This window comes from Pandoraea sp. XJJ-1, assembly GCF_026802345.1.
Lineage (GTDB): Bacteria > Pseudomonadota > Gammaproteobacteria > Burkholderiales > Burkholderiaceae > Pandoraea > Pandoraea cepalis.
In genome coordinates this window covers 3,153,061-3,382,887 of the sequence record NZ_CP113827.1, presented here as the reverse complement: position 1 = coordinate 3,382,887, position 229,827 = coordinate 3,153,061, and the positions used below count along the sequence as shown (strand labels likewise).

The window sequence follows — 229,827 nt, the reverse complement described above, 5'->3', positions numbered from 1 at the left end:
GGCCTGATATCGGATCACCTGCACCGCACCGCCTCTGGTCTGATATGGGCCATCGTTGCCGTGGCGCTGTCCGGATTCATCGTGGCCTGTCTCCTAATGCGCAGTGCGGCCAATGCCGTACGCCTTGCCATCGAACGCTACGCCTGAGATCAAATGACAATTCCCTGCACGCTTTCCGTTCTCATCGAACGGTGGCCGTTGGCCACCCCCTTTCACATCTCGGGTCACACCGTTGAAGCGGCCCGCGTTCTGGTCGTATCGTTGAGGTCCGGTCAGCACGAAGGTCGGGGAGAGGCCGCCGGCGTCTACTACCGGGCAGAAACGCCGGACAGTATGGCCGAGCAGCTTGCCGCCGTGCGTCCCGACATCGAGCGCGGCATCTCCCGGGAGGACCTCATCGAGCTGATGCCGGCAGGCGGTGCAAGAAATGCCGTCGATGCGGCGCTATGGTCTCTGGCCGCTCAGTGTTCCGGCATGACGGTCGCGCGATTGGCCGGACGCTCACGCCTGCGCCCGCTGCGGACCTCATTCACGGTCGGTGTGGATACAGCGCGAGCCATGGCCGAGGCGGCCCGCGGTTACGAGGGCGCCGTTGCATTGAAGATCAAACTGGACGGTAGCCCGCTCGACGCAGATCGACTCCTCGCGATTCGAGCGGCTTGCCCTGGCGTCGAACTGTCTGTCGACGCCAATCAGGGATGGACACAAGCCCACATGATGCAAATGCTGCCGGTCATGCAGCGAGTTGGCGTCGACCTGCTCGAACAACCCTTGCCGGTCGGCGAGGACGAATGCCTTGAATCGATGCAGTACCCGATTCGCATGGCCGCGGATGAATCGTTTCAGGATCTGGACGATCTTGCCACCGTCGCGCGCAGGTATGACGTTGTCAACGTCAAGCTCGACAAATGCGGTGGACTCACGCGAGCGCTTTCGCTGGTTACGCCCATTCGAGACCTCGGACTCTCGGTAATGGTTGGATGCATGCCCTGCACCTCGCTCGGCGTCGCCCCGGCCTACCTTCTGGGGCAGTTGTGTGACCGGGTCGATCTCGATGGGCCCTGCTTTCTGGCAGAAGATCGCACGCCCGCGTTCCAATACCGGAATGGGTATCTGCTAAGCCCCGATAGCCACTGGGGCCGCGAGGATGCGCAGCATGAGAAAAATTGATTCAGGCGGATATGCCGTGTCGACTCGGGAGCGATTTGACGGCGAAGCGCTGACGGCGCTGTTTGATCCGTTCAACCAAAGCGATGCGCCGGGCGTCGTCGTTGCCGCCGCGATTGACGGCGAGGTCGTGTTACGCCGTGCGTTCGGCATCGCGAACACGGGATTAGGGGTTGGATTGGATGTGCGAACCCGGCTGCGTATCGGATCGACGACCAAGCACATGACGTGCCTCGCCGCCTTGCTGCTCCAGGAAGCGAATGCGCTGGACATTGATGCACCGATCCGCCGCTATTTACCGGAACTGACAGGTATCGCTGGCGAGCCGTCCCTGCGCTCGCTCATGTTTCACACAAGCGGACAGCGTTGCGCGCTCGACATCTCGCTTCTCACCAACGGATTGGCGGCGCCGCAGGCCGGCTACATGCTTGACATTCAGCGCCGGCAGACAAGTGTCAACTTTCCAGCGGGCGAGCGGATGATGTACTGCAACGGCGGATATCACCTGATTTCGTTGGCGATTGAGCGTATCAGCGCGCAATCGTTCGCATCGTTCCTCGCTTCCGAAATCTTCGCACCGTTGGGCATGAACGATACGTTCTGCCTGTCCGACGATTTTCAGCTCCAAAGCCATATGGCCGCTAGCCACGTCAAAACCGGCGAACGATCTTACAACCGGGGAATATTTCCTTTGCGTGAGATTCTTGGCGAAGGCAGCGTCGTCTCGTGCGTGGACGACATGCTCAAATGGTGCGCCCATTTGCGCGGGGAAAAATTGGTGGGAAGCCGCGCCACTTGGGAAATGATGTTCTCGTCGCCAACGTTCTCCAGCGGCCTGCGCAGCGATTACATGATGGGATTGAAGCGCACGCAATATCGCGGGTGCGAACTGGTCCATCACGCAGGCGGTGTCGTCGGGGGAACATGCCAAATGCTGTGCGTTCCCGAGCACGGCGTCGATGTCGTTCTGCTTAGTAATGGAGCCGTCTCAGCGCCGACTACGCTCTCACTTCGCATACTGGATGTCTTGTTGGCCGACGAGATGAAGGGCGACGCCGCTCCGAAACCTGCCAGAATGGTTCCCGCACTCGGACGAGGCGGGACCTATCGCGAAGCGAGCGGGGACATCGTGTACGACATCACCGAGCGCGACGGAATCATGACGCTCAGCGGTCCGCTGGAACCGAGCGCTCCCACGCTATATGAACGCGATTCCACCGAAACCGATACGGGCGAATTTGCACTGGAGTCGAGCGGTGACGGCACATTCCTGTTCCACTGGGAACCCGCGATCGACCCGGACGAAGTAGGGCAGTTGTGCATCTCTCATTGCGGCCACGCGACACCCTATCGCCGCGTCGAGATGCCAGCGTCGGTGAGCATCGAGGACATCGACATCCTAAGCGGCGCCTACGCCAGCGAAGAAGCAGATGCTCGCGCTACGCTACGCCGTTCGGAGGCGGGACAAGCTGTTCGCGGCGACGCTTGCGCGATCATGTCACTCGAGATCGTGGGCAGAGCGGGCAAATGCCATTACGACGTCTTTCCCGTGGACATCGATCTCTTCCGCTTTTCGCCACGAGGGCCGAACGCCATCACAGGGGGAACGATTTCTATCGTCAGGCGCCCAGGCACTCGGAATGTCGACGGATTTTCGATCAATACCCCCCGGACGCGAAACCTTCTATTCGCGAAATCCTGAGCGTAAGCGTCGCCCCGCCCGCCACGCATCGGCAGGCGGCGGGAACTCACGTTTAGAGTTCCCGCCGCACGGCGACGTTATCCGATACGAGAGAACTGCAGGGCCCGCGTGCGGGACGTGTAGAGGGAAAAAGCGGTAGCCTTGTCCTCGCGACGCTCAACAAGCGCAGTGCCCGAAGATAATGCCGAGGCATCGGCAGGCTCGAAGGTCCAGGCATCCCGGGTTAGCGGACTCAGGCGATAACGCGCACCTCCCGCAGCGCCACGAATGGACAGCGTCAGAAGCCCATCCTCAATCGAGACGACGGCATGCGCGTCGGCATCGTGGCTGAAGTATTGACCACAGAGCCCTTCCATCTCCAACCCAACCGGTGGGGCACCTTCATGGCGGCTCAGTGTGACGGCACATCCGCATTCGATGTAATCGATTGCCGTCACTTCGCCCGACGCCGCACGTGCATGGGGTATGACGCGAGTCTGCGCGCCTGCACCGTCTTCGATACAGTACCCACTCTCGAGCGCGATTAGCGGCTGAGGAGGATGTTGCTGGTTGTGCGTTACTGCGTGCAGACGCCCGTCCTGCTCAACGATATCCACCAACTGAAGGGGGGCGACGGACAGATACCTCCCGAGCAACCCGGGATTCTCAGAAGCCAGTTGCGCTACCGGTCGGGGCGACCCAAGCAATTCATCACCAAGGACGATATCCACAATCTCGGTCGCAAGCGCCGTGGGATCGACCGGTGCGCCGTTGCTCATCAGAATGATATCCAATGCGTGCGAGGGAACCGTCAGCATCTGGCATGTTCCGCCGAAAACGCCGCCCGCGTGATGAATGGTTTCGACATTACGATACCGTGAACGCATCAACCCCAGGGCGTAGACGCCGACTTCCCCGCTCGAATATTGAGGCATCGTCAGCATTTCACGCCACGTTTCGGGACTTCCCAGTTTGACCGGATGACGAAGATGGCCGGCCCACTTCAACATATCGTCGATCGTGGAAACGATACCGCCTTCGCCCAAGACATCGACGGTCGGAAACAACCCACGGATATACCCGCCAGCGCCGTCGGGAACATGCTGTGTGGCCATGCGCGGCCGGATTCGCAAGTCGTCGCTGACGGATTCGGTGTCGTTCATGCCCATGACGCGGAAGATCCGCTGCTCAAGAAACTGCTCGAACGACGTGCCGCTCACGCGCGCGATGATATGCGACAGCAGCTGATATCCACCGTTGCAATAGAGCATGCGCTCCCCGGGGGGGAAATTGACGTCTCGTTGCCGTAGCTCGACCGCCAGCGGCACGCCCGGCCCAATCATGGAAACGCCTTGCGTGATCACCGACAAATCCAGATAACAGCGATAGCCGCTGGTGTGCGTCATCAACTGGCGCAGCGTGGGTTCACCCGCCAACTCGGGCAGTTCCGGCATATACGTGCGAGCACCCGCATCGATATCCAACTTGCCGTCCTCGGCAAGAAGCAGGGCGGCAAGGCAAGTGAAATGCTTGCTGGTCGAGCCAATCCGCATCCGGGTCGCCGGCGTGTTGGCGACGCCATGTTCGAGGCTCGTCATGCCGAACCCCTTGCGGTACAGTGCCCGTCCTTCACGGGCGACCCCGACCACGAGGCCCGGCGCGTCGCTCCGATTGAACCGCGCCAGATGCGCGTCGAGGCGAGCGTGCAAGTCTTTCTGCTGCAAAGTCATTTGAAGTTCTCCAATAGTCACTAACGCGTATCAGAACGGAACGGTAAGCACCGCGCCGATCGTGCGCGGCCGTTCCACGCTGACCAGTGCCGGCCCGCCAAGCGGCATCAACGCAGTCCCCGCGGCCAGAAGGGCGCGGCGGTCAAACAGATTGCGCACGTAGAAGTTCAGACTCGCCTTGCCGAAGTCGATCCCCGCCAGGAGGTCGGTCACTGCATAGCCAGGGAGCGGATAATCCGGCCGTCCGTTGCTGGTGCCGAACCCTGCGTGGCGACGGCCGACGAATCGTTGCGCAATACCCACGTATGAGGCATACGTGCCGAGCGAAAAGTGGTACGTCCCAGTTAGCGTGGCCGAGAACTTCGCGGAGTTCGGCAGGGGATCACCCGATTGCGTCCCGGTGGCAGCATTTCCCTGCGTCAACTTGGCGTCGATGTAGGAAAACCCCGCACCAAAATCCCAATGCCGATCGGGACGGAAGCTACTTGCCAACTCGAACCCTTTGATGCGCGCGTCCCCCGCATTGATCACCTGATTGACACCTTCCAGAGCGCCAAGCTGCTGGATGTTTTTCCACTCGATGTCATAGGCGGTTGCAGACAACGAAAGCCGCTTATCGAACAAATCTGCCTTGTAGCCTGCCTCATAGGTCCAAAGCGTATCGGGCTGAAACGTCGCACTCCCATTGCCGGGGCGCCCCGTGATGGGACTGACGAGCAGCGCGTTCGGCCCGCCCGGTCGATAGCCGCTTGCCGCGCGGACGTAGACGTTGCTGTTATCGGTCAATCCATAGCTGGCGGTCAGCATGTAGGTCTTGCTGGTATCGGACGACGGTGCGGAAATCGATTGAGGCGGTCCGCCCAGAAGGCCCGATGTGCTTTGGTTGTAACTCTGTTGGTTGTGGGCGATGCGAATACCGCCCGTGAGCGCCAGACGCTGTGTCACGTGATAGGTCAGATCTCCATATGCGGCGTATTCGGTATAGGTGCTGGGCGCCGTCAGTGCAGAGAGCGAAGGCGTGGTCCCGTCGGCAAATGCACCCACAATGCCCTGATCCGCCTCACTGCGCTCTCGGGTAAAGAAAAGCCCCCCGAGCCATTCAAGACGGCGGTTCGCGGGTGACGTCATGCGAAATTCCTGCGTCACCTTGTTCGTTGTCGCCAGGTTCATCGCGACAACCGAGTTCAGATTGAGCCCTTGCGCGGCCAGAGCCGGCACGTAGACCACTGACAGATCCTGAGGCTGGTCTGTCTTCACCGACTGATACGATGTGATCGAGTTGAAGCGCGACCATCCGAAGTCGTACTCCAAGCCGAGCGAGTAAAGTTCGACGTTTTGATGGAACGGTTCCGGCGCATAAATTCGCGTTGTCAGATCGCCATCGACGGGTTGGCCGCTCTTGTCGTATGCAACGTAATTGGGGGCGTTTCGATTGATGTTTTGCGTGATCGCGCTCAGACGCACGGTGAACTGACTCGTCGGCGTCAAGAGCAACGACGCGCGCGCGCCGTAGGTATCGCCTCTGTCGATTCGGCTACCCGCCTGCGGTCCGATGGCATCGACGTAACCTGCGTCGTGTTGGCTGAAAGCCGAAACGCGCACGGCAGCCACATCGTTCTTGATGGGAATATTCAGAACCGCGCTGGCAGTATTGCCAATACCGCCGTGCTTGGTTGCCGACATTCCCGCGCTCGCCTGGCCGGAGAATTCCTCCGTATCCGGCTCGTTGGTGACGTACTTCAGCAATCCGCCCATCGCCCCTGCGCCGTATAGCGTGCCCTGCGGCCCACGCAGCACTTCGATGTGATTCAGATCGAGCAGGCTCATGTCCAGCGCGAACGTCGCGCCTTGCGAGAAGACCGTGCTCCCACCGAAGGCGACGTCATCGACATAGACACCCACGGTCGGACCGGTTTGCTCCCCGGTCGTCACGCCGCGCATGCTGATCTGTCCGGCGCCGCTTCCGCCTTGGGAATTGAGGTCCACCCCAGGTTCCGACGAAAGATAATCAGACATCGTTTTCGCGCCGCTCTTCTGCAATGCGTCAGCCGAAATGACATTGATCTGCATAGGCACTTCGCGCGCGGGTTCACGGCGACGTGTCGCGGTCACCACCACAGTGTTGAGTGTCGCGCCGTCTTTGCCTGACGCTGGCGTCATGGTTTGCGCGTTGCCGTTCGTTCCGGCATTAGTGTCAGCCGATGATTTGGCGCTCTCGGCCTCGGCACTCACCGCCGAAGCCGCACTGGGCAGTGCGACCGTTTGCGCATGTCCATAGGCTGACGCAAGCCCCAGCAGGGAACCCACCAACCAGGTGCCCCCGCTCGGCCTAAGCCTGAATCGGCGCATAGTGACTGCGGTTTGCCTGCGATGCTGTCTGATTGCCACTGTCGTCTCCTTCGAGATTTCCGCACGTCGGCCGTCACAATCGCCTTCGCGGTATGGATCGTGTAGCGAGGGATGTCCACGCTGATTCGAGTCTTAGCTCTGGCTTCAACGTTATTTGTGCGATATTTCTGGTTCATGTGGACTTTGTATCTCGCGTGAAACATAGACCCACCGGCCGTGGCTTTCCATTGCTGCACAATCCAGGTGAGCGGTGATCCCTCCCGGATGTTTCCGTCCTGAAACAATCTGTTGACGAAGCGGCTACATAGGCGCCGGATAATAGCGACCATGTTCGCGTTTTCTTTCACGGCACCCGCCGCAACCATCATGCAAAAGCCATCGTTCGATTCCGCGTTCTATCGGCTACTGTTTGTCATGCTCGTCATGGTGGCGCTGACACAGGCTGGCACCGCGATATTGATGTACACGGTGTACTCCGCAGCGGCGTTCAAGGCGCCCCCCGGCATGTCGACCGGACTGCAGTTGAGCATCGCCGCTGCCGTGCAGATCGTTCCGCTGCTCTTCTCTTCCTGGGTCGGTGCGCGAATGCTGTCGGTACCGTTCAAGTCGCTGGCCGCAGGGGCCGCAGCCTTGTCTCGCAATATGGACGCGCCACCGATCCCGGAAGCGGGCCCGATTGAAGCGCGGCAGGCGGCTCGTGTTTTCAACTCGATGCAGGCGGCCATACGGCGCCAGGTCAACGATCGCAATCGCTTCCTTGCCGCCGTCTCGCATGATCTGCGCACGCCGCTTACGCGAATGCGTCTGCGGCTACGGACGCTTGAGCCCTCGGAGTTCAGCGATCGATTGGTTGCCGATATCGACGAAATGACGCAGTTGCTCGACGCAACGCTCTCGTTTCTACGCAATGAGGCCGTGACCGAAGCGTTCAGTCCAATTGACATCGACGCGCTCATGGATGCCATCGCGGAAGACGCGATGGAGCGTGGGCAGAAGGTCTCCGTTCACGGGGCGATCGCGCCTATGCTTGCGCAGCCCTTGGCGTTGAAACGTTGCCTGACCAATCTGGTCGCCAATGCGATTCGCTATGGAAGCGAAGCGCATATTCAATTGGTCGATGGCGATGAGCAAGTGCAGATCAACATCGTCGATCGCGGGCCCGGCATCCCGGAACGAGATCTCGAACGGGTGCTGGAGCCGTTCTTTCGACTCGAACAATCCCGTAATCGGGAAACCGGTGGTACCGGACTTGGGCTGGCCATTGCAAACGATGTCGTCAAGCGACATGGAGGCACGTTGACATTGCTCAATGGCAGCGACGTTGGGCTGATTGCACGCGTCGTGTTGCCAAGGCGATAGCCGCGAGCGCTTCGCAGACAATGCACCCGCTTCTGTGTCAATGTGGATACACACTGCTCACAATCAGGCAACGAGGTCCAAATACAGTGTGAAGGACACGCTTCTTCACACATCTGGACTCACCATGAAGATCTTCGCGGCACAACTCGCTACAGAAACCAACACCTTCGCGCCGTGCCCCACCGGGTGGGGGGGATTTCAGGAAAATGGGATTTTCCGGGGCGACGCCAGCATTCGCGCGCCGGAAGGCGTGGGCTATCTGATGGCGGAACTTCGGCGACTCGCCCGTTCGGACGGAAACGAAATCGCCGAAGGGCTCAGCGCCGAGGCGCAGCCGTCGGGCCCCGTCATTCGAGAGGTCTATGAAACGCTGCGTGACGAGATCGTCGCCGGTGTGCGCGCAGCGCTACCGCTCGACGCTGTCGTCCTCATGCTCCACGGTGCCATGGTGGCGCAGAATCATGACGACTGCGAAGGCGACCTGCTCGCGTGCATTCGTGAAGTTGTCGGCCCCGAGGTACCGATTGCCGCGACGCTTGATCCGCATTGCCACTTCACTGAGCTGATGCAGTGCGCGGCCAACATTCTTATCGCCTATAAAGAGTATCCGCATACCGATGCGATCGACCGATTGCGTGAAGTTTATCGACTTGTCACACAAGCCGCCGAGGGGGAGGTCACCCCGGTAACCGCCGTGCACGATTGCCGGATGGTGGGCGCTTGGCACACCACATCGGAACCCATGGCCGGCTTTGTGCGACGAATGCAGTCGTTCGAGGGGCGCGACGGCATTCTCTCTGTGTCGCTGGGCCATGGATTCCCCTGGGGCGATGTCCCCGAGGCCGGCGCAAAGCTTTGGGTGATTGCGGACGGTGACCCGGCGCGCGCCGGTGCGTTGGCGAAGCAACTCGGGAGTGAATTCTGGGCAATGCGACATGACGTCCAGCCCAAATGGTATGACCTGGATCAAGGGCTCGACGCCGCCTTGGCCGTCGGCCTCGGTCCGGTCGTCCTGGCAGATGTTGCCGACAACCCCGGTGGTGGCGCCCCTGGCGATAGCACCTTCATCCTTCGGCGAGTCGTCGAGCGATGCATTTCCGATGTTGCCCTGGGTTGCTTGTGGGATTTGGGGGCCATTCAAATCTGCGCGGACGCCGGCGTCGGCGCCACGCTGGATCTTCGCGTCGGTGGCAAATGCGGTGCCGCTTCAGGCGACCCCATTGACCTGCGCGTCACCGTTCGAGCCGTGCATGATACGCATTCGCAGAGCCTTGGCGGCATGTCGATTCCACTGGGCCGTTCGGTCTGGGTTGAAGGGCCAAACGGATTGGACATCGTGCTCGTTTCCGTACGAACCCAAGTCATTGGTGTGGACGCATTCACCGGCATAGGCGTTGCGATGGACGCGAAGCGACTTGTGATCGTGAAGTCGACACAGCACTTCCATGCCGAATTTGCCCCCCGGGCAAAAGCGATTCTTCACGTTGCAGCCCCTGGCGCACTGACCCCCGATTTCGCAAAACTCCCCTATCGACGCCGTAGCCTCGAGTACTGGCCTCGCGTCGAAAATCCGTTCGTCTGATCGGGTGGCGCCGCGACGCCACAGATCAATCCAATCGATCACGCGTAGGTTGACCCAATATTTTGCCGGGAATCGCCAAAACTCCGGCAAAGTTTGCCCTTCTTCTGGAAGGGCTTTTTTTCGACTGATGTGCCGCCTGGCGGCACATCTCGAGTGGGGCGGCGAAGCGATACCGAGTCAGAAGCGATCGGCACGAAATGGAGAAGGGTCGACCAACGTCGGCGCGCCAGTGAGCATCTCGGCAATCAGACGCCCGGTCACGGGGCCGAGCGTCAGACCGTGATGCGCGTGACCGAAGGCGAACCAAAGATCCCGATGCCGGGGGGCCGGGCCGATGATCGGCAGCATATCGGGCGTGCACGGTCGACAACCCATCCATGGCTCGGATTCAACCGCTTTTCCCAGCGGGAACAGCCGTCTCGCCAGAGGTTCAACGGCCGCTAGCTGAACGGGCGTCCGCGGTGCATCGCGTAACGCAAGTTCGACGCCCGTTGTCAGACGAATTCCCTGGTTCATCGGTGCCAGCAAAAAGCCGCTCTCGGCATCCAATACCGGTTGATTCAGTTTTGTACCGATGTCGGGCAGGAAGTGCCGGTGATAGCCGCGCTTGACCGCCAGCGGCAGCCGGTAACCCAGCGCACGCGTAATCGTGTCGGACCAAGGCCCCATGGCCACAACGGCGTGCCGACCTTCGATTTCCCCCTCGAGGGTCTGTACGCGCCAATGGGGCTTCAACGTGGTCGCATCACCGCGCATGATCTGCCCACCTATCGATGTGAAGTACTGCGCGTAGCGGGTAACCAATTCGCCGGGATCGCGAATCGAACTCGAAGCCGTATGGCGAATGGCGCCGATGAGCGTTGCCGAGAGCGACGGCTCATCCTTCTGAAGTTGCGCTGCATCGAGTCGCTCAAACGGTACGCCGTACTCACGTTGCCAGCGCTCGACATCGAGAAGCGCTGCGTCGAACGCATCACGCCGATGGAAGACCTTTAGCCACCCGCCTTCGCGTAGCAGATCATCCGCACCTGCACGTTTGATGAGTGCCTGGTGCTCGGTCAAGCAATGCTCGATCAGTGTGCTGTATTGACGGGCGATGCGGGCATGGCGTTGCGGCGCGGAGTGATGCCAATATCGTGCGAGAAATGGGGCGATGCTCGGCAGCGCCGACGGGTGATAGCGCACATCCGTGGATTGATTCCGCGCATAGTGAAGCAGCGTTCCGATGTCGCGAGGAAACGCGTACGGATACACGCCTTCACGCTGTATCAATCCGGCGTTGCCAAATGACGTTTCCCGACCGGGCGTGCTGCGGTCGACGAGCGCGGTCGAAAGGCCACGACTCTGCAAATGGATAGCCGTCGAGACGCCGACGATCCCGGCGCCGAGTACGAGAACATCGAATTTCATGATGGAGACACTGTCGTTATCCCATTGCTGTGGCTAGCCGCGTGGTCGCGTCGCAATGCCACAGTGGACGGTTTGAATAGGTCGACCGATTCGCAATGGCGTCGTGAACGCCAAATCGTGGATGTCGCCTGGCAAATGTCGCACGGCCTAGGCCAACGCCGTCACGGCAACTTCCACGTCGAAGCCGGTTCTCATCAACAGCGATTGAACACACGCGCGCGTTGGTGCATGTCCCTGCGGAATCCAGGCGTCCCATACGCGGTTGAATTCGTCAAAATAACGAGCATCGGAAAGCCAGATGTTCGCCGTCAGAAGACGTGTTTTGTCGATGCCCGCCTCGGCGAGTAGCCCATCGATTTGCGTCAAGACTTCGTTCGTCTGCTCGGGAATCGTGGCGTATTGCGTCATCGGCACTTGCCCGGCCAGATATACGACACCCCCCGCAATGACCACCTGACTCATGCGGACATTGGTATGCAAACGTGTGATTTCTTTGTTCATTTTTTGGGCTCGGAGAAGAATGACAATGCGTCGGTCAACGCAGACGCAAGGCGTCCATGACTGTTCCGGTTATCATATATGAGAATTTAAGTTCTCGTATACGAGAAAATGTCAAAAAATCAACGCAATCGGTTTCATGTGTTCGGTTCGTATTGTCTGGACCGTACACGCTCAGTGAAAGTCCTATGACGCCATCTACATCAAAGAAGCCTGCGTCGTCAGGCAAGCAGAAGCGCGACGACGGCCAGGTCAGTCATGAAACGGTGGGCGCCCGGCTGCGAAGCGCGCGCAAGGAGAACGGGCTGACACTCAAGACGTTGAGCGAGCGCTCAGGCGTCGCTGTATCGACCATCTCAAAGGCGGAGCGCGGCGACATTGCGCTCACCTACGACAAGTTTGGCGCGCTTGCCCGTGCACTCGGCCTGGATTACTCGGCCATCTTCGGGCATGGCAACGCCGAACTCAGCGCAGGGATGAGTCCATCGTTCACTGAAGCGGGGAAGCAGACGATATACGAGACCCCCAACTATCGCTATGGCATGATCGCCTCCGACCTTGCCAATAAGCGCATGGTGCCGATGCGTGCACACATTCGCGCGCGCAAGCTGGAAGATTTTCCTGACTATATTCGCCACGCGGGCGAAGAGTTCGTGTTTGTTTTGTCAGGCAGTTTGTTGCTGCAGTTTGAAAATGGCAGCGAATTTCGGCTGGCGCCAGGCGATAGTCTTTATTTCGACAGTGGCGTGGGGCACGTCTATCTGAGCGAGCATGATTCTGGCGTCGACGCCATCGTCTGCTGTGTAGACATGCATGTTCCACCCGCAATGTCGCGCTCGCGATGAGGGTCGCCAGGGACTCGCCACCCGTTGTCGAGTCGGACACTCCGGCCGGACTGAGCGAACCTTTTCCGGTGGATCTCCACGATTTTGTGGACGCCTGTCGTCGGGTGCCGGTCATCTGGGACTTCTGAGTGCTTGACTCGGTGTCGGGTATCCAGGCGGTGAAACGAAGTCAGTGAGCCCGCGACGGTGGCGTCAAGGGCTTTTTGCTTTTTGACTCAATCCGCTGCGAAATCGAAATGCGGTCTAGCCGCGATTGTCGACCCAGTCGCGCGCCCACGTGGTGGCGTGTCCCAGCGCCTGCGTTTCGTTGTCGAAATAGTCGAGCGCGTAGAAATTGTACGAAACAGGATCGGCGTCCAGGGGGCCGCCTCTGACGAGCACGAGGTTGGCCGCAAACCAGCCGTCCGATAGTTGGTGCGCGGATGGGGAAATTGAGTAGCCGTTGTATTGGTGGTGATGTTCGATATTTTGCATTAGCGATTGTCGAGCGCACACATGGCATTCGCGCCATACAAGCAAGACAATTTGAAAGTTGGGGGGAGACGGATTGTGTCTAAACGACAAACGATGCGCACGTTGAGGTGTGGCGATCGGATCGGGGGGGGGGGAGCGTCGCTGCGCGAGGAAGCGCGCGCGTGAGGCAGACAAGCAAAGGGCCGGAAGACCGGCCCTTGAAATACGTTACAGCGGGGTGATATTCGAGGCTTGCATGCCCTTCGGGCCACGCTTCGTCTCGTAGCTTACCTTCTGGTTCTCCGCGAGCGTCTTGAATCCATCGCCGCGAACTTCCGAGAAGTGAGCGAAGAGATCATCGCCGCCAGCGTCAGGAGTAATGAAGCCAAAGCCCTTGCTATCGTTGAACCACTTAACAGTACCGGTATCCATATTGAATCCTTGAAATAAAAAAATACAGCTCCACCGCGGAGCGACAAAAACTTCAAGGAAGAGGAGAGGACAACGAGTACCGCGCAGACAAGGCGGAAAATGGTGATCAGCAATCGAGCTTCTTGAATATTTCGAGGCCCACAATACAGGGGCGGATCGGGAATGTCAAAGCATATCGTTATCCGCTCTCGCTATTGGGCAATACATTGTTTTGCGTAAGTCGTGCGCCAGAAAGGGGGGCGGGCATCCACCGGCACCGCACACGCGCATTTGATTGCGCTGCCGGCGTCAACAAGGATCCCACGTCCCACCGCGCTCATACGCCGTAGAACCGCTCGCAAAACGCGGCACTCGCCCCGAGCTTCCGCGACAAATCGGCCGCGGCGCGCAATTGCGGGACCACCAGCTCGCCGGATTCATGCGCAGCATTCAGTCTCGAGGCCGGACCGGAGAGCGTGAGTGCCGCCATGAACTTGTCATCGGTACCGAACACCGGCGTCGCAAACGCCGCGGTATGCACGTCGCGCGCACCCGACGTGAAGATGGGGATCGTCGGCGGTTGCTCGTACAGCGGCTCGTTCAACCCCCAGAACCGAATGACCTGGCCGATGGCCGTGTCGTCCAGCGGCAGCGACGTGCCCGGAAGGCGCGTCTCGCGCAGCCCCTCGGACGGCTCAACCCGGAACAGGCAAAGCCGGTTGCCATTCTCGTGCACGTAGTACGATGCGCTTTCCTTCGCCAGCGCAGCCAGATCAAACAACACCGGCTCGACCACCGTCGACAGGTGAAACGATTGCTCGAACAGCTTGCCCAGATATAGCAGTCGATGGCCGAGCGCATAGTTGCCCGATGACGAGCGCACCACATAGCCCATTCGTTCAAGCGAGTTCATCAGTCGGTACACGGTCGTCTTGTGCATCCCGGTCGCCTGCGAAAGCGTACCGAGAGAATGCGATTCCGCACCCGGCTTGAAACAGTCGAGCAGCGATAGCGCTTTCTCGACTGCGGCGACCCCGTCGTTCCCCATCCCGTTCCCCTGTCAAATAGATACCATTTTACATGGTACAGCGACAATTTACCCAGTAAAAGGGTAAACGCTAGTGCCGGTCATGCGTCGCCTGTCTTATAGTTATTTCACTCTGTACATTAGCTCTGTACATCGTACAGCGCATCATTTGAGGTCAAATTATGAGCACGACTCCCGCAGGCACTTCCATCCAACGAAACATCGAGCGCGTCTCGCCCGAACTTGTCGAGGCGGCAGCCAAGTATCAGGCCGCCATTCTTGCCGACGTCGCTGGCCGTCGCGGCACGGTGCACGGGCGGGTGAAACCGCTGTCCCCCAAGATGAAAGTCGCGGGTCCGGCCATTACTGTCGAAGTCCGCCAGGGCGATAATCTGGCTATCCATGCCGCGTTGGCGATCGCCCAGCCGGGCGACGTCATCGTGGTCGACGGCAAGGGCGACGTGAGCTGCGCGCTGCTGGGAGAAATCATGGCCACTCAGGCAAAGGCGACCGGCATCGCGGGCATCATCATCGACGCTGCCGTGCGCGACGCGCACGAACTCGCCAACGGCGACTACCCGATTTTCTCGGCAGGCCTGAATCCGTGCGGCCCGACCAAGAGCGTGGCCGGCCTGGTGAACTCGCCCATCTCGCTGGGCGGCACCGCGGTGAATCCTGGTGACCTCGTGGTCGGCGATGCCGATGGCGTCGTCGTCATTGCACGGCAGGACGTGGCGCGCATCATCGATCTGGCGCAAAAGAAGCTCGAAGCAGAAACGGCGCGCATCGACGGCATTCTGCGCGGCGAGCAGTTGCGTCCGGCGTGGGTCGAGAAGGAATTGCGGGCCGCCGGCATGCTGGCCGAAGGTGAGACGCTGTAATGACTGCCGTGACGCAAAAGCCGGTTCTGCTGGTCACCGCCGCTGACCTCGCCCCCGAAGCCATCGCCATGCTCGATGCCTTCGAGCTGATCTTCGCGGGCAAGCAGCCCACGGAAGACGACATCGTCGCCCTGTGTGAACACCACAAGCCCGTTGCCATCATCGTGCGCTACGGGAAGATCAACGCCCGGATCATGGACGCGGCAGCGAATCTGCGCGTGATCTCCAAGCACGGCAGCGGCATAGACGTCATCGACCAAGCGGCGGCAAAGGAGCGGGGTATCGCCGTGCTGGCCGCCGTCGGGGCGAACGCCGCCGCCGTCGCCGAGCATGCCTGGGCGCTCATCCTCGCTTGCGCCAAGGCGGTCCCCCATCTGGACGCTCGCCTGCGAGCTGGCCATTGGGACAAGGCCACGCACAAGTCGGTCGAACTGGAGGGCCGCACGCTCGGTCTCGTGGGCTTGGGGGCCATTGGGCGCAGGGTCGCCGCCGTGGGCTTGTCATTCGGGATGACGGTCGTGGCGTTCGACCCGTATGCGAAAGAGGCACCGCAAGGCGTCAAGCTCGTGTCGCTCGAGGCGCTGTATGCGGCGTCGGACGTCGTGTCGCTGCACTGTCCGCTCACCGCTGAGAACCGCCAGATGCTCAACCGCGAAACGCTCAGCTGCTTCAAGCCGGGTGCCATTCTCGTCAACACGGCGCGCGGTGGCCTCATCGACGAAGCGGCGCTCGCGCAGGCACTCGCCAGCGGGCAACTGCGTGCGGCGGGTCTCGATAGTTTCGATGTCGAGCCGATGACCATGCCCCATCTGTTCCAGGGCATTCCCAACGTCATCTTGTCCCCGCACATCGGCGGCGTGAGCGACGCGGCCTACGTGAACATGGGGAAGGGCGCTGCCGCCAACGTGCTTGCCGTCGTCAACGCACAGGCGCGCGACGCCGCCTAGCGTTCGAATCCGGAGGGCAGAGCATGTTCTTTCTCACAACACCCGAAGTGCGCGAAGCGGAAGTCTTCACGCGCATGCCGGTGCGGTTCCGCAAGCCCGATGTCCAGACCGACTGGGCGCTGGCGAATCGCGGCGGCATGGCCACCGACTCGTTCCTGGAAGGACCCGTCTGGGATCCGGCCGGCTACCTGTTCGTGACCGACATTCCGCACGGGCGCATTTTCCGTATTTCGTCCTCGGGCGAATGGGATCTCGTCGTGCAGTACGACGGTGAACCGAATGGGATGAAGCGTTTCGACGACGCGCATCTGCTCATCACCGACTATCGCAACGGCCTGATGCTGCTCGATATCGCGCGCGGTGAGGTTCGTCCGTACCTCGAGCGTCGCAATACCGAGCGCTTTCGCGGTGTGAATGATCTCACCTTCGATTCGCGCGGCAACCTGTACTTCACCGATCAGGGACAGACCGGTCTGCACGACCCCACGGGCCGCGTCTATCGCCTCTCGCCAGACGGCAAGCTGGACACGCTGCTGAGCCAGTGCCCGAGCCCCAACGGGCTGGTGCTCTCGCCGGACGAAAAGGTCCTCTTCGTCGCCATGACGCGGGGCAACTGCGTCTGGCGTGTGCCATTGCAGTCCGACGGCTCGGTCAGCAAGGTCGGCCAGTTCTTCACCTCTTACGGCCCCAGTGGGCCTGATGGCCTGACGGTCGACGTCAACGGGCGGCTCTTTATCGCGAATCCGGGCCTCGGTCGCGCATGGGGGCTCAACCACCGCGCCGAGCCGGAGGTCATACTCATCAGCCCGGAAGGGGCGTCGCTCACGAATCTGTGCTTCGGTGGCCCCGACATGCAAACGCTGTTCATGACGGAGTCGGTCACGGGCACCGTGCTGAAAGCCGAGATGACGATTCCCGGGCCGTTGCCCAAACAGGCGAAGACGAAGTCCTGACGTTTGATCACCGGGTGGTCTGCCCGGTGCCCCCTATATCGATATCGCACCATAAGTAGTGCGGTGGAGGAGCAAGCATGACCCTTTCGCAAACCATCACCGCCGCGCCCGCCGCCACCGGGTGCGACACGCCGCACAGTCAGCACTTCGCGAGCGACGAGTATGCCGCGAGCGAGCGAACGCTTGCCAAGGCGTTCTGGCGGATTCTGCCTTTCATCTTTCTCTGCTATGTCGTGAGCTACCTCGACAGAACCAACGTCGGCTTCGCCGCGTTAACGATGAACAAGGATCTGGGGCTGACCGCAGAACAGTTTGGCCTTGGCGCAGGGTTGTTCTTCATCGGGTATTTCCTCTTCGAAATCCCCAGCAATCTCATCATGCAGAAGGTCGGCGCGCGCGTGTGGATCGCGCGCATCATGATTACCTGGGGCTTGTTCTCGATGGCCACGGCCTTCGTCGTCGGCCCCAAGAGCTTCGCGGCCGCGCGCTTTCTTCTCGGCCTCGCCGAAGCGGGCTTCACGCCCGGCATTTATCTCTATTTCACGCACTGGTTCCCGGGGAAATGGCGCGCGAAGGTCACCGCCGCGTTCCTCGTCGGCATTCCCGTCGCGAACATGATCGGCTCGCCAATTTCGGGGGCGTTGCTGCAACTGGGCGGCCTGCACGGTCTGCGCAGTTGGCAATGGCTGCTGCTCATGGAAGGCCTGCCAGCGGTGGTCCTCGGTGTGGTTTGCCTCTTCGTGCTGGCCGACCGGCCGGCGAAAGCGAAGTGGCTGACGCAGGCCGAGCGAACGCTCCTGGAGCGGCGCATCGCGCACGAGCAGCGCGACATCGGGACCAAGCATGGCAGCAGCCTGCGTGACGCCATGACGAACTGGCGGGTCTACGTGCTGGCGTTCATCAACTTCTGCGGCATCGTGGGGTCGCTGGGTGTCGGCCTCTGGATGCCGCAGATCATCAAGCAGTTTGGCGTTGCGCACTCGGTGGTGGGCTGGCTGACCGCGATTCCGTACGCCATCGGTGCGGTCGTCATGATCGTGTGGGCGCGCGTCGCGAATCGTGCGAAGCACCGCATTCCGTATGTCGCCGGCGCCCTGGGCGTCGCGGCGGTGGCGCTTTGCATCAGCACGTTCGTCGACGCGCCGGTGCTCAAGCTGATTGCGCTGAGCTTTACCGTGAGCGGCATTCTCGCGTTCCAGGCGACTTACTGGGCCATTCCGTCTGGCTTCCTCACAGGACGCGCCGCCGCCGGTGGCCTCGCGCTGATCGTCTCGGTCGGCAATCTCGGTGGGTTTGTCGGACCCTCGATGATCGGTGCGCTCAAGCAGTTCTCGGGCGGCTTCACCGCACCGTTGATTGCTGTGTCGGCCTTTTTGCTGGTGGGCGCACTGACCACGGCATGGCTGGCCGACCCCGGGGCGAACGCAGGCGAAGCGGTGTCCGATCCCGGACACGATCCGGTCGACGCCGCAAACGGCATGCGCTCGAACGGCTGACGGGGACCGCGCCATGCAAATTGTCCATGCGCCTCACCTGACGGTTCGCGAAGCGTGGCTGGCCTTGCGCGAAGAAGCCGCGCTCGAACCGGCGCTGCCCATCGTCGACGCGCATCACCATCTCTGGGACCGTCAAACCGGGCGGTATCTCGCCGATGAATTCGGCAAGGATGTCGCGAGCGGGCACCGCATTGTGTCGACGGTCTATGTCCAGTGTCGATCGATGCTCCGACGCGATGGTCCGGAGCCGATGAAACCGCTCGGAGAAGTCGAGTTCGCCAACGGTGTCGCGGCCATGTTCGCCAGTGGGGCTTACGGGCCGACGAGGGTCTGCCAGGCCATCGTCGGGGGCGCGGACCTGACGCTGGGGTGGGATCTGGAGGGCGTACTCGAGGCCATGCTGCAGGTGTCCGGGGGCAGGCTGCGCGGGATTCGCAATCCGCTCGCGTGGCACGAGAGTCCTGCGGTCAGTTCCAGTCCCGTCACGCCGCCGCGCGACCTCATGGAAAACCCGGCGTTTCAGCAGGGCGTGCGAACCCTCGCGAAGTACGGCCTGTCGCTCGATGCCTGGGTTTATCACACGCAACTCGATCAGCTGTATGCGCTGGCGCTGAGTGCACCGGAGGTGACTGTCGTCATCGATCACTTTGGCGGCCCCCTGGGCGTTGGGCCTCACGCCAACACCGCAGAGGACGTTTGGGCGCGCTGGACGCGCGGGCTGGCGCGACTGGCCAGTCTGCCGAACACCGTGATCAAGTTGGGTGGTGCGGGCCTGAGCGTGTTCGGTTTCGGGTTTGCCGCAAACGAATTGCCCCCGTCGTCCGACATGCTCGCCGCCGCATGGCGGCCGTATTTCGACACCTGCCTCGACCTCTTCGGTGCGAACCGCTGCCTGTTCGAGAGCAATTTCCCCGTCGACAAGGGGATGTTCAGCTACGGCGTTCTGTGGAATGCCTTCAAAAGATTGGCGAGTGCGATGTCGGCCGATGAAAAGGCGGCGCTGTTCAGCCGCACGGCCGCGTCAGTTTATCGCTTAGATATGTCAGGAGACAAAGAATGAAGACTAGTGCAAGCCTCTCCGAGGCAAGCCTCACCGATACGGGACACGGGAGCGGCTACAAGGCGATCACCAAGGGCGAATGGCGCTCGCTCTCGCTGGCTGGCCTGGGATGGACGTTCGAGAGCTACGACTCGTTCCTGCTCTCGCTTTTGCTGCCGACGCTGGCCCTTCAGTTTGGATTGAGCAAGGCGCAGCTCGGCCTGTTCACCAGCATCACGGCGGCCGGGCAGATCGTCGGCGGCATTCTCTTCGGCTACGTCTCCGACCGCTTGGGCCGCGTGCGCACGGCGCTGCTGTGCATTGGCATCTACTCACTGTTTTCCGGCTTGCTGGCGTTCGCGCCCAACGAGCATTGGTTTGCGACGCTGCGCTTTTTCGGGGCGTTGGGCATGGGCGGGACATGGACTGCCGGCGCAGCCCTCATTGCAGAGACCTGGCATGCGAGCCGTCGCGGCAAGGGTGGGGCGCTTATGCAGATGGGGCTGCCCATCGGCGCCATTCTCGCGATTGCGATTTCCGGCATCGTGAGCGCCGCGTACGGCGGTCTTGTCGACAGCGGTTGGCGTCTGCTTTTCCTGATTGGCGCGCTGCCGTTCTTCATCCTCTTCTGGGTGGCACGCAAGACGCCTGAGTCGCCCATCTGGCTCGAGCGGCGGCAGGCGAGCGCAACGCCCTCGAGTGGCACCCAGGCGGGCGACGAGAAGCTCAACGTTCGCGGTCTTCTGCTCGCGTTCACGTTCATCTTCTTCCTGCAGTACCTCTACTGGGGTGTGTTCACCTGGACGCCGACATTCCTCGTCACGGTGAAACACATCGACTTCGTGCATAGCTTGAAGTTTGTGCTCGCGCTTCAGTTCGGCGCCATCACGGGGTTCCTGCTGTTCTCGGCCTTTGTCGACCGCCTTGGTCGCCGTCCGATGTTCCTGGCCTATCTGCTGGTGGGCGCGGGGGCTGTGCTCGTGTACATCCTGTCGTCGAACGCGATGCTGCTCATGGCGGCGATATTCCTCACGGGGTTCAGCGTCAACGGGATTTTTGCCGGCGCCGGGCCGTTCCTCGCAGAAATCATCGGAAACACCGCGAAGCGCGGTTTCTTCATGGGACTCGCCTACAACGGCGGACGACTTGGTGGCTTCATCGCACCGCTGGTCATCGGCGCGCTAGCGTCGACGTCGGGCGGCTTTGTCCTTGGGCTGTCCACGACGATCGTCGCCTTCATCGCCGCTGCGATCGTCGTCTTCTTCGCGCCGGAAACCCGCGGAACGACGCTTTCATAACGGCGTCGGACGCGCCAGGCGTGGGGACACCCATCGCGGCGATGGCTGCCGTATGGGACACCGTACTGGCCGCCGCGGGCGTGTCCGCTATCGCCACGCAACGACTCAGACAATAGCGCTCCGGTGCACAATAAATTGGGAGACAACGATGCAACTCACGGGTGTTAGGGAGCAATCCGCGATCGAGCGCCAGACCGTACGGAAGGTCGTGTGGCGTCTCGTCCCGTTCTTGATGGTGTGTTACCTGCTCGCCTTCATCGACCGAGGCAACGTCGGCATGGCCTCGCTCCAGATGAATCACGATCTTGGCATGTCGGCGCGCGTGTTCGGATTCGGTAGCAGCCTGTTCTTCATCTCCTACTTCTTCTGTGAAGTGCCGAGCAATCTCGCGCTTCAGAAGTATGGCGCGCGACTCTGGATCGCTCGCATCATGATCACGTGGGGCATTGTGTCGGCGGCGATGGCGTTGGTGCACAACGCGACGAGTTTCTACGTTCTTCGATTCCTGCTGGGTGCGGCCGAAGCCGGCTTCTTCCCGGGGGTCCTGCTGTACCTCTCGTACTGGATTCCGACGTCGTATCGCGCGCGTATCGTGGCAACGTTCATGGTCGCCATTCCGGCAGCAAGTTTCATCGGTTCGCCGATTTCCGCGCTACTGCTTCAGATGGACGGTATCGCCGGTCTGCGCGGTTGGCACTGGCTCTTTATTCTCGAGGGTGTGCCCACGATCCTGCTGGGCATTGCCTGCCTGTTCCTCCTGGCCAACAAGCCGAAAGACGCGAAATGGCTAAATGAGGACGAGCGGACATGGCTCGCGAGCACGCTCGCCGCCGAGCACAAGGCGCCAAAGAAGGTCTTGTCGATGCCGTTGACGAAGCTCTTCCGCAACCGTTACGTGCTGTGCCTGGCACTCGTCGACACCTGTGCCTCGGCGGCGGGCAGCACGTTGTCCGTCTGGCAGCCGCAGTTGCTGAAATCGTTCGGCCTCACCGTCATGCAGACCGGCCTGCTGAACTCAGTGCCTTACGCGCTCTCATCCGTGCTGATGGTGTATTGGGGCCGCCGTTCGGACCGGCTCGGCGAACGCCGTTGGCATACGGTCGTGCCGATGCTGCTGATCGGTCTCGGGTTGTTTGGCACTTCGTTGAGCGGAACGCTGGTGCCGACGCTCGGTATGCTCTGCGCGGTGTTGGTCGGTGCGTACTCGTTCAAAGGCCCGTTCTGGGCACTGGCGACCGACATGCTTTCGAACAGTGCGGTTGCAGCCGGTCTTGCCACCGTCAACGCCATCGCCAACCTGCTTGGCGGCGGATTGATGGTGAATGTCTACGGATGGGTGAAGGCCGCGACGGGCAGCTATTCGCTCGCGCTGATGCCGCTCGCCGTGTTGACCCTCATCAGCGTGACGACGCTGCTGTTGCTGACGCGCAAGGGCGATGAAACACAACCGACCGGAAAGGCCGAGGTGGCTTGAGCCTGACGCACGGACATCGGCGTTATCGGTTCGCGTGACGGAGCAGTCCCCGTCACGCGCGGGCTTGCGAGACAGGTCACGGGTAGAATGACGACACATCATTCGGAGATACCCCCCAATGCGCAAGCTCTCCTTTCTGCTCGTCGCTACCACGGTCCTGCTGGCAAGTTGCGCCGTCTATCTTCCTGACGATGGCGGTTATGGCGGGCGTGGCGGCCCGGGGAATGGCTTCTGTCCGCCGGGACAGGCGAAGAAGGGCAACTGCTAAATGGCGTGAAGCGCCCGCCCCCGCATCGGTGGGCGGGCGCTTCACGTCGAATCAGGCCGATGCGTCCTGGCATCGCGCCGTCCCCCTTCCGGTCCAGCCCTTGACCGCACCGGCACAGCATCGCCAACACGCGCCCACCGCAGTCGCCACAAACATCAACGAATAGCCGTATCTGGCTGACAGCATGCTGACGAGTGTCGATTATATATAATGCATAATGCATATCGACTGAAATCAGATACCGATCCCCGATGCCCAATTCGCTTCCCGTGGTTGCCGTCGCCTCGCTTGGCGGCACGATCAGCATGACCCCCTCAGACGCCGCCGGTGGCGTCGTCCCCACGCTTGACGCCGCGCAACTGGCCCGCTCGGTGCCCGGATTGTCCGACGTGGCGATGATCACGACGGCATCGCTTCGACAACTGCCGAGCGCGTCGCTGCGCTATGACGACCTGATGGAGGCGCTCGCCTGGGCCGAGCAACAGGTCGCGGCAGGGGCAGTGGGCGTCGTGCTTACGCAGGGCACCGACACGCTCGAGGAAACGGCCTTCCTGCTGGATTTGTTCTGGACACTGCCCGCGCCGCTGATTCTCACGGGGGCGATGCGCGCGCCGCAGGCCGCAGGCGCGGACGGTCCTGCGAATCTGCTGGCGGCCGTCAGGGTGGCGGTGCATTCCGAGAGCGTCGAGCGCGGCGTGCTCGTCGTGATGAACGACACGGCGCATTACGCGCGGTGGGTCAGCAAGGGCGATTCGCTCGCGGTGCAGGCGTTTGTGTCGCGCGACGGCGGCGTCGCCGCACGTCTCGTCGAAGGCGGCCCAGCGTTCTTTCATGCACGCCAGGCGCGCCCGCACGCCCTTACGCGACCCGTGCGTGCGTGGCCGAAGGTCGCGCTGGTGGCAGCCGTGCTGGGCGATGACGGCGAACTGGCGGAGCTGGCGGTGAAGGGCGGCTACGAGGCCGTCGTGATTGCGGGGCAGGGCGCGGGACACGTCTCCTTTGGATTCGCGCAGCGCATCGGTGCGCTGGCCGAGCAAGTGCCGGTGGTGGTCGCCAGTCGTGCGGCGAGCGGGCCGACGGCGTGTGAAACCTATGGGTATGTCGGTGCTGAAATCGACCTGGTTCGGCGCGGCGCGCACATGGCCGGTTGGCTCTCGGCGCTCAAGGCCCGGCTTCTGGTGGCGGCGCTCATCGCGTCGGGCGTTGCGCCCGGCGCCGTTGGGGAAGCGCTGGCGAACTGGAGTACACTCGCGCGTCGATAATCCACACACGGCACTCCTTTGAAAAGCACGCCTTCTGCATCGGCCAGCGTGTCCGGCACACCGAGCCTATCGAGCGCATCGAGCGCATCGAGCGTCTCCGGCACGTCAGGCCGTCGCCGGCTCACGGCCTACCAATATGCCATCGAGACGTTGCGTGCTGAGATTCTGCAAGGCAAGTTGAAGGCGGGCGACCGGCTTCGGCAGGACGATCTCGCGCGGCGTCTGGAGATGTCGACGACGCCTGTGCGCGAAGCGCTGCGCACGCTGGTGTCCGAGGGGCTCGTGTTTTTCGACGTTCACCGTGGTGCCGTGGTACGCGGTCTTACGATCGACGACGTCAACGAGCTGTACCGTCTGCGCAAAACGCTCGAACCGATGATGGTCGAGCAAGCGATGGCCACGCTTCGGGAGGGGGACATCGCCAACGCCCAGGCGCTGCACACCGAGATGCTCGCGACGTCGGACGTCGCCAAATGGACCGAACTGAACCAGGCGTTTCACGCGGCGCTATGGGCGTCGCAGGACAACTCCCGACTGGCGCACCTGATCAAGACCCTGCGCGATGCGTCGGGCCCCTACATTGCGTTGTCGCTCCATATGCGTCCCGCGCACGTCGACGTGAGCAATCAGGAACACCAGACGATGCTCGACGAATACCGCGCCCGCGACGTGGATGCGGCCCGGCGGCACATGCAAGCACATCTCGACGCCACGCTGCGCATCATCGTCGAGGCCATCGAGCAGACTGAGGCCGAGGCGGCGGCGAAGAACTAACGCGTCTTGAAGACGATACACACGGGACTGCCCGTTTCAATGACCACGCCCGTCGGCGCGGGCGCGTCCCGATCTTCGTCGATCGCATACTGAATAATCGCGTCGGAACGCTCATTGGCGACGTACAGGTCCCGGCCTGACGGCGATACGCACAGGAAGCGGGGGAACTGGCCGAATGTGCTGGTCCACGTGGGCGCGCCGCAGCGGCCGGATACCGGATCCAGTCGCAGCGTTGCCACGGAATCGTGGCCCCGATTGGAGACGTACAGCGTGCGCCCGGAAGGCGTGATGGCGATGCCGGCGGCACTATTGACACCATCGAACTCGCCGGGAATGAGTGACACCGTCCCCAGCGCGGTGCATTGGCCGGTCTCGCGATTCAGTGCCCACGTGGTCATCGTCGAATCCAGCTCGTTTGCCACATAGATCAGCGGCTGCGTCGGATGGAAGGCCGCGTGGCGAGGGCCGGAACCCGGTCGCCATCGGTTGGCTACCGTTTGCACGTGTCCGTCGTCCTGCCAGCGAATCGCGAACACTATGTCGAGCGCCTTGTCGGGAACGATGTGCCAATCCGAGTCGACTTGCCGCGTCGAGTAGCGGGCGATCTGATGCGGATGCGACGAGGCCTGTTCGGTGCGATGCGGACCGGGCGATCCTTCCAGGGCGACCGTCGTCGAGGGCTCCCCCAAGGCGCCGTCCGCCGCAATCGCGAGGCGCGTGACATTCCCGGTGGCGTAATTGGCGATGGCGAGCCATCGACCGCACTTCGACAGGTCGAGGTGAACCGGATTGCGGCCTTCGCACGAACGACTGTTGAGGGGCGTCAGGCGGCCGGATGAGGCGTCGATGCGAAACGCGCTGACCTGATCGCCGTCGCCATGCACTGTGTAAAGCACCGTCTGATCCGGGTTGAGCGCGAGAAACGACGGGTTGTCCAACGTAGGGACGATGTCGACGAGTGACCACGCGCCCGTTGCCGAATCCACCGAATAGACACCGATGCCCTTGCCGCGTGCGTCTCGCTCGCGGGTCGTCCTGCAGCCGACGTAAGCATACTGACGGTCCATTGTCATACCCCCACGCCGACGGCGATTCGGCGTCGGCCGCCGCGTTGCGCCGTCGTCCGGTGAGCGTGCATGTCGCCATCGCGGGCCGACAGGAGACTCGATGCCGACGGGAACCAAGCGGTGGATGAAACAAACCACATCGGGGTTTTCTCCAGGTGAGACGATCATTTCTTGCATTTCGATTAAGTGCATTATATTATCAAAAAACGCAATAAGCAAACGAGATGCGTCCAAGCGTGCATCCAGGACTTTGAAGAGGATCGTCAGCATTGAATCGGGAGGTGGAAGTGGGTGTGGCAAAATTGACGTCGGATACGGCGGGGGCGCGCGCATTTGCGCGCGGCTTGCCTTCGTTCGAGGTCAGTTTCGCGCCGTCGCACTCTCTTCACACCATGCCTTTGACCCCGCTGCAAATTCGTGTCACCAAGGAAATTCTCTCGCTTGCCCGCAAGGACGATCTGGCGCAAGGTGAGCGCCTCGCGGAGTCGGTGCTGGCCGAACGTATCGGCACGTCGAGAACGCCCGTCAACGTTGCCTTGAAGCACTTGGCCGAGCTGGGGGTGCTGTTTCATGATCACAATCGCGGCTATTTTCTGGCCAAGTCGGCGCGCGAGCTGACCGACATTGCCTCTCAGTTTTCCGAAGAGCCGGATGAGCCGCTCTATCTGAAGATTGCGGAAGACCGCCTGGCGGGGCGATTGCCCGACGTTGTCTCCGAGGCCGATCTGATGCGGCAATACGACGTGGCGCGCAGTGTCCTGCGCAAAGTGCTTTCCGTGATGCAGGAGGAAGGCTGGCTCGAGCGGCAAGTGGGGCAGGGGTGGCAGTTTCTGCCGATGATCGACTCGATCGACGCGTACGAGGAAAGCTATCTTTTCCGAGCGGCCATCGAACCCACCGGCATCCTGTCACCGACGTTTCGTTGCGACCCGATCGAACTGGCCGAGTTGCGCCGCCGTCAGCAGTACATCGTGGACGGTGGGTATCTCACGATGACCTCGGTCGAATTGTTCGAGGCGAATAGCGAAATGCACGAGACGATTGCCAAGTGGTCGGGCAATCGTTTCATACTGCAGTCCGTTCGTCGCATGGACCGGTTGCGTCGCCTGGTCGAGTATCGGCAGGCGCGCGAGCGAAAGCCCAGGCAGGATCAGGCGCGGGAGCACTTGACGATTCTCGACGCGATCCGCGCGCAGGATCTTTTCAAGGCTGCGGCGCTGTTGCGTGAGCACCTGGAAGGGGCGCGACGCAGAAAGGTTCGTACCGGGAAGGTCTTCGCCTCCGAGATGGTGTCTACGTAGGCGTGGGTGAGGGGGCGATTTCGTCTCCTCTTTTTTTGGCATGAAATGCGTTTTTTAATCACAAAAAGATATCAGGGGTGTTGCAACCCCACGTGGAGACAACGATGTCATACCGCCGTGGCTGGATAGCCGTTTTCCTGTTTTCGCTCGCGATGATCAACTACATGGATCGCATCGCGCTTTCGATTGCTGCCGCACCGATCGCGGCGGAGTTCCACCTCTCGACGGTGAACATGGGATACCTGTTCTCGTCGTTCATCTGGAGTTACGCGCTGTTCCTGCTGCCCATGGGCATGTTGCTGGACAAGTTCGGCACCAAGCGTATTGCGGGCATCGGGATCTTCATTTGGTCCGCGGCCACGGCCCTCACCGGTGTGGCCGGCAGTTTCGGTGCGTTGCTGGCCGCCCGGCTGGTGATGGGGGCGGGCGAATCGTCGAGCAATCCGGTCGGGGCTAAGGTCATCCGGCAATGGATTCCCACCGGTGAGCGGGGCGTGGTGACGGCGCTGTTCAACAGCGGTTCGTATGCCGGTCCGGCGATCTGCTCGGTGTTGCTGGCGTACCTGGTGGCGGCCCACGGATGGCGCACGTCGTTCGTCATCGCGGGAGGGATCGGCATGGTCTGGCTGCTGGCATGGCTGATCTTCTTCAATGCGCCGGAAAAGGCGAAATGGCTGTCGGACGCCGAGCGCGAAAAAATCGTGCACGAGCGAGAAGTCCGCCCGGCAGGCGCGGCGCCCGGGCAGCAAACGCAAGGTCTCCTCACGCTCATGAAGACGCCGACCCTGTGGGGGTTGGCGCTCACGCAGGGCTGCAACGTCTACACGCAATACCTGTTCCTCACCTGGTTGCCCAGCTACCTGCACGCGACCCGTCACCTGTCGATCGCCAAGACGGGCTTGTTCGCCGCCGTTCCGTACGCGGTGTCGGTGGTCCTGTGTGTGCTGGCCGGTCGTCTGAGCGACATGTATGTCAAGCGCGGCGGCGTCGCGACGGGGCGTCGTCGCAATGCGGTTGCCCTCGCGATGCTGACCGGCGCCGTCATTCTCGCCGTGCCGTTCACGTCAAACATGACGCTGCTGCTCGTCGTGTTCTCGGTGACGTTGACCGGGATCGCTTCGACGACGTCGCTCAACTTCGCGTTGCTCAACGACTTGCTGCCCAGCGCAAAGGACGTCGGCAAGGCCATGGCCTTCGTGGTCGTCGGCGGCAACGTGTTCGGGATGATCGCGCCCATCGCGACCGGTTACGTGATTGCCGAGACCGGGAGCTACGACTGGGCGTTCGGGATCGCCGGCCTCCTCCTGGTTGCCGGTGCGGCGATTGCAATGAGCATGACCCGTCGACCGATGGTGCCCGTGGTTCACCCGGGAAACAGCAGCGCCTCGCACGCCTGATACCAGGCGAAATCCAGTGGGCATGTCCCCATATCAACGAGAGTCAACATGACGATTCAGACGCCTTCGGGCGCAGCCCTTCTCAAGCCGGAAAACCTGCCCACGCACGAGCGCGGTGGTGGTGCACGCACGATGCCGCTCGTGACGCGCGAGGTCGGCACGACAAACTTCATCACCGGGTACACGTCCTTCGATCCGGGTGTGGAGATTCCCTTCCACAGTCACAACTGCCAGGAGAGTGTTGTCCTGATGGAAGGCGACGCGATGCTCGACATCGATGGGCTCGAGTATGTGTTGAAGCCGCATGACGTGACGTTCATCCCGCCGAACGTCAATCACCGCTTCCGGAATCTCTCGAAGACCCAGCCGATGAAGATCCTCTGGATCTACGCGACGGTCGATGCCACGCGCACGCTGACCGAATCCGGCAAGACCAACCCAGTGTCCGCCGAACACGCCGGGCGCTAACGCGCAAGGCACGGTTGCCGCGAACCGCAAACCGTATCTCGTTAGATCGCATTACCAGGAGAATCCCATGCCATACAACGTTCAAGCCGAAGGGTTGACCCGATTCGGGACGGCCGTGCTCGAGTCCTTGGGCGTGCCCGCCGCCGACGCCCACCTACTTGCCGATAGCCTTGTTGTCGCGGAACTGTGGGGCCACTCGTCACACGGCATGTTGCGCTTGCCGTGGTACGCGGACCGCCTGCGCAGCGGTGTCATGACGGCCCGGACCCAATCGGAGATCGTCATGGATGGCGGGGCAGTCTCCATCGTGGATGGCCGTCACGGTATCGGCCAGGTGCTGACGGCGCAGGCCGTGCATGCCGGTATCGAGCGTGCGCGTCAGTTTGGCGTGAGCGCGATTGGCGTTCGCAACTCCAATCACTTCGGCACCGCCGCCTACTTTACCCGCATGGCCGCCGAGGCAGGGTGTGTTGCGCTGCTGGCGACGAATGCCAGTCCCGCCATGGCGCCCTGGGGTGGCAAGGAGAAGGCCATCGGTACCAATCCGTGGTCGATTGCCGCCCCCGCGGGGGCACGCGGCGTTGCCGTGATGGACATTGCGAATACCGCGGTCGCGCGCGGCAAGATTTACCTGGCGGCCGAACGTGGCGAGCCGATCCCGAACAACTGGGCAGCCGACGAGCACGGTGTTCCGACGACCCACGCCGCCGACGCCGTTCACGGATTGATCCTTCCGATGGCGGGTCATAAGGGGTACGTCATCTCGTTCATGATGGATGTGCTCGCTGGAGTCCTGACCGGCAGCAAGTTCGGCGCCGACGTGGCCGGCCCCTATGAGGCGAATCGCGAGTCCGGCTGCGGCCACATGCTGATCACCATCGACATCAAGTCGATGATGCCGGTGGCCGAGTTCGAGCAACGCATGCAGGCCCTCATCAACGAGGTGAAGGACGTGCCGACCGCCGCCGGTGTGGAAGAGATCTTCTTCCCCGGTGAGCTGGAAGACCGCAACACCCTTCGCCTGCGCGGCGCCGGCATCACCATCGCAGACACCACATGGAGCAGTCTCGCCAAGCTGAGCGACGAGACCGGCAGCGCGCTGCCGACGTTCATCTAAAAGTTATAAAAAAATTCGGAGTTCAACATGATTGCATTGATCGTTTCCCTGAGCGTCTACCCCGAGAAGCTCGATGCTTTCCTTGCCGCGATCCAGAAGAACGCGACCCGTACGTTCAACGACGAGGTGGGTTGCCGGTACTTCGACGTGACGCAGGACATCCGCGACCCACACCACTTCGTTTTCTACGAACTGTACGACAACGAAGCCGCCATCGACGCCCACCGCGCCGCGCCGCATTTCGCCGCATGGCGGCAGGCCGCGGAGCAATGCGTCGTGAAGGGGAGTCAGGTGAACACGTTGTGCGAGCAACGCTTTCACCACGCGTAATTCAGACAGCAGTGGCCGAGGACAGGGTGTTCTTGGCCAGCAGATCAGCAAGCTAAGGAGTCACCCGGTCATGACTAAGCAGATTTCCACCGTTTGCCCGTACAACGGCGAACCCCTTGAAACGTACGAAGCATGGAGCGCCGAACGGATCGAGGCGGCGCTTCAGCAGGGCCATCGTGCCGCGCTGGCCTGGGGCAAGGAGCCGCTGGAGGTGCGCGTAGCCGCCGTGCGCCGCATTGCGGACGAGCTGCGCAAGCAAAGCCCTCGACTGGCGGCGCTCGTCACCAAAGAGATGGGCAAGATCACCACGGAAGCGGCCGGCGAGGTGGAGAAGTCGGCGGTGACCGCCCTCTACTACGCCGAGAACGCGCACAAGATGCTGGCGAACGAGCCCGTGAGCATCGACGGCGTCGACGCCTGGGTCGGTTACGAGCCGATCGGCCTGGTGCTGGCGGTCATGCCGTGGAACTTCCCGGTGTGGCAGGTGATGCGCTTCGCCATTCCCGCCATCACGGCCGGCAATGGCGTGTTGCTGAAGCACTCGCCCAACGTGACGGGCTGTGCCTTGGCGCTCGAGGCGCTGTTCGTTGCCGCCGGGCTGCCCGCTCATCTGGTGAGCGCGCTCGTGGTGGCCGAGCCGGAGGTGCCGCAAGTCATCGAGCGACTCATCGCGGACGACCGTATCGCGGCCGCCACGCTGACCGGGTCCAATCGCGCGGGCGCGGCCGTCGGTGCGGCGGCAGGCCGGGCGTCCAAGCGCTCGGTGCTCGAGCTGGGCGGCTCCGATGCCTTCGTTGTGCTCGACGATGCGGACGTGCCGAGCGCCGTGGCTGCCGCGGTGAAGGCGCGCTTCAACAACGCCGGGCAAAGCTGTGTTTGCGCGAAGCGGTTCATCGTCTCGCAAGCGATTGCAGACAGCTTTACCGAACAATTCGTGGCCACGGTGAAGGCGTTGCGGGTCGGCGATCCGCGCGATCCGGCAACCCAGATGGGCCCGCTCGCGCGCGCCGATTTGCGCGACACGCTGGATCGTCAGGTCAGGGCGTCGGTCGACGCGGGCGCCGTATTGCTCGCCGGGGGCAAGGCAGTGGAGGGCGCCGGGTGCTTCTACCCGCCGACCGTGCTTGGCAATGTCGCGCCGGGCATGGCGGCGTTCGACGAGGAAACGTTCGGTCCGCTCGCGGCGATTGCGGTGGCCAAGGACGACGAAGACGCGATTCGCCTGGCAAACGCCACGCCGTTCGGCCTCTCGATCAGCATCTGGTCGGCCTCACAGGCACGTGCGCTGAACATCGCGAAGCGCGTCACCACGGGCGCGGCATTCATCAACGCCATGACCGCGTCCGATGCGCGTATCCCGTTTGGCGGCACGAAGCGGTCCGGCTACGGTCGCGAACTCGCCGCGGTGGGGATGCGCGAATTCACCAATATTCGAACGTTCTGGGTCGCGAAGACCGCCTGATCCAGGTTCGTGTCAGGCCCGCCGTCATGCCACGGCGGACGGTCTTGTCGCATCACCGCCAACAACAATGCCCAGGAGACAAAGGTATGGCATCGAAGGATCAATCGTCGGAAGCGTTCGGGATGCATGACGCATCGCGTCGTCGACTGCTCAAAGGGGTGGTCGCGTCGGGCGCCATCACCGTGCTCGGCAGCTCGGCACAGGCCATGGCGGATGAGGTGGCGCATCGCACGGGGGCCGCGGGTCAGCCGATCTACGCCTACGTCGGCTCGCGTACGACACGCGAGCGAAACGCGCGCGGGGACGGCATCACCGTGTATCGACTCAGCCCGGACCATGCCGAGCTGGCCTTGGTGCAGGTGTTCAAAGGGCCGGTGAACCCCTCGTTCCTCGCACTCAATCGTGCGGGCGACCGGCTGTATGCCGTTCACGGCGACCTGAGCGACATCAGCGCCTTTGCCGTCGACAAGGCCAGTGGGACCCTCGAATTCATCAATCGCCAAAGCACGAAGGGACACAACCCGGTGCATCTGGCGATCGATCCGACGGGGCAGTTCATCGTCGTCTCGAATCATTTGAGTTCGAGCCTGGCGGTGCTGCCCATCACCGCCAACGGTGGGCTGGGCGAGGTGACCCAACTCGTCAAGCTGGACGGGCCGATCGGCCCGCATCGGAGCGAGCAGAAGCTCTCCAAACCGCACTTCAATGCGTTCGATCCAACCGGCCGGTATGTGATCGTGCCCGACAAGGGGCTGGATCGGACGTTCGCGTTCCGCTTCTCTGACGGCAAGCTGAATCCCGCCGCGACGCCGTTTGTCGTTTCGCGCGAGGGGGCTGGCCCCAGACACCTTGCGTTTCACCCGAATGGGCACCTCGCGTATATCGTGAACGAGCTGGACTCGACCGTGACGACGTATGCCTATGACGGCGCGAGCGGCGCACTGTCGCCGAAGCAGATCGTCTCGGCGTTGCCGGATACCTTTACGGGAAATAGTCGCGCGTCGGAAATCGAAGTGGCGCCGTCCGGACGGTTCGTCTATTCGTCGAATCGCGGCCACGACAGCATCAGCGTATTCAGTGTCGATGCGCAGACCGGACACCTGACCTTTGTCGAGGCGACGTCGACGCAAGGGAAGACGCCGCGGTTCTTCCGCATCGCGCCAGGCGGCCAATGCCTTTATGCGCTCAATGAAGCGAGCGACAGCATCGTCGCCTTCGCCATCAACGACAAGACCGGCAAGTTGACGCCGACCGGCTTCAAGGCCGCGACCGGGAGTCCCGTTTGCATGGTGTTCTCGGCCTGAGCGGCCGTTGTGTCCATAAAAAACGGCTCGCCTGCGCACGCCGGCGAGCCGCGAATGCCTGAACGCCCGCATCGGCGTTCGGCCCACAGGACCGCATGCGTCCCATGTTCTTCCCCGGCGTCGACAATGCGCGTCGGCGCCATCGCAATGGTTGAGCCCGTCGCATCCATCGCAACGGTCGCCGCATCCGGTCGCCCGCCCGTCGGCGTTGGCGACCGTCGGCGATGTTATCTGCCCGCCAACATCGAGCCACGCTCGCGCAAGTTGACGTGCATGTCGAACGCGTGATCCAGCGCGTGCGGCGTCTGCCCGCCATAGCGCAGGGCGTCGCGATAGTAGTCGCGCAGCACTTCTCGGTAGCTCGGGTGCGCGCAATGATCGATCACCAGGTTCACGCGCTCGCGCGGGGCGAGCGTGCGCAGATCGGCCAGGCCTTGCTCCGTCACGAGGATGTCCACGTCGTGCTCGTTGTGGTCGACGTGCGGCACCATCGGCACGATGCTCGAGATCTTTCCGTCCTTTGCAATCGACTTGGTGGCGAAGATCGCCATGCGGGCGTTGCGAGCGAAGTCGCCCGAGCCGCCGATGCCGTTCATCATGTGCGTGCCACCGACGTGCGTGGAATTCACGTTGCCGTAAATGTCCGCTTCGAGCGCGGTGTTGAGTGCGATCAACCCCAGCCGTCGAATGACTTCAGGATGGTTGCTGACCTCCTGCGGACGCAGCACGAGCTTGTCGCGATAGCGCTCGAGATGCTTGAAAACACGATCCTGCACGGCTTGCGACACCGTGATCGACGACCCCGACGCGAACACCATCTTGCCCGCATCCATGAGTTCGAACGTCGAGTCCTGCAGCACCTCGGAGTACATCGTGAGGTTCTCGAACGGCGAGTCGATGAAGCCCGTGAGCACCGCATTGGCAATGGTGCCGATGCCCGACTGAATCGCAGGCAGCGTGCGCGGCAGGCGGCCGCGCGAGACTTCGTGCTGGAAAAATTCGATGAGGTGGCCGGCGATGTTCTGCGTGTCCGCATCGGGCGGCAGCGCGTTGGAGGCGCTGTCCGGCGTGTCGGTGATAACGATGGCGGCGATCTTCTCCGGCGCAATCTTCACCACGTTCGTGCCGACGCGATCGCGCACGTCGACGATGGGCAACGGCGCGCGATGCGGACGCTGACCCGGAATCCAGATGTCGTGCATGCCTTCGAAGGCGAGCGGCTGCGCGAGGTTGATCTCGACAATCACCTTGTCCGCGAGGATCGCAAAGCTCGCCGAATTGCCGACCGACGAACTCGGCACGAGCCCGCCGTCTTCCGTGATGGCGACCGCCTCGATCACGGCCACGTCGAGCGCGCCGAACTGTCCGGTGCGCAGGAATTCGACAGTCTCCGACAAATGCTGATCGACAAACATCACGTCGCCGCGATTGATCGCGCCGCGCAGCGTCGTGTCGACCTGGAACGGCAGACGCTTCGCCAGCACGCCCGCTTCGGTCAGCGTCTTGTCGGAATCGTGTCCGAGCGACGCCCCCGTGATCAGCGTGATCTTCATCGGGTGGGCCTTGGCCCGCTTGGCCAGCGCGATGGGCATGTCCTTGGCGTCGCCGGCGCGGGTGAACCCGCTCATGCCGACCACCATGCCGTCTCGCACCAACATTGCCGCTTCGTCGGCACTCATCACCCGGTCGCGCAGCGACGCCAGGCGGATGCGGTCTTCAAACATCTTCAGGCTCCTCGTCTCTCTTATTCGAATCCCTTGATCTTTCGGCGTGGCAGCTAAGGGCAAGCCTGTCCGCGCCTGATTCGCAGTGTATTGACCCATCGGTCACATTTCCAATATATTCAAGACGCTATTTGGATACCTTTTATGTATGAATGACGGGAACCCCAATGGGGCCGGGCAGACAGAGGAGCGGTCATGGAATTGCGACATTTGCAATATTTCATTGCGGTCGCCGAAGAACGCCACTTCACGCGGGCGGCGGCGCGTGTCGGCATTCAGCAACCGCCGTTGAGCTTGCAGATTCGGCAACTCGAGGCGGAATTGGGCGGGCCGTTGTTCGTGCGTCTGCCGCGCGATGTCGTCCTCACGGAGCTGGGGGAGGCGTTCCTGCCGGAAGCGCGGCAGGTGCTGGAGCGAGTAGAGCGCGTCAAGCGCCGGATGCAGCAGATCTCACGCGGCGAGGCGGGGCAGATCCGTATCGGGTTTGCGGGCGCGACCTACTTCGAGCCCCGCATTCCTGCGTGGATCCGTGACTTCCGCGCACGCTATCCGGACGTGCAACTGCATCCGCAACAGAGCAACACGGCCAGTCTGCTCACGGCGCTGGTCGACGAAGCGGTCGACGTGGCGTTTGTGCGCACGCCGTTCGAGGTGCCGCCCGGAATCGTCATGGTGCCGGTCGTCGACGAGCCGATGGTGCTGGTGTTGCCGCTCGGCCACGCGATGTGCGCGCGCAAGCGCGTGCCGCTGGCCGCGCTCGCCCGCGACGAGTTCATCCTGCTGCCGCGCGAGATCAGTCCCGCGCTGTATGACCGCACGATTGCGGCCTGCGAGTCGGCTGGATTTCACCCGAAGCTCGGGCAGGAGGCGCCGCAGATCACGTCGATCGTGCCCATGGTCGCGGCGGGGTTCGGGGTGTCGCTCGTGCCCGCGTCGGTCAGTCAGATCCGCACGCCCGGCATGGGGTTCTGGCCGATCGAGGGTGACGTGCCGCTCGCACCGATCAGCCTCGCTTATCGCGCCGAACACGCCTCGGCGGCGATCGATCGATTCATTGCAATGTCGCCGCAGGCCTCACCTGACACTGACGACAGCGTAACGTCGCCCGTCTGATCGCCTCGGTGCTGTTCGGGCACGGCTTGTCGCGTTACGCCGACGACTCGCCATCGTTGGCGGCAGGGCGTGGCGTCGCGGGGAGGGGGTGGCCTGCGTCCGCGCGCCGGAGGGCAGGCGCGTCGCCGTACACGTCGTAGCCGCGCTGGCGAGGGCTGGGCACGGCGTCGTCGCGCGTGGGCAGCCAGCCATTGGCGCGCAGCTTGCCGATGAGCAGCGGATGAATCATCAGCGAGTAGAGCAGGCAAGTGGCGGGCAGCGAAAACGCTAACGCCGATTCCTTCCAGATCAACGCGGGTCCGATGGCGAGGAGGGTCCAGGCGAGCGCATGCCACGCGAATCCGTAGGCCATGAGGTAAAGCGGACCGAGGAAGAAGGCGGCGACACACGACAGACGCGTGATCTCGACGACATCTCCGTTCGCCGGATTGCGAAATTTGAGCGTCATGGCGAGGTCGTGGGAAGGAGGACGGGGAGCCTAACGTTACCGTAGCGCCGACCCCATTTCGTCCCCCCCTGTTTTGCGGTATCGGCTTGCCGGATTGTCGAGTATCTGCGGGCGATGTTGGCCGATGCGTTCCCTTCCGAGGACACGACGAGCGAGCGTGGCAGTCTCGCTTCGGGAACGACGTCGCGATGTCGACGGCGGACAAACTATTTACGCCGGATCCGGACAATTACCGAGAATAGCGACAGTGATTCGGGGCTAGAGTGGAGTTGCCGTGGCTCAGATGTGCCCCCGACCTCCACGGACTATCCGGCTCGCCGATCAGGCGGGCCGCTTTTTTTTCGACCGTTTGTCGCGATTCCTTAACATGCTAGGATTTCCTGAAAAACAGCATCGGTCGGCAGCGTGATCGCTGCCGCTGGATTGAAGGGGACTTGTGATGCAATCTTTTCGGTTTTCCTGGCACTACGTCAGCCACACGCCGCCGGGGCGCCCGTTCGACTTGGAGGGGGCGGTTACGCCGCGTACCGACGAACGTTTTGATGGTGCCGTCGATGCCTATTGTGAGGGGCACTACATCGGACGTTGCGAATTTTCGAGCATCGATGCCCATGATGCGTCCGAGGCCGCGGCAATGGTCCGAAAACGGATCGAGCGCCGCATCGAAGATCGCGTCGCGCACGAGAGTCAGACATCCCACTGAATGCCCCTAAGGGCAGGATTAGCGAGCAAAAAAAACGGCCAGCAAGTTGCTGGCCGTGAAATCCACCAGGAGGAGGTGGAGGAGACAGGTGTAACTATATCAGGGAAATCCCTAGACGGGTTAACCTTCGTAAGAAAATTTGTAGAAAAACGCCAACTGCGACAATTCGTCGCTTTTCGTCGCATCCATCGCCCAATTCCCCCGCCTGTATAGCCCACTGGCATTTTGCCAGGGCGGCTCCCATCGTTCCGATGGAGAAAAACCACAAAGCTGAGCGCCGTGTCCGTGAGCCGAGGTTCCACCGATCTCGCTCGGATTCCCGCACCCGTCGCGTTTGCATGTCCTGAAAATCTCAGTGTTAACACTAAGCATTGATTTACGTTTGGCGATATAAACTTCCGCAAAGCGTAATTTAATGCGCGACCGAGTTGGGTGGGTTCGCCGTCCAATCCTGTGCATGACATGCCTTGTTTGCTGGATTCGGGCAACGAGGCGCCTGGGACGAGGCCGCGACGGGAATAGGCCGTCGCCAGCCCCTCGACCGGGAACGCAATGCCACGAAGTTGCGAAAAACGTTGGGAGACAAAATGAAAGCAGCAGAAGTGAATGTGGGCGCACTGATCGACGAGAGCCGTCTGGGCACTTATCAGTGGTGGGTGATTGCATTGTGCGCGATGTGCCTGGTGGTCGATGGCTTCGATGTCCAGGCGATGGGGTATGTCGCGCCGGTGGTGATTCGGGAATGGGGCATTGCCAAGGAAACACTCTCGCCGGTATTCGGCGCGGGGCTGTTCGGCATGCTGGTGGGCTCGCTGACCTTTTCGGCGCTGGCCGACAAGCTGGGCCGTCGCCCGGTGCTCATTGGCGCGACCCTGTGCTTTTCGGCGTGCATGATCGTCACCGGTTTCGCCAACACGATTACGGAACTGGTCGTCTGGCGCTTTGCGGCCGGGCTGGGCCTGGGGTGCATCATGCCGAACGCGATGGCGCTTGCCGGCGAGTACAGCCCGCGCCGTATTCGCGTGTCGCTCATGATGATCGTGTCGTGCGGTTTCACGCTGGGCGGTGTGCTTGGCGGCCTCATCACGGCGGCGATCATTCCGAGCCTGGGCTGGCGCGCGGTGTTCTACATCGGTGGCGCCATTCCGTTGGTGCTCGGTGTGCTGATGTGGATCTCGCTGCCCGAGTCGATCCAGTTCCTGATGTTCGGCAAACGCGACAACGCACACATTCGCAAGCAACTGCTGCGCGTGGCACCCGGTGCCAACGTGCCGGTCGACGCCCGCTTCGTGCTCGATGAGCAAAAGGCGAAAGGCGTGCCGTTCGTCGAGCTGTTCAAAGATGGCCGCGCACGGGTGACGCTGCTGCTCTGGGTCGTGAACTTCGCGAACTTGCTCGACATGTACTTCCTGTCGAACTGGTTGCCGACGGTGATTCGCGATGCGGGCTATTCGACACAGGTCGCCGTGATGGCGGGCACCGCGCTGTGGGCAGGCGGGGTGATCGGCACGCTACTGCTCGGCCGCGTGATCGATCGCGTCGGCTTCACGAGCGTGCTGGCCGTGACGTTCCTCATTGCGATGGCGGCGACGGCGGCGATCGGCAATCCGATGGTCATGGTGTCGATGGTCGCGGTGTTCATCGCCATATTCTTCGCGGGCTTCTCGATCATCGGCGGGCAACCGGCGCTCAACGCACTCGCCGCGACGTATTACCCCACCTCGTTGCGTTCCACCGGCATTGGCTGGAGCCTCGGTATCGGCCGCATCGGTTCAGTGCTCGGTCCGGTGCTGGGCGGCGCGCTGATGCATTGGCAATGGTCGTCGTCATCGCTGTTCCTGGCGGCGGCGGTGCCCGCGTGCGTTTCGTTGATCGGCGTGCTGGCGATTGCCCGCACGCAGCGCAGCGACGGCGGCAACCTGCAGGCGGCAACGGCCGGATGAGGTGGCGATGTCAAAAGATGCCGGACCCGAACGCTGCGCCATAAGCATTGGTTAGGGATCCGATAACCATCGAGTATGAAAGTGCGACGCCCGCCAGCGTTATCATGGCGGGCGTCGTTTTTTTGCGGCGTCTCCCGCGGCGCGACAGCCATTGCGCCGACTCATCAGAACGATCATGACATCGACGTCCGAACTCTCTCCTGCGTTGCCTTCCGAGCGTGTGTTGCTGGGCATTCTCGGCCTGTTCATGATGATCGCGCCCGCCTCCACGGACATGTATCTGCCGGGACTCGTGACGTTGCGCCACGAACTGGGTGCGAGTGTCGCGACCACGCAGCTCACGCTCTCCTACTTCTTCCTGGGGTTCGCCTTCGGGCAGCTCCTGTGGGGGCCGCTCGCGGACCGATTTGGGCGTCGTCGGCCGATGGCGGCGGGGATCGCGCTGTACATCTTCGGCAGCATCGGCTGTGCGTTTGCCGACACCATCGATCACATGATGGTGTGGCGCTTCGTGCAGGCGCTCGGTGGATGCGCCATGCCCGTGATTGCGCAAGCCATCGTGCGTGACGTCTACGGGCCGCGCCACAGTGCGCGCGCCTTTTCGATCATGCTGCTGGTGATGAGCGTTGCGCCGATCGTGGCGCCGCTCGTTGGCGGACAGATGCTGCGCGTCACGACGTGGCGCGCGATCTTCGGCATTCTCGCGGTGTTCGGCGCGGTGGCGATGCTGGCCTTGTGGCGTTTGCCGGAGACCGGGGCGGTGCATGCGCGTCAGTCGGGTGGACCGCGTGCCGTCCTGATGTCCTATTGGCATCTGTTGCGCGACCCGCATTTCGTCGGCTACATGCTGGCGGGCGGCGCGGTCTTTGGCGCGTCGTTCACCTACATTACGGGCACGCCGCTGGTGTACATGGAGTACTTCCATGTGTCGCCGCAGTTTTTCGGGGTGCTCTTCGGCATCAATATCGTCGGCATGGCCGCGATGACCATGTTCAACTCGCGCCGTGTGGGGCAGTTGGGTGCAGATCGCCTGATGCGTGCCGGCATTGTGGGCTGTGCGATCGTCACGACCGTGTTGTGCGCGAGCGCGTGGCTGGGGGGCGCGCGGCTGCCGTTGATGGTGGCACTACTGTTTCTGTTCATGTCGCTGCGCGGCATCATCACGGCGAATTCGGTGGCGGGGGCGCTCGCCAATCACCCGACCCGCGCCGGCGCGGCGGCGGCGCTCGTGGGCAGTGTGCAGTATGGTTTCGGCTTCGCGGCGGGCGGGCTGCTCGGCGTGCTCAACGACGGCTCGCCGCGTCCGCTCGCAACGGTCATGTGCGGTTTTGCATGGCTCGCGCTCGTCGCGCTGTTGGCGATGCTGAGCAAGCCGCGGCACGCCCACTGAACCCATTGGGCGCGCCGGGCGCCGACGCGGCGACCTATAACGCCAGCACCAGCGATTTGCCGCAGGCGCGCGAGCAGCACGACATCATCTTCGTGTTCGCGTCGCGCTCGGCGCGTGTAAGCACCACATCGCGGTGATCCACGTCACCCTCCAGCACCTGCACCTCGCAGGAACCGCACAGTCCTTCCTCGCAGTCGCTCTGGACGTCGATGTTTGCCGCACGCAGCGCCGTGAGCAGCGTCTGATCGGCCGGCACCGTCACCGTAATGCCGGAATCCTTGAGCGTGACGTCGAACGCATGCTCCTTTGCGGGATCGAGCGTGCTCAGTTGCGACTGGAAGTGTTCGACGCGCAGCGTGTCGTCAGGCCAGGGCGCACAGCACTGTGCGAGGGCGTCGAGCATTCGCAGCGGGCCGCAGGCATAGACTTGCGTGCCGTCTTGCGGCGTGGCGAGCAGGCTGGCGTAGTCGGCGCGCTGGCCCTCGTCTTTCACCCACAAATGCAGGCGCTCGCCATGCAGCGCGTGGAGTTCGTCGATCAGCGCCATCGTGCGGCGGCTGCGGCCGCTGTAATGGATCTCGTAGTCGATGCCCAGTGCTTTCGCGCGCCGCGCCATGGCGGCAATCGGCGTGACGCCGATGCCGCCCGCAACGAAGATGGCACGACGCGTCGTTTCATCGAGCCGGAAGTGATTGCGCGGACCGCGAATGCGCAGGCGGTCACCGGCTTTCACTTGCGTATGAACCCAGTGCGAACCGCCACGGCCTTGCGGTTCATGCAGGACGGCGATTTCCAGCGCGCCGGCGTCTGCCGGATCGCCGCACAGCGAATACTGACGCGACAGTCCCGTGTCGCCGCACTCGATGTCGATGTGCGAGCCCGGGGCCCAGCGCGGCATGGCGCGGCCGTCCGGGGCGACCAGGCGTAACTTCACGATGCCGTCGGCCACCGGCAGCACGGACTCGACCACGACCGGACGCGTCACGCTGTGTCCCGAGGGTTCGCCAATGCGCACGGGCGAATGACGCGTGAGCACGGTGGGGTCGCGGCGCTCGGGGTTCTGCGCCGGATCCCACTCGACCCACACATGCTCCGGGCCGCGGAACGAGGTGTTTGGCACATACGTGAACGTCTGCTTTGCCAGCGTCATGTGCGGCAGCCGGCGCGTGAATTCTTCGAGGAAGATCTGCATTTCCATGCGGGCGAGGTTCTTGCCCATGCATTGATGCGAGCCGTAGCCGAACGTCAACTGATCGCTCGCGTTTTCGCGGCGAATGTCGAACAGGTCGGCGTCGGCGAAGTGCGCTTCATCATGGTTGGCGGACGAGGTCACGATCAGCAGCTTCGCGCCCGCGGCGATGTCGATGCCGCCAATGTTGACGTCCCGAGTGACCAGCCGGCGCCATGCGGCGACCGAGCCGTTATGACGCAGACACTCTTCGACGGCGTTCGGAATCAGCGATGGGTCGTCGCAGATCTCGCGCCAGACGTCCGGATGCTGGAGCAGCAGCTTCATGGCGTTCGCGGTGGCGTTGGCCGTCGTCTCGTGCGCGGCCACGATGCCCGCCATCATCATCGAATGCAGGTACGAATCGGTGACGACGTCGGGATAATCCTTTTGCTTGCGAATGCCGTACTGCATCCAGCCCGACCCCTCGGGGTGCTGGCGCATCTTGTCGAGAATCTTGCCCGCCAGTTGCCAGAAATTGCCTACGGCGTGGGCCACGGCCACCTGCTCTTCGGGCTTGGGGCGTCCCCATGTGTTGACCGTGTGCGCGATGGAATACTCGCGCAGCTTGTCCATGTCTTCCTCCGGCACGCCGAGGAAGTGCAGCGCCACCGTGAGCGGCACTTCCCACAGCATCTGGTCGACGAGATCGGCGCGGCCGTCGTTGATGAAGCGATCCACGTAGTCGCGTGCGAGTTGGCGCACCAGCGGCTCGTGATGCTTGAGATGCTCGGGCGTGAACGGCTCCATCAACACGCGACGACGCGGCATGTGGGCGGGTTCGTCTTCGTTCACCAGCGTGCGGTTGAGCGCGAAGCCGTAGGAGGCGAGCACGGCATTCGCCTCCGGTCCGGTCGGCGTGATCTTTTCCAGCGCAATCGACGGGCTGAACGTGAGGTTGTCGCGGAAGATCGCCTTGATGTCGTCGTAGCGCGTGACAACCCAGTAGCCGAGCTTCGGGCTGTAGAACACCGGCTCTTGCTCGCGCGCCCAGCGCACGTACTCGGGCGGGTCTTGCTGGTAGCCGTCTTCGAACGGGTCGAAGTCCGCGGCACGGGCGCTCACAGGGCATCCGTTGGGGGCCGTGGCGGCAGGCGTCTGATGAAAGGGGCAGCCGCCGGCGGCGGCCGTGTCGGGGGTGGGGGCAATCGGTTGGCTCATCCGTTCACGCTCTCTGGGTCCGGTGTGACGAGCGCCGCGTTGGGCTCGCGACGACACGCGCAATATGGAACAAGTGTAGAGGAGCGATCACGCGATCGGGCGGTGCGCCTCTCCTCCCTGGAATTTATTAAGCGTAAATATAATACGCATTGCGTAATTTGGTGGACTGGGGTTAACCTCTAGCCTTGCCGATGCCGGACAATATCGCTTTGCATCATAAAATCTCGGCGATGACGACAAGCAAACGACCCACCGCAGGCCTCCCGCGCAGCGCCGATACGCCTGTACGCGCGACGACCGGCCTCACGCCATCGCGCACCGATGCCCCTCATGACGACGATGTCACCGACGCACCGCGCGAGCGCGGGCGCCGTCAACGCGTGCAGTCGGCCGAGACCGGCATGGTCGTGCTCAAGGGGCTGGCCCGGCTGGGCGGTCGCGCGAGCCTGACCGCGCTCGCCCAGCATGTACAGCAAAGTCCGGCCAAAGTGCATCGGTATCTGATGAGTCTCGTGGAGGAGGGCCTCGTCGCGCAGGACACCGACTCGCAGCACTACCATCTCGGACTCGAAGCGATGCTCATCGGCGTGGCGGCCATGCGGCAGGCCGACCCGGTGCGTGCGGCCGAACCGGCGCTCGTGCGCTTGCGCGAAGCCTTCGATGTCACCTGCTTCATCGCCGTCATGGGCAACAAGGGACCGACCATCGTGCGTTTCGAGGAGCCGGGCCTGCCCGTGACGATCAACGTGCGCATCGGGTCGGTAATGTCGATGCTCTGGTCGGCCGCCGGCCGTGTTTTTCTCGGATGCCTGGACGATCCGCAAGTGATGGCGATGGCCGAAGCCGAGTTGGCCCATGCCTCGCCGGAGCAACGCGCACAGCTCGATGCGTCCGATCCCATCGGCGCGCTGCGTGCCGAGGTGCGCGCCGCGCGGGGGGCAAGCGTTCGCGACACCAACCTGACGGGGATCAGCGCGCTGGCCGCACCGGTCTTCAACTACGACGGCCGCTTGGTCGGCGTCGTCACGGCGCTGGGTGCCACGGGCGGGTTCGACGCGCGCATGGACGGCCCGATTGGCGAGGCGGTGCGCCGCGAAGCCTTGTCCGCAAGCCATGCGCTGGGCTATCGTCCGACGCTGCCGTCCGGCGCCTGATGGGGCGGCGTTTCGCAGAACTGACGATCGGTTTCAGGATTCGGGACAGCGAGTGTCGGCGCGGGCCCCAACGCAAGGGCGATTGGCCTGAATTTGCGCTATTCTGACCCGCTGTTTTTCACCGTCATCGACTTCCTGGAGGAGACACCCATGCGTCGTCGCTCGCGCCGTATTTTCGCTGCCGCTCTGACGGCCCTGTCGCTGCCGATGGTGCCGCTCGCCGCGCATGCCAAGGCGCTCACCGTATGCACCGAAGCCAGCCCCGAAGGCTTCGACGTCGTGCGCTACAACTCGCTGACGACGACCAATGCGTCGGCCGACCCGGTGTTCAATCGCCTGGTCGAGTTCGATGCGGCGCAACGCAAGGTCGTGCCCAGCCTGGCGACCCAGTGGAGCGTCAGCCCCGACGGCCTGACCTACACGTTCACGCTGCGCCCGAACGTGAGCTTCCACAGCAACAGCCTGTTCAAGCCGACGCGCGCGTTCAATGCCAACGACGTCGTCTTCACGTTCGAGCGCATGCTCGACGACAAGGCGCCGTGGCACAAGCTCACGCCGTCGGGCTTCCCGCATGCGCAATCGCTCTCGCTGGGCAAGCTGATCAAATCGGTGCAGAAGGTCGACGACCACACCGTTCGCTTCACGCTGTCCGAGCCGGATGCCGTGTTCCTGTCGATGCTCTCGATGGGCTTCGCGTCCATTTATTCGGCCGAGTACGCCGACAAGCTCATCGCGATCAACAAGCCGGGCGAGATGAACGCGCGGCCCATCGGCACGGGCCCGTTTGTCTTCCGTAGCTATCAGAAGGACAGCGTCGTGCGGTACGACGCCAACAAATCGTACTTCGGCGGCGCGCCGGCCTCGGATCGTCTCATCTACACGATTGTGCCGGACGCAGCCGTGCGCGCGCAGAAGGTGAAGGTGGGCGAGTGCCAGATCGCGCTCTCGCCCAAACCGGTCGACGTGCAGGCAGCGCGCAGCGACAAGGCGCTCCGGGTGGTCGAGACACCGGCATTCATGACGGCGTTCGTCGCGATCAACACCCAGCACAAGCCGCTCGACGATAAGCGAGTCCGTCAGGCGCTGAACATGGCGTTCGACCGCGCGAACTACGTCAAGCAGGTGTTCGAAGGGGCCGCAACGCCAGCCACCAACGTGTATCCGCCCAATACGTGGAGCTTCGCGAGGAATGTGGTCGCGTATCCGCTGGACATCGCCAAAGCGAAGCAGCTGCTCGCCGACGCGGGCTTCCCGCAAGGGTTCGAGACGACGATCTGGACGCGCCCGACGGGCAGTCTGTTGAACCCGAACCCACGTCTGAGCGCCGAGATGCTGCAAAGCGATCTCGCCAGGATTGGTGTTCGGGCGCGGATCAAGACCGTGGAGTGGGGCGAGCTGATTCGTCGCGGCAAGGCGGGAGAACATGATTTGCTCTTCATGGGCTGGTCGGGCGACAACGGCGACCCCGATAACTTTCTGACGCCGCAGTTCAGTTGCGCGGCCGTGCAATCAGGCACCAATTTCGCGCGCTTTTGCGACAAAGACCTTGACCAGTTGATCAGCGAAGGCAAACGCTCTCATGATCTCGCCGCGCGAACCGTGAAGTATCAGGTCGCGCAGCGCATGATCAAGGACGATGCGCTTTGGATTCCATTGGCGCACCCGATTGCAGCGGTCATCACGCGCGCGGACGTGACCGGATACGAGGTGAGTCCGTTCGGCCGACAGGACTTCTCCGCCGTGCAAGTCAAGTAAGCCCCACGCCGATGGTTCGACCATGCCCGCCGTCGGGGCATGGTCGAGCCGTTGGGTCCTTAAGGGCATTGTCGCGGCATCCCCCCCTCTGGCGAGCGCTCTGCTTCGCCAAACTGCACATCTGAAACCTTTCTGAATTCCACCATTTCGCGTTGAACGGCTACCGGGCGTTCTGTGACGCGAGCCGCTCATCATGCGCGCCTCATGCACCGCTCAACCTTGCCTCATGAACCGGTCGTCCGTGCGGTGGATTGCCACAATGATGGGGCGTGTTGTAGGCGTTTCAGGAACGATACGTTTTCGGCGCACCGCTTCACGATGTCTCGCAAATTAAGGTATTAATTTGTTTTAAATCAATAGTTTACAGTGATTGGCACGGAAATCGCGTATATGAATCGCGTATGGCGAAGCGCCAACCCGAACTTCCAGCAGGCTGTTGGCGAGGTACTCCTGTGCTCGCGTGCATGGGACGGCCAGCTATTGCCCGCGATTTTCGCTGACGTGCTCGCGCCGTAACGCAGCCTATGTTGGCCGAGGGGTGCGTGTGTCGAAGTGAGTGTGCGCGGGGAGGGAACCATGAACGGGTTCAAGGCGACTTTGGTGACGGCAGCCGCAGCGGTTGTGCTGTGCGGCATTTCGATCAACGCATTACATGCGGCGGGAGGCGGTGGGCACGGTGGTGGCGGTGGCATGGGCTTTGGTGGCGGCAGTAGCGGCGGGCTGGGTGCCTTTGGTGGCCCCGGAGGATTTGGGAATGGCTTTGGCGCCGGTGCCGGCATAGGTGGCGCAGGCGGCTGCGGTTGCGGCGGTCACAGTGGCGGCGGCGGTGGGCCCGCGGCGGCGGAGGCGGGGGGCCCGGCGGCGGTGGCGGTGGTGGTGGTGGTGGTGGTGGTGGTGGTGGTGGCGGGTGGCGGTGGCGGTGGCGGTGGCGGTGGCGGCGGCGGTGGCGGCGGTGGCGGTGGCGGTGGCGGTGGCGGTGGGCGGTGGCGGTGGCAACGCCCCCGGCGGCAGTGCCGGCGCCAGCAGCGGCGGAGGCGTGGGGGCTTCCGGACCGGGCGGTCGTGGCATCGGTGGCGCGGCCGGCGGAAACGGGCTTGCCGCGTTCGGCGGCCCCAGCGGTTTTGGCGGTGGCGGTGGATGTTCGATGAACGGCTTGAATGGTGAGGAGACGTGCCCCTGAGTCAGTCCCGCGTGGGCCGTCCGCGTTCGGCACAACGCGGGCGGGCGCTTGCCTGCGGCATTTGCCGATGCCTGCCAACGCGCTTTGCAGGTTTATCGTCGGTTCCTGATGCGACCGGCTGACGGCCTCGCCGTCAGCCGTGCCACCCCCCCGGCCCGTGATCAGGCAGTTCTCCCGGCGACACGCCCCTTCGGATGACCGAAGGGGCGTTTTTTTATGCGACCGATGAATCGACGCGCGGAGGATATCGAAATGCCGATTGTGTATTTCGCGTAAACCCGTATCTATGGCAGCATCCTGGGTCTGGGCCGTGCAAGGGCGTTGCCGTCCCTTGTGCGACCGTTGTGGACCCATCAAGTCCGCCCCATCGAACGGGCGCTCAACAGGCGCCAAATGAGCAATAGGAGAAATCGCACATGCTGTCCCGTCAACTGATTCACGCGTTCCTCGGCGCCACGTTTGCGCTGGCCTCTCTCGGTGCCACGGCCCAGACGGCCGCCAAACCCCTGAAGGTCGGCACCATGGCCGGCTCGGATGCGCAGATCTTCGAAGTCGTCAAGAAGGTCGCCCATCAGCGCGGCCTCGAGATCAAGATCATCGAGTTCAGTGACTACGCACAGCCGAACGCCGCGCTCGACGCCGGCGACCTGGACGCCAACGGCTTCCAGCACAAGCCGTTCCTCGACAGTCAGGTCAAGGATCGCGGCTACAAGATCGTGAGCGCCGGTCTCACGTACGTCTCACCGCTGGGCTACTACTCGAAGAAGTACAAGTCGCTGAAGGATCTGCCGAATGGCGCCAAGGTCGGTATTCAGAACGACCCGTCCAACGGCAACCGTGCGTTACTCCTGCTGCAGAAGGAAGGCCTGATCAAGCTGCGTGCCGGTGCTGGCGTCAATGGCAAGAACGCGACCCCGCTGGACATCGCCGAGAACCCGAGGAAGCTGAAGATCGTGGAACTGGAAGCGGCGCAACTACCGCGTGCGCTGCCGGATCTGGATGCCGCCTCGATCAACACCAACTTCGCGGCACAAGCCGGTCTCGTGCCGAAGCGCGACGCGATCGCCATCGAAGATCTGAAGGGGCCCTACGCCAACCTGATTGCCGTGCGCGCACAAGACCTGAACAAGCCGTGGGTCAAGCAACTGGTCGACGCCTATCACTCCGACGAAGTGAAGGCATTCATCGAGACGCAGTTCAAGGGCGCGCTGATTCCCACGTGGTAATCGTCGGCGTTCCGTGCGATGCGCATCGCGCGCGTCGTTCGTCGTAGGTCATGGACCGGGGTTTCGACCCCGGTTTTTTTATGTCGTCGCGACGGACATATGGCTACGCAGGCATGACATCGTTTGACTAGAATGGAAAGTGAGATTCGGACCGACGGGAGGTCGCCATGTCCATGCTCAACGTTTCGATGATGCTTGTGGCGCTGCTTGTCGGCTTCGCCATCGGCATGTTCTTCGACCATTTCTGGGTAACGCATCACGACGAGCCGTCCCAGCACAGGCGCCTGGATTGGCACGAGATGTGGGACCGCATCCGTCACCAGCACTGACGAGCGGGCCGTACCTGAAGCGCAAGCCTCAGCCGTCGACAGTGTCGCGCAGTTTGCGCCAGAGCGTGGAGCGGCTGATGCCGAGTGCCTCGCAAGCGGCGCCGCGGTCGCCACCGCACGCCGCCAACGTGGCGTGAATGCGGGCAAGGTCTTCGGCTGCGCGACGGGCACGACCTGTCAGCGGCGCTGACGCTGAGCGTGATGTTTCGACGCCGGGGACGCGGGCGCGATGGGTGTCGTGCGCGCCAAATTCGCGTCCGTTGGTCGTGTTGATGACATCGGGCGGCATCGGTGTGCCCAGTTCATCGGTCATCGCGCCCAACTCCGGGGCAATCTCGACCAACCTTGCACGGCTGATCTCGTGCGCGTCGACGACATCCGCGCATACGACGGCAATGCGTTCCAGCAGGTTTTCCAGTTCGCGGACATTGCCCGGCCAGCGATAGGTCGCGAGCAGCGGCATGAGCGACGCCTGCAGCGCCTCGACGCTCATGCGCGCTCCCGCGCGGGCGAGTGCGCGTTCGAGAAAGAGGGGGGTGAGGCGCGGCAAGTCCTCCATGCGTTCGCGCAGTGCCGGCAGCACCATGCGCAGGATGTTGAGCCGGTAGTACAAGTCTTCGCGGAACCCCCCGGCGGCCACCCGCTGGCGAAGGTCGCGGTGAGTGGCCGCAATCACGCGCACGTCGCAGGGCACGGGCTCGGTCGCGCCAAGTCGCAGCACCTCGCGCTCCTGCAGCACCCGCAACAGACGCGTTTGCAGCGGCATCGGCATTTCACCGATTTCGTCGAGAAAAATGGTGCCGTTGTGCGCCGTCTCGAACAACCCCGCCTTGCCGCCGCGCCGCGCGCCCGAGAAGGCGCCGTCCTCATAGCCGAACAGTTCGCTCTCGAGCAGCGTTTCCGGAAACGCCGCGCAGTTGATGGCGACGAACGGATAGTCGCGCCGTCGACTGGCATTGTGAATGCCTTGTGCGAGCAGCTCCTTGCCGGTGCCGCTCTCGCCGTGGACGAGTACGGTCGAGTCGGTCTGGGCGTAGCGGCGTGCCAATGCACGCACCTGCGACATCGCGTCGGAATCGCCGATCAGATCGTCGAGGCGATAGCGTGCCACGAGATGGCGTGGGCGATGGCGCGAGCGTAGCGAGCGATCCACGCGCGCAAACGACTGCGAGTCCTGGCACGTCAGCAGCGCGCCCGTGAGCGTGCCCTGGTCGAGCAAGGGAATGCGATTGATGACCCACGTTTTGCCAGCCATCGAGACAATGGCCTCGAGTTCGGCGCTCGCGCTCTCCAGCGTGCGCGCGACGTCGAGCGCCGGGGCGATGGCATCGAGCGGACGGCCGACCGCATCGGCAACGCTCACGCCGAGCATGCCCGCCATCGGGGCGTTGATCGCTTCGATGCGCCCGTTCAGATCGACGGCAGCGACCCCTTCGTGCAAGTGTCGCAGCACGGTATCGAGCCGCTCGCGGCGTTGCGCTTCGATGCGTCCGAAGCGCGCGACTTCGAGTGCCGTGTCGAACGCGGCGCGCACCGAATCCTGCGAATAGAGAAAGACGCCCGCGAGTCCGGCTCGCTCGGCCAGTTCAGTCACCAGCCCGGGGCCGACAATGACCTCGATGCCTTCGTCGCGCAGCCGGTGCACAAGGTCTTCCGCATCGTGGCGGTCGAAATAGGCGTGTTGCGAGATGTCGAGGTGGAACGCGCTCTTGAAGCGCTCAAATTCTGGCGCGGGTCGGGCATACGACACCAGCGCGATACGCGACGCGGGCGAGGGCGCAGGCCGCGCGCGGCGCGCCCGTGCCAGCGCATGCATCACGTCGAAGCCCGTCACTTTCACGAGCACCACGGGCAGGGCAAGGCGCTCGCGCAGGAAGGCACCGTTCGAGCCAGCGGCGACAATGCCGTCAACACTGCCCGCGGGCAGGCGCTCCAAGGCTTCGATGACGGCTTCATAGCCTTTGTCGATGATCTGCACCTCGGCTTGCGCGGCGTAGTCCGGCACGATGTCGCGGTACAACTCGCCGAGCTTGCTGATGCCCACGGCCCAGATCACGGGTTTTCGAACGGCGGTGACCGGTTGCGCAAACCCCGCGCGCGCGGCGCTCGGAGCCGCCGTCGACAGGCGAGGGGGTATCGCGGGGGAGAAATTTGGCATGACCGGACTCATCGATAGGTGCAGGCGGGTGCGCGGCGCGCGGACGCGGGCCACCGCAGGAGACTGACTCGAATCGTAGCATAATGCAACTATACGTTTCATCTTATGTTTCAATATGAAACATGGTGCGACGAATGCCCGGCGCGAAGCGACGCATTCGACTTGACGCGCGCGTCACATCCGAGAAGAATTTCCGCTGCGAAATGAATGTCTTAGCGATGCGACGGTGCAGTTGGCGCGCGTCCGGATAGCGGGCTGGCACGGCCATTGCTAACTACCTTGCCATCACTCAACCCATGTGCGATTTGGCAGCTTCCACCGCCGGCCGCACACGACACGATCGAGGCACTCACGTGACGCAAACCCATCGTTCGGCCGGCGCCGCTTTTCGCGAGGCCGTCAAGACCGAGCAACCCTTGCAGGTTGTCGGCGCCATTAACGCGAATCACGCCTTGCTGGCCAAGGCGGCTGGTTTCAAGGCGATCTATCTCTCCGGCGGCGGTGTCGCGGCGGGGTCGCTCGGCCTGCCCGATCTGGGCATCTCCACGCTCGACGACGTGCTCACCGACGTGCGCCGCATCACCGACGTATGCGATCTGCCGTTGCTCGTCGACGTCGATACCGGCTTCGGGCCGTCGGCGTTCAACATCGCGCGCACGGTGCAGTCGCTCATCAAGTTTGGCGCGGGCGCCATGCATATCGAGGATCAGGTCGGCGCGAAGCGTTGCGGCCATCGTCCCGGCAAGGCCATTGTGAGCCAGCAGGAGATGGTCGATCGCATCAAGGCGGCGGTCGACGCCCGCACCGACGAGAACTTCGTCATCATGGCGCGCACCGATGCACTGGCCGTGGAAGGTCTGCAGGGGGCCATCGATCGCGCATGCGCCTGCGTCGAAGCCGGCGCCGACATGATCTTCCCGGAAGCGATGACCGAGTTGCCGATGTACCGCCAGTTCGCCGATGCCGTGAAAGTGCCGGTGCTCGCGAACATCACGGAGTTCGGCGCGACACCGCTGTTCACTGTGGAAGAACTCAAGAGTGCGCAGGTCGGTCTTGTGCTGTACCCGCTCTCGGCCTTCCGCGCCATGAACAAGGCGGCGCAGAACGTCTATCAGACGATTCGCCGCGACGGCACGCAAAAGGCCGTGCTCGACACGATGCAAACCCGCGCCGAACTCTATGAGAGCATCGGCTACCACGCTTACGAACAGAAGCTCGACGCGCTGTTCGCCCAACAGAAATAACTGAATCCCTGATCCTGGAGGAATGAGCATGAGCGAGACGACTGCCACCGGCTTCAAGCCAAAGAAATCCGTCGCCCTGTCGGGGGTGACTGCGGGCAACACCGCGCTGTGTACGGTGGGCCGTTCGGGCAACGATCTGCATTACCGCGGCTACGATATTCTGGATCTGGCCCAGACCTCGGAGTTCGAGGAAATCGCGTACCTGCTCGTCTATGGCAAGCTGCCGAGCGTGGCGGAGCTGCGCGGCTACAAGGCCAAGCTCAAGGCGCTGCGCGGCCTGCCGGCCGCCGTCAAGGACGCGCTCGAGACCGTACCGGCCGCCGCCCACCCGATGGACGTGATGCGCACGGGCGTCTCGGTGCTGGGCACCGTATTGCCGGAGAAGGACGATCACAATGTGCCGGGCGCTCGCGACATCGCCGACCGTCTGATGGCCAGCTTCGGCTCGATGCTGCTGTACTGGTACCACTTCAGCCACAACGGCGTGCGCATCGATGTGGAGACCGACGACGACAGTATCGGCGGCCACTTCCTGCACCTGCTGCACGGCGAAAAGCCGTCGGACTTGTGGGTGCGCGCCATGCACACGTCGCTGATCCTTTACGCGGAGCATGAATTCAACGCGTCCACGTTCACCGCGCGCGTGATCGCGGGCACGGGCTCGGACATGCACTCCGCCATCACCGGCGCCATTGGCGCCTTGCGCGGCCCGAAGCACGGCGGCGCGAACGAAGTGGCGTTCGAGATCCAGAAGCGCTATGACTCGCCCGACGACGCCGAGGCCGATATCCGCCGCCGCGTCGAGAACAAGGAAGTGATCATCGGCTTCGGTCACCCGGTCTACACCGTGAGCGATCCGCGCAACAAGGTCATCAAGGAAGTCGCGCACGAATTGTCGAAGGATCAGCAGAATACGAAGATGTACGACATTGCCGAGCGTCTGGAATCGGTGATGTGGGACGTCAAGAAGATGTTCCCGAACCTGGACTGGTTCAGCGCTGTGAGCTACCACATGATGGGCGTGCCCACCGCGATGTTCACGCCGCTGTTCGTGATTGCGCGCACGTCGGGCTGGAGCGCCCACGTCATCGAGCAGCGCATCGACAACAAGATCATTCGTCCGAGCGCCAATTACACCGGTCCGGAAGATCAGCAGTTCGTGCCGATCGACAAGCGCTGAGTCTGCCTGCGTCGGGCCTTCCTTGCCCGGAAGGCCCCGGGGCGGCGGTCGCTTCGCCGCTGTCCCGCGCAGGCGTCCGGCACGCAGGCGCATCGTCTGCTTACGGGTTACGCTGCCATCCACCGGGCCGATACTTTCCTCACATGATGAATTCCGAATACCGTAAATCCCTGCCCGGGACGTCGCTCGATTACTTCGACGCCCGCGCCGCTGTCGAGGCCATTGCGCCGGGCGCCTACGACACGCTGCCCTACACGTCGCGCGTGCTGGCCGAGAACCTCGTGCGCCGCTGCGATCCGGCGGCACTGACCGACGCCCTCAAGCAACTGATCGAGCGACGCCGCGATCTCGATTTCCCCTGGTTTCCTGCTCGCGTGGTGTGTCACGACATTCTCGGCCAGACCGCGCTGGTCGATCTCGCCGGGCTGCGCGACGCCATCGCGGCGCAAGGCGGCGATCCCGCGCTCGTCAATCCGGTCGTGCCGACGCAACTCGTCGTCGATCACTCGCTCGCCGTCGAGTGCGGCGGCTTCGATCCCAACGCGTTCGCCAAGAACCGCGCCATCGAAGATCGTCGCAATGAAGATCGTTTCGACTTCATCAACTGGACGAAGCAGGCGTTTCGCAACGTCGACGTGATTCCGCCGGGCAATGGCATCCTGCACCAGATCAATCTTGAGCGCATGAGCCCTGTGATCCAGGTCTCGGACGGCGTGGCTTATCCGGACACGCTCGTGGGCACCGACTCGCATACGCCGATGGTCGATGCGCTGGGCGTGATCGCCGTTGGTGTGGGCGGTCTGGAAGCCGAGAGTGTGATGCTCGGGCGCGCGTCGTGGATGCGTCTGCCGGATATCGTCGGCGTGGCACTGACGGGCAAGCCGCAGCCGGGGATCACGGCGACGGATATCGTGTTGGCGCTCACCGAATTCCTGCGCAAGGAGAAAGTGGTGTCCGCCTACCTGGAGTTCTATGGCGACGGGGCGGCAAACCTCACGCTGGGCGACCGCGCCACGATCTCGAACATGGCGCCCGAGTTCGGCGCCACGGCGGCGATGTTCTACATCGACGCGCAAACGATCAAGTATCTGAAGCTCACCGGTCGCGAGGACGCCCAGGTCGCGCTGGTCGAGACCTATGCGAAGCAGACCGGCCTCTGGGCCGACACGCTGACGCACGCGCAATACGAGCGCGTGCTTACGTTCGATCTGTCGAGCGTGGTGCGCAACATCGCTGGCCCATCGAATCCGCACAAGCGTGTGCCGACGAGTGAGTTGGCCGCGCGCGGCATCAGCGGCAAGGTCGAAAACGAACCGGGCCGGATGCCCGACGGCGCGGTCATCATCGCGGCGATCACGAGCTGCACGAATACCAACAACCCGCGCAACATGATTGCGGCGGGATTGTTCGCGCGCAACGCCAATCGCGCGGGCCTCACGCGCAAGCCGTGGGTGAAGAGCTCGCTCGCCCCGGGGTCGAAGGCCGTCACGCTGTATCTGGAGGCCGCCGGGTTGCTGCCGGAACTGGAGGCCCTCGGCTTCGGTGTGGTGGCCTATGCGTGTACGTCATGCAACGGCATGTCGGGCGCGCTCGACCCGGTCATCCAGCAGGAGATCATCGAGCGCGACCTCTATGCCACGGCTGTGCTCTCGGGCAACCGTAACTTCGACGGTCGCATTCATCCGTACGCGAAGCAGGCGTTTCTCGCGTCGCCGCCGCTGGTGGTGGCCTATGCCATCGCCGGGACGATCCGTTTCGACATCGAGAAGGATGTGCTCGGGGTCGATGCCAACGGCAAGCCGGTGCGCTTGGCCGACCTTTGGCCGAGCGACGAAGAGATCGACGCGATCATCGAGCGCAGCGTCAAGCCAGAGCAATTCCGTCGCGTCTATGAGCCGATGTTTGCCGCGTCGGTCCACGCGGGCGAGACGGCCGATCCGCTGTACGACTGGCGCGAGATGAGCACCTATATCCGTCGTCCGCCGTATTGGGAAGGGGCGCTCGCGGGTGAGCGTACGTTGCGCGGCATGCGCGCGCTGGCGGTGCTGGGCGACAACATCACGACCGACCACCTCTCGCCGTCGAACGCGATCATGGCCGACAGCGCGGCCGGTGAATACCTCGCGAAGATGGGCCTGCCGGAAGAGGATTTCAATTCCTACGCCACGCACCGCGGCGACCACCTGACGGCGCAGCGCGCCACGTTCGCCAACCCGACGCTCAAGAACGAGATGGTCGTGGTCGACGGGCAGGTCAAGGCGGGGTCGCTCGCGCGTATCGAGCCGGAAGGCAAGATCACCCGCATGTGGGAAGCGATCGAGACGTACATGGCGCGCAAGCAGCCGCTCATCGTCATTGCCGGGGCCGATTACGGCCAGGGTTCGTCGCGCGACTGGGCGGCCAAGGGGGTGCGGCTGGCGGGCACTGAAGCCATCGTTGCCGAGGGTTTCGAGCGCATTCACCGCACCAATCTGGTCGGCATGGGCGTCTTGCCGCTCGAATTCAAGCCGGGCACGAACCGCAAGACGCTCGGCATCGACGGCAGCGAAACCTTCGACGTGACCGGTGAGCGCACGCCGCGCGCCGATCTCACGCTGGTCATCCATCGTCGCAATGGCGAGCGCGTGGAAGTGCCGGTGACCTGCCGTCTCGATACGGCCGAGGAAGTGTCGATCTACGAGGCGGGCGGGGTGCTGCAGCGCTTCGCGCAAGACTTTCTGGAATCGTCACAGGCGGCTGCCTGACCTGCCCGAGGAGAGACGTGATGGCGCATCAGCCACAAATTCGAATACCCGCCACCTACATGCGTGGCGGCACCAGCAAGGGCGTGTTCTTCCGCCTGCAAGACCTGCCCATCGCCGCACAGGTGCCGGGCACAGCGCGCGATGCGCTGCTCATGCGCGTGATCGGCAGCCCGGACCCCTACGGCAAGCAGATCGACGGCATGGGCGGGGCGACGTCGAGCACGAGCAAGACGGTCATCCTCGCGAAGAGCGAGCGACCGGAGCACGATGTGGACTATCTGTTCGGGCAGGTGTCGATCGATCAGACGTTCGTCGACTGGAGCGGCAACTGCGGCAATCTGTCGGCGGCCGTCGGCCCGTTCGCGATCAGCGGCGGCTTGGTGGATCCGGCGCGGGTGCCGCGCGATGGCGTGGCCGTCGTGCGTATCTGGCAGGCCAACATCGGCAAGACGATCATTGCGCACGTGCCGATGACGGACGGTGCGGTGCAGGAGACGGGGGATTTCGAACTCGACGGCGTGACGTTCCCGGCCGCCGAAGTCCAGCTCGAATTCCTCGATCCGGCCGCCGAGGACGACGGTGAGGGGGGAGCCATGTTCCCGACCGGCAACCTCGTCGATGACCTCGAAGTCCCCGGTGTGGGCACATTCAAGGCGACGATGATCAACGCCGGCATTCCCACCATCTTCCTCAATGCCGAGGACATTGGCTACCGGGGCACGGAGTTGCAGGACGCCATCAACAGCGACGCGAAGGCGCTGGCGATGTTCGAGACGATTCGAGCGCACGGTGCGATCCGCATGGGGCTGATCAAGGACGTGTCCGAAGCCGCGACGCGTCAGCACACGCCGAAGGTCGCGTTCGTGGCGAAGCCGGCGGGTTATACGGCCTCGAGCGGCAAGCAGGTGAACGCGGGCGATGTCGATCTGCTGGTGCGCGCGCTGTCGATGGGCAAGCTGCATCACGCGATGATGGGCACGGCAGCCGTTTGCATCGGTGCGGCAGCGGCGATACCGGGCACGCTCGTCAATCTCGCGGCCGGCGGCGGTGTGCGCGACGCCGTGCGCTTCGGGCATCCGTCGGGCACGTTGCGCGTGGGCGCGCAAGCGACGCAGGAAGGCGGCGAGTGGACGGTCACCAAGGCCCTCATGAGCCGCAGCGCCCGGGTATTGATGGAAGGATGGGTGCGCATTCCGGGCGACGCGTTCTGAGGGGGTAACCTTCGCCCCACGATGGGCGTGGGGCGGTGAGGCGATTCCGGCGGCCGGCGAGCGTTGCGCTCTCCGGCCGCTTATCATGGGAGGTCTCGGCAAGCCGCTTCGTCTTGACAGGATGGCGGCTTTCGTCAACGTCACAGGAGGCCGTCCATGTCCGCAGGCATCTCGAATGTGCGTCCCGCGCCCGACAAGGTGCTGACCGATATTGTCGACTATGTTCTCACCTATGAGATCCGCAGCGATCTCGCCTTTGAAACCGCTCGCCACTGTCTGATCGACACCCTCGGGTGCGGCTTCGAGGCGCTGTCCTATCCCGCGTGTACCAAGCTGCTCGGCCCCATTGTGCCGGGTACGTTCGTGCCGAACGGGGCAAAGGTTCCCGGCACGCCGTATCAGCTCGACCCGGTGCAGGCGGCGTTCAGCCTGGGCGCGATGATTCGCTGGCTCGACTTCAACGACACGTGGCTGGCGGCCGAATGGGGGCATCCGTCCGACAATCTCGGCGGCATTCTCATGACGGCCGACTGGCTCTCACGCACGGCGGTGGCGCAGGGGCAGCCGCCGCTGACGATGCGCCATGTGCTCGCCGCAATGATCAAGGCGCACGAGATCCAGGGCTGTCTGGCGCTGGAGAATTCGTTCAATCAGGTCGGACTCGATCATGTGGTGCTGGTGAAAGTCGCGTCGACGGCGGTCGTTGGGGAAATGCTCGGGCTTTCGCGCGATGAGCTGATCAACGCGCTCTCGCTCGCGTTCGTCGACGGGCAGAGCCTGCGCACCTATCGTCACGCGCCGAACACGGGCAGCCGCAAGTCATGGGCGGCGGGCGACGCCACCAGCCGCGCGGTGCGACTGGCCCTCATGGCACGTTCGGGCGAGATGGGCTACCCGTCGGTACTGACCGCCAAGACGTGGGGCTTCTACGACGTTTTGTTCAAAGGCCAGCCGTTCGCGTTCCAGCGGCCGTATGGCGAGTACGTGATGGAGAACGTGCTGTTCAAGATTTCATTCCCGGCGGAATTCCACGCGCAAACGGCGGCAGAGGCGGCGATGACGCTGCACGCTCAGTTGCAGGCGATGGGACGCAGCGCGCAGGACATCCGGTCGGTGAAGATTCGCACGCATGCGGCGGCGATTCGCATCATCGACAAGCAGGGGCCGCTCGCCAATCCGGCGGATCGCGATCACTGCATCCAGTACATGGTGGCGGTGCCGTTGCTGTTTGGGCGACTGACCGCGGGCGACTACGAGGAGGCAGTTGCCACCGACCCTCGCATCGATGCGCTGCGTGCGAAGATCGTCTGCGAGGAAGATCCGCAATTCACGCGGGATTATCACGATCCCGACAAGCGATCGATTGCCAACGGGCTGACCGTCACCCTGAGCGACGGGACGGCGCTCGACGAAGTGCTGGTCGAATACCCCATTGGCCACAAGCGTCGCCGAGCCGAGGGCATTCCCCTGCTCGTAGAGAAATTCAAGACGAATCTGACGCGGCGCTTCGCGGCGCGCGCGCAGGCCCGCATTCTCGACGTCGCGCTCGATCAGCAACGACTCGAGGCGATGCCGGTGCATCAATTCGTGGATCTGATGGTGTGAGCGCCGGGAGGCGTGCGTCGCACGCGCTGTGTTGTGCTGCGGCGGCGCTCGGGGTGGCGGATGTTTGATTGACGAGCGCGCGAGCGGCCCGATGACTGTCGGGCCGCTCGCGGCGACTCGGATTCAGCCCTTGTGCGTGTAACGCAGGCGCGTCATTTGTTCCGCGCTGTCGGCCAGCAGGCCGGCCGCATCGGCAATCGCCTTCTCCAGCGTGGTCGGGCCGAACGTCAGCGAGAAGCATCCCGAGAACACGCGCGACAGGCTGTCGAGCGCGCTACGGTCGATGGCGCCCGAGAGCAGCGAGGCCGTCGCCCCGGCCCTGATCGCCACCTGCGCGGCAATCATCGGGGTCTTGCCGGAGAGCGTCTGACCGTCGCTGCGGCCTTCACCGGTGATGAGCCAGTCGGCCCCTTCCACCGCTTGCGGCAGCCCGACGCGCTCGGCCACGACTTCCGCACCAGAGCGAAACTTCGCACCCAGCAGGTGCAGCGCAAAGCCCAGGCCGCCCGCCGCCCCTGCGCCTGCGCGGCTGGCGGCTTCATTGGCGTTGAACGCGCGATGCGCATGGCCCGCGAAATGCGCGATGGCACGGTCGAGCGGCTCAACCTGCGCGTCGCTCACGCCCTTCTGCGGCCCGAAAATCGCCGTGGCGCCTTGCGGGCCGTTGAGCGGATTGTTCACGTCGGACATGGCGATCAGTTCGCAGTCCTTCAGGCGGGCGTCGAGTCCGTTCAGATCGATTGACGCCACGCGATGCAGCGCGGCGGGCACAGGCGGCACCGCTTCGCCCGACGCGTCGAGCAAGCGCGCACCGAGGCCGACGAGAAGGCCCGCGCCACCGTCGTTGGTGCTGCTGCCGCCCAGGCCGATGAGCACGCGGCGTGCGCCGGTATCGAGCAGTGCGCGCAGCAGTTCTCCCAGGCCGACCGTCGAGCGCTCGGCCACCGGCGTCTGCATTCCGACCGGGTCGGTAATGCTCACCACGTTGGCGCTTTCCAGCACACCGGTGCCGTCGGGCATGAGGCCATACTCGGCCATGACCGATGCCTGGCCGGCGCCACGCACCGAGAGTGGTACACGGCGTCCGCCTGCGGAGAGCAGGGCGTCGAGCGTGCCTTCGCCGCCATCTGCCATCGGACGCAAGCGCAGGTCGGCCTGCGGCAGTACCCGCGCAATGCCGGATGCGATGGCGCGCGCCACTTCCGGGGCACTCAGCGAACCTTTGAACGAATCGGGGGCGATGACGATGATTGGGGCTTGCGCATTGCTGGACATGGAAATCGGGACAGTCGCAAAAAGGTATACGGGTTGGCAGGATTCACGTGCGTGTCATGCCCGCGAGTTGTTATCGCTTATGACTTACCGGCCGGACGGTTGATCCTGGGCCCGGTAGACGGGATGGCACGTCGGCTCGCAGCAGGGTGGGGCGCGAGACGATGCGACGCAGTGTGACAGAAACCAGCAATATACGCGATTCGGGCCAGCGCGCATTGCGCGAATTGCCATGCTATGAATAACGCGGGTAAGATGAGCGCCAACTGACCGTGCGTCGCCCGAAAGGCCGCGCGGCCCGTGCAAGCCGGCGCCGATGCCTGGCTTGTTGCGGCAGAAGAACGACAATGCGTGTGCGACAGCCATTTGCGAGCGTGGAGCGGGGGCATGAACCGGGGCAAAGACAGGAATTCGGGCACGTCGCGCGTGTCGCGGCGCAGGGCGGCGCGCGCGGTGGCCGCATCGGCCGCTGCGAGTATCGGGCTCGCCGTGTTGCTGGCTGGGTGTGCGCAGACGACGCCGGTCGTCGCGCACGACGATCCGCCGGTGGGCAGCGTGGCCGACGTTGCACCGGAAAATGTAAAAGTCGAGACGTTCCCCGCCTATCGCGACACCGTTGCGGATGCCCGTGGCAATGGTGCCGTCTGGCAAGGATCGTCGAAGAAGACCACCGCCCGCGTGAGTACCTGCACGGCGCATCTGTGGAAGCGGCAACTGCCGCATGCACGGGTGCAACGCTCGAAGGCAGGCGCGGGCCAGACACTTGAACTCTCCTCCAGCAACGACGGCGTGCTCGCCGTGCTTGACCTGGCGCCGCACAAGCCGGGTAGCGAAGGCACGTTGTATCTCGGTTCGACGGCCTCCCAATCGCTCGCCGATGCCGTGCGCCGCTGCCTCTGACGGCGTCGCGCCAGGCGACGAGGCAGGCGCTCATGCGGCGGTCACGATAACGTCATACCCCGTCGGGGTATCATGACGGCGAACGCGTGGCCGGCCGGGCCGCGCGAAGGCTTTTACTGCGTGCGTGCCGATGTCTCATACTGAACCGATCGACGTCTCCGAGGCGCAAACGAATGCCGGCGATGCCGAGCAGGCGTCGCTGAATCCGCGCCAACAGGCGCTTTTCGACGCCGTTCGTCGCGATGGCTTTCTCACGGTCGATGAACTCGCCGCACGCTTCGAGGTAACGCCGCAGACGATCCGGCGGGACATCAATTTCCTGGCCGAACGCAAGTGGGTGCGTCGCTACCACGGCGGCGTCGGGCTGCCGGGCGGGGCCGAGAACGACGCCTACGATGCCCGTCAGACCCAGTTGGCCGACGAGAAGCGACGCATCGCCGTACGTCTTGCCGAACAAATTCCCGATCACGCCTCGCTCTTCATCAACCTGGGCACCACGACGGAAGCCGTGGCCCGTGCACTGTCGCGTCATCGTGGGTTGCGCGTCATTACCAACAATCTGCACGTCGCTGCCATGATGAGCGGCTATGCGGACGCCGAAGTCATCATTGCCGGCGGCGTGGTGCGCGCACGCGACCAGGGCGTGACGGGCGAAGCGACGCTCGATTTCATCCGTCAGTTCAAGGTCGATTTCGGCATCGTCGGTATCTCTGCCATCGATGCCGACGGCACGCTGCGCGACTTCGACTACCGCGAAGTGCGCGTGGCCGAGGCGATCATCGCGCACTCTCGTACCGTCTTTCTGGCCGCCGATCACAGCAAGTTCGGGCGCCCGGCGCTCGTTCGCCTGGGGCACCTGTCACAGGTTGATGCCCTGTTTACCGATCGCCCGGTGCCCGCTGGCATGGCCGACGTGATCGCCGAGGCCGGTACTCTGGTACACGTCGCGGACTGACGAGGGGGCATCAACCCCCGTCAGGCGCGTATTCGCGCATCGGGACCGTAGAATGCGCGAATTCGAAGCTCCAGTACGCCAATCTGTTAGAATTCGAACATTGATGTTCGTAAACGAATATAAAGCGAACATTTTCGAACTTTTCCTGATTTGACGCTCAACCCCCGGAGTGACGACGTGCAGACACCCGCTCAATCGCCATCGGACAACACACGGCCTCCCTACGACCTGCTGGTCGTGGGCGGCGGGATCAACGGAACGGGCATTGCGCGCGACGCGGCCGGTCGCGGCCTGCGCGTGTTGCTCGTCGAGCAGGACGATCTGGCGTCCCACACGTCATCCGCGAGTACCAAGCTGATTCACGGGGGGCTGCGCTATCTTGAGTATTACGAATTCGGCCTGGTGCGCAAGGCGTTGCAGGAGCGCGAGGTGCTGCTGCGCGCCGCGCCGCACATCATGTGGCCGCTGCGCTTCGTGATGCCACACATGCCGAATCTGCGACCGGCGTGGATGATTCGCGCGGGGTTGTTTCTCTACGATCACCTCGCCCGGCGTGAAATCCTGCCCGGCTCGCGCGGTATCGATTTGCGCCAGCATCCGGCGGGCGCTCCGCTGCGTCGCGATTTGACGCGCGGCTTCGTCTACTCGGACGGCTGGGTGCAGGACGCGCGTCTGGTCGTGCTCAATGCGCAGGACGCGGCCGAGCGCGGCGCGACGATTCTCACGCGCACGCGGCTCACGGGCGCCGAGCGTGGCGAGCGCCTGTGGACGGCCCAACTCGAGACGTCCGAAGGTGCGCACCAGACCGTGCGTGCGCGCGCCATCGTCAACGCGGCCGGGCCGTGGGTCGGTCATTTGCTTGGCGACGTGTTGCACCAGCAGGCCACGCATCGCGTGCGCATGGTCAAGGGCAGCCACATCGTGACACGCAAGCTGTTCGATCACGATCACGCCTACATCTTCCAGAATCCCGACAAGCGCATCATCTTCGCGATCCCCTACGAGCGCGACTTCACCCTGATCGGCACGACCGACATCGAATATCACGGCGATCCGGCGAACGTCGCGATCAACGACGATGAGATCGCCTATCTCTGCCAGTCCGCCAGCCAGTATTTCACCCGACAGATCGCGCCTGCGGATGTCGTCTGGACTTACGCGGGCGTGCGTCCGCTGATGGAGGAGGAAGTCTCCAACCCGTCGGCGGTCACGCGCGATTACAAGCTGGAACTGGACGCGCCCGGCACGCGCGCCCCGCTGTTGTCGGTGTTCGGCGGCAAGATCACGACCTACCGTCGACTCGCGGAAGAAGCGATGTTGCATTTGCGCGGCCCGCTGGGTTTCGCGCACGGCGATTGGACGGCGGGCGCGCCGCTGCCGGGCGGCGATATGGCCGAGCCGGATGCCGGTGCGTTCGAAACATCGCTGCGTGCGCAGACGTCGTGGCTGCCGCCGGCGCTCGCGCATCGATACGCGCGCACCTACGGCACGCGCACGCATGTGCTGCTTGGCGAGGCGAATTCGCTCGACGGACTGGGGCGGCGCATCTGCGGCGATCTCTACGAGGCCGAGCTGCGCTATCTTGCGCAATACGAATGGGCGCGCACGGCGCAAGACGTGCTGTGGCGCCGGACCAAACTCGGTCTGCATCTCGGCAAGGATGGCGAAGCCAGCGTGCAACAGTGGTTTGCCCAGCAGGCGGAAATGGCGGCCTGAGTTCCGCTGAATAAACAGGAGACGTCGGCAATGTCAGGAGGCGCGTACATCCTCGCGTTCGATCAGGGCACGACCAGCTCGCGAGCGTTGCTGTTCCATCGCGATGGCCATGTCGTGGCGACCGCGCAGAAGGAATTCCGTCAGATTTATCCGCATCCGGGCTGGGTCGAGCACGACCCGCGCGACATCTGGGCGACGCAGGCCGGGGTCGCGGCGGAAGCGCTGACGCACGCCGGTGTCGGGGGGCGCGACATCGCGGCCATCGGCATTACGAACCAGCGTGAGACGACCCTCGTATGGGATCGTCGTACGGGCGAGCCGGTGTACAACGCCATCGTCTGGCAGGACCGCCGCACGGCGGATTTCTGCGATGCGCTGCGTATGCAAGGGCACGACGATCTCGTTGCAAGCCGCACCGGGCTTCGGCTCGACGCCTATTTCTCGGGCAGCAAGATCCGCTGGATTCTCGACAACGTGGCCGGTGCGCGCGACGCCGCCAACGCCGGGCACCTGGCCTTCGGCACCGTCGATAGCTGGCTCGTGTGGCATCTGACCGGTGGCAAGTTGCATGTGACCGACGTGTCGAACGCGTCGCGCACGCTCCTGTTCAACATCCACACGCTCGACTGGGACGACGAACTGCTCGCGCTGCTCGATGTGCCGCGCAGCCTGTTGCCGGAGGTTCGCTCATCGAGTGAGGTATACGGACACACGGCCACGTCGCTGTTCTCCGTGCCGGTGCCGATTGCAGGCATCGCGGGCGATCAGCAGGCGGCGCTCTTCGGGCAAATGTGCCTCTCGCCTGGCATGGTGAAGAACACCTACGGCACGGGGTGCTTCATGGTGATGAACACCGGCGACAAGCCGCACGCGTCGCGCCATAATCTGCTCACGACGGTGGCCTGGAAGATCGGAGACCGCGTCGACTATGCCCTCGAGGGCAGCATCTTCATCGGTGGCGCGGTCGTGCAGTGGTTGCGCGACGGGCTGGGCATCATTCGCCATTCGCGCGATGTCGAGGCGCTCGCGACCAGCGTGCCCGACGCCGATGGTGTCGTGCTGGTGCCCGCGTTCGCCGGACTGGGCGCGCCGCACTGGCAACCGCGCGCGCGTGGCACGCTGTTCGGCGCAACGCGTGGCACGACGGCGGCGCACGTGGCCCGTGCCGCGCTCGACAGTATCGGATTCCAGACGCTCGATGTCTTGCGCGCGATGGAGGCCGACGCGGGGCTGCATGTGTCGGAGCTGCGTGTCGACGGCGGCGCCGCGGCCAACGATCTGCTGATGCAATGGCAAGCGGATTTGTTGGGCGCGGACGTGGTGCGCCCCAAGGTCATCGAGACGACGGCGGCCGGCGCCGCCTATCTGGCGGGGCTGGCCGTCGGCTTTTGGCCGGACATCGACACGTTGGCGCACCAATGGGAATTGCAGCAACGTTTTTCCCGCAAGCTGTCCGCGCAAGACATCAGTCGTGCCGTCAGCGGCTGGCAACGCGCGGTGCGCGCGGCGAAGTGCTGGGCGGAAGACGGCGAGGCTCCCTGACGAGGGTGAGCCTCAGCGCAATGCCCGACCGGGCGCGACGTGGCGCCGATCGACGGCGGCGTCGTGTCGCCGATGACGCCAGCTCGCACACCGCTCGCGCGGATGACGGCGGGCCGATTTGGCAGGACTCGCGGGCGCGAGCGATCTGACGCAGGGACTTAGGGCGCAAGGCCCCGTGCGGCGCATTTGCATGATCCCCTCCCTGACGATTTCCCATCGTCTGAACCGAATCGATCATCGGTGCAATCCGTCCGCGCTCGGGGCGCTCCCGGCGAGGGATAGGCATCGGGCGTGCCGGGGCCATGTGGCGTGCATGGCGTGATTCCCGAGGCAGTTGGCCCTGGCGATGAGGCTTCCCCGAGGGCGGACGGCTTGCATCGTTCATGATGCGAGAAGCGTGCCAGTGATAACAACGCCTTGAATCAAAAGGGAACTTGAACGCTCGACGCGAAGCGTATCTCGTCGTTCGATGAAAAACGTTTCAGGAATGAACGGCAAAGCGGGGAGGGCATGCTGAATGTGTCGCGGGTGACGGCAAATTAGGCAATGGACTTGACACCTAATGCCAGCGGGCGTTTGCGCCGTCGGCGGGACACTTATGCATAGGGTTATCAACAGTTGCTGTGGATATCCCGGTCGAGGTGTCCCGGCCGACGCACCGGTGCGGCGTTCGAAGCGATCGAACGACGCGCGTCAGGCGGCAGGCTTCTGGCCGATGGCGAAGGCGATCTCACCCACACCGGCCACGCCGGCGCTGACCTTGTCGCCGGGTTCGAGCGGCCCGACGCCGGCGGGGGTGCCGGTAAAGATCAGGTCGCCCGCGGCGAGCTTCACGCTGCGCGAGATCTCGGCAATCAGATCGGGGACCGACCAGATCAGTTCGTTGAGATCACCGGTCTGGCGGTTCTCGCCGTTCACGTCAAGCCACACGCGGCCTTCCTTCGGATGGCCGACCTCGGCCACGGCGTGCAGCGGGCCGCATGGGGCCGACGCATCGAACGCCTTGCCCCAGTCCCACGGACGGCGCGTGTCCTTGGCTTGCTGTTGCAGGTCGCGACGGGTCAGATCGACGCCAACGCCATATCCCCACACCAGCGAGAGCGCATGATCCGCATCGATGTTTTCGCCATCGGCACCGATGGCGACCACCAGTTCAATCTCGTGGTGCAGTTCGCTCGTGAGCGGCGGGTAGGGCAGCGTGCCGTTGGCGGCCACGACAGCGTCGGCCGGCTTCATGAAAAAGAACGGCGGCTCGCGATCCGGATTGCTGCCCATCTCGCGCGCGTGCGCAGCATAGTTGCGGCCGACGCAGAACACGCGACGCACGGGGAAACGGGCATCGCTGCCCGCCACGGCGACCGACGCCTGGGGCGGCGCCGAAATAACGAATTGGCTCATGAGAAGACTCTCGGCTGATACGAAACAATGACGGAAAAACACAGGCGCCGACACGAGGCGGCGCCTTGCATGCCGTCGCGCCTGACCGCGCGAACGACAGCGCAACAGTATTACTTGGCAAAGACCTGCGACATATCCGCGAACGCTTTGAACTCCAGCGCGTTGCCGGCCGGGTCATAGAAGAAGAGCGTCGCTTGCTCGCCCACCTGCCCGGCGAAGCGAATATGCGGCTCGATCACGAAGCGGGTGCCCGCGGCACGCAGGCGATCGGCCAGCGCGTGCCATGCCGGCATGTCAAGGATAACGCCGAAATGCGGGACGGGAACCTCATCGCCGTCGACCGGGTTCGTGATTCGCTTGCCGGCGTCTTCCGGCGCGAGATGGGCCACCAGTTGATGACCGAAGAAGTCGAAGTCGATCCAGTGATCCGAACTGCGGCCTTCGGCACAGCCCATCACGTCGCCGTAGAAGCGGCGGGCCGCATCGAGGTTGTCGACAGGGAACGCGAGATGAAAGAGCGGTGTTGCCATAGGAAACTCCAATGCCATTTGGTGAGAAGCGAGCACCGAATCCGGCGAGCGCTATCGGAAATGCTGTCCTGGGTCATCGGTGGCGTGAACGGCGTCACCGATTTGCGGTAAATTCTATCCATCGATAAAAACAATCCAAAACGAATAATTCGAACGCTCAGGCAGAAAATTTTCGATCCATGATCCGCTATCTGAAAACCTTCGTCACGGCAGCCGAAACCGCTTCGTTCTCGGCGGCGGGGGCGCGACTCGGATTGACCCAGTCGGCCGTGAGTGCGCAGATTCAGCGACTTGAAGACGATCTCGGTGTGCGACTTTTCGAGCGCACCGCCCGCGCCGTGACCTTGTCCGACGATGGCCGTCGATTGCTCGCCCAGGCGCAGGGAGTGATTGCCGGCTATCAGGCGATGCGCGGCGAGGCGGGCGTATACGGGGGGCAGGCGGCGCTCGCGCCGATCCACGTCGGCGCGATCCTCACGGTGCAACTGGGTCTCCTGCCCGGCGCGATGTCGCGCTGGACCGCGCTCGGCGCGATGCCGCATCTGAATATCGTGCCGGGCATGTCCGTGCAGCTGCTCGCGCAACTCGATGCCAAGGAACTCGATCTGGCGGTGATGATCCGCCCGCGTATCGGCGTGCCGGCCGATATGAAATGGCTCACCCTCATGCACGAGCCGTACGTGGCGATCGCGCCCAAAGGCACGGGCGGAACGGTGGCCGACTGGGCGCAAGCCCTACCGTTCGTGCGTTACAACCGGCGCTCGTATGGTGGCGAGCTCGTCGAGCGTTACCTTCGACGTCACCGGCTCTGGGTGCGCGAGGGCGTGGAGCTTGACGAGCCTGAAGTCATCTTGCGCATGGTGCGGGCGCGGCTGGGATGGTCGATCGTGCCTGCGACGCTCATCGGTTTGCCGGTTGGCGCGAACGCGGGGGCGAAGCTTGCCAAGGGCGGCGCAACGGGCGTTCAGGTCCTCGCACTCAGCGGCGCGCCGCTCACGCGCGAGTTGGGGGTGTTGGTGCGTCAGCCAGCGCTTGGCCGCCCACCGGTCGCCACGCTGATGAAGTGTCTTGCGGACGAGGCGCAGTCGCGCGGCTAGGGCGTCGCCTGAACACTGGACGGCTCGACCATCGCTCCGCCCAACGCTTGCCACAATGCGGCCGTGTCCGTCAGGCGAGCCCCTTGCGCGTCGAGTCGCGCGCGTGTGGCGTCGAGCGCCTGACGCTGCACGTCGAGCCAAGCGAGATGACTGATGCCGCCCACCCGATATCGCTCGCTTGCGATCCGGAGCGCGGTTTCCGCTCGCTGGGCCGCGTCGGCACGTGCGGCCAGGGTGTCGGCATCGGAGGCCAGCGCGCGCAGGGCATCGGCGACCTGCACGAGGCCGAGCAGCACGGTGTCCTGATACGACGCCAGTGCGGCGTCGTATGCCGCGATGGCCGAACGCCGTTGCGCCTGCAATGCGCCGCCGCGAAAGAGCGGTTGCAGCAGGTTCATCCCGAGGTTCCAGATATTGATGCCATCGCCCAGATCGGCCAGTCGCATGCGCTGCGTGCCGAAGCTGCCGGAAAGCGTGAACTGGGGGTAGAGGTTCGCGGTGGCGACGCCGACATCGGCACTCGCCTTGTGCAGCAACGCCTCGGCGGCGCGGATATCCGGTCGGCGCCGGGCCAGCGTCGACGGTAGCGAGACGGGAACCGTCTGCGGTAAATGCAGGGTGTCGAGCTCGATGACGGGCGACGCGAACGCGCCAGGCGGCTGACCGGTCAAGCGCGCCAACTGGTGATCGTATTGCGCAATTTGCGTGCGCAACGCGGGCAGCTGGGCTTCGGTCTGGGCGACGAGTGTCGCCTGATTCTCGACGTCGAGCGTCGATACGCCCCCCGCGCGCTCGCGTGAGCGTGTGATATCGAGCTGCGCTCGTTGCGCCGCCACGATACCTTCGAGCGCCGAGAGCTGTGCCCGGGCACTGGCCTGGCGCAGGGCGGCCGTCACCACGTTGCCCGCGAGCGAGAGCCTGGCCGCGTCCAGCGTGAAGTGTTGATAGTCGATCTGAGCGGCGAGCCCTTCCAGCGCGCGGCGATTGGCGCCGAACACGTCGAGCGTGTAGGACACGTCGACGCTGGCGTTATACAAGGTGAACGGCCCGGGACTTGGCAAGCTCGTAATGCCGAACGACGCCGGATCGACCCGTTCGCGCGTGCCGGAGAGCTTCAGATTCGCCGAGGGCAGCGAGCGCGCGCCGTCTTGAGCACGAAAGTCCTCCTGCGCCTGACGCAGCTTCGCCTCGGCCTGACGTAGCGTTGGACTGTCGGTCAGCGCCTGGGCGACGAGGGCGTCCAGTGCGGGCGAGCCGAAGCGGGTCCACCAGGCGGACGGCACGTCCTCGCCGGCGACGAAGGTCTGCGCGGCGCTTTGCGCACCCGCCGCCCCGGCCGTCGTCGACGGTTGTGTGCCCGTGGTGTATTGCGCGACATGCGTAGCGTCGGGGGTGCGCCAGTCCGGTCCGAGCGCGCAGGCGGCAAGCATCGCGCTCAGCCCGAGCGCCAGCCACCGCGACCCGTAGGCGGGGCGGCGGCGATGCGCAAGTTGGGCAAGTCGCATGAGCGCCTCAGTCGAGGGTACGTTTGTAGAACTTCACGGCCACCATCATGAGGATGGCAGAGAAGGCCAGCAGCGGCCACAGATCGTGCCACGCATCGGCCCAGCCGTTGCCCTTGAGCAGAATGCCGCGAATGAGCCGGTTGAAATACGTCAGCGGCAGCAGGTTGCCGATGGCCTGCGCCCACGCGGGCATGCCGCCAAACGGGAACATGAAGCCCGAGAGCAGCATGCTCGGCAGAAAGTAGAACACGGTGAGTTGCATGGCCTGCAACTGGTTCTGTGCAAACGACGATAACGCGATCCCGACGATCAGGTTGGCCGCGATAAACACCAGCGCGGCGAGATAGATCGCGACGACACTGCCTTCGAACGGCACATGAAAGGCGAAGCGCGCGGCGATCAGAATGATGGTCGCCTGAAGCAAGCCAATGGCGACGTACGGCACGATCTTGCCGGTCATGACTTCGATGGGCAATACCGGCGTGGCGAGCAGGTTCTCCATCGTGCCGCGCTCGCGCTCGCGCACGATGGCAATGCCGGTCATCATCGCAAGCGTCATCGTCAGAATCACCCCCATCAGGCCGGGAATGATGTTGTATTGCGTGATGCCCTCCGCGTTATAGAGACGATGCACCTGCACGTCGAACGCCGCCTGCGAGCCGGCCAGATTCGCAAGCGGCCCCGTCAGGTCCTTTTGCGCGACGGACTGGGCGATGGCTGGCAAGGCGCCGAGCGCCGAGGCCATTGCCATTGGATCCGTCGCATCGGCCTCGATGAGCACGGCGGGCCGCTCGCCGCGCAACAGACGGCGAGTGAAATCGGCAGGAATGTTCAGCACGAACTGCGCGCGCCCCTGCGCGAGAGCGGCGCGTCCGGCATCTTCGCTGGTCAACGCCTCGGTAAAGCGAAAGTATCCCGAATGCTCCATCGCGGCCATGAAGCTGCGCGTGAACTCGCTGTCGTCGGCCACGAGCGTCGCGGTCGGCATATGCTTGGGATCGGAGTTGATGGCGAAGCCGAAGAGGGCCAGTTGCACAAGCGGCACACCCACGATCATCGCAAACGTCACGCGGTCGCGGCGCAGTTGCAGGAACTCCTTGCACACGATGCTCCACCACCGGGCGATCGAGAACCCGAGCGGCGCGCTCACGCCTTGTCTCCGAAGTTGTCTTTCGCGTGGCTCATCAGGTAAATGAACACGTCTTCCAGGCTCGTGTCGATGGGCGCGACCCGCAGCCCTCGTTCGCTGGCCAGGTCGTGCAGCAACTTGTCCAGGGCGGTGGCATCCCGCCCGCTCACATGCAGCGTATCGCCAAAGGCGACCGTCTGTGCCACCACGGGTTGTGCGCGCAGCTCGCGCGCCAGATCGATGAGGTTCTCGCCATGCACCCGCCACGTCGACAACTGCTGGCGAGCGGTGACCTCGGCGGCCGTGCCTTGCGCGAGCAGTTCGCCATACGAGATGTAGGCGAGCTTGTGACAGCGCTCGGCCTCGTCCATGTAATGCGTGCTCACGAGAACCGAGATGCCGCGCGAGGCCAACTCGTGCAATTCCTCCCAGAAGTCGCGCCGGGCGGTCGGGTCGACGCCGGCGGTCGGTTCGTCGAGCAGCAGCACCTGCGGCTCGTGCAGCATGCACGCCGCGAGCGCCAGGCGCTGCTTCCAGCCGCCGGAGAGCGACCCGGTCAGTTGCTTTGCGCGGCCCGTCAGGCCGAGCCGCTCGATGGCTCGCTCGACGGCGTCTCGCCGGTTCGGCATGCCATACACGCGCGCCACGAAGTCGAGGTTCTCGCGAATGGTCAGGTCTTCCCAGTACGAGAAGCGTTGCGTCATGTAGCCCACGTGACGCTTGATCTGCGCGCTCTCGCGCACGATATCGAAACCGAGGCACGTGCCGCTGCCCGAGTCGGGGGTGAGCAAGCCGCACATCATGCGAATGCAGGTTGTCTTGCCGCTGCCGTTCGGCCCGAGAAAACCGAAGATTTCGCCGCGCTGCACTTGCAGCGACACATCCTTGACAACGTGCTTGTCGCCGAAGCGTTTGTTCAGACCCTTCACATCGATCGCGAGACGGCCCTCGTCGGCCGAGGGGGCGACAATCTCACGCGGGCGCGCATCGCGGCCGTTCATGGGCGCGTCACCTGCACCGGTTGCCCGGGATTGAGTTTGACGGCGTCTGCCGCGGCGGGATGTGCTTCGATCATGTAGACGAGCTTGTCGCGCGTGTCGTTGCTGTAGATGACGGGCGGCGTGTACTCGGCCTGATGGGCGACGTACGTGATGCGGGCGGGTACGCCTGCGCCGCATCCGTCGCAGGCGATGTGCACGGTCTGCCCCGCGCTCAGGGTACCCAAGGCGGTCTCCGGCACGAAGAAGCGCACCTTGATGTTGCCCGGCGGCAGCAGACGCACGACGGGACTGCCCGCCGCGACCCATTCGCCGATGCGGTACATCGTGTCGTACACGCGCCCGGCGGCGCTCGCGACGGCATGCTTCTGCGCGAGTTGCCAGTCGGCCTGCGCAAGCGCCGCGCGTGCCACATCGACCTGAGCGGCCTGCGACTGCCGCTGCGCGTCGCGGCCCGGCAGTCGCGCGACCGCCAGACTGCTCTGCAACTCCTGCACGCGGGCGCTGCTGCTGCGGGCGTCGGCGCGGCTGGCGTCGAGCTGTTCGCGAGCAATTCCGCCGGCGGCGTATTGCGCCTGATCGCGGTCGAACTGCGCAAGCGACTTGTCGCGCACGGCGATGGCTTGCTTGAGTTGGGCGGCAGCGACGGCGATCTCGTCGGGGCGCTTGCCGGTTTCGAGATCGCGCAACTGGGCCTCGGCGCTGGCGAGCGTCTCGCGCGCGTGGGCCTGTGCGGCCAGTTCATAAGTGGCGTCGAGATCGAAGAGGGCCTCTCCCGCCTTGACCTCCTGGCCGCGGGTCACCGACAGCGTAGTCAGGGTGCCGGCCTGCGACGAGGCGACATAGACGAATTCGCCCTCCACATAGCCTTGCCACGGCCGGGCGGAGTGGTCGCCGCAGCCAGCCAGCGCGGCCATGGCGGCAAGGGTGATCGCGTTAGTGCACATGCGGGGGCTTGCCGGCATGACGCGCCTCGTGCGTTGCGGTTGTTCGCTGCCACCTTAGCGCAAAAGGGGGGCAACGGGCAATCCGTCGCCATGCGCGGGCAGGGACTCTCTGCTATTGTGCGCACATGTCCGGCGGCGCACGGGGCGCGCGAACCTTAACAGCGCAGCGCACCGGACCTCATGCAAGGAGCTTGATTGATATGTCTCACGACACGTTCGACGAAAACGACTGGAAGCGATTCCTGAAACACATCGGCGAAGACCCGAGCCGCCCCGGTCTACACGAAACGCCGTCGCGCGTTCAAAAGGCCTGGCGTCAATGGACGTCCGGTTACGGCCAGGATCCGGCCGAAGTGCTCAAGGTCTTCGAAGACGGCGCCGAGCAATACAACGAACTGATCGTCGTACGAGGGATTCCCGTCTACAGCCATTGCGAGCACCATCTTGCCCCGTTCTTCGGCAAGGCGACCATCGGCTACCTGCCCAACGGCAAGATCGTCGGATTGTCGAAGCTCACGCGTCTGGTCGACTGTTTTGCGCGCCGCCTGCAAGTGCAGGAGCGCCTGACCACGCAGATCGCCGAAGCGCTGATGACGCATCTGCAACCGAAGGCAGTCGGCGTGGTGGTGTCGTGTCGTCACATGTGCATGGAAAGCCGGGGTATTCGCACGGCCGGGGAAGAGACTGTGACGTCGGCGATGCTCGGTGAGTTGCAGCCGAACCTGGCGTTGCGCACGGAGTTTCTCGCGCTCGCTCGCGACAAATAGTCGCAGGAAGGCGTACCCACGAAAAGCGCTGGCGGGGATGTCCCGCCAGCGCTTTTTTTGCTGTGCGACGGCGAGCGCTTACCGGCCGTACCGCGCCACGACGGTCGAGCCGTTCAACGTGTGACCGGCCAGCGCAGCAGTCAGACCGTTGGCGTCGAGCCCCGGCGGCAGACGGCCCGGTTCCAGATCGGTGGCCGTCACCGTAATGATGTAGTGATGCGGCGAATCGCCGACCGGCGGACACGCGCCGCGATAGGCCATTGCGCCGCTGACGTTCTTGCCCAGCGTGACGTGCTCGTTCGTTTCATTGCCCGCCCCGGCCGCGAGCGACGAGACGGTCGCCGGAATGTTGTAGGCGAGCCAATGCACCACGCCGCCGCCTTTCGCGCCGTCCGGGTCCTTCATCGTGATGACCACGCTGCGCGTGGCTTGCGGCAGATGCTGCCACGCGAGCGGCGGGCTCACATTCTTGCCCCCGCACTCGCCCAGCCCGGCGTGGATCGCCGGCAGCATGCCGCCGTCGGCGAACGCGCTCGACGACACGCTCATGCCTTCGGCACAGGCCACCCCCGCGCCGGTGCCGAGCATCACGGCCACGGCTGCCGCGCCGGCGATTCGCAACGATTGCTTTCCCGTAGCGGATGAAAGTCGATTCATAAGCACGCCTCCTATTTGGCAGATGCAATGATGAGCTTGAATGGTAGTGCAAGCAGGGCGGTGCCGGCCACACCGGCGCACCAGAGCGCGACAAACCATCCCCAGCCAATCAACCGCACCCGCCAGGCGGGGTGGGCGACGGCTCGCTCGCGCCGCTGGCGCACGGCGGGCCGCACGAGGTCAGTGATAGTGCGCATCGTGAGCCACCTTGCCGCGAAATACCCAGTAGGCCAGCATCGTATAGCCGAGGATCACCGGAATAATGAAGGCCGCGCCCCATAGCGTGAACGACAGACTCGAGTGCGGGGCGGCGGCGTCCCACAGCGTGATGCCTGGGAGAATCGCGTACGGATACGCGCTGATCAGCAGCCCGCTGTACCCCAGAAACACGAGTCCGATGGCGAGCCAGAAGGGCGTGGCATCGTGCGAGCGGCGCAGCACGCGGCGCATGACGAGCGTGGCGCCCGCCACGAGGAACGGCACGGGCAGGCAGCGCCAGAACCACTGGTCGGCGAACCAGCGATCTGCCACGAGCGGCACGCGCAGCGGTGTCCACAGCGACACGACGGCCATCGTGGCCACGAGCCCGAGCGTCAGCGGCCAGGCGAGCACACGCAAGCGTCGCTGCAGATCGCCCTCGGTCTTGCCGATCAGCCAGCAGGCGCCGAGCAGCGCGTACGTCACGACCAGGCCCAGCCCGGTGAACAGGTTGAAGGCGGTGACCCAGGCGAAGGCGTCGCCCGCGAACTGGCCGTTCTCCACCGGAATGCCCGACAGATACGCGCCGAGCGAGACGCCCTGAAAGAACGTTGCGCCGGCCGAGCCACCGATGAATGCGAGATCCCACCACGGCCGGGTGCGCTGCGACTTGCCGCGAATCTCGAACGCCACGCCGCGGAAGATCAGGCACACGAGCATGAGCACGAGCGGCAGATACAGCGCCGAGAGGAGTACCGAATACACCATTGGGAACGCGGCGAGCAATCCGGCGCCCCCGAGTACGAGCCATGTTTCGTTGCCGTCCCAGACGGGGGCGACGGAGTGCATCATCGTGTCGCGTTCGCGCGCGTCGGGGAAGAACGGGAAAAGAATGCCGATGCCGAGGTCGAAGCCGTCGAGCACCACGTAGAGAAACAGGCCGAGCGCGATGATGGCGGCCCACGCCAAAGTCAGATCCATGAGAAGTCTCGGTAACGTCGATGTCGTGATGGGGGGCGATCAAGTGGCGTGCGCGCCGTCGGTGTCCATTCGTCCGGATAGCCCGGACAGGGCGGGGGCGGTTTGCGCCGCGAGGTGGCCGCGTGGCGACGTGTGATCGCTGCCGGACGCCGCCGACGGCTCGCCGGGCAACACCGGACCGACGCGCAGCCACTTGAGCAGGTAATAGATGCCCGTGCCGAACACGAGGCAGTAGGTCAGCACGAGCACCAGCAGCGAGACCTGCACCTGTTGGGCGCTCACCGGCGACACGGCGTGCGCGGTGCGCATCACCCCGTAGACGACCCACGGCTGGCGTCCGGCTTCGGTGGTGACCCAACCCGCCAGCAACGCAACGAAGCCGGTCGGCGATAGGACGAGCATGGCGCGGGCGAAGCGGCGCGACGTGAAGAGCGTGCCGCGACGGCGCAGCCACACGGCGGCTAGCGCAGCGGCGATCATGGCGAGGCCGAGACCGACCATGATGCGAAAACTCCAGAACACCAGCGGCACGTTGGGGCGTTCGTCCTTCGGGAATTCCTTCAGACCACGAATCTCGCCGTCCCAGCGATGCGTGAGGATGAGGCTGCCCAGGTGCGGTACTTCAAGCGCATAACGTGTGGTCTCGGCGGCCATGTCGGGCCAGCCGAACAGGTTGAGCGGCGTGCCGCCGGTCTTCGTATCCCAAAGCCCTTCGATGGCGGCGAGCTTGGCCGGTTGGTACTCACGCGTGTTCAGGCCATGAAGATCGCCGACGACGGCCTGCAACGGGGCGAAGATCAGCAGCAGCCACATGGCCATGGAAAACATGGTCTTGACGGCCGGGTCGCGGCGCCCGCGCAGCAAGTGCCATGCACCGGTGCCCGCCACGACCAGCGCGGCCACGACGAACGCCGCGATGCTCATATGCGCCAGCCGATACGGGAAGGACGGGTTGAAGATGACGTCCCACCACGACAGCACGACCACGCGGCCGTCGACGATCTCGACACCCTGCGGCGTTTGCATCCAGCTATTCGACGCGAGAATCCAGAACGTCGAAATCAACGTGCCGACGGCCACGCACAAGGTCGCGGCGAAGTGCGCACGCTCGCTGACGCGGTTCCAACCGAACAGCATGATGCCGAGAAAGCCCGCTTCGAGGAAGAACGCGGTCATCACCTCGTAAGTGAGCAGCGGCCCGGTGACCGCGCCGGCGAAACTCGAAAAGCCCGACCAGTTGGTGCCGAACTGATAGGCCATCACCACGCCGGAGACGACGCCCATGCCGAAGCAAACCGCGAAGGCCTTCGACCAGAAGCGACACAGATCGAGATAGTGCGGCTGACGTGTTTTGAGCCAGAGACCTTCCAGCACGGCGATGAAGCTCGCCAGACCAATGGAGACGGCGGGAAATACGATGTGAAACGAGACCGTGAACGCGAATTGCAGGCGCGCGAGGTCGACAGCTTCTGGAGCGGCAGTCATGTCGTGATCAATGTAGGCAAACCAACCCTGTCTATAGGGCGACCCTCACTGCCGACCGCCCCTTGTTTGCCTGCATGGTAGGACGTGCTGCACCGCAGCACGCGTGACAAGACGTCACATGCGGCGCATTGACGCGGCATCAATTGCCACGTCGATTTGCGCTAGTGGTCTGTTTTTGTGGGGATTCGCGTCCTCGCCGGGTGCGACCTCATGTCACACGCAGGCGGGCGCTACGCGAGCAATCCGGCGCCGATATTGATCGACAGGCCGAGCACGGCGAGATTGAAGAAGAACGAGAGAACGGCCTGCGCGAGCGCGGTGCGTCGCATGCGGCGCGATGTCAGCGCGATGTCTGCGGTTTGCGAGGCGACGGCGATGGTGAACGAGAAATACAGGAAATCCCAGTAATCCGGATCGCAGTCGCGCTCGGGCCAGGCCAGCGCGAAGGGCGACTCCGTATCCGTGAAGTACAACCGCGCGTAATGCAGCGTGTAGATCGTCGGCACGAGGAACCATCCGGCGATGAGCGTGGCGGCCGCGAACAGCACATGCTCCGAGGCCTGATGCGGGGCGCCGGTCTTGGCGCTCGCCAGCACGTGGATGATGGCGGCCACACTGGCGATGGCCGACAGGCTGACCACGGTGAGCACGATGGCCGCGCTCTGGTCTTCCTGCTCGGCAAAGCGCTCGATGCTGCGCTTGGGGGCGGTGACCATCATGAGCCAGATCATCGCGAGATAGGACCAGGCGCCTGTGTTCCAGCCGATCAATATGCGCGTTATCGTGCTGAACTCCCCGCTCACGAAGACCTGGACGAAGAGTCCGGCAAGCACGCCGAGAGCGATGGCGATGAGCAGTCGCGGATGGAAGCGAAGCAGATGCGGGAAAAGCTTGGCGTTCATGAGCAATGTCTGGACGGTGGCGATGGGCGGTTCGATTATCCACCAACCCGGTCATTCGCCGGTCGTGGGCGGAAATGCGGCCTGCTCGGCAGGCGGGCGGCACAGTTGTGGTGCGCCGCCGCATCGCGATGCGGCATCGTGCCCGTTGCGGTGTCACCGGGGGCGTCGCGCGCACAACGCCGCGCGGCCGATTGCGCGATTTTTCTGATGACCTCGACATCCTGCCTCGCCTTGTCCTGCGGGGCTTCGCCCAGTCTCGAGCCTATTCTGGCAAGCACATGGCACGCCATTTGCTAAGCAGTAGGCAAGGCCAACGACGGCCGAGAGAAGACAAGCGAATTTTCTGCACCGCACGCATGACTTCCGCGCGAGCGCGGACTTCGGGGCAACGGCGTCCCGAAGCCATAGGCCTGTTCACAGGCATACGGCTTCGGGGCGCTTTTTTTTTGGCATACGAACACGAGGGTATCCATGAGCACGCTCACGCAATCGTTGAAAAGTGGCAACTGGCGCGCGCTGGTTGCGTGTTTTCTCTACTTCGACACGGGTTTCACCGTCTGGGTGATGCTCGGCCCTCTGGCGCCGTTCATCAGCAAGGACATCGCGATGACGCCCGCACAAACGGGCTTTCTCGTGGCGGTGCCGGTGCTGGGCGCGGCGATTCTGCGCGTCACGCTGGGCAACCTGTATCAGGCCTACGACGGTCGCAAGATCGCGTTGATGGGCATCACCTTGTCGGCGATTCCGTCGGTCGTGCTGCTGCTGATGCCGGGTGCGCCGTCGTACACGCTGCTGCTTGTACTCGGTGTGCTCCTCGGCATCGGCGGCGCGAGCTTCGCCGTGGCGTTGCCGATGGCAGGCAGCAACTATCCGCCGAAGGTGCAGGGGCTGGTGTTGGGTCTCGCCGCGGCGGGCAACATTGGCGCGGTGCTCGATGGCTTCATGTTCCCGGGACTGGCCGAGCACTACGGCTGGGCACGAGCGGCCGGTGCCGCCCTGCCGTTGCTCGCGCTTGCTGCGCTGGCGCTGGTGTTCTGGGCAAAGGATCAGGGTGTGAAGTCGGGCAGCGCGCCGCGCGCGTTCACGAGCTTCTTCATTACCGTGTTCGGTCTAATCGCGCTCGTGTTGTGCGTGCATGCCGGCGCATTCGGCGAAGGCAAGGCCGGTGTGTTGCTGCTGCCGGTGCTGGGCGCGTTGCTGGCGATTGCCGTGTTGCCGCGTCACTATCGCGGCGTGCTCGGCGAACGGGACACGTGGGTCATCATGCTGGTCTACAGCATCACGTTCGGTGGTTTTGTCGGCATGTCGTCGTATGTGACCACGCTGCTCATCTCGCTGTACAGCATGCCGCGCATCGAGGCGGGGCTGTTCATGTCGCTGCTCGCGTTCCTCGGTGCGCTGGTGCGTCCCATCGGCGGAATGGTGGCCGACCGAATCTCTGGCGTGCGCGCGCTGGTGCTGCTGCTCGCGGCGATTTCGGTCATCGATTTTGTCTTTGCCGCGTGGATGCCCCCGCAAGGTGCCGGTGTCGCTCTGCTCGTGCTGATCTACCTGTGCTTCGGTCTCGGTAACGGCGCCACGTTCCAGCTCGTGCCGCAACGCTGGCAAGGCAAGACGGGGCTGATGTCGGGCATCATCGGCGCGGCCGGTGGCATTGGCGGCTTCTACCTGCCGGTCATCATGGGCATGGCCAAGGAATCGACGGGCAGTTACCAGATGGGCTTCGCCACGTTCGGCGCACTGGCGGCGCTGGCGTTCTTGCTGGTCGTCGCCCTGCGCACGCGCTGGATGTCGTGGGCACTGCCCGCGGAGATGGTCGGTGGCGCGGTGCTTGCAGGCGGTGTGGCGCACGTCGAATAAGCGAAACGCGTTCGCGCACTCGCGGCCCGTCGATGCTTCGGCACGACGGGCCGTTTGGTTTTCTGGCGCAGCTTCGCGCTCGATGTCTCAATCCAGACCGGCCGGCGCGTTTCCCCATCCATCGGCCCTGTAGCCCAATGGCACCGTGGCTGTGCGCCAGAAGCATCACACGTCACACGCCCTGCCGGAACAGACCGTTGAGCGTGGCGCCGCTGGTGGCGCCGTCGAACCCGTCGAAGCGCCCTTGGGCGAGCGCCTGCGCGGCGTGCATGAAGCCTCCCCATGCCGCGCGAGCCAGTGCACCGCCCACGCTTACGCGCCGCACGCCAAGTTCGGCAAGCGCCTGCAATGTCATCGGCGACGTCGCGCCAATCAGCACGTTCACCGGTTTGGGCGCCACGGCCGTGACGACGGCCCGGATTTGCTCGACCGATTGAATGCCCGGTGCGTAGAGGCAGTCGGCACCTGCCTCTGCATAGGCTTGAAGGCGTGCAATGGCGTCGTCGAGATCGGGCACGCCCGCGAAGAAATTCTCTGCACGACCGATGAGGAGGGTGTCGCCGCCCGTCTCGTCGATCGCTCGGCGCGCGGCTTTCATGCGCGCGACGGCTTCGTCGAGCGGGAAGAGCGGCGCGTTGACGTCGCCCGTCGAGTCTTCGATCGACAAGCCGGCGACGCCTGTTGCCACGGCCATCTTGACGCTGTGCGCGACTTCGTCCGGCGTGCTGCCGAAGCCGCTTTCGAAGTCGGCATTGACGGGCAGATCGGTGGCGTCGACGAGCGTGCGCAAATGCGCGAGTACGGTGTCGCGTGTCACGCCATTGTCGGGTTGCCCGGTCGACCAGGCGAAGCCCGAGCTGGTCGAGGCAATCGCCTTGAAGCCCGCGTGTTCGAGATACCTCGCGCTGCCGGCGTCCCAGGGGTTCGGGATGACAAAGCAACCGGCGAGGTGGAGTTCGCGAAACGCGACGCGTTTTTCGGCGGTGCTACGTGACATGGTGTGTCTCCTGTAGGGGGGGGCGCAGCTCCGCTCACGCCGCGCACGCAAGCCCGATCATCGCGGTTTTGCACCGGCCTCGCAAGGCAGCCCCGAGGCGATCCAAGGCGTAATATCGACCGTCAGATGTTTTTATCTCGTACACCCGCGCGCAGCGTGTAATCCCGTGTAACACGTTTTTCGAGGGAACTTCAGGAATAAGCGCGATTCCATTGGCGTTATGTAATCATCCTCTTCTGTATTTTCAGGATCACCGACGTGAATTCTCAGCCCCCCTCCGCGACGTCCGTGTCTGCCCCCCCGAGCGGCGTGGCCTTGCACGACGACGCCAAGTACACCCGTGTGGCGATGGTGTTGCACTGGGCGGTCGCCTTGCTGATGCTCGGCAACATCGCGATCGGCCAGACGATTGCCTTGCTGTCCGACGCCACGCTCGAAAAAATCGACGTGCGCTTCTGGATCGATCTGCACAAGTCCATCGGAATTACCGTGCTGGGGCTCGCGATTCTGCGCGTGCTGTGGCGCGCGACACATCGTCCGCCCGCGCTCTCGCACGTGTTTGCATCATGGGAGCGCACGGCGGCGCATCTCGCGCATTGGCTGCTTTATGTCTTGATCGTCGTGCTGCCGCTCACGGGCTGGGCGCACGATTCGGCGTGGGTCGCCGCCTCGACCCATCCGCTGGTGCTGTTCGGCATCGTGCCGTTCCCGCGCATGGGTTTTCTGATGGCGTTGAGCGATGCGAGCAAGGACTACTGGCACACCTTGCTGGGTAACGTCCATACCTACTGTGCTTATGTCTTGTACGTGCTTCTGGCGTTGCACATTGGCGGGGCGCTCAAGCATCAGTGGATCGACCGCCACCCGGTGCTTGGCCGGATGCTGCCGTGAGCGCGGAAACAACGGGGAAGGCGTCGCGGCTCGAAGTGGCCCGCGAGCTTCACTCACCGCGCTTCACGCGACCGCCGACGCCGCTGGCGAGTTGGCTGGTGCATACGGGCGTGGCAGCGCTGTGGTGTCTGTTGTTCGCGCAGGCATTCTTTCTCAAGGGCGTGTTCGCGTGGGGCACCGGGGTCGCCTATGTCGCGTACGACACGGTGCTGCTGGCATTCGTATTCTGGCAAGCGTGGCGTCTGATGCGCCCCGACCCCGACGAGACTTCCTCTGACGCAGGTCATGAAGGCGCCGCCGTTCGATTGACGCTCGGCGTGGTGGTCGCGGCGCACAACGAGGCGGCGGCGTTGCCGGTCACGTTGCGCGCGCTGATGACGGGGCGACGGGTCCCGGACGCCATTGTCATCGCCGACGACGGCTCGCGCGATGGCACGTTCGCATTGCTCACGGGCGAGTATGGGCTCATCGACCCCGGCGAAGGCGGGCTGAGCGCACCGAGTGCGCGCTACCCGAATCTGCAATGGCTGCGCGTGCCGCACGGGGGCAAGGCGCGTGCGCTCAACGCGGCGCTTGTGGATATCGATACGGACATCGTGATGACGGTCGACGCCGACACGTTGCTCGACGCCGAGGCGTGCGCCGCGATGCACGCCGCGTTCGCGCGTCGACCCGGGCTCGTGGCCGCGACTGGCGTGCTCACGCCGGTGTGCGGCCGCACGGCGAGCGCGCGCGTGTTACAGCTTTTCCAGACGTACGAGTACATCCGAAACTTCATCTCGCGTTATGCCTGGATGCACGCCGACGGCCTGCTGCTGATTTCGGGCGCGTTCGCGTGTTTCCGGCGCGAGGCGGTACTGGCCGTTGGCGGATTCGATCCGGCTTGTCTTGTCGAGGACTACGAACTGATCCATCGCCTGCGTCGCTATTCGGTCACGCATGGGCTTGGATGGGAGGTGCGCGTGGTGGGCGGTGCGCAAGCGATCACCGATGCGCCGAGCACGCTCACGAGCTTCCTGCGTCAGCGTCGCCGCTGGTTTGCGGGGTTTCTCCAGACGCAATACTGGTATCGCGATATGGTCGGCAACGGCCGCTATGGCAATCTCGGACGCTGGATGTTGCCGGTAAAGGCATTCGATACGCTTCAGCCGATCTACGGGCTCACCGCGTTCGCGCTGCTCGTCTCGTTCGCCTTCGACGGTCATGTCGGCGTGCTGCTGCCGGTCTCGGGCATCATTCTCGGCAAGATCGGCATCGATCTCGGCTTTCATCTCTGGTCGGTGCATGCGTACCGCCGCTGGACCGGACACAACACCGGTACGAGCTTCGGATGGGCGCTTGTCGCGGCAGTATTGGAGCCGTTTTCGTTCCAACTGATGCGACACACGGGCGCCGCGCTGGGCTGGGGGCACTTCCTGACCGGACGCCAGCGTTGGGGCGTTCAGGTGCGACGCGGTATCCTGTCGGGCGAGCGCGGGACGGGGGTGTCCCGCGAGGAATGATTTTCCGGCAGTGTTTTCTTCAAATGATTCGATTTTCAACGGGGTGGGTGATGGGATGCGCGCTCAGCGGCCTGTTGAGCGTGGCCGGGTGTAGTGTCCCCGAGCGCAAGCCGTCCGGTCCCGACTACGCTGCGCTGGGGGGCGCGGCCGAGGTGCGCGGCGACTGGGACGGCGCACGCCGGGCCTTCGGGCAGGCGGTGCTTGTGGCTGACCAGTCGGGCTGGCCGGCGTCGCATCGCGCGGCCATGCACTTCGACTATGGCCGGGCGCTGGGGGTGACCTGCTACTACCCCGAAGCCGAACGCGAGCTGAGCCTTGCGTACGATCTCGATATCCTCACCGGGCACTACCGGTATCCGGCGTTGATCGAGTTGGCGCGACTGTCGCTGGTTCAGCGGCAGTACGCAGCGTCGGTGAAGTACTTCAGCCGGGCGCTGGACGCGCTCGATCGCATGGAGCTGGCCCGCAAGGTGCCGTTCGCTTACGCCGAGGTGCTCGACGACTACGCGCTGGCCCTGGGGGGCGCGGGCGACGCAGACGCCGCCACACACATCATCGATCGCGCCTCGAAAGTGCGCGCCGGCCTGGACGAGGCCGTGCGTGCGCAGGCGACATCGCGCACCCCATACGGTCAGCACTGCGGGCAACTGGCGGCGGGGGCACGATGAACCCGATGCGCGTTTCCCTGGAAAGCGCGGGCGACTTCGATGACATCATTGACGTTCGCACACCGCTCGAATTTGCCGACGACCACATTCCCGGGGCGATCAACGCGCCGGTGCTCAGCAATGAGGAGCGCGTCATCGTCGGTACGATGTACAAGCAGGTATCGCCGTTCGATGCCTCGCGCGTGGGGGCCGCCATGGTGGCGCGCAACATCGCCGCCCATCTCGATACGACGTTCGCCGACCGGCCGCGCAATTGGCGGCCGCTCATCTATTGTTGGCGGGGCGGCAAGCGATCGGAGTCGATGACTCTCATCATGAACATGATCGGCTGGCGTGCGCGCCAGCTCGACGGCGGGTACAAGGCGTACCGGCGCGACGTTGTGTCGTCGCTCGGCACGCTGCCCTCGACGCTCGATTACATCGTGCTGGCCGGGCACACGGGCAGCGGCAAGACCCGTCTGCTGCACGCGCTGGCCGACGTGGGTGCCCAAACGCTCGATCTCGAGGCGCTGGCGAAGCATCGCGGGTCACTGCTTGGGGCAATGCCGGGCGTTGCGCAGCCGTCGCAAAAGGCGTTCGATACCTCGCTGATCGGCGCGTTGCGCGGGCTCGATCCGACGCGGCCAGTGTTCGTCGAAGCGGAGAGCCGCCGGATCGGACTGATTACGCTGCCCGAGTCGTTGATGTCGTCGCTGCGCGGGGCCACGATGTGTGTCGAGGTTCGCGTGGCGCTCGACGCGCGGGTCGACCTGTTGATGCAGGAGTACGGCCATTTGCTGGCGCGGCCGGAAGACTTTCGCACGCAGCTTCTCCGGCTGGTACCGCTGCATGGACGGGCGGTCATCGACCAATGGCTGACGTTGCTCGACGAGGGGCGGCAACGCGAACTCTCGGAGGTGCTCATTACCCGGCACTACGATCCGGCGTATTCGCGAAGCTCGCGCAAGATGTTGCAGGGGGTGCGCAACGCCCTCCCGTTTCCGTTTCATCCGACGGCGCAAGATCTGGGCGCACAGGCGCGGGCATTGCTTACGCAGTGCGGGATGGCTTGACCCCATCGTTCGCGGCTGGCTCGACGTCGCTCATTCGACTTCGCCGCTGTCGGTGTCGCCGATCTGCGCGTCTCGCTCATGAGACATGGCGGCCGCGGCGAGTGCCGTCGCGGTGGCTGGGGCTGCGTCCTTGCGCTCGCTATACCGGTCCGTGAGGTATTCGGTGCGATCCCTGACCAGAAGGGTGAACTTGTACAGTTCTTCCATCACGTCGACGACCCGATCATAGTAGGACGATGGCTTCATGCGGCCCGTCGTATCGAATTCCTGATAAGCCTTGGCAACCGAGGACTGGTTAGGGATCGTCACCATGCGCATCCACCGGCCGAGTATGCGCAGCGCGTTGACCGCGTTGAAGGATTGCGAGCCGCCGCAGACCTGCATCACGGCGAGCGTGCGCCCCTGTGTTGGCCGAAGGCTGCCGATCTCCAGCGGCAGCCAGTCGATCTGGTTCTTGAAGACGGCGCTTAGCGTGCCATGGCGCTCCGGGCTGCACCATACCTGGCCTTCCGACCACGCCGAGAGCTTGCGAAGTTCGACGACCTTCGGATGATCGGCCGGCACGCTATCGGCCAAGGGCAACCCCTTGGGATCGAAGATGCGCGTTTCGGCCCCGAAGTGCTGCAGCAGGCGCTCGGCTTCCTGCACCAGCAACCGGCTGTACGACGTCTCACGCAACGAACCGTAGAGCAACAGGATGCGGGGAGGGTGGGGGCTGACGCTTCGGGGCTCGAGTTTGCGAAGATCCGGCAGGTCGAGCACCGCGCTACTGACGTTGGGCAGCGTGGCGCTCATTTCACTCGCTGTCCGCTGGCGTCGACGACGGCCTCGCCATCCTCTTTCGTGAAGGCCCCCTTTTGCGGCGAGGGCAGGATATCGAGCACGACTTCAGAGGGGCGGCACAGCCGCACGCCCAGCGGCGTGACGACGAACGGGCGGTTGATCAGGATCGGGTGCGCGAGCATGGCGTCGAGAAGCTGGTCGTCTGTGAGGGCCGGATCGGCGAGGCCCAGTTCTGCATAGGGCGTGCCATTCTCCCGGAGCGCTTCGCGCACGGTGAGTCCGGCGTCGCGAATCAGGCTTTGCAGTACCTCGCGCGTCGGAGGGGCACTCAGGTATTCGATGACCGTGGGTTCGATGTCTGCGTTGCGGATGAGCGCCAACGTATTGCGCGACGTGCCACAGGCCGGGTTGTGATAGATGGTGACGGACATGACGCTTCCTTATTTCGATTCGTACCAGTGCCGCGAGCGATTGACGACCCCGACCACGAGCAGCATCACGGGCACCTCGATCAGTACGCCGACGACCGTGGCGAGTGCTGCGCCCGACTGAAAGCCGAAGAGGCTGATGGCGGTGGCGACCGCCAGCTCGAAGAAGTTGCTGGCGCCTATCAGTGCTGACGGGCCGGCGACGCAGTGCGCCACACCGAGCTTGCGGTTGAGTAAGTACGCCAGACCTGAGTTGAGCAGCACCTGAATGAGGATCGGGACGGCCAGCAGCAGGATGATCAGTGGTTGCTCGACGATGGCATTGCCCTGGAACCCGAAGAGCAGCACGAGCGTGGCGAGCAGCGCCGTGATGGCGTAGGGTCCCAATGCCCCGACAACACGTTGATACGTCGCTTCTCCTTGGGCCAGCAAGGCGCGTCGGATGGCTTGTGCGATCACGACCGGGGCGACGATGTAAAGCGCGACCGAAGTGATGAGCGTATCCCAGGGGACGGAAATCGACGACAACCCGAGCAGCAGGCCGACGACCGGGGCGAAGGCCACGACCATGATGGTGTCGTTGAGGGCTACTTGAGAGAGCGTGAAGTAGGGATCGCCCTTGCAGAGCTGGGACCAGACAAAGACCATGGCGGTGCAGGGCGCGGCGGCCAGAAGGATCAGGCCGGCAAGGTAGCTGTCGAGTTGGTCGGCGGGCAGCCATGCGGCAAACACATGGCGCACGAAGATCCACCCCAGCAGCGCCATCGAGAATGGCTTGACGAGCCAGTTCACGAACAGCGTGACGCCGATGCCTCGCCAATGGCCGGCGACCTGGCCCATCGCGCTGAAGTCGATCTTGATCAGCATCGGGATGATCATCACCCAGATGAGCAGACCCACGGGCAGGTTGACCTGCGCGACTTCCATACCGCCGATGGCGTGGAAAAGGCCGGGTAGCCATTGACCGAGCAAGATGCCCGCGATGATGCATAGCGCGACCCAGGCGGTCAGATACCGCTCGAAGAAGCTGATGCTCGGGGGTTGCAGCGCGGGCGCGGCTTTGGGTGAGGCACTCATTGGTTGGACTCCGCAACGACGTTGCAGAACGAGGCGGGCGTGCAGGGGACACCGCCGCAGCAGTTCTGCGTGAGGTAGCCGAGCAGCGCGTTCATGGTTTCAAAGTGCGCCATGTAGATGATCGAGCGACCCTCCTGGCGGCTGGCGAGCAGCTTGGCGCGATGCAGTTCCTTGAGGTGGAACGACAGCGACGAGGCGGGCATGTCCAAGAGTTCCGCGATGCGCCCGGCGGGCAGGCCCTCGGGGCCGGCCTGCATCAGAAGGCGGAACACCGTCAGGCGAACGGCGTGGGCGAGTGCGGCAAGCGCTTCGAGCGCGGTATTGGTTTCCATGTTTCGAATGTAGTGGAAATATGGAATTATTGCAAATTGTTGTAGCTATTCAGTGGCGTGCAACATCTTCGTCCACGGTCGAATAGACTCGGGAGACATCGGTGGCGCAAACGGCTGCCGAATGGGGCAGCCGTCGCACACGAACGGGCGTCCGCGATTACTTGATCTGCGTCAGCAGTGCGGGCATGCCGAACGCCACCAGCCTTGCATGGCTTCGATCGAAGAAACCTTCCCAGAAGGTGTGAAGGGCCTCGAGCGCCTGCGGCGTCCGATAGTTGAGGGCCCCTTTGCCGCCGCGGGGCAACTCGGGGACGATGCCTGCGCCCATCACATAGACGTCGGCACCGCCAAAGTCTGCCTGCACATTTGCCTTTTCGACCTTGCGAGCCTCCTCAACGGGGTTAATCTGGCGCATCCGATCCTTGGCATAGAAGCTGGTGATCGAGGAGTTCTCCAGCATGTCGGACACGACCAGCACGGTTTTGCTCGCCCCGGTCGCCTCATCGCGAATCGCATTTGATACGGCGGCCAGACTGCTGAGCACATCGGATTTGGCCAGGGTGTCGGTGCTACCCGCGAGCGCTTCACCAACCGCCTTTGCGGCGAGCTTGGTGCCATAAGCCCACTGTGACGTCAAACAAGCGTCGAGTGCCTTGAGTTTGCCCACGGCCGTGGCGTTGCGCACCGATGCGTCCACCAGCGGCGGTTCGAGGGTACCGCCGCCCAGCGGCTGAAGATATCTCCCCTGCGAAAACGCAGAGAAACTGAAGATCCGAAAGCGCGTGCCGGGAACGACAAGTGGTTGCAGCTGCCGACCCAATGAGTGGGTGAGTGCTGCATCGAGCACGGTCGTCTGGTCGATCACGACGAACAGCTCGCGCTTGACCGAATTCGCCGGTAGCGGGAGTTGGTTGGCCGAGTAGCAACTGGGAATCTCGCCAGACTGCGCGTGCGCTTGGCACGCCAGGGCGAGCAGACTCAAGCTCGCCACGCATCTGATTAGACGCAAAGCAGAAGTTAGCATGTCGGTGTCCTCAAAGCAGGTTGTCGAGTTCGGCACGTTCGGCGGCGGCCTTCTCGCTAGCCTTGGCTTCGCGTTCGGCGCGCTCAGCCGCTTCCTTGGCGGCTTTTCGCTCACCCAATCGAAGCGTCAGCTCGGCGCGCACGTCGTCCGACTGACGCTGGATCAACGCAATCGCTTCGTCGCGACGCGATGCGGCTGCTAACTGGTCGATCTGCAATAGCAGGTCGTCTATCGACGCTTGCGTGGTGATGTCGATGCTGTCTACGACGCCTGCGACGTCTTGCTTGGGCGTATTGCCGCGGCGGCCTTTCTGTTCGAAGGCCACCAGATAGTCGTCAAATGTATGGCGAAGTTTCAGGCCTTCGTTGGCGCTGCGTTCGCTCATCTTCTGCTGGAGTGCTTGGAGCTTCGACTGCGCGACCTGAATCATCGGCGTGAAGAATGCCTGATAGTCGTCGTAGGTCGAGAAGCCGCGCGTGCCCTTGAATGCCGCCTTGCTCTCCCGGCCAGCGAAACCCCAGCGATAGCCCGCAGTGATGCCCACGAGTTGGGTCACCGCGAAGATGAAGGCGAGCATCAGGAACGCCGCCATGCCTTCGTCTTTGTACGCGGCGTGCCCGTCGGCGGCGGCTTTGGCGTCGGCCTTGGCCTGGCCTTCCACGATCTCGGCGGGCAGGCTTTGCCCCAGCTTTTCAAACGGATTGCTGCCCGCGCTCTCGGTCGCCGGCTCCATCAAGGCCGTTTGTGCAGTGCGTTCGGCATCGAGATGTTTGACGCGCATGTAGGTCGAAATAAAGGAGACCACCACGATGATGACGACGGCGGCAGCGACCAGCACATAGCTGCTCTTGGGGCCGACCCGATTCACGCATTGGGTGTATTCCGGCTCGTCGTCATCAATGTGCTGCGGATCGTTGAGCTTGATGGACTTGCTGACGAATTTGCCTTCCTGTCCTGTGGCGCGCCAGTCGTTGTTGGCGCTGCGAACCAGATTGCTCTTGTAGAGCTGATGTCCGGCGCTGTGCATGACGAAAACGAAAATCACGCACAAGACGAAGACGATGGCCCACATGAGCATCTGCCGGGCATTCTCGCTGCCACCCTCGCCAGCCATCCAAGTGCCGAGCATGTAAGAGAAGCCGAGGCCTTCGGCAAGCACCAGGATGAAAAGCAATCCCATCATCCACGCAGGAGTCGGCGTGCGGCCGAGGTCGTGCGCTTTGGACAGATAGGTCAGTCGCTTCTCGAATTCCGCCTCGGGCGTGTAGTGGATGAATTGTTTGTAGGCGTCGCACAGCGTGCGCTCCGACAAGGTCCACGTTTGATCCTTGCTATATCGCGTGGAGTCCTTGGACAGCCGGGCGATCTTGCCGACGACGGGCAAGCCGTACCAGAAGTTCATCAGCATGAAGTCGATCTGGAACTTCCGGCTGAGATAAAGTGCCGTCACGATGACCAGTGAGATGGCGCTGTAGATTGTCGCCAAATTGTTGTTAGCCCATTGAAGCATGTTTTCCCCAGGAGTTGATGTTTGGTCGACTTTCTTCTTATTTGGTGCGAACCATCGTCGGATTGAATGCCGCCGAATAGCCGACACCATCGCGGTCATACCGCAGCCAGGAGCCGGTGGCGCGATCAGGCGTGCGATTGGCGATGACGATGTCGAGACACTGCACGTCTTCCGTGTTGACAAAGACGCGATACAGAATTGCCTTGTCGCCTCGGTACGTGTTGACGTCGGACACTACGCGCAAGTCGGGCTTTGCGTGGCTCGCGCCTGCGGCGTTGCGATAGACGAAGACCGTGGGCTTGCGCGCGGGGGCGCCGCCGTCCCGCAAGACCGCGACACCCGTCAACGCAACGAGGTTGCCGTTGACGGTGTCCGTCCAGCTCGTGTTGTACAGGCCGGGCATGTACTCTGCCGTATCGATGGGCCGGTCGTTGCGCAGCGACTTGACGGCGTTCGACGCACGTGGGCGGTCGCGATCACAGCGGGCAATAGGAGCTGCCGCCATCGCCGGCTGGATGAACGAGAAACCCGACGGCGCGTCGAGCTTGCCCAGCTCGAAACCAGCATGCGTGTCGCTCGTTGGGTTCCCACCGAAATTCCAGTGAGCGCGAGACACTTTTGCAAGCTGTCCCGCACTGACTGAGGCAACTGCGGCGGTGTTGCTGGCCGAGGTTGTCGTCGCCGATGCCGGTGTGGTCGACGCGACCTTCGCTGTGCTTGCTGCGTCGGCGCGATGGGCGAAGAGCTGCCCTGCTTCCGACGCCATTTTGGCCTCTGCTTTCGTCTTAGGAGCGTGTGCGCTGCGCGGCGCGGCCGACGGCGAGCCGGTGCCAGAGCGCGCAGTTGCGGGACTCGTAGACGTCTGCTTTTCGCGGTAGTAGGCAATATTTGGCTGCCTCGCCGCGAGGTAACGTTCGAACGTCGCCTGGTCGATCAGATCGACAATCTCCACGCGGCGGTTGCGAGCGCGGCCGGCTTCGTCGTGATTGTCGGCGATCGGGAGCGTTTCGCCTGCCCCTTGATAAAACAGTTGCGAATCCGGAATGCCGGCAGCCTTGAATACGTCGGCAACCGCTCGGGCGCGCTTCTCCGAGAGATCAGCGTTGACCGCCGAGCTGCCGGTGTCGTCGGTGTGCCCGATGAGCAGGATGCGTTTGGTCTTGAGCGCTTCGACTGCCGCGCGATCTTCCGCTGAGCTTTTGGCCGTCAGGGTGGCCGCCTGCGGGGCGTAGGCGTATTGGCTTGCGATCTCGGCGAAGTAGGCGCGCGCTTCGGGCTGCAACGTGCTGGATCCGCTGGCGAACTGACCGCGCCCCGGGGTTTCCTGATCGACGAGCGAGACCGACAGTCCTGCGTCCTTGCCACCTGTCGCGCCGGCTTGCGCCGAGTTGTCGTGCAATGTGACGACGGTCATCTCGAGATTGTGCGCTTTGGCAACTTTTGCCAATTCGCAGCGTCGACGGTCGATGTCGGCGCCGATCAGGGCGCCCACGCCAGCCCCAAGCCCTGCACCGATTAGGGTGCCGACAGTGCGGCTCTTCGGCGCAACCACGTTGCCGAGAATGGCGCCCGCGATGGTGCCAACCGCCACGCCGATGTTGCGGGCATTGTTCGCACACGGATCGTCACTGGCAAATGTCTCTTTCAAGTACCCGCCCGGGGTGCCGGGCGTGGTAGCGCAGCCGGTGACAAAAACGGTGGAGGCAAGCGCCAGAGCGGTAAGGTGAATCTGAGATGGTATTCTGCAATGCGAAGTAACTACAACGTCTCGGGTGGTGGTCATTGTCTGATCTGTCAATATCGCGCCACTGAATTCGACGGCACCCCTCGTATATTGGGGATGTTTGCGTATTCAGGCCCAACCGTCGTTTACGGCTGAGAAACGAAATTCTTAACAGATAAACGCATCGGCCTACTGAATTTGAGAGGGGATGTCGACCGACAAACCGCACATGCCTGCCACCCCTCAATCGCCGAACGCTTCGATCATGCGCTGTTTCGTGAACTCGACGAAGGCCTCCGCGAGTTGCGAGGGCGGGTGCTGGTTCGACGTGACCAGCGAGAAGCCCGACAAGACCGATGGCTCGAACGGCTTGACGATGACGCGTCCCGCCGCGTACCGGGCCGTCACCTGGTCGATGATCGACACGCCCGCGCCGTGCTGCACAAGCACGCAAATCGCCGCGGACAGTTGCGACTCCGCGCTCATCACCCGATCGATCCGTCGCTCGGCAAAGATCTGGTCGATATACATCCGCCCATCGAACTCCTTCGGGTACGACACGAACGATTCGCCGCGCAAATCCTCAGGATGGATCACGTCGCGATCCGCGAGTCGATGTCCGTGCGGCAGGATGCAACGCATGGGGGCGCGGTGCAGCGTTTCAATGTTCACGCCGGCATGCGTGATCGGGTGCGCGATGAACCCGACATCGCAACGCCGCCCGACCACCATATCGATAACGATGCTCGACGCGTGAATCAGCAACGTCGTGCTGATGCCCGGATGCTCGCGCATGAACTCCGTCATCGTGGTGGGCAGGAACTCCAGCGCGAGCGCGGGAGCGCCAGCGACATGCAGCGAACCGCGCCGCAGCGACTTGATCTGCTCGGCCGTCTGCGCAATGCGATCGATGCCCGCAAACGAACGCTCAACCTCCTCGAACAGCACCATCGCTTCGGGCGTCGGGTTCAGTCGGCCGTTGCTCCGGTCGAATAAGGAAAACCCTATATCCGCCTCGAGATCGTTGATCAGACGTGTGACCGCCGGTTGCGAAACGTGGAGCATGTCCGCCGCCCGAGTGACCGTCTGGCGCAGGATCAGCGCGCGAAATGCCTCCAACTGCCGGATCTTCATGGGAACCTCATCCCCCTCACGCCATAACATTTATGTATGGGCGGGCGAAAAAATGTGATTTGACGGTGCTTGCGTCGAAAATGAACCTACGTAAACCACGCAACTGGTTGTGGGTTTTTTGAAATTGCCGGGCCATAACATCACATAACCCTACTTCACGCAAGGAGCTTATCGATGAAGACTGTCGTTCCCCAAACGCTTCGCAAGCTTGCCCGCGCCGCGGCCATTTCGGTCGGTGTCGCCGGAACGGTATTCGGCGCCAGCGCTGCCTACGCCGACACCACGTTGTACGTCGGCGCTTACGGTGGTTCGTTTGAACAGATGCTCAAGAAGGACGTCATTCCCAGTTTCGAGCAGGCGAACCCCGGCACGAAGGTGGTGATCGTGCCCGGCGATTCGACGACCAACCTCGCGAAGTTGCAGGCGCAAAAAGGCAAGGCCGGCATGGATGTCGTCTTCCTCGATGACGGCCCCATGTACCAGGCCCTCCAGATGGGCTTTTGCGGCAAGCTCGCCGACGCGCCCGTCTATCACGATCTGTACGACATCGCGAAGTTCAAGGGCGGCAACGCCGTGGCGGCCGGCCTGATCGCCACAGGCATCGCCTACAACACGCGCGTGTTCCAGGCGAAGGGCTGGCCTGCGCCGACGTCGTGGCAGGACCTGTCGGATCCGAAGTACAAGGGCAGGCTCGTGATGCCGAGCATCAAGAACACGTATGGCCTGCACGGGCTGCTGGTCGAATCGAAGATCAACGGCGGCAGCGACAGCAACATCGAACCGGGCTTCCGCGCGATGGAGAAGATCGCGCCGAACGTGCTGTCGTTCGATCCGTCGCCGGGCAAGATCGCCGAGCTGTTCCAATCGGATGAGGTCGCCATCGCCGTGTGGGGCAACGGCCGCGTTCAGGCGTTGCGCCAACAGGGCATTCCGGCCGAGTTCGTGTATCCGAAGGAAGGGGCGGTGGCGCTTGCCATGGGCATGTGCGTGGTAGACAAATCCGCCAACGAAGCGCTGGCGCAGAAGTTCGTGCAAATGATTCTCTCGCCGCAGGCCCAGGCCATTCTTGCCGAAAGTGCAGGCGTTGCGCCGTCGAACAAGAAGACGCAACTCTCGATGGCGGTGGCTGCACGTGTGCCGTCGCCCGCACAGATCGACAAGCTCATCCGTGTCGACTGGGATGTCGTCAACGCGAAGCGTGCTGAGTGGACGCAGCGCTGGAACCGTCAGATCGAGCGTTAAGTCGCACGGAGACCCTAAGCGTCATGAGCACTCCATATTTGCGTCTCGAGCAACTCGGCAAGCGCTTCGGTGAGACCGTCGCGGTCGAGGGCGTCGATCTTTCGATTGAACAGGGCGAATTCATTTCCCTGTTGGGCCCGTCCGGCTGCGGCAAGACCACCACGTTGCAGATGATCGCCGGATTCGTCGCCCCCAGCAGCGGTCGTATTCTGCTGGAGGGCCGCGACCTCACGCCGGTACCGCCGGAAAAGCGCGGACTCGGGATCGTGTTCCAGAGCTACGCGCTGTTCCCCCACATGACCGTGGCGCAGAACGTTGCGTTCGGTCTGGACATGCGCCGCGTGGACCCCGGGCAGAAGCAGCGCCGCGTGCAGGACGCGCTGGAGCTGGTGCATCTCGGCCAGCACGCGCAGCGTTATCCGCGCGAACTCTCAGGCGGCCAGCGTCAGCGTGTGGCGTTGGCCCGGGCGCTGGTGATCGCACCGCCCGTGCTGTTGCTCGACGAACCGCTCTCGAATCTCGACGCCAAGCTGCGTGAGCAGATGCAGGACGAGTTGCGCGCGATTCAACGCAAGGTCGGCACGACGACCGTCATGGTGACGCACGATCAGGCCGAGGCGCTTGCGATCAGCGATCGCGTGGTGTTGCTCAACGCTGGGCATGTGGTGCGCATCGATACGCCACATGAGGTCTATGAAGACCCGCGCGCCACGTTCGCCGCGCATTTCATCGGGCAGACCAATCTCATCTCCGGTCAACTCGATGTGCGCGGCGGCGTGGCGGTGCTCGACGCACAAGGGCACCGGCTCGCCGTGTCGCCCGCGCATGCGGGGCAGGCATCGGCGGCGCAGGGCAATGGCCCGGCGACATTCAGTCTGCGGCCCGAACGCATTCGCCTGACGTCGGCGACGGCGGGGCGGCTCGCGGGCCGAGTGGGCCAGCGCAGCTTCCACGGCAACCATTGGGTGCTTACCGTATCGACGGCCCTGGGCGAGCTGCGTGTGCTCGTGTCCAACGATGGCGTGGTGGCAGCCAACGACGGCGAAGCGGTGGGGCTGGACTGGGCCGACGATGCCTTGCGTCTCGTGCGGGAGGGGGCATGAGTGCTGCGACGTCCACGCCACCGGAGGCATCGGCCATGCCGGAAATGAAAGCGACGGCGGCAATTTCGCCGGAGATCGCCAGCCAGCGCCGCTCGGCCTGGGCGCTCGTCATGCCGGCGACGCTGTACTTCCTCGTGCTGCTCGCGGTACCGCTCGTCCTGACGTTCGTGTTGAGCCTGCATGGCTTCGACGCGAACCTGGGCGGCGTGCTGCCGACGATCTCGCTGCAGCACTATGCCGACATTCTCACGGACAGTTATTTCTACGAGATCTTCCTGCGCACCTTGCTGCTCTCGGTCGGCGTGACCGTGCTCTGCGTGCTGGTCGGCGTGCCCGAAGCTTACTTCCTGTTCCGCATGCGCGATCCGTGGCGCTCGCTCTGCCTGGTGCTCGTGCTCGGGCCGCTGCTCATCTCGGTCGTTGTGCGAACGCTGGGTTGGTCGATCCTGCTGGGCCGCGAGGGGCTGGTGAACACGGTGCTCTTGAAGCTCGGGCTGATTGGACATCCCTTGCAGCTGCTCTTCACGATGGGCGCGGTGACGGTGGCGCTGGTGCATGTGCTGGTGCCGCTCATGGTGCTCTCGGTGTGGACCTCGCTCACCCGGCTCGATCCGGCCGTCGCGCATGCGGCGCGCTCGCTCGGGGCAGGGCGTGCGACGGTGATGTGGCGGGTGGTGTTGCCACAGATCACGCCGGGCATTCTCTCCGGCAGTCTGATCGTCTTCGCGTTGACGGCGAGCGCCTTCGCAACGCCGGCGCTGATTGGTGGCCGTCGCCTCAAAGTGGTCGCGACCACGGCTTACGACGAGTTCCTCGGTTCGCTGAACTGGCCGCTGGGGGCCGCGATTGCCATCGTCCTGCTGATCGTGAACGTAGCCATCATCACCGGATACAACCGCGCCATCGAGCGGCGCATTACGCGCCGTCTGGGCTGAGGGGAATGCAGATGAATCAACAAGACTCTCGGTACGACCGCAATGGCGTGGGGGCGATCGCGTTTCACGTCGTGTTTCTCGTCTTCATCCTCGCGCCGCTGGTCGTGGTGTGTCTGGTCGCCTTCACGCCGGACGACTTCCTGTCCATTCCGACGCGGCACTTTTCGTTGCGCTGGTTCGCGTCGCTCATGAACGATGAAGACTTTCTATCGGCGCTGCGCACGAGTCTGTGGCTGGGGGTGACGTCGGCCACCGTGTCGACGGTGTTGGCAGTGCCGGCGGCGATGGGGCTGGCGCGCTACCGCTTTCCGGGGCGCGCCGCGATCAACTCGTTCCTGCTCTCGCCGCTGATGATTCCGCCGGTGGTGCTCGGCATTGCGTTCCTGCGGCTGTTCACGTTGATGAACATGGGCGGCTCGTTCGTGAGCCTCGTCGCTTGCCACGCGCTGCTGATCTTCCCGTATGCGCTGCGCCTGATCATGGCGGCGCTCGTGGGGCAGGCCGACGAAAGCGAACGTGCGGCGCGCTCGCTCGGCGCCGGACGCTGGACGACGTTCCGCCGCATCACGCTACCGGCGATCCTGCCGGGGCTGGCGGGCGGATGGGTGCTCGCTTTCATCAACAGTTTCGACGAACTGACGGCCACGATCTTCGTGACGGCGCCCACCACGATCACCTTGCCGGTGCGCATCTACATGAACATGAGCGAGACAGTGGACCCGAGTGTGGCCGCCATCTCCACGCTGCTCATCGGGCTGACGTTGGCGGTGATGCTGATCCTCGATCGCGTCTACGGGCTGAACAAGGTTCTGATCGGAAATCACTAAATCATGCAAAAAACCTACGATATCGCCGTCATCGGCGGCGGCCTGGTCGGCATGGCGATTGCCTACGGGCTTGCCAAGCGCGGGCAACGCGTCGTCGTGTGCGATGGCGAAGACAACTCGCTGCGAGCCGCACGCGGCAACTTCGGACTGGTCTGGGTGCAGGGCAAAGGCGGTACGTGCACGGACTACGCCCGCTGGTCGCTGCACTCCGCCAACCTGTGGCAGAACCTGGCTGACGAGCTCTTCGCACGCACCGGCGTTTCCATCGGCTTTCAACGTCCCGGCGGGTTCAACATCGCCCAGACGCCGGAGGAGCTGGCGAGCAAGGTCGAGAACATGCGCAAGCTGCAGGAGGCCGAACCGACCCTCCGGTACGAAGTGCTCGATCACAAGGCGCTTGCCGAGCGTCTGCCGGCCATCGGCCCCGACGTGGTGGGTGCCATCTATTCTCCGAACGACGGTCACGTCAGCCCGCTTTATACGCTGCGCGCACTATTCGCCGCGTTCGAGCAGGCGGGCGGCGAGTATGCACCGAACCTGCGTGTGACCGATATTCGTCAGACGGGCAGCGCGTTTCGCGTGAGCATGGGCGACGTGTCGCTGGAAGCCGGCCGCGTCGTGCTTGCGGCCGGTCTGGGCAATCGCGATCTCGCGCCGATGGTGGGTCTACGCGCGCCAGTCAAACCGTTGCGCGGCCAGATCATTGTGACCGAGCGCGTCAAGCCGTTTCTCGACTATCCGACCATCTACGTGCGTCAGACCGTCGAGGGCTCGGTCATGCTCGGCGACTCGGCCGAAGACGTCGGCTTCAACGACGGTGTGACGCCCGACGTGCTCGCCGATATCGCCCGGCGCGGTATTGCACCGTTCCCGCTGCTCAAGAACGTGCGCGTGGTGCGCGCGTGGGGGGCGTTGCGGGTGATGACGGACGACGGTCTGCCGATCTACGAGGCCTCCGAGGCCTGTCCGGGCGCGTTCCTCGCGACCTGTCACAGCGGCGTGACGCTTGCCGCTGCGCATTGTGAAACCCTCGCGCCGTGGATTCTCGGCGCGCCGCGTCCTGCGCTACTGGATCATTTCTATGCCAAACGTTTCGCTGCTTAAGTCGCTGGCGCGCAAGGATGGCGCGACGGTGAAAGTATTTATCGAGGGCACGCCGGCCGACGTGCCGAGCGACATGAATGTGGCGGCCGCGCTGCTCTTCGTGGGCGTGACAGCGTGTCGGACCACACCGGTCACCGGCAGCGATCGCGCGCCGTTCTGCATGATGGGCGTGTGCTTCGATTGTCTCGTCGAGATCGACGGCGTGCCCAACCGGCAGGGGTGCATGACACCGGTGCGCGAAGGCATGCAGGTGCGTCGAATGAACGGTGCGAGGAGTGTGGCATGAGCACGAAAGTCGTGGATTTGTTGGTCGTCGGGGCTGGGCCTGCGGGATTGGCGGCGGCGCTCGAAGCGAAGCGTCATGGGCTCGAGCCGCTCGTCGTCGATGAGAACGGGTTGCCCGGCGGACAGATTTATCGCAGCGTGAGCCGCTCGCCGCTGGCCGACCCGGGCGTGCTCGGGCCGGACTATCTTCGTGGGCGTGGGCTCGTCGATGCCTTTACGTCGGCCGGCATCGCCTATTGGCCGCAGACGCTCGCGTGGCAGATCGGCGCCGACAGACGCGTGTCGGTCACGCGCCAGGGCGCGGGCGGCGGAACGCTGCAGATCGAGGCCGGCGCCATCGTGCTCGCTGGCGGCGCGCAAGAACGACCGTTCCCGATTCCCGGCTGGACGTTGCCCGGCGTAATGGGCGTGGGGGCGGCGCAAACGTTGCTCAAGGCGTCGGCGCTGGTGCCCGACTCCCCGGCGGTGCTCGCCGGCTGCGGCCCATTGCTCTATCTGTTTGCCTGGCAGCTCATCAATGCCGGCGTGCCGGTACGCGCCATTCTCGACACGGCCGAGGCAAGCGGGCGCCGCGAGGCGTTGCGTCACGCGGGCGGGGCGTTGCGCGCGCCGTCGTATCTGATGAAGGGCTTCAAGCTGCTGCGGGCCATTCGTGCGGCGGGCGTGCGGCACGTCAAACATGTCGAAGCGCTGCGCGTGCTGGGAACCACGCACGCCGAGGGCATCGAGTATGTCGTGGGCGGGCGTACCGAGCGCATCGACACGTCGCTGGTGTTGCTGCATCAAGGGGTGATTCCGAACACGCAGGTCACGCGCTCGATCGGGTGCGAGCATGCGTGGGACGACGCGCAACTGTGTTGGCATCCGAAGACGGACGCCTGGGGCGAGACGAGCCTGCCGGGCATTTTCGTCGCGGGGGATGGTGCGGGTATCGCCGGTGCGCTTGCCGCCGAACCGTCCGGACGACTCGCTGCCGTGCAGGCCGCGGTGAAGCTCGGCAAGCTCGACGCTGCGAAGCGCGACTCGCGCGCGCTGTCGCTGCGCCGTGAGCTGGCGGCACATACGGCGATCCGCCCGTTCCTCGATGCGCTGTACCGGCCGGCCGAGGCGTTTCGCATACCGGCCGACGACAGCACCCTCGTGTGCCGCTGCGAGGAGGTGACGGCGGGCGACGTGCGGCGCATGGCGGGCTTGGGTTGTGTCGGTCCGAATCAGACGAAAAGTTTTTCGCGTTGCGGCATGGGGCCATGTCAAGGCCGGTTCTGCGGCTTGACCGTGGCCGAACTGCTGGCGCAATCCCAGGGCTGTGCGGTGCCGGAGGTCGGGTACTATCGCATCCGTCCTCCGATCAAGCCGGTGACGTTGGGCGAGTTGGCCACCGCGGTCGGCGGCGCCGACGCCCTGAGCGAACGTGCAGACTTTCCCAAGTAGGTGAGGGGACTCGCGCCTCCCACCCGCTACTTTTTTGATTCTCTTGGAGATGTGGTTAATGAGCGATATTCAACGCCATCACACGAACGCACGGATGAGCCGTGTCGTGGTGCATAACGGGACGGTCTACATCGGCGGCCAGACGGCAGACGATCGCAGTCAGGACATCACTGGGCAGACGCAACAAGTGCTCGCAAAGATCGATGGCTATCTGAAGGACGCCGGCATCGACAAGTCGCGTCTGCTCTCGGCGCAGGTCTGGGTGAAGGACATCGAGGCCGACTTCGCCGGCATGAACGCCGTGTGGGATGCGTGGACGAGCCCGGGTAATACCCCGACGCGTGCTACGGTAGAGGCGCGTCTGGCAGCCCCCGATCTGCTCGTCGAGATTGCCGTGATCGCCGCTGCCAAGTAATCGGAGCAATCTTAAGGTGTAAGAATGGAGGGTCCGCGAATGTGAGCGGGCTTCTTCTTCTTCGTCAGTGTGCGATGCGCGGCGCCGTGATGCCATGTCGGCGCCGCTTACATCCCGAATTCGCGTAGCCCTTCGAGGTCGAGGATCGTCAACACGCCGTAGTCGACCTTGACGAGCTTGGCCTGCTCCAGCACCTTGAGCGCCAGGTTGACGCGCTGCCGTGAAACGCCGGCGAGATAGCTCAGCTCTTCCTGTGAAATCTGTACGGTGGTGTCGTCGGACGGATAGAGCGTCGGGTTGAACATCGACGACAGGGAGCGCGCAACGCGCGCGTCGGTGTCGAGTAATCGTTCGTGCTCGACCGCCGCGATGAACTGACCCAGCCGCTCATTGAGCTGAAGCGTGAGAAAGCGATTGAAGGGAATGCTCGTGTCGAGCAACCAGTCGAACGTGGCAATCGGCATATGGGCAAGGACGGAATCGCGCAGTGCCATCACATCGTATTTACGGTTCTCGCGCTTGAGCACCGACCCTTCCCCGAACCATGCCCCCGCAGGCACGCCCGTGAACGTGACGGACTTCCCGCTGGCCGATGCCGTCGCGATCTTCACCAGTCCGTCGATGACGCCAAACCAGGCGTGCGACGGGTCTCCCTTGCGGCACACATAGCCACCGCTCTCGACCGGCCGCACCTGAATCTCGGCCACGACACGTTCGCGTTGCGCGGGCGTTAGTCCTTGCGCCCATACGCTGCGTTGCAACAGGGTTTCGAGCGACATATAGGGACTTTCCCTTGATTGTCATCCGGGTGACAAATCCGTCGTGATCCATGAGGTATCGTCGCCTTGCCTGAGAGCGGCGCGACAAGTCTTCACGGCGATTCGTGCACGACGCCGAAGTGCAAGTATAGAAGCTGCCTGTCGCCAGGGATAGTCGTCGCCGCTCCATGGTGCCGACGATCACAAGCCATCGTGAATGACGAAGTGCCACTAAAAATGACGTCCGTCAGAGACGTTGCTAGCTGTAGGGAGCGTGCCACACGCACGCGCGCCGACCGAGCCACGCCACGCCCCTCGACACAAGTCGAATCGTGGCGAGACACAGGAGACAGGCATGCAGGAGCGGACCACTTTCCCGCGTTTGTTGTTGGCCCACGCGGCCACACGCGGCACCCGCACGGCATATCGGGAAAAAGATCTGGGGATCTGGCAATGCTGGACCTGGCACGCCGCCGCGCAAGAAGTCCGGATGCTGGCGTGCGCGCTGGCCGCCGCGGGCTTCAAGCGCGGAGATAACCTCGCCATTGTCGGTAATAACCGCGTTCGCCTGTACTGGGCAATGACGGCCGCGCAAGCGCTCGGCGGCGTCGCCGTGCCGCTCTATCAGGACGCCGTGGCAGCGGAAATGACGCATGTGCTCGACGAGGCCGAAATCGATTTCGCCATCGTCGAAGATCAGGAGCAGGTCGACAAGCTGTTGGCGCTGCGCGCCCAGGTGCCGAGGCTATCCCACATCATTTACGAAGATTCGCGAGGCCTGCGGGGCTACGATGCCGCGGGACTGCAGTCATACGTGTCGGCCATCGAGCAGGGGCGCGAGTTCGACGCCAGGCACCCGCGCTACTTTGACGATGCCGTGGCCGGCGGCGAGCCCGACGATACGGCGACCATCCTCTATACCTCCGGCACGACGGGCAAGCCCAAGGGCGTATGCCATTCGCACGCGGGGCTGATTGGCGCAGCGTTTCACGGAAGTGCATTCGATCGCCTCGGCCCCGGCGACGAAGTGCTGTCGTACCTGCCGATGGCTTGGGTGGGCGATCATCTGTTTTCTTACGCGCAGGCGCTGGTGGCGGGATTCACCGTCAACTGTCCGGAGTCGCCCGAAACCATCGCCACCGATATGCGCGAGATCGGGCCCACCTATTACTTTGCGCCGCCTCGCGTCTACGAGAACGTGCTCACGCAAGTGATGATTCGCATGGAAGATGCGAGTCGGGTCAAGCGCGTGATGTTCGCGCACTTCATGAACGTGGCGAACCGGTGCGGCGCGGCGGTGCTCGACGGTCGTGCGGTGTCGTGGCTCGATCGGGTCCAGTACGCACTCGGGAATCTTTGTGTGTACGGCCCGCTGCGCAACACGCTCGGCATGAGCCGGATTCGCACGGCATACACCGCTGGCGAGGCGATTGGTCCGGATCTGTTTCGGTTCTATCGCGCAATCGGTATCAATCTGAAGCAGTTCTACGGGCAGACGGAGACGTGCGCATATGTCTGCCTGCAACCGGATCGAGAGGTGCGATTCGACAGCGTGGGGCCGGTCGCGCCCGGGATGGACATCAAGATCGCCGACAACGGCGAAGTGCTGGTGCGCGGGGTGGGCTTGCTCAAGGCGTACTACAAGCGGCCCGATGCCACGTGCGAAGCCCTCGACGAGGCTGGCTATTTCCGCACGGGCGACGCCGGCATCATCGATGCCGATGGTCATCTGCGCATCATCGATCGGGCCAAGGATGTCGGCAAACTGGCCTGTGGGTCGTTGTTCGCGCCGAAGTTCATCGAGAACAAGCTCAAGTTCTTCGCGTACATCAAGGAGGCGGTGGCATTCGGCGACGGTCGCGACGGGGTGTGTGCCTTCATCAACATCGACATGGATGCCGTGGGGAACTGGGCGGAGCGGCAGAACCTCGCCTACGCCGGATATGTGGACCTGGCCTGCCATCCGCGCGTCGCCGAACTGATTCTGGGTTGCGTGGAGACTGTGAATGCGGATCTCGCCAAGGAGCGCGCCTTTTCCGCCGCGCAGGTTCAGCGCTTCGTCATTCTGCACAAGGAGCTGGACCCGGATGACGACGAACTGACGCGCACGCGCAAAGTGCGCCGCACGTTCATCGCGCAGAAATACGAGGTGCTGGTCGATGCCTTCTATTCTGGCAAGACGGTGCAATTCATCGAAACGCGCGTGAGGTTCGAGGACGGACGCGAAGGCAGCGTGAGTGCCACGCTCACGATACATCCGGCGCGTGTGATCGGTGCGCGCGAATCGACAGACGACCCTGCGCCTGCGGCATTGCGCTGCGCCGCTTGAGCGTCGCATCGACCAGCGCACCGACCTCAACATTGGCACTCAGCCAGGCACTTAGCGGGAGAAGGCATGCACGACATCCGGACATTTGGCGACGTTCTGCTCGATTTGCAGCACATCAGCCTGTCGTTTGGCGGCGTGAAGGCATTGACGGATATCTCGTTCGACGTTCGCGAGCACGAGATCCGCGCGATCATCGGCCCCAATGGCGCGGGCAAAAGTTCCATGCTCAACGTGATCAACGGCGTCTACCACCCGCAGCAGGGCGCGATTGTCTTCCGTGGGCAGTTGCGACAGCGAATGCATCCGACGTCGGCCGCGCGCCAGGGCGTGGCGCGCACGTTTCAGAACATCGCGCTGTTCAAGGGCATGACGGTGCTCGACAACATCATGACGGGCCGTAACACCCGAATGCGCTCGGGCCTGCTGGCCAGCGCGCTCTGGTGGGGCCGGGCGCGGCAAGAGGAAATGGCGAATCGCGTCAAGGTCGAAGAGATCATCGACTTTCTCGAAATTCAGCACATCCGGAAGACGCCGGTCGGACGTCTGCCTTACGGTCTGCAAAAGCGTGTCGAGTTGGCGCGCGCGCTTGCCGCCGAACCGGGGCTGCTGTTGCTCGACGAGCCGATGGCCGGCATGAATCTCGAAGAGAAGCGCGACATGTGCCGCTTCATCCTGGACGTCAACGAAGCGTTCGGCACGACGATTGTGTTGATCGAACACGACATGGGCGTAGTGATGGATATCTCCGATCGGGTCGTGGTGCTCGATTATGGCAAGAAGATCGGTGACGGAACTCCCGCTGAAGTCAGGGCGGACCCCGAAGTCATACGTGCCTATCTGGGGGTAGCGCACGGAATGCCCGCCGCCGCATGACGGCCAGGCGATAAGCGATTGCCGGCAACGCGTTGGCAACTGGGAGACATCGATGCAGTTCTTTATGGAAATCCTGATCGGCGGGCTGCTCTCCGGGGTGATGTATTCCCTCGTCGCGCTCGGCTTCGTGCTGATCTTCAAGGCATCTGGCGTGTTCAACTTTGCCCAGGGCGCGATGGTGTATTTTGCGGCGCTGTCGGTGGTCGGCCTGATGGAGCACGGCTTGCCGCTGTGGCTGGCCGCGATTGGCGCATTCGGCGTCATGGTGTTGATGAGCCTGGCGACGGAGCGCTTCGTGCTGCGAAAGCTGGTGAACCAGTCGCCTATCACGTTGTTCATGGCGACGATCGGGCTGTCGTTCTTCCTCGAAGGCCTCGCGCCTTTGTTGTGGGGCAATGAGGTGCGCCCGCTGTCGCTGGGCATCGTCGACGAGCCCATCGCATCGATCCTGGACTCGACGGGCGTGCTCGTGAGCCGCTTCGATCTGGCCGCGGCCGGCATTGCCGCCGTGCTGGTGGCGTTGCTGGCGTTGTTCTTCAAGGCCACGCGCATCGGCCGCGCGCTTCGTGCCGTGGCCGACGATCACCAGGCGGCGCTCTCGCTGGGTATTCCATTGCAACGCATCTGGGTCGTGGTGTGGAGCGTCTCCGGGTTCGTTGCGCTCGTTGCCGGCATGCTCTGGGGATCGCGCAACGGCGTGCAGTTCGCGCTGACGATGACCGCGCTCAAGGCGCTGCCGGTGCTGATCCTGGGTGGCTTCACGTCGATTCCGGGGGCGATTGTCGGGGGATTGATCATCGGCGCGGCGGAAAAGCTCGCGGAGATCTACGTGCCGCAACTGCTGGAAAGTCAGTTCAGTGGGAATTTCGGGGGCATCGAGGGCTGGTTCCCTTATGTCTTTGCGCTGCTGTTCCTGCTGGTTCGCCCGGAAGGACTGTTTGGCGAGCGGCATATCGATCGGGTCTGAGCCGACGGCTGTCAACTCCAAACGAACGTACAAGCATTTACCGCAGAGGCCATCCATGTTCTATCGCGAAGCCGGGCAGTTCAAGACCTCTTACGAAGCCGATAGCCAGATCTTTCCGATCCGCCAGGATCGGTTCGCCGTCTGCGCTTTGCTTGCCGTCGCGTTCGGCGTGCTGCCGTGGGTCGCCTCCGAATACTGGCTTACGGCGATTTTCGTGCCGTTTCTCGTGTTCTCGCTCGCGGCGTTGGGCCTCAACATCCTGACAGGCTATGCGGGGCAGTTGTCTCTGGGAACGGCGGCGTTCATGGCGGTGGGCGCCTACGCGTCGTACAACTTCCAGTTGCGCATCGAGGGCATGCCTATTCTTGCTTCGTTCACGCTGGGTGGCGTTTGCGCCGCAATTGTGGGCGTGGCGTTCGGCTTGCCATCGCTTCGCATCAAGGGCTTCTACCTGGCGGTCGCCACGCTGGCGGCCCAGTTCTTTGTGCTCTGGGTGCTGACGAAATTTCCATGGCTCTCGAACCACAGTTCGTCCGGGGTGATCACCGCGCAGAAGATCTCGATGCTCGGCGTCGACGTTGACACGCCGGTACGCAAATACCTGTTCGTGCTCGGCGTCGTCACGGTGATGGCGCTCGTGGCGAAGAACCTGGTGCGATCGCACATCGGTCGCGCGTGGATGGCGGTACGCGACATGGACGTCGCTGCCGAGGTGATCGGTATTCCGCTGATGCGCGTCAAATTGCTTGCCTTCGCGGTCAGCTCCTTCTATTGCGGTGTGGCTGGCGCGCTGTATGCCTACTGTTACCTCGGTTCCGTCGAGCCGGACGGCTTCTCACTGGATCTGTCCTTTCGCATCCTGTTCATGATCATTATCGGCGGCGTTGGCAGCGTTCTGGGGAGCTTTCTGGGCGCTGCATTCATCCTGCTGTTGCCGATTCTGCTCGATAGCGCGTTGCCAGCGATGGCCACGCTTATGCACTTGCCGTTCACGAATGCGACCGTTTCGCACATTCAGTTGATGGTGTTTGGCGGGCTCATCATCTTCTTCCTGATTGTCGAGCCGCATGGGCTGGCGCGGCTTTGGCAAATTGTCAAGGAGAAGTTGCGCATCTGGCCCTTCCCGCATTGAGGTTGGACACGGTGGCGCACGGTGCGTCGTGCGGTACCGCAGCAGCGTTTGCCATGAAAAAAACCACAGACGGAGACACAGCATGAACACGAAACAATTGACGGCATCGTTAGGCATGGCGCTCGTGCTTGGCATGGGGGGCGCCGGCGCGTCGTTTGCGCAGTCGAACGATCAGTTCATCGCACTTGCCGACTACCGGGTCGGCCCGTATGGGGCGAACGGTCAGTCCTTCTATGGCGGCTTTATCGACTATCTGCAATACGTGAATCTCAAGCATGGCGGTGTCAACGGCGTGAAGTTGACATGGGAGGAGTGCGAGACCGAGTACAACAACGCCAAGGGCGTGGAGTGCTACGAGCGTCTCAAGGGAAAGAACCCGGTCACCAAGGGCACGGCGTACCACGTGATGGCGACGGGCATTTCGTACGCGCTGATCGACAAGACGGCGACGGACAAGGTGCCGCTCGTGATGATGGGCTACGGCCGTACCGATGCGGTGGATGGCTCGGTATTCCCGTGGGCGTTCCCGCTGGTCACGACGTACCAGATGCAAGCGTCGGCCATTATCAAGTTCCTGGCCGACAAGAACCATGGCTCGCTGAACGGGAAGAAGATCGTCTACCTGTATCACGACTCGGCGTATGGCAAGGAGCCGATTGTCGCCTTGCAGGCCGAATCGAAGATCCACAAGTTCAACCTGATCGAGATTCCGGTGGCGCATCCGGGGAACGAGCAGGGCGCGCAATGGTTGCGAATTCGTCAGGAAAACCCCGACTACGTCGTGTTCTGGGGCTGGGGCGTGATGAACCAGACCGCACTCAAGGCAGCGCAAAAGGTCGGTTATCCGCGCGACAGGATCGTCGGTAGCTGGTGGGCCGGCTCCGAGGAAGACACGATTCCGGCGGGCCCGGCGGCCAAGGGGTACATGAGCGCGACCTGGAACGTGGCGGGCAAGCAGGTGCCGCTGATCGCCGACATCGAGAAGGTGGTCTATGGCGCAGGCAAGGGCAATCTGCAAGATTCGTCGAAGGTTGGCTCCGTGCTCTACAACCGCGGCGTGTCTGCGGCGGTCGCTACGGTCGAGGCGCTCAATACCGCTCAGAATAAGTTCGGCAAGGGCCGGGTCATGACGCCGGAGCAGGTGCGTTGGGCGCTCGAGAATCTGAATATCGACGCGGCCCGCCTGAAGACCCTGGGCGCCACGGGGCTGCTGCCCGACATCAAGACGAGCTGTGAGGACCACGAGGGCTCAGGCAAGGTGCGCATCCAGCAATGGGATGGGGCCAAGTGGGTGATGGTATCCGACTGGATCGAGGGCAATCGGCGTCTGATTCACCCGTTGTTCGAAGCGTCGGCCAAGCAGTATGCGAAAGAGAAGGGAATGACACCCGCCTGCTACAAGATGTGATCGACGCCGTCGTCCGCACGGCGAAGCGCAGTGCGGACGACGGTCGACGACCTACCGTCGCATCGATCCTGGAGTCATGCATGGAAGCGAGTTTGAGCGTCAACAATATCGAAGTCATCTACGACCACGTCATTCTCGTGCTCAAGGGCGTGTCGCTGACGGTGCCCGAGGGCAAGATCGTTGCATTGCTCGGGGCCAATGGGGCTGGCAAGAGTACGACGCTCAAGGCGATTTCGAATCTGCTGCAGGCCGAGCGCGGCGAAGTGACGAAAGGCACGATCGACTATCGCGGCGAGCGCGTCGAGAAGCTTACGCCGAACGGCCTCGTCACACGGGGCGTGATCCAGGTAATGGAGGGACGTCATTGCTTCGCGCACCTGACCATTGAAGAAAACCTGCTGACGGGCGGCTATGTGCGTCACGCGTCGCGTAGCGCACAACAACATGCGCTGGAGCGCATCTACGCCTATTTCCCGCGCTTGAAGACGCGACGCAAATCACAGGCGGGCTACACCTCGGGGGGCGAACAGCAAATGTGCGCGATCGGGCGCGCGATGATGGCGCAGCCGTCGATGGTGCTGCTCGATGAGCCGTCGATGGGGCTTGCACCGCAGGTCGTCGAAGAGATCTTTGCGATCGTGCGTGATTTGAATCAGCGCGAGAACGTCAGTTTTCTGCTGGCAGAGCAGAACACGATGGTGGCGCTGCGCTATGCGGACTACGGTTACATCCTTGAGAACGGGCGTGTGGTGATGGACGGCGACGCGGCATCGCTGCGCGATAACGAGGACGTCAAGGAGTTCTATCTTGGCATCGCCAAGGACGGGGACAACAGTGCGGGGAGCTTCCGCAACGTCAAGAGTTATCGACGACGCAAGCGCTGGATTGCGTGAGCGCTCGAGCGCTCGCGCTTGCCCGTGTGGACGATTGTGCACCGATCGTTAATCCTCAACGTATTTCCGTCACTATGAACGATTACTTCGACAAACTGGAAACCCGTGCGCCGGAGGTTCGCGAAAAGGCGCTGTTGGCGGCGTTGCCGACGCAGGTCGGACACGCTCAGGCGCACGCGGCGTATTTTGCTCAAGCGCTCGGGGCGGTGGACGCGCGAGAGATCGGTTCGCGCCATGCACTGGCGGGTCTGCCGGTGACGCGCAAGTCCGACCTGACGGCGTTCCAGGTGCGTCATCCGCCGCTGGGGGGCTTGAATGCCACGCCTGTCGGCGCCCTGGCGCACGTCTATCAATCGCCCGGGCCGATCTATGAGCCGGACGGGCGCGGCAGCGACTGGTGGCGGTTTGCGCGCGCGATGTTTGCGGCGGGACTGCGCGCCGGTGATCTGGTCTACAACACCTACTCGTATCACTTCACGCCGGCCGGGATGATGATCGAGACCGGCGCGGCGCGGTTGGGCTGCTGCGTATTTCCTGCGGGCGTCGGGCAGACCGAATTGCAGCTCGAGGCGATTCGTCATTTGCGACCGGTCGCCTATGCAGGCACGCCGTCATTCCTGAAGATCCTGATGGAGAAGAGCGAATCGGTCGGTGCGGATGTCGGCAGTATTCGACGCGCTACGGTGTCCGGCGAGGCGCTGCCGCCTTCGTTGCGTGAGTGGTTCCGTGCGCGTGGCGTGACGGCGCGGCAGTCGTATGGCACGGCGGATTTAGGATTGATTGCGTTCGAGAGCGACGCGCAGGCGGGGTTGATCGTTGACGAAAGCGTGCTCGTCGAGTTGGTGGAGCCAGGGGGCACGAAGCCGGTGCCCGAGGGCGAAATTGGCGAAGTGGTTGTCACGAATTTCAATCCGGACTATCCGCTGATTCGGTTTGCGACGGGGGATTTGTCTGCCGTGGAGGCGGGGATCAGCCCTTGCGGGCGCACCAATATGCGGCTCAAGGGCTGGCTCGGACGCGCCGACCAGACGGTGAAGGTGCGCGGCATGTTCGTTCATCCCGGGCAGATTGGCGAAATTGCCAAGCGCTATCCAGAGTTGGTGCGCCTGAGGCTAAGGGTGGAGGGGCGTGTCGGAGAGGATCGGATGCGCCTGATTTGCGAGACGAACACTGCGCCGCCGGAAGGCTTGGCCGCACGGGTGCAGCAAACGTTGCGCGACGTGACGCGACTGCGCGGGGACGTCGATTTCGTCACCGCCGGAACACTGCCGGTGGATGGGACGTGGGTCGAGGATGCGAGAGCTTACGACTGAGCGTCGTGTCGCGGCAACGCCGATCGTCACACCGACCGACGTTGCCGCCCGAAGCTGCCGAGGGCTTATTCGGGCACCGCCACCGACGCCGGTGCGCGATAGACGGACTTCTTCCATTGCAGCCCGATGAGGCAAACCAGCGACACGGCGGCAAGGGCGCTATAGAACAGAGCCAGCGGCCACCACTGCCCCGGCCACGCGTGGGCCAGCACGGTGCCGATCAATGGCGTCAGACCGCCGGCGATCGCCGCGCAGCACTGGTACGACAGTGAAATCGCGGAGTAGCGATAGCGTACGTCAAACGCATCGGTCATGAGCCCAGCCATCACGGCATACGAACCCGACATGCACACCACCGCAATCCCGATGCCGATGACGATGGCCACAGGCCGACCCGTCGACACCAGGGCGAACATGGGATATGGCGACAGCATCGCGAGCCCGGCGGCCCACGCAAGAAACTTGACCGGCCCGACGCGCTGCGCGATCCACCCGGAAAAGAGCTGGTTGAAGAAGTGAACGAATGCCACCACGAACAGGCAGTCCAGGATCATCTCGCGACTCAAGCCAAGCGTCTGGGTGGTGAAGCTGAGCATGAATGTGTTGAGGAACCATGCGCCGGCCACGCCGATCACGTTCGCGCCCAGGCACAGCAGGACGGTGCCCCATGCATTGCGCAGTACGTCGACGATGGGAAGGCGCGCAGGCTTCTCCCGTTCGATGGCTGCCGTGAACTCCGGGGATTCCGATACGCTCGCGCGGATGAATACGCCAATGACGAGCAGTACCGCGCTGGCCAGGAAGGGCAGGCGCCAGCCCCAGCCCATCAGCGTTTCGCGCGGAAGATGTCCCACTGTCTTGAAAGCGAGCAGCGCAAGAATCAATCCGGCGGGGCTGCCGAGCTGAGCGAATGACGCAAGGAAGGTGCGCTTGCGTTGCGGCGCATGCTCGCCCGCCATCAGCACCGCGCCGCCCCATTCGCCGCCGATCGCAATGCCCTGGGCGATGCGCAGCACGACGAGGAGCGTGGGCGCCAGTACCCCGGCGCTCGCATAAGTCGGCAGGAAACCGATGCCGACCGTGCCGATCCCCATGATCGCCAGCGTGGCGACCAAGGCTTTCTTTCGGCCGATCCGGTCGCCGATGTGGCCAAAGATCAAGCCCCCGAACGGACGCGCGAAGAACCCGACCGCAAACGTGCCGAACGATGCCAGCGTGGCGTAGAACGGATCGCCTTGCGGGAAAAAAAGCTTGTTGAAAATGAGCGCCGACGCCATCGCATAGATATAGAAGTCATACCATTCGATGGTGGTGCCGACGAAAGCGGCGAAGGCGGCACGGCCCGGCTGACGCGCCGGGCTGCCCTGAGCGTGGTTCTGCATGAAATGTCTCCAGGTAAGGATGGCCGGTCTCGATCGCCGGCTTGTTTCGAATGCTTGTTTCTGAGGGGGCGGGAGCGCGTTCAGCCTTTGAGCACCCCGGCGTCGAACAACCGCTGCTGCGTTGTTGCGTCGACACCGAGCGCGTCAAGCACGGCGCGGGTATCGCCGCCGAGGGTGGGCGGGGGCGTGCGATACGTCGCTGGCGTTCGCGAGAGCTTGATCGGGGTGCCGGTGCCGCGGTACGCGCCGATTTCGACGATCAGTTGGCGGTGGCGCGTATGCGGGTGCCGGGCGACGGCATCGACGGTTTGCACCGGCCCGCACGGCACGCCGCCACGAATCAGCTCGGCCGCGAGCGGCTCGCATGCATGGGCTTGCAGAAGCGTTTCCAGGATTTCCTTCAGCTCGCGGCGATGTTCGCAACGACTGCGGTTATCCACGAAACGCGCGTCTTCGGCGAGTTCCGGCGCGTTCAGATGCGACACCAGCTTCGCGAATTGTCGGTCGTTGCCGACAGCGAGAAAGATGGGCTCAGTCGCGGTTCGGTAGCTGTCGTACGGCGTGATGTTCGGATGCGCATTGCCGCTGCGTTGCGGCGTGCGGCCGTTGCCGAAGTAGTTGGGCAAGTGCGGATGCAGCAACGAGACGGCACAGTCGTATAGCGCAATATCGAGCGACTGACCTCGACCGCTCTTTTCGCGTTCCGCGAGCGCCAGCAGAATGCCCGACAGCGCATTGAGCCCGGTGACCATGTCCACCACCGGAAGACCGACGCGCAGCGCGGGTCCTTCACTTTCGCCATTCACGCTCATCAGTCCCGTCATCGCCTGAATGGCGGCGTCGTAGCCGGGCAGGCCGCCGAGGGTGCCGTCCGGCCCGAAGCCCGAGATCGCGCAGTGAATCAAGCGCGGATAGCGCTCGGAGAGCCTGGCGTATTCCATCCCCCAACGCTCGAGCGTGCCGGGTTTGAAGTTCTCCACGAGCACGTCGGCGCCGTCGAGTAGTTGCCACAGCACTTCGCGACCTTCCTCGCGCGACAGGTCGACGCAAATCCCTTGTTTGTTCCGGTTGACGCCCACGAAATACGAGGCCGTCTCGCCAACGAAGGGAGGGCCCCAGCCGCGCGTTTCGTCGCCGCCCGGGGGTTCGAGCTTGATCACTTGGGCGCCGTGGTCAGCGAGCGCCTGCGTGCAGTACGGGCCGCCCAGCACCCGGCTCAGGTCGATGACGCGAAGTCCCTGAAGGGCGCCGGTCACACGAGCGGCGCTCATCGCGCACCGCCTTCCTGCGTGGGCATGAGCGACATCGCGGCGTCGAGGGAGACCGGCGTCTCGTCGACCAACTGTCGAAGCAGCGATGCATCGTCGCGGACGTCCCTCGGCGCGAGCGGGTCGCGCGGCAGCAGCTTGTGTTCGACGATGAGGTGGGCAAGGGCAAGCCGGCGAAAGTCGGGGGCGAGGCGTGCCGCTTCCGTCGCCATGAACACTGCCGTGGTCGCGTTGTACACGGCGCTTGCCGCCTCGCGTACGTTCTCGTCGCGGCCGCACTCCGCCACGCTGTCGAGCGCGGCGCTGGCGCGCTCGAATACGTTGCGCAGCAACGCGACGGTGGCCGGCGGCAATGCCGTATCGTCGAGCAGCGTATGAACATATTGGCCGAGCGATGCCAACGCGCCTTCACGTCGCGTGGCCCGTGCCACGTCCAGCGCCACGATGTTGCTCGTGCCCTCCCAGATGGAGCCCAGATGCGCGTCGCGCACGAGTCGCGGGTCGGCCCACTCCTCGATATAGCCCACGCCGCCACGCACTTCCATCGCATCGCCCGTGGCCTTGCGAGCGTCTCGGCATGCGCGCAGCTTCACGAGCGGGGTGAGGATGCGCACGCATTTGGCCGCCAGCGCTTCGCCACGGTCAGCGCGGGGAAGGAGCGTCGCAATTTGCATGAACATCGATCGTGCCTGTTCCGCCGGCAACATGATCTTCAGCAACTGGCGCTGCATCAGCGGCATCTCGATGAGCTTTCGACCGAAGGCCGAACGATGTCTCGCCACATGAAGCGCTTCGGTGAGGGCGCGGCGCATCAGGCCGGCCGCACGTACGCCGTTGGACAGCCGCGACATGTTGATCATGTCCGCCATCTGCTGGAAGCCGCGGCCGACTTCGCCGATGAGATAGGCCTCGGCGCCGTCGAGCACGATTTCGCCGCTTGCCATCGAGCGGCTGCCGAGTTTGTCTTTCAGCCGAACGATCTGATAGCGGTTGCGCGTGCCGTCTTCAAGCACCTTCGGGAGCAGGAACAGCGCCAGTCCCTTCATGCCTTCGGGCGCGTCGTCCGGACGGGCGAGGACCATGGCCAAATCGGCATCGGCGTTCGAGCAGAACCACTTGTCGCCGGTCAGCTTCCAGACCTCGTTGCCGTCGGCATCGACGCCGCGGGTCGCGCGCGTCACGGTGCGTCCGGTATCGGAGCCTGCCGCCTGCTCCGTCATGAACATCGCGCCCTGGAAGAGCGTGTCGAAGTCCTGCGACACGAGCCTCGGCAGATAGCGGTCCACGAGCGCCTTCGACCCGAACTTGCGCAGCGTGCGCGTGAGCGAATCGGTCATGCTGACCGGGCAGCAGAGGCCGAATTCGGCCTGGACGAACAGGAACGTGAGCGCGTACTTGACGAGCGGCGGCGGTGCGTCGCTGCGATGACTCATCGAGGCGAGGCCGAGTTCGCTGTACGCCACGCGTTCGAGCGCGACGTAATCGGGGTGTTTCTCGATGTGCTGGATCGCCTCGCCGCGGCGCGTGCGCGGGCGAAGCGCGGGCGGATGGTGGTCGGCGGTCGTCGCCCATGCATCGAGTTCGTCAGACGCGCGTTGTCCCAGTGCGACGAGTCTGTCCTCGACCCCATGGAACACCGTCTCGCCCAGGTAGCTCTTGAGCAGCGCGCCGAACGATGGGTCGCTAAGGAAGAAATTGATGCCGCGGCTATCGGGGATGTTAGACGTCTCGGGCGTTTGCCGAAGTTCGAGCATTCACTGTCTCCTGGATTATCGTGCGGTGCCTCGGCACCGTACCTTCTTGGAGACCAGCGTACGTTTCAGTCTGATAATCGTCCAATACAATTGATGGCACGTACGATAAGATCTATTTATCGTTATCAGGGGGAGCGCTTTCATGGAACTGAGGCAACTCAGATACTTCGTCGCAGTCGCGGAGGAATTGCATTTCGGCCGGGCGGCGCGTCGGCTCTTCATCTCGCAACCCGCCTTGAGTTTCGACATTCGCCGTTTCGAAGAACAACTCGGCGTGAAGCTGCTCGAGCGCAGCAACAAGTCGGTGGCGCTGACCAATGCGGGGCAAGTGCTCTTGGGCGAAGCCCGGCGGCTGTTGGAGCAGGCGGAGGACGTGGCCAAGGTCACGCTGCAGTCCGCGCACGGGCTGGCGGGACGCCTGCGCATTGGGTTCGTCAATTCGATGCTCTACCGGGGGCTACCCGAAGCCGTGCAACAGTTCGAATCGGCGCATTCGTCGGTGGAGATCGTGCTCAAGGAGATGAACACGGCGGAGCAGGTGCGAGCGTTGCAGCAGTTGCAGATCGACCTGGGCTTTGCCCACTGGGGGCACTTTCCGGCCGAAGTCGAGACGCAGGTGTGGATGTCGGAGGCGCTGCTTTGTTGCCTGCCCGTCGATCACAAGCTGGCGAAGCGGCGGCGCATCGACTTGCGTCAACTCTCGGACGAGCCGTTCATCCTGTTCCCGCGCACGGTGTCTCCGCATTACCACGACCAGATCATTGCCACCTGTGTCGAGGCGGGGTTCAGTCCCCAGATCCGACATGAAGCAAGGCTGTGGCAAACGGTCGTGACAATGGTTGAATTTCAGATGGGGGTCGCCCTGGTGCCGGAAGCCTTGGCGCGCACCCGGTCTCAGCGGGCCGTCTTCATTCCGCTCGCGCGAAACACGTTCTCCTCGCAGATTCTGCGGTTGACGCGCGCCGGCAGCCAACTGGATCTGACCGAACGCTTTCTCGCCGCGCTCACGACGGACGATCGATCAAGGGCGCGCTGAATCCGCACCCCCACCGGATAGGCGACGGCCAACCCGCTGGATCGGCTGTACTCCCCCCACCTCTAAGGGTTTCCCATCATCTTGACTTCGGCTTTTCTTTCGCCAATACTTTGTCCGTACAAAGTAATAAACACCGAACAAAGTCGGTGAACCCAACCAAGCGATCGAATTCAGGAGGAGGGAGACATGGACGCACTGCAACCCCAGGCGGAGACTACGCGCCGCATTCGTGCGAGCTACGGGCGCTATCTCGAGGAGTTCGAGGTTGGCGATATCTATGAGCACCGCCCCGGGCGCACCATCACCGAGGCCGACAATATTCACTTCTCGCTGCTGACGATGAACTTCCATCCGATGCATTGCGATGCCGCCCACGCGGCCAAGAGCGAATTCGGCCAACTGCTCGTCAATAGCGGACTGACGGTCGCCATCGTCCTCGGCATGACCGTCAACGACGTGAGCGGCAAGGCCATCGCCAACCTCGGTTGGAAAGAGATCAAGCTCACCGCCCCGGTGTTCTGCAACGACACGCTCTACGCCGAATCGCAGGTACTGGAAAAGCGCGAATCGCGCTCGCGTCCCACGCAAGGTATCGTCACCGTGCACACCCGCGCGTTTAACCAGAACGGCGTGCAGGTCATGGAATTCGTACGCAGCGCACTGATTCCGAAACGCGGCCACGGCGTCGGCGACTGAGCCGGGCAGCGCGGCTCACACGGTACGTTCCAATCGACATCACGCGGGCTGCGCCGAGACGCTCGGCACCCGCGGCACGGCTCGCCGTGATGGCACGGCGATGGAGGCAAGGATGCAAGGCAACATCCGGCAAGGCGATGCAATGCCGATACCCGACGCCCTCGGTCAACCCCGAGACGTCGGCCCGACCGCAAGCCATTCCACACCCCCTACCGACGGATCCGGGCGGGTCGACGCGACCAGCGCCGCGCGCTGGGTCGATCAGTTCGGCTCGGCGCCGCTGAGCCCAGTGCATGCGGTCGCACTCGCCAACGCCGCACATGGCATCACCGACGCCGTCGCCCGCGCAGCTCGTGCGCTCGACTGGCTGACGCCCGACGCCTTCGACGCCACGCTGCGCCAGCAGGAGACATGCGATGCGCACGCTGCATGTTGATGCACCGGTCTCTGCAACGGCCTCAGCGCCGGGCCGCGAGATGTCCGACGCCACTTGCGTTGAACGAACCGCCCTGGCGCTCGACGCTGCGGGTGTCGCCGGTCTGACGGGCGGCTTCGTGCGCCTGCGTGGCGATGCAGCGCTCGACCAGGCGCGCACCGTCGACAACGCGGTCCGTGACGACGTCGCGCTGCCCAACAGCCGCGTGCTGGGGGCGACCCTCGCGCACAAGGACATGTTCTTCCGCGCCGGCGAGCTGACCGAGTGCGGTAGCCGCATCCTCGCTGGTAATCGACCATTGCATACGGCTACCGTGCTCGCGCGCCTCGATGCAGCAGGCGCGGTCGATCTCGGTGCCCTGCACATGGCGGAGTTCGCCATGAGCCCGACAGGCTTCAACGCGCACCTCGGGCATGGCCGCAACGCCTGGTCGCCGGAGCACGTCAGTGGCGGGTCGTCCAGCGGCAGCGGCGTGGCCGTCGCACGCGGTCTGGCGTTCGCCGCGCTCGGCTCCGATACCGGCGGCTCCGTCCGGATCCCAGCCGCCGTCAATGGCGTCACCGGCATCAAGCCGACCCAGCACGCGGTCTCGACCTACGGCGTGATGCCGCTGTCGCCAAGCCTCGATTGTGTCGGCGTGCTGGCGCGTACCGCGGCCGATGCGGCGGCGGTGCTCGAAACCGTCTGGGGGCCGGACGCCAACGATCCCCATTGCCTCGTCAGCCAAGCGCGTGATTTCACGACCGCGTTGGCGCAGCCCTTGAGCGAGCGCGACGTCGTCGCGGTGCCCGAGTTCGACACCACGGCACCGATCTCCGACGAAATCCGTGCTGCCGTTGCACGGGTGACGCAAGCGCTCGAAGCCTGCGGCGCGACCATTCGCAAAGTCGCGCTGCCCGATCTGCGCGAAGCCGGTGCGCTTGCCACGTTGGTGTTGGGCGCCGAAGCCGCCTCGATCCACGGTCAATGGCTGCGCGAGCGGCGTGACGAGTATGGCGAGCAGGTCTTGCGCCGGCTGGAGCGTGGCCTCCTGTATCCGGCCACTCGTTACGTCGACGCGCTGCGCCTGCGAGCCGGCTACACGCAGTCGTTTGTCGAGCGCTATCTGACAGGCGCACAAGCCCTGCTGCTGCCGACGTTGCCGTACGCGGTGCCGACCATTGCGGAGACGCTCGACGGCGATGCGGACGAGATCGAACGGCGCTTCGGCGACTTCTCCTACTGGACACGTGGCATCAACTACCTGGGGCTGCCGGCGGTTGCCGTACCGGCAGGGCGCACGCAGAACGGATTGCCGACCGGGGTTCAGTTGATCGGTCGCGCGTGGCACGAGGACACCCTGCTGCGTCTCGCGCATCAGTTGCAACAACATACAGACTGGCACCTGCCGTCAGTGGACCGTCTCGGGCCGCTCGATCACGCAGCGATGCCGGCGGGTCTTGATACGGCGCGATCGTCAGTGTCACAGTTAGCCATGGACAGGAAGAAGTAACGCAAGCCCAGAACGATGACGCCATCGTTCGCCGCAAGTCAATTTTTGCTCGCATCACGTTCGCTTCAGACGAACGGATGCCGCCAACGTTCAGGAGACAACCGTATGAACGCAACCTCTGTCAACGCTGGGGCCCGGCTCGACCGGCTTCCCCTGGCGAGGTTTCACTGGAAGATTCTCGGACTCATCAGTGGTGGCGCGCTACTCGACGCCTTCGATGTCTACCTCGCCGCCGGCGTGCTCGCGGCGCTGGTCAAGAGCGGCTTCTCGACGCTGCAGCTCAACGCGGCCTTCATCTCGGCCACCTTCTTCGGCATGCTGATCGGCTCTGCGCTGGCCGGCTACGTCGGCGATCGCTTCGGTCGACGCTATTCCTACCAGATCAACCTCGCCGTATTCGGCATCGCGTCGCTGTTCGCGTGCTTCGCGCCGAACATGGCCACGCTGATCGTGCTGCGTTTCATCATGGGCCTGGGCCTCGGTGCGGAGCTTGTCGTGGCCGCCGGCACGCTGTGCGAGTTCGTGCCGCCAGCCTACCGAGGACGCTGGATCTCATTGATGGGGCTCATCATCAACTCGGGTCTGCTGATCGCCACGAGTGTCGGGTACATCGTGATCCCGAACCTCGGCTGGCGCTGGATGTTTGCCATCGCAGGCGCGGGGGCGCTCGCCATCTGGATCATGCGCAAGCGCATGCCGGAATCGCCGCGCTGGCTCGAATCGGTGGGTCGCACCCAGGAAGCGGAAGCCACGCTCGCCGAGATCGAGGGCCAGGTGAAGCGTCAGTTCGGCGCGCTGCCGCCGGTGCCGCCCGCGCAGCCGGTGATGGCGCGCAACGTGCCCCTGTCGGTGCTGTTCACGAAGCCCGTGATCGGCCGCACGCTCACCGCTGCGCTCACCTGTGTCGCGATCAATGTGGCCGTATATGGCTTCGTGGCCTGGCTGCCGACCTTCTTCGTGAAGCAGGGACTGACGGTGGTGCAGTCGCTCGGATTCACCACGCTGATGGCCTTTGGCGCCCCGGGCGGTGCGTTGGTCGGTTACCTGCTGGGCGATCGCCTTGGACGTCAGCGCGGCCTCGTGCTGTTCTCGGCGGCCACGATCGTGCTCGGCTTCCTGTATCCGCAAATGCGTGATGCGGTGTCGATCTCGGTGGTCGGTTTCTGCCTGGTCACGTCGATCTATACGGTCGTCACGCTCGGTCTGTATGGCTATATCCCCGAGTTGTTCCCGACGGCGTTCCGTTTGCGTGGCACGGGCTTTGCCGGCGTGTGTGGCCGTGCGGCGTCGATGAGCACGCCGTATCTGGCTGTCGCCCTGTTCCAGCACTTCGGCATCTCCGGTGTACTGGCGATGGTGAGCGGCGTGCTGGGCCTGCTGATCGTCGCGCTGCTGGTGCTGCGCGTGGAAACCAATCAACAGTCGCTCGAAGATATCAGCGTGCCCAACGACGTCGGTCTCGGTGGCACCGCGACAACCCGCGCCATGCGTGTAGAGCACTAGCCCCAACACCTTGCATCCGTTCAGAAAGGAGACAGCATGACTTCAGAAGTGAACCACACGCCCCAGGGGATCTCGGCGACGCTGGCCTCGTTCGCTCTGGGCCTTTCGCTCGACGCCGTGCCCACGGTTGTGCGCGAACGCGCCAAGCACTTGCTGCTCGACGCGATCGGCCTGGCCTATGCGTCGCAGCCGGCCGACTTCACCCGGGTCGCGCTCGAAGGTCTCACGGCCCTGAGCGCCGGAGACAAAGCGGGCGCGACGGTGATCGGCCGTGGCCAACGCCTCAACACACGCGACGCAATGGTCATGAACGGCGTGCTCGTGCATGGCCTCGACTTCGACGACACGCATTCGCGCGGCGTGATCCATGCCACCGCGAGCGTGTTGCCGTGCGTGTTCGGCGTGTCGGAGCTGCGCGGTGTCGATGGCGCCCAGACGCTGGCGGCTTACATCGCCGGCATGGAAGCGGCCACGCGCATCGGCTCGGTGGCGAAGGGGGGATTCCATCAGGTGGGATTCCATCCGACCGGTGTCGTGGGGATCTTCGGCTGCACGCTGGCGGCCTCACGCCTGTTGGGCCTGACCGCACAGCAGACTGCAATGGCGCAGGGCATTGCGCTGTCGATGGCCAGCGGCAGCCTCGAATTCCTGCAGGACGGCGCCTGGACCAAACGCTTGCATCCGGGCTGGGCCGCACAGTCGGCGTTCACCGCGGCGACCATGGCCGCGCACGGCTACATCGGCGCATCCGCACCGTATGAAGGGCGTTTCGGCCTGTTTTCGAGCTACCTCGGCGAACAGCGCGGCAATGCCGATCTGGCGCTCGCGACTGAAGGCCTGGGCGAGCAATGGCAGATCGAAGAAGTCGCGATCAAGCCGGTGCCAGCCTGCCATTTCACGCATGCGTTCGCCGACGCCGGCACGGCGTTGCACAAGGTCTGGCAGCAACGGGGCGCGAAGATCAGTGAACTGGGCGATCAGGTCGAGCGCATTCGCGTGAAGGTGCCCGAGGCGGTCGTCAAAACAGTGTGCGAGCCGGTGGCCAACAAGCGCCGTCCGGCCAACAGCTACGACGCGCAGTTCAGCGTACCTTATGTGGTATCGAGTGCTTTGATCAAGGGCCGCTTCACGCTCGACGAACTCGAACCGGCGGCGCTGCGCAATGACGCGGTACTCGCGCTGGCCGCGAAGGTCGAGTACGAGATCGACCCGGCCAGCACTTTCCCGCGCCACTATACGGGGGAAGTCGTGTTGGAACTGCGCGACGGCAGCACGCTCGCGCACCGCGAGGCGATCAATCGCGGCAGCGCGGATCGTCCGCTCAGCAATGCGGAAATCGTGGAGAAGTATGTCGCCAATGCCGCGCGTGTACTACCGCAGGCACGCGTTGACAGGGTGCGCGAGACCGTGCTCGCTCTCGACCGCCTGCCGGCGGGCGCCCTGCAAGCCGTGCTCGGCGAGGCGGTCTAGGCCGTGAGTGAATGTCTGGAGATAGTGAGATGACGCAAGTGGAAAACAACACCGCAGGGCAAGGCGAGGACGATACCCTGATCCTCGACATGCTGGATCGCTTCCTCAAGGTAGAGGTCAAGCCCTACGTGCATGCCCTGGAGAAAGCCGACGAGTATCCGGCCGAGATCGTCGAGCAGATGAAGGAGATGGGGCTGTTCGGTTGCCTGATCGCGCCCGAGTATGGCGGGTTGGGGCTCTCGACCCGCACCTATGCGCGCATGATCGAGCGCATGTCGGCGGTGTGGATGTCGCTCAGCGGCATCGTCAATTCGCATCTGATCATGGCGATGACGGTGCAGCGCAACGGCACACCGGACCAGAAGGCCGCGTTCCTGCCGCGCTTCGCGACCGGCGAGTTGCGCGGCGGTATCGGCCTGACCGAGCCGGATTGTGGCACCGATCTGCAGGCGATCCGCACGACCGCCACGCGCGACGGCGATCATTACGTGGTCAATGGCGCGAAGACCTGGATTACCAACAGTTTGTACGGCAATTGCCTGGTGCTGCTGGTCAAGACCGATACGGCGGCACAGCCGCGACATCGCGGCATGAGCCTGCTCATAGCGGAGAAGGGACCCGGCTTCGAAGTGAGCCGCAAGCTGGAAAAGCTCGGTTACAAGGGCATCGATACTTGCGAGCTCAATTTCGACAACTACCGCGTGCCGGTCGATCGCCTGATCGGCGGCGAGGAAGGGCGTGGCCTGAAGCAGATCCTGAGCGGGCTGGAACTGGGTCGCATCAACGTCGCGGCGCGCGGTCTCGGCATCGCGGTGGCGGCACTCGACGCCTCGGTCGCGTACAGTCAGCAACGCAAGACCTTCGGCAAGCCGATCTGCGAGCATCAGGCGATTCAGCTCAAGCTCGGCGAGATGGCGACACGCGTGCATGCCTCGCGGTTGCTCGTCGATGCGGCGGCGCAGGCGTATGACCGCGGCGAACGGTGCGACATGGAAGCGGGCATGGCGAAGTACTTCGCCACCGAGGCCGGCGTCGAGAACAGCACCGAGGCGATGCGCATCCATGGCGCCTATGGCTATTCGAAGGAATTCGACATCGAGCGTCTGTATCGCGATGCGCCGCTGCTCGTGATCGGCGAGGGGACCAACGAGCTGCAACGCATCATCATCGCGAAGCAACTGATCGAGAGGAATCCGGTATGAGCCTGCCACTGTCCGGACTGCGGGTGATCGCAGTCGAGCAATACGGTGCCGGTCCGTTCGCCACGCAGCATCTGGCCGATCTCGGCGCCGACATCATCAAGATCGAGAACGCGAAGGACGGCGGCGACGTCGGCCGCGCGGTCGGCCCGCACTTCTTCGGCGAGGGCGACAGCCACTTCTACGAAGCGTTCAATCGCAACAAGCGCAGCATGGCGCTCGACCTCAAGAGCGCGGAAGGCCGGGAGATCCTGCTCAAGCTGGTCGAGTCCGCGGACGCCGTGTTCGACAATCTGCGCGGCGACCTCCCCGTCAAGCTCGGCCTCGACTATGCGTCGCTGGCGCGCGCGAACCCCGCGCTGGTATGCGTGCACTTGTCGGCTTACGGCCGCACCGGTTCGCGCAAGGCGTGGCCCGGCTACGACTACCTGATGCAGGCCGAAGCCGGCTATCTGTCGCTCACCGGCGAGCCGGACGGTCCGCCCGCGCGCTTCGGCCTGTCGATCATCGACTTGATGACCGGCACGACCGCCTCGATGGCGTTGCTCGCCGGGGTGCTCGAAGCACGCAAGACGGGCACGGGGCGCGACCTCGATGTCAGTCTGTTCGACGTGGCGCTGCATAACCTGGCCTATGTGGCGACGTGGTACCTGAACGGCGGACACATGACGCGGCGCGAACCGCGTTCGAGCCATCCGTCGCTCACGCCCAGCGAGTTGTACCGTACGCGCGACGGTTGGATTTTCCTGATGTGCAACAAGGAGAAGTTCTGGGGCGTGCTGGCGCAGGAGATCGGCAAGCCGGAATGGATCACCGACCCCGAGCTTTGCAACTATGCGGCGCGGCTGAAGCATCGCAATCGCGTGCGCCGCGAACTCGACGACGTGTTGATGACCGAGGACACGGCGACGTGGATGCAGCGCTTCGCGGGCAAGGTGCCGGCGGCGCCGGTGCACGATGTTGCGCAGGCGCTCGACAATCCGTTCGTAGCCGAGCAGGCGCGCGTGATGGACTTCGAGCACCCGGAACATGGCCCGATCAAGGGCGTGGCGTCGCCGGTGCGCATCGACACGCCGCTGCCGGCACGCGCGGCGCCGCGAATGGGCGAGCATACGGACGAGGTACTGCGCGAAGCCGGGTTCGGCGACGACGCGATTGCTTGGCTGCGCGAACAAGCTGTGGTGCAATGACACCATTACTCCTCACCGGCAACGCCGACCACGCGCATGACCCCATTGCTTAACCAGCAGCCACGCTATCTTCAGCTCGCGCAGACGCTGATCCACGAGATCCGCGATGGTCGATACGCGGTCGGTGACTTCCTGCCGACCGAATTCGATCTGTGCGAGCAGTTCGGTGCCAGCCGCTTCACGGTGCGCGAGGCGGTCAAGCGCCTGGTGCAGATGGGGCTGGTGGATCGCCAGCCCGGTGTCGGCACGCGCGTGTTGGCGCGCGAGGCGGTGAGCGGCTACCAGCAGGTGATGCGCCAACTGGGCGACTTGCAGCAATACACGGCCGACACCGAGCTGGAGATCCTCGCACGCGATCTGGTCGAAGTCGACGAGACACTGGCGCCGGTGCTGCGCGCCGGTAATGGTGAATCGTGGCTGCATCTATCGGCGCTGCGGCGCAGTGGCGGCGAGCCGGACCCCATTTGTGTCAGCGACATCTATATCCATCCGGCGTTTCGTGCGCTGGAGGGGATCGCGGACAGTTCGCACGTGCCGATCTACACGCTGATCGAAGAACAGTTCGGTGAGAAGATCGCGGCGGTGCAGCAGGAGATTCGCGCCACGCTTATCACGCCGGCGCAGGCGCGCTGGCTCAACGTGAAGCCGAAGTCGGCGGCCTTGTGGATTTGCCGGCGGTATCTGAATCGCCGCGAGGAAATCGTCGAGGCGGCGATCAGCATTCACCCGGCCGACCGCTTCAGTTATTCGGAAACATTTCAACGCGACTGGCGCGCCGCCTCCTGACACCCCGTCAATGCGTCGGGAAGGGCGCCCGCGCAAAGGGGCACCCATGAACGCTGTATCCACGTATCTGTTCGTTCCCGGCGACCGTCCGGATCGCTTCGACAAGGCGCTCGCCACCGACGCGGCACGCGTGATCCTCGATCTCGAGGACGCCGTTTCTCCCGACAACAAACAAGCGGCGCGCGACGCGCTGTTTCAATGGCTGGCGCAACACGGTGAAGACGCGCGCGTATTGGTGCGCATCAATGGCGTGCATACGCCCTGGCACGCCGACGATCTGCGATTGGCCGAGATGCCGGGCGTCGCGGGGGTCATGTTGCCAAAGACGGAGCGGGCCGACGAGATGCAGTCGTTGCGCGCCCGCTTGCGCGAGGCGCAGACGCTTTACGCGTTGATCGAGACGGTCGACGCGGTGGTACGTTTGCGCGAACTTGCAGGGGCGCCGGGGGTGACGCGCCTGGCGTTCGGTACGGTTGACTTCTGCGCGGACGCCGGCATCGGCGACGACGGTGCCGCGCTCGATGCGATTCGAACGCAGTTCGTGATCGAGTCACGCTATGCGCGGTTGCCGGCGCCCATCGATGGGGTGACGGTCGCCATCGGCGACGACGACGCGTTGCGTGCCGATGTGCGTCATTCACGCGCGTTTGGTTTCGGGGCAAAGCTTTGTATTCACCCGAGGCAAGTCGGGATCGTGCGCGACGGTTTCCTGCCGACGCAACAGGAAGCCGAGTGGGCGACGCGGGTGCTCGATGCGGTCGCCGCAGGAGGCGCAGGCGCGATCGCCGTGGACGGCAAGCTCGTTGACCGGCCGGTTGTGGAACGTGCCAAGGCGATCGTGGCGCAACTGGTTTAGGGGCTGCGCCAAAAGCGCCCGTTGACCCCAGGTTCAATGGCTCTCCGAAAACATCGTCATCCGCTTCAGAATCCACGTCAGCAACGTTTCTGCCGCCGGGGAAAGCGGACGACGAGACTTCACCAGCACCCGCGCCTTCGCTGCTTCGAAGAGGGGATGTGCAATGGGCAGTGCCACGAGTTCGCCGGCGTCGATTTCGCGGTACACGGAGAAGGCGCCGATCAGCGTCGCGCCTTCTCCGCGAGTCACGAAGTGGCGTAGTACCTGAAGTGAGTTTGTGGTCAGCGTTCGGCGGATGTCGACGTTTTCCGTGTAAGCCAGCATCTCGACAACCTGTCCAAGCCCGAATGCGGGCGGCATCAGCGCCAACGGATATTGCAGCATTTCCTCGACGGTGACGGTACCGCCTCGCAGTGCGAGCGGATGCCGGGTATTGACGAGCAGCACGATCGGCTGCGACGACGTTGCGCGGAATTCAATCTCCGGGTGGGCGGGCGGGTTATAGGCCAGACCGATGTGCGCGCGGCTCTGCGCCACCTCCTCCAGAACGTTGTTGACCGGCAGGATATCGACGATCACGTCGAGTCCGGGGAACTGCATGCAGAAGTCGTTGAGCACCTCTTCCATCAGGCCGTCGATGTAACCCTCGCTGATCGCGAGCCGGACATTGCCCCGCTTCAAACCGCGCAGCGCTTCAAGCCGATCTTCGAACTGCTCCTGTTGCGACTGACATCCCCGCCAATATTCGAGGAGGTGCATGGCCGCTTCGGTCGGCCGGACACCCCGCGCACGCCGCTCGAAAAGCGGTGCGCCAATCTCGTCCTCGAGCAGCCGGATTTGCCGAGTGATCACCGACGCCGCCGTATTGAGGCTGTCGGCTGCCGCGCGGATCGAGCCGTGCGTAAGCACTTCGTGAAAATACCGCAAACGCCGTTGATTCAGTTCACGCACCGTGTCCGTCCTCGGTTAAGTGTTGCCAAATGAGCAACGATAACCGACTTAGGTTGCTCTTGCTCTTCGGTTTTTGGCTGTTAATGATGAATTCATCCTAAGCACACCGGAGAACGCTCTTGTCCGCTATTCCTTCCACGCCTCTCACTGAACGGCACGCGGCGCTTTATCGCAAGCTGAACTGGCGGCTGCTTCCGTTTCTGCTGCTTTGCTACACGTTTGCGTACCTCGACCGGGTAAATATTGGTTTCGCGAAGCTTCAGATGCAAAGCGATCTGGGCTTCTCCGATGCCGTGTACGGTCTCGGCGCGGGTATTTTCTTCCTCGGCTATGTGTTGTTCGAAGTCCCCAGCAATCTCCTCTTGCCGAAGGTGGGCGCGCGCAAGACCATCAGCCGGATCATGGTGTTGTGGGGGGTGACTTCGGCGTCGATGGTGTTCGTGCGTTCGGAGCCGATGTTCTACACGATGCGGTTTCTGCTCGGCGTCTTCGAGGCGGGATTCGCACCCGGCATGATCTTCTACTTGACCTATTGGTACGGTCGCGCGCGCATGGCGCAGGTCATGGCGATTGTCATGCTGGCAGGTCCGATCGGCGGCATGTTTGGCGGCCCCCTGTCGACGTGGATCATGACGGCGTTCTCCGGCGCGCACGGCCTTGACGGCTGGCAGTGGATGTTCTTGATCGAGGGATTGCCGTGCGTGGTGTTCGGCGTGCTCGCGCTGTTTGTGCTCGACGACCGGCCAGCCGACGCACGTTGGCTGAACGCCGACGAGAAGCGCCTGCTCGCGTCGGAACTCGATGCCCGGGGCGGCTCACATCATTCGTTCGCGCAGGTCGCCAAGGATCCGCGGGTCTATTGGCTCGCGTTGCCGTACTTCTGCTTTATCTGCGGGATCTACGCGGTGAGCTTCTGGCTGCCGTCGATCATCAAGGCGGCCGGCGTGCGAGACACCCTGCAGATCGGCTTTTACTCGGCGATACCTTACGTCGCGGCGGCCGTCGCGATGCTGCTCGTCGGCCGCAGTTCCGACCGGCGCGGCGAGCGTCGCTATCACAGCGCAGTGCCCGCACTCATTGGTTCGGTGACGCTGGCGCTCGCCACGCTCTTCAGCAGCGATCTCGCGCTCTCGCTGACCTGCATGACGATTGCGACCGCCATGATGTGGGTCGCCTATACCGTGTTCTGGGCGATGCCGTCCGAATACCTCAAGGGCGACGCGGCATCGGGCGGCATTGCGCTCATTAACACGATCGGGCTGATGGGCGGTTTCCTGAGCCCGACGATCATCGGCTGGGCGCAGGGTGCGACCGGCAGTCTGCACGCCGGGCTGTACGTGATGGTCGCGCTGCTGGCCATCGGCGCCATCGTATTGATCGCGATGCGTCCGGCACGCACCGCTTGACGTCCGTGACGCCCGATCCCGCCCCCCACAATCTCACCAGAGGTCTGATTTTGTCCCGTACCCCTCCGACCATTTTGATCGCCGGTTTCCAACACGAAACCAATACCTTTGCGCCGTCGAAAGCCGCTTACGAGAACTTCGAGCGTGGCGAAGGCTTTCCGTCGATGTCGCGCGGCAGCGACGTACTCGCGCTGCGCGACGTCAACATTCCCGCCGGCGGCTTCATTCGAGCGGCGGAGGCTGCCGGATATGCGCTCTCGCCGGTCATCTGGGCAGGCGCGAGTCCGTCGGCGCACGTGACGCGCGACGCATTCGAGCGGATCGCGGGCGAAATCGTGGAGGCGGCGAGCACGCAGCGGTTCGATGCGGTGTATCTCGATCTGCATGGGGCGATGGTTGCCGAACATGTCGACGATGGGGAAGGCGAGCTGCTGGCGCGCGTACGCGAGGTCGTCGGCCCGAGCGTGCCCATCGTCGCGTCGCTCGACCTGCACGCGAACGTCACCGAACGAATGTTGCGCAGCGCGAATGCACTCGTCGCGTATCGCACGTATCCGCACGTGGATATGGCCGAGACGGGGGCGCGTGCCGCCGATCTGCTTGCACGGTTGATATCGGGGGAAGGGCTGCATCGCGCGTCGCGGCGATTGCCCTTTCTCATTCCGATCAATGGCATGTGTACGCTGCTCGAACCATCGCGCGGGATGTACCGGCGCGTCGGCGAGGCGGAAGTGGGCGATGTCGTATCGGCATCGTTCGCACCGGGGTTTCCGGCAGCGGATTTTCCTGAATGCGGTCCGGTGATCTGGGCGTATGGGCATACGGCCGACGCCACGAATGCTGCCGTCGACGCGCTTTACCGGCGCATGATCGACGAGGAGTCTGCGTGGCGCGTCACGTTCCTGTCCCCCGATGCCGCGGTGCAAGAAGCGATGCGATTATCCGAAGGGGCGAGTCGTCCGGTCGTCATTGCCGATACGCAGGACAATCCCGGGGCCGGTGGCGATGCCAACACGATGGAGATGCTGCGAGCCCTTGTTCGTCATGGGGCGAAGCGTGCTGCGATCGGCCTGATATACGATCCGGAGGCTGCGGCGTTAGCGCATCGCGCGGGCATAGGCGCGCAGATCGAGACGTCGTTGGGCGGGCAGTCGGGCGTGCCTGGCGACCAACCGTTCGTCGGCAAGTTCGAAGTCACGTTCCTCTCCGAGGGTCGGTGCCGCTATGACGGCCCCATGATGAACGGCATGCAAGCCGAACTTGGCCCGGTCGCGTGCTTGCGCATCGACGACGTGTTGATTGCGATCAGTTCCAGCAAGGCGCAGATGCTGGACCGCAATCTGTATCGCGTGGCGGGAATCCAGCCGGAGGAGATGCGCATCCTCGTGAACAAGAGCTCGGTGCATTTTCGCGCGGACTTTGAGCCAATCGCCGAGGCGGTGTTGGTGGCGAAGGCGCCGGGCCCCATGACCGCCGATCCCGCCGATCTGCCCTGGACGCGTCTCGCACCCGGCATGCGCACCCGCCCCGGCGGTGAGCCTTTTGGCGGGTAGCGTCGGTGCTACACATCAAATACCAGGAAGTCTGGGCGGATGGCGCCATGCACGACACCGTCGTTAGGCTGACCTGACGGAGAAATAGGCGAGAGGCATAGGGAAGAGCGATAGTCGCCCGTCCCGGACCACCGCTCGCTCTATGGCATCCGCGGCGACGCTTGCGGCGCCCGGTGCACCCGCCTTGGGTCTTCCGTGGCGTCGCCGCGTCGGATCATCTCGTCAATCTCAGCCCGCAATTGCTTGACGAGGACATCCACCGCCTCAAAGCATTTCCCGACCGAGGGCGCCACTTGTCGGTGCGCGACGATCCTGCGCCTGTCGCGATAGCGTATCCACGCGATGTACCCGTGATGCTCAAGCTCGAGCGCAGCCTCGATGTGGACGGACCGATAGGTTTCGATGGTTCTCAGGTTCATGCCCCCTCCTGGTAAGTGCCCGGAAGATCTACGCGGCTTCGAGCTGGTGAATTTGCGTTCCCGCGTGAAGTCCCGCAATCAAGTCGCTCTCCGTAATCATTCCGATGACACGATTGCCGTCATCAACCACTGGAATATGGTGGTGCCCAGTCGTGGAGAACGTGGGCAGCAGGTCGAGAATGGAATCTGAGCCCTTTGCGGTACACACCCGGGTCGTCATTACCGAGCCGACCGATCGGGGGTTGTCCTTCCCGGGGAGAAGCCAACCGAGCGCGTTGCCAATGCTTTGCGGTCCGGCGGCACGTCCAAGCTCGCGATGGATGTCATACCGCGTCACGATGCCGACGATCTGATGATCGGTGTCGCGCACCGGAAGCGCCTTGATGGCGTGACGCTCCAGCAACTTGAGCGCCACCGAGCAATCCGTCTCCTTGAGCACTGTCAATGGCGACTTCGTCATGATGTCCTGGCACGTCAGGCCGTGAAATGTTCGACGGCAGGCGGCGAGTTGGGTTTCTCGCAGGAGCGCCTCCAGGTCGTCGATGTCCACGTCGATGAATTCATTTCGACGCGCCAGCACGGCTTCCAGATCTTTACGCGTGAATCCGCCGCCGGTTTCCATCGAAGCATCCGCCGATTCCGTCGCCTTGATCTTTACCACGCGATGCGGATAGCGGTGCCCCGTGAGCGAGTGATAAATGATGGCGAGCGACACCAGCACCGTCGACTGCAGGGCAACGGGGGCAATGGCGAAGGCATAGCCCATTCCATGGATGCCGGCCCCGCCGAACACGGCGGTCAGTGCCACGGCTCCGGCGGGCGGATGCACGCAACGCGCTGCAAACATCGCCAGAATGGCTACGGAAACGGCGATCGCGCCGGCAATCGGCACATTCGTAATGACGATGCCGCACGTGACGCCGACAATGGCGGCGATGACGTTGCCGCCAATCACCGACCACGGTTGAGCGAGCGGGCTGGCGGGTACGGCAAAGAGAAGCACCGAGGAAGCCCCCATCGGGGCGATCAGCAGCGGAAAGCGGCTGGAGAATCCGGGGAATAGATGGATGGTCAGCCCGGCAATCGTCAGCGCTGCTGCTGCGCCCAGGCCAGAGCGCAGGCGTTCCCGTGCACTGAGGCCCGTGGCGTTCGGCAGAAACGCGCCTAACCATGCTTGCATCTGCTTTTGAGTCAACATACCCTTTCGAATTGTTATGGTGTGAAGGAAAAAGCGCCTCGCCGCACGCGTGACTTCGATCGGTGGGCCATCCATGATTCTGCCTTTGCGCGTCGATTGAGTCCAAGACGTGGTTGCAATGGTCCCGATAAGTTCAAGTTATGGAGAACCGCACCGTGGTCCCGCGTCAGATACGGTATTTGCTCGCTGTTGCAGAGCACAAGAACTTCACGCGTGCTGCGGACGCGTTGGGCGTTTCCCAGCCTGGGTTGTCGCAGCAAATCAAGCAGCTCGAGGACTACCTCGGAACGACGTTGTTTGACAGAACCGGACGGTCAATCCGACTCACCGATGCTGGCGAGACATACGTTGCGCATGCGCGCAAGGCGCTGTTCGAGCTTGAAGCCGGATGGCGGGCATTGCAGGAGGTTGAGGATCTGTCGCGTGGGGTACTTCGCGTGGCGTGTACGCCTTCATTTACCGAATCGCTGATGCCGAAATGGGTGCACTCGTTTCACGAGCACTATCCGAACGTCCATGTGTATTTGTCGGAGATGTCGCTCGACGCCATCGAAGCGGCGTTGTGCGCGGACGAAAGCGACATTGGCGTTGGATTCACCGATGTTCGAACCGAAGGCATCCAGGTGACGCCCCTATTCGAGGAGCGGGCAACGCTTGTCGTCAGCTCGACGCATCCATTGCGCTGCGAAGGGGTTGCCATCACCTCGGCGCAATTGGCGAGCCTGCCGCTTGTGATGCTCGTCGAAGGTTTCGCCGCTAGAACGTATGCGGATGCGTATTTCCGAGCGCACAAAATCGCGCCTAACATCGCCGTCGAGGCCAACTCCATCAGTGCGGTACTGAGAATTGTCCAGCTTGGGGGGATGGCCACCGTATTGCCCCAGGTCAGCGGGGATGTGCCGACAGGACTCTCGCATCTCGATCTGCCGGAGCCCATCACGAGCCGTACCGTGGCCATTCTGGAGCGGCAGCGGGTCCACCGAACCGCGGCCGCAAAGGCCTTTGCGAACATCGTGATGTCGTCGACGCGTCAGCTTGGGCTTGCGTCGTCATTCATCGACGACGACCTTCGTCGGCCCGACGGCACTGTCGTCAGAACACCCCGGGAATGACGCGGTAACGCACGATCGCTCGATAGGCCCGATATTCCGGGTCGTGGGACAAGAGCCGTTCTTCCCGAAGCAGACGTCCAATCTGAAGGGCGTACAAGCCGGCATAGACGAGCAGGTTGCGCCAACCGAAGTTCGTCGACAGAAAGCCTATGTCCGTGATGAAGTAGCCGAGATAGATCGGATGCCGGACAAGACGATAGGCACCGCGGGTCACGATGCCCCGGTTTGCTGGCAAGATGCCGAACGACCGGCGCAACGACGCCTTGGCGAACAGTTGCCACAGAATGCCGGCACAACACAGGGTTGCACCCACCGGCTCAGGAATAAGCCGGATGCCCGGCGCCAGCTCGATAGCCAGGAAGTAGAACGTGCCGCCGACCGACAGCGCAATGCTCACCGGTCGCCAGTCACGCTTCTCGGGAATGCGGGCAAACAGCGACAGACCGACGGTCAACGATGACGCAAGCGCAAGCAGCAGCACCGTCAGACGGGCGGGGTCCAGGCGCCATTGCAGGATGGCCGAATACGCAAAGATGCTTAGCAGCAGCGCGGAGCCCACCCGCACCGATATCTCCACCGCCATTTCGCGCCACTGAGGTCGAGACTGCATGCCCGATTCGTCACGGGGCAGGGCACCGTCCAGGGGTAGATCCACATAGTTTTTGCTTTCCATGATCCAGGTCCTTGATGCTGGTCACGTCGGCACCTCGCGTGCCGGTCGTTTTTGCTCTGTCCCCCGCGCCGCAAACAACGCGGGGTGTTGCCGTCAAGCGATGCCGGTGTAGTTCCGGAGCCGGCGTCATCGTGGTAATGCCATGCCCGCGCTAATTGATCGAACCGGAAAGCGAAGGCAGCAACACCCGGTAGATCTGAAGGAACGCCGGGCCAAGCAGCACCAGCAGCAACGTCGGGAAGATGAAAAAGATCAGCGGGAACAGTAGTTTCAGCGCGATTTTGGCCGCGCGCTCCTCGGCCCGTAGCCGCCGCTTCATTCGCAAGGTTTCCGACAACACCCGCAACGACGCCCCGATGCTGGTCCCGAAGCGCTCGGCCTGGATCAGCATCGACACGAACGTATCGATATCCTCGACGCCCGTTCGCAGGCTCAGATTGCGCAAGGCACGCTCCTTTGAATAGCCCGACCGGAGTTCGAGCAACATCAAGTCGAATTCGCGCGCGAGCACCGCGCTGCGAACGTGGATTTCCTTCGCGACACGGGCCAGCGCCGCATCCAGGCTCAAGCCCGCTTCGACACACACGGTCAACAGATCGAGTGCGTCCGGAAAATCCTCGAAAATCACGCGTTGGCGCCAGGCGATTCGGCGCGTCAGAATGCCGTTCGGCAAATAGTAGCCGATCGCACCGAGCAACAACAGAACGCTTAGGAGCAGCGTGCGGTTGATCGTCGTGTAGTGCGTGCTCGCAATGTAGTAGCCGATCAACGGCAGCACCAGCGCCAGCAATGTCTTGGCCGCGAAGTAGAGCGCGGGCGCCGACGCATCGCGCCAGCCGGCGTTCATGAACTGCACACGCAGGACGGAACTCTCCCACCCCTCTTTGGGCAATGAGAGTTTAGAGATCGGTTGCGACCATTCGGCGAGGCGCTCAATCCATTCGCGTGTGCCGGTTGGCTCGCCGGGCGCGTCCGCTGACGTGCCGGCGCCGAGGGCCCCCACGCGAGCACGCGTTTTCGTTTTCTGGGGCCAGAACCAGATCGCTGCGACCAGCGCAATGCTGAACGAGATCACGAAGACGCCGACCAGCAGGACCATTTGGCCTTGATTGAGTTGTGGCATGACAGTTCCCCCGCCGTCGCCGTTCACACGCGGATGCGAATAATCATGCGCATCCACACCATTCCCAACGCCATCAGCACCAGCGCCACCACGGCCAGCTTGATGCCGGCGGGGTCGTGCCAGAGAATTTCAAGAAACGCCGGGTTGACCACCATGATGATGCCGGCGGCGCCGAACGGCAGCACCTCCAGAATATTGGCGGACAGACGTCCTTCGGCCGACAGCACCTTGACCTTTTCATACAGCTTGAGCCGCTCTCGCGTGAGCTCGGCGATGTTGCCCATGATCTCGGCGAGATTGCCGCCGCTCTCGCGCTGAATCATCACCGCGATGATGAAGTAGCGCAGATCGGCGACAGGCACGCGAGTCGCGAGGTTCAGCAGGGCGTCGTTGAGGCTGACGCCGTAGTTGATTTCGTCGAACATGATGTGGAACTCGCCGCCGATAGGGGCCGACATTTCATCGCCGACCATCTCGATCGCCCCCGTGAACGCATGTCCCGCGCGCAATGCGCGGGCGATCATGTCGGCAGCTTCCGGCAACTGGCGTTCGAGCTGCGCTAGCCGACGTCTGCGACGACGCATCACATACAGGACCGGCAAGCATGCCGCCAGCGGCCCCGCGATGAGCGCCAGGCGCCACGGCAGCGGCAATATCAGCACCAGGATCACTGCCCCGGCGCCCAGTAGCAGCATGAACGTCAGCAGGCGGCTCACCGACCACGAAAGCCCCGACTGTATGATGAACAGATCGAGACTGTGGACCCGCGGCATGCGCATCAGAAGCTGTTCCAGTCTCGGCGAATCGCTCAGCATCCGCGTCTTCAGGATCGACGTGTGCTCCCGATCGACATGGCCGCCGGCCGAGAGCGAGCGAATGCGCGATTCGATCCGTTTGGCGGCCGCGCTGTGCTGGTTGCTCCACCACTGATAGACGGCTTCGATGGCCAGTACCACGGCCGCGAAGAGCAGAATCGCGAAAATATAGAAGTACGGACTCATCGTTTCCTCCCACTGCGGGACGCCTGTCGGGCGCGGGTATCGTCACACTTCCAACCGGCGCGACGGATCGTAGATGGCATCCGGCAAAGCGACGCCGAATGCCTGAAGGCGCTCGGAGAACTTCGGACGTACACCGCTGGCGACGAAATGACCTTTCACCTCACCATTGCCACCGACCCCCGTCCGCTTGAACGTGAAAATCTCCTGCATGGAGATGATGTCGCCCTCCATCCCCGTGATTTCCTGCAGGCTGACCAGCCGACGACGTCCATCTGTGAGGCGTGCCGTCTGCACGATCACGGTGATGGCCGAAGCGATCTGCTGACGCATCGCCTTGGGCGGTAGTTGCAGGCCCGACATGCTGATCATGTTTTCCATTCGGGTCAGGGCATCGCGCGGGGTATTCGCGTGGATCGTGGCGAGCGACCCCTCGTGACCGGTATTCATGGCATTGAGCATGTCGAGCGCTTCCGCGCCGCGCACTTCGCCAAGGATGATGCGATCAGGGCGCATCCGCAACGCGTTGCGGACCAGCGTGCGCTGCGTGATTTCGCCCTTGCCCTCGATGTTCGGCGGACGCGTTTCGAGCCGCAGCACATGCAACTGGTGCAACTGCAGTTCGGCGGCATCTTCGATGGTCACGATGCGTTCGGTGTCCGGGATGAAGCTCGAGAGGATATTGAGCAACGTTGTCTTGCCGCTGCCCGTGCCGCCTGAGATCAGCATGTTGACCTTGGCGTGCGTCAGCGCGGACAGTACTTCGGCCATCGGTTCCGTGAGTGTGCCGAGACGGACGAGGTCGGCCATCTGCAACGCGGTGGTGCCGAAGCGGCGAATCGACAGCAGCGGACCGTCAATCGCCGACGGGGGAATGATGGCGTTGATACGCGAGCCATCCGGCAGGCGGGCGTCGACCATCGGACTCGACTCGTCGATGCGGCGCCCCACGCGCGAAACGATCTTCTCGATGATCTTCATCAGGTGCGCGTCGTCGTAGAACGTCACGGCCGTCGATTCGAGCTTGCCGAAGCGCTCGACATACGTGCGTTTGTGCGTGTTGACGAGAATGTCGGAGATGGTCGGATCGCGCAACAGGGCTTCGAGCGGCCCCAGGCCGAACATCTCGTCGTAGATGTCGCCGGCGAGCTGCCGGCGTTCCGCGTCATTGACGAGCACGTTCTGCTCGCCCACCACACGATCGATCAACTGCACGAGTTCGTGTTTGACTTGCGTGTCCGACAGGCGTGCGAGCTTTTCCAGCTCGACGCGTGCCAGCACCATCTCGTGCATCTTGCGCTTGAGCTCACCGTAATGCGGACCGATGCCGGAGGCGACCTGGAGCGGTGCAGCCATGCGCTCCGACGACGTGGCCGGACTCAGCAAAGACGGGGCATCGAGGATTGGCGACATGATGATCTCCCAGAGGCAAAGTTGCGACGATCAAACGAGGGTGGGCCGCCCGGCGGACGCCTTGCGGAAGAGCTTGCCGATGAACGAACCACCATTCGCCGGCGTGATGCCTGGGCTCGCGTGGGCGCCCGCCATGCTCGATGCCAGACCGCCCAGCGCCCGGGTCAAGGCACTGCGCTTGAACAACTTGAGCACCGGCACGCCCTGACTGGTGGCGGCGGCCGCGACGGCGCCATCGTCGGGCAACACCACCAGTGCCGGCTTGCCGATCACTTTCGCCACCTCCTTGACCGCGACGGCATCGTGCCGTCCCGCCCGATTGAGCACGTAGTGGACCGTGTCCATGGCGACGCCCTGACGGCGCAGCAAGTCGAACAGCCGACGACTCGCCCGCAGGAATGGCATGTTCGCCCGCAGGACCACGTAGATGTGATCGCTGCGTTGCAATGCATAGAGGGTGAGTGGGTTGAGGATCTGGCCGATGTCGAAGACCACAAGGTCGTAACGGCTCGCGGCTGCGGCGAGAATGCGCTTCAGGCAAGCTTCCGTCACACCGAGCGCGGCGACCGGATCGCCCGCGCCGGCCAGGACATCGAAGCCGTCATCGACGTGCGTCACGCACCCTTCGAGGAACGAGGCGTCGATGCGATCGGCTTGCGCGCAAACGTCCGGCAGGGTCGTCGGCGGCGTCTTGTCGCTTATCAGGAACGCCGCGTCGCCGAACTCCTGGGCGAGATCAATCAGCAGCACGCGGCTGCCGGTCTGCATCGCAAACTGATAGGACGCATTGCTCGCCACGAAGCTGGTGCCGGCGCCGCCCTTGCACGACATGAACGAGACGGCGCGCATCGGGTGCGGCGCATCGTGCCCGTGCTGCATCGACGCCCGGGCGAGGGCGTCGGTCAGCGCGTGTTGATCGACCGGCCAGGGCAGCACGTCGCGGGCGCCGGCGCGCATCGCCGAAATCAGCAAGGCGGGTGACGATTCGGCCGACACGAGGATGCAAATCAGTTTCGGCAACTGCTGGCAGAGCATCTGAATGTCGTGCAGTTCACCCTGTTGCATGCCTGGCAAATCGATCACCGCGACATCATGCTCGCCCAGCCGTGCGGCCGACGTGAGCAACTGGGCCGGCGTGGCGAGCAGCGTCGAGCAATCGTACTCGGGGCGGTCGCGCGCGAGGCGGGCGATCAACGCCAAACGGTCCGATGCTTGCGAAACGAGCAATACTTTCAGCATGATGGCCTCGTCTGTCTTTTTGCGATGTTCAACTGCACACGTTCCCACCGGACGCGCTGGTCAGGCTTTCGCGCGGCAACGTCGTAGTGAATGGGGGCAACGTGACCGAAATCGGGACAAAGGGAATAAAGGTGTTGACGGTTAGCCCTGTGTAGCTGACCGTGACGAGCGAGCAACTGCTCGTGTCGCAACCCGACGGCGTGTACGCCACCTGGATATTGGCCGTGGCGAGTTGTGGCATGAGGCTGATCATCTTGCTCTGCACCGCGCTCGCGCCCACATCGCAGACGACCGCTACGCGTGCCCCCAAGCGCGCCGCTTCCGCAGCGGTATTCCAATAGAAGAGAATGCGCGCGAACTCCATCAGGCCGATCAGCAAGGTAATGAACAAGGCCGACACAATGGCGAATTCGACGGCGGCCGCACCGCGCTGGGGGTCGCGCCGACAGGATAGGCGAGGGGGCTTCATAGCACTTGCCTCATGACGGTCTTGATATCGCCGAACGTCAGACCGGAGAAGTTCAGGATCGCCTGGATCGGCGAGTACTGATATCCCGAAATTTTGACCGACACCAGATTGATGGTGCCGACCGACGTGCCCGCGTTGCTGTTGTTGGTGGCGTCGTACACCATGTAATTGGCGTAGGTCAGGTCCTGGCAGCTTGGCGCGGTGGTGCTGCTGCGATCGCAGACCACCACGTTCGATGTCGTCAGATTGCCGATCAGCGGCGTTCCGGTGCAGCCGGTATTGCCATACACGGCCAGGCATTTGGCCCCTGCGAGGGGGTAGTTCGGGTCTATCGGCGAGAACTCGGACAGATAGCGCGTGGCGTTGCGAACCGATTTCGTCAAGGTGTCGTACTGGTAGATGGCGTGTCCCATCTCGACCATCCCGCCGAATAGCCCGAGCAGCACGGGCAGCACGAGACCGAACTCAACCGCGACCACACCGCGCTGATTTCCGTGACGATGACGCAGGGGTGTCATGGTCGCCTCCTATTGCACGAGAACCGGCACCAGCGGCCCGACCGCGCCGACCGCCCCAGGCGTGCCTTGCGTCGCGCACGGGCTGCCGACATCGCCCGCTTTGCCGCGGTACTCGAGATGGACCGAGTCGATGTCGCCGCCCTGTTGCATCGGATCGAGCATCAGCACGCAGGCCCAGCCTGTGAGCGTGAATATGGCACCGCCGCTGCCGGTCCCAGGGTTCGAGCAGTCGACCATCGGCGCTATCGGCAACCGCCGATCCGCGCCCGCCTGATAGACCGACTTCGCCGCGGCGGTTCCTTTGGTCTTCAGCCCGGTGGCCGTATCGCCCTGATACGCCGCGTTGTTTTTGCGCTGTGTCACGAAATCGCTGTAGGCGTTCGCCTGCGCGCTCCACGTCTTGGCGTCATAGGCGAAGCCTGTGAAGTCCGTGGTGGACGTGCCATCGTTGGGCGGTGTCCCGCCCTGGTAGATGCCGAAGCGCGTGTTGTAGGCGGTATCGAGCGACGCCTTGTTGCCCGCGGTGCCGACCGTGGTGCCCACCACGGGCAGGTTGCATTGCCCCGACCCCGTGAGTTCGCCCGAGAGCGACGGCGTGCCGCTGTTACCGCTGCCGGTGAGGTTCGCCCAGCCGAAATCGCCGCCCGCATAAGTCCCGGTGGAGCTGTCGCCCTTGCCCACCAGCCATTGGCCGATGCTGTAGCTGCTTGCCGGCGAGAATTTCGACGGATCGCAAACGAAGACGGGGATCGCACATGTCGTCTGCGCCGAGGTCGTGGTGGCCACGGCGCGTGCCGACACAGAACCGGGGCCGATGCTGACACCCGGCAGCACGTTGAGCACCTCGATGAGCCAGTTGGCGATGCCGCTCATCGCGGTGGTGCATTGCACGTACTTGATACTGGCCAACGATCCGGTCACGCTGCCCTTGTCGACATAGGCGCCGGTCGCCGTCGTGCTGTACGTCACGCTGCTATCTACCGTCATGGTCACGGGGGTCGACTGGAACAGGGCGGTATTGATATGCCCGGCGGCGATGCCGGCGGCTTCGGACACTGACAGCGGGGTTGCGCCGGTCAGGTCTCGCGCGGCCGACAGCGCGCACGCATCGGCGCTGTTTTGCAGTTCGCTGCGTGTGACATAGAGCTTGCCGAGATCAAGCGCAAGACCGGCGAAACCGATCAGGACCGCCAGCATCAGCCCCACGACAATCGCGATGGCGCCGCCTTCGCGTCGCGGCATCCGACCTCGGGCACGGCGTCGAGTAGGGAGGTTTCGCATGATGAGCAGGCCTCGCTTGAGCGTCAGGGTGATGGAGTGGTGCGCGACGGTCGCGCCTGTCGCGCCCGCCGCACACGCAGCGTTACGAGTGCGTGAGGAACGTGTTACGGACGCGCTACTGACCGGTATCCCCGGACGGCGCCGACATGGGCGAGCCGCCGCTGCTTACTCCGATGACGAACGGGCTGGCCGTCGGCGTTGGCGAGCGCAGCGACTTGTCGTAGTTCTTCATCGCGGCCACGGCGGCACGACCGTCTGTGCCGCGCGCGTCGTCATCCGTCGGCGGCCCGGGATGAATGATCTGGGCGTGCATGACATTTCTCACCGACTCGCCCATATGCGCATCCCAGATCGGCGATGAACTCATGCAGCCGGCAAGCGTGAGGCAAACCGCAGTGCTCGCGCCAATGGCGGCGCAGCGCAACATCATCGTGGTGACTGTTTTCATGATGGTTCCCCAGGATCACGGGTCTCAATGGGTATAAAGCTGGCGCATCGGATCGATCGACGCGGTGCGTTGGGGCGTGCCGACCTCGGGCGCGACGCTCGCGTCACCGCGCACGGCGTTCGGCGCCGGCTTGGCCGGGACACTCGACAACGAAGCATCGCGCGCCGCGTTCACCGACGGACTGGCGCCATCGGCGGGCCGGGTGACGGGCGTCGGTTGCAAGCTCGACGGCGGCACGCCTGGTTGCGGCGGCGGTGCGGCGGGCGTGTCTTGTGCCGGGGATTGCGCCGGGGCAGGGGCCTGGACGGGCGCCACTTTGCGACGTCCTTCCATGTTGCCGGTGGCGTAGACGTCGATGGCGCTGGGCGTGGTAAAGCTGTCCGTCGGCAATGGCGGGGTTGACGCCGTGCGCAGAGGCTTCACGAGATGCGGCGTGATGATGAACACCAGTTCGGTCAGGTCGTTCTGGAACGACGTGCTGCGCATCAGCGCGCCGAGCACGGGGACTTCGCCGAGACCCGGGAACGCTTTGAGCGCACCGCTCACGTTGTTCTGCAACAGGCCGCCGATGGCGAACGTCTCGCCGTCGCGCATCTGCACGGTCGTGGATGCGCGGCGTGTCGTGATCAGCGGCAGGATGTTCACGCCGCTGACATTGGTGGACGTGAGCGTCACGCCCGTCGGCGACAGCTCGGAGACTTCCGGTGCCACCTTCAGGTTGATGCGGTCGCCGTCAAGCACGGTCGGCAGGAACCGCAGGGCCACACCGAACTCTTCTTGCTGCAGCGTGATCGTGGTGGTGCCGTTGGAGCTGCTCTGCGGCACCGGGATGAAAATCTTCCCGCCGGACAGGAAGCTGGCCTCTTGTCCAGACAGCGTCACCAGATTCGGTTCCGCGAGAATCTTCACGAGGTTGTCGGTCTTCTGGGCATCCAGTTGCATATTCAGCGGCAGCCGGTTCGATTTTGACGCCGACAGGAGGGTCCCCGCGCCCGACAGCAGGCTGCTTACGATCCCGCCGGTCCAACTCCCGAAGCCGCCCTGCAGGTTCAGTGCCGACCCCATCTGGTTGATGAGGGTTTTGGAGACCTCCGCGACCTTCACCTCGAGCATGACCTGTTGCGGCGCGTCGACCGACAGCATGTTCAGCACGTTGCCTTCGGTTTTGCCGCGCTTGGCGTACGCCTTCGCGATCTCGACCACCTGCTGGGCGGACGCGGCGCTCGAGACGCGTCCCGCCAACACCAGGTCACCCCCCGCGCTCGTCACGCGGACGTTTCGTTCGTCGGGCATCAACTGTGCGATCGACGACTGCAATCCGCCGGCATCGCTGTTGACGGCGACATTGATCACATCGCAGCCGCCACTGCGTCCCTGCACGATCATGTTGGTCGTGCCGACCGCGAGACCGAGCAGGTACATGGTCTTGGGCGCCACCATCGCGGCCTGTACCACCGTCGGATCGCCGAGCGTGCGGTTGCGCACCGGCTCGTCGAGCTGAAGTATCGTCGACTTCCCGATCGGTACGGTGACGTCGCGTGTGCTCCGCAGATTTCCCGTGCAGTTGGGGCCGCGCACGGTCACGGCCGGTTGCGCTGGGGCCGTCGGCGCCATGCTGATCGTCATCTGCACCGGCCCGCCGGCGGCGACCGGTTTGCCGGGCGAGGATGTCCCGTTGGCAATCACACCGTACTCCGCAGCGGTCTGCGCCCCGGCGTGCGACATCGCGGCGAGCGCGCAACAAGCGACCGCGGCGATGGCCATGCGGCGAGCCTGACTGGTTTTGCGAATGTTTTTCATGATGTTCCCCGGGGTAGCGCGCCTTGGCGCGCAGTTCGGCATTGCCGTGTGACTCGTGACAGCGTTGACAGGCCTGTTGTAATTAGAAGCACTCCACGCCGCCGTGCGCGCCCGACAGCACACCCACGCAGTCGCCCGCGCGGGCTGGCGCGGGCCGCGAAGGCTTGCGTATCACCGCGGCACGCACGGGCTCACGGGCGGCGACTGGCGGTGCCGCCACCGGTTCGTTCAGCAGCGTCATCTTGGTCGCGCCTGTGGTCGCCAATGCCGCGCCGTCGACCTGGTTGCGCAGTACCAGCGACAACGTGCCGACACTTCGCGCGAGGTCGAGCTTTTCGGCCTGCTCGGGCGTGACTTCGAGCGTTACGGCGTTGACGACCTTCGGCGCGGTATCGTCGCGGCTGACTTGCTGTGCCACGGCGAGCACCAGGATCTTCTCCAGCACGATCTTGGAGATGCTCTGATCGGTCGGCCCTTTGCGCTCGGTCTCGCTGGTGTTGACGATGACGTCGACGTAGTTGCCGGGCAGCGCGAAGCCGGCCACGCCGACCACGTCGTTGACTCTCACCGTGATGGCTCGCTTGCCCTCGCCGATGACCGCCGACAGACCGCCCTTGGTCCCCAGCGGGGCGAGCTTCGATTCGAGAATCGGCTCGCCGCGCTGCATGCCGACGCGTGCGACTCGGCCATCGAGCAGCTTCGGATCGTGGAACGCCCCTTGTGGAATGCTGTCGGCGGGCCAGTTGGTCATCTTGATGAGTTCGGTGTTGAGGGGCTGGCCGAGGCTGACGTCGCCGGCGGCTACGGCAACGGAGGTCACCGAAGCTGCGGACTGACGCGACAGCCATTGGGCGGCAAATACCACCGAGGCCAACCCGGCCACGATGGCGATCAGCAACATCGATAACGCCTTCGGGTTTTTCATGATCGTTGCTCCTCAGTGATGATCGAACGGTGTGGCGAAAGGGGCGTCGCCAAGCGAGCGCATGCCATCGTCCTGCCAGCTTCGACGTCCCCGGTGATTCATGTCGAAGTAACGGCGCCATGCATCGTCGAGCAGGTCCGCGGTGACCGTCATCGCGCTTTCCATATAGCGACACTCAGCTTCGACCTGCAGCAGCAAGTCGCGCGGGTAGCAGGCCATCAGCGGCGTGGCCGACATGCCGTGAAGCTTTTGCGTCAGGTAGTCGAAGGCATCGTCCCCAGCGACGAGCCCAAGGCGCCGGCATTCGGCATCGAAGATGCGGCGGTAGGCGTCGGGCTCCATCGCGCCCACGTAAAGCTTGCAGCCCAGCCTGCGCAGGAACGGTTCGTCGCAAAGCTCCCACGGATTGAGGTTCGACGAAAACACGGGCCATACGTCGAACGGCACGATGAAGCGACGTCCGGTGTGGAGCGTATGGACATCGATGTTGCGATCCAGTGGCACGATCCAGCGATTGGCGAGTGCCTGGGGCGGCGCCATCTGCCGGCCGAAGTCATCGATGATGTAGATACCGCCGTTCGCCTTCATGTGCGGGGGCGCCTGATAGAAGCCGGTGGAGGCGTCGTAGCAGACCTCCAGCATGTCGAGCGTCAGCTCGCCGCCCGAGATCACGAGCGGGCGCTCGCACCAGAGCCAGCGGCGGTCCCGCAGGTGCGGCTGACCGGCGATAGTCGCGTCGGCTACTGGAACATGCACGAGCGGATCGAACACCTGGATGACCTCGCCCGACACCGAGATGGCGAAGGGGATCGGCGCCGCGCCTTGAAGCAGCGTGCCCAGGCGCTCGGCCAGATAGGTCTTGCCGCTGCCTGCCGGACCGAACAGCATCAGGGGGCGTCCGGCGTTGAGCGACGACGCGATCTCATCGAGCAAGCGAGCATCCAGCGTCGTGCCCTTGAAAGCTTGTTTGACGAACGTGCGCTTGACCTGCAATTTGCGCACCGAGTGGGCCTTGACGGACGTTACATAGGCGTCGAGCGTCACCGGTGCCGGGCCGACATAGCTGCAAAGGTTCATCGCTTCGCGTGCTCGCGCATGGCCGGCATCGGTCAGCCGAACGTGAACGTCCGCGTCCAGGGCGCCCCGATGGGTGATTTCCATCAGGTGTTCGCGCACGGTGAAGGCGATCAGCTCGTCGAGCACGCTCAGCGGTAGCTTGAGACCGTCCATCAGCGCCAGCAGCGTTGTCTTGCCGCTGACGAAGCAGGATTTGCTGACGAGATCAACGAGAAACGACATGTCGAGTCCCGTATCCGCCACCGACCGGAGCGCGGGCGCGGCGTTGGCGCCTGCCTCGTGGCCGTTCGCAAAATGCGATGGCGTCAATGGCGACATGCCGTCGTTGCCTTGCGGCGTCGTCGAATCGGTTACGCTGTGTTGATCCATGATGCGTACCCCGTGACTGTTTCCGTGGAGTTCAGGCCTGTGCGAACAGGACGCCAATCGTGCCCAGCGCGATCGCCAGTCCGTAAGGAATGGCGCCGACCGATGCGGCAGCCCTCCCTGGAGCCGGCGCGTCGTACCTGCGCGGCCCCCATTGGCCGACGATGGCGCGGGCATTTCTGAACAGTTGCACGGCGTTTCCGTGCAAGAGCGACAAACCGATGCTCCAGACGCCGCCGAGCACGAAGGTGGCGATCGCTACATCGAAGGCCTGATGTGCACCGATCCATGCGCCGACGGCCATCATCAGCTTCACATCGCCGGCGGCCATGCCGCGCAGCAGATAGAACGGCAGGAACATCGCCAATCCAGTCAGCCAGCCAAGCGCCCAAGCGGCGCTCCCGTCAAGCCAACCGTGGACCCAGATCTGCATCGCCAGCGCGGCGAGCCATGCGCTCCCGACCAGGCGATTGGGAATGCGTCGGGATTGCCAGTCGCAGGCGGCGGCCACGACGACCAGCGTCACCGTGCCGAATGCGCTCAGGTTCGGTGCCATGAAAGGGCTGTCGAGCATGATCGTTACCTCGCCTATCGTTCGGAATCCGCGGCTCGCACTTGCGATGGGAAATATTGCGGGTGACCGGGGGGGAGCGGGGTTCGCTCCTTGAGGCCACCCGCCTTGATATCGGCTCGCTCAACCGTTCGCCGACGTCAGCGCGGAACCAATCTTGCTGAACGTCGAGTTGAGCTGAGTGCCGACGATCGTCACCGAAGCGAGGATCACGACGGCGATCAACGCGGCGATGAGTCCGTACTCCACGGCGGTGACGCCGCTTTCGTCCTGGATGAAACGTTGGCAAAACTTGACGATGGTTTTCATGACAATCTCCTTGCACTTGAGGTGGCGGGATATCCTTCGTTGGCACGATGGATTGGGAATGAAGGGCTGCGGGATGCGTTAGGGCAGCCCTTCGAAAGCAGTGACGTGACGGCACGACCCCGAACAGGGGCGACACCGTGACGTGCTAGACGAGAGGTAGCAGGGACGTGGCGCGTAGCGCGGCAGGGCATCACATGCCGCCGCACGTTGCAAGGCAGGCTCGCCGAAGGCGCAGGGCTTGCGTGCCCGTACGGAAGCCCTCGGCGATCTGCTGACAAGCATGGATCGGGTCCACACATTTTCTAATACCCCTAACGGGCGACCGCATGGCTTGACGACTTCGCCTGCGGCTATTCGCCGGCGCCGCCTCATCCTGCGAGATCCTCATCTCGCTCGGACCGGAGGGGCCTGCCGCGTACGGCTACGATCCTCAACCGGTCCGCCCCGTGATTGAGCGGCACGCCAGGGACTGAGCAAGAGACAGGCCAGCACCCCCCGGGAGGCTGATTCGGCGTGCCTCTCACGGGGGCGTTGCCTCAGCGCAGGGCTGCCAACCCAGGAATGTTTCGCGAAAAATGTTTCAGAACTGAAACATGCAAGCGCAAACCCTGCCGTTTCCACGCCTTATTCGCTAAATCGATGAAACGTGGTTTTTAGCTTTTTTCTAGTGGAAACCCTTTGTTCTCTTCCGGAAAGTAAGGGGGACTACGGGTCGGGAAATCAGCTAAATACATTCACCGATATCTGTATTGAATAAGGGGTATCACTGACAAAAAATGATCCCATTGATCCCATGGATTTTTTTCTTGAAATAACCATGAAATCCAACAGGCAAGCCAATCTTCACGGGATTTAACGTATGACGATGATCTGGATTAGACACTGGTATTCGTTATTTGTTAGACGTTGCTGAGAATCCTTAGCCAACCTAAAAGATGGGGTATAGAAAGCTGCAGGAAAATGAAGCAAATTTGAAACGCGCAGTCGTCAATTGACCTAAGCAGAAGATTATTTGGGAGAAACACTGACTTGATATTTGTTTGGGAAGCAGCAAACAATGGTTTTCATAAAGCGCACGACATCCCGAGCCGTCAGCAACGACACTCGCCACGCGCTGCACCGTGGCGATGCACAGTCAAATGAAAAACGAAGCGGCATCGGTTTCACGCAAACGTAGCGTTGAAGTGATCTTTCGGGGATTCAGCATGAAGGCCAGACGCCGGACGGACGTCCATCGTGCGCGCACGGTCATGCGGACCGGCATCGGGTCGTCCGCACGCGGCAGCGGCGCCGCGCCGCCGCATTGGCTCGATGTGCGGCGCTTGAGGCTATACCCTCTCACTGCCCTGATTTGCTACGTCATCCTGGTATTGGGATGGATCGTCCGTCGATCCGTCCTTCATCAACCCGATGTACCGCCGCTCGCCCTCGACTTCCTGCCGTTCTGGAGTGCTTCCTATCTGGGGCTTCACGGGCACGCGCTGGACGCCTATGACGTCATCAAGTTGACGCGGATCGAGACCGTCGTCGAACCGTACATGCGCGACCTGAACGGGATATTGCCGTGGTTGTATCCACCCACCATGCTGCTGTTGGTGCTGCCGCTTGCGTGGTTGCCGTACTGGATGGCGTATGGGGTGTTCGCGATTGCCGCGGTGCTGCTGTTCATTCGTGTCGTGCGTAAGATCGCGCCATGGCCACAGGCGATTTGGCCGATCCTTGGGTTCCCCGGCATTGCGTTGGTCCTCGTCGCCGGGCAAGCCGCCTGCTTCACCGCCGGACTCGCCGGGCTTTCGCTCTGGCTCTTGCGTCGGCACGCCGGGTGGGCTGGGGTTTGTGCGGGCTTGCTGTTCGTGAAGCCGCATCTCGCCATTCTTTTTCCGTTGGCCTTTCTTTGCTGCCACGCCTGGCGCGCGCTCGCGGCATGCCTTGCAACCGTCGTGGCAACCTGGCTGCTCAGCCTCGTGGCGTTCGGTCCGGACACCCTGCTGGCGTTCCTGCACGGTGTACAGGCGGCACAAGGGACGGTTGCCGAGGGGCAAGCGCATCTCTTCAGGATGCCGACCGTTTTCATCATGGTCCGCATGATGCATGCGCCGATATGGGTCGCGTATGCCTTGCATGCCGTGGCGGCGCTAGCGGCGGTCGCGGTCGTTGCGAATGCCTGGCGCAAGCCGTGCGCCTATCCCTTGCGCGCCGCCGCGCTCGTTACCGCCAGCCTGCTGATCAGTCCTTATCTCTATGACTACGACATGGTGTGGCTGGGGCTGGTGATCGCGTGGCTATGTGTTCACGGCGTGACGCATGGCTGGCAGGTCGGCGAACGCGAGTGGCTGGTGGTGCTCTGGCTTGCGCCGTTGCTGGGCCTCGTCGTGGTGGATTTTGTCGGCTTCCAGTTCCTGCCGTTCGTCACGTTGACGACCCTCGTCGGCATCCACCTCAAGATCCGTTCCGGAGCACAGGCAGTCCTTACACCACCGATCGGCGGGGTGGCGTCATGAACTGGCTTCGGATCAATGTCTGCGTTGCCTTGGCCGCCGCCATCGGATTGGCCGTGCTGCGGATCGGTATCGTCCCGGGTAGCCTCGTCCTGCCGGCAATGGCCTGCGTGACGCTTGCCGGCGTGTGGCTTGTCTACACGCGTTATCGCCCGGACGAACGGATTCGCACCGCGTGTTCCCAGGTCATCCTCCTGATCGTCTTCAGTCATGTCGCGGCACTGCTCAGCTATGTCGTGGTCGCGACCGATGCGCCGCTTGTCGATGTCACCCTTGTGAAAATGGATGCCTGGCTGCATTTCGACTGGCCGGCCTGGCACGCGTTTGTGCGTGCCCATCGACCGCTGTCACTGGCGCTCGCGCTCGCCTACGCCAGCGGCATGCTGCAGATCGCTTTCGTGGTGGTGTTCCTCTCGTTGACCGGGCGGTTGGTCGAGGTGCGCGTGTTCTCGACGGCCATGGTGTTGTCTTGTCTGGTGACGATCGCCGTCTCGGGCATCGTGCCGGCGGCCGGCGCTTTCGTTCATTTCGGTGGAGACCCGGCGAAGCTCGCCGATCTGACCCATTTCGACGCGCTTCGACAGCATCGACTCGCGGTCGTCGATCTAGGGCAACTTCAGGGACTGATCTCGATACCGTCCTATCACGCGGTGCTGTCGGTCCTGCTCATCCACGCTGCCCGTGGATCCCGGCGGCTCGCTCGGGTGTTCCTGCCCTTGAACCTGCTGGTGATTGTGTCTGCCATCAGCGAGGGTGGTCACTATCTGGTCGATATTCTCGCCGGCATCGGCGTTGCTGTCCTTGCCATCCTCGTCGCGCGTCGTCTCCTTGGCGTCGTGCCGGAAACCACGATGGCGACGCGTCATGTCATCGCGCGCTCAAGCGGCGCTGTGCCGCCCATCGCCCCTTCGGAACAGGGAGTCCCTCATGTCCAAATCCACGGATAAAAAGCGGATATCGCTCGTCGTGCCGTGCTTCAACGAGAGCGAAGCCATCGACCCGTTCTTCCGAAGCATATTGCCGATTCTGGAGGGCATGACATCGATCGCTTTCGAGATTGTTTTCGTCAACGACGGCAGCCACGACGACACGCTGGAGCGACTTCTGGCCTATCGTAGACGCGACGCTCGCATACGCGTCATCGACCTGACGAGAAACTTCGGCAAGGAAGCCGCGCTCACTGCGGGTATTAGCGAAGCGACCGGCGATGCGGTTATCCCGATCGACGTCGACCTGCAGGACCCGCCGGAGTTGATGGTGCGGATGGTGACGTTGTGGCAGGAGGGCGCCGACGTGGTCCTCGCCAAACGAGCGAACCGCGCTTGCGACCCTTACCTCAAACGGGTCACGGCGGGCATGTATTACCGTGTCCACAACTGGCTTTCCGACGTGAAGTTGCCGGAGAACGTCGGCGACTACCGTTTGATGGACCGCCGGGTGGTGAACGCGCTCAAACGTTTGCCCGAGCGACGCCGGTTCATGAAGGGATTGTTTGCGTGGGTCGGATATCGCACTGCCGTCATCGAGTACGAACGCCTGCCTCGCAGCGCGGGTCAATCGAAGTTCTCGGGATGGCGCTTGTGGAACTTCGCGCTCGAGGGCATCACGAGCTTCAGCACGTGGCCGCTGCGAAGCTGGACCTACGCGGGGCTTTCCATTGCACTCATCGCCTTTTTGTATGGATCGTTCATCATTGTGCGCACCTTCATCCTCGGTATCGATGTGCCGGGCTATGCGTCGTTACTGAGCGTGCTCCTGTTCATGGGGGGCATCCAACTGATCGGCATCGGTGTCGTTGGTGAATACGTGGGCCGGATTTACGACGAATCCAAAGGGCGGCCGGTGTACCTGGTGCGGCACCGGTATCAGGGCAGTGGCAAGGTGAGTCAGCTTCCCACGCAGGCGCTGCCGCGCGCTCGCCAAGCCACGACACGCCTGCGTGAACATCGGTCGCACACGGTCGCCGCGAGGCATTGGGGCACGCACTGAGCGTTTAGCGATACGTCCAGTGGCGATGCATCAGGTACGTGACGGGTGGCACTGTCGCTACGACCGTGGCAATGCCGAGCCATGCGGCGCCTCCCATTGTCGCGACGGCGTGCGCAATCGCCGTGGTCATGCTCAGCCCGACCAGTGACACCAACGCGAAGCGGACGGCGTTGGCGTGATCGATGCGCGAGGAGAAGCTCCACAAGGTGTTGAGCAAATAGGAGCAGATCGTTGCGATGCAAAACGCGGCGGCGTTCGCGAATGTTGGTCCGACCGGTGTCGTCGCCAGCAACGTCGCCGCCGTTGCCACGTGCACGCCGGTCGATGCCATGCCCGACATCCCGAAACGAACGAAACGCCCCTGCATCACTGGGGTCATGCGCTAGGGCTTCGCGCGGAGCACCGCCAGCAGCGACACGCCGAACGGCAGGTCGATGAAGGGCAGGATCCAGCGCTCGGCACTGAAGATCCGATACAGCGAGGTGTTGAGCCACGGTGCCGGGACGGTGGTGCCGGAGGCGATTGGGGCGTGAAGGAGCCGATCTTTCATGCGCGCGACGACCGCCAGGGGGAACAGGGCGGTGTTGAAGTAGGTCACGCGCTCGATGGCGAGCCCGGCGGATTCAACGGTCTTTCTCAACGTCTGCCGGCTGTAGCGCCGATGATGGTGCAGCATCACGTCATGCTGGCTCCACATCCATGCGTTCGCGGGCACGGAAACCAGGACGGCGCCGCCCGGCGCGAGGCGATCGCGGACGCATTGCAGCGAAGCGACATCGGGCCCGATGTGTTCCAGGCAGTCGAACAGGCAGACCAGATCGAAGCGGGCGCCCCCGAAGGGCATGTCGTCGGGGCAGTGCCCTTGCCGAATGTCGAAGCGTCCACCGGTCTTTCGACGGGCGATGGCACATGCCTCGGTGTCCATCTCGACAGCATGGACACGCCCGTGGGCGGCAAGCATGTCGAGGTTGCCGCCGGTGCCCGAACCGATTTCCAGAATCGCGGCATTCGCAGGCAAGGACAAGCGACGGATGACATTGCCGAGAATGCTTCTGCGGCCTTGAAACCACCAGTGATGGTCTTCGGTGCCGGCCATATCGAGATAGGCTTCAGGCGACATGGCGTTTTTCTCCCCCCGTAGTCACCACTGCGCCGCAGGTTCGATGGCAGTGTGCGTTCAGTATAGGCAGGCGGCGCGGTCTAAGCCAGACGGTATCGGGTAATCCTGAGTCGATGCCGGCAGGCTTGATGCACAGAAGTTCCAATTTCTTGATCTGACCAGTGCGCCGGAGACCGGCTTAAATCCATTGATCGTTCTCGACGGTACGCTCGCCCGTCGCGCCCTCGCCTGTGTTCACCACACCTCGTGGTTCGATCAGCAGCAGTTTCACTTCTGCATTTGCACTGGGCTTGTGCTCGACGCCTTTGGGCACTACTGTCATTTGACCGGCATGCAGCACGATTGAACCGTCGCCCGAAGGCCCGGTACGAAAATCGATACGCAACTCGCCTTCGAGCACAATAAACGTCTCGTCGGTATCGGCATGCCGGTGCCACAGGAACTCGCCTTCAACCTTCACGACCTTGAACTGATAGTCGTTCATTTCAGCGACGACGCGCGGTTGCCAGTGACCGTCGATCTGCGCAATCTTGCCGATCAGATCGATGGTCTGGCACTGGCCGCGCTCGGCAGGCGCGGCGATGTGGTTCGAAGATTGGGACATCGTTCTCTCCATTCAGGGGGCAATGCGCCGAGGGTACGCATGTTCCTTGCAGCCGTATTGAACGATCGTGGGTGTTTTCAACCGTGCGGGACGCCACCCGCGATCTGGCGCCAGCGCCCCGGCGTCAGCCCGAACGTCCTCGCGAAATGTCGCGTCATGTGGCTCTGGTCTGCAAAACCCGCGGCGACAGCGGCGTGAGCAAGCGTGGTGCCGGCAAGCAGCATGCGGCGTACCATATCGAGGCGCCGCATCGTCAGATAACGATACGGGCTCGTACCGTAGAACGAACGAAAGTCGTGCGAAAGGCTCCAGCGATCACGGCCCGTCGCCACTTCCAGTTCATCCAGCGTGACGACGCGCGTGCAGTTCGTGTGTAGAAAGTCGCGCGCGCGCCGCGCCGCGAAAAAGTCGCCTTTCAAGCCTCGTGGGGGCATGCCGGCAACGGCGGCAAGCGCGTGCGCCAGCTCGGCGAGCGCATCGCTCTGTTCGAGCGGATCGAGCGTAGCTCCGACATGCTGCAGCAACGTGGTGGTCGCAGCAGCAAGGCGCGGATCGGTCGTCACGCCGCCTTCGAGGAACGGCAGCGCGCGTCCGCCGAGCACGTCCTGAAAGAACGCGGGCTCGACGTAAATCATCCGGTACTGGAACCCTTCGTCGGTGCCCGCCTGACCGTCATGAGCCTCGTCGGGATGTAACACCATCGTATTGCCTGGCAGGCCGTTTCGCCGGGCGCGCCGATAAGTGAAACTCTGGACGCCGGCGAGCGTGCGGCCGATCGCATAGGTATCGTGGCGGTGCATGGCATACGCTTTGCCGTGAAACCGTGCTTCGATGCGCTCGACGCCATCTGTCGGCTCGGCGCACTTCACCCAGTCGGGGCGTGAGCGCGATGCTGATCGGTTCATGATGTGTGGCCTTGGATGGCATGAGATGTCGCTAAGCGGCGGGGGCACTCGGGCGCGGTACGGTGCTCAGCCGCTGCTCGAATTGTCGCATGAGACAGCCCACGCGCGACGACACGCTACGGTCGCCGTCGATCTATTTGACCATTGATCTGCCTGCGAGGTGCAACCCGCGCGGTAACCGCTAGAATTACGGTTTTAGCCTGAAATACGTCCATGTCTTTTGCCTCGCTTGGCCTGATCGATCCGTTGCTGCGTAACGTGCAGGATCTCAATTACCAGACGCCTACACCGGTGCAGGCCAAGGCGATTCCTGCCGTGCTCAGTGGCAAGGACGTCATGGCTGAGGCACAGACCGGCACTGGCAAAACGGCGGGCTTTGCGCTGCCGCTGTTGCAACGACTGGTGCAGCACGGCCCGGCGGTGTCGAGCAACCGTGCGCGCGTTCTTGTTCTGGTGCCCACGCGTGAATTGGCTGAACAACTGCTGCAAAGCTTTATCGCTTACGGCAAAGGCCTCGATCTGCGATTTCTGGCTGCCTACGGTGGAGTGAGTCTCAACCCGCAGATGATGAAGTTGCGCAAAGGCGTGGATGTGCTCGTCGCCACGCCGGGTCGTTTGCTGGATCTCAATCGCCAGAATGCAGTGCAGTTTGATCAAGTGCAAACGCTCGTGCTGGATGAAGCCGACCGCATGCTGGATCTGGGCTTTGCGCGCGAACTCAATGCCGTCTTTGCTGCCTTGCCCGCTCAGCGCCAGACCCTGCTCTTCTCCGCCACGTTTACCGATGACATCCGCGCCATGGCGGCGAGCGTTCTGCGCGGTCCGATCAATATCAGCGTCAGCCCGCCCAACGCCACGGCCAGCAAGATCAAGCAGTGGGTGGTGACGGTGGATAAAAAGAACAAGCCGGACCTGTTCATGCACCTTGTGGCCGAGAACCACTGGGATCACGCGCTGGTGTTCGTCAAAACCCGCAATGGCGTCGATTACCTGGCGGCCATGCTGGATGAAGCGGGCTATGCGGTCGACACCATCCACGGAGACAAACCCCAACCCGCGCGCTTGCGTGCGCTGGAGCGCTTCAAGACGGGCGAAGTCCAGATGCTGGTCGCGACCGATGTGGCTGCGCGCGGACTGGATATCGACGATTTGCCGCTGGTGATCAATGTCGATCTGCCGATCGTTGCGCAAGACTACGTGCATCGTATCGGCCGTACCGGCCGCGCGGGCGCCAGCGGCGTGGCGGTGTCCCTCGTATGTGCCGACGAAGCGCCGCAATTGGCCGCGATTGAAGCACTGATCCGGCAAACCCTGCGCCGTGAAGAAGCGCCGGGTTTTGAAGCCGAACACCGTGTGCCGCAAACCAGCGCGACGGGCCAGATCATCAAGAAACCTAAAAAGCCCAAGAAGCCCAAAGTGCCGTTGGCTGCGCCGGTTACGGTGCAGGCGCTCAGCAAAAAGCCGCGCACCAAACCCGCCGGCAAACCCGCTACGGGTTCGCGCAAACCCACCGGAAAACTCGCGGGTGGTCGCGGCAAACGCCGGTCCTGATTTCTACCTTATCGGAGCACCGCCAACAGGGACACGACCGCTACCGTGAAAAGGCAGCGAGGGCGGGTATGGGTCCCTGCGGACGGATCAATATGCAGCCCGCACGCAAGACATCGAGCGGGGCGCGTTGTCCTGCATTCACGAACTGGCCCGACGCAAGCAACGACGTCCGTCGCTACCTCAGGCCGGTTCGCCATCGTCAAATCTCCGAGAGCGACACGGGCGACTGGGTGGTGACGGCCTCACTCTCCACGGCTCGCCCATGCTTTGCGCCCGCGAGCAGAATCCCCAGCGCGGCCAGCACTGCCGGTATCGCGAGAATCATGAACAGTCCGGCATTGCTCCAACCCGCCGCGAGCAGCATGGCGCCACCGAGCGATCCCGCCACCGCCCCGATGCGGCCGATGCCGAGCGCCCACGCCACGCCGGTCGCGCGATTGGATGTCGGGTAATAGGCGGATGCAATCACGTTCGCGCAGACCTGCGAACCGCTCACGCAGAATCCTGTCACGAAGATGCCCAGCGCCAGCCATACCGCATCGCCGGCAATCGCCAGCGACGCTAGCGCGAACGCACCCACGACATAGGCTGCGGCGACCACTTTGTACGGATGGAACCGGTCGATCAGCACGCCCAGCACAATCGCACCCAGCACGCCGCCGCCTTGCAACAGTCCGGCAAATATCGACGCCTGCTTGAGCGTCAGGCCGCTGCGCTCCGCCAGGATCGGCAGCCAATTGATGAGCAGGTAAAGCAACAGCAAACTCATGAAGAATGCGAGCCAGAGCAGCAGCGTGCCGCGCCGGTAGTCGCGATGGAACAGTTGCACCACGGGCGACGACGGGAGGCGATCGTCGGCAGCGGTGTACTGCTGACCGGCCACAACCCGTTGCGGCGCGACGCGCGCCAGAATCGAGATGATCCGCGTCTGCGTGCCGCCTCGGATCGCCAAAAAGCGCACCGACTCCGGCAGCGTGAACCACAGCACCGGCACAAGCGCCAGCGGCAGCAGGCCGCCAACGGCGAGCAAGCCGCGCCAGCCGATCCCCGCCACGAGGTACGCCGTCACTACGCCGCCGAGCGCCGAGCCGAGCGAGAAGCCGCAGAACATCAGCGTGAGCAGAGTGCCGCGACGCCGCTCGGGACTGAACTCCGACGTCAGCGTGATCGCGTTGGGCATGGCACCGCCCAATCCTAGGCCGGTGAGGAAGCGAAGCGCGATCAGCCATTCGACGTTCGGCGCAAACGCCGCCCCTACGCTTGCCGCACCGAACCCCGCGACAGACAAGATCAAGACACGGCGGCGTCCGATACGGTCCGCCATCGGCCCGCTACAGAACGCGCCCACCATCAGTCCCAGCAGTCCGGCGCTGAACAGGGGGCCGAGCGAGACCATCGACAACTGCCATTCGGCGCGAATGTGAGGGGCGATAAAGCCGATGATCGCGATGTCGAACCCGTCCAAAGCCACGATCAGGAAGCACATCGCGCTGATCATGATCTGGAAGCGCGACACTGGGATCGCGTTGATGAAGTCCCGTACGTCCACTGACGTGTGCCGGGTGTCTTGCTTGTCCATGAAAGTGTCTCCTGTCTCGATGCGGCGATACGATGTCGCCCTTCATGTGGATGTGATGAATGAGGCTGGCAGCTATGCGGCGCGCCCGTGCACCGGGACGGCGGCATTGGTCTCTACTTGTGCGATGAACGCAGGATCTCGCCGACGAAGGTCTTCGTGACTGACGCGTCCCGTGCGCAGCATGTAGTCGTATGCAAAGCTCACGGGATCGAGGTGCATGCGCTGGCCAACGGACTCGTACCAGTCGAGGCTCCGTCTGGCGGCGTCCTGAAAGCGATCAGAGGCACCGCGACGGCTTTGCTCGAACGATGCGAACGCCGCTTGCACGTCATCCCGATGCGCCGACAGCGCTTCGAACAAGGCGATGGCATCCTGCATGGCCATGCGCGTGCCCGAGCCAAGCGAGAAGTGCACACTGCGCAGGGCGTCGCCAAGCAGAATCACGTTGCCGTGCGACCAGCGCGCATTGCTGACCACCCGTGCCTGAAACCAGTTCGACCGGTTGGTCAGCAACGAATGACCTTGCAGGTCGTCGGCAAAGATCTGCTCGCAGAACGCGCGGCTCTCGTCCTCGGCGGCGGTGTCGAGGCCGCAGCGCTGCCATGTCTCGGGATCGACCTCCACGAGGAACGTTGAGCGATCGGGACTGTATTGATATGCGTGCGCCATGAACACGCCGTGCGGCGTCTGACGGAAGATCAACGACACCGGGTGGAAGAGCTGCGACGTGCCGTACCACGCGAACTTGTTGCGTCGCTCGTCGAAGCTCGGCATGAAGTGTTCGGCCAGATGGGTGCGCACGTCGCTGTTCACGCCGTCGGCGGCGATGATCACGTCGGCGTCGGGGAGTTGGGCCGGATCGGTGACGTGGCTTTGATAGCGAACATCGACACCTGCTTGCGCGCAGGCTTGCTGTAGTACGCGCAGCATATCGATGCGGGACGTGCGCGAAAAGTGATTGTTGCTCAGGCGCACCGGCACGCTTTGATGCACGATCTCCATGTAATCGCAGCGGGTATGGTGCGCGGTGAACTTGCGGAAGAATGCCTCGTCCGCCTCTTTCAGGAACGCAAGTGCAATGTCCGAGAAGACAACCCCCCAGCCATAAGTGGCATTGGCGGCGTTGCGCTCGTGCACGACGATCTCGTCGTGCGGATGACGCTGTTTCATCAACAGCGAGAAGTACAGGCCGGCAGGCCCGCCACCGATGACGGCGATTCTCATGATGGGCTCCTTGATTTTTGACTGGCGAAGATGGCGGGGGCGTCAGGCTATACGTGTCAGTGGTCGTGCGCTCGGCACGGCCAGCAGGGCACCGGCGTTGGGCACCTCAGGGGCCAGACCGAGGTGATCGAGCATCTGGCGCACCGTACTCACGGCGGTCGACGTCACGGGAAGGCCGAGCCGGTCCTGCGCGATCTGGATCGCAGGCAGCGACGGCATCTGCACGCAGGCGGACAGCACCACGACGTCTGCATTGGCCGTATTGAGCCGCTTGACGTCGTTGAGCAACTGCATGGGGTCGCGGCGTCCGACCTCAAGGTTGTCGGGAATTTCGAACGACAGAGCATCGAGCACCTCGATGCCCTCGTGCTCGATATACTCGACCACAGCTTGCGTGAGCGGCTTCATGTACGGGGCCATCAGCGCGATCTTGCGCGCGCCCAGCGTCTTCAACCCGGCGACGAGTGCACCGGCCGACGTCATGATGGCGGCTGTGCAGTGGTTCTCGCGGCTGACGCGGCGCAGGTCCTCCTCAACCTGGCGGTGGTAGCCCGGCCCCATCGCCATGATGGCCACGAGGCAAGCGGTACTCATGACATCCACACGCGCGTCGGCGAGTTCGGCGGCACAGCGCAGGCCCTCGGCGTTCATCGCCGCAAGTTCCTCTTTCACCACGCGATGCATGCGCATGCGGCTCGAATGGAAGGTGAAGCGCTCGGGCAGGACCTGTTCACGCGCGCGCAGCATGGCGGGAATCTCGGTCTCCATCGTGGTGTTGGAACTGGGCACGATCTGACCAATGCGAAATGGGGTAGGCGTCATAGGGTGATGTCTCCGGCGAGTGAGGGGGCTGCGGCGTGTTCGTTGCGGGCTCGGTATTGTTCGAGCGCCGCGCGCAGCACCGACGGCATCTCGATCGACTCGCGCGCGCCGCGCTGGATGCAGATCGGCGTGAGTCGTGCAATGAAGGCGATGTCGTTGTCGGCTTTGCGCGCCGTCATCAACAAGGTGAAGGTTCGGGTGCGAACTTCGGCGACTTCCACGGTGACGTCGAACGCGTCGTCCGGCCAGAGCGAGCGGTGGAAGTCGAATGTCAGCGCGCGGGTGGGGGTGCCGAATCCGTGTCGGTTCTTGACGGCCTGTGGTGTGCCGCCAAAGAGCGATCCATAGAACAATTCGGCGATGGAGATGACATAGTCGGAAAAGGTCGCCGTGTAGACGACGCCAGCCGGGTCGCACTCGCCCCATCGTACCTGACGGCGCACTACGAAGGGCTGCTCGCTCACCACGTATTCGGTGCTGATCATGCGTCCGCCTTTGCCGTCTGGGCGGTGGTGGTACGCGCGGTTTCGGTGGCAAGGCGTTCGGCGATGGCCGCCCGCAGCGATGCCTTGTCGACCTTGCCGACGCGGGTCACCGGAAATTCGTCGACCGTCTCGATACGCTCCGGGCACTTGAACTTCGCCAGCCCCTGGCCGATGAGAAACGCGGCGAGTTCGGTGACGGAAGGCGCGACATGTCCGGGGCGCAGGATGAGATAGACACAACCCCGCTCGCCGTAGATCGGGTCGGGCATGGCGACCAGCTTGGCGTCGGCAACGGCCGGATGATGGCTGACAAACGCTTCGACCTCTTCGCAGCCGATCTTCTCGCCACCGCGATTGATGTTGTCGCGCAGACGCCCTTCGAAGGCGAAGCAGCGCACGCCGTCGATGACCTTTTCCGTGACCATGTCGCCGGTGCGCACGAAACCGTCCGGCGTGAGCGTCTGCGCCGTTGCGTCGTGCGCCTTGTAGTAGCCGCGCAGGCTCGACGGTCCACGAAAGCAGAGTTCGCCTGCGGTACCTGCTTCGGCGGGCGTATCCGTGCCCGGAAACAGCACACGAATATCGTCGTCGTCGCACCCGGATAGCCCTTGCGTGTGGTGACGCAACGTCGCTGGCAGATGCGCGCCGGCCCCCATAAGCAGGCCTTCGGTCGTGCCGTAGAGGTTGAAGCACGGTACGCCGAGGTGGGCTTCAAGCGAGTCGGCGCGGCTCATCGTGCCGAAGAGTTGCAGCGACGAAAGATCGTGTTTGCCAACATCCTTGTACGCGATCATTTGCGGTGCGACTGGCCCGATGGAGAGGCCATGCGTGACGCGGTGCATCTCGATCAGCGTGAGCATGCGGGCGATGTCGACACGGGGCATCAGCACGGTCGTCATGCCGGTTGCCACGGTGGACGCAAGCACGTAGAGCTGGCCGGCGTTGTGCAGCAATGGCAGCGACCAGATCATGCGGCTGTGTTCGGACATGCCGATATGGCGCATCCATGTCAGCGAGTGACCGATGTACTCCGCATGAAAGCGTGGGATGATCTTCGGCACACCGGTCGTGCCGCCCGAGAGTTGGAAGCTCAGCACGTCCTCGCTACCGATGCGAAGGTTGCCCAGCACGTCGCGCGCGCGCTCGAGTGGCATCGCGTCGATAAGACGTTCGATGGCGTGATGGCCGGTGCCGGCACGATCATCCTGCTTCCCGCGCGCCACCAGCAGATGCTCCAGCGACGCGTGCCGCGCCATCATTTGACGGGCAAACCCGACGAGATCGAACGCGGAGAAATCCGCTTGCACGAAGTAGCCGCGCGCCTCGGACTGTGAAACCAGTTGGCCGATTTCCACTTCACGGTATTGCGGCACCGCACACACGGGAACGACGCCCGCCTTGTAGGCCCCCATCAGTGCGACGACGGTGTCGACGTTGGTGCCCATTTGGAAGACCGCTCGGTCGCCCGGGCGCAGGCCCAGTTCGATGAGCGCCGCACCAAGCCGTTCGCTGCGCGAGTCGAGTTCGACGAAGGTCAGCGTAGCCTCATCACTGAGGTAGGCCGAGCGTGCCGGGACACGCGCGGCGGTCGCCCGCAACGCGTCGCCGAGGGTGGTGTCGACCCAGGCGTTCGACGCGAAATAGCGCTGCGCCAGGTCCGGCGGACAGTACGTCACGCCGTCGATACGGTGATAAATACCGCTCATAGTGTCTCCTGCACGTTCCGGTGGCGACGTTATGCGCGCGGGGCGATCCGCACGATGTCGCGTTCATAGCTTTCGATTCGGCCGTCGAGGCCGCCCGTGAACAATCCGTACCAGACGGCGGGCTTCAGGCCCAGTGCGCGACGCTCGAAAGCAATCGGCACATCGCTGGAAATCACGGTGTAGTCGCCGCGGGCTTCGACCCGGCACGACGGCAACTGCCGTGCGGCTTCGGTCAGCGGCGCAAATTCGGGCACATTAAGGACGAAGATTTGCAGCGGTTGGCGGGGCTGTGGCGTTTGAGTCCTCATGACTGACGCTCCCCATGCAGACGTTGGCCGAGGCGCTGAGCCTTGCGTTGCCAAACGGTGTCGATGCAGGTGAAGGGGGCGCCTCCTGCGAGGGCTTCATCTTCGATTTCCATGGCGGCCTCGAGCGTGGCCGACGCGTCGCGCGCATCGATGCCTTCCAGCGCGCGCAGCTTGCGGGTGATCTCGATGAAGTAGCCGTTCGGGTCGCGAAAGTAAATCGACTCGATCACCTCGTGCGCCGTCTCGGTCGAGACTTCCACGCCACGCGCTTCCAGCCGGGTCTTCCAGGCCCGCAATGCCTCCGGGCTGTCGACCCGCCATGCGGTGTGCGTGGCGTCGAATACGTGGTCGTCGGGCAACGGTGCCCGGCCAGGTCGATTGGCGAGGGACACCGGTTCCTCACTGCCGAGATAGTAGAAGAAGGCGATCGTGCTGCCGTGGCCGCTATCGAAGAAGAAGTGCAGGAAGTCGGGGTGTGTTGCCGGCCCCCAGCCGCGGGCGGAAATCGTGTGAATCAGCGGCAGGCCGAGAATGTCACGATAGAACTCGACCGTTTGCCGCAGTCGCCAGGTCGGCCGCGCCGTGTGATCCACGCCGTGCAGACGCAAGGCGAGATCGGCTGCGGGGATGTCGTTCAACTTCATGTCGGGTCTCCCGAAGTTCGGTAGTGCATTGGGGGGGTAGGGGCAGGGCGTGTCATTGCGGGAAGGTCTCGCGCAGCCAGTCTTGCAGCAGGCGACCGGCGATGTAGCGTCCGGCTTCTTCGCCATCGGCCAGCGCGCGGCCGTGGTGGTCGCCGCGTACACGCCGGTGCGACTTCCGCGTCGAGCCGAGACTGGCGTAGATGTCGGCGATGACGCTGGGAAAGCAGGCCTGATCGCCCGTGTACTCGATGAGCAGCGTAGGCTGCACGATGGCCGATGCGGTTTTCGACAGCAAGGCGTTCGAGGACAACCCCGACCATGTGGAGAGCCACGCCTCGGGAGAGCAGACGCGGCCGAAACCGACCGAACCGTAGTTCGAGGTGAACGGATCGCTGCCCCAGAGTGAGCCGAAACGCCGGTCGGACGGGTCCAGCGTCAGATCGAAGCAGCGCAGGTCGGCGTCGGTTCGCCAGATCGTCATCACGGGCGTGTGCGCGGCTATGCGGCGCAGGCGTGCGTCGGTCCGATCCGAGTCGTGTTTGAGGCGCTCGCGTGCGCCTTGACGCGTCGCGATGAGATCGCGCGCCATGGCGTCGAGACGCGCCACACGAGCGGTTTGCGCGGCCCGGTAGCGCGCTACGAAGTCGGCGTTGTAACGTGTCGCGGGGGCGACCCCCGACTGCCGCGGCGAGAACCCGTTGGCAGGGTCGAACGGGTCGAGCGTCGGGTCGACGGATAGCGCATCCTGCTCGTTGGTCACCGACGGATCGATGCAGGTTTGCAGCAGGGCACCTTGTCCGGGGTGGGGGGCGACGAAAACCACACCGTCGATGGCCGGCATGTCGAGCGAAGCCAGTTTCGTCGGACGTCCGCCTGGTGTGCGCTCGATTCGCGCTTCCGGCGCCAGCCCGGATTGCTGCGCGTAGAGGGCGTAGAGGCCACTTCCGCCCGAGTTGCCGAGCAGGATGATGCGTTTGAACCCCGCCTCGCGCAGGAATCGCATGCTGGCGGCGACGTCGTAGAGCGCGAACTCATGTTCCAGCCGCATGTCGTTGCCGACGGATCGCGGGGCCTGTGTCCATGCGGCATAGCCGGCATTCACGATATCCGGGATCAGGTAATGACATGCCATGAACTCACGCGGATGCATGATGCAGACAACAGTATCGGGCGAACCTTCGGTATAGAGTGCGCCGCTCGTTGCCGCGCCGTCTGCCGTGCGAAGGACGACATTACGCGTCGTCGCGCCCAATGGCAGATCTCGCGGATTCCAGTCCGTGTTGAGAAATCCCGCCGTCGCGCCGTGACCGACGTTACGACCTTGCAGTTGTTGACTCATCTCCTCACCTCCTTTTTTACATATTAGTCCAGTTTTTTACGAATGAGTAAACATTCGTGTTGAAATTTGACGGAGATGTAAAAAAGTCTGGGGCGAAATGCTTGCGGGGCTTTGCGCTGCAAGGGAATTTGGTTATCGTTGGGGTTTTCTGACGCCTGCGTCAAAAGAGGAACTGAAGGTCGTCATGAGCAAAGCACAGACAAAGAGCGACGCGTTGCGGGAGAACATTCTGGAGGTCGCAACGCGGCTGTTTATCGAGCGGGGTTTCGACGGGACGAGCTTCAACGACATTGCGGATGTCGTGGGCGTGAGTCGTCCGGCGCTGTACTACTACTTCAAGAGCAAGGAAGCGATTCTCGAAGTGTTGACCACGGTGGTCACGCGCGCGGCGGGGGAGTTGGCCTCCGAGGCGTTACCGGAGGATTTGCGGCAACCGGCCGCGATGTTGCGGCATCTAGTGTTGCGGCATGCTCATCTGATCCTCACGCATCCGTTGCAATTTCGTGTGGTGGAGCGCAATGAGGACAACTTGCCGCTCAAGCAAAGGAAGCTCGCCGAGCAATCGCGGCGCGCGGTGCTTGAACAGTTCCGGCAGGCGATTGAGTTGGGTATCGAACGCGGTCAGTTTCGTATGATGGACGCCAAGGTCGCCGCGTTCTCGATCATCGGCATGTGCAACTGGACAGCCTGGTGGTTCACGCCGTCCGGCCCGCGCAAGGCTGACGAGATCGCGGAGCAGATTGCCGACATGGCGCTGCGCTCGGTCGAGCAAGATGCGGGGCGGCAGCTCAGCGAGCAAAGTGTGGCGGGCGTGTTGAAGCTATTGCGAGACGATATTGATTTGCTCGAGCGACATGTCAAGCCGTAAGTGAAGGGGACTACCAGCGAGCTATGTGACTCGATTCTGATGACCCGCAACGAAGTCGAACTTCATTGGCAGGAAAAAAAGCGCGACAGGACTTTTGATCGTTTCCCAATTCAGCTCGTCCGTAGCGACGCGGCGCCGAGCGCATCGGGCGGGGTGGTCGAGGCGTTGATGCAATGGGACATCGATCAGTGGATGCTCGAATCCATCGCCTTTCAAGTGCGTCGCCCTGTGTAATGGCTCATGGCCGGTGGCGCACACACGGGAAAGGCCGAAATCGGCTGTGGATTCAACCGGTCATTCGCAAGCGGCTCCATATGGCCTTGCGAGCGTCCGCTTAACGCGAAGGAACGGTCCTGTTTTCATCGTACATATTGGACTATGTTCCCCGCCGCCTCTCGAGCGCTACGCATTACACCAATGAGCGTGGCCGACGCAGCCCCGCACCACTCTCCGTAGCCAACCAACCACAAGCGTTCCTCGTTTCGGGCGTGCGTCCCATCTGTCCTTGGTAATCCGTCGCCGTCGCAGATCTGCAGCGGGTCAAGATGTCTGAGTGCGGGGCGGAACCCTGTGCACCAGATCACGACATCGACGCAGGAGTGCGTGCCGTTGCTCCACACGACGCCGTCTGCATCGAAGTGGTTGAACGGACGCATTGAGTGCAGAACGCCTCGCGCACGCGCGTCGCGTACAGGCGGAACCATGACGATGTCGCCCAAACCGCCCACCGGCGCCGTCATCGTGTGCCCATCGCGAAGCGCCTGCCATTTGGCTGTCGCGCGTTCGAACAAGACTCGGCCATCCACGTCATCTGGAAGAAAAGCGGGCTCCTGCAACGTCACCCACATAGCGTTGCAGACTGTCGATACCTCCGCCAGGATTTGCGCACCCGAGTTGCCGCCGCCCACCACCAGCACGTTTTTTCCGCGCAGATCGTCCGGGTTGCGATACTGCGCCGAATGCATTTGGCGACCTCGAAAGATCTCGCGTCCAGCGTAGTCTGGGATATAGGGTGCGCTCCACGTACCGGTCGCGCTCACCACTGCCTTAGCCAGCCATTCCCCACGATCAGTGGTAACCAGCAAGCCATTCTGTACACGTGAAACGGATTCGACATGAACGGGGCGCCGCACTGGGAAGTGATAACGATCCTCGTATCTCGCCAGATAGTCGATGACCTCGTTGCGCGTCGGGTACGTGTCTTGTGATACGGGCATCGGCCAGCCTGGCAGCGAACTCCATTGCGCCGGCGAAAACAGATGCAGCGAGTCCCAGGTATGTCGCCAGGCGCCTCCGGGGGCGCTCTGGTCATCCAGCACGATATGGTCGAGTCCCGCACGGCGCAGGAAGTAGGAGGTGGCAAGCCCGGCCTGGCCACCTCCGATGACTACGGCGTTAATGTCTGTAGGCATGCGTTTTCGTTCCATCTCCTGATTCGAATTTCAGCGGTGTCGCAGCCTATTGCGCTTCAGGGCGGTGGTCGGCGCACTACGTGGCCGCCCGCGACGTGATCACATGCTTGAGGCCGGCTGCCCCGACCGGTGCCTCGGCAAGCCACGGAATCAATGCGGTGCGCTGCGCCAGATTGTCCGCCACGCGGCGCACGAACGGCACCTCGCAAGTCCCTCGCTGACATAGCATCGGATCGGTCGTGCCGCTCGCCAGCAACGACTGGTTGATGACCCACGCGTATGGCGATATCCCGGCGCGCGCGAGGTCGGCGCGCAGGCGCTCCGCTTCGTGAACCGGCGTCGCTTCCGGCAACGTGACGATGAGGATTCGGCTGTAGTCCGGGTCGCGCAGGCGCGGCAGCAACTGACGGACCGACTCCGGCATGTCACCCTGTGTACGCATCACTTCGCGGTGATAGGCCTCGGCTGCATCGAGCAGCAGGATGGTGTGCCCGGTGGGCGCGGTGTCCAGAACCACAAAGCCGGATTTGCCTTGATCGACGGTACGCGCGAAGGCCCTGAAGATGGCGATCTCTTCGGTGCAGGGCGAGCGCAGATCTTCTTCGAGCATCGCCCGGCCGCCCGCGTCGAGATGCGATGCCGCTTTGCCCAGCACTTCCTCGGTGTACTGCTGCACTTCGCGCGCCGGGTCGATGCGGGTGACGCTCAGCCGAGGCACGACGCCATCGACGGTGGCGGCTACATGCGAGGCCGGGTCGGTGGTTGAGAGGATCACGTCGTGTCCACGGCCCGCCAGCGCGACGGCGATAGCTGCCGCTACGGTAGTCTTGCCCACGCCGCCTTTTCCCATCGTCATGATTACGCCGTGGCCCGTGGTTGCCAGCTCGTCGACGAGTCTCCCCAAGCCCGGCGGCAAGGCGGTTTCGGGCATCCGGCGCTCGGTCGGCATGCGCACGCGCTCGGGATGCGCCATGTCGCGCAGCGCGTCCAGGCCGACCGTGCCGCGCGGCAGAAACGGAGTGCGCGTCTGCGGCAAGCCAGCCAGTTCTCGCGGCATGTCGGCCAGCGCCTGCTGCGCACGCTGCGCCATGGCGGTCGCGATGGCGTCGTCACGCCGGTCCGTGGCAAAGAGCCCATTGATGGCCAGCACCTGGTTGTGAATGCCGAGTTCGGCCAGTTCGTGCCGCGTGCGATTCGCTTCGCGCAACGCCGCAACTTCCGGGCGACTCACCAGAACGACGGTGGTCTGCGCTGCGTTCGAGAGGCGTTCGACAGTCGCCGCGTACAGCGCCTTCTGTTTCTCTAGCCCGGCCAGTGGCCCGAGGCACGAGGCGCCCCCAGTCGACGACGAGATGAACTCGTTCCACGCCGACGGCAACGTCAACAAACGTAGCGTGTGGCCCGTCGGGGCGGTATCGAAAATCACGTGATCGAAATCGACCGTTGCCGCCGGGTCGCCGAGCAGTTTGGAGAATTCGTCGAAGGCCGCTATCTCGACCGTGCAGGCCCCGGAAAACTGTTCCTCCATGTTGCGGATCGCCGCGGCAGGCAAGACGCCGCGATACGGCCCGACCATGCGTTCCCGGTAGGCCTGCGCGGCGGCTTCGGGATCGATATTCAACGCGAACAGGCCCGCGGCGCCGGGCACTGCCGTCGGCAACTGACTCAGGCCGACGCCAAGTACCTCGTCGAGATTGGAGGCCGGATCCGTGCTGACGATGAGCACCCGCTTGCCGGCATCCGCTAGGGCGAGCCCCGTGGCACAGGAAAGCGATGTCTTGCCGACGCCGCCTTTTCCGGTGAAGAACAGATATCGGGTCTGCGTTTCAGGAAGGGACATGAGCGCCCCCTAGCAGCAGCCTGAACCCGGCGTGCAGCAGTTGCCGGCCTTGATGTGCGGCTTTTCCGCCGCAGTCGGCGCAATGCCGAGTTTCTGCGCGAGTTGCTGGCGGGACGGATACATGCCCGTCGATACGATGTGGCCGTCGATCACGAGGATCGGCAGCCGTTCCATACCGGCTTCCATTTCCTTGACCACCGCCGCGTTGGCGGCGAACGCTTGCGGCGCCTGGCCGAGGTTGTAGCGGGCCACGGTGACGCCGTGCGCGTCGACCCACTTCAGGTCAGCAGCGAATTGCGCCAGCACGGGGTCCACGTCCACACCGCAAACGCCTGTCGAGCAACACATGGCGGGATCAAACACTTCGAGTTTCTTCATGGCAGGCACCTTGGAGCCATCGGGATTCAGCGGTTTCCACAAGCACGGGTGCGTCTGCGGGCAGAGATGAGTGAATTCGGGCAGAGCGCGGATCGCTTCGGGAATGTGGTTTCGCTCGATGCGAATGAACCCGCGCCGTGCAAAGAATGTGTGGGCGGATTCGTCGTTCAGAATAAGGTACAGCGCGCGCAGCGATCGCGTTTGCGCTAGCGCAATAGAAGCGTCGATAAGGCGACTACCGAGACCGGACGCGCGCAGCCGCGGGTGAACAGCGACCGAACGCAGCAGGGCCGCCATGCCGGCTTGTTCCAGTCCCGCCACCCCGACAATCCCGGCGTCGCGCACGGCGACGTGGAAGCCGTCGAGGCTTTGCGTCGTGAGGTCGCTGGCGGGTAGCCCACAGGTGTCCAGCAACGCGCGGATGGCATCGAAGTCGGTGGCGGCTGCCGGGCGAATTTCGTCATCACGTGTGCTCATGCCGATGCTCCTCTACGGTCATTGCCGGGACATCACGGACATGTCTGTCGGAGGGTGATGCATCGCGCCCGGATCGTGTCCAGCTATCGCATCGTGCCCATAATCGCACAACTGGGGCATCGAACCCGTCGTGCAGCGCGGCGACGAGGCGCACCTTCCGCAGCGAATTTGCCCCAGTGCTTCCTGCAATAGCCCCGGGCGTCGGCGCTCGGGTTCGACAGAGCATCCAGCGCAAACGGGTTGATACGGCCGCTTGGCGCGCTGCCGGCGCCATACGTGTCTTGACATACGTCAAGAAGGCCACGACTGCCTCTGCCATCATAGAAGGCCGTCAACGCGGAAACAGAACCGCACGGGTGCCCAGGGATCCGGACAAGCCTGTAGTGTCATCTGAACCTGAAGAAAGGCGGGACGGTCCTTAACACCCTCGTACCGGGACTGCATTGGCCGGCATCATCTTCCGTATTACCTGATTCCGCGTCATTCCTTTGAGGAGCAAGGTCATGAGCAACGTTGAAGTGGTCCTATGCAGCCCTGTGCGTACGGCGATCGGCACCTACGCCGGGACACTCAAGGACGTGCCAGCGCCGACGCTTGGCGCTGCCGTTATCCGCGAAAGCCTCGGGCGCGCTGGATTGGCCGCCGACAAGGTCCATTCGCTGGTCATGGGCAATGTGATTCAGGCCGGCGTAAAAATGAATCCGGCGCGGCAGGCGGGCATCGGCGGGGGATTGCCGGTCGACGTTCCGGCGCTTACGGTCAACCGCGTCTGTGGGTCGGGAGCGCAGGCCATCGTCAGTGCGGCCACCGAAATCTGGGCCGGCATGATCGAGTGCGCGATCGCAGGTGGCATGGAAAACATGGATCGCAGCCCCTATCTGCTACCGCAAGGGCGCTGGGGCGCTCGAATGGGCGACGTGACGTTGTTCGACAGCATGCTGCTCGACGGGCTCAATGACGCCTTCAGCGGTCAGCATTCAGGCTGGCACACTGAGGATCTCGTAGCAAAGTGTGGCATCTCTCGTGAAGACCAGGACCGTTGGGCGCTGCGATCTCAACAGCGCTTCGCGCAGGCTCAGGCAGCTGGACGCTTCGATGCTGAAATCGTGCCGTTGGAGGTGCCAGGTCGCAAAGGCCCAACGGTGTTCGACCGCGACGAGCACAATCGGCCGGATACCAGCGCCGAATCGCTTGCCGGGCTCAAGCCGGCCTTTCGCAAGGACGGGACGATTACCGCAGGCAACGCGCCCGGCCTGAACAGCGGCGCGGCTGCGATGGTCGTCGCCGAGCGGGGCTGGGCCGAACGCAATGGCCTGACACCAATGGCCCGGCTGGTCAGTTATGGCGTGGGAGCGGTGGAGCCGGGTTTCTTCGGGCTGGGCCCGATCCCCGCCGTGCGACAGGCTATTGCGCGCGCCGGCTGGTCTATATCCGACGTGGATCGCGTAGAAATCAACGAGGCGTTCGCGGCCATCGCACTGGCGTGTCTGCGCGAGCTGGGCTTTGCGGAAGACGTTGTAAATGTAGAGGGTGGCGCGATTGCTCATGGACATCCGATCGGTGCGAGCGGCGCTGTGCTGACTACGCGACTGTTACATCAGATGCAGCGTGGCGGCGGTCGGCGCGGGATCGTGACGCTTTGCATTGGCGGAGGACAGGGCATCGCGCTGGCACTCGAACTGCTGTGAACGCTCGTAGCGGTTGCGCGCGCAAGCCATGACTCGTTGAAGCGGTGAACCTGCGAGACAAACTGAAAACATCGCTCCGTAAGCGGAAAGCGGATGTCTTTCTGCGGGCCGACTTCGCGCAAATGGGGAGCGAGGCACAACTTAGCCGCGCGCTGCGGGAGTTGGTTGACGAGGGCACGATCGTCAAGTTAGGCGTCGGGGTGTACGCCAAGGCCAAACCTAGTGTCCTGTCCGGCAAACCAATCCCCGTGCGTCCGATCGAAGTCTTGGCACCGCAGGCGCTCAAGAGGCTTGGCGTTAGGGCATACCCAAGCAGAATGGTCGCCGCTTACAACGCTGGTGACACCACTCAGTTGCCAACGAGTGCTGTCGTCAATACGGGGAATCGCCGCATCGCCCGCAAGCTGGGGTTTGGTCGGCAATTCATTCAGTATGAGAGCGATGTCGGAATCGCCAATTGAGCGTATCGGCGCATCGGTCACGGGAAAATATCTCGGCGGCGCCCATCACGCCAAATGCGGATGCTCCGCAATGAACTGCCGTAATGCCGCATCGATTCTCGTCTGCCAACCACTACCCGACGCCTTGAAGTAATCGACAACCTCCGGCGACAGCCGAATGTTGATTCGCTCCTTGGTGACCTCGGCCTTGGGTCGACCGCGAGGCTTGAGCAGTTTCTCGGCAGCTTCCTTGCCAACAATCCCCGGCAATACCTCACGAGCAGGTTGCGCCTTAGCGAAGTCCTTCTTCGTCCATTCCGGATTCTGCGAATCCTGACGCATCTGCTTCTTGATCTTGGCGTCCTCAGCCGGTGTAGGGAGGACGGTTCCGGGCTTAAGTTTCGGCATAGCGTTTCACCTCTCGCGAATTCGCCTTGCGCAAGCTGATGACGTGTATTTTTTTTGCGCGAGGCGTGAAGGCCAATGCGAAAAGCCGGTCACCGATGTACCCGAAGGCCGGGTAGCGTCTTTCGCCATAGTCGACTCGAACATCCTCTTCGATCACCGCGCTGTCCCACTCGAAGTCCTGGGCCATCGTGAACGGCAAACCCCGTTCCTGCACATTCCGGTCACTTTTCGTCGGGTCGAAACTGATATCCATGGGCATTTATTGTGCGCACAAAAATTCTCGCCCATCAACTATTTTTTGTGGCGACAATAAATAGGGAAGTTTCCCGATGGCGTGCCGCCAATTCCCTCCAAATCCTGCTCCGCAAAGCTCTACGCGTTCTTTGACGACCCGCCAGCTGATCAAACCAATCAACACCCGCCAGTATTTGGATTGGCGTGTCCGGAGCACTGTGGTCGCCTTGCGCGCTGCCGGAAAGGCGATCAAAGGCACCGAAGGGCAGGTGCGGGCGAACCGGGAGAAGGCAGTGTTCTCACATATCTGGAACAAGGCCCGAGAATGGGGCTACATAGACCAGCCTAACCCGTGCGCGGGCATCAAGGGATATCGCGAGCGCCCGCGCGACGTGTACATCGAGGACGACGAATATCGCGTCATCCATGAGCACGCTCGTCAGCCATTACGTGATGCCATGGACTTGGCCTATCTGACCGGTCAGCGTCCCTCCGACGTTCTCAAAATGAGTGAGCGCGATTTATCGGATGGCTGCCTGGTAATCCAACAGGGAAAAACGAAAGCGAAGCTCCGTAATCGTGTGGCCGGGCGGCTTAAGGCAACCCTTGATCGGATTTTTCAACAGAAAATCGGCCATAATCCACGGAGCTTTTTCCTGGTAGTGAACGAGCGCGGTCGAAGGGTCGGCCTTAAGTCGATTCAATCGATGTTTGTGGAGGCTCGTCTGGCGGCTGGGTTGCCCGATCCGAAGAAGTACCAATTTCGTGATTTGAGGGCGAAAGCGGGTACGGACAAAGCCGAGGACGTTGGTGACATACGCGCCGCGCAGAAGCAACTCGGGCATACAAGCGTCACGACTACCGAGCGCTATATGCGGAACCGTCGGGGCGCTAAGATTGAGCCGACGCGATGATTCTTGGTTCCAACGCCTGATATCGACCCGTTGCGGTCTTTCATCTGAACAGAATTTGGACGGCCGCTTTCGAGCGTGAAGCGGTCGTCCCTTTCCCGTACCGACGCAGCAACACTTCCAGGCTCTTAGCGTTTTTCCACGTTGTTAGTCGAGCGGATCAGCGAAAGAAATTGATCAAACGAGCCAGACGCTTGCTCAAGAGCCTCACTCACATCGGACATCGGTCGCATAAGCTTATAACGGTGCTGCATTCCGCGTCCTTTCCAAGTCACTTCTTCTAGTACTTTGCAGTCGATCAACCCTGGTAGCACTTCATCGAAAAAACGAGGCGCAGCTACATTTCCAAGTCTCATGCGGATGACATCTTCGTCGATTTGCGTAGTCCGGAGGAATATTCTCAAAAAACGCTCGAGCAATTTTAGATTTTGATCGGGAGTTTCGAGCGAAGCGTCCTCTGGGGTGGGGGCATCTAAAATATTCGCCCCGGCCCGGCACAACCACGCATCGATTTGCAATGGTTCAAAACTGTATTCGTCATCAGGCAGCAACACGACGGAGTCGATCCGACACGAAATAAACTCACAGCTTTCAAACGGACGGAGCCTTACGTCTAATTCAAGGCGCTCGAACTCGCAATCCTGAAAGCGAATGTCGCTATAGTTGCCGTTTGTCGTCGCCGTCGGCTGGAAATGGCAGGAGCGAAACGTCAAGCCAGCCAAACTGCGGCCGGCAAGGGCATCAGGGGAAAAGAACATCGAATCAAGAGTGAAGGTGCCCCCGCCTTCCGATATGCATTCGGCGATTCGAAGTGTCAATACTCCGCAGTTCTCTTTGCAAAATGAGAAGCCAGCCTCCGATGAGTTAATCTGAGCCAAAGCATCAGCTACGCATCGTACGTCCGCTTTATGGCGCAACAAATATTGAACCGCTTGTTCAACAGTGGCGTTAGACAGGAGATTGATAGACAAGAACGCCTGTAGATCAGATCGAACTGCTTGGGCGAGCAACCGTCCCAAGCTCTCTCCCACGTAAAAATTCTGAAAATCCTCGTGATCAAAGGCAAGTGAAACTGCTTTGGATGCGTCAGCGATAAGCAATGAGTGCTGTTTTAACCGCTCCTTGATTTGGCGTGTAACGAGCGCACTTTTCTTCTTACTTTCGGCAAAGATATCCGAAAGAACATCCAATACGTCGTAACGAAGCGAAGTAGTCGAAGACTGCCACATTTCTTGTGCAATCAGAGAGAGAAGTTCATGATGTTCGTCGATCGACAACAACGGTTCCATGACATCGCCGGCTACTCTGGATAACCATTTTTCCGATGCCTCTCGTTTTACTATCGCATCGACAAAGGTAAAAAAATAGTCGTGCGGATTCGTGCCTAGCAGTTCAGCCAAGGCTGCTCGATCACCTTGCTCGGACGTGACATCGAACAATCTTCGCACCAGCACAGCTCGGGTCAATAGCGGATGGTCGGCACCGAGACGCGCTGCCACCGTTTCATAGGTCGATCCTGGATCGTCGGCATTCCGGAGTCGCCCGTACTCGCAGAATCGCCTCTTGTCCCAACGGGCAATACCAAGTCGCGCGAATGACGCGGAGCGGTCGCCAATCGCATCAAGAAGTCTGGCTTGCGTCTTGAAACTGAGGTATTCAAAAAACGCCTTGCGTGCGGAAATAAATACCGTACCCGATGAGTTGAGCGACTGCACGAGGTTTCCTAGCGCAGAAACCGCCTCGTTCTTCGTTCCTTCGACGAGCATTTCCTCGTAGCCGTCGAATGCTGGAATGACTGCTCCCATTCGAACCAGCTCGATGAATGCATCGAAATACAAATAATTAAAACGCAGCTTGTTCACCAGTGCAGCGATGACGGCGTCATCAAACGTTAGAAAAGTGCGCCCGCCGAGCGGGATGGGTACTATGAGAGAACCAACCTTCTTCGCTTTAAATCGCTGTGCCTGCTGACACGCGGCACGGTTTATTACGGTGGTTTTACCCTCCCCTGCATCTGATGTCACGTATAAGACGGAAGTGGCACCAGGTAGAGTGTTCGTAGCCTGGCCCAAAAGTGTCTCAACGACGTCAGTTATAACCAGGTCCGCATTGTCTGCGCTGGAGATATCCGAGGACAGCGAACCTGCTGGCACTACGAAAGGTGAGCGTGCCGCAGTCTCCGCAGAAACGTTATTGCTTGCGATTATGCGATCAGCAAGTTGCGGTAAGCGCGCCACTCGGTTAAGGAGCCATACCCGCGCGGGATATTGTTCGTCGTTTTCGACGACTTGGAGAGACTGCTCTGGACCATTCGAATATTTGATCGAGACGTCAATCAAGTCGTCTCTTATTTGAGCCACGACCTTCCCAAGCCTGACGTCGACGTCCGACGGTTCATCGGCGAAGGCGGCAAGAATTCGCTTAAACTGATTGATATCCATATCCCGTTCTTATACGCTCATTTGTTTATAGCCACGACCGAGTTGATTGGGTATCGTTCTAATCAAATGGCCCTGGGTGCGCCACCCGTGCTTAGTGTGGACGTGAATCACAGAACACCCGGCGCGGAGCGCCAATAGCACTCCTGGCCACATGTCTGTATCCGATGACACTACGACTATGTCCCTCGCTTTGGCCAGGTGAACACTTTGCGCCATATCTGCGACAATCAGGGTGTCGACCATTTTTTGCTCATCGCGAACGAGCAAGTCACCTAGTTTCATTGCACAGCTCGAATTTCCGCATGCGGAACCGTGTCCGATGCTTGCAAACGCGCCGAATCCGCAGCTCCCTGCGTTGGTACAGTGTTGCCAAGGATGCGCTTTCGTCCTGAACTTTCTGAGATCCCGATCAAGGACAAGCGTCTCCTCTAACGGTGAAGTTGCGCCAATTGGCTTGTCTGCAAGTTCGACATTTAGGCGCAAACTAAAATTCGCTCCCTCGTGCTGACCGGTGAAAACGCCAGGCGAATTCTGCCGTATATCGGGGATCAAGCGCTGCGCGAGCCTTGTCAAATTTGCTTTGGAACGCCATCCTCCGTACAGACGAACAGTAACTGCGGCGTATCGGACAAGCACGGACGTCGGCAGTAGCGAGACGATCATGCGCGCCAGGTTCACAGATCCAGCGCTGGTATGCGCTGTTTGAACATTGTCGTAGTCGACGAACACTGTAAGATCAGCCACGTTTCCCCTTTGTTTTTTCCGTCCGCAGCGTTCGAATTGTAATACGAAGAATCGGGCTCAATTGCGTCAATAGGTGATCTACCGAAATTCGGCATGCGCACGTCCGCTTTTGAACGAGGAACCGACAGCTGAGTGTCCTTTCTTAGGCGAAGGCGAACGGCCGTTTCTGGCCGATATACGTCTGACGTGACTGGCACATATCAATCCGGAACGGTCTTTCGGCATGTCGAAGCACCAACGGCTCTTTACGAAGTCAAGCGGACTTCCATCGCAGGAAGGCTACTGGGGGATCGTCGCATTTTTATCGACATGGGCTCGGGTCGGGGCCTTCGTCTGCACCCTAGCGAATTTCCGAAGGTGGTGCGTCGAGCAATCGCGTCGGTCCGCGGGTCCTCGCCCCTTGTATACGGCTGGATAACGTGTACCATCGTTGTACGAAGAAACCCGACCACGAGTATCAAGCTTGAGCGCGAGGGACGCTAGATGAATAAAAAGAAGAGCGCGAAGCGAAAATCCAAATATCGCGACTACAACTACAGTGGCCTAAGCGGGCATAAACGGGACGGGACTAAGCTTCGTCCACCGTTTATGCAAATGGACAAGGTACAAATGTCATCGTGGGCGGATGATCATCTGCCGCCGATGCTGTGGGCTGCACTGATATGCGCAGTTTTACCACGCAAGCAATATCTAGGCTGCTTTCGTGTGATCTTGGAAAACGCCGCGGAGTGGTTCGCCGAAGGCGGAGTCGCCTTTGAGGCGCCGCCGCAGAATCCAAACTCAGAAGATGCGGTGTATTTTTCTACTATCCTCGATCATGAGGCGCTGGCAAAGCTACCCGACGAGCAGTTTGAAATTTTCCTCCGGATTCCACTTCGACATCCTTTGGGGTACGCGGCGCTAAGACCTCTCGCTCTGCTGGATTCGATTCCGAGAATCGATCGATGGCGTCATCTGCTAGACGTTAAACCTGAATCAGCCGACTGGGAGACTCTCGCTAGAGCGATCGGTCAAACCATCGACCACCAGTCGGAGGCTTCGACAGATGTCCGATGGTTCAAGGTAATGTTTGCAATTTTAGCTGATCGAGTTCGATTCGGACCAGCCTTCGAAGAACGCATTCGAGAGTTCTTTGAATTTCCGAACAGAGGAGATATGCGCTCGGTTCGGCCCTCCATCCGGTCTATGGAAATGACCTTCCGTCGCAAACCGGGTGCGAAGTGGGTTAGTGATTTCTGGCAAGAGTGCTCAGATAAGACAGTCTGTCTCGATCCGACCGATCCGGCACAAGAGAGATTGGCACCTACTGCCCTTGAGCGCACTAACGTATTATCGGCCCGCCAGGACGTGCTCAATCGATTCATGGAATGTCGAACGAGTGTCAGAACTGACAGCCGACTCGATTCCTCCTTCGGATTAGTGTTTTACGCGCTGGCAATCCTCGATGAGATCGGCGGCGGTCAGTGTCATGAAGGCATACTCGGAAGGCTTGGCTTGCGTGCGCTGGTAGAGGCGTATGTCACACTCCGTTACCTTTGCCAAAAAGACGATGAAAAACTCTGGTCTGGATGGCGCGTATTCGGCGCCGGCCAAGCAAAGCTCGCTTTCCTGAAAGTGCAAGAGGTAGTAGGCGATCTACCGAATTTTATTGACGAAGATGCTTTGTATCAGATCGCGAACGAAGACAGGTGGCAAGAATATCTTGACATTGATATCGGCCACTGGGCGAGAGCAAATCTTCGGACCTTGGCGGACCAGTGCGGCGCCAAGGACATTTATGACAAGTATTATTCTTGGTCATCTACCTTCGTTCACTCTCACTGGGGTGCTGTGAGGGATACGAACTATATTACATGTCAGAATCCTTTGCATCGCTTGCACCGAATTCCTCGTGTTGTCCATCGCCGTCTAACGTCGATGGAGAGTGACGCTGTAATCATCGTCAATGACATGCTTCAGTTACTTGCCGTTTTGTATCCCGCATCCCAGCCTATGGGCCAAATAACAATATCTTCTGCGAGAAGGCAAGAAGTTGACTTACCGGAATGACCGGAAACTGAGGGTACTGCGGCCGCTCAAACGGCAGGTATCCCCGCTAGCTGAATGGCGGGTTGTGGCCGAAAGCCGCCACCAATTGGACCAAACCGCACTCGCCGGAGCCTTATCCAAGCGACGCGTCACACGGTGCGATTTCCTGCTTTTGCGGAGCACCCTCAGAATTTTTGCGGAGCATCACCCACAAAAGTCAGCAACCACTACCGGGAAAACCAAGGAAAAACTGGCGGAGGCGGTGAGATTCGAACTCACGGAAGGGTTACCCCTTCGCTGGTTTTCAAGACCAGTCCATTAAACCACTCTGGCACGCCTCCGAGGCGTTGCGCACGACCGGGTGTCGTGGCAGGGGAGGTCGTCTGGTGCGACGACTTGGGATGCGTGCGGTCCGGGAAAATCGGCGTCGGAACCCCGGCGCAGACCGGTACCGCACGGCAGCCGGCATTATACCCGCTCATCCCGCCGTGTGAAGCCTTCATTCCACCCAAATCGCCTCACACCCCGCCCAAACGCTCACGCTTCCCCCGTCCCCCTCTTGTTTTGTGCCCGTCCGGCATGCATCATGCTTGAAGACGTACGGTGAACGCCCCTCGCGTTACCGTGCGAGGCCTGACATGACCGGAGACACTCATGGATGCCGACACCTCCCGCGATTCCGCCCAAGAGACGTCAAATGACGCCAGCGGCGAGCGCGCGACCGACACGCCGACGGCCAACGCCTTCACCTGGCAGATTCCGATCCTGTTCAACATCGGTGTCGACGTTTGCGACAAGTGGGCCGATGGCACCAACCGGCTCGCCCTCATCCACGAAAGCGCCGACGGCTCGCACGTGCGACTCACGTTCGATGTCCTGAAACAACTCTCGAATCAGCTCGCCAACGAATGGCGCGCCCACGGCGTCAAGGCCGGCGACCGCGTCGGCATCTTCCTGCCGCAATCGCCCGCCACCCTCGTTGCCCACGTCGCCGCCTACAAGCTCGGCGCCATCGCCGTCCCGCTCTTCACCCTCTTTGGCCCCGAGGCGCTCGCCTATCGTCTGCAAAACTCCGGCGCCGCCGTGCTCGTGACCGACCTCGCGAGCGTTGCGAAGATCGACGACATTCGCGCCGAACTGCCCGACCTGCGCCTCGTATATGTCGTCCACGACGACCTCCCCGAAGCCCATCATCACGTCGCCGACGACCAGGACTGGGGCGTCGCCGAAGATGGCCTGCTCGCGCTCTGGCCCGCCATTGCATCGCGCGACACCCATTTCGAACCCGTCCAAACCCGCGCCGACGCCCCCGCGCTGATCATCTACACCTCCGGCACCACCGGCAAACCCAAAGGCGCACTGCATGCGCACCGGGTACTGCTCGGCCACTTGCCCGGCGTCGAGACGTCGCACAACGGCTTTCCGCAAGACGGCGACCTGATCTGGACCCCTGCCGACTGGGCCTGGATCGGCGGACTGCTGGACGTTCTGCTCCCCGCGCTGCATCACGGCGTGCCCGTGCTCTCGCGACGCTTCGAGAAGTTTGATCCGGTCGCCGCGTTCGATCTGATGGCCCGCCACGGCGTGCGCAATACCTTCCTGCCGCCCACCGCGCTCAAGATGCTGCGCACCGTCCCGTCGCCGCGCGAACACTGGCCGCTGCAACTTCGTTCCGTCGCCAGCGGTGGCGAGTCACTCGGCCCCGAACTGCTGGCCTGGGGGCGCGAGCACCTCGGTGTCGATATCAATGAGTTCTACGGGCAGACGGAGTGCAATATGGTCGTCTCGTCATGCGCGGCTGAATTTCCGGCGCTGCCCGGCGCTATCGGACGCGCTGTTCGCGGGCATGACGTGACCATCGTCGACGACGACGGCACGCCGCTGCCGGTGGGCGCCGTCGGCAACATCGCGATTGCAAGACCCAACCCGGTCATGTTCCTCGGCTACTGGCATAACCCGGAAGCCACGATGGACAAGTATCGCGGCGACTTCCTGCTCACGGGGGACTCGGGATTCGTCGATGCGCAGGGCTACATCACGTTCACCGGACGCTCGGACGATGTGATCACCAGCGCCGGATACCGTATCGGCCCCGGGCCCATCGAAGACTGCTTGATCCGACATCCGTCGGTGCAGTTCGCCGCTGTCATCGGTGAGCCGGATGAACTCCGCACGGAGATCGTCAAGGCCTTCGTCGTGCTGCGCGAGGGGTATGAGCCGTCCGCCGCACTGGCCAAGGAAATTCAGGATTTCGTGAAGCACCGTCTGGCAGCCCACGAGTACCCGCGCAAGGTGGTGTTCCTGCCGGAATTGCCAATGACCGTCACCGGCAAGATCATCCGCAAGGCGCTGCGCGAGATGGGCACCGTGCTGGGGTAACGCAGCGGTGCCAGGCCGTCACTTCGTGTCGCGCTCGAGGAACATTCCCTGAAGGTCGTTCAGGAAGCGCTGCCCCAGCTCGGTTGGGGCGATGCGCAGCGGGTCGTCGACGAGCAACCCCTTCTCGACACCGGCCGCCAGCGCCTTGGCAAGCCGTGCCATCGGCAACCCGGTGCGATCGGCGAACAGCTCGCTCTTCACGCCTTCGGTCAGCCGCAAGGCGTTGAGCATGAACTCGAACGGCAAATCACGCACGTCGACCTCGTTTTCCTCCTGCACCGCGTTGCCAGCCGCAGCCGCGTCCATGAAGCGCTGCGGATGCTTGTGGCGGATCTGTCTCAGCACCCGGTGCGGGAACGAAATCTTGCTGTGCGCGCCGGCGCCGATGCCGAGATAGTCGCCAAACTCCCAATAATTGAGGTTGTGCTTGGCGCGTCGGTGCGGTTGCGCATAGGCCGACACCTCGTAGTGTCCATACCCGGCCAGCGCGGTGCGCTCGGCAATCCAGTCCTGCATGTCGGCGGCCGTGTCGTCGTCGGGCACGGTGGGCGGGTATTTGTGGAACTGTGTGTTCGGCTCCAGCGTGAGGTGATACAGCGACAAGTGCGGCGGCGCGAACGACAACGCCGTCTCCACATCCTGCTGGCACTGCGCCAAGGTCTGGTTCGGCAACGCGAACATCAGATCGAGGTTGAAGTTGTCAAAGTTCGCCTGGGCGATCTCGATGGCATGACGCGCTTCGTCGCCATCGTGAATGCGCCCGAGCGCCTTCAGATGCTCGCTATTGAAGCTCTGAATGCCGATCGACAAACGATTGATGCCGCTTGCGCGGAAGCTGCGGAACTTGTCCGCCTCGAACGTGCCGGGGTTCGCTTCCATGGTGATTTCGGCATCGGCGTCGAGCGGCAGCAGCGCGCGCAGATCCGAGAGCAGGCGGTCCAGACCGGCGGCCGACAGCAGGCTCGGCGTGCCGCCCCCGATGAACACTGTGTGCACGGGACGACCCCACACCAGCGGCAACGCCTGCTCCAGATCCTGACGCAATGCATCGAGATAAGCTTGCTCGGGGAACGCTTGCGCGCCCCCGTCGCCACGCCACTCATGCGAGTTGAAGTCGCAATACGGACACTTGCGCACGCACCACGGAAAGTGCACGTACAACGACATCGGCGGCAGCGCCGGCAGACTGATCTTGCCGGGTCGCAGGAAGTTCTGCACGGGCAACTCGGATTGACTCATGCCGTTCACGCCTCCCGGCCCAGCTTTTCCAACAACACGCGCAGCGCGCGCGCCCGATGGCTGTGCGCATTCTTCACAGCGGGATCGAGTTCGGCCGCCGTCTGATTCAACGCGCGGATGAGAAAGTGCGGATCGTAGCCGAAGCCATGCGCGCCGCGCGGCGTGTCGATAATTTCGCCATCCCAGCGGCCTTCGGCAATGATCGGCTGCGGATCTTCGGCGTGACGCACCAGCACGAGCGCGGCGAAGTAGTATGCGTCGCGATAACCGGGGGTGTCGGCGTGCGGCGCGAGTTGCTCGATCAAGTGGCGATTGTTCGCGGCATCCGATTTCTCGCGTCCGGCGCGTGCCGCGTAGCGCGCGGAATACACGCCCGGCGCGCCGCCGAGGATCGGCACGCACAGACCGGAGTCGTCCGCCAGCGCCGGCAGCCCCGTCGCGGCCGACGCATGACGCGCCTTCGCCAGCGCATTCTCGACGAAGGTCACATGGGGCTCGTCGGCTTCGGACACGCCGAGCATTCCCTGCGGTACCAGCTCGATGCCGAGCGGCGCGAACAATGACGCGAACTCGCGCAACTTGCCCGGGTTGTTCGACGCCAGCACGATCTTCTGCATGCCCATCCTCAGACTCCGAGCGCGCGCTTCTGGGCGTCGATCAACTGACGAATGCCGGCGTCCGCCAGATCGAGCAGCACGTTGCTTTGCGCACGGGTGAACGGCGCGCCTTCGGCCGTACCCTGAATTTCCACGAAGCCGCCCTCGCTCGTCATGATGACGTTCATGTCGGTGTCGCACGCGGAATCTTCGACGTAGTTCAGATCGAGCACCGGAGCGCCCTGATACAGCCCGACCGAGACGGCGGCGACGTGCGCGCGAATGGGCGACGTTTCGAGTTTGCCGTCGGCGAGGAGTTTCGAGACCGCGTCGTGGGCAGCGACGAAGGCGCCGGTGATCGAGGCGCAACGCGTGCCGCCGTCGGCCTGGATGACGTCGCAATCGATCTGGATGGTGCGCGGGCCGAAGGCCTCGAGGTCGAACACGGCGCGCAGCGAGCGGCCGATCAGACGCTGGATCTCCTGTGTGCGTCCGCTCTGCTTGCCGCGCGCGGCCTCACGATCGCCGCGGGTGTGCGTGGCGCGCGGCAACATGCCGTACTCGGCCGTGAGCCAACCCTGGCCGGAGTCGCGCAGGAAGCCCGGGACTTTCTCTTCCACGCTGGCGGTGCAGATGACCTTGGTATCGCCGCATTCGATCAGCACCGAACCTTCGGCGTAGCGGGTGTATTGGCGGGTGATGCGCACGGGGCGCAATGCGTCGTGCGCACGGCCGTCCGGGCGGGGAATTTGCGTCATGAGTGAGTGTCCTGCAAGGTGAATGGGTGCGGCAATACCCGAATGGTATCGCTAAACGCCGCAAGCTTGGCGGCGCGGCCCGGCAGCGCGGGCCGATTCGGGAGCACAGTGCTGGAAAGTGCGATAATCGCGTTTCATCCATGCATGCGAATCCGGTTGCTGCATTGCCTCGCGACAATACTGCCGCGCGGCTGTGGTTCCGGTCACCCCGATGAAAGACAATAATATTTTCAGTATGACCGGCTACGCCAGCGTCACGCGCGACATTGCGCATGCCGATGGTGCCGCAGGCGCGAGCGTGTCGGTCGAATTACGTACGGTCAACTCGCGTTTCCTCGATCTGGCATTCCGTATGCCCGAAGAGGCGCGTGCCTGCGAACCGGTACTGCGCGAAGCGCTCACCGGCAAGCTCTCGCGCGGCAAAGTCGACATCCGTATCAACGTGCAGCGCCCCGAGAATGGCACGAACGGTGCCCTCAATCTCGATGCCGTCAAACAGCTCGCCGATCTTGAACGGCAAGTGCTCGCGTGCTTCCCGGATGCCGAGCGCATGCGCACCGGTGAGATCCTGCGCTGGCCGGGCGTGCTCGGCGAAGAGTCGGTCACGGCCGACGCGCTGCGCGATGCCGTGATCGACGCCGGACGTGCCGCCATTGGCGACCTCGTCGACGTGCGCAAGCGCGAAGGCGCTCAGCTCAAGGCAAGCCTCATCGAGCGCATCGAGTTCATGGAGAAGATCCTCGTGGGCCTGCAGCCGATGGTGCCGGAGCTGATCGCACGTCATCAACAGAAGATCGTCGACCGACTTCTGGAAGCGCTGGGTCTTGTGGTGCCGGAAGGTTCCGCCGCGCCGAGCAAGGACGAAATCGCCGAGCGCATTCGTCAGGAAGTCACGATTTACGGTGTGCGCATCGACGTCGCGGAAGAACTTACCCGACTCGACGCCCACCTGAAGGAAACCCGCCATATCCTCGACAAGGGGGGCTTGGTGGGCAAACGGCTGGACTTCATGATGCAGGAGCTCAATCGCGAAGCGAACACGCTCGGCTCGAAGGCCGCCTCGAAGGAACTCGCCGATGCCTCGATGGCGCTCAAGCTGTACATCGAGCAGATGCGCGAGCAAGTGCAGAATCTGGAGTAAGCCGCATGTCCGCGTCATCGCCAATCCCGCAAGCTACCCTGCACGCCGAGTATCCCGGCAATCTGTTCATGGTGGTCGCCCCCTCGGGGGCGGGCAAGTCCACGCTCGTCAACGCGCTGCTCGCGCAGGACGCCGACATCTGCCTGTCGATCTCCAGCACCACGCGCGCGCCGCGTCCGAACGAGGAAGAGGGCGTGCATTACCACTTCATTTCGGTCGAGCAGTTCCTGGCAAGCCGGAAGGCCGGCGAGTTCCTGGAAAGCGCCGAAGTGCACGGCAACTATTACGGCACGTCGCGCGTATGGATCGAGGACCAGATGCGTGAAGGTCGTGACGTGTTGCTGGAAATCGACTGGCAAGGCGCACAGCAGGTGCGCAAGCGCTTTTCGAACGCGGTTGGGATCTTCATCCTGCCGCCGTCCATCGCGGCGCTCGAGGAGCGCTTGAAGAAGCGTGGGACGGACGAGCCTAATGTCATTGCGCGTCGTCTGTTGGCGGCCGGCGGCGAAATCGCCCACGCGCCCGAAGCGGATTTCATCATCATCAACGACGAATTCCAGCGCGCGCTCGATCAACTGCAATCGGTGTTCACCGCCGTGCGTCTGCGCTTCGCGTCGCAGTATGCGCGGCACCGAACCTTGTTCACCGACCTGGACATTCACGCACCGAACGATCCCTCGTAACACCCTCGCATTCGCCGAGCGCGCTGGCGTTTTTCGCGAGCGTGCCGCGGCTGCGATAGAATACGCCTCATATCAAGAAGGAAACTCCTTATGGCCCGAATTACCGTTGAAGATTGCCTGAAACGTATCCCCAATCGCTTTGAGCTGGCGCTCGCCGCGACGTACCGCGCGCGCCAGTTGGCGCAAGGTCACACGCCGAAGCTCGAGAACAACAAAGACAAGCCGACCGTTGTCGCGCTGCGCGAAATCGCGGCGGGTCAGGTGGGTGTCGAGATGCTCAAGAAAGTGCCGCTCTGATCGGGAGACAGCACTGATGCGATGTGACGTTCCGGGCCGCTCGACGATGCAGGTACACGTATGAGTCATGCAAAATCACCGGCCGCGTCCATCGCTGCGGATGAACCCAAAGCGGGGGAGCCGAAGCCCGAGCGTAAAAAGAAAAAGGGCGAAAGCGCCACGCGGCAGTACATTGACGCGCTGCTCGAGCAGTCGTATCGGCACCTCTTCGGTCCGACGGCGACGCCAGAGCAGCCGCGCAAGCATGAGGTCGTCTCGATCGCCCGTCTGAAGGGCATGCTTGGGGAGTACCTCAAGGAGAGCGACCTCGCGCAAATCAAGGAAGCTTTCCAGTTCAGCGACGAAGCCCACCTGGGCCAGTATCGCCAGAGCGGACAACCCTACATTACCCATCCCGTCGCCGTTGCCGAGATCTGTGCCGAGTGGAAGCTCGACGCGCAGTCGATCATGGCCGCCTTGTTGCACGACGTGATGGAAGACCAGGGCGTGACCAAGGCCGAACTCGCCGAGCGATTCGGCCCGAAGGTCGCGGAACTGGTCGATGGTCTGTCGAAACTCGACAAGATGGAGTTCAGCAGCCGCGAAGAGGCGCAAGCCGAGAGTTTCCGCAAGATGCTGCTGGCGATGGCGCGCGACGTTCGTGTCATTCTCGTCAAGCTTGCGGACCGGCTGCACAACATGCGCACGCTGGGCGTCACGTCGACGGAGAAGCAGCGCCGTGTGGCGCGCGAGACGCTCGATATCTACGCGCCCATCGCGCACCGCCTGGGCCTGAACAATACTTACCGCGAGCTGCAGGATCTGAGCTTCGCGAATTACCATCCGCGTCGCTACGCCGTGCTCGACAAGGCCGTGAAGGCCGCGCGCGGCAACCGGCGCGAAGTGGTCGGCAAGATTCTCGACGCCGTCGAGAAGGCGCTCACGGAAGGTGAGGTAAGTGCCGACGTTTTCGGTCGCGAGAAGACGCTCTTCAGCATCTACAACAAGATGCAGGAGAAGCAATTGTCGTTCTCGCAGGTGCTCGACGTGTACGGCTTCCGCGTCGTCGTCGAGTCCAATGCGCAGTGCTACCTCGCGCTCGGCGTATTGCACGCGCTCTACAAGCCGGTGCCGGGCAAGTTCAAGGACTACATTGCGATCCCGAAGGTCAACGGCTATCAGTCGCTGCATACGACGCTCGTCGGCCCCTTCGGCACCCCGATCGAATTCCAGATTCGTACGCGCCGCATGCATGAAATTGCGGAAGCGGGCGTCGCCGCTCACTGGCTATACAAGAATGGCGGCGCGGATATGAACGATGTGCAGAAGCACGCGCATCGTTGGCTGCAATCGCTGCTCGACATCCAGAGCGAGACCGGCGATTCGACCGAATTCCTCGAACACGTCAAGATCGACCTGTTCCCCGACGCCGTCTACGTCTTCACGCCGAAGGCGCGCATCATGGCGCTGCCGCGCGGTGCCACGGCGCTCGACTTCGCGTATTCGGTCCACAGCGACCTGGGCAATCAGTGTGTCGCCGTCAAGATCAACAACGAACTGCTGCCGCTGCGCACCGAACTGAAGAACGGCGACATCGTGGAAGTCATCACGGCGCCGTATTCGAAGCCGAACCCCGTCTGGCTTGGGTTCGTGCGTACCGGCAAGGCGCGCTCGGCGATTCGCCATTACCTCAAGACGATGCGCTTCGCCGAGTCGGTGCAACTGGGCGAACGGCTGGTGGAGCAAGCGCTCAAGGGCTACGGCCTGACAATGAGCGAAATTTCGCCGGAGACCTGGGACAAGCTCGCGCAGTGGACGGGCAACAAGGATCAAGAGGATATCTTCGCGGACATTGGTCTGGGCCGTCGGGTCGCGGCGGTCATGGCCAAGCGCCTCGCGGTGCTCTCGTCGGGCAAGGAAAGCGAGAACGACACCGACAGCCCGGACGATCCGGACTCCCCGCGTAACGGCGACGAGACGGTCGGGCCGCCGGTGCTCATTACTGGCACGGAAGGCATGTCGGTGCAGTTCTCGGCGTGCTGCCGCCCGATTCCCGGCGACGCGATCATGGGGTATATCGGCATCGGGCTGGGTATGGCGATCCACACGACCGATTGCCCGGTCGCGCGTCGCATTCACCGCAAGGACCGAACCCGCTGGATCGATGTGGCGTGGTCCCCGCAGCCGGGGCGTCTGTTCGATGTGGGCATCAAGGTGCTCGTGCGTCACAATCGCGGCGTGTTTTCGCGAGTGGCGGCCGACATTACCGCCTCGGACGCGAACATCGTGCACATTGGCATGGATGAAGTGGTGCCGGACGAATCGGCAACGCTGCGCTTCCTCATTCAGGTGAGCGACCGCGTGCATCTGGCCAACGTCATGCGCCGCATCCGCGTGAATCCGGATGTGATGCGCGTGGCGCGCGAGCGACCGAGCGAGCGCCATCAGGAAGAGCTGCACGCCAATCACGCCATGCGCATCACGCGCGAACGCGGCGACTACTGACGCGCGGGCCGGTGCCCCCGTCGAACGGGCGCGCGCCGGCACACACCGCCTGGATGGCCTGATTCGCTAGCCGTCCGACGGCGGGTAGTGCACGTCCAGTATCTCGATCTGTTCGAGCCCGGCCGGCGTGCGCAGCGGCACGGTGTCGCCCACTTTCGCTTTGGTGATCGCGCGGGCCATCGGCGAAATCCAGCTCACATATCCCCGGTCGAGATCGACTTCGTCGATGCCGACGATCCTGATCGTGTGCTCGTCGCCCTTGCCGTCGGCATAGGTCACTTGGGCCCCGAAAAACACCTGATCGACGTTCTCCTGACGCCGCGTATCGACCACCTCGGCGTTATCGAGACGTCGCGTAAGAAAGCGGATACGCCGATCGATCTCGCGCAAGCGCCGCTTGCCGTAGATGTAATCGCCGTTCTCCGAGCGGTCGCCGTTGGACGCCGCCCACGACACGATCTTCACCACCTCGGGGCGTTGATTGTCGATGAGGTCGAGCAATTCGTTCTTCAGACGTTGATAGCCCGTCGGCGTGATGTAGTTCTTGGTGCCCGCGGGAATGTCCGGGGTGCCGGCGTCGAGATCGTCATCGTCGTCGCCACTGTCTTCCTTGACAAAGGCTTTGTTCATAAGTCGATGCACGCGCTGCGCGCGTGTGGGGAGCGTTTCGGGATCCCTGCATTATAGGAGCGATGCGCATCGTCCATGGGCGCAGGCGCGAAAAGCCGCTCGGCAATCATGCACAGGTGTCATGGAGCGAGCCGGCAATGTCCTCTACAATCGGTTCACATTCGCCCCATTGCCCATCCGAACGCAGGAGAGCTGCACCATGACCGATTCCACCAGCCCCTTCCTCGCCGTGCTCAAGCCGCACCTGAGCGACATCGGCGCCTTTACCGTGCAGCGCAGTCTGCCCAGTCTGCCGTTCAAGACGGTCGGGCCGTTCATTTTCTTCGACCACATGGGGCCGGCCACGCTGTCGCCGGGCCAGGGCATGGACGTTCGTCCGCACCCGCACATTGGGCTGGCGACGGTCACGTATCTGTTCGACGGCGAGATCTGGCATCGCGACAGTCTTGGCAGCGATCAGCGTATCACCCCGGGCGCGGTGAACTGGATGACGGCGGGGCGCGGCATCGTTCATTCCGAACGCACGCCGCACGATGTGCGCGAGCGCGGCGGCGACGTTCACGGGATTCAGACGTGGGTGGCCCTGCCGCAGGCCGACGAGGAAACCGAGCCGTCGTTTGCGCATCACGAGGCGTCGTCGCTGCCGGACATCTTCCTGCCCGGCGTGCATATGCGCCTGATTCTCGGCCAGGCGTTTGGCCAGACGGCGCCGGTGAAGGTGTTTTCGCCGATCTTTTATCTGGCTGTCGATATGGCGCCGTGCTCGGCGTTCGTGCTGCCGCCCGAGTATGCGGAGCGCGCCGTGTACACCGTGCAGGGCGAGGTGACGGTGAACGACGAGGTGCTGCCCGAACATCGTATGGGCGTGCTCGCTCAGGGCGCGGATATGCGTATTGTGGCAGGCGACCAACCGGCGCGATTGATGCTGCTCGGCGGCGCGCCGCTCGACGGCGATCGGTTCATCTTCTGGAACTTCGTATCGTCGAGTCGCGAGCGCATCGAACAGGCCAAGGCCGCCTGGACGGCCCAGCAGATGGGCACGGTGCCCGGCGAGACGGAGTGGATTCCGCTGCCGGAGCGAAAGCCGTCGGCTAACTAAGCTTCGTTGGCGTGCCTCGACGCCGGTTGCCGAAACGCTCGGCCACCGACGTTTTTATTCGGGGACGTGGGCGCTGGTGGGCAATGCCGCACGGCCCACCTCACGCGCTCAGCACGATGACCGAGCACCGGCGGTCTTCCAGCAGACGGTGCGAGACGGCGCCGAAGTTGAGGCGGTCGCCGAAGCGGGGTTGCACGCCGAGCACCAGCAGATTGTGTTTGCCGTGATGGATCTGGTGCAGCACGGCTTCGTCGACCTTGCCGCCGGCGAGCAGACGGGTGCGAAGCTTCACACCGTTGCGCCTGGCCAGCGCATGCAGGTTCTCCATCATGGCGGCTTCGGCGGCATCAGGCTTCAGTACGCGTGGGCGCCAGCGCCGATGCAGCATGCCGGGCGCAACCCGCGCGGACACGTGGAGCGCCGTGACGGGCGCGTTCGCCGCGCGCGCCAGCGTGATCGCGAGTTCGGCCGCGTGCCGCGAGTAGTCGGTGCCCGATACGGGCACGAGGATGTTGAGCGGCGCATCGGGCTTGCGCGCATGCTCGCCGTGGGCCAGCACAATGCCGATCGCGCCATCGAACGCCTTGGTGAGCGGCAGCACGCCCGTGGGCAAGGGCAGCGGCGGGACGTCGGAATCCGTCTCCTCGCCCGGGGCGTCGAATCCGGCGATCACGAAGCCGTAGCCCTTGGCGATTTCGTCGGAAATGCGATTGGCTTCGTGGCTGCGGTCGGGTTGCAATGCTTCCTGCTCGCGCGCCGCGTCCGACGGATCGCTCGCCACGAACGCGCCTGTCACGGTCGCGTTGCTCACGCGCTTGTCGTCGTGCGCTTCACCCACCGGTTCATGTTTCGGGGCGCCATGATCGTTCGACGCGTCTGCCGATGGCACCTTGCCGGCGCTCTCCTTGACAGGCCCATGCGGCAAATCCGGCGTCTTCTGCGGCGCCTTGCCCGTGCGCTCGCGCAGCACCAGACGCGCCGCCTCGCGCGCCTTGTCGGCGCCTGAATCGTCTTCGACCCCCGGTGTGCCGGGCGCGCGTGGCGCCGCCAGTGTGGCGGCCGCGAGCGCGATATCGTAGGCGTCGCGCCCGTCGCTTTCGCCGTCGGCCGCGTGGGCGGGTGTGTCCTGGCCGGCTGGCTTGTCCGAGGCTTCAGAGGGCTCGCGGGTGTCACGCGCCGCCGCGCCGTCGTTCGTCTTGGTGGGCGATGGGGCGAGTACGGTCGTCAGTGTGCCGCGCACGCCGGCCGTCAGCCCGGCGATCCATGCGGCGAAGCGCCCGTTGGCGCTGCCGTCCACGGCGGCCAGAATCCGTTCGACGTTCGGCAGGAAGTCCTTCTCCTCGGCCGCCTCTTTCTCGAGCCGCGCTTTCTCCTGCGCCGAGAGCGGAATGCGCACGAGTGCCCGTCGCAGCACAGGCGGCATGATGAGTGTGGTGATCAGCGCCATGACGACGACCATGGTGAACAGGTCCTGGCTGAGCACGCCCAGCGAAAGCCCGATGCTCGCCACGATGATCTCGGTGGAGCCGCGCGCGTTCATGCCGGTCGCGAGTGCCAGCGCTTCGGCCGACGACATGCCGCCCAGGCGCGCGCCAGCGAAGCCGCCGGTGAATTTGCCCACGCTCGCGATCAGGATCAATCCGGCGACCAGACCGAGCATGCGCCAGTCGAGCAGGATCGTCAGATCCACCGACAGGCCCGCAACCCCGAAGAACACCGGCGCGAAGAGCGCAACGATCAACCCGCGCAGCTGTGCCTCGATCTGTTCGGTGAGAATTGGCGACTGCCCAATCATGACGCCGGCCATGAACGCGCCCAGGGCGGTATGCACACCGAGCTTGTCGGTGGCGAGCGCCAGCACGAAGGTGATGACGAGAATCGCGCTGAGCGCGGGCATCTCGGCGGTGAAGCGATCATTGGTCCAGCGAATGGCGACGGCCACGGCACGTTTGCCCACGGTGAAGCACAGCACGATGAACAGCAACGTGCCCCCCAGGCTGATCGACAGATGGCCGAGATCGATCGAGCCGCTCGCCCCCAGGCCGGCGATGGCAGCGATGACGATCCAGCCGGTGGTATCGTCGAGAATGGCGGCCGCCAGGATGATCTGGCCGATGTTGCGGCGCAGATAGTCGACTTCGCGAATGACCGTCGCCACGACTTTGACGGACGAGATCGACAGCGCGGTGCCGAGGAAGAGGGAGGTGACCAGCCGGGCCTCGGGATGCGGCAGGAGATCGTCGGGTAGATGCCAGCCAAGCGCAAAGCCGCAGGCGAAGGGGACCACCATGCCGCCGGCCGACGCGAAGATGGCCATTCGCTTCATGCGGCGAACGAGGCCCAGATCGGTTTCCAGCCCGGTGGACAGCAGCAGTAGCAGTACGCCCAGTTCGGCGACGGCGTCGAGCATCCTTTTCTGCGCTTCGGTATCGGGAAAGACGGCGTGCTGCCAGGCGGGCATCAGGGCGCCGAAGACGGACGGGCCGAGCAGCACGCCGGCCAGCAACTGCCCCATGACCGCCGGCTGGCGCAGGCGCTGCATGACCTCGCCCAGCAATCTGCCGACAAGGACCAAGAGGAGTAGTTGGGTGAAGAAAATTGCCGTGCCATGGCCTGCGTGCATGTGCCTCCCTGCAAGTCGTCCGACAGGTGGGACGACGCACGGCCGGGTCGGGAACCCGGCGCGCGCATGCGCGTCCGTACCGATTTGCCCAGTTTTGCGATTACCATGCATACCATGCGTCAAGCGGGCGGCTGCATTCGATGAGTGACGGCCACCGTCCACGCAATTTACCACGCTCGATAGGACCTATGATCGATACCCATCTCGCCAGTTTCGATGCCGACGTGCTGGCCGTCTCGCATCAAGTGCCGGTGCTCGCCGATTTTTGGGCGCCGTGGTGCGGCCCGTGCAACGTGCTTGGACCGTTGCTGGAAAAGCTGGAAGCCGAAGCGCAGGGTCGCATTCGTCTCGTGAAGATCAACGCCGATGAGAACGCGCAGCTTTGCGCGGAGTATGGCGTGCGCAGCCTGCCGACGGTGGTCGCCTTCGTCGACGGCGAGCCGGTCGACCAGTTCGTGGGCGCCTTGCCCGAGGGGCAGTTGCGCGCGTTCATCGATCGGATCGTGCCGAATCCGGCGGAGATGGCGCGCCGCGTGGCGCGCGAGGCGTTGACGGCGGGCAAGCCCGAGGTCGCGCGCGACGCATTGCAGGCCGCGCTGGCGCTGGACCCCGCGCATGACGAGGTGCGTCTCGATCTGGTCGACGTGCTGCTCGGCATGGGCGAGGTCGACGGCGCGCGCGCGGAGCTGACGCTGCTCTCGCCGCGCACGGCGGCCAGTGGCGACGCTCGCATCGCCGCGCTGAACACGCGCATTGCCGCCGCCGAGCAGGCGAGTCATCTGCCGCCCGCGCAGGCGCTGCTTGCGCGCGTGCAAGCGGATCCTGACAATCTGCAGGCGCGGCTCGATCTTGCCAACCGCTATCTGGCGGATCGCACCTACGAACCGGCATTGCAGGCGTTGCTGGACATCGTGCAGCGCGACCGCGCGTTTGGCGACGACGCCGCACGCAAGTCGATGCTGGCCATCTTCGATGCGCTCTCGGAGACGGACCCGGCCACGGTGGCCGCGTGGCGCCGCAAGCTGAGCGCGGCGCTCAATTGAGCCCCCTTTGTTGACATTTTCTCCTCACGCTGATGACTGCTCCCGCTCTGATCACTTTCGCACCCGCCCAGGCGGGTGAAGCCATCTTCGACCACCCCGCGCAAGCGCGTCGCCTCGAAGGCAATCCGCAACGGGTGACGCGACCGTTCTACACGGACGCGCTGGGCGAGTTCGATTGCGGCGAATGGACGTGCGAACCCGGCGCGTGGCGCATTGCCTTTGGTCCGCATCGTCAGGAATATTTTTCGGTGATCGAAGGACGTATTCGCATCAGCGACCTCGACGGCAACGCGTCGGAGTTCGGGCCGGGGGACGCCTGTGTGATTCCGGCAGGCTTCGAGGGCGTATTCGAGGTTGTCGAACCGGTGCGCAAACACTTCGTGATGTTCGAGCGCAAGGCGCAATCATGACGCGCCTCATTTTTTTCTGCGGTCACGCCGGGGCGGGCAAGACGACGCTGGCGAAGCGCCTGATCGGCCCGCTGATTGCGCGCAGTGGGGAAGCGTTTTGTCTGCTCGATAAAGACACGCTTTATGGTGCTTACAGTGCTTCGGTGATGGGCGCGTTGACGGGCAATCCGAATGACCGCGACAGTCCAGTGTATTTGCAGACGTTGCGCGACCCCGAGTACGCGGGACTGCTGGACACGGCGCGCGAGAATCTGCGTCTCGGGGTGAACGTGCTGGTGGTCGGACCGTTCTCGCGCGAGTTGCGCGAAGGGCGGTTGTTCGATCGCGCGTGGCTGGGTGTCGATGACGACGTGGGCGTGCATGTGGTCTGGGTCGAGCTCGGCGAGGCCGATGCGAAGGCGCGCATCGTGAGCCGAGGCAATCCGAACGACGCTTATAAGCTGGCGCATTGGGACGATTACCGGCTGCGCCGGTTCTCGCCGTCCACCGAGGCGTTCCCGCAGCTTGCGCGCTACGACAATACCGCGCCGACGGCGGAAGACGACGAGCGTCTGCTGCAAACGTTGCTGGTGCAGACTCGCTGATATTCGAAATACGTTCCTAGGGAATTGTCCGAAAAGGGATTCCCGCGAGGAAGATCGGGGCAGGGCGTTGCTAAGGTACGGACACTTTTCGCTCTGTCCCCGCCTCGATCATGTTCCTGCCACCTTGCTGGTTGTCATCGTCTGCGGCCCGTGTCGCAGGTATTCTGCGTTCATTCCTGTACCCATTCCTGCGCTGGGTGCTGACGGCGGCGGCCGGGCTGGCGCTCGTCATCCCGGCGGTGGCCCCCGCAGGCGAGCCGCCAGTGCCCGGGCTACCGCGGGTGAGCACGGCGGCGATCCCGTGGTCGATAGCGGACTCGGCCGCGGCGTCGGGCGACGGCACGGCGGTGCTCGCCGAGATTACCGAAGCGTCCCCGACGATGGCACGCATTCGCGAACGCGGACGCATCGTGCTGGGCTATCGGCAAACGGCGGTTCCATTTTCTTATGTGGATGCGCAGGATCAGCCAATGGGGCTGGCGTGGGCGCTGTGCCAACGCGTTGTGCAAGCGTTGCAACGCGAGATGGCGATGCCCGACCTGCGCATTACCCCCGTGCGCGTGATCGAGCAGATGCGCGGACCGCTGATCAAGGGGGATGCCATCGACATCGATTGCGCGCCGTCGACCGTCACGGCCACGCGCGAGCGACAGGTGGCCTTCAGTCTGCCGTATTACGCCGCGAATGTCCGCCTCATGGTTCGGCAGGGCGCCGGGATTCGTTCGATCGACGATATGCGAGGATTGCGGCTGGCCGTGGTGCAAGGCACGACCGCCGAGCGGCTGGTGCGCGCCCGGCACGCGCGGGCAGGCTTTCAGCTCTTGATGGCGCGCGACTACGACGACGCGTTTCGTATGCTGCGCGAGCATCGCGCCCAAGCGCTCGCGCTCGACGACGTGCTGCTCGAAGGCCTGCGCGCCACCAGCAAGTCGCCTGACGCTTTCCGTATCGTCGGACCACCGCTGGCGACTCAGCCCGAGCACTACGCCCTCGCGCTGCCCAAGGACGATCCGGCGTTCAAGACGCGTGTCGATGCCGCACTCGCGGACATCTTCCGCAGCGACGGCATGCGGCAACTCCAACGCGAGTCGCTTCAGACCGCCGTGCCGCCTTTTGGGCATGTCCTCCGGGTCGTCCCGTCGCCCGACGTGCTCGCGATTTGGGAAGCCGGGGCGCGTTACGGGGTAAGCGCTGACGGCATCACCCACGCCCCGGAGCACGACACCTCCGCTGCGTCTTCCTCCCCACGCGGCTGACTCGCCTCCGGAATCCACTCGCGCCCCGTCCCTCAAGACGCGATATCGCCCCTCCTCGACGGACCGGGGCCCCTTTCCGCCTCTCAGACATAAACCCAACTCGCTGCAGAAAGGGGCCCCGGTCCGTCTCTTCCCCGCCCGCGATCACGGCGAGTCGATGTTGACGCTGAAAACCGGCCGCGCCAAAGCCTTCGCCCTGGACGACGTGCTGCTCGCCGGTCTGCGCGCCACCGCGCGCAAGCCAGGCGACTTTGTCATTGTCGGTGGGCTTTTTGTATTGTCGGGGCGCTGTTTTTACGCGTTGTTTACACCCCGTTTATCCCTTTTATCTCCGTCTTTACGCGTCGATCCGTATCGTTCAAGGCACGGCTGGCATGCGCATGCAAGGGCGCGTCGCGTCCGTGGCGTGCCAGCCGCCACACGATAGGGAGTTGTCATGGACTGGCTATATCTCGGCGTCATCGCGGTGTTTGCTGCCTCGACCGTCGGCTTTGTCGCGTTTTGCGCGTCGGTAGGAGGGCAGCAATGACCGCCATGTATTGGCTGAGCGGCGGACTCACGATCGCGCTGCTCGCTTATCTCGTCTACGCGCTCTTCAAGCCGGAGGATCTGGCATGACGCTCAACGCCTGGATTCAGCTCGGCGTTTTCCTCGTCGTGCTGCTGGTGCTGGCACGCCCGCTCGGCCGCTTCATGGCCGACGTGCTCGCCGGCGAATCTCGCGTGAACCGCTGGTTCGCGCCCATGGAACGCGCGCTCTACCGCCTGTGTGGCATCGATCCCGAAAAGGAAATGCACTGGCGCGCGTACGCGATCGCGCTCGTCGGCTTCAACGCGCTCGGCGCCTTGGCCGTCTACGCCCTGCAACGCTGGCAAGTCTGGCTGCCGTTCAATCCGCAAGGGTTGGGGGCCGTTACCCCGGACTCGTCGATGAATACGGCCGTGAGCTTTGTGTCCAATACCAACTGGCAAGGCTACAGCGGTGAGTCGACCATGAGCTATCTCACGCAGATGCTCGGTCTGGCGGTACAGAACTTCATGTCGGCTGCCACCGGCATTGCCGTGGTGGTCGCACTCATTCGCGGCTTTGCCCGTCACACGGCACAGACGATCGGCAACTTCTGGGTCGATATGACCCGCATTACGCTCTACATTCTGGTGCCGCTTTCGGTCTTGCTGGCAGCGGCTTTCATGAGTCAGGGCGTGATTCAGAACTTCAGCGCTTATCAGGATGTCACCACGCTGCAAGCCACGCATTACGACAATCCGGTGCTTGGCCCGGACGGTCAGCCGAAGCTCGACGCCGCCGGCAAGCCGGTGACAACGCCCGCCGTGACGCAGACGCAAACCCTGCCGATGGGCCCGGTCGCCTCGCAGGAAGCGATCAAGATGCTCGGCACGAACGGTGGCGGCTTCTTCAATGCGAATTCGGCGCACCCGTTCGAAAACCCGACGCCGCTGTCGAACTTCCTTCAGATTCTGGCGATCTTCCTGATCCCGGCGGCGCTGTGTCATATGTTCGGACGCATGGTCGGCGATCGTCGCCAGGGCCTGGCGCTGCTCGCCGCGATGACGATTGCGTTCTCGATTGCCGCCGTGGCCACGGTCTCTGCCGAGCAGGCCGGCAATCCGGTGCTGACGACGCTCGGTGTCGATCAGCAAGCGAGCGCCACGCAGGCAGGCGGCAACATGGAAGGCAAGGAGACGCGCTTCGGTATCGCGGCCTCGGGCATTTTCGCCACGGTGACGACGGCGGCGTCGTGCGGCGCGGTCAACGCGATGCACGATTCGCTCACGCCGCTGGGCGGGCTGGTGCCGATGCTGCTGATGCAGTTGGGCGAGGTGATCTTCGGTGGGGTGGGCTCGGGCCTGTACGGCATGCTCGTCTTCGCGATGCTCGCGGTGTTCGTGGCCGGGCTGATGATCGGCCGCACGCCGGAGTATCTCGGCAAGAAGATCGAAGCGTTCGAGATGAAGATGGTCGCCGTGGCCGTGCTCATGACGCCGCTGCTGGTGCTGCTCGGCACGGCGCTTGCGGTGCTGGTACCGGCAGGGCAGGCGGGCGTAGCGAATCCGGCGACGCACGGCTTCTCGGAAATTCTCTACGCCTATAGTTCGGCCGCGAACAATAACGGCAGCGCATTTGCCGGGCTGTCGGCCAACACGCCGTTCTACAACAGCACGCTGGCGATCGCGATGTGGTTCGGCCGCTTCTGGGTGATTGTGCCGGTGTTGGCGATTGCCGGTGCCCTCGCCCGCAAGAAGCGCATCGCCGCGACCTCGGGCACGTTGCCTACGCATGGTCCGCTGTTCGTCGTGCTGCTGCTCGGTACGGTGCTGTTGGTGGGCGCGCTGACGTATATGCCCGCGCTCGCACTCGGTCCGGTCGCCGAACATCTGACGATGATCGGCGCGCATTGATTATTGAAATGAGGCATTCGAGGCACTCATGAATCAACCCTCAGGAAATACCGTCACCCGGCCGGCGGGCAAAGGGCACACGTCGACGTCACTGTCGATGTTCGACCCCGCGATCGTCAAGCCGGCCATTGTCGACTCGTTCCGCAAGCTGCATCCGCTCACGCAAGCCCGAAACCCGGTGATGTTCGTGGTGTACGTGGGCAGCCTGCTCACGACGGTGCTGTTCGGCATGGCTGTGGCGGGCCACGCCGAGGCGAGCGCGCCGTTCATCCTCGCCATTACGCTGTGGCTGTGGTTCACGGTCTTGTTCGCGAATTTTGCCGAAGCCCTGGCGGAAGGCCGCAGCAAGGCGCAGGCCGCCTCGTTGCGCCAGGCCAAGAAGAACGTGCCGGCCAAGCAATTGCGCTCGGCCCGGCGCGACGCGGAGTGTCTGGTTATCGATAGTGCCAGTCTGCGTCGCGGGGATTTCGTGCTGGTCGAGGCGGGCGATGTGGTCCCGGCCGACGGCGAAGTGGTGGAAGGCGTAGCGTCGGTCGACGAATCGGCGATCACAGGCGAATCCGCGCCCGTGATTCGTGAGTCGGGCGGCGATTTTTCGGCCGTCACCGGTGGCACGCGCGTGCTCTCGGACTGGCTGGTCATGCGCGTGACGGTCAACCCGGGCGAGGCATTCCTCGACCGCATGATCGCCATGGTGGAAGGCGCGAAGCGGCAGAAGACGCCGAATGAAATCGCGCTCACGATCCTGCTCGTCGCGCTTACGCTGGTGCTGCTGCTCGCCACGGCGACGCTGCTGCCGTATTCGATCTACAGTGTGTTCGTCACGCAAGCGGGGCATCCGGTCACGATTACCGTACTCGTCGCGCTGCTGGTATGTCTGATTCCGACGACGATCGGCGGGCTGCTCTCGGCCATCGGCGTGGCCGGCATGAGCCGCATGATGCAAGCGAATGTGATCGCCACGTCGGGGCGCGCCGTGGAAGCCGCGGGCGACGTGGATGTGCTGCTGCTCGACAAGACCGGCACGATTACGCTGGGCAACCGTCAGGCATCGCAATTCGTGCCGGCCCCGGGCGTGGACGAGCGCACGCTGGCCGACGCCGCGCAACTCGCCTCGCTGGCCGACGAGACGCCCGAAGGGCGCAGCATCGCTGTGCTCGCCAAGCAGCGTTTCAATCTCCGTGAGCGCGAAATGGGCGGTCTGCACGCGCTGTTCATCCCGTTCTCGGCGCAAACGCGCATGAGCGGGGTGGACCTTGCGGACAAGCAGATCCGCAAGGGCGCAGCAGACGCGCTCAAGCGCTACGTGGAATCGGCCGGCGGCGTATGGCCGGTGGCGCTGGCCAGCGCGGTCGACGAGATTGCGCGTCGCGGCAGCACGCCCCTGGTGGTGGCCGAGCAAGACACACTCGGGACCCGCGCGCTGGGCGTGATCGAGCTGAAGGACGTGGTCAAGGGCGGCATCAAGGAGCGATTCGCCGAACTGCGCCAGATGGGCATCACGACGCTGATGGTGACGGGCGACAACCGTTTGACGGCAGCGGCCATTGCGGCCGAAGCCGGGGTCGACGACTTCCTCGCCGAAGCCACGCCGGAAGCGAAGCTCGCGACGATTCGCAAGTACCAGGCCGAAGGCAAGCTGGTGGCGATGACCGGCGACGGCACGAACGACGCCCCGGCGCTTGCCCAGGCGGATGTGGCGGTGGCGATGAACTCGGGCACGCAAGCCGCGAAGGAAGCGGGCAACATGGTCGACCTGGATTCGAATCCGACCAAGCTGATCGAGATCGTCGAGATCGGCAAGCAGATGCTGATGACGCGCGGCAGCCTCACCACGTTCTCGATTGCGAACGACGTGGCGAAGTACTTCGCGATTATTCCGGCGGCGTTTGCCACGACGTATCCGCAACTCGATGCGCTCAACGTGATGCGCCTGGCGAGCCCGTCGTCGGCGATTCTGTCGGCCGTGATCTTCAACGCGCTGATCATCGTGGTGCTGATTCCTCTGGCGCTCAAGGGCGTGAAGTATCGCCCGGTCGGGGCCGCGACGCTGCTGCGCCGCAATCTTCTGATTTACGGTCTGGGCGGGATCCTGGTGCCGTTCGTCGGCATCAAGGTCATCGACATGTTCATTGCCGCGATGGGCTGGGCCTGATCGCGCGGCGCCCGAACGCAATGGCCGATGGGTCTTGCGTTCGGGCCACATTGCTGAAACTTCAAGGAATCGATGTCATGAAATCCCTTTTGCGTCCGATGCTCAGTTTGTTCGTCGTGCTGTCGGTCATTACAGGGCTGGTGTATCCGCTGGTCGTGACCGGCATCGGCCGCGCGGCATTTTCTCGCGAAGCCGCCGGCAGCCTCATCTACAAAGACGGCAAGGCGGTCGGCTCGTCGCTGATCGGCCAGAATTTCGATGAACCGAAGTACTTCTGGGGACGTCTGTCGGCCACCGCGCCGATGCCCAATAACGGCGTGTCCTCGGGTGGCTCGAACTTCGGCCCGCTCAACCCCGCCCTCGCCGACGCCGTAAAGGCACGCATCGCCGCGTTGCGCGCGGCGGATCCGAGCGCAACCCTGCCGGTGCCGGGCGATCTGGTCACGGCCTCGGCCAGCGGTCTCGATCCGGCCATCAGCCCGGCGGCCGCCGAGTATCAGGTCACGCGCGTGGCGAAGGCGCGTGGCCTCGCCCCCGACGCCGTGCGCGCGCTGGTTGCGCGATACACGCAAGGCCGTCAGTGGGGCATATTCGGAGAGCCCCGGGTGAATGTTCTGGCGCTGAACCTCGCGTTGGACGCCCTGACGCACGGCAGCGTCTGAAATGGGTATCCACCGGGCGAGGCAGACCGGAGAATGGCTGGTCTTGCCTCGCCGCCTGCGGTAGATTGGCGGCACGCCCGGCGCGTATCGCCTTTTGACGTCATCGGGCAACCGATGCATCGACGCGAGCCTCGCCTGATGGCGAGGCGCTCGCTTTTCTGATGGATGAATTCGATGGCTGGCATGGAACGCCCTGATCCCGATGAACTGCTCGGCAAGCTGCAGCGCGAGGAAGCCCGCGAGCAGCGTGGCCGGCTGAAGATTTTCTTCGGCGCGTCCGCCGGGGTGGGCAAGACGTTCGCTATGTTGCAGGCGGCGCGCAAACTCAGCGAGGAGGGTACCGACGTGGTGGTCGGCGTGCTGGAGACGCATGGCCGCGACGAAACGGCGCGCCTGTTGGCGGGACTGGAAGTCCTGCCGCAGAAGTCGGTCGACTACCGCGGCCGCGTGCTGCGCGAATTCGATCTCGACGGCATGCTGGCGCGCAAACCGGCCGTGGCGCTGATCGACGAACTCGCCCATGCAAACGTGCCGGGCATGCGTCACCTGAAGCGCTGGCAGGACGTGCAGGAATTGCTCGCCGCCGGCATCGACGTGTACACCACGCTCAATGTGCAGCATCTGGAGCGACTCAATGACGTGGTCGGACAAATCACCGGCATTCGTGTGTGGGAGACGGTGCCCGATCGCATCTTCGATCTGGCCGACGAAGTGAAGTTGGTCGACCTGCCGCCGGACGAACTGCTCGAGCGCATGCGCGAGGGCAAGGTGTACATGGCCGCGCAGGCCGAGCGCGCGGTGCGCAACTTCTTCCGCAAGGGCAATCTCATCGCATTGCGCGAACTGGCGCTGCGTCGCACGGCCGATCGCGTCGATGCGCAAATGCGCGAGTACCGCGCCGATCAATCGATCAGCCAGGTGTGGCAAGCCCGTGAGCGGCTGCTCGTCGCTATTGGCCCGGGCCCGGAGGGCGTGGCGCTCGCCCGCGCGGCCGCGCGGCTCGCCGCGAGCCTGCGTGCCGACTGGCTGGCCGTACATGTCGAGACGCCCGCCATCTTGCGGCAATCGCCGGTGCGTCGAGAAAGCACCTACGCAACGCTCAAACTCGCTCAGGAATTGGGCGCCGAAACGCTCACGCTCGATGGCGCGGACGCGGCGACCACGCTGCTCGCCTACGCCCAGATGCGCAACGTCTCGAGATTGGTGGTGGGCGCGAGCGGCGCACGGCGCGGGTGGACTGCCCGCACGCCGCTGCACGAGCAACTTTTGCGTCGCGCACGCGGCGTGGACGTCGTGTTGATCGGACCGGCGGCAGGGGACGCCGTGGCCGACAAGCGCGTGGTGCGCGGCGACTGGCGCGGCTGGTTCGAAACGGCCCCGGAGCTGGGGCTCGTGGGCGGGCCCTGGCGTGCCTATGCATGGGCCGTCGGTATCTGCGGCGCCGTGTCGCTTGTCGCGGCGGAACTCACGTCGTTCCTCGATCTGGCCAATATCGCCATGTTGTACCTGCTCGGCGTGATCGTGGCGGCCATGCGGCTTGGGCGTGGTCCAGGGGTGCTCGCGTCGTTTCTGTCGGTGCTGGCGTTCGACTTCTTTTTCGTGCCACCGAAGATGTCGCTGTCGGTGTCCGACACCCAGTACCTGCTGACGTTCGCCGTCATGCTCACCGTCGCCCTGGTCATCAGCCATCTGACAACCAGCTTGCGGTTCCAGGCGCGGCTGGCCACGTGGCGCGAGCGTCGCACGGGCGCGGTGTACGCCATGGCCCGCGAACTGGCGGCGGCGCTCACTACGCCACAGATCGTGGAAATCGGGTCGCGCCACGTGCGCGAAGTGTTCCAGGCGCGCGTGGCGCTGCTGCTACCCGACAGCCAGGGCAGTGTGCGCCAGCCGGTCGAGAACGCGCAGTCGGAAACCATGCCGGCGCACATCGATACCGATGTCGCCCAGTGGGTGTATGACCGTCAGCAAGCGGCGGGGCGGGGGACCAACACGTTGCCCGCGTCGGACGCCTACTATCTCCCGCTTCGCGCGCCGATGCGCACGCGGGGGGTGCTGGTGGTCGCCCCGGCGCCGGAGGGCGGCGGCGCCATCGACACGCCGGATCAGCAGCGTTTGCTCGATACGTTTGCCGCGCAGATCGCGCTCGCGCTCGAGCGTGTTCATTACGTCGAGATCGCGCAGGATGCACTGGTGACGATGGAGTCCGAGCGGCTACGCAATTCCCTGCTCTCGGCGATCTCGCACGATCTGCGAACACCATTGACGTCCATCGTGGGTTTTGCCAGCATGCTGAGCCGCAATGCCCAGACGCCCGGGCCGTTGCGCACCGAACTCGTCGAGGCCATTCACGAGGAGGCGCAGCGCATGACGGGGCTCGTGACCAATCTGCTCGACATGGCGAAGTTGCAAGCGGGCGGCGTGCAGCTCAACCGTCAGTGGCAGATGCTCGAGGAAGTGGTGGGTACGTCGTTGCGCGCCTGCCGCCGATCGCTCGCCGGGCATGAGGTGAGCACGCGGCTGCCGGCCGACTTGCCGTTGCTGCGCTTCGATGCCGTGCTGATGGAGCGGTTGTTCACCAACCTGCTGGAGAATGCCGCGAAGTATTCGCCCGCGGGCTCGCATATCGAAATCGCCGCATGCGTGCAGGGCGACGAGGTCGAAGTGAGCGTAAGCGACGACGGGCCGGGTCTGCCCCCGGGCATGGAAGGGCGTATCTTCGAGAAATTCATGCGCGGGGAAAAGGAGTCGGCCAAGCCCGGTATCGGACTCGGACTAGCGATCTGTCGCGCCATCGTGGAAGCGCACGGCGGTAGAATTCACGCCACCAACGGACCCGACGGTCGTGGCGCGCGCTTCATCTTCACGTTGCCGATCGAAACGCCGCCGATGGCGCCGGAAAGTCTGGAGGGCCCGGAAGACGTCCATGCGGATTTGCCCGCCGACCCGCCGCAGACATCCCGTACCCCCGACGCCAACGCGACCCAACAACATGAGTGAACCGACCATCACCGTCGTGGTGATTGAAGACGAACGACAGATCCGCCGGTTTTTGCGCACCTCGCTTGAGGCCGAAGGCATGGTCGTGCACGAGGCGGAAACGGGGCGGCAGGGCATGGTCGAGGCCGCTACGCGCAAGCCGGATCTGCTCATCGTCGATCTGGGACTGCCGGATGTCGACGGCGTGGAGGTCATTCGCGAAGTGCGAAGCTGGACCGATATGCCGATCATCGTGCTGTCCGCTCGCAACGAGGAGGCAGAGAAGGTCGTGGCGCTCGATGTCGGTGCGGACGACTACCTCACCAAACCGTTCGGGGTGTCGGAACTGCTCGCGCGGATACGGGCGCAATTGCGACGTCATCATCGTGGCGGCAATTCGGAAACGCTCGACGAAGCGTTCTCGTTCGGCGACATCCACATCGATCTGGCGAGACGCAAGGTCACGCGCGCGGGAGACCCGGTGCATCTGACACCGATCGAGTACCGGCTGCTGATCACGCTGGTGCGTCATGCGGGGCGCGTGTTGACACACCGGCAATTGCTCAAGGAGGTGTGGGGGCCGTCGCACGTCGAGAGCCATCACTACCTGCGCATCTACATGGGACACCTGCGGCAGAAACTGGAGGTCGATCCGGCACAGCCGCAACACATTCTCACGGAGACGGGGGTCGGCTACCGGCTCGAGATCGACGCCATCGGCTGAGTGCTTGCGGAGCATGCCGCAAGGGCGAGTTCGCGTAGCGGTGCGATCCCGGAGGCCTGGGCATCGGTGCAAGGGGTGACCGCGGCGCGCGAGCTTTGCTAAAATCGTGCGGTTCCCTGAGCGATGTCCGGCGATCGCCCTGGCGGTGAGATGCCAAGTTGCAGCTTCGCGACGTTGGCGTTCTGCCATGTCATTCGACATCCAAAGGAACCCCGTGACGGGACGACCCGTTACGAGGATCGCTTGTCTTCCGGGGACGACCCCGATTTCTCTATCGGAGTCAGTCATGGCCTGGATGCTATTGGTTATTGCCGGTTTGCTGGAAGTGGCGTGGGCCGTCGGCCTCAAGTACACGCAGGGTTTTTCGCGTCTCTGGCCGTCGGTGTTCACGATTGGCGCAATGATCGGCAGTGTCTGGCTGCTCGCATTGGCCGTGCGTTCGCTGCCATTGGGCACGGCATACGCGATCTGGACCGGTATAGGCGCCGTCGGTGCATTCGTGCTGGGCATTATGCTGTTCGGCGAGTCGGCCTCCGCCGCCCGGATTGCCAGCGTGACGCTGATTCTGGCGGGCCTGGTCGGGTTGAAGTTGACCGCAGCCTGAAGGGCGCCTGCCGTTTGCGCCGGCCACGCCAAATCCTCAATGTCCGGCATCGGTGGTGCGTTGCCCCAGCGCGCGGCATAATGACGCGGTAGCGGTCGAGTGACCGTTCGGTGGCTGTTCCGCGAGGGTCGTTCGCCGACTGTACGCCACCGACGCGTCACTTGTGACGTCAGTCCGGCGGGTAGGGGCGGTTCGCGTCCTCCCCGATGGCCATTGCCGCGTCGGCGGTACCCGACGCGTGATCGTGCGACGCCGTCATATCGGCGGCAGTGAGGTCGCCATGCTTGAATCGATTGCACTGGGTGCGGGGCTGTCTTGGGGCAGTGGCCTGCGGTTGTACCTGACGGTGTTCTGCGCGGGAATGGCTGCGCGTCTGGGCTGGTTGCATCTGCCGCCCTCGTTGGTGGTGCTGACGTCGACGTGGGTGATTGCCACGGCCGGCGTGCTGGCGGCCATCGAGTTCTTCGCCGATAAAATTCCCTTTGTCGACAGTGCCTGGGACGCCGTCCACACGTTCATCCGCATTCCGGCCGGCATCGTGCTCGGCGCGGCGGCGCTGGGACAAATGGATCCGACCGTCACGGTGCTGGCGGGGCTGGCGGGCGGTGCGTTGGCAGGCACGGCCCATCTGGCAAAAGCGGGTAGCCGGGCGCTGATCAACACGTCGCCGGAACCTTTCTCCAATGTCGCGGCCTCAGCCGGCGAAGATGTGTCGACGGTGGGCGGACTGGCGCTGGCGTTTTTCCTTCCCGCCGTTTTTCTCGTGATGTTATTGATCTTCGTCGTGCTGGCGTGGTGGTGGCTGCCCCGCGTGTGGCGAGGTTGGCGCTCATTGCTGGCGCGGGTCAAAGGATTGAAAAACGATGGGGTTCACTGACGTTGCCCGCCAAGCATGGCGGATGTTCCTGCGCGATTGGCGCGCAGGCGAGTTGCATCTGCTTCTCGTGGCGTTGTTGCTGGCGGTCGGTGCACTCTCCAGCGTGGGGTTTCTCTCGGATCGGATGCAGGGCGGGCTTGAACGCGACGCCCGTCAGATGCTCGCCGCCGACCTCGTCGTGCGCAGCGACGCCCCCCTGTCGCCGGCATTTGCGCGTCAGGCGCAGGCCGATGGGCTGGCCACCGCCGTCGTCGCCAACTTTCCCAGCATGGCCAGCGTCCCGGGCGAACACGGGCAAGTCGGCGCGAGCCGTCTATCGTCGCTCAAGGCCGTGAGCGACGGCTATCCATTGCGCGGGCGAGTGCGCACCGCCCCCGATGCCGGCGCCGATACGCCGGATGCGCCCGCCGCGGCCATCCCCGCGCCAGGCACGGTGTGGGTCGACGCCGCGTTGCTCGATGCCCTGCACGTCAAGCCCGGCGAGTCCATTCGCGTGGGCAACCGCACGTTGCGCATCGCCGCCGTCATCACGCGAGAAATGGATCGCGGTTTCGGCTTCGGATCGCTGGCCCCACGCGTCATGATGCGCTTCGACGAATTGCCGTCGACGGGGCTGGTGCAGTTCGGCAGCCGGATCACCTACCGGCTGCTGGTGGCGGGCACGGACGCGCAGGTCGCCAGATTCGCCGCGTGGGCGCGGCCGGCCGCTGAACAGGCGCGCGGCGTGCATCTCGAATCGCTCGAGGAAGGACAGCCGCAGGTGCGCCAGACGCTCGATCGCGCCGAGCGTTTTCTCTCGCTGGTGGCCTTGCTCGCCGCCGTGCTGGCGGCGGTGGCGGTGGGCATCGCGTCGCGTCGGTACAGCGAGCGCCATCTCGATGCCTGCGCCGTCATGCGTTGCCTGGGCTTGTCGCGCCGCGCGTTGCGCGGGATGGTGACGCTTGAATTCATCGGGCTTGGCCTAATCGGTGGCGTATTGGGCATCGCGCTCGGCTACGCGGCGCATTGGGTGCTGCTCGCCCAGTTGGGAGACGTGATCCCGGCGGGGTTGCCGGCGCCGACGTGGCGACCGGCGGTCGTCGGTCTGGCGAGTGCGCTGGTCATGCTGCTCGGTTTCGCGTTGCCGCCGTTGCTGCCGCTCTCCGAAGTCGCGCCCCTGCATGTGTTGCGTCGCGATGTCGTGGGTGGGGCGCGCAGGCAAGGGGGGCTGGCGTATGGCGCGAGTGCGCTGGCCTTCGGCGCGCTGTTGCTGTTCGCGGCGCGAGACCTGCGTCTCGGGGCGATGGTGGCGGGCGGCTTCGCGGCGGGCGCGGTGGTGTTCGGCGTGCTCGCCTGGCTCGCCATCCGCCTGCTGGCAGCCTGGGCCAGGCGTCGCGGTGCGGCGGGCGGGGCGATGGGCGGCATCGGGTGGCGCTACGCCGTGGCGGGATTGCGTCGCCGCGGGCTCGGCAGTGCGTTGCAGGTGGTGGCGCTCGGGCTCGGGTTGATGGCGCTGTTGCTGCTTGCCGTCACGCGTAACGACCTGGTCGCGGGCTGGCGTCAGTCGAGCCCGCCCGACGCGCCGAACCGCTTCGTCATCGATATTCAGCCGGGGCAGGACGCGCCGGTGTTGGCTCAGTTGCGCGCGGCGGGACTGCCAAACGTGCAGCTCTCGCCGATGATTCGTGCGCGTCTGACGGCGATCAACGGCAAGCCGGTGACGGGCGATAGCTACGCGGAAGTGCGGGCGCGGCGACTTGCGGAGCGTGAGTTCAACCTGTCGTACACGGCGGTGCTGCCCGAAGGCAATCGCGTGACGGCCGGACAGTGGTACGGCGATGCCTCGACGCCCCAGGTCTCGATGGAAGAGGGCATCGCAAAGACGCTCGGGCTGACCCTTGGCGACACGCTGCGCTTTGAAGTCGCGGGCCAGCACATCGACGCACCGATCACGAGTCTTCGCAAGCTGGACTGGGGATCGATGCGCGTGAATTTCTTCGTGGTGATGCCGCCCGCCGCGCTGCGTGATTTTCCGATGACGTGGATCACGTCGTTCCATCTCGCGCCAAAGCAACAGGGCGTGGCCGATGCTCTGGTGCGCCAGTTCCCCAATGTGACGGTGATCGACACGGGCGCCTTGCTCGCGCAGATCCAGCAAATCCTGTCGCAAGTCATCGACGCCGTGCAAGCGCTCTTTGTCTTTACGCTCGCGGCGGGCGTGCTGGTGCTGTATGCGGCGCTTGCGGGCACGCGAGACGAGCGCATGCGCGAGAGCGGTATCTTGCGCGCGTTGGGGGCGTCGTCGCGGCAGCTTCGCGATGTGCATCTGGCGGAACTGGTGACCGTGGGCGCGTTGGCCGGGTTGCTGGCCGCGTTGGGCGCCGGCGCGCTCGGATGGGCGCTGGCACGCTACGTCTTCGAGTTCGCGCTGCACTTCAATCCATGGCTGCCCGCGCTGGGCGTCGGGGCGGGCGTGCTGTTCGCGCTGATCGGCGGATGGAGCGGTCTGCGGGCGGTCCTGCGTCAATCGGCGCTGCGCACGTTGCGCGAGGCCTGACGCCCGTCAGGGAAGGTGCGGCATCGTGCCGCTCGCGCACGCGTGGCAGACGCGATGGGCCTGGGGCACAATAGCGGGCATGACGACCGAAAACACTCCGCAAACTCCGCAGACGGACGACGACGCGCAGGACGCTGCCGCGCAACCGACGGCCTTTACCCTGCTTGGCGGCGAGGATCGCGTGCGCGAACTCGTCGACCGCTTCTACGACCTGATGGACCTCGAGTCCGAGTTCGCGGGCATTCGTAGCCTGCACCCAGAGTCACTTGGCGATTCGCGCGACAAGCTCTTCTGGTTCCTGTGCGGATGGCTGGGCGGACCGAATCACTACATCGAACGGTTCGGGCATCCGATGTTGCGCGCCCGCCATCTGCCGTTCCCAATTGCCACGAGCGAGCGCGACCAATGGTTGCGCTGCATGGCGTGGGCCATGCAGGACATTGGCGTCGAAGCATCGCTACAGGAACGGCTGATGCAGGCGTTCCATGGCACGGCGGATTGGATGCGCAATCGGGCGGGTTGAGGCAACCGGCAACCGGTAGCGCCTCGGCAGGCACCCTTTGCCCCCGTCGCGGCGACAGGGGCGATTGGGATGTGTCAGACGTTCGTGGCTCGATCGGGCAGGGCGGCACGGGCGTGCGACGACGGCGGGTCCGGATCGGGCGCGCCAGCGCGTTGCGTTGCCTGTTCGAATTCGGATGTGTCCGATCGGTATCGGCCTTCCTGTCCGAACGGGCTCTCATAATTCAACTGATGCTCGACGAGATCCAGCGATCGACGCGCCTCCATCGCCGTCATCCACTCGATCAGCCCTTCGGTGGCGATGCCCCCGAACGCACGATAAGCGGCAGCCGAAAACCCCATGCAGGATTGCAGCGAGTCGATGTCGAGCGTGTCGCCGGGCGGCGCTTCCGACGGGGCCGCAGACGGCGTTGGCCCGACACGGTTCGATAACTCGGCCATGGCGTGATGCTCACCGGCGATTCTGCCGGCCTGATTGAAGAACACCATCATCGAGGCGCCCAGCAAGGTCGTCTGGTATTTGGCCCCATACCGCTCGAGGTGTTTCGACCCCAGAAGGGCACCCGCCGAGGTCAGCCAGGCGGTGTTCTTGATGTCGGCCGTCGTCGTCGAGGGCGTGCAGTACTTGCCAATGGCGACCGTCAAATCCATCAGGCTGGACAGCGTCGCCAGGGACGCCGTTGCGAGCGTCACGTTGTGGGCGGTCGCCAAGGCACTGTCGTCGTAGATCTCCTTGATGTTGTTCAGGCTGGCCACGCTTAACGACGCCAGGCTGAGTCCGAAATTTCCCACGTGTTGCATCAAGGCGGTAAAGCGGCCAACGGTGGACGGCGACGGCCGTAGTCGATGCGTCGAGTGTGCGTCGTCTTGCATCGCGCCGAGGGCGATACGCACTTCGCCCGCAAGCGATGCTTCGTTCGTCGCAGTGGCCGACGCGTTGACGGGGGCAGGTTGGGAGACGTAGTGGGGCGTGGGCAGGGCGTCAAGTCTGGGCATGAATGGGCTCCGAGGGATGGGGTCAGGGGGCGTCGATCAGACGCGTCAGCTTGTCGTGTAGATCAGAGGGGCGGCCGGTGCGACGCACCATGTCGAGCGCATCGCTTGCCATCTCGCGGGCGGTCTCGACATCGCCATTGCGCTGCATGCACACGGCGGCGAAATACAAGGGCTCGGGGTCGCCATAGTCCCGCGCGACCGCGATCATCAAGGGGGCGACGGCGTGTCGATAATCGCCGAGCTGACAAAGCACGTAGCCGAACGCCTTGTGGGCATCCGTGCGTTCCGGGTAGGCGAGGCAGAGGTCGGCAAAGGCGCGTGCGGCACCGACGAAGTCGTTGGCCGCGCAGAGGGCATACGCATGAGAGAAGGCTTGCGACGCGATCGGCGAATCGATCGACGATGTGGCCGGTGATGCGGTCGGCGACACGTTGGGTGAAACCGCGTCAGAGGCGCAACGCTGGGCGCCGTCGGTTCTTGGGGGGAAATGCGTTTGGCCGTTTGGCACCGTGCGGCTGGCCCGGACGTGGGTTTCACCGGCGGCGTGGGGGGCTGAATATCGCTGCATGGAACGTCGTTCCTCCTAAGGGTTACGGCATGGATCCGGCTGCGGCACGCGCGCGCCTGCGGCGCGGCGGGGGGGCGTGTGCACCCCGTTTGGTCCTGTCGGTGCGCGCGTGGCCGCGTTTCATCCTGGACTGCGCAGGCGCAGCCCATTGCGATGACGCTTACGGGCGCGAACCGACGTCAGGTGTGACGGTGTCCAGCGCATCGTGAAAGGCCTCGTTCGACAGATCGGAGACGACCGAATGCAAATCCGATTCGGCATCGAAGAACTCGTCGTCGACGCCGGTCGCGAGTGACTGGATGTCCGCGTTGTCGCCCGGGATGGCCGGTGGCACCGGGATGGACGAGATGGACGCGAGCGCCGAGTCGTCCCGAGACAGTCTCGGGACGACGGTCACCCCCTCAAGTTCATAGTCGAGCTGCGGGCGGGGGGCCATGTGCACGTAGTCGCGTTCGCCGTCCAGCACGACGTAGTTCACGGTGGTCTCGGCCGCCGTGACCCTGTCCACGGACGCGCGCCGCTCACGGCCATCGATGATCGTGCCGAGCACGCGGTTTTGTAGGAAATCGGTTGCGGTCGCCACCCCGTCGGCGATGGCCGAACTCGCATCGTCAACGGCGGCGTCTTTCAGCCATGACGGCACCGGGATACCCAGCGTCTCGAGCAACGGTGCGGCGCCATTGTGAACGGCGCCAAACACCAGCGGACCGTTGGTGATCGCCAAATTGACCACCCCGCCGTACTCCCGCAGCAGGTCGATGCCGGTCCACTGGCCGATGGTCTGGAAGAAGTTGGTGTCGCGAATCTCCGCGCCCGGGATGTCGTCAGGGCCGTGCCAGAACTTGCTGGCTGCGAGCATCAGGCTCGCGATTTCCGTGGATGCCGCGAGCACATGGAGGGGGATGTCGACGTATCCCTTCCAGTCGTCGTCCATCGTGGCGATCGCGAAGCCCAGTGCGGTGCTCTTTGCGATGGCGTTGACGACGTGTCCGATGAGGGCCGCGTTGCGCGCGCCGCGATGCGTTTGAATGGCGCTTTGAAACTGCTCCCAGCACCCTGCCATCAGGTCCTTCGGCGGCTCCGGCATCGCAATGTGTACTTGCGGGTTCGCGCCGACATTGCTGGCGTTCGAGAGGGACTGGAGGGGCGTCGGCAGAGGGGAAGACGAGGGCATACCTATCGTCATGGGGGGCTCCCGGGAATGAATTGGCGTTAAATCGTGGCGAGAAAACGTTCGGCGCGCGCACCGATGTCGGCATGCGCCGCGTTCTGCCGAGAGGTCTCGAGCGCCTGTATGGCGAGATCGCGAGCGAGCGCGCCATCGCCCAACTTCGCCAGGCAATGCGCGCAAATCAGTATCGGTTCGGGGTCGTCGGGTGTGAAAAGTGCCGCCGAGGTGAGCGGCACCAGCGCGAGCGCATAGTCTTCGCGCCCGAAATGCGCGTAGCCGATCAGCTTGTTCACGCTGACGTCCAGCGGAAGTTCCTTGAGCAGGGGATAGAGCACATCCAGTGCCCTTTCGTAATCGGCGGCGAGGTACGCGTCGCGTGCTTGCTGGTAGCGCTGGGGCGCGGTGTCGCCAGCGTCGGGCGGCAGACGCCCGGCGACATCGTGGCGGGGCAGCGAGGGGGGAGGGTGCGTGACATGCATGAGAGGATGGGGGCCGGTTGACAACGTTTCGGATTTTTCCAGGCGCCATGGGTGGGGCGCCTGGGCGGATCCTACGGTTGACGCGGTATCCGTCTCTTTCGATTCGAGGACAAAGCTGTCGTCCGATCGCTCGGTGGGCGCGCATTGGGAAAAGCATGGCGTACCGTACGCCGCGTATGCCCAATTGGCTGGTGTTGGGCCGATGCCGCGAAACCTTTGCCCGGCCAGCAGTGTCGGCGGCTCGCCGTTTCGGCGGTGACGTTGCCGCAAGTGGCGTACCGACCGTACTGGCGTTGCGGCGCCGGATTGTCCCTTGTCACTCAGGCCCGGTTCGCGCGACCATGGCGGATCACCTATGGAGACGCCCCAATGACCACCGAAGCCCTTTTTCGGCAGGACGCCTATCTGCGCCAGTGCGAGGCGCGCATCACGCATATCGACGAGACCGGCATCAGGCTCGATCGCACCGTCTTCTATCCGCTGGGCGGGGGACAAGCGGGCGATGCCGGTGAGTTGGTGCTGGTGGACGGCACTCGCCTCGCCATTGCCGACACGCGCAAGTCAAAACACGAGGGCGCGACGCCCGACGATGCGGTCCATGTGCCCGGCGAGGGCCAGCACGATGTGCTGGCGCGACTCTCGGTCGGCGATATCGTGCAGGCGGAGATCGACTGGGCGCGACGCTTTCGTCATATGCGCTTTCACACGGCGTCGCATCTGATGTGTGCGGTGTTGCCGCATCCGGTGGATGGGTGCAGCATCACCACGGAGTACGCTCGGCTCGATTTTGTGACGAACGAGCCGATCGAGCGAGAGACCGTCGAAGCCGGGTTGGCGGCGCTCGTGGCGGCTGCACGACCGGTGGCTATTGACAGCATTAGCGACGACGAGATGGCGGCGCGTCCCGAACTGGTGCGCACCATGAGCGTGAAGCCGCCGGTGGGCCTGGGACGCGTGCGTCTGGTGCGTATCGAGGGTATCGATTTGCAGCCGTGCGGTGGCACGCACGTGGCCAATACGGCGGAAATCGGCGCGCTGCGCGTGGCCAAGATCGAGAAGAAGACGTCACGCACGCGTCGTGTGGTATTGGCCTTTGCGTGAGTCTGGCATCATGAGCGCCATCCTTCTCACGCGCGCTCACCTTTCAGGATGATCGATGACGACACCCGCAGGAGCACCTGCTTCGCAAGTACCCCCGTGGCAAACGGTGCTCGATTTCTGGTTCGGCCGTCCGGACGCTCCCGAGTACGGGATGGCGCGGCCCGAATGGTTCCGGAAGTCGGACGCGTACGACGCGTCGATCCGTACCCACTTCGGCGTGTTGCACGCGCAGGCGCTCGGCGGAGAACTCGATGACTGGGCGCAGACGCCGCTCGGGGCGTGCGCGCTGATCGTGGTGCTCGACCAGTTCTCGCGCAATCTCTTTCGGGGGCACGCGAAGGCCTTTGCGGGCGACGCACGGGCGTTGGCCGTGGCGCGGCGCCTGGTCGAGGCGGGCGACGATCAGCGCCTGCCGACACCACAGCATCGTGTTTTCGTCTATCTGCCGTTCGAACACGACGAATCGCTGGAGAGCCAGCACCTTTCGCTGGCCCTGTACGAACCCTTGGCGAAGGCGTTCGGGCTGGTCGATAACCTCGATTACGCGCGCAAGCATGCGGTCGTCATCGAGCGTTTTGGGCGATACCCTCACCGCAACCAGGCCTTGGGACGGACATCGACGCCAGAGGAAATCGCGTTTCTGAAGACGCCGGGATCGTCGTTCTGACGACGGGGATGACGTGTCGCTCAGTCCCGGGGGGCGTCAGACGCCCTCAGCGTTGTCCCGACGCGGCAACGTTGGTGCCAACGGATCGCGCAGAAGCCGATCACGTAGGCGAGCGCTCCGCCGGCCGCCGCACAGGCGGCGAGGCCAGTCGCGAGATGCAGCGTTGCGGTGCCGAAATCGAGGTTCGTCAACTGCGTCCACAAGCTCTCTCTCGCCTTTGTCGCGGCGGCCACCGTCGCTTCGATCTCGGTCTGCGGTGGCCACTCGAACATCCAGCGGCCCAGACGGTGCGCGCCCCAATAGACAAAGGGCGCCGTCAGTGGATTGGTCACCAGCGTGCCGACCGCCGCGAGGAATAGATTTCCGCGTAACAGCGCTGCGGCGAGTATCGCCACGAGCATCTGGCCGACGGGAATCAGAATCCCGAAAAAAACACCGCATGCCAGCCCGATGGCCACGCCTCGCGGCGTGGCTTGCCACAAGGCGCGGCGCAGCAGCAAGCCGGCGTGTGGGCGCAGCCAGCGTGAACGCAGCAGTCGCATCGGGCGAAGCATCTTTAACATCATAGGCAGGTTGCACGTCGAGGAAAGCGTTGACCCAGGCGGGCATGGGGCAGGCGCGCACACGGTGGTCCGCATGCAACGGATGTCTGAGTCCCGGGGGCGGCAGGAGTTCAATCACGCCGCGGGCGACGGCGTGCCGAGCGGTCGTGGTCCCGTGTCTGGCACGAAGAACGGGCGACGGGTGAGGGGGAGGGCTGAAGCGCTAGGGGAACCGACACTGCGCAGCCGATGGACTGCGCAGCGATGACGCGGCTGCGCTTAGATCTGTGAACGCTGGTGGGACCAGCGATCGATTTGCGACGGCGTGAAGTGCCGCAGGGTATCGAGCAACGCTTCGGGCGACGCACTGATCTGCAACTGATCCAACTGCGGCCCCTTGAGGAACTGCTCCGTCACCATCGATTTGAGGAACACAATCAACGGATCGTAATACTGATCGACGTTGAGCAGACCGATCGGTTTCGCGTGATAACCGATCTGCAGCCACGTAAAGACTTCGAACAGTTCTTCGCAAGTGCCGATGCCGCCGGGCATGGCAATGAAAGCCTCCGACAGATCGGCCATCATCTGCTTGCGCTGATGCATGTTCTCGACAACATGCAATTGCGTCAGCCCGGTGTGACCGACTTCCCGTTCCATCAGGGCTTTCGGGATGATGCCGATGACTTCGCCGCCGTGCGCCAGCGCGGCGTCGGCAATGATGCCCATCAGCCCGACCTTGCCGCCGCCATACACGAGACGAATGCCCGCTTGCGCCATGCGTCGGCCCAGGTCACGCGCCGCCTCGGCGTAGGCAGGACGTACCCCCGGGGCGGCACCGCAGTAAATACAGATCGATTTGACTTCCGACGCCATGCCTTAATGCGCCCCCTTAGCCGACGATTCTCGCGCCATCCTGTCGTACATCTCGCGCGAGCTGCCTTTCAGATACGGGGCCATTTGCGAGAGGATGTGATAGCTCGACTGATGCAACCCGGCACCGATCTCCGCCGGGTCGTTGTACTTGCGCGGATTCATCACGAACTGGTAGGACAACCAATAGGTGGAGATCACCACCATGTTGGTCGTGACCACCTCGATCTGCTCGGGCGTGATTTCCATTTCGCCCTCGGCCACGAGCAGGTCGCACATTTCGCGCGCAAACCGTTTCTTGTGGCCGACGATCACCTTGAAGTGCGTCTCCAGTGTGCGGTTGCGCGCAAGCAGGTCGTTGAGGTCGCGGTAAAGAAAGCGGAAGCGCCACAGAAATTCGGACATGTATTGCAGGTACGTCCAGACTTCGTCGAGCTTGGGCTTGTGATCGTCGGGCAGCCGCAGTCGCCGTTCGATTTCCTGCTCGAACTGGGCGAAGATGCTGTTGATGATGTCGTCTTTATTGCGGAAGTGATAGTACAGATTGCCCGGGCTGATTTTCATCTCCTCGGCAATCGTGGTGGTCGTGACGTTCGGTTCGCCGATGTCGTTGAAGAGCCGGAGTGACACCTCAAGAATTCGTTCGCGGGTACGGCGCGGCGGCTTTGCTTCCATGTCTGTCGGCCCCGGTAAGCGGCAAGCGTGACGAACGATGTTCTCCGCTTGCGTCTATGAGTTGAATATCAGGTATACGGCGACCGATTATACCCGGCAGCCGCGCGCTGCCAAGCATGGGGGAGGAAGGCAGCGAACGTTATCAGAAAAACGCTGTACGTACCCGTTCGACAATGACGGGCCCGGCGAGCAAGGCCCAGGTGAGCAGGCAAAGGCCGAGCGCGATGAGGACCGCCGCGCTGCCGAAATCCTTGGCACGTTTGGACAGTTCGTGCCGTTCCAGCGAAATGCGGTCGATGGCCGCCTCGATGCTGGAGTTGACCAGCTCGATGATGAGCACGAGCAGCACCGAGCCGATGAGCAGCACGCGCTCGACGGAGGTCACGGGCAGGAAGACCGCCGCCGGCAAGAGGATGGCGGCGAGCGCCAGTTCCTGCCGGAAGGCGCTCTCTTCGAACACGGCGAACTTGAAGCCGGACAAGGAGTATTTCAGGGCACGCCAGGCACGCATGATGCCCCGATTGCCCTTGTACGGATTCGGTTGTTTGTCGCGTGGCGGCGGGTGATCGATGAACAAGCGTCGGGTTCCTCGCCGCAACGGGCTCTGGAGGTGGATCAGACCGCGCTCGCGAGCGACAGCTCGGGTTTGCGCGGATGCAGATGCGAGGCGAACTCTTCGGAGGCCGCCTGCCACGAGAACCGCTCGGCCCAGGCACGCGCACTCGGGCGCGAGACCTTGAGCGCATCGAGACAAGCCTCGCGCAAGTCCTCTCGCAGCGCGCCGCCTTCGCCTTCCGGGCAGCCGTTGAGGACATCGACCGGGCCGGTCACCGGGAAGGCCGCGACCGGAAGGCCGCAAGCCATCGCTTCGAGCAGCACCAGGCCGAACGTGTCGGTACGGCTGGGAAAGACGAATACGTCGGCCGACGCGTAGACCTTCGCCAGTTCGGGCTGCGAAAGCATGCCAAGGTAATTCACGTCGGGGTAGCGCGAGCGCAGTTCGGCCAGTTGCGGCCCTTCGCCCGCGACCCATTTCGAGCCCGGCAAATCCAGTTTCAGGAAGGCCTCGATGTTCTTCTCCACGGCGACACGCCCCACGTAGAGGAAAATCGGATGTGCCGAATTTAGCACATGTGCGTCTTGCGCACGGAAGATGTCAAGGTCGACGCCACGCGTCCAAAGCACCACATTCTGGAAGCCGTTCGCTTCGAGATCGCGCTTGACCACTGGCGTGGGTGCCATCACGGCGTGCGACGCCTTGTGGAACCAGCGCAGAAAGCGGTAGGTTGTCGAGAGCGCAAAGCCGAAGCGCGCCTGCACATACTCCGGGAAGCGCGTGTGATAGGCCGTGGTGAACGGGAAGTCGTTGCGCAGGGCCCATTTGCGCGCGGCCATGCCGAGCGGGCCTTCGGTGGCGATGTGCAGGGCGTCCGGTGCGAAGTCTTCGATGCGCCGTGTCACGCGTGCGCCGGCGAAGAACGCGAGACGGATTTCCGGGTAGGTCGGGCACGGCATCGTGCGGAATTCCTGCGGCGTGAGCAGCTCGACACGATGGCCGGCCGCCTCCAACTGAGCGCGCGTGTTCTTCAACGTGCGGACCACGCCGTTGATCTGCGGATCCCAGGCGTCGGTGACGATCATGATTTTCATCGGGCGCTCCTTCGCGCACATGGCGCGCTTCGGTGACACGCGCGAACTCGCGCGTGAGGGCGCACGTACGACAGCACAGTGCCGTGCGTGCGCGGGGTAAGCGGGGTGAATTCGGGCAAGTGTCTTGGGCCAGCGTCTCGGACTGGCGTCTCCCGAGGTGTGGCGATCATGGCGGCGCGAGGCCGGCCAGGTTCACGGTGCGGGCTCAAGTGCTGACCGTCGCGGTTTTCGCGCGGGCGCGCACGTTGCGTTTTTGCGTCCAGTGGATGATGCGCAGCTCGCCCTCGGTCGTCTCGACCAGCGCTGAGAGGCTCTCCACCCAGTCGCCGTCGTTGCAGTAGAGCAAGCCGTCGATCTCGCGAATCTCGGGCTTGTGGATGTGTCCGCACACCACGCCATCGCAGCCCCGGCGGCGCGCTTCGTCGGCCATCACATGCTCGAAGGCCGAAATGAAGTTCACGGCGTTTTTCACCTGGTGTTTCAGATACTGCGACAGCGACCAGTACGGGAAGCCGAAGCGCGTGCGCACACGATTGAACCAGCGGTTGAGTAGCAGGGTGAGGGTGTAGAGCGAGTCGCCCAGATACGCGAGCCACTTGGCGTGCTGAATCACGCCGTCGAACAGATCGCCGTGGGTAACCCACAGACGTTTGCCCGACAGTGTGGTGTGGAACGCCTCGTCGCGCACCGCAATGTCGCCGAACGCCAACCCGCAGAACTGACGTGCCGCTTCGTCGTGATTGCCGGGTACGTAGATCACCTGCGTACCCTTGCGTGCGCGGCGCAGCATTTTCTGCACAACGTCGTTGTGCGCCTGCGGCCAGTGCCAGCCGCGCCGCAGATGCCAGCCGTCGATGATGTCGCCGACCAGGTACAGGTAGTCGGACTCGTGATGACGCAGGAAGTCGAGCAGGTAGTCTGCCTGACACCCTTGGGTGCCGAGGTGGATGTCCGAGAGCCAGATCGTACGGAAGCGGGTGATGCCGTCGGGGGGCGGGTCGAAGGGATCGGGCGTGTCGGGCGGCAGTTCGATCGTGTCGGGCGGGCTGATGGGCGGGGCGGCGGGGCGGCCTGGCGGGGCGTCTGCGAAGTGACCGGCGCGAGCCGCAGACGTTGGGATCGGCAACTCAAAGGTGGGGGTCGTCGTCATACCGGCTCGCACGTCGCGTTGAACATGCGTGCATTGCGCCACGATTTCGTGAAGCGACGATGACAGTCACGATCATGTCGCGAAAGTGGCGTCCAACGTCGCGACGACGCGACAGCGGGACCCGCGCCAGCCAGGGACGCCTCGGATCAGACGGCGCGTGGCAATCCCTGGGCCACGCGCTCGAGCGTCTCGAGCACATGGGCGCGCGCGCGTGGATGCGTGCCCAGCGACACATGTCCGAGCCGGTCGAGCGCGATGTTGTGGGCACCGGGCAGCACGCAAGTGCGCACCGGATAGACGACGTTGTCGTGAAACGTGTAAATCGACGTGATGCGCGCGCGTTGCGTTTGCGTTTCGCGACTGGCGAGCGCCTCGAGCCATTCGCTGCCGACGCCCATCTGGCGAGCGTTGGTGCCGAGGCCATGGCGCGCATGCAGGGTGCCGAAGTGCGGCGAGCCGAGCGTGATGGTGTGAGCGACCGGCAGGGTGGGCGCGTGGCGCAGGCAGGCACGCGCCGCGAGTCCGCCCATGCTGTGGCCGATGATGACGACGGGCAGCCGGGTGCGTTCGGCAAGGGCGCGCGTGGCATTGGCAATCGTGGGGGCGTAATCGTCGATGTCGCCGAACATTGGGCCAAGATTGACGGCGTCGCAGTCGTAGCCCGCGTCGGCGAGATGGCGCGAGAAACGCAGCCAGAACGCGCGATTGCAGCCGTAACCATGCAACAGCAATACCGAGACGGGGCGCGCCGGGCCACGCGGCAGCGGCAGCCGGGCGGTGCTGAACCACGGTTGGCAGAGATCGAGCAGGAAGATCGACGCCGCGCATTCGTAGGCCCATACGGCCGCATGGGTGCCGGCGGTGGCGCGCCGCTCCGGCGACGGGTCGCCCTGGGCGGCCATGACGAAGCCGGCCGCAAGGCCGATGGCGTGGGCGACGGGCAACCATAGCACCGTCCATAACAAAGTCGTCCAGGGGCTATGCCAAACGGTCCACGTGGCGACGGCGACGATGAGCGATAGCCCGATTTCGATGCCGCCGTAGATCAGGTGGGCGCGCGAGGCGCGCGGGGCAGGGCGGGCAGCGGGGGGCGCTGTGGTCATTTGCCCAGCACGCTCACGAGACGCGTGCCGGCGAGCCGGTCATGAATGAACTGGTGATCCGGCATCACGCGCATGGCCAAGGCCCAGAGCACGATCCAGCCGGTGAGCAACGCCACGCTGCCCCAGCCCGTGATTCCGAGTCCCCAGTCGAGCGCCATGGCCGGCAGCACCCACAACCATACGAGCGCGTAACGCGCGACAGCGCGGGCAGTGCGCACCGGTTGTCCATGCGCGTCGACCAGACGGATTTTCCACGTCTTCATCGCGAGCGTCTGGCCACCGTGGGTCCAGAACCAGACGAAGTACGCGCCAAGTACAAGAAACAGCCAGGCTTGCATGGCATGCCGGTGCATCAGGCCGCTGCGCTGCTGGGTGAGGGCGCTGAACAGGTAGCCGGCAAGGAACAGCACGCCGAAGAGCAGCAGCGATTCGTAGAGCATCGAGAGCAGGCGGCGGCGTAGCGTCGGCACAGCGTAGCCATCCGGTTCGATGCCGGACGGCACGTCTGGCGAGGGTGGGGTGTCGGGCGAGCGGTGCGGCGTGGCGGGCTGGGTGGCGGAGTCGGTCATCGCGGCGTGGTCTGGGATTTTTGTCGGGTGCCTGGCGCCCGTGCCGGCATGGGGCAGTGGCGGCGGGCATGTCGCGTCCTGTGCCGCACATTATGCGCAAGAATGTGCCGGCGAGCCAGCCAGTCGGCGGGGGCGTTCGAACGCATAAAGACAAACGGCCGCCCGGGGGGGCGGCCGTTGCGGCATGACAATGGCCAGGGGCGGCTGGCGTCAGGCGTCAGTTGTGATGATAAATCTCGGCGTTGAAGACGGCGTCGCCATTCTTGTCGCCGTTTGCCGTGCCCGCGCTCGCCGGCGTCGCTCCTGGCGACGGTGCGGCAGAAGTCGGCATCGATTGCCCGGTCGCCGGTGCTGCCGCGCCCGATGCCACCGGCGCCGGCAACGCGCCATTCTTGCCCGGGGTGCCGGCCTCCTTGCGATGCACTGCAGCGTACGGATTTTTCACGCCTGGGCGGCCCGACGGCGGTGCGCTGACCACGTTCGGACGGTTGGCCTGCTTTCGGTCGTCCGCGGCAAGGCGCTTTTTCTGTTCTTCGGTGAGCTGCTGATACTGCTGCCACATCTGCGCTTTTCGCTCGGGCGGCAGCGTCTTGGCATTCTGATAACTCTCTCGCGCCAGCTTGCGTTGCTCGGGCGTCAGGCGCACCCAGTCCGCCATGCGGTCATGCAGGCGCTTGCGGCTTTCCGGTGACAGCGTATGAAAGCGCTTGGCAATCTCGATCCACTTCTCGCGCTGACGCTCGCTCATGCGATTCCAGTCCTGGGCGAGCGGCGCGAGCGCCTCTCGCTGGCCGGCCGTGAGCTTGGCCCAGTAACCGCCGGGCGATGCAATAGACGTCGCCGCAGCGCCGCTCGCGGTCGCACCGCTGGCCGTCAGATTGCCGACCGGCCCATTGGTGGGGGTGGCGCCGTCGGGGGCAGATGCGCCGGCCATGACCGGAGGCACGTCGGACACCGCTTCAGGCGCGTGCGTGTGGCGCAGCGCGGCCGTGCCGGCGATCGCGGCCGCGATCAGCGCGGCGAGCAGAAGAAATACATTGCGTCGCGTCACGGGAGGGGCTTGGGTAGGGGGGCTACTGGGCACGCTTCACATAGGCGTTGAAGCCATGGTCGGCATAGGCCGACAACGGGAGTTCGTCGCTCAATACGGCGGCATCGATGTCTGCCAAGTCCTGAATGTGTTGCTGATGCTCCCAGTACGCGAGTCCCGCCAGGCCGATCACCAATGCGGCAAGCGGCCAGAGCAGCCCGAGACGGCGCAGCTTGTCGAACGTGCGGCGCGGGCCGCCGGCTTCCGACGATGGCATGGCGCCGACACCGGCGAGCACCAGCGCCGGTTGCACGATGGCCACCGGTTCGGGCTTTTTGCGCGCGAGCGCCTCCTGACGAGCGGCGGCCAGCCGGGCCGCGATATTCGGCGACGGCGCATCGGACGCTTCGTCCAGCGCACGTCGCACGCGATGTGCGAAGCGGAGTTCCCTCGTTTCCAGATCGTGACTCATAACCTGATCCCTTTTGCCTTCAACGCCTGCGCCAACGCATGGGTGGCGCGCGAGCAGTGCGTCTTGACGCTGCCCTCCGAGCACCCCATCGTGGCGGCCGTCTCGGCAACGTCCATATCTTCCCAGTAACGCATGAGGAAGGCTTCTCGTTGACGTGTCGGCAGTTTCTGTATTTCCGCGTCGATGAGCGAGAGGATTTCGGCGCGCGAAACGGTCTCTTCGCTGCTCTCGGTCTGCACAGACCCATCCTCGGCCAATAAGGTTTCCAGAGGATCGAAGTCGTCGCGTTCGTCGTCGCCCGGGCCCGCGAGATTTGAGAATAGCGTGACCCAGGTGTTACGCACCTTTTGCCGACGGAAATAGTCGTGAATGGCGTTCTGGAGAATGCGCGTGAACAGCAGCGGCAGGTCGGCCGGCGGCTTGTCGCCGTATTTTTCGGCCAGGCGGATCATCGCATCCTGAACGATATCGAGGGCGGCCTCGTCGTCGCGTACGGCATAGACGGCCTGCTTGAAGGCGCGCCGTTCGATGCCCGCGAGAAAATCCGCCAGTTCCTTGTCAGATGCCATCCGGTGGGGTGCACGCAGCGTTGCGCGCTGCGCCTTTGAAATGCCATGTAAGCGTAAAGGCCACGTAAAGATTCATGTAGCCGGTGCGGATGCTACCAAAAACGCGCTGTGCTGTAACCGCTTTTGCTTCCGGTGGTGCCGGTTTGCGACGGCGCCGGGCTCGCCAGCTTCCTATCGTGTGAAGATTGTGCACCGGCTTGGGGCGGCGTGGGGCATGGCGTGGGGATTCTGCGAGGCCGACTTTGCAGTCATGCTGCAAATGCATAAACCTGCTTGACCATTTTGCTGCAAACCGGTAATGTTGCCAGTTCGCAATATCTGTGATTGTCTCAATATCGGCACGCCTATCCGGGGTGTCCATCATTCAGACGCGCAGCTTGAGCCCGAACCACAAGTTCGCGGGGAGAGCACCCGATCAAAATTTTTGCCGAAACTTTGAAAGGTCGACGATGAATATGCCAAGCGCGGAATTCTCCGAGGCGGAAGCTACACGCCACCAAAATACTTCCGAAGACATGATTGGCGCCGAGATTCTCGTGCGCTCGCTTCAGGAAGAAGGGGTCGAACATCTGTGGGGTTATCCCGGCGGTTCGGTTCTCTACATCTACGACGAACTCTACAAGCAGGACAAGATCCAGCACATCCTGGTGCGCCATGAGCAAGCCGCCGTGCATGCGGCCGACGCTTATTCGCGCTCCACCGACAAGGTCGGCGTGTGTCTCGTGACGTCCGGCCCCGGCGTGACCAATGCGGTCACCGGGATTGCCACGGCGTACATGGATTCGATCCCGCTCGTCATCATCACCGGGCAGGTGCCCACGGCCGCCATCGGCCAGGACGCCTTCCAGGAATGCGACACGGTCGGTATTACCCGCCCGTGCGTCAAGCACAACTTCCTCGTGAAGGATGTGCGCGACCTCGCCGCAACCATCAAGAAAGCCTTCTATATCGCCAAGACGGGCCGTCCGGGTCCGGTGCTGGTTGATATTCCGAAGGACGTGTCCAAGGCGCGCTGCCGCTTCGACTATCCGAAGTCGGTGTCGCTGCGCTCGTACAATCCGGTCACGAAGGGGCACTCGGGCCAGATCCGCAAGGCGATGAGCCTGCTGCTCTCGGCCAAGCGTCCCTATATCTATACGGGCGGCGGCATCATTCTGGCCGACGCGTCGAAGGAACTGAACCAGTTCTGCGACCTGCTCGGCTATCCGGTGACCAACACGCTCATGGGCCTGGGCGGGTATCGTGCGAGCGATCCCAAGTTCCTCGGCATGCTGGGCATGCACGGCACCTACGAAGCGAACATGGCCATGCAGCACTGCGACGTGCTCATCGCCATCGGCGCGCGCTTCGACGACCGTGTGATCGGCAATCCGGAACACTTCTGCGAACGTGCGCGCAAGATCATTCACGTCGATATCGACCCGTCGTCGATTTCCAAGCGTGTGAAGGTCGATATCCCGATCGTCGGCGACGTGAAGGAAGTGCTGCGCGAGATGATCGAAAACCTGCAAACCGCGGAGCAGGGCCCGGACACCGGGGCGCTGGCCGACTGGTGGAAGCAGATCGAGGAATGGCGCTCGCGCGATTGCCTCGCGTTCGATCGCCAGAGCGAAATCATCAAGCCGCAACATGTGGTCGAGACGTACTGGAAGCTCACCGACGGCGAAGCCTTCGTGTGCTCGGACGTCGGCCAGCACCAGATGTGGGCGGCGCAGTATTACCGCTTCAACAAGCCGCGCCGCTGGATCAACTCGGGCGGCCTGGGCACGATGGGCTTCGGCCTGCCGGCGGCCATGGGCGTGAAGATGGCGCACCCGGATGCCGAAGTCGCCTGTATCACCGGCGAAGGCTCGATCCAGATGTGCATCCAGGAACTCTCGACGTGCCTGCAATACCGCACGCCGATCAAGATCCTGTCGCTCAACAACCGCTATCTGGGCATGGTTCGCCAGTGGCAGCAGATCGAATACAGCAAGCGCTACTCCAGTTCGTACATGGACGCGCTGCCCGACTTCGTGAAGCTTGCCGAGGCGTACGGTCATGTGGGCATTCGCATCGAGAAGTCGTCGGACGTCGAGCCCGCACTGCGCGAGGCGTTGCGCCTGAAGGATCGTACGGTATTCATGGATTTCCAAACGGATCCCACCGAAAACGTCTGGCCGATGGTCCAGGCGGGCAAGGGCATCAGCGAGATGCTGCTCGGTTCGGAAGATCTGTAAGCCGAGGCGCGCGCCGACAGTCGCCGCCGGTCAGGCCGGCGCGGGCGCGACGTCCCCACACTAGGACAATCCGGGATACACCATGAGGCATATTATTTCTGTTTTGCTCGAGAACGAGCCGGGCGCGCTGTCGCGTGTGGTCGGCCTGTTTTCGGCGCGTGGCTACAATATCGAGACCCTCACCGTCGCGCCGACCGAAGATCGGTCGCTCTCGCGCATGACGGTGGTCACGACGGGCTCCGACGACGTGATCGAACAGATCACCAAGCACCTGAACCGGCTCATCGAGGTGGTGAAGGTGGTCGATCTGACCGAAGGGGCGCATATCGAACGTGAGCTGATGCTCATCAAGGTGCGCGCCGTGGGCAAGGAGCGAGAAGAGATGAAGCGGATGTCGGATATTTTCCGCGGCCGCATCATTGACGTTACTGAAAAGACCTATACGATCGAACTGACCGGGAATTCGTCGAAACTCGACGCCTTCATCGACGGGCTCGATCGTACGGCGATTCTCGAGACGGTTCGTACCGGTGGCTCGGGCATCGGGCGCGGTGAGCGCATCCTGAAAGTCTGATCGGTAGCGGCAACGCGGTAAGCGGATTTCGATCCATTCTGATTTGAGTAATTTTTTGGCATTACGGGACAATTCCAAATGAAAGTTTTCTACGACAAAGACGCCGACCTCTCCCTCATCAAGGGCAAGCAAGTGACGATCATCGGCTATGGCTCGCAAGGCCATGCCCACGCCCAGAACCTGAAGGACAGCGGTGTGAACGTGACGGTCGGTCTGCGCAAGAATGGCGCTTCGTGGAACAAGGCGGTCGGCGCCGGCCTGAACACCAAGGAAGTGGCGGAAGCCGTGAAGTCGGCCGACATCGTCATGATGCTGCTGCCGGACGAGCAGATCGGCGACGTGTACAAGAACGAAGTGCATGGCAACATCAAGGAAGGCGCCGCCCTGGCCTTCGCGCACGGCTTCAACGTGCATTACGGCTGCGTGATTCCGCGTGCTGACCTCGACGTCATCATGATCGCCCCGAAGGCCCCGGGCCACACGGTGCGCTCGACGTACTCGCAAGGCGGCGGCGTGCCCCACCTGATCGCCGTGGCACAGGACAAGTCGGGCGCCGCGCGCGACATCGCCCTGTCGTACGCTGCCGCAAACGGCGGCGGCCGTGCCGGCATCATCGAAACGAACTTCCGCGAAGAAACGGAAACCGACCTGTTCGGCGAGCAAGCCGTGCTGTGCGGCGGTACCGTCGAGCTGATCAAGGCCGGTTTCGAAACGCTGGTCGAAGCCGGTTATGCGCCGGAAATGGCCTACTTCGAGTGCCTGCACGAACTCAAGCTGATCGTCGACCTGATCTATGAAGGCGGCATCGCCAACATGAACTACTCGATCTCGAACAACGCCGAGTACGGTGAGTACGTCACCGGCCCGCGCGTCGTGACCGAAGAGACGAAGAAGGCGATGAAGCAGTGCCTGACCGATATCCAGACCGGCGAGTACGCCAAGTCGTTCATCCTGGAAAACAAGGCGGGTGCCCCGACCCTGATCTCGCGTCGTCGCATCACGGCCGAGCACCAAATCGAGCAAGTGGGCGGCAAGCTGCGGGCAATGATGCCGTGGATCGCCAAGAACAAGCTCGTCGACCAGTCGAAGAACTAAGTACGACGCGCCGCAAGATGCGTACGCCCGGCAGCGTGTGGGCGTCCACTGGCGGCGCACGGCAGGCGGCTTGGGCGCGTCAAGCGCATCGCGCGTTTGAGCGCCGGAACCGCCGCGCCTGGCCGTCCGTTTTGCTGTAGCTGTCGCTATGGCAAGGCGGACGGCTTTTTTCGTTTCCTCTCCCCCCCGCATCGACCGTGAACTGACATCGTGGCACCTCGATGTGGCCGGCTTTGCGGTGGCGACGCCGATCGGTCGATTGGGGAAAAAGTGTCGCCGCGCCGCGCGCATTGCTACAATGCCGCCACGTCACGGTTTGGCCCAACGCAGGCCGACCCGCTCACTCAACCGTTTTACCAAGGACGCGAGTTCAATCGCATGAATTATCCTCACCCGATCATTGCCCGCGAGGGCTGGCCCTTCCTGGGTATCGCCGTCGCCGTGGCGCTCGTCGTGCACTTCATGGCCGGCGTGCTGTGGGCCGCGCCGTTCTGGGTGATCGCCCTGTTTGTCCTGCAGTTCTTCCGGGATCCGCCGCGACAGGTGCCGCAGCAGGCCGGCGCCGTACTTTCGCCCGCCGACGGACGCATCGTGGCCATCGAAACCACGCAAGATCCGTACGCTGGTCGTGAAGCGTTGAAGATCAGCGTGTTCATGAACGTTTTCAACGTGCACTCGAATCGTGCCCCGGTTGACGGCACGGTGACCAAGGTGGAATATTTCCCGGGACGTTTCTTCAACGCCGATCTCGACAAGGCATCGCTCGAAAACGAGCGCAATGCGCTGGTGATCGACGTGGGGGGGCAGATCGTCACGAGCGTGCAGGTCGCAGGACTCATCGCGCGCCGGATTTTGTGCTACGTGAAGGTGGGCGATACGCTTTCGCGCGGTCAGCGTTACGGTTTCATTCGTTTCGGTTCACGGGTCGACGTGTACCTGCCGCTGGGCTCGCGTCCGCGCGTGACCATCGGCGAGAAGGTGTCGGCCACCTCGACGATCCTCGCCGAGCTGTAAGCCACTCGAGCCCACGGACCACGGCCGTGTGCGGCGGCGCGACTTCCTGTCGTGCGTCACCGTGTCGCGGCCTGCAACTGCTTTCGCTTCTTGCGTTCCAATCGCGGTGATCCGATGCGGGATCGCCCGCTGTCATAGCATCGTCAAGGAGGTCCGCATGCCGGAAAACCATCGCGGCCGCTTGCGCAATAATGTCAGGCATCTTTCGGCGTTCAGCCGTCACAACCATTCATCCGCAGAGCCATTGATGAACGAAGACCACGACCACGGTGTGGAGGACGATCTGCCGGTGCGCCCGCGCAATCGCGGCATCTACCTGTTGCCGAACGCCTTTACGACCGCCGCGCTGTTCTGCGGCTTCTTCGCGATCGTGCAGGCCATGAACGATCGTTTCGAGCAGGCCGCCATCGCGATCTTCTTCGCCATGGTGCTCGATGGCATGGACGGGCGTGTGGCGCGTATGACCAACACGCAGAGCGCGTTCGGCGAGCAATACGATTCGCTCTCGGACATGACCTCGTTCGGCGTAGCGCCGGCGTTGGTGATGTACGAATGGATTCTCCATGAGATCGGCAAGTGGGGCTGGCTCGCCGCGTTCGTCTACGTGGCCTGCGCGGCTTTGCGGCTGGCGCGCTTCAATACGAACATCGGCGTGGTCGACAAGCGCTTCTTCCAGGGCTTGGCGAGTCCGGCGGCCGCGGCGCTTATTGCCGGTTTCGTGTGGATTACGATCGACAACAAATTACCGGTCAACGTTTTCTGGATGCCCTGGGTGGCGTTCGGGCTGACGATTTACGCGGGGATGTCGATGGTATCGAATGCGCCGTTCTATAGCGGCAAGGCGCTCGATGTGCGCCAGCGGGTGTCGTTCGGCGTGGTGCTGCTCTTCATGGTCGGCTTCATTCTCGTGTCGTCCGACCCGCCGCTGGTGCTCTTCGGCATGTTCTGCCTGTACAGCGTTTCCGGCTATGTGCTCTGGGCCTTCCGCTTTCTAAAGGGGCGCCGGCAGCGCATTTTCGGCGACGTCGACGAATAACGGTGGCAAAACAAGGGGCGTCTCGGTGCGCCCCTTGTCACATTCGCCTGTCAGGCTTGCCGGGCGATCGTTTGCGGTGCGATGTTGTAGTCTTGCGAATGCAGGCCGGAAGTTTCCCCTGGCCCGGGCAGGTCGTGGCAACGCTGAGCCGACCCGGTGCCGTTTCCATGGTTCGACGTGACGAAGGAGCAAGCATGGGCATTCTGGACTTTGTGAAAGAAGCCGGCGAGGCATTGTTGGGCGGCCAGGCGCAAGCCGCAGAGGCGCCCGCGCCGGGGCCTGACGCGGACGAAGCCAACCGCAACGCGGCCGACGCCATCGAGGCGTACATCAAGACGCAGAACCTCGACGCGACCGGCCTGACCGTCACGTTCGACGGCGCATCGCGCACGGTGACGGTGTTCGGCGTGGCCCCGGATCAAGCGACCAAGGAAAAGATCCTGCTGTGCTGCGGCAACGTGAAGGGTGTCGAGAAGGTAGACGACCGGATGTCGGTGTCGACGGCGTCGGCCGAGGCGACGTTTCACACCGTGGAGAAGGGCGATACCTTGTCGGCGATCTCGAAGAAGGTCTATGGTGACGCCAACCGATACAACGCCATTTTCGAGGCCAACAAGCCGATGCTCTCCAGCCCGGACCGAATCTATCCGGGACAGGTGCTGCGCATTCCAGTGGCCTGATCGTCGTTTGTCTCGTGATATCCAGCCCGGCGCCGTGCCGGGCTGTTCATGGGGGGGAGCAGGCAGGATCGCGGGCTCGCGGGCGCCTGTCTGCATGCGGCTTGCGGCCCGCGCCGCGCGTTGCGAAATCACCCGATTGCGACTATATTGGCGCTCATGATTTCAGGCGCCACCCCGGCTTCGGACCTTCCTCTCGCACCGCCAACGCTATGCCATTCCCCCGTTCGCGGGCCGGCCATGCCTGCGCGCGTCGCGCGCTGATTTCCTCCCGGTAGTTGCCCGCCCGTCCGACGATCCGTCCGCCCGTGTTGCCTGCTGCGTGAGCACAGTGTCGTGGGCGGCCAGGCGTCCTTCGGCTTGCGACTGCGCCGCCCCCGGACATCTAGAACGAACTGAACCCTACAAGATCCCCACTGGAGAAAGTCATGGCCGACAAGCTGATCATTTTCGATACGACCTTGCGCGACGGTGAACAGTCGCCCGGCGCGTCGATGACGCGCGATGAGAAGATTCGCATCGCCCGTCAGCTGGAGCGTCTGCGCGTGGACGTGATCGAAGCCGGCTTCGCCGCCAGCTCGAACGGCGACTTCGAGGCCATCCGGGCCATTGCCGGCATCATCAAGGACAGTACCGTCTGCTCGCTTGCGCGTGCCAACGATCGCGATATCGCCCGCGCCGCCGAGGCCCTCAAGGGCGCGAACTCGTCGCGTATCCATACGTTCATCGCCACGTCGCCGCTGCACATGGAGAAGAAGCTGCGCATGAGCCCGGATCAGGTGCTCGAGCAGGCGAAACTCGCCGTGCGATATGCGCGTCAGTTCACCGACAATATCGAATTCTCACCGGAAGACGGCAGCCGCTCCGAGCTGGATTTCCTTTGCCGCGTGCTGGAAGCCGTCATCAACGAAGGCGCGACGACCATCAACGTGGCCGATACCGTGGGTTACGGCGTGCCGGAACTTTACGGCCAGCTCGTACGCACGCTGCGCGAGCGTGTGCCGAATTCGGACAAGGCGGTCTGGTCGGTGCACTGCCACAACGATCTGGGCATGGCCGTCGCGAACTCGCTGGCGGGGGTGCAGTTGGGGGGCGCGCGTCAGATCGAATGCACGATCAACGGTCTGGGCGAGCGCGCGGGCAATACGGCACTCGAAGAAGTCGTGATGGCGATCAAGACCCGCAAGGATTACTTCGGTCTGGAGCTCGGCATCGATACGACGCAAATTGTGCCGGCCTCGAAGCTCGTCTCGCAGATCACCGGCTTCAGCGTTCAGCCGAACAAGGCGGTGGTGGGCGCCAACGCGTTTGCGCACGCCTCGGGCATCCACCAGGACGGCGTGCTCAAGGCGCGCGACACCTACGAGATCATGCGGGCGGAAGATGTGGGCTGGACCGCCAACAAGATCGTGCTCGGCAAGCTCTCGGGCCGCAACGCCTTCAAGCAGCGCCTTCAGGAGCTGGGCATCGAGATGGCGTCGGAGCAGGACGTGAATGCCGCGTTCGCTCGCTTCAAGGAACTGGCTGACCAGAAGGCTGAAATCTTCGACGAGGACATTCTGGCGATCGTCTCGAATGAAGCGCAGGCCGACAGCAGCGAGCATTTCCATCTCGTGTCGATGGCGCAACATTCCGAGACGGGCGAGCGCCCGAGCGCCCGCGTGGTCTTCACCGCGCAGGGTAAGGAACTCATGGGAGACGCCGAGGGTAACGGCCCGGTCGACGCCGTGCTCAATGCCATCGAATCGCAGGTGCAAAGCGGCGCCGAGCAACTGCTGTATTCGGTGAACGCGATCACGACGGGTACGCAATCGCAGGGTGAGGTGACGGTGCGACTGTCGAAGGGCGGGCGCATCGTGAATGGCGTGGGCACAGATCCCGATATCGTCGCGGCGTCTGCCAAGGCGTATCTGTCGGCGCTCAACAAGCTGTATTCGAAGGCCGAGAAGCTCAACCCGCAACTGACGCCGTAAGCGAGGGCGCACTGGCGCCGTTGACGACCGATCCATGGCACGACACGCCCGCCTCCGGACATCCGGCAAGCGGGCGTTTTGCTGTTGGTGGGGCTCGAAATGCGATCAGAACAGGTCGTGATCGAACTTCTCGTGTAGCGGATCGGGGCTGATCTGGGTCGTCTTGACGATGCCGTCCGCATCGAAATAGAAGTTCATCATCGAGTACCAGACGTCGTCCTGCTTGAAGCGATAAGTCCAGACTTCGCGCTTCATGAGGGGGAAGTACGACGTTTCGACCGGTTCGCCGAAGTGATGCAGCACGTCGGTTTTCGTCCACTTGTCGATCTCGACCTTGTTGAACTCCGGCATCGAGAGCACTTGCGCGGTACCCAGCAGGCGGCCTTGAGCGTCGAAATCGGCGGCGATCGTCTCTTCGCCGAACGGCTTGGTCGGATAGAGCCAGCGCGTCACGCCGGGGGTGAGCGGATAGACTTCCCTGGGTTTGCCCAGCCTTGCTTGCACCTCGGCCTGCGAGGCGTTGGGGGAAATGGTTTGCCACGGGGGCGTGTAGCAGGCGCTCAGCGATAGCGCGAGTGCACCGCCCAGGAGCCAGCGCAGTGCCGCGGCGGGGCGTGAAGCGCCGGGCAAGGCGGCGGCGGTGTTCGGGGGGGCGATGCCCGCGCGCGCCCGAGTCGAATCAGTCATGAATGGCCTCGCGTCAGAGGAAGACGGCCGCAGAGCGGCATGTCGATAGCATACCGCCGTGTCGCGCGTTCCGGGGTGGGGCGGCTTGCCGGGGGCGGGTGGGGGCGTTATGATTCGCGCCGACACAGTCTCAGAGGCCTCGATGAAAGTTCATGACTTGCTGGCGCGCTTGAGCGCGGTGTTGTGCGCCGCTGGCTTGCTGGCCGCGACCAGCCTTGCCCACGCGGCACCGCCGATCCGGCTGGCGCTCATCGAGGGGATGAGCGGTCCCTTCGGCAATGCGGGCGCCATGGTCGAGCGCAATTTGCGGTTCGCGATCGAACGCGTGAATGCGCGCGGTGGGGTGAAGTTGCGCGACGGCGCCCATCCGTTCGAGTTGACGGTGTTCGACAGCAAGGGCGGCGTCGAAGACAGCCTGGTGCAACTCAAGGCTGCCGGCGATTTGGGCATCCCATTCGTCTTCCAAGGCAACAGTTCGGCCGTTGCGTCGGCGTTGATCGATGCCATCAACAAACGCAATGCGCGCGATCCCGGGCAGCGCATGCTGTTCTTCAATTACTCGGCCGTCGACACGGCGCTCACCAACGAGCAGTGCAGTTTCTGGCATTTCGCCTTCGACGCCAATGCCGCCATGCGCATGCAGGCGTTGACCGAGGCCATCAAACAAGATCCGAGCATCCAGAAGGTCTACCTGCTCAACCAGGACTACAGCTTTGGCCGGCAGGTCGCCGGGCTCGCCCGACAGATGATTGGCGCCAAGCGCCCGGACGTGCAGATCGTGGGTGAGCAGTTCAGCCCGGTGGGGCGCGTGAAGGACTTCACGCCCTATCTTGCGCGCATTCGCGCGGCAGGTGC

The 229,827-nt window shown here is 63.5% G+C and carries 208 protein-coding genes, 1 tRNA gene and 2 pseudogenes (2 of these 211 cut by a window edge); 116 read left to right on the top strand and 95 right to left on the bottom strand.

All coding sequences use genetic code 11. The features are described 5' to 3' along the window. The 3 genes in view from OYT13_RS15470 to OYT13_RS15460 are tightly spaced (at most 6 nt apart) and all read left to right on the top strand, a layout consistent with a single transcriptional unit that may run on beyond the window. Positions 1–147 carry the 3' portion of an MFS transporter gene (locus OYT13_RS15470; RefSeq protein WP_017231934.1) on the top strand. Its footprint begins 1,206 nt before the window's first position, so 147 of the gene's 1,353 nt are visible here — the last part of the coding sequence; its start codon lies beyond the left edge, outside the window; the stop codon is at positions 145–147. 6 nt (positions 148–153) lie between these two features. Beyond that, a complete protein-coding gene (locus OYT13_RS15465) occupies positions 154–1,170 on the top strand; it encodes a dipeptide epimerase (protein ID WP_017231935.1) in 1,017 nt (338 codons plus the stop codon). Further along, the gene (locus OYT13_RS15460; protein ID WP_268566537.1) at positions 1,157–2,869 is read left to right on the top strand and encodes a serine hydrolase domain-containing protein; all 1,713 of its coding nucleotides are present in this window, start codon (positions 1,157–1,159) and stop codon (positions 2,867–2,869) included. The genes OYT13_RS15465 and OYT13_RS15460 overlap by 14 nt, the downstream gene beginning before the upstream one ends. A 77-nt stretch (positions 2,870–2,946) precedes the next feature. Here the strand turns inward: OYT13_RS15460 and OYT13_RS15455 are convergent, their stop codons facing one another. Both OYT13_RS15455 and OYT13_RS15450 read right to left on the bottom strand, forming a co-directional pair. Continuing rightward, complete coding sequence (locus OYT13_RS15455) at positions 2,947–4,578, bottom strand: serine hydrolase domain-containing protein (RefSeq protein ID WP_268566536.1); 1,632 nt, start codon at positions 4,576–4,578, stop codon at positions 2,947–2,949. 30 nt (positions 4,579–4,608) lie between these two features. Beyond that, entirely contained in the window at positions 4,609–6,738 is a 2,130-nt protein-coding gene (locus OYT13_RS15450; RefSeq protein WP_017231938.1) for a TonB-dependent receptor, read from the bottom strand. 477 nt (positions 6,739–7,215) lie between these two features. Between OYT13_RS15450 and OYT13_RS15445 the strand changes: the two genes are divergently transcribed. Both OYT13_RS15445 and OYT13_RS15440 read left to right on the top strand, forming a co-directional pair. Then, a complete protein-coding gene (locus OYT13_RS15445; RefSeq protein WP_261938321.1) occupies positions 7,216–8,286 on the top strand; it encodes an ATP-binding protein in 1,071 nt (356 codons plus the stop codon). 124 nt (positions 8,287–8,410) lie between these two features. Beyond that, positions 8,411–9,868 carry a M81 family metallopeptidase gene (locus tag OYT13_RS15440; RefSeq protein WP_261938322.1) on the top strand — a complete coding sequence of 486 codons (1,458 nt, stop codon included), beginning with the start codon at positions 8,411–8,413 and terminating at the stop codon, positions 9,866–9,868. A 177-nt stretch (positions 9,869–10,045) separates the two neighbouring features. On the opposite strand, the gene OYT13_RS15435 is transcribed toward OYT13_RS15440, so the two are convergent. Together OYT13_RS15435 and OYT13_RS15430 are read right to left on the bottom strand one after the other, a co-directional pair. Beyond that, positions 10,046–11,278, bottom strand: a complete 1,233-nt coding sequence (locus OYT13_RS15435) for an NAD(P)/FAD-dependent oxidoreductase (RefSeq protein ID WP_268566535.1) — start codon at positions 11,276–11,278, stop codon at positions 10,046–10,048. A gap of 147 nt (positions 11,279–11,425) precedes the next feature. Further along, the gene (locus tag OYT13_RS15430) at positions 11,426–11,779 is read right to left on the bottom strand and encodes a RidA family protein (protein ID WP_268566534.1); all 354 of its coding nucleotides are present in this window, start codon (positions 11,777–11,779) and stop codon (positions 11,426–11,428) included. Between the two features lie 185 nt (positions 11,780–11,964). Here OYT13_RS15430 and OYT13_RS15425 point away from each other — a divergent pair, with 185 nt between their 5' ends. Next, positions 11,965–12,621: a helix-turn-helix domain-containing protein gene (locus tag OYT13_RS15425; protein ID WP_268566533.1), complete on the top strand. Its 657-nt coding sequence runs from the start codon at positions 11,965–11,967 to the stop codon at positions 12,619–12,621. A gap of 243 nt (positions 12,622–12,864) precedes the next feature. On the opposite strand, the gene OYT13_RS15420 is transcribed toward OYT13_RS15425, so the two are convergent. From OYT13_RS15420 to OYT13_RS15410, 3 genes are all read right to left on the bottom strand, one after another. Beyond that, positions 12,865–13,095, bottom strand: a complete 231-nt coding sequence (locus tag OYT13_RS15420; RefSeq protein ID WP_017231944.1) for a hypothetical protein — start codon at positions 13,093–13,095, stop codon at positions 12,865–12,867. Between the two features lie 207 nt (positions 13,096–13,302). Further along, positions 13,303–13,506: a cold-shock protein gene (locus tag OYT13_RS15415; RefSeq protein ID WP_017231945.1), complete on the bottom strand. Its 204-nt coding sequence runs from the start codon at positions 13,504–13,506 to the stop codon at positions 13,303–13,305. Between the two features lie 316 nt (positions 13,507–13,822). Further along, positions 13,823–14,533 carry an IclR family transcriptional regulator gene (locus OYT13_RS15410; protein ID WP_017231946.1) on the bottom strand — a complete coding sequence of 237 codons (711 nt, stop codon included), beginning with the start codon at positions 14,531–14,533 and terminating at the stop codon, positions 13,823–13,825. Between the two features lie 161 nt (positions 14,534–14,694). Here OYT13_RS15410 and OYT13_RS15405 point away from each other — a divergent pair, with 161 nt between their 5' ends. From OYT13_RS15405 to OYT13_RS15360, 10 genes are all read left to right on the top strand, one after another. Further along, positions 14,695–15,393, top strand: coding sequence for an RraA family protein (locus OYT13_RS15405; RefSeq protein ID WP_017231947.1), 699 nt, complete (start codon positions 14,695–14,697; stop codon positions 15,391–15,393). Next, positions 15,393–16,340: an NAD(P)-dependent oxidoreductase gene (locus tag OYT13_RS15400; protein WP_017231948.1), complete on the top strand. Its 948-nt coding sequence runs from the start codon at positions 15,393–15,395 to the stop codon at positions 16,338–16,340. Before OYT13_RS15405 ends, OYT13_RS15400 begins: the two co-directional genes overlap by 1 nt. A gap of 23 nt (positions 16,341–16,363) precedes the next feature. Beyond that, positions 16,364–17,293 carry an SMP-30/gluconolactonase/LRE family protein gene (locus OYT13_RS15395; protein WP_017231949.1) on the top strand — a complete coding sequence of 310 codons (930 nt, stop codon included), beginning with the start codon at positions 16,364–16,366 and terminating at the stop codon, positions 17,291–17,293. A 77-nt stretch (positions 17,294–17,370) separates the two neighbouring features. Beyond that, on the top strand, positions 17,371–18,789 hold the full coding sequence (locus OYT13_RS15390; RefSeq protein WP_017231950.1) for an MFS transporter: 1,419 nt from the start codon (positions 17,371–17,373) through the stop codon (positions 18,787–18,789). 13 nt (positions 18,790–18,802) lie between these two features. Then, positions 18,803–19,849, top strand: a complete 1,047-nt coding sequence (locus OYT13_RS15385) for an amidohydrolase family protein (RefSeq protein ID WP_017231951.1) — start codon at positions 18,803–18,805, stop codon at positions 19,847–19,849. Then, entirely contained in the window at positions 19,846–21,126 is a 1,281-nt protein-coding gene (locus OYT13_RS15380; RefSeq protein ID WP_268566532.1) for an MFS transporter, read from the top strand. Before OYT13_RS15385 ends, OYT13_RS15380 begins: the two co-directional genes overlap by 4 nt. 148 nt (positions 21,127–21,274) lie before the next feature. Then, the gene (locus OYT13_RS15375; RefSeq protein WP_268566531.1) at positions 21,275–22,600 is read left to right on the top strand and encodes an MFS transporter; all 1,326 of its coding nucleotides are present in this window, start codon (positions 21,275–21,277) and stop codon (positions 22,598–22,600) included. 118 nt (positions 22,601–22,718) lie between these two features. Then, positions 22,719–22,868 (top strand): hypothetical protein, encoded by a 150-nt coding sequence (locus OYT13_RS15370; protein WP_017231954.1) that lies wholly within the window; start codon positions 22,719–22,721, stop codon positions 22,866–22,868. Between the two features lie 251 nt (positions 22,869–23,119). Beyond that, positions 23,120–24,130: an asparaginase gene (locus tag OYT13_RS15365; protein ID WP_268566530.1), complete on the top strand. Its 1,011-nt coding sequence runs from the start codon at positions 23,120–23,122 to the stop codon at positions 24,128–24,130. 18 nt (positions 24,131–24,148) lie between these two features. After that, on the top strand, positions 24,149–24,904 hold the full coding sequence (locus OYT13_RS15360; protein WP_268566529.1) for a GntR family transcriptional regulator: 756 nt from the start codon (positions 24,149–24,151) through the stop codon (positions 24,902–24,904). On the opposite strand, the gene OYT13_RS15355 is transcribed toward OYT13_RS15360, so the two are convergent. Then, positions 24,901–25,977: a lactonase family protein gene (locus OYT13_RS15355; RefSeq protein ID WP_268566528.1), complete on the bottom strand. Its 1,077-nt coding sequence runs from the start codon at positions 25,975–25,977 to the stop codon at positions 24,901–24,903. The genes OYT13_RS15360 and OYT13_RS15355 overlap by 4 nt on opposite strands. Before the next feature lie 287 nt (positions 25,978–26,264). On the opposite strand from OYT13_RS15355, the gene OYT13_RS15350 reads away from it, so the two are divergent. From OYT13_RS15350 to OYT13_RS15320, 7 genes are all read left to right on the top strand, one after another. After that, positions 26,265–27,272 (top strand): GntR family transcriptional regulator, encoded by a 1,008-nt coding sequence (locus OYT13_RS15350; RefSeq protein WP_268566527.1) that lies wholly within the window; start codon positions 26,265–26,267, stop codon positions 27,270–27,272. Between the two features lie 104 nt (positions 27,273–27,376). Continuing rightward, positions 27,377–28,669 carry an MFS transporter gene (locus tag OYT13_RS15345; protein WP_268566526.1) on the top strand — a complete coding sequence of 431 codons (1,293 nt, stop codon included), beginning with the start codon at positions 27,377–27,379 and terminating at the stop codon, positions 28,667–28,669. 48 nt (positions 28,670–28,717) lie between these two features. Further along, positions 28,718–29,137, top strand: coding sequence for a cupin domain-containing protein (locus OYT13_RS15340; protein WP_268566525.1), 420 nt, complete (start codon positions 28,718–28,720; stop codon positions 29,135–29,137). A 67-nt stretch (positions 29,138–29,204) separates the two neighbouring features. After that, the gene (locus OYT13_RS15335) at positions 29,205–30,254 is read left to right on the top strand and encodes an Ldh family oxidoreductase (protein WP_268566524.1); all 1,050 of its coding nucleotides are present in this window, start codon (positions 29,205–29,207) and stop codon (positions 30,252–30,254) included. A 27-nt stretch (positions 30,255–30,281) separates the two neighbouring features. Beyond that, positions 30,282–30,584 (top strand): putative quinol monooxygenase, encoded by a 303-nt coding sequence (locus tag OYT13_RS15330; protein ID WP_268566523.1) that lies wholly within the window; start codon positions 30,282–30,284, stop codon positions 30,582–30,584. Between the two features lie 70 nt (positions 30,585–30,654). Beyond that, on the top strand, positions 30,655–32,046 hold the full coding sequence (locus OYT13_RS15325) for an NAD-dependent succinate-semialdehyde dehydrogenase (RefSeq protein WP_268566522.1): 1,392 nt from the start codon (positions 30,655–30,657) through the stop codon (positions 32,044–32,046). A gap of 86 nt (positions 32,047–32,132) precedes the next feature. After that, positions 32,133–33,350, top strand: a complete 1,218-nt coding sequence (locus OYT13_RS15320) for a lactonase family protein (protein WP_268566521.1) — start codon at positions 32,133–32,135, stop codon at positions 33,348–33,350. A 227-nt stretch (positions 33,351–33,577) separates the two neighbouring features. On the opposite strand, the gene OYT13_RS15315 is transcribed toward OYT13_RS15320, so the two are convergent. Next, a complete protein-coding gene (locus tag OYT13_RS15315; RefSeq protein ID WP_268566520.1) occupies positions 33,578–35,074 on the bottom strand; it encodes an acetyl-CoA hydrolase/transferase family protein in 1,497 nt (498 codons plus the stop codon). Positions 35,075–35,269: 195 nt separating this feature from the next. Here OYT13_RS15315 and OYT13_RS15310 point away from each other — a divergent pair, with 195 nt between their 5' ends. Further along, positions 35,270–36,187, top strand: a complete 918-nt coding sequence (locus OYT13_RS15310) for a LysR family transcriptional regulator (protein WP_261938326.1) — start codon at positions 35,270–35,272, stop codon at positions 36,185–36,187. A 34-nt stretch (positions 36,188–36,221) separates the two neighbouring features. Here the strand turns inward: OYT13_RS15310 and OYT13_RS15305 are convergent, their stop codons facing one another. Further along, positions 36,222–36,635, bottom strand: a complete 414-nt coding sequence (locus OYT13_RS15305; protein ID WP_268566519.1) for a hypothetical protein — start codon at positions 36,633–36,635, stop codon at positions 36,222–36,224. Between the two features lie 1,290 nt (positions 36,636–37,925). On the opposite strand from OYT13_RS15305, the gene OYT13_RS15300 reads away from it, so the two are divergent. Further along, entirely contained in the window at positions 37,926–39,281 is a 1,356-nt protein-coding gene (locus OYT13_RS15300; protein ID WP_268566518.1) for an MFS transporter, read from the top strand. 175 nt (positions 39,282–39,456) lie between these two features. Continuing rightward, positions 39,457–40,671, top strand: coding sequence for a multidrug effflux MFS transporter (locus tag OYT13_RS15295; protein ID WP_268566517.1), 1,215 nt, complete (start codon positions 39,457–39,459; stop codon positions 40,669–40,671). 34 nt (positions 40,672–40,705) lie between these two features. On the opposite strand, the gene OYT13_RS15290 is transcribed toward OYT13_RS15295, so the two are convergent. Continuing rightward, positions 40,706–43,060: a cytochrome P450/oxidoreductase gene (locus OYT13_RS15290; protein ID WP_268566516.1), complete on the bottom strand. Its 2,355-nt coding sequence runs from the start codon at positions 43,058–43,060 to the stop codon at positions 40,706–40,708. 230 nt (positions 43,061–43,290) lie between these two features. Here OYT13_RS15290 and OYT13_RS15285 point away from each other — a divergent pair, with 230 nt between their 5' ends. The 3 genes from OYT13_RS15285 to OYT13_RS15275 all read left to right on the top strand — a co-directional run bounded on the left by OYT13_RS15285 (position 43,291) and on the right by OYT13_RS15275 (position 46,485). Further along, positions 43,291–44,214, top strand: a complete 924-nt coding sequence (locus tag OYT13_RS15285; protein ID WP_268566515.1) for an IclR family transcriptional regulator — start codon at positions 43,291–43,293, stop codon at positions 44,212–44,214. Between the two features lie 150 nt (positions 44,215–44,364). After that, positions 44,365–45,969 (top strand): ABC transporter substrate-binding protein, encoded by a 1,605-nt coding sequence (locus OYT13_RS15280; protein WP_268566514.1) that lies wholly within the window; start codon positions 44,365–44,367, stop codon positions 45,967–45,969. A 390-nt stretch (positions 45,970–46,359) separates the two neighbouring features. Then, positions 46,360–46,485 carry a hypothetical protein gene (locus OYT13_RS15275; RefSeq protein WP_017231966.1) on the top strand — a complete coding sequence of 42 codons (126 nt, stop codon included), beginning with the start codon at positions 46,360–46,362 and terminating at the stop codon, positions 46,483–46,485. A 132-nt stretch (positions 46,486–46,617) separates the two neighbouring features. On the opposite strand, the gene OYT13_RS15270 is transcribed toward OYT13_RS15275, so the two are convergent. After that, a complete protein-coding gene (locus tag OYT13_RS15270; protein ID WP_268566513.1) occupies positions 46,618–47,037 on the bottom strand; it encodes a hypothetical protein in 420 nt (139 codons plus the stop codon). 528 nt (positions 47,038–47,565) lie between these two features. On the opposite strand from OYT13_RS15270, the gene OYT13_RS15265 reads away from it, so the two are divergent. Next, on the top strand, positions 47,566–48,375 hold the full coding sequence (locus OYT13_RS15265) for a MetQ/NlpA family ABC transporter substrate-binding protein (protein ID WP_017233376.1): 810 nt from the start codon (positions 47,566–47,568) through the stop codon (positions 48,373–48,375). A 167-nt stretch (positions 48,376–48,542) separates the two neighbouring features. Next, positions 48,543–48,704 (top strand): hypothetical protein, encoded by a 162-nt coding sequence (locus tag OYT13_RS15260; protein WP_017233377.1) that lies wholly within the window; start codon positions 48,543–48,545, stop codon positions 48,702–48,704. A 28-nt stretch (positions 48,705–48,732) separates the two neighbouring features. Here the strand turns inward: OYT13_RS15260 and prpR are convergent, their stop codons facing one another. Further along, on the bottom strand, positions 48,733–50,862 hold the full coding sequence (prpR, locus tag OYT13_RS15255; RefSeq protein ID WP_268566512.1) for a propionate catabolism operon regulatory protein PrpR: 2,130 nt from the start codon (positions 50,860–50,862) through the stop codon (positions 48,733–48,735). A 353-nt stretch (positions 50,863–51,215) separates the two neighbouring features. On the opposite strand from prpR, the gene prpB reads away from it, so the two are divergent. The 5 genes from prpB to OYT13_RS15230 all read left to right on the top strand — a co-directional run bounded on the left by prpB (position 51,216) and on the right by OYT13_RS15230 (position 58,846). After that, entirely contained in the window at positions 51,216–52,106 is an 891-nt protein-coding gene (gene prpB / locus OYT13_RS15250; protein WP_017233380.1) for a methylisocitrate lyase, read from the top strand. Between the two features lie 28 nt (positions 52,107–52,134). Further along, positions 52,135–53,286, top strand: coding sequence for a bifunctional 2-methylcitrate synthase/citrate synthase (gene prpC, locus OYT13_RS15245; protein WP_017233381.1), 1,152 nt, complete (start codon positions 52,135–52,137; stop codon positions 53,284–53,286). A 146-nt stretch (positions 53,287–53,432) separates the two neighbouring features. Then, a complete protein-coding gene (gene acnD / locus OYT13_RS15240; RefSeq protein WP_268567886.1) occupies positions 53,433–56,030 on the top strand; it encodes a Fe/S-dependent 2-methylisocitrate dehydratase AcnD in 2,598 nt (865 codons plus the stop codon). A 20-nt stretch (positions 56,031–56,050) separates the two neighbouring features. Then, positions 56,051–57,241, top strand: a complete 1,191-nt coding sequence (prpF, locus tag OYT13_RS15235) for a 2-methylaconitate cis-trans isomerase PrpF (RefSeq protein ID WP_150564021.1) — start codon at positions 56,051–56,053, stop codon at positions 57,239–57,241. Between the two features lie 156 nt (positions 57,242–57,397). Then, the gene (locus tag OYT13_RS15230; protein ID WP_017233384.1) at positions 57,398–58,846 is read left to right on the top strand and encodes a bifunctional 2-methylcitrate dehydratase/aconitate hydratase; all 1,449 of its coding nucleotides are present in this window, start codon (positions 57,398–57,400) and stop codon (positions 58,844–58,846) included. 123 nt (positions 58,847–58,969) lie between these two features. Here OYT13_RS15230 and OYT13_RS15225 read toward each other — a convergent pair whose 3' ends face one another. Continuing rightward, positions 58,970–60,121 (bottom strand): glycerate kinase, encoded by a 1,152-nt coding sequence (locus tag OYT13_RS15225; protein WP_017233385.1) that lies wholly within the window; start codon positions 60,119–60,121, stop codon positions 58,970–58,972. 384 nt (positions 60,122–60,505) lie between these two features. Here OYT13_RS15225 and OYT13_RS15220 point away from each other — a divergent pair, with 384 nt between their 5' ends. The 4 genes from OYT13_RS15220 to glpK all read left to right on the top strand — a co-directional run bounded on the left by OYT13_RS15220 (position 60,506) and on the right by glpK (position 65,231). Next, positions 60,506–61,018, top strand: a complete 513-nt coding sequence (locus OYT13_RS15220) for a hypothetical protein (protein WP_268566511.1) — start codon at positions 60,506–60,508, stop codon at positions 61,016–61,018. Between the two features lie 130 nt (positions 61,019–61,148). Continuing rightward, complete coding sequence (locus OYT13_RS15215; protein WP_017233387.1) at positions 61,149–61,973, top strand: DeoR/GlpR family DNA-binding transcription regulator; 825 nt, start codon at positions 61,149–61,151, stop codon at positions 61,971–61,973. A 177-nt stretch (positions 61,974–62,150) separates the two neighbouring features. Continuing rightward, on the top strand, positions 62,151–63,689 hold the full coding sequence (glpD, locus tag OYT13_RS15210; RefSeq protein WP_017233388.1) for a glycerol-3-phosphate dehydrogenase: 1,539 nt from the start codon (positions 62,151–62,153) through the stop codon (positions 63,687–63,689). 30 nt (positions 63,690–63,719) lie between these two features. Next, the gene (gene glpK, locus OYT13_RS15205) at positions 63,720–65,231 is read left to right on the top strand and encodes a glycerol kinase GlpK (RefSeq protein WP_268566510.1); all 1,512 of its coding nucleotides are present in this window, start codon (positions 63,720–63,722) and stop codon (positions 65,229–65,231) included. A 693-nt stretch (positions 65,232–65,924) separates the two neighbouring features. Here glpK and OYT13_RS15200 read toward each other — a convergent pair. Both OYT13_RS15200 and OYT13_RS15195 read right to left on the bottom strand, forming a co-directional pair. Continuing rightward, positions 65,925–66,629, bottom strand: coding sequence for a fumarylacetoacetate hydrolase family protein (locus OYT13_RS15200; protein ID WP_017233390.1), 705 nt, complete (start codon positions 66,627–66,629; stop codon positions 65,925–65,927). A gap of 110 nt (positions 66,630–66,739) precedes the next feature. After that, positions 66,740–67,159 carry a VOC family protein gene (locus tag OYT13_RS15195; protein WP_017233391.1) on the bottom strand — a complete coding sequence of 140 codons (420 nt, stop codon included), beginning with the start codon at positions 67,157–67,159 and terminating at the stop codon, positions 66,740–66,742. Positions 67,160–67,338: 179 nt separating this feature from the next. Between OYT13_RS15195 and OYT13_RS15190 the strand changes: the two genes are divergently transcribed. Further along, positions 67,339–68,256, top strand: coding sequence for a LysR family transcriptional regulator (locus OYT13_RS15190; protein ID WP_017233392.1), 918 nt, complete (start codon positions 67,339–67,341; stop codon positions 68,254–68,256). On the opposite strand, the gene OYT13_RS15185 is transcribed toward OYT13_RS15190, so the two are convergent. Genes OYT13_RS15185 through OYT13_RS15170 form a run of 4 tightly spaced genes read right to left on the bottom strand, consistent with a single transcriptional unit; the run spans position 68,253 to position 72,853 of the window. After that, entirely contained in the window at positions 68,253–69,761 is a 1,509-nt protein-coding gene (locus OYT13_RS15185; protein ID WP_017233393.1) for an efflux transporter outer membrane subunit, read from the bottom strand. The two genes, OYT13_RS15190 and OYT13_RS15185, sit on opposite strands and share 4 nt — an antisense overlap. 7 nt (positions 69,762–69,768) lie before the next feature. Then, positions 69,769–70,911, bottom strand: a complete 1,143-nt coding sequence (locus OYT13_RS15180) for an ABC transporter permease (protein ID WP_017233394.1) — start codon at positions 70,909–70,911, stop codon at positions 69,769–69,771. Then, positions 70,908–71,891, bottom strand: coding sequence for an ABC transporter ATP-binding protein (locus OYT13_RS15175; RefSeq protein ID WP_017233395.1), 984 nt, complete (start codon positions 71,889–71,891; stop codon positions 70,908–70,910). The genes OYT13_RS15180 and OYT13_RS15175 overlap by 4 nt, the downstream gene beginning before the upstream one ends. Next, a complete protein-coding gene (locus OYT13_RS15170) occupies positions 71,888–72,853 on the bottom strand; it encodes an HlyD family secretion protein (protein ID WP_051060134.1) in 966 nt (321 codons plus the stop codon). The genes OYT13_RS15175 and OYT13_RS15170 overlap by 4 nt, the downstream gene beginning before the upstream one ends. A 182-nt stretch (positions 72,854–73,035) precedes the next feature. Between OYT13_RS15170 and folE the strand changes: the two genes are divergently transcribed. Then, positions 73,036–73,602 (top strand): GTP cyclohydrolase I FolE, encoded by a 567-nt coding sequence (gene folE / locus OYT13_RS15165; RefSeq protein ID WP_017233397.1) that lies wholly within the window; start codon positions 73,036–73,038, stop codon positions 73,600–73,602. A 78-nt stretch (positions 73,603–73,680) separates the two neighbouring features. On the opposite strand, the gene OYT13_RS15160 is transcribed toward folE, so the two are convergent. The 5 genes from OYT13_RS15160 to OYT13_RS15140 all read right to left on the bottom strand — a co-directional run bounded on the left by OYT13_RS15160 (position 73,681) and on the right by OYT13_RS15140 (position 77,825). Next, positions 73,681–74,259: a YbhB/YbcL family Raf kinase inhibitor-like protein gene (locus OYT13_RS15160; RefSeq protein ID WP_051060136.1), complete on the bottom strand. Its 579-nt coding sequence runs from the start codon at positions 74,257–74,259 to the stop codon at positions 73,681–73,683. Between the two features lie 11 nt (positions 74,260–74,270). Beyond that, positions 74,271–74,456 carry a hypothetical protein gene (locus OYT13_RS15155; RefSeq protein ID WP_157211419.1) on the bottom strand — a complete coding sequence of 62 codons (186 nt, stop codon included), beginning with the start codon at positions 74,454–74,456 and terminating at the stop codon, positions 74,271–74,273. Then, positions 74,440–75,438 (bottom strand): cytochrome d ubiquinol oxidase subunit II, encoded by a 999-nt coding sequence (gene cydB, locus OYT13_RS15150; protein WP_017233399.1) that lies wholly within the window; start codon positions 75,436–75,438, stop codon positions 74,440–74,442. The genes OYT13_RS15155 and cydB overlap by 17 nt, the downstream gene beginning before the upstream one ends. Positions 75,439–75,477: 39 nt before the next feature. Then, entirely contained in the window at positions 75,478–76,923 is a 1,446-nt protein-coding gene (locus tag OYT13_RS15145; RefSeq protein WP_261938336.1) for a cytochrome ubiquinol oxidase subunit I, read from the bottom strand. A gap of 230 nt (positions 76,924–77,153) precedes the next feature. Further along, the gene (locus OYT13_RS15140; protein ID WP_017233401.1) at positions 77,154–77,825 is read right to left on the bottom strand and encodes a DUF1345 domain-containing protein; all 672 of its coding nucleotides are present in this window, start codon (positions 77,823–77,825) and stop codon (positions 77,154–77,156) included. A gap of 471 nt (positions 77,826–78,296) precedes the next feature. Between OYT13_RS15140 and OYT13_RS15135 the strand changes: the two genes are divergently transcribed. After that, positions 78,297–79,685, top strand: a complete 1,389-nt coding sequence (locus tag OYT13_RS15135; RefSeq protein WP_017233402.1) for an MFS transporter — start codon at positions 78,297–78,299, stop codon at positions 79,683–79,685. A 172-nt stretch (positions 79,686–79,857) separates the two neighbouring features. On the opposite strand, the gene OYT13_RS15130 is transcribed toward OYT13_RS15135, so the two are convergent. After that, on the bottom strand, positions 79,858–80,682 hold the full coding sequence (locus tag OYT13_RS15130) for an isocitrate lyase/PEP mutase family protein (RefSeq protein ID WP_268566509.1): 825 nt from the start codon (positions 80,680–80,682) through the stop codon (positions 79,858–79,860). Between the two features lie 348 nt (positions 80,683–81,030). Here OYT13_RS15130 and OYT13_RS15125 point away from each other — a divergent pair, with 348 nt between their 5' ends. From OYT13_RS15125 to mnmH, 4 genes are read left to right on the top strand one after another with little or no spacing between them, the layout of a single operon-like run. Further along, the gene (locus tag OYT13_RS15125) at positions 81,031–81,573 is read left to right on the top strand and encodes a cytochrome b (protein WP_157211427.1); all 543 of its coding nucleotides are present in this window, start codon (positions 81,031–81,033) and stop codon (positions 81,571–81,573) included. Then, entirely contained in the window at positions 81,570–83,075 is a 1,506-nt protein-coding gene (locus OYT13_RS15120; RefSeq protein ID WP_017233405.1) for a glycosyltransferase family 2 protein, read from the top strand. The genes OYT13_RS15125 and OYT13_RS15120 overlap by 4 nt, the downstream gene beginning before the upstream one ends. Positions 83,076–83,098: 23 nt before the next feature. Further along, positions 83,099–83,743, top strand: coding sequence for a tetratricopeptide repeat protein (locus tag OYT13_RS15115; RefSeq protein WP_017233406.1), 645 nt, complete (start codon positions 83,099–83,101; stop codon positions 83,741–83,743). Then, positions 83,740–84,795, top strand: coding sequence for a tRNA 2-selenouridine(34) synthase MnmH (gene mnmH, locus OYT13_RS15110; protein ID WP_261938339.1), 1,056 nt, complete (start codon positions 83,740–83,742; stop codon positions 84,793–84,795). Before OYT13_RS15115 ends, mnmH begins: the two co-directional genes overlap by 4 nt. Positions 84,796–84,825: 30 nt before the next feature. Here the strand turns inward: mnmH and arsH are convergent, their stop codons facing one another. The 8 genes from arsH to OYT13_RS15070 all read right to left on the bottom strand — a co-directional run bounded on the left by arsH (position 84,826) and on the right by OYT13_RS15070 (position 92,806). After that, the gene (arsH, locus tag OYT13_RS15105) at positions 84,826–85,590 is read right to left on the bottom strand and encodes an arsenical resistance protein ArsH (RefSeq protein ID WP_017233408.1); all 765 of its coding nucleotides are present in this window, start codon (positions 85,588–85,590) and stop codon (positions 84,826–84,828) included. Further along, the gene (arsC, locus tag OYT13_RS15100) at positions 85,587–86,009 is read right to left on the bottom strand and encodes an arsenate reductase (glutaredoxin) (RefSeq protein WP_261938340.1); all 423 of its coding nucleotides are present in this window, start codon (positions 86,007–86,009) and stop codon (positions 85,587–85,589) included. Before arsC ends, arsH begins: the two co-directional genes overlap by 4 nt. Positions 86,010–86,018: 9 nt before the next feature. Next, complete coding sequence (gene arsB, locus OYT13_RS15095; RefSeq protein WP_017233410.1) at positions 86,019–87,083, bottom strand: ACR3 family arsenite efflux transporter; 1,065 nt, start codon at positions 87,081–87,083, stop codon at positions 86,019–86,021. Then, a complete protein-coding gene (locus OYT13_RS15090; RefSeq protein ID WP_268566508.1) occupies positions 87,080–87,415 on the bottom strand; it encodes an ArsR/SmtB family transcription factor in 336 nt (111 codons plus the stop codon). Before OYT13_RS15090 ends, arsB begins: the two co-directional genes overlap by 4 nt. A 157-nt stretch (positions 87,416–87,572) precedes the next feature. Further along, positions 87,573–88,406, bottom strand: coding sequence for a hypothetical protein (locus OYT13_RS15085; RefSeq protein ID WP_442796496.1), 834 nt, complete (start codon positions 88,404–88,406; stop codon positions 87,573–87,575). 43 nt (positions 88,407–88,449) lie between these two features. Then, positions 88,450–89,949, bottom strand: a complete 1,500-nt coding sequence (locus OYT13_RS15080; RefSeq protein ID WP_268566506.1) for a hypothetical protein — start codon at positions 89,947–89,949, stop codon at positions 88,450–88,452. A gap of 37 nt (positions 89,950–89,986) precedes the next feature. Beyond that, positions 89,987–91,597 (bottom strand): OmpA family protein, encoded by a 1,611-nt coding sequence (locus OYT13_RS15075; protein ID WP_268566505.1) that lies wholly within the window; start codon positions 91,595–91,597, stop codon positions 89,987–89,989. A gap of 318 nt (positions 91,598–91,915) precedes the next feature. Next, entirely contained in the window at positions 91,916–92,806 is an 891-nt protein-coding gene (locus tag OYT13_RS15070; protein WP_268566504.1) for a LysR substrate-binding domain-containing protein, read from the bottom strand. A 174-nt stretch (positions 92,807–92,980) separates the two neighbouring features. On the opposite strand from OYT13_RS15070, the gene OYT13_RS15065 reads away from it, so the two are divergent. Genes OYT13_RS15065 through OYT13_RS15030 form a run of 8 tightly spaced genes read left to right on the top strand, consistent with a single transcriptional unit; the run spans position 92,981 to position 100,148 of the window. Beyond that, positions 92,981–94,048: an ABC transporter substrate-binding protein gene (locus OYT13_RS15065; RefSeq protein ID WP_017233413.1), complete on the top strand. Its 1,068-nt coding sequence runs from the start codon at positions 92,981–92,983 to the stop codon at positions 94,046–94,048. Positions 94,049–94,071: 23 nt separating this feature from the next. Then, positions 94,072–95,151 carry an ABC transporter ATP-binding protein gene (locus OYT13_RS15060; RefSeq protein ID WP_017233414.1) on the top strand — a complete coding sequence of 360 codons (1,080 nt, stop codon included), beginning with the start codon at positions 94,072–94,074 and terminating at the stop codon, positions 95,149–95,151. Next, on the top strand, positions 95,148–96,086 hold the full coding sequence (locus OYT13_RS15055) for an ABC transporter permease (protein ID WP_026131846.1): 939 nt from the start codon (positions 95,148–95,150) through the stop codon (positions 96,084–96,086). The genes OYT13_RS15060 and OYT13_RS15055 overlap by 4 nt, the downstream gene beginning before the upstream one ends. A gap of 5 nt (positions 96,087–96,091) precedes the next feature. Then, on the top strand, positions 96,092–96,913 hold the full coding sequence (locus OYT13_RS15050) for an ABC transporter permease (protein WP_017233416.1): 822 nt from the start codon (positions 96,092–96,094) through the stop codon (positions 96,911–96,913). Then, complete coding sequence (locus tag OYT13_RS15045; protein WP_369751573.1) at positions 96,914–98,017, top strand: NAD(P)/FAD-dependent oxidoreductase; 1,104 nt, start codon at positions 96,914–96,916, stop codon at positions 98,015–98,017. It abuts the gene before it with no gap. Beyond that, positions 97,995–98,303, top strand: a complete 309-nt coding sequence (locus tag OYT13_RS15040) for a (2Fe-2S)-binding protein (RefSeq protein WP_017233418.1) — start codon at positions 97,995–97,997, stop codon at positions 98,301–98,303. Before OYT13_RS15045 ends, OYT13_RS15040 begins: the two co-directional genes overlap by 23 nt. Further along, positions 98,300–99,733 carry an FAD/NAD(P)-dependent oxidoreductase gene (locus OYT13_RS15035; protein ID WP_261938344.1) on the top strand — a complete coding sequence of 478 codons (1,434 nt, stop codon included), beginning with the start codon at positions 98,300–98,302 and terminating at the stop codon, positions 99,731–99,733. The genes OYT13_RS15040 and OYT13_RS15035 overlap by 4 nt, the downstream gene beginning before the upstream one ends. Before the next feature lie 58 nt (positions 99,734–99,791). Further along, positions 99,792–100,148, top strand: coding sequence for a RidA family protein (locus OYT13_RS15030; protein ID WP_017233420.1), 357 nt, complete (start codon positions 99,792–99,794; stop codon positions 100,146–100,148). 107 nt (positions 100,149–100,255) lie between these two features. On the opposite strand, the gene panV is transcribed toward OYT13_RS15030, so the two are convergent. After that, on the bottom strand, positions 100,256–100,927 hold the full coding sequence (panV, locus tag OYT13_RS15025; RefSeq protein WP_017233421.1) for a pandorabactin biosynthesis transcriptional regulator PanV: 672 nt from the start codon (positions 100,925–100,927) through the stop codon (positions 100,256–100,258). Positions 100,928–101,261: 334 nt separating this feature from the next. Between panV and OYT13_RS15020 the strand changes: the two genes are divergently transcribed. The 7 genes from OYT13_RS15020 (at position 101,262) to OYT13_RS14990 (ending at position 109,821) form a co-directional block, all read left to right on the top strand. Continuing rightward, positions 101,262–103,235, top strand: a complete 1,974-nt coding sequence (locus OYT13_RS15020; protein WP_261938345.1) for an AMP-dependent synthetase/ligase — start codon at positions 101,262–101,264, stop codon at positions 103,233–103,235. A gap of 66 nt (positions 103,236–103,301) precedes the next feature. Beyond that, positions 103,302–104,108, top strand: a complete 807-nt coding sequence (locus tag OYT13_RS15015; RefSeq protein WP_017233423.1) for an ABC transporter ATP-binding protein — start codon at positions 103,302–103,304, stop codon at positions 104,106–104,108. 52 nt (positions 104,109–104,160) lie between these two features. After that, positions 104,161–105,075: a branched-chain amino acid ABC transporter permease gene (locus OYT13_RS15010; RefSeq protein ID WP_017233424.1), complete on the top strand. Its 915-nt coding sequence runs from the start codon at positions 104,161–104,163 to the stop codon at positions 105,073–105,075. A 55-nt stretch (positions 105,076–105,130) separates the two neighbouring features. Continuing rightward, the gene (locus tag OYT13_RS15005) at positions 105,131–106,207 is read left to right on the top strand and encodes a branched-chain amino acid ABC transporter permease (protein ID WP_268566503.1); all 1,077 of its coding nucleotides are present in this window, start codon (positions 105,131–105,133) and stop codon (positions 106,205–106,207) included. 115 nt (positions 106,208–106,322) lie between these two features. Further along, positions 106,323–107,615, top strand: a complete 1,293-nt coding sequence (locus OYT13_RS15000) for an ABC transporter substrate-binding protein (RefSeq protein WP_051060141.1) — start codon at positions 106,323–106,325, stop codon at positions 107,613–107,615. 80 nt (positions 107,616–107,695) lie between these two features. Next, positions 107,696–108,508, top strand: coding sequence for an ABC transporter ATP-binding protein (locus OYT13_RS14995; RefSeq protein ID WP_017233427.1), 813 nt, complete (start codon positions 107,696–107,698; stop codon positions 108,506–108,508). A gap of 74 nt (positions 108,509–108,582) precedes the next feature. Beyond that, complete coding sequence (locus OYT13_RS14990; protein ID WP_017233428.1) at positions 108,583–109,821, top strand: phenylacetate--CoA ligase family protein; 1,239 nt, start codon at positions 108,583–108,585, stop codon at positions 109,819–109,821. A gap of 65 nt (positions 109,822–109,886) precedes the next feature. Here OYT13_RS14990 and OYT13_RS14985 read toward each other — a convergent pair whose 3' ends face one another. From OYT13_RS14985 to OYT13_RS14975, 3 genes are all read right to left on the bottom strand, one after another. After that, positions 109,887–111,203 (bottom strand): MFS transporter, encoded by a 1,317-nt coding sequence (locus tag OYT13_RS14985; RefSeq protein ID WP_261938346.1) that lies wholly within the window; start codon positions 111,201–111,203, stop codon positions 109,887–109,889. An 80-nt stretch (positions 111,204–111,283) separates the two neighbouring features. Beyond that, complete coding sequence (locus OYT13_RS14980) at positions 111,284–112,474, bottom strand: CaiB/BaiF CoA transferase family protein (RefSeq protein ID WP_261938347.1); 1,191 nt, start codon at positions 112,472–112,474, stop codon at positions 111,284–111,286. After that, positions 112,471–114,225: an acyl-CoA dehydrogenase family protein gene (locus tag OYT13_RS14975; RefSeq protein WP_268566502.1), complete on the bottom strand. Its 1,755-nt coding sequence runs from the start codon at positions 114,223–114,225 to the stop codon at positions 112,471–112,473. The genes OYT13_RS14980 and OYT13_RS14975 overlap by 4 nt, the downstream gene beginning before the upstream one ends. Before the next feature lie 142 nt (positions 114,226–114,367). Between OYT13_RS14975 and OYT13_RS14970 the strand changes: the two genes are divergently transcribed. The 10 genes from OYT13_RS14970 to OYT13_RS14925 all read left to right on the top strand — a co-directional run bounded on the left by OYT13_RS14970 (position 114,368) and on the right by OYT13_RS14925 (position 124,889). Next, positions 114,368–115,261, top strand: a complete 894-nt coding sequence (locus tag OYT13_RS14970; protein WP_017233432.1) for a LysR family transcriptional regulator — start codon at positions 114,368–114,370, stop codon at positions 115,259–115,261. A 186-nt stretch (positions 115,262–115,447) separates the two neighbouring features. Beyond that, positions 115,448–115,957: a MaoC family dehydratase gene (locus OYT13_RS14965; RefSeq protein ID WP_150564050.1), complete on the top strand. Its 510-nt coding sequence runs from the start codon at positions 115,448–115,450 to the stop codon at positions 115,955–115,957. 112 nt (positions 115,958–116,069) lie between these two features. Continuing rightward, a complete protein-coding gene (locus OYT13_RS14960) occupies positions 116,070–116,393 on the top strand; it encodes a hypothetical protein (RefSeq protein WP_017233434.1) in 324 nt (107 codons plus the stop codon). Next, positions 116,374–117,885 carry an amidase gene (locus OYT13_RS14955; protein WP_268566501.1) on the top strand — a complete coding sequence of 504 codons (1,512 nt, stop codon included), beginning with the start codon at positions 116,374–116,376 and terminating at the stop codon, positions 117,883–117,885. The genes OYT13_RS14960 and OYT13_RS14955 overlap by 20 nt, the downstream gene beginning before the upstream one ends. Positions 117,886–117,990: 105 nt before the next feature. Next, positions 117,991–119,388: an MFS transporter gene (locus tag OYT13_RS14950; protein WP_017233436.1), complete on the top strand. Its 1,398-nt coding sequence runs from the start codon at positions 117,991–117,993 to the stop codon at positions 119,386–119,388. Positions 119,389–119,424: 36 nt separating this feature from the next. Further along, a complete protein-coding gene (locus OYT13_RS14945; protein ID WP_268566500.1) occupies positions 119,425–120,858 on the top strand; it encodes an MmgE/PrpD family protein in 1,434 nt (477 codons plus the stop codon). A gap of 29 nt (positions 120,859–120,887) precedes the next feature. Beyond that, a complete protein-coding gene (locus OYT13_RS14940; protein WP_268566499.1) occupies positions 120,888–122,060 on the top strand; it encodes an acyl-CoA dehydrogenase family protein in 1,173 nt (390 codons plus the stop codon). Continuing rightward, a complete protein-coding gene (locus OYT13_RS14935; protein WP_150610394.1) occupies positions 122,057–123,247 on the top strand; it encodes a CaiB/BaiF CoA transferase family protein in 1,191 nt (396 codons plus the stop codon). Before OYT13_RS14940 ends, OYT13_RS14935 begins: the two co-directional genes overlap by 4 nt. Positions 123,248–123,283: 36 nt before the next feature. Further along, complete coding sequence (locus tag OYT13_RS14930) at positions 123,284–124,033, top strand: GntR family transcriptional regulator (RefSeq protein WP_017233440.1); 750 nt, start codon at positions 123,284–123,286, stop codon at positions 124,031–124,033. A 46-nt stretch (positions 124,034–124,079) separates the two neighbouring features. Next, the gene (locus OYT13_RS14925; protein ID WP_268566498.1) at positions 124,080–124,889 is read left to right on the top strand and encodes an HpcH/HpaI aldolase/citrate lyase family protein; all 810 of its coding nucleotides are present in this window, start codon (positions 124,080–124,082) and stop codon (positions 124,887–124,889) included. 33 nt (positions 124,890–124,922) lie between these two features. Here the strand turns inward: OYT13_RS14925 and OYT13_RS14920 are convergent, their stop codons facing one another. Next, the gene (locus tag OYT13_RS14920) at positions 124,923–125,840 is read right to left on the bottom strand and encodes a LysR family transcriptional regulator (RefSeq protein ID WP_268566497.1); all 918 of its coding nucleotides are present in this window, start codon (positions 125,838–125,840) and stop codon (positions 124,923–124,925) included. A gap of 119 nt (positions 125,841–125,959) precedes the next feature. Between OYT13_RS14920 and OYT13_RS14915 the strand changes: the two genes are divergently transcribed. Together OYT13_RS14915 and OYT13_RS14910 are read left to right on the top strand one after the other, a co-directional pair. Beyond that, entirely contained in the window at positions 125,960–127,246 is a 1,287-nt protein-coding gene (locus tag OYT13_RS14915) for an MFS transporter (RefSeq protein WP_268566496.1), read from the top strand. A gap of 50 nt (positions 127,247–127,296) precedes the next feature. Further along, positions 127,297–128,799, top strand: coding sequence for a M81 family metallopeptidase (locus OYT13_RS14910; RefSeq protein ID WP_268566495.1), 1,503 nt, complete (start codon positions 127,297–127,299; stop codon positions 128,797–128,799). A 140-nt stretch (positions 128,800–128,939) separates the two neighbouring features. On the opposite strand, the gene OYT13_RS14905 is transcribed toward OYT13_RS14910, so the two are convergent. After that, positions 128,940–129,218: a hypothetical protein gene (locus OYT13_RS14905; protein ID WP_261938356.1), complete on the bottom strand. Its 279-nt coding sequence runs from the start codon at positions 129,216–129,218 to the stop codon at positions 128,940–128,942. A gap of 28 nt (positions 129,219–129,246) precedes the next feature. After that, entirely contained in the window at positions 129,247–130,416 is a 1,170-nt protein-coding gene (locus OYT13_RS14900) for an HPP family protein (RefSeq protein WP_268566494.1), read from the bottom strand. Between the two features lie 140 nt (positions 130,417–130,556). Here OYT13_RS14900 and cynR point away from each other — a divergent pair, with 140 nt between their 5' ends. Continuing rightward, entirely contained in the window at positions 130,557–131,528 is a 972-nt protein-coding gene (gene cynR, locus OYT13_RS14895; protein ID WP_268566493.1) for a transcriptional regulator CynR, read from the top strand. Here the strand turns inward: cynR and OYT13_RS14890 are convergent. The 14 genes from OYT13_RS14890 to OYT13_RS14825 all read right to left on the bottom strand — a co-directional run bounded on the left by OYT13_RS14890 (position 131,509) and on the right by OYT13_RS14825 (position 144,738). Continuing rightward, entirely contained in the window at positions 131,509–132,138 is a 630-nt protein-coding gene (locus OYT13_RS14890) for a methyltransferase family protein (protein WP_286798178.1), read from the bottom strand. The genes cynR and OYT13_RS14890 overlap by 20 nt on opposite strands. A gap of 214 nt (positions 132,139–132,352) precedes the next feature. Next, complete coding sequence (locus OYT13_RS14885) at positions 132,353–133,324, bottom strand: type II secretion system F family protein (RefSeq protein WP_261938360.1); 972 nt, start codon at positions 133,322–133,324, stop codon at positions 132,353–132,355. A 23-nt stretch (positions 133,325–133,347) separates the two neighbouring features. Continuing rightward, the gene (locus OYT13_RS14880) at positions 133,348–134,325 is read right to left on the bottom strand and encodes a type II secretion system F family protein (protein ID WP_261938361.1); all 978 of its coding nucleotides are present in this window, start codon (positions 134,323–134,325) and stop codon (positions 133,348–133,350) included. Positions 134,326–134,367: 42 nt separating this feature from the next. Continuing rightward, the gene (locus tag OYT13_RS14875) at positions 134,368–135,678 is read right to left on the bottom strand and encodes a CpaF family protein (protein WP_261939858.1); all 1,311 of its coding nucleotides are present in this window, start codon (positions 135,676–135,678) and stop codon (positions 134,368–134,370) included. Between the two features lie 87 nt (positions 135,679–135,765). Then, the gene (locus tag OYT13_RS14870) at positions 135,766–136,974 is read right to left on the bottom strand and encodes an AAA family ATPase (RefSeq protein WP_268566492.1); all 1,209 of its coding nucleotides are present in this window, start codon (positions 136,972–136,974) and stop codon (positions 135,766–135,768) included. A gap of 28 nt (positions 136,975–137,002) precedes the next feature. Next, on the bottom strand, positions 137,003–137,443 hold the full coding sequence (locus OYT13_RS14865) for a TadE/TadG family type IV pilus assembly protein (protein ID WP_150564063.1): 441 nt from the start codon (positions 137,441–137,443) through the stop codon (positions 137,003–137,005). Beyond that, entirely contained in the window at positions 137,440–137,961 is a 522-nt protein-coding gene (locus tag OYT13_RS14860) for a TadE/TadG family type IV pilus assembly protein (protein ID WP_130026360.1), read from the bottom strand. Before OYT13_RS14860 ends, OYT13_RS14865 begins: the two co-directional genes overlap by 4 nt. Positions 137,962–137,970: 9 nt before the next feature. Beyond that, positions 137,971–139,203 carry a pilus assembly protein TadG-related protein gene (locus OYT13_RS14855; RefSeq protein ID WP_261938364.1) on the bottom strand — a complete coding sequence of 411 codons (1,233 nt, stop codon included), beginning with the start codon at positions 139,201–139,203 and terminating at the stop codon, positions 137,971–137,973. 154 nt (positions 139,204–139,357) lie between these two features. Beyond that, a complete protein-coding gene (locus tag OYT13_RS14850) occupies positions 139,358–139,690 on the bottom strand; it encodes a hypothetical protein (RefSeq protein WP_017233456.1) in 333 nt (110 codons plus the stop codon). Between the two features lie 24 nt (positions 139,691–139,714). Continuing rightward, positions 139,715–141,490 (bottom strand): type II and III secretion system protein family protein, encoded by a 1,776-nt coding sequence (locus OYT13_RS14845; protein ID WP_268566491.1) that lies wholly within the window; start codon positions 141,488–141,490, stop codon positions 139,715–139,717. A gap of 82 nt (positions 141,491–141,572) precedes the next feature. Further along, positions 141,573–142,415, bottom strand: a complete 843-nt coding sequence (gene cpaB / locus OYT13_RS14840; protein ID WP_017233458.1) for a Flp pilus assembly protein CpaB — start codon at positions 142,413–142,415, stop codon at positions 141,573–141,575. A 12-nt stretch (positions 142,416–142,427) separates the two neighbouring features. Then, entirely contained in the window at positions 142,428–143,861 is a 1,434-nt protein-coding gene (locus tag OYT13_RS14835) for an ATP-binding protein (RefSeq protein ID WP_268566490.1), read from the bottom strand. A gap of 31 nt (positions 143,862–143,892) precedes the next feature. Further along, a complete protein-coding gene (locus OYT13_RS14830) occupies positions 143,893–144,432 on the bottom strand; it encodes an A24 family peptidase (protein WP_268566489.1) in 540 nt (179 codons plus the stop codon). Positions 144,433–144,552: 120 nt separating this feature from the next. Beyond that, a complete protein-coding gene (locus OYT13_RS14825) occupies positions 144,553–144,738 on the bottom strand; it encodes a Flp family type IVb pilin (RefSeq protein WP_017233461.1) in 186 nt (61 codons plus the stop codon). Positions 144,739–145,943: 1,205 nt separating this feature from the next. Here OYT13_RS14825 and OYT13_RS14820 point away from each other — a divergent pair. Genes OYT13_RS14820 through OYT13_RS14810 form a run of 3 tightly spaced genes read left to right on the top strand, consistent with a single transcriptional unit; the run spans position 145,944 to position 149,225 of the window. Further along, entirely contained in the window at positions 145,944–147,239 is a 1,296-nt protein-coding gene (locus tag OYT13_RS14820; RefSeq protein WP_268566488.1) for a glycosyltransferase family 87 protein, read from the top strand. 29 nt (positions 147,240–147,268) lie between these two features. Continuing rightward, a complete protein-coding gene (locus OYT13_RS14815; protein ID WP_268566487.1) occupies positions 147,269–148,183 on the top strand; it encodes a phosphatase PAP2 family protein in 915 nt (304 codons plus the stop codon). Beyond that, on the top strand, positions 148,164–149,225 hold the full coding sequence (locus OYT13_RS14810) for a glycosyltransferase family 2 protein (RefSeq protein ID WP_017233464.1): 1,062 nt from the start codon (positions 148,164–148,166) through the stop codon (positions 149,223–149,225). The genes OYT13_RS14815 and OYT13_RS14810 overlap by 20 nt, the downstream gene beginning before the upstream one ends. Before the next feature lie 4 nt (positions 149,226–149,229). Here OYT13_RS14810 and OYT13_RS14805 read toward each other — a convergent pair whose 3' ends face one another. From OYT13_RS14805 to OYT13_RS14790, 4 genes are all read right to left on the bottom strand, one after another. Continuing rightward, positions 149,230–149,604 (bottom strand): GtrA family protein, encoded by a 375-nt coding sequence (locus OYT13_RS14805; protein WP_150564072.1) that lies wholly within the window; start codon positions 149,602–149,604, stop codon positions 149,230–149,232. A 3-nt stretch (positions 149,605–149,607) separates the two neighbouring features. Further along, positions 149,608–150,345, bottom strand: coding sequence for a class I SAM-dependent methyltransferase (locus OYT13_RS14800; protein ID WP_150564073.1), 738 nt, complete (start codon positions 150,343–150,345; stop codon positions 149,608–149,610). A 178-nt stretch (positions 150,346–150,523) separates the two neighbouring features. Then, positions 150,524–150,949 (bottom strand): cupin domain-containing protein, encoded by a 426-nt coding sequence (locus OYT13_RS14795; RefSeq protein ID WP_268566486.1) that lies wholly within the window; start codon positions 150,947–150,949, stop codon positions 150,524–150,526. Positions 150,950–151,026: 77 nt separating this feature from the next. Next, positions 151,027–151,854, bottom strand: a complete 828-nt coding sequence (locus OYT13_RS14790; RefSeq protein ID WP_268566485.1) for an AraC family transcriptional regulator — start codon at positions 151,852–151,854, stop codon at positions 151,027–151,029. A gap of 213 nt (positions 151,855–152,067) precedes the next feature. Here OYT13_RS14790 and OYT13_RS14785 point away from each other — a divergent pair, with 213 nt between their 5' ends. Then, positions 152,068–153,405, top strand: coding sequence for a DEAD/DEAH box helicase (locus OYT13_RS14785; protein WP_268566484.1), 1,338 nt, complete (start codon positions 152,068–152,070; stop codon positions 153,403–153,405). A gap of 199 nt (positions 153,406–153,604) precedes the next feature. On the opposite strand, the gene OYT13_RS14780 is transcribed toward OYT13_RS14785, so the two are convergent. The 8 genes from OYT13_RS14780 to OYT13_RS14745 form a co-directional block, all read right to left on the bottom strand. Continuing rightward, entirely contained in the window at positions 153,605–154,984 is a 1,380-nt protein-coding gene (locus tag OYT13_RS14780; RefSeq protein ID WP_268566483.1) for an MFS transporter, read from the bottom strand. Between the two features lie 72 nt (positions 154,985–155,056). Further along, positions 155,057–156,208 (bottom strand): FAD-dependent monooxygenase, encoded by a 1,152-nt coding sequence (locus OYT13_RS14775; RefSeq protein WP_268566482.1) that lies wholly within the window; start codon positions 156,206–156,208, stop codon positions 155,057–155,059. A gap of 42 nt (positions 156,209–156,250) precedes the next feature. Beyond that, positions 156,251–157,030, bottom strand: a complete 780-nt coding sequence (locus tag OYT13_RS14770) for a maleate cis-trans isomerase family protein (protein WP_150564079.1) — start codon at positions 157,028–157,030, stop codon at positions 156,251–156,253. Continuing rightward, on the bottom strand, positions 157,027–157,515 hold the full coding sequence (locus OYT13_RS14765) for an acyl-CoA thioesterase (RefSeq protein WP_261938390.1): 489 nt from the start codon (positions 157,513–157,515) through the stop codon (positions 157,027–157,029). The genes OYT13_RS14770 and OYT13_RS14765 overlap by 4 nt, the downstream gene beginning before the upstream one ends. Then, positions 157,512–159,221 carry an AMP-binding protein gene (locus tag OYT13_RS14760; protein WP_268566481.1) on the bottom strand — a complete coding sequence of 570 codons (1,710 nt, stop codon included), beginning with the start codon at positions 159,219–159,221 and terminating at the stop codon, positions 157,512–157,514. Before OYT13_RS14760 ends, OYT13_RS14765 begins: the two co-directional genes overlap by 4 nt. Before the next feature lie 29 nt (positions 159,222–159,250). Next, positions 159,251–159,529 carry a hypothetical protein gene (locus tag OYT13_RS14755; protein WP_232424593.1) on the bottom strand — a complete coding sequence of 93 codons (279 nt, stop codon included), beginning with the start codon at positions 159,527–159,529 and terminating at the stop codon, positions 159,251–159,253. Continuing rightward, positions 159,526–160,173, bottom strand: coding sequence for a VOC family protein (locus tag OYT13_RS14750; RefSeq protein WP_268566480.1), 648 nt, complete (start codon positions 160,171–160,173; stop codon positions 159,526–159,528). Before OYT13_RS14750 ends, OYT13_RS14755 begins: the two co-directional genes overlap by 4 nt. A 52-nt stretch (positions 160,174–160,225) precedes the next feature. Next, positions 160,226–161,512, bottom strand: coding sequence for an alpha/beta hydrolase (locus OYT13_RS14745; protein ID WP_268566479.1), 1,287 nt, complete (start codon positions 161,510–161,512; stop codon positions 160,226–160,228). Between the two features lie 97 nt (positions 161,513–161,609). Here OYT13_RS14745 and OYT13_RS14740 point away from each other — a divergent pair, with 97 nt between their 5' ends. Together OYT13_RS14740 and OYT13_RS14735 are read left to right on the top strand one after the other, a co-directional pair. Then, positions 161,610–162,380: a TetR/AcrR family transcriptional regulator gene (locus tag OYT13_RS14740; protein ID WP_232424595.1), complete on the top strand. Its 771-nt coding sequence runs from the start codon at positions 161,610–161,612 to the stop codon at positions 162,378–162,380. A gap of 39 nt (positions 162,381–162,419) precedes the next feature. Beyond that, the gene (locus OYT13_RS14735) at positions 162,420–162,614 is read left to right on the top strand and encodes a hypothetical protein (protein ID WP_268566478.1); all 195 of its coding nucleotides are present in this window, start codon (positions 162,420–162,422) and stop codon (positions 162,612–162,614) included. Between the two features lie 125 nt (positions 162,615–162,739). Here the strand turns inward: OYT13_RS14735 and OYT13_RS14730 are convergent, their stop codons facing one another. From OYT13_RS14730 to arsD, 3 genes are all read right to left on the bottom strand, one after another. Further along, positions 162,740–163,792, bottom strand: coding sequence for an ArsO family NAD(P)H-dependent flavin-containing monooxygenase (locus tag OYT13_RS14730; protein WP_268566477.1), 1,053 nt, complete (start codon positions 163,790–163,792; stop codon positions 162,740–162,742). 76 nt (positions 163,793–163,868) lie between these two features. Further along, positions 163,869–165,632, bottom strand: coding sequence for an arsenical pump-driving ATPase (gene arsA / locus OYT13_RS14725; protein ID WP_268566476.1), 1,764 nt, complete (start codon positions 165,630–165,632; stop codon positions 163,869–163,871). Positions 165,633–165,641: 9 nt separating this feature from the next. Next, positions 165,642–166,487 carry an arsenite efflux transporter metallochaperone ArsD gene (arsD, locus tag OYT13_RS14720; protein WP_268566475.1) on the bottom strand — a complete coding sequence of 282 codons (846 nt, stop codon included), beginning with the start codon at positions 166,485–166,487 and terminating at the stop codon, positions 165,642–165,644. Between the two features lie 503 nt (positions 166,488–166,990). Between arsD and OYT13_RS14710 the strand changes: the two genes are divergently transcribed. Beyond that, on the top strand, positions 166,991–168,175 hold the full coding sequence (locus OYT13_RS14710; protein WP_268566474.1) for a thiolase family protein: 1,185 nt from the start codon (positions 166,991–166,993) through the stop codon (positions 168,173–168,175). 44 nt (positions 168,176–168,219) lie between these two features. Continuing rightward, positions 168,220–168,636 carry a DUF6088 family protein gene (locus OYT13_RS14705; RefSeq protein WP_261938397.1) on the top strand — a complete coding sequence of 139 codons (417 nt, stop codon included), beginning with the start codon at positions 168,220–168,222 and terminating at the stop codon, positions 168,634–168,636. Between the two features lie 45 nt (positions 168,637–168,681). On the opposite strand, the gene OYT13_RS14700 is transcribed toward OYT13_RS14705, so the two are convergent. Then, positions 168,682–168,957 carry a BrnA antitoxin family protein gene (locus OYT13_RS14700; RefSeq protein ID WP_410007592.1) on the bottom strand — a complete coding sequence of 92 codons (276 nt, stop codon included), beginning with the start codon at positions 168,955–168,957 and terminating at the stop codon, positions 168,682–168,684. A gap of 52 nt (positions 168,958–169,009) precedes the next feature. Beyond that, positions 169,010–169,276 (bottom strand): BrnT family toxin, encoded by a 267-nt coding sequence (locus OYT13_RS14695; protein WP_268566473.1) that lies wholly within the window; start codon positions 169,274–169,276, stop codon positions 169,010–169,012. A gap of 130 nt (positions 169,277–169,406) precedes the next feature. On the opposite strand from OYT13_RS14695, the gene OYT13_RS14690 reads away from it, so the two are divergent. Further along, entirely contained in the window at positions 169,407–170,171 is a 765-nt protein-coding gene (locus tag OYT13_RS14690; RefSeq protein ID WP_268566472.1) for a tyrosine-type recombinase/integrase, read from the top strand. Positions 170,172–170,296: 125 nt separating this feature from the next. Here the strand turns inward: OYT13_RS14690 and OYT13_RS14685 are convergent, their stop codons facing one another. Continuing rightward, the gene (locus OYT13_RS14685) at positions 170,297–172,609 is read right to left on the bottom strand and encodes a hypothetical protein (RefSeq protein ID WP_268566471.1); all 2,313 of its coding nucleotides are present in this window, start codon (positions 172,607–172,609) and stop codon (positions 170,297–170,299) included. Positions 172,610–173,836: 1,227 nt separating this feature from the next. On the opposite strand from OYT13_RS14685, the gene OYT13_RS14680 reads away from it, so the two are divergent. Next, a complete protein-coding gene (locus OYT13_RS14680; protein WP_268566470.1) occupies positions 173,837–175,402 on the top strand; it encodes a DUF5677 domain-containing protein in 1,566 nt (521 codons plus the stop codon). 230 nt (positions 175,403–175,632) lie between these two features. Here OYT13_RS14680 and OYT13_RS14675 read toward each other — a convergent pair. Beyond that, positions 175,633–175,722, bottom strand: a tRNA-Ser gene (locus OYT13_RS14675). Positions 175,723–176,035: 313 nt separating this feature from the next. Between OYT13_RS14675 and OYT13_RS14670 the strand changes: the two genes are divergently transcribed. Next, entirely contained in the window at positions 176,036–177,760 is a 1,725-nt protein-coding gene (locus OYT13_RS14670; RefSeq protein WP_017233493.1) for an acyl-CoA synthetase, read from the top strand. An 18-nt stretch (positions 177,761–177,778) separates the two neighbouring features. Here the strand turns inward: OYT13_RS14670 and hemW are convergent, their stop codons facing one another. Genes hemW through rph form a run of 3 tightly spaced genes read right to left on the bottom strand, consistent with a single transcriptional unit; the run spans position 177,779 to position 180,353 of the window. Then, the gene (gene hemW / locus OYT13_RS14665) at positions 177,779–178,999 is read right to left on the bottom strand and encodes a radical SAM family heme chaperone HemW (RefSeq protein ID WP_268566469.1); all 1,221 of its coding nucleotides are present in this window, start codon (positions 178,997–178,999) and stop codon (positions 177,779–177,781) included. Between the two features lie 5 nt (positions 179,000–179,004). Beyond that, entirely contained in the window at positions 179,005–179,622 is a 618-nt protein-coding gene (gene rdgB / locus OYT13_RS14660; protein ID WP_150564087.1) for an RdgB/HAM1 family non-canonical purine NTP pyrophosphatase, read from the bottom strand. Between the two features lie 2 nt (positions 179,623–179,624). Further along, positions 179,625–180,353: a ribonuclease PH gene (gene rph, locus OYT13_RS14655; RefSeq protein ID WP_017233496.1), complete on the bottom strand. Its 729-nt coding sequence runs from the start codon at positions 180,351–180,353 to the stop codon at positions 179,625–179,627. 211 nt (positions 180,354–180,564) lie between these two features. On the opposite strand from rph, the gene OYT13_RS14650 reads away from it, so the two are divergent. From OYT13_RS14650 to OYT13_RS14635, 4 genes are all read left to right on the top strand, one after another. Beyond that, entirely contained in the window at positions 180,565–181,494 is a 930-nt protein-coding gene (locus OYT13_RS14650; RefSeq protein ID WP_165385319.1) for a YicC/YloC family endoribonuclease, read from the top strand. A gap of 5 nt (positions 181,495–181,499) precedes the next feature. Next, complete coding sequence (gene gmk / locus OYT13_RS14645; protein WP_017233498.1) at positions 181,500–182,177, top strand: guanylate kinase; 678 nt, start codon at positions 181,500–181,502, stop codon at positions 182,175–182,177. 90 nt (positions 182,178–182,267) lie between these two features. Further along, positions 182,268–182,474 carry a DNA-directed RNA polymerase subunit omega gene (rpoZ, locus tag OYT13_RS14640; protein ID WP_017233499.1) on the top strand — a complete coding sequence of 69 codons (207 nt, stop codon included), beginning with the start codon at positions 182,268–182,270 and terminating at the stop codon, positions 182,472–182,474. 60 nt (positions 182,475–182,534) lie between these two features. Further along, complete coding sequence (locus OYT13_RS14635) at positions 182,535–184,958, top strand: RelA/SpoT family protein (protein ID WP_017233500.1); 2,424 nt, start codon at positions 182,535–182,537, stop codon at positions 184,956–184,958. 66 nt (positions 184,959–185,024) lie between these two features. On the opposite strand, the gene greB is transcribed toward OYT13_RS14635, so the two are convergent. Beyond that, positions 185,025–185,588 (bottom strand): transcription elongation factor GreB, encoded by a 564-nt coding sequence (gene greB / locus OYT13_RS14630; RefSeq protein WP_017233501.1) that lies wholly within the window; start codon positions 185,586–185,588, stop codon positions 185,025–185,027. A 199-nt stretch (positions 185,589–185,787) separates the two neighbouring features. On the opposite strand from greB, the gene OYT13_RS14625 reads away from it, so the two are divergent. Continuing rightward, positions 185,788–186,687 (top strand): pirin family protein, encoded by a 900-nt coding sequence (locus OYT13_RS14625; RefSeq protein WP_150564088.1) that lies wholly within the window; start codon positions 185,788–185,790, stop codon positions 186,685–186,687. Positions 186,688–186,787: 100 nt separating this feature from the next. On the opposite strand, the gene OYT13_RS14620 is transcribed toward OYT13_RS14625, so the two are convergent. After that, positions 186,788–189,310 carry a cation:proton antiporter domain-containing protein gene (locus tag OYT13_RS14620; RefSeq protein ID WP_268566468.1) on the bottom strand — a complete coding sequence of 841 codons (2,523 nt, stop codon included), beginning with the start codon at positions 189,308–189,310 and terminating at the stop codon, positions 186,788–186,790. A 191-nt stretch (positions 189,311–189,501) separates the two neighbouring features. Between OYT13_RS14620 and trxA the strand changes: the two genes are divergently transcribed. The 15 genes from trxA (at position 189,502) to OYT13_RS14545 (ending at position 206,083) form a co-directional block, all read left to right on the top strand. Then, positions 189,502–190,353 (top strand): thioredoxin, encoded by an 852-nt coding sequence (trxA, locus tag OYT13_RS14615; RefSeq protein ID WP_150564115.1) that lies wholly within the window; start codon positions 189,502–189,504, stop codon positions 190,351–190,353. Between the two features lie 32 nt (positions 190,354–190,385). Next, entirely contained in the window at positions 190,386–190,763 is a 378-nt protein-coding gene (locus OYT13_RS14610) for a cupin domain-containing protein (protein ID WP_017231675.1), read from the top strand. Next, positions 190,760–191,347 (top strand): AAA family ATPase, encoded by a 588-nt coding sequence (locus OYT13_RS14605; protein WP_268566467.1) that lies wholly within the window; start codon positions 190,760–190,762, stop codon positions 191,345–191,347. Before OYT13_RS14610 ends, OYT13_RS14605 begins: the two co-directional genes overlap by 4 nt. A gap of 110 nt (positions 191,348–191,457) precedes the next feature. Continuing rightward, positions 191,458–192,603, top strand: coding sequence for an amino acid ABC transporter substrate-binding protein (locus OYT13_RS14600; protein ID WP_268566466.1), 1,146 nt, complete (start codon positions 191,458–191,460; stop codon positions 192,601–192,603). A 157-nt stretch (positions 192,604–192,760) separates the two neighbouring features. After that, the gene (locus OYT13_RS25290; RefSeq protein WP_410007537.1) at positions 192,761–193,030 is read left to right on the top strand and encodes a hypothetical protein; all 270 of its coding nucleotides are present in this window, start codon (positions 192,761–192,763) and stop codon (positions 193,028–193,030) included. Between the two features lie 98 nt (positions 193,031–193,128). After that, positions 193,129–193,221 carry a K(+)-transporting ATPase subunit F gene (gene kdpF, locus OYT13_RS14590; protein ID WP_017231679.1) on the top strand — a complete coding sequence of 31 codons (93 nt, stop codon included), beginning with the start codon at positions 193,129–193,131 and terminating at the stop codon, positions 193,219–193,221. Next, positions 193,218–195,023: a potassium-transporting ATPase subunit KdpA gene (gene kdpA / locus OYT13_RS14585; RefSeq protein ID WP_150550233.1), complete on the top strand. Its 1,806-nt coding sequence runs from the start codon at positions 193,218–193,220 to the stop codon at positions 195,021–195,023. The genes kdpF and kdpA overlap by 4 nt, the downstream gene beginning before the upstream one ends. 28 nt (positions 195,024–195,051) lie before the next feature. Then, positions 195,052–197,178, top strand: coding sequence for a potassium-transporting ATPase subunit KdpB (kdpB, locus tag OYT13_RS14580; protein WP_150564094.1), 2,127 nt, complete (start codon positions 195,052–195,054; stop codon positions 197,176–197,178). Between the two features lie 77 nt (positions 197,179–197,255). Further along, on the top strand, positions 197,256–197,840 hold the full coding sequence (gene kdpC, locus OYT13_RS14575) for a potassium-transporting ATPase subunit KdpC (protein ID WP_150564095.1): 585 nt from the start codon (positions 197,256–197,258) through the stop codon (positions 197,838–197,840). A gap of 183 nt (positions 197,841–198,023) precedes the next feature. Beyond that, on the top strand, positions 198,024–200,840 hold the full coding sequence (locus tag OYT13_RS14570; protein ID WP_261938408.1) for a sensor histidine kinase: 2,817 nt from the start codon (positions 198,024–198,026) through the stop codon (positions 200,838–200,840). After that, positions 200,833–201,543 carry a two-component system response regulator KdpE gene (gene kdpE, locus OYT13_RS14565; RefSeq protein ID WP_017231396.1) on the top strand — a complete coding sequence of 237 codons (711 nt, stop codon included), beginning with the start codon at positions 200,833–200,835 and terminating at the stop codon, positions 201,541–201,543. The genes OYT13_RS14570 and kdpE overlap by 8 nt, the downstream gene beginning before the upstream one ends. Positions 201,544–201,829: 286 nt before the next feature. Beyond that, on the top strand, positions 201,830–202,147 hold the full coding sequence (sugE, locus tag OYT13_RS14560; RefSeq protein ID WP_017231395.1) for a quaternary ammonium compound efflux SMR transporter SugE: 318 nt from the start codon (positions 201,830–201,832) through the stop codon (positions 202,145–202,147). A gap of 280 nt (positions 202,148–202,427) precedes the next feature. Continuing rightward, entirely contained in the window at positions 202,428–203,024 is a 597-nt protein-coding gene (locus OYT13_RS14555; RefSeq protein WP_026131485.1) for a DUF4126 domain-containing protein, read from the top strand. Beyond that, on the top strand, positions 203,011–205,560 hold the full coding sequence (locus OYT13_RS14550) for an ABC transporter permease (protein ID WP_268566465.1): 2,550 nt from the start codon (positions 203,011–203,013) through the stop codon (positions 205,558–205,560). The genes OYT13_RS14555 and OYT13_RS14550 overlap by 14 nt, the downstream gene beginning before the upstream one ends. A gap of 79 nt (positions 205,561–205,639) precedes the next feature. Next, the gene (locus OYT13_RS14545; RefSeq protein ID WP_017233267.1) at positions 205,640–206,083 is read left to right on the top strand and encodes a group II truncated hemoglobin; all 444 of its coding nucleotides are present in this window, start codon (positions 205,640–205,642) and stop codon (positions 206,081–206,083) included. A gap of 74 nt (positions 206,084–206,157) precedes the next feature. Here OYT13_RS14545 and OYT13_RS14540 read toward each other — a convergent pair whose 3' ends face one another. From OYT13_RS14540 to OYT13_RS14525, 4 genes are all read right to left on the bottom strand, one after another. Continuing rightward, positions 206,158–207,078: a hypothetical protein gene (locus tag OYT13_RS14540; protein WP_268566464.1), complete on the bottom strand. Its 921-nt coding sequence runs from the start codon at positions 207,076–207,078 to the stop codon at positions 206,158–206,160. A 22-nt stretch (positions 207,079–207,100) separates the two neighbouring features. After that, a complete protein-coding gene (locus OYT13_RS14535) occupies positions 207,101–207,508 on the bottom strand; it encodes a hypothetical protein (RefSeq protein WP_017233269.1) in 408 nt (135 codons plus the stop codon). Between the two features lie 298 nt (positions 207,509–207,806). Continuing rightward, positions 207,807–208,832: a hypothetical protein gene (locus OYT13_RS14530; protein ID WP_268566463.1), complete on the bottom strand. Its 1,026-nt coding sequence runs from the start codon at positions 208,830–208,832 to the stop codon at positions 207,807–207,809. Between the two features lie 26 nt (positions 208,833–208,858). Continuing rightward, a complete protein-coding gene (locus OYT13_RS14525) occupies positions 208,859–209,296 on the bottom strand; it encodes a tetratricopeptide repeat protein (RefSeq protein WP_261938411.1) in 438 nt (145 codons plus the stop codon). Positions 209,297–209,665: 369 nt separating this feature from the next. Between OYT13_RS14525 and OYT13_RS14520 the strand changes: the two genes are divergently transcribed. Continuing rightward, entirely contained in the window at positions 209,666–210,397 is a 732-nt protein-coding gene (locus tag OYT13_RS14520) for an alanyl-tRNA editing protein (protein ID WP_017233272.1), read from the top strand. Between the two features lie 55 nt (positions 210,398–210,452). After that, on the top strand, positions 210,453–211,064 hold the full coding sequence (locus OYT13_RS14515; RefSeq protein WP_268566462.1) for a DUF924 family protein: 612 nt from the start codon (positions 210,453–210,455) through the stop codon (positions 211,062–211,064). 20 nt (positions 211,065–211,084) lie between these two features. On the opposite strand, the gene OYT13_RS14510 is transcribed toward OYT13_RS14515, so the two are convergent. From OYT13_RS14510 to OYT13_RS14460, 11 genes and pseudogenes are all read right to left on the bottom strand, one after another. After that, on the bottom strand, positions 211,085–211,618 hold the full coding sequence (locus OYT13_RS14510) for a DUF2062 domain-containing protein (protein ID WP_017233274.1): 534 nt from the start codon (positions 211,616–211,618) through the stop codon (positions 211,085–211,087). 267 nt (positions 211,619–211,885) lie between these two features. Beyond that, complete coding sequence (locus OYT13_RS14505) at positions 211,886–212,482, bottom strand: TIGR00730 family Rossman fold protein (RefSeq protein ID WP_017233275.1); 597 nt, start codon at positions 212,480–212,482, stop codon at positions 211,886–211,888. Positions 212,483–212,485: 3 nt separating this feature from the next. Then, on the bottom strand, positions 212,486–213,154 hold the full coding sequence (locus tag OYT13_RS14500) for a TetR/AcrR family transcriptional regulator (RefSeq protein ID WP_017233276.1): 669 nt from the start codon (positions 213,152–213,154) through the stop codon (positions 212,486–212,488). A 142-nt stretch (positions 213,155–213,296) separates the two neighbouring features. Continuing rightward, a pseudogene (locus tag OYT13_RS14495) lies at positions 213,297–213,692 on the bottom strand (diacylglycerol kinase); the annotation flags it as partial. Between the two features lie 77 nt (positions 213,693–213,769). Then, complete coding sequence (locus OYT13_RS14490) at positions 213,770–214,804, bottom strand: glycosyltransferase family 4 protein (protein ID WP_261938413.1); 1,035 nt, start codon at positions 214,802–214,804, stop codon at positions 213,770–213,772. Positions 214,805–215,009: 205 nt separating this feature from the next. Next, positions 215,010–215,780: pseudogene (locus OYT13_RS14485) on the bottom strand (UDP-2,3-diacylglucosamine diphosphatase); the annotation flags it as partial. A 320-nt stretch (positions 215,781–216,100) separates the two neighbouring features. Then, positions 216,101–217,057 (bottom strand): esterase/lipase family protein, encoded by a 957-nt coding sequence (locus OYT13_RS14480; RefSeq protein WP_268566460.1) that lies wholly within the window; start codon positions 217,055–217,057, stop codon positions 216,101–216,103. Beyond that, positions 217,054–217,626 carry an RDD family protein gene (locus tag OYT13_RS14475; RefSeq protein ID WP_268566459.1) on the bottom strand — a complete coding sequence of 191 codons (573 nt, stop codon included), beginning with the start codon at positions 217,624–217,626 and terminating at the stop codon, positions 217,054–217,056. The genes OYT13_RS14480 and OYT13_RS14475 overlap by 4 nt, the downstream gene beginning before the upstream one ends. A gap of 217 nt (positions 217,627–217,843) precedes the next feature. After that, positions 217,844–218,677: a DUF3106 domain-containing protein gene (locus tag OYT13_RS14470; RefSeq protein WP_268566458.1), complete on the bottom strand. Its 834-nt coding sequence runs from the start codon at positions 218,675–218,677 to the stop codon at positions 217,844–217,846. A gap of 22 nt (positions 218,678–218,699) precedes the next feature. Further along, positions 218,700–219,128, bottom strand: a complete 429-nt coding sequence (locus tag OYT13_RS14465) for a DUF3619 family protein (protein ID WP_017233283.1) — start codon at positions 219,126–219,128, stop codon at positions 218,700–218,702. Beyond that, entirely contained in the window at positions 219,125–219,697 is a 573-nt protein-coding gene (locus tag OYT13_RS14460) for an RNA polymerase sigma factor (protein WP_017233284.1), read from the bottom strand. Before OYT13_RS14460 ends, OYT13_RS14465 begins: the two co-directional genes overlap by 4 nt. Positions 219,698–220,146: 449 nt before the next feature. Here OYT13_RS14460 and OYT13_RS14455 point away from each other — a divergent pair, with 449 nt between their 5' ends. The 7 genes from OYT13_RS14455 to OYT13_RS14425 all read left to right on the top strand — a co-directional run bounded on the left by OYT13_RS14455 (position 220,147) and on the right by OYT13_RS14425 (position 228,285). Further along, complete coding sequence (locus OYT13_RS14455; RefSeq protein ID WP_268566457.1) at positions 220,147–221,916, top strand: acetolactate synthase 3 catalytic subunit; 1,770 nt, start codon at positions 220,147–220,149, stop codon at positions 221,914–221,916. A gap of 82 nt (positions 221,917–221,998) precedes the next feature. Beyond that, complete coding sequence (gene ilvN, locus OYT13_RS14450) at positions 221,999–222,490, top strand: acetolactate synthase small subunit (protein ID WP_026131822.1); 492 nt, start codon at positions 221,999–222,001, stop codon at positions 222,488–222,490. A 78-nt stretch (positions 222,491–222,568) separates the two neighbouring features. Next, positions 222,569–223,585, top strand: a complete 1,017-nt coding sequence (gene ilvC / locus OYT13_RS14445) for a ketol-acid reductoisomerase (RefSeq protein WP_017233287.1) — start codon at positions 222,569–222,571, stop codon at positions 223,583–223,585. A gap of 378 nt (positions 223,586–223,963) precedes the next feature. Continuing rightward, positions 223,964–224,599, top strand: a complete 636-nt coding sequence (locus OYT13_RS14440) for a phosphatidylserine decarboxylase (RefSeq protein ID WP_026131823.1) — start codon at positions 223,964–223,966, stop codon at positions 224,597–224,599. A gap of 157 nt (positions 224,600–224,756) precedes the next feature. Next, complete coding sequence (pssA, locus tag OYT13_RS14435; RefSeq protein ID WP_017233289.1) at positions 224,757–225,635, top strand: CDP-diacylglycerol--serine O-phosphatidyltransferase; 879 nt, start codon at positions 224,757–224,759, stop codon at positions 225,633–225,635. A gap of 194 nt (positions 225,636–225,829) precedes the next feature. After that, positions 225,830–226,315 carry a peptidoglycan-binding protein LysM gene (gene lysM / locus OYT13_RS14430; protein ID WP_017233290.1) on the top strand — a complete coding sequence of 162 codons (486 nt, stop codon included), beginning with the start codon at positions 225,830–225,832 and terminating at the stop codon, positions 226,313–226,315. Between the two features lie 425 nt (positions 226,316–226,740). Beyond that, entirely contained in the window at positions 226,741–228,285 is a 1,545-nt protein-coding gene (locus OYT13_RS14425) for a 2-isopropylmalate synthase (RefSeq protein WP_017233291.1), read from the top strand. Positions 228,286–228,390: 105 nt separating this feature from the next. Here the strand turns inward: OYT13_RS14425 and OYT13_RS14420 are convergent, their stop codons facing one another. Continuing rightward, entirely contained in the window at positions 228,391–228,972 is a 582-nt protein-coding gene (locus OYT13_RS14420) for a hypothetical protein (RefSeq protein WP_261938417.1), read from the bottom strand. A gap of 142 nt (positions 228,973–229,114) precedes the next feature. Here OYT13_RS14420 and OYT13_RS14415 point away from each other — a divergent pair, with 142 nt between their 5' ends. Further along, positions 229,115–229,827 carry the 5' portion of a branched-chain amino acid ABC transporter substrate-binding protein gene (locus tag OYT13_RS14415; RefSeq protein ID WP_261938418.1) on the top strand. 562 nt of this gene lie beyond the right edge of the window, so the window shows 713 of its 1,275 coding nt (coding positions 1–713); the start codon lies at positions 229,115–229,117; its stop codon lies beyond the right edge, outside the window.

Excerpts from the sequence above, each read along its gene's own strand:
- OYT13_RS15465 (WP_017231935.1), top strand. The coding sequence starts at position 154 with ATGACAATTCCCTGCACGCTTTCCGTTCTCATCGAACGGTGGCCGTTG.
- OYT13_RS15460 (WP_268566537.1), top strand. The coding sequence starts at position 1,157 with ATGAGAAAAATTGATTCAGGCGGATATGCCGTGTCGACTCGGGAGCGA.
- OYT13_RS15455 (WP_268566536.1), bottom strand. The coding sequence starts at position 4,578 with ATGACTTTGCAGCAGAAAGACTTGCACGCTCGCCTCGACGCGCATCTG.
- OYT13_RS15450 (WP_017231938.1), bottom strand. The coding sequence starts at position 6,738 with ATGACGCCAGCGTCAGGCAAAGACGGCGCGACACTCAACACTGTGGTG.
- OYT13_RS15440 (WP_261938322.1), top strand. The coding sequence starts at position 8,411 with ATGAAGATCTTCGCGGCACAACTCGCTACAGAAACCAACACCTTCGCG.
- OYT13_RS15435 (WP_268566535.1), bottom strand. The coding sequence starts at position 11,278 with ATGAAATTCGATGTTCTCGTACTCGGCGCCGGGATCGTCGGCGTCTCG.
- OYT13_RS15430 (WP_268566534.1), bottom strand. The coding sequence starts at position 11,779 with ATGAACAAAGAAATCACACGTTTGCATACCAATGTCCGCATGAGTCAG.
- OYT13_RS15425 (WP_268566533.1), top strand. The coding sequence starts at position 11,965 with ATGACGCCATCTACATCAAAGAAGCCTGCGTCGTCAGGCAAGCAGAAG.
- OYT13_RS15420 (WP_017231944.1), bottom strand. The coding sequence starts at position 13,095 with ATGCAAAATATCGAACATCACCACCAATACAACGGCTACTCAATTTCC.
- OYT13_RS15415 (WP_017231945.1), bottom strand. The coding sequence starts at position 13,506 with ATGGATACCGGTACTGTTAAGTGGTTCAACGATAGCAAGGGCTTTGGC.
- OYT13_RS15410 (WP_017231946.1), bottom strand. The coding sequence starts at position 14,533 with ATGGGGAACGACGGGGTCGCCGCAGTCGAGAAAGCGCTATCGCTGCTC.
- OYT13_RS15405 (WP_017231947.1), top strand. The coding sequence starts at position 14,695 with ATGAGCACGACTCCCGCAGGCACTTCCATCCAACGAAACATCGAGCGC.
- OYT13_RS15400 (WP_017231948.1), top strand. The coding sequence starts at position 15,393 with ATGACTGCCGTGACGCAAAAGCCGGTTCTGCTGGTCACCGCCGCTGAC.
- OYT13_RS15395 (WP_017231949.1), top strand. The coding sequence starts at position 16,364 with ATGTTCTTTCTCACAACACCCGAAGTGCGCGAAGCGGAAGTCTTCACG.
- OYT13_RS15390 (WP_017231950.1), top strand. The coding sequence starts at position 17,371 with ATGACCCTTTCGCAAACCATCACCGCCGCGCCCGCCGCCACCGGGTGC.
- OYT13_RS15385 (WP_017231951.1), top strand. The coding sequence starts at position 18,803 with ATGCAAATTGTCCATGCGCCTCACCTGACGGTTCGCGAAGCGTGGCTG.
- OYT13_RS15380 (WP_268566532.1), top strand. The coding sequence starts at position 19,846 with ATGAAGACTAGTGCAAGCCTCTCCGAGGCAAGCCTCACCGATACGGGA.
- OYT13_RS15375 (WP_268566531.1), top strand. The coding sequence starts at position 21,275 with ATGCAACTCACGGGTGTTAGGGAGCAATCCGCGATCGAGCGCCAGACC.
- OYT13_RS15370 (WP_017231954.1), top strand. The coding sequence starts at position 22,719 with ATGCGCAAGCTCTCCTTTCTGCTCGTCGCTACCACGGTCCTGCTGGCA.
- OYT13_RS15365 (WP_268566530.1), top strand. The coding sequence starts at position 23,120 with ATGCCCAATTCGCTTCCCGTGGTTGCCGTCGCCTCGCTTGGCGGCACG.
- OYT13_RS15355 (WP_268566528.1), bottom strand. The coding sequence starts at position 25,977 with ATGACAATGGACCGTCAGTATGCTTACGTCGGCTGCAGGACGACCCGC.
- OYT13_RS15345 (WP_268566526.1), top strand. The coding sequence starts at position 27,377 with ATGTCATACCGCCGTGGCTGGATAGCCGTTTTCCTGTTTTCGCTCGCG.
- OYT13_RS15340 (WP_268566525.1), top strand. The coding sequence starts at position 28,718 with ATGACGATTCAGACGCCTTCGGGCGCAGCCCTTCTCAAGCCGGAAAAC.
- OYT13_RS15335 (WP_268566524.1), top strand. The coding sequence starts at position 29,205 with ATGCCATACAACGTTCAAGCCGAAGGGTTGACCCGATTCGGGACGGCC.
- OYT13_RS15330 (WP_268566523.1), top strand. The coding sequence starts at position 30,282 with ATGATTGCATTGATCGTTTCCCTGAGCGTCTACCCCGAGAAGCTCGAT.
- OYT13_RS15325 (WP_268566522.1), top strand. The coding sequence starts at position 30,655 with ATGACTAAGCAGATTTCCACCGTTTGCCCGTACAACGGCGAACCCCTT.
- OYT13_RS15320 (WP_268566521.1), top strand. The coding sequence starts at position 32,133 with ATGGCATCGAAGGATCAATCGTCGGAAGCGTTCGGGATGCATGACGCA.
- OYT13_RS15315 (WP_268566520.1), bottom strand. The coding sequence starts at position 35,074 with ATGTTTGAAGACCGCATCCGCCTGGCGTCGCTGCGCGACCGGGTGATG.
- OYT13_RS15310 (WP_261938326.1), top strand. The coding sequence starts at position 35,270 with ATGGAATTGCGACATTTGCAATATTTCATTGCGGTCGCCGAAGAACGC.
- OYT13_RS15305 (WP_268566519.1), bottom strand. The coding sequence starts at position 36,635 with ATGACGCTCAAATTTCGCAATCCGGCGAACGGAGATGTCGTCGAGATC.
- OYT13_RS15300 (WP_268566518.1), top strand. The coding sequence starts at position 37,926 with ATGAAAGCAGCAGAAGTGAATGTGGGCGCACTGATCGACGAGAGCCGT.
- OYT13_RS15295 (WP_268566517.1), top strand. The coding sequence starts at position 39,457 with ATGACATCGACGTCCGAACTCTCTCCTGCGTTGCCTTCCGAGCGTGTG.
- OYT13_RS15290 (WP_268566516.1), bottom strand. The coding sequence starts at position 43,060 with ATGAGCCAACCGATTGCCCCCACCCCCGACACGGCCGCCGCCGGCGGC.
- OYT13_RS15285 (WP_268566515.1), top strand. The coding sequence starts at position 43,291 with ATGACGACAAGCAAACGACCCACCGCAGGCCTCCCGCGCAGCGCCGAT.
- OYT13_RS15280 (WP_268566514.1), top strand. The coding sequence starts at position 44,365 with ATGCGTCGTCGCTCGCGCCGTATTTTCGCTGCCGCTCTGACGGCCCTG.
- OYT13_RS15275 (WP_017231966.1), top strand. The coding sequence starts at position 46,360 with ATGAATCGCGTATGGCGAAGCGCCAACCCGAACTTCCAGCAGGCTGTT.
- OYT13_RS15270 (WP_268566513.1), bottom strand. The coding sequence starts at position 47,037 with ATGCCACGACCGCCCGGTCCGGAAGCCCCCACGCCTCCGCCGCTGCTG.
- OYT13_RS15265 (WP_017233376.1), top strand. The coding sequence starts at position 47,566 with ATGCTGTCCCGTCAACTGATTCACGCGTTCCTCGGCGCCACGTTTGCG.
- OYT13_RS15260 (WP_017233377.1), top strand. The coding sequence starts at position 48,543 with ATGTCCATGCTCAACGTTTCGATGATGCTTGTGGCGCTGCTTGTCGGC.
- prpR (WP_268566512.1), bottom strand. The coding sequence starts at position 50,862 with ATGCCAAATTTCTCCCCCGCGATACCCCCTCGCCTGTCGACGGCGGCT.
- prpC (WP_017233381.1), top strand. The coding sequence starts at position 52,135 with ATGAGCGAGACGACTGCCACCGGCTTCAAGCCAAAGAAATCCGTCGCC.
- acnD (WP_268567886.1), top strand. The coding sequence starts at position 53,433 with ATGAATTCCGAATACCGTAAATCCCTGCCCGGGACGTCGCTCGATTAC.
- prpF (WP_150564021.1), top strand. The coding sequence starts at position 56,051 with ATGGCGCATCAGCCACAAATTCGAATACCCGCCACCTACATGCGTGGC.
- OYT13_RS15230 (WP_017233384.1), top strand. The coding sequence starts at position 57,398 with ATGTCCGCAGGCATCTCGAATGTGCGTCCCGCGCCCGACAAGGTGCTG.
- OYT13_RS15225 (WP_017233385.1), bottom strand. The coding sequence starts at position 60,121 with ATGTCCAGCAATGCGCAAGCCCCAATCATCGTCATCGCCCCCGATTCG.
- OYT13_RS15220 (WP_268566511.1), top strand. The coding sequence starts at position 60,506 with ATGAACCGGGGCAAAGACAGGAATTCGGGCACGTCGCGCGTGTCGCGG.
- OYT13_RS15215 (WP_017233387.1), top strand. The coding sequence starts at position 61,149 with ATGTCTCATACTGAACCGATCGACGTCTCCGAGGCGCAAACGAATGCC.
- glpK (WP_268566510.1), top strand. The coding sequence starts at position 63,720 with ATGTCAGGAGGCGCGTACATCCTCGCGTTCGATCAGGGCACGACCAGC.
- OYT13_RS15200 (WP_017233390.1), bottom strand. The coding sequence starts at position 66,629 with ATGAGCCAATTCGTTATTTCGGCGCCGCCCCAGGCGTCGGTCGCCGTG.
- OYT13_RS15195 (WP_017233391.1), bottom strand. The coding sequence starts at position 67,159 with ATGGCAACACCGCTCTTTCATCTCGCGTTCCCTGTCGACAACCTCGAT.
- OYT13_RS15190 (WP_017233392.1), top strand. The coding sequence starts at position 67,339 with ATGATCCGCTATCTGAAAACCTTCGTCACGGCAGCCGAAACCGCTTCG.
- OYT13_RS15185 (WP_017233393.1), bottom strand. The coding sequence starts at position 69,761 with ATGCGACTTGCCCAACTTGCGCATCGCCGCCGCCCCGCCTACGGGTCG.
- OYT13_RS15175 (WP_017233395.1), bottom strand. The coding sequence starts at position 71,891 with ATGAACGGCCGCGATGCGCGCCCGCGTGAGATTGTCGCCCCCTCGGCC.
- OYT13_RS15170 (WP_051060134.1), bottom strand. The coding sequence starts at position 72,853 with ATGCCGGCAAGCCCCCGCATGTGCACTAACGCGATCACCCTTGCCGCC.
- folE (WP_017233397.1), top strand. The coding sequence starts at position 73,036 with ATGTCTCACGACACGTTCGACGAAAACGACTGGAAGCGATTCCTGAAA.
- OYT13_RS15160 (WP_051060136.1), bottom strand. The coding sequence starts at position 74,259 with ATGAATCGACTTTCATCCGCTACGGGAAAGCAATCGTTGCGAATCGCC.
- OYT13_RS15155 (WP_157211419.1), bottom strand. The coding sequence starts at position 74,456 with ATGCGCACTATCACTGACCTCGTGCGGCCCGCCGTGCGCCAGCGGCGC.
- cydB (WP_017233399.1), bottom strand. The coding sequence starts at position 75,438 with ATGGATCTGACTTTGGCGTGGGCCGCCATCATCGCGCTCGGCCTGTTT.
- OYT13_RS15145 (WP_261938336.1), bottom strand. The coding sequence starts at position 76,923 with ATGACTGCCGCTCCAGAAGCTGTCGACCTCGCGCGCCTGCAATTCGCG.
- OYT13_RS15140 (WP_017233401.1), bottom strand. The coding sequence starts at position 77,825 with ATGAACGCCAAGCTTTTCCCGCATCTGCTTCGCTTCCATCCGCGACTG.
- OYT13_RS15135 (WP_017233402.1), top strand. The coding sequence starts at position 78,297 with ATGAGCACGCTCACGCAATCGTTGAAAAGTGGCAACTGGCGCGCGCTG.
- OYT13_RS15130 (WP_268566509.1), bottom strand. The coding sequence starts at position 80,682 with ATGTCACGTAGCACCGCCGAAAAACGCGTCGCGTTTCGCGAACTCCAC.
- OYT13_RS15125 (WP_157211427.1), top strand. The coding sequence starts at position 81,031 with ATGGTGTTGCACTGGGCGGTCGCCTTGCTGATGCTCGGCAACATCGCG.
- OYT13_RS15115 (WP_017233406.1), top strand. The coding sequence starts at position 83,099 with ATGATTCGATTTTCAACGGGGTGGGTGATGGGATGCGCGCTCAGCGGC.
- mnmH (WP_261938339.1), top strand. The coding sequence starts at position 83,740 with ATGAACCCGATGCGCGTTTCCCTGGAAAGCGCGGGCGACTTCGATGAC.
- arsH (WP_017233408.1), bottom strand. The coding sequence starts at position 85,590 with ATGAGCGCCACGCTGCCCAACGTCAGTAGCGCGGTGCTCGACCTGCCG.
- arsC (WP_261938340.1), bottom strand. The coding sequence starts at position 86,009 with ATGTCCGTCACCATCTATCACAACCCGGCCTGTGGCACGTCGCGCAAT.
- arsB (WP_017233410.1), bottom strand. The coding sequence starts at position 87,083 with ATGAGTGCCTCACCCAAAGCCGCGCCCGCGCTGCAACCCCCGAGCATC.
- OYT13_RS15090 (WP_268566508.1), bottom strand. The coding sequence starts at position 87,415 with ATGGAAACCAATACCGCGCTCGAAGCGCTTGCCGCACTCGCCCACGCC.
- OYT13_RS15080 (WP_268566506.1), bottom strand. The coding sequence starts at position 89,949 with ATGCTTCAATGGGCTAACAACAATTTGGCGACAATCTACAGCGCCATC.
- OYT13_RS15070 (WP_268566504.1), bottom strand. The coding sequence starts at position 92,806 with ATGAAGATCCGGCAGTTGGAGGCATTTCGCGCGCTGATCCTGCGCCAG.
- OYT13_RS15065 (WP_017233413.1), top strand. The coding sequence starts at position 92,981 with ATGAAGACTGTCGTTCCCCAAACGCTTCGCAAGCTTGCCCGCGCCGCG.
- OYT13_RS15060 (WP_017233414.1), top strand. The coding sequence starts at position 94,072 with ATGAGCACTCCATATTTGCGTCTCGAGCAACTCGGCAAGCGCTTCGGT.
- OYT13_RS15055 (WP_026131846.1), top strand. The coding sequence starts at position 95,148 with ATGAGTGCTGCGACGTCCACGCCACCGGAGGCATCGGCCATGCCGGAA.
- OYT13_RS15050 (WP_017233416.1), top strand. The coding sequence starts at position 96,092 with ATGCAGATGAATCAACAAGACTCTCGGTACGACCGCAATGGCGTGGGG.
- OYT13_RS15040 (WP_017233418.1), top strand. The coding sequence starts at position 97,995 with ATGCCAAACGTTTCGCTGCTTAAGTCGCTGGCGCGCAAGGATGGCGCG.
- OYT13_RS15035 (WP_261938344.1), top strand. The coding sequence starts at position 98,300 with ATGAGCACGAAAGTCGTGGATTTGTTGGTCGTCGGGGCTGGGCCTGCG.
- OYT13_RS15030 (WP_017233420.1), top strand. The coding sequence starts at position 99,792 with ATGAGCGATATTCAACGCCATCACACGAACGCACGGATGAGCCGTGTC.
- panV (WP_017233421.1), bottom strand. The coding sequence starts at position 100,927 with ATGTCGCTCGAAACCCTGTTGCAACGCAGCGTATGGGCGCAAGGACTA.
- OYT13_RS15020 (WP_261938345.1), top strand. The coding sequence starts at position 101,262 with ATGCAGGAGCGGACCACTTTCCCGCGTTTGTTGTTGGCCCACGCGGCC.
- OYT13_RS15015 (WP_017233423.1), top strand. The coding sequence starts at position 103,302 with ATGCACGACATCCGGACATTTGGCGACGTTCTGCTCGATTTGCAGCAC.
- OYT13_RS15010 (WP_017233424.1), top strand. The coding sequence starts at position 104,161 with ATGCAGTTCTTTATGGAAATCCTGATCGGCGGGCTGCTCTCCGGGGTG.
- OYT13_RS15005 (WP_268566503.1), top strand. The coding sequence starts at position 105,131 with ATGTTCTATCGCGAAGCCGGGCAGTTCAAGACCTCTTACGAAGCCGAT.
- OYT13_RS15000 (WP_051060141.1), top strand. The coding sequence starts at position 106,323 with ATGGCGCTCGTGCTTGGCATGGGGGGCGCCGGCGCGTCGTTTGCGCAG.
- OYT13_RS14995 (WP_017233427.1), top strand. The coding sequence starts at position 107,696 with ATGGAAGCGAGTTTGAGCGTCAACAATATCGAAGTCATCTACGACCAC.
- OYT13_RS14990 (WP_017233428.1), top strand. The coding sequence starts at position 108,583 with ATGAACGATTACTTCGACAAACTGGAAACCCGTGCGCCGGAGGTTCGC.
- OYT13_RS14985 (WP_261938346.1), bottom strand. The coding sequence starts at position 111,203 with ATGCAGAACCACGCTCAGGGCAGCCCGGCGCGTCAGCCGGGCCGTGCC.
- OYT13_RS14980 (WP_261938347.1), bottom strand. The coding sequence starts at position 112,474 with ATGAGCGCCGCTCGTGTGACCGGCGCCCTTCAGGGACTTCGCGTCATC.
- OYT13_RS14975 (WP_268566502.1), bottom strand. The coding sequence starts at position 114,225 with ATGCTCGAACTTCGGCAAACGCCCGAGACGTCTAACATCCCCGATAGC.
- OYT13_RS14970 (WP_017233432.1), top strand. The coding sequence starts at position 114,368 with ATGGAACTGAGGCAACTCAGATACTTCGTCGCAGTCGCGGAGGAATTG.
- OYT13_RS14965 (WP_150564050.1), top strand. The coding sequence starts at position 115,448 with ATGGACGCACTGCAACCCCAGGCGGAGACTACGCGCCGCATTCGTGCG.
- OYT13_RS14960 (WP_017233434.1), top strand. The coding sequence starts at position 116,070 with ATGCAAGGCAACATCCGGCAAGGCGATGCAATGCCGATACCCGACGCC.
- OYT13_RS14955 (WP_268566501.1), top strand. The coding sequence starts at position 116,374 with ATGCGCACGCTGCATGTTGATGCACCGGTCTCTGCAACGGCCTCAGCG.
- OYT13_RS14950 (WP_017233436.1), top strand. The coding sequence starts at position 117,991 with ATGAACGCAACCTCTGTCAACGCTGGGGCCCGGCTCGACCGGCTTCCC.
- OYT13_RS14945 (WP_268566500.1), top strand. The coding sequence starts at position 119,425 with ATGACTTCAGAAGTGAACCACACGCCCCAGGGGATCTCGGCGACGCTG.
- OYT13_RS14940 (WP_268566499.1), top strand. The coding sequence starts at position 120,888 with ATGACGCAAGTGGAAAACAACACCGCAGGGCAAGGCGAGGACGATACC.
- OYT13_RS14935 (WP_150610394.1), top strand. The coding sequence starts at position 122,057 with ATGAGCCTGCCACTGTCCGGACTGCGGGTGATCGCAGTCGAGCAATAC.
- OYT13_RS14930 (WP_017233440.1), top strand. The coding sequence starts at position 123,284 with ATGACCCCATTGCTTAACCAGCAGCCACGCTATCTTCAGCTCGCGCAG.
- OYT13_RS14925 (WP_268566498.1), top strand. The coding sequence starts at position 124,080 with ATGAACGCTGTATCCACGTATCTGTTCGTTCCCGGCGACCGTCCGGAT.
- OYT13_RS14905 (WP_261938356.1), bottom strand. The coding sequence starts at position 129,218 with ATGAACCTGAGAACCATCGAAACCTATCGGTCCGTCCACATCGAGGCT.
- OYT13_RS14900 (WP_268566494.1), bottom strand. The coding sequence starts at position 130,416 with ATGTTGACTCAAAAGCAGATGCAAGCATGGTTAGGCGCGTTTCTGCCG.
- cynR (WP_268566493.1), top strand. The coding sequence starts at position 130,557 with ATGGAGAACCGCACCGTGGTCCCGCGTCAGATACGGTATTTGCTCGCT.
- OYT13_RS14890 (WP_286798178.1), bottom strand. The coding sequence starts at position 132,138 with ATGCAGTCTCGACCTCAGTGGCGCGAAATGGCGGTGGAGATATCGGTG.
- OYT13_RS14885 (WP_261938360.1), bottom strand. The coding sequence starts at position 133,324 with ATGCCACAACTCAATCAAGGCCAAATGGTCCTGCTGGTCGGCGTCTTC.
- OYT13_RS14880 (WP_261938361.1), bottom strand. The coding sequence starts at position 134,325 with ATGAGTCCGTACTTCTATATTTTCGCGATTCTGCTCTTCGCGGCCGTG.
- OYT13_RS14875 (WP_261939858.1), bottom strand. The coding sequence starts at position 135,678 with ATGGCTGCACCGCTCCAGGTCGCCTCCGGCATCGGTCCGCATTACGGT.
- OYT13_RS14870 (WP_268566492.1), bottom strand. The coding sequence starts at position 136,974 with ATGCTGAAAGTATTGCTCGTTTCGCAAGCATCGGACCGTTTGGCGTTG.
- OYT13_RS14865 (WP_150564063.1), bottom strand. The coding sequence starts at position 137,443 with ATGAAGCCCCCTCGCCTATCCTGTCGGCGCGACCCCCAGCGCGGTGCG.
- OYT13_RS14860 (WP_130026360.1), bottom strand. The coding sequence starts at position 137,961 with ATGACACCCCTGCGTCATCGTCACGGAAATCAGCGCGGTGTGGTCGCG.
- OYT13_RS14855 (WP_261938364.1), bottom strand. The coding sequence starts at position 139,203 with ATGCCGCGACGCGAAGGCGGCGCCATCGCGATTGTCGTGGGGCTGATG.
- OYT13_RS14850 (WP_017233456.1), bottom strand. The coding sequence starts at position 139,690 with ATGAAAACAGTCACCACGATGATGTTGCGCTGCGCCGCCATTGGCGCG.
- OYT13_RS14845 (WP_268566491.1), bottom strand. The coding sequence starts at position 141,490 with ATGAAAAACATTCGCAAAACCAGTCAGGCTCGCCGCATGGCCATCGCC.
- cpaB (WP_017233458.1), bottom strand. The coding sequence starts at position 142,415 with ATGAAAAACCCGAAGGCGTTATCGATGTTGCTGATCGCCATCGTGGCC.
- OYT13_RS14835 (WP_268566490.1), bottom strand. The coding sequence starts at position 143,861 with ATGGATCAACACAGCGTAACCGATTCGACGACGCCGCAAGGCAACGAC.
- OYT13_RS14830 (WP_268566489.1), bottom strand. The coding sequence starts at position 144,432 with ATGCTCGACAGCCCTTTCATGGCACCGAACCTGAGCGCATTCGGCACG.
- OYT13_RS14825 (WP_017233461.1), bottom strand. The coding sequence starts at position 144,738 with ATGAAAACCATCGTCAAGTTTTGCCAACGTTTCATCCAGGACGAAAGC.
- OYT13_RS14820 (WP_268566488.1), top strand. The coding sequence starts at position 145,944 with ATGAAGGCCAGACGCCGGACGGACGTCCATCGTGCGCGCACGGTCATG.
- OYT13_RS14810 (WP_017233464.1), top strand. The coding sequence starts at position 148,164 with ATGTCCAAATCCACGGATAAAAAGCGGATATCGCTCGTCGTGCCGTGC.
- OYT13_RS14805 (WP_150564072.1), bottom strand. The coding sequence starts at position 149,604 with ATGACCCCAGTGATGCAGGGGCGTTTCGTTCGTTTCGGGATGTCGGGC.
- OYT13_RS14800 (WP_150564073.1), bottom strand. The coding sequence starts at position 150,345 with ATGTCGCCTGAAGCCTATCTCGATATGGCCGGCACCGAAGACCATCAC.
- OYT13_RS14795 (WP_268566486.1), bottom strand. The coding sequence starts at position 150,949 with ATGTCCCAATCTTCGAACCACATCGCCGCGCCTGCCGAGCGCGGCCAG.
- OYT13_RS14790 (WP_268566485.1), bottom strand. The coding sequence starts at position 151,854 with ATGAACCGATCAGCATCGCGCTCACGCCCCGACTGGGTGAAGTGCGCC.
- OYT13_RS14785 (WP_268566484.1), top strand. The coding sequence starts at position 152,068 with ATGTCTTTTGCCTCGCTTGGCCTGATCGATCCGTTGCTGCGTAACGTG.
- OYT13_RS14780 (WP_268566483.1), bottom strand. The coding sequence starts at position 154,984 with ATGGACAAGCAAGACACCCGGCACACGTCAGTGGACGTACGGGACTTC.
- OYT13_RS14775 (WP_268566482.1), bottom strand. The coding sequence starts at position 156,208 with ATGAGAATCGCCGTCATCGGTGGCGGGCCTGCCGGCCTGTACTTCTCG.
- OYT13_RS14770 (WP_150564079.1), bottom strand. The coding sequence starts at position 157,030 with ATGACGCCTACCCCATTTCGCATTGGTCAGATCGTGCCCAGTTCCAAC.
- OYT13_RS14765 (WP_261938390.1), bottom strand. The coding sequence starts at position 157,515 with ATGATCAGCACCGAATACGTGGTGAGCGAGCAGCCCTTCGTAGTGCGC.
- OYT13_RS14760 (WP_268566481.1), bottom strand. The coding sequence starts at position 159,221 with ATGAGCGGTATTTATCACCGTATCGACGGCGTGACGTACTGTCCGCCG.
- OYT13_RS14755 (WP_232424593.1), bottom strand. The coding sequence starts at position 159,529 with ATGAGGACTCAAACGCCACAGCCCCGCCAACCGCTGCAAATCTTCGTC.
- OYT13_RS14750 (WP_268566480.1), bottom strand. The coding sequence starts at position 160,173 with ATGAAGTTGAACGACATCCCCGCAGCCGATCTCGCCTTGCGTCTGCAC.
- OYT13_RS14745 (WP_268566479.1), bottom strand. The coding sequence starts at position 161,512 with ATGAGTCAACAACTGCAAGGTCGTAACGTCGGTCACGGCGCGACGGCG.
- OYT13_RS14740 (WP_232424595.1), top strand. The coding sequence starts at position 161,610 with ATGCTTGCGGGGCTTTGCGCTGCAAGGGAATTTGGTTATCGTTGGGGT.
- OYT13_RS14735 (WP_268566478.1), top strand. The coding sequence starts at position 162,420 with ATGACCCGCAACGAAGTCGAACTTCATTGGCAGGAAAAAAAGCGCGAC.
- OYT13_RS14730 (WP_268566477.1), bottom strand. The coding sequence starts at position 163,792 with ATGCCTACAGACATTAACGCCGTAGTCATCGGAGGTGGCCAGGCCGGG.
- arsA (WP_268566476.1), bottom strand. The coding sequence starts at position 165,632 with ATGTCCCTTCCTGAAACGCAGACCCGATATCTGTTCTTCACCGGAAAA.
- arsD (WP_268566475.1), bottom strand. The coding sequence starts at position 166,487 with ATGAGCACACGTGATGACGAAATTCGCCCGGCAGCCGCCACCGACTTC.
- OYT13_RS14710 (WP_268566474.1), top strand. The coding sequence starts at position 166,991 with ATGAGCAACGTTGAAGTGGTCCTATGCAGCCCTGTGCGTACGGCGATC.
- OYT13_RS14700 (WP_410007592.1), bottom strand. The coding sequence starts at position 168,957 with ATGCGTCAGGATTCGCAGAATCCGGAATGGACGAAGAAGGACTTCGCT.
- OYT13_RS14695 (WP_268566473.1), bottom strand. The coding sequence starts at position 169,276 with ATGGATATCAGTTTCGACCCGACGAAAAGTGACCGGAATGTGCAGGAA.
- OYT13_RS14685 (WP_268566471.1), bottom strand. The coding sequence starts at position 172,609 with ATGGATATCAATCAGTTTAAGCGAATTCTTGCCGCCTTCGCCGATGAA.
- OYT13_RS14680 (WP_268566470.1), top strand. The coding sequence starts at position 173,837 with ATGAATAAAAAGAAGAGCGCGAAGCGAAAATCCAAATATCGCGACTAC.
- OYT13_RS14670 (WP_017233493.1), top strand. The coding sequence starts at position 176,036 with ATGGATGCCGACACCTCCCGCGATTCCGCCCAAGAGACGTCAAATGAC.
- hemW (WP_268566469.1), bottom strand. The coding sequence starts at position 178,999 with ATGAGTCAATCCGAGTTGCCCGTGCAGAACTTCCTGCGACCCGGCAAG.
- rdgB (WP_150564087.1), bottom strand. The coding sequence starts at position 179,622 with ATGGGCATGCAGAAGATCGTGCTGGCGTCGAACAACCCGGGCAAGTTG.
- rph (WP_017233496.1), bottom strand. The coding sequence starts at position 180,353 with ATGACGCAAATTCCCCGCCCGGACGGCCGTGCGCACGACGCATTGCGC.
- OYT13_RS14650 (WP_165385319.1), top strand. The coding sequence starts at position 180,565 with ATGAAAGACAATAATATTTTCAGTATGACCGGCTACGCCAGCGTCACG.
- gmk (WP_017233498.1), top strand. The coding sequence starts at position 181,500 with ATGTCCGCGTCATCGCCAATCCCGCAAGCTACCCTGCACGCCGAGTAT.
- rpoZ (WP_017233499.1), top strand. The coding sequence starts at position 182,268 with ATGGCCCGAATTACCGTTGAAGATTGCCTGAAACGTATCCCCAATCGC.
- OYT13_RS14635 (WP_017233500.1), top strand. The coding sequence starts at position 182,535 with ATGAGTCATGCAAAATCACCGGCCGCGTCCATCGCTGCGGATGAACCC.
- greB (WP_017233501.1), bottom strand. The coding sequence starts at position 185,588 with ATGAACAAAGCCTTTGTCAAGGAAGACAGTGGCGACGACGATGACGAT.
- OYT13_RS14625 (WP_150564088.1), top strand. The coding sequence starts at position 185,788 with ATGACCGATTCCACCAGCCCCTTCCTCGCCGTGCTCAAGCCGCACCTG.
- OYT13_RS14620 (WP_268566468.1), bottom strand. The coding sequence starts at position 189,310 with ATGCACGCAGGCCATGGCACGGCAATTTTCTTCACCCAACTACTCCTC.
- OYT13_RS14610 (WP_017231675.1), top strand. The coding sequence starts at position 190,386 with ATGACTGCTCCCGCTCTGATCACTTTCGCACCCGCCCAGGCGGGTGAA.
- OYT13_RS14605 (WP_268566467.1), top strand. The coding sequence starts at position 190,760 with ATGACGCGCCTCATTTTTTTCTGCGGTCACGCCGGGGCGGGCAAGACG.
- OYT13_RS14600 (WP_268566466.1), top strand. The coding sequence starts at position 191,458 with ATGTTCCTGCCACCTTGCTGGTTGTCATCGTCTGCGGCCCGTGTCGCA.
- OYT13_RS25290 (WP_410007537.1), top strand. The coding sequence starts at position 192,761 with ATGTTGACGCTGAAAACCGGCCGCGCCAAAGCCTTCGCCCTGGACGAC.
- kdpF (WP_017231679.1), top strand. The coding sequence starts at position 193,129 with ATGACCGCCATGTATTGGCTGAGCGGCGGACTCACGATCGCGCTGCTC.
- kdpA (WP_150550233.1), top strand. The coding sequence starts at position 193,218 with ATGACGCTCAACGCCTGGATTCAGCTCGGCGTTTTCCTCGTCGTGCTG.
- kdpB (WP_150564094.1), top strand. The coding sequence starts at position 195,052 with ATGAATCAACCCTCAGGAAATACCGTCACCCGGCCGGCGGGCAAAGGG.
- kdpC (WP_150564095.1), top strand. The coding sequence starts at position 197,256 with ATGAAATCCCTTTTGCGTCCGATGCTCAGTTTGTTCGTCGTGCTGTCG.
- OYT13_RS14570 (WP_261938408.1), top strand. The coding sequence starts at position 198,024 with ATGGAACGCCCTGATCCCGATGAACTGCTCGGCAAGCTGCAGCGCGAG.
- kdpE (WP_017231396.1), top strand. The coding sequence starts at position 200,833 with ATGAGTGAACCGACCATCACCGTCGTGGTGATTGAAGACGAACGACAG.
- sugE (WP_017231395.1), top strand. The coding sequence starts at position 201,830 with ATGGCCTGGATGCTATTGGTTATTGCCGGTTTGCTGGAAGTGGCGTGG.
- OYT13_RS14555 (WP_026131485.1), top strand. The coding sequence starts at position 202,428 with ATGCTTGAATCGATTGCACTGGGTGCGGGGCTGTCTTGGGGCAGTGGC.
- OYT13_RS14550 (WP_268566465.1), top strand. The coding sequence starts at position 203,011 with ATGGGGTTCACTGACGTTGCCCGCCAAGCATGGCGGATGTTCCTGCGC.
- OYT13_RS14545 (WP_017233267.1), top strand. The coding sequence starts at position 205,640 with ATGACGACCGAAAACACTCCGCAAACTCCGCAGACGGACGACGACGCG.
- OYT13_RS14540 (WP_268566464.1), bottom strand. The coding sequence starts at position 207,078 with ATGCCCAGACTTGACGCCCTGCCCACGCCCCACTACGTCTCCCAACCT.
- OYT13_RS14530 (WP_268566463.1), bottom strand. The coding sequence starts at position 208,832 with ATGACGATAGGTATGCCCTCGTCTTCCCCTCTGCCGACGCCCCTCCAG.
- OYT13_RS14525 (WP_261938411.1), bottom strand. The coding sequence starts at position 209,296 with ATGCATGTCACGCACCCTCCCCCCTCGCTGCCCCGCCACGATGTCGCC.
- OYT13_RS14520 (WP_017233272.1), top strand. The coding sequence starts at position 209,666 with ATGACCACCGAAGCCCTTTTTCGGCAGGACGCCTATCTGCGCCAGTGC.
- OYT13_RS14515 (WP_268566462.1), top strand. The coding sequence starts at position 210,453 with ATGACGACACCCGCAGGAGCACCTGCTTCGCAAGTACCCCCGTGGCAA.
- OYT13_RS14510 (WP_017233274.1), bottom strand. The coding sequence starts at position 211,618 with ATGCTTCGCCCGATGCGACTGCTGCGTTCACGCTGGCTGCGCCCACAC.
- OYT13_RS14505 (WP_017233275.1), bottom strand. The coding sequence starts at position 212,482 with ATGGCGTCGGAAGTCAAATCGATCTGTATTTACTGCGGTGCCGCCCCG.
- OYT13_RS14500 (WP_017233276.1), bottom strand. The coding sequence starts at position 213,154 with ATGGAAGCAAAGCCGCCGCGCCGTACCCGCGAACGAATTCTTGAGGTG.
- OYT13_RS14490 (WP_261938413.1), bottom strand. The coding sequence starts at position 214,804 with ATGAAAATCATGATCGTCACCGACGCCTGGGATCCGCAGATCAACGGC.
- OYT13_RS14480 (WP_268566460.1), bottom strand. The coding sequence starts at position 217,057 with ATGACCACAGCGCCCCCCGCTGCCCGCCCTGCCCCGCGCGCCTCGCGC.
- OYT13_RS14475 (WP_268566459.1), bottom strand. The coding sequence starts at position 217,626 with ATGACCGACTCCGCCACCCAGCCCGCCACGCCGCACCGCTCGCCCGAC.
- OYT13_RS14465 (WP_017233283.1), bottom strand. The coding sequence starts at position 219,128 with ATGAGTCACGATCTGGAAACGAGGGAACTCCGCTTCGCACATCGCGTG.
- OYT13_RS14460 (WP_017233284.1), bottom strand. The coding sequence starts at position 219,697 with ATGGCATCTGACAAGGAACTGGCGGATTTTCTCGCGGGCATCGAACGG.
- OYT13_RS14455 (WP_268566457.1), top strand. The coding sequence starts at position 220,147 with ATGAATATGCCAAGCGCGGAATTCTCCGAGGCGGAAGCTACACGCCAC.
- ilvN (WP_026131822.1), top strand. The coding sequence starts at position 221,999 with ATGAGGCATATTATTTCTGTTTTGCTCGAGAACGAGCCGGGCGCGCTG.
- ilvC (WP_017233287.1), top strand. The coding sequence starts at position 222,569 with ATGAAAGTTTTCTACGACAAAGACGCCGACCTCTCCCTCATCAAGGGC.
- OYT13_RS14440 (WP_026131823.1), top strand. The coding sequence starts at position 223,964 with ATGAATTATCCTCACCCGATCATTGCCCGCGAGGGCTGGCCCTTCCTG.
- pssA (WP_017233289.1), top strand. The coding sequence starts at position 224,757 with ATGCCGGAAAACCATCGCGGCCGCTTGCGCAATAATGTCAGGCATCTT.
- lysM (WP_017233290.1), top strand. The coding sequence starts at position 225,830 with ATGGGCATTCTGGACTTTGTGAAAGAAGCCGGCGAGGCATTGTTGGGC.
- OYT13_RS14425 (WP_017233291.1), top strand. The coding sequence starts at position 226,741 with ATGGCCGACAAGCTGATCATTTTCGATACGACCTTGCGCGACGGTGAA.
- OYT13_RS14420 (WP_261938417.1), bottom strand. The coding sequence starts at position 228,972 with ATGACTGATTCGACTCGGGCGCGCGCGGGCATCGCCCCCCCGAACACC.